Raw genomic sequence first — 223,889 nt, forward strand, 5'->3', positions numbered from 1 at the left:
GAACTCGGCCGTTAAACGCACCAGCGCCCATGGTACTGTGTCTCAAGACACGGGAGAGTCGGTCGCCGCCAGACCTGCACAGCACATCACATCCCCTCCAGACGATCCGAACTTGCCCAAAAGGCAAAACACCCTGGCGCGGGGTGGAGCAGCCCGGTAGCTCGTCAGGCTCATAACCTGAAGGTCACAGGTTCAAATCCTGTCCCCGCAACCAACATCACAACAACAAACCAAAAGCCCCCAACCTCACGGTCGGGGGCTTTTCGCTGNACACCCCTTCCGCCTACAACGGCGAACAAGGTGTCGCGGGGTGGAGCAGCCCGGTAGCTCGTCAGGCTCATAACCTGAAGGTCACAGGTTCAAATCCTGTCCCCGCAACCAACATCACAACAACAAACCAAAAGCCCCCAACCTCACGGTCGGGGGCTTTTCGCTGCGCGAAGCTGATCAGCCGCTGGTAAAGGCCGCCTGTTCGAACGAGCCGATAAAGAGAAGGCTTGGAGAGGGGAGGGGCCCCTCCACGACTCGGGCACCCAACTGGGTTCTCGGGATCGGAGGGTGTGAGGAACGCTGTCGTTCCTCCGCACCTTAGTCATCACAAAGCGCGGGTGCTTCCCTTTCGGTAATCCTGCCCATACGTTCCGACAGAGGTGGATCGGGTCCGGCGTTCGGTCCGCCTCATTCCCACTCGATGGTGCCGGGGGGCTTCGAGGTGATGTCGTAGGTCACTCGGTTGATGCCCTTGACCTCGTTGATGATGCGGGTCGCAACACGACCGAGGAAGGCCATATCGAATGGGTAGAAGTCCGCCGTCATGCCGTCGACGGAGGTGACAGCGCGCAGCGCACAGACATGGTCGTAGGTGCGCCCGTCACCCATCACGCCCACGGTCTTCACCGGCAGGATCACGGCAAAGGCCTGCCAGATGGTGTCGTAGAGGCCGGCCTTGCGGATCTCGTCGAGGTAGATCGCATCGGCCTTGCGCAGAGCCTCCAGCTTCTCCCCTGTGATGGTACCGGGGCAGCGGATGGCGAGGCCCGGTCCCGGGAAGGGATGGCGGCCGACGAAGGCGTCCGGCAATCCGAGTTCCTTGCCAAGCACCCGGACCTCGTCCTTGAACAATTCGCGCAAGGGTTCGACGAGCTGCATGTTCATGCGCTCGGGCAGGCCGCCGACATTGTGGTGGCTCTTGATGGTCACCGAGGGACCGCCAGTGAACGACACGCTCTCGATCACGTCCGGGTAGAGGGTGCCTTGGGCCAGGAACTTGGCGCCGCCGATCTTCTTTGCCTCGGCATCGAACACGTCGATGAACAGGCGGCCGATGGTCTTGCGCTTGATCTCCGGATCACTGACCCCCTCGAGCTCGCCGAGGAACAGACCTTGCGCCTCCACGTGGACCAGCGGGATGTTGTAGTGGTCGCGAAACAGACGCACGACCTCGTCGGCCTCGCCCATGCGCAGAAGCCCGTGATCGACGAAGACGCAGGTGAGCTGCTCGCCGATGGCCTCATGGATCAGCACCGCCGCCACGGAGGAATCGACGCCGCCGGACAGGCCGCAGATCACCTTCTCCGAGCCGACCTGTTCGCGGATCTTCGCGATGGCCTCTTCGCGATAGGCGCCCATGGTCCAATCGCCGGAGCATCCGGCGATGTCGCGGACGAAGTTGCGGATGAGCAGCGCCCCGTGCGGGGTGTGGGCCACCTCGGGGTGGAACTGGACCGCGTAGTAATTGCGCGATTCGTCGGCGACCGCCGCGAAGGGGGCATTCTTCGACATGGCGACGGTGGTAAAGCCGTCCGGCAGCTTCGTAACCCGGTCGCCGTGGCTCATCCAGACGGGGTAGTGCTCACCCACATGCCAGACGCCCTTGAACAGGGGGCAATCCGACAGAATCTCGATCTCGGCGCGGCCGAACTCGGCATGGTGTCCGGCCTCGACCTCGCCGCCGAGTTGGGCCGCCATGGTCTGCTGACCGTAGCAGATGCCGAAGACCGGGACGCCCGAATCGAAGACGATCTGAGGCGTTCGCGGCGAAGCGTCCGTGGTCACCGATTCTGGCCCGCCCGAAAGGATCACGCCCTTCGGCTTGGACTCGGCAAATGCCTCGGCGGCTTTGGTGAAGGGGACGATCTCGCAGTAGACGCCCTCCTCGCGCACACGTCGCGCGATGAGTTGCGTCACCTGGGAGCCGAAATCGACGATGAGGATCTTGTCGTGGTCGGTGATCATGGAACCGGAGTTAGACGAGGCTCACGCACGGTGCAACGGATGGAGCGATGTGCGCCGTGCAGGAACCGCAACCGTCTGGGGATTCTGCGGTTCGGGTGTCAGCTGCCCGCCTTGCGTTCCAGAGTCGCAAGGTAGAATCCGTCCGTGCCCGTGAGAGCCGGGCTCATCTGCAAACCGTGCTCGGTGAACCGCAGGAACGGGCCGAGATCGGGCTTCTCCCCAGCCACCACGGTCGTTGCCGGCACCACCGCGAAGGCGTCGCCAGCGCGCGCGAGAAAGCCAGCGACCGCCGCATCGTTCTCGTCCGGCAGCAGGGAGCAGGTGACGTAGGTGATGCGTCCGCCCGGACGCACCAGGGCAGCAGCGCGGTCGAGCACCGTGGCCTGCTCGTTGACGCGGGCGGTAAGCGCTCCCGGCCGCATCCGCCACTTCGCATCGGGATTGCGGCGCCAGGTGCCGGAGCCCGTGCAGGGCGCGTCCACGAGAACGCGATCCGCGGTACCGTCGAGGTCCGCCAGAACATCGGTCCGAGCCCGGCCGCCGCGCGGGGTCCGGATCTCGGCGCGGGCTCCAGCCCGGCGCAGACGCTCGTGAATGGGTGCAAGGCGACGTGGATCGTCGTCGCTGGCGACCAGTCGTCCGTCATTGCCCATCATCGCCGCCAGGCTCAGGGTCTTGCCGCCGCCCCCCGCGCAGAGATCGATCACGGTCTCGCCGGGCTTCGCGCCGGACAGCAGGCTCGCGAGCTGCGAACCCTCGTCCTGGATCTCGTACCACCCGCCGAGGAATTCAGGCTCGACATGCAGAGCGGGGCCGCGTCCATCCTCGCCGATGGGGATACGCAGGCCGTTGGGCGCGTGGGGCGTCGTCGCCGGGGCGAGATGGGTCAGGCCCGCCATGGCCGAATCACGGCTCTGCCTAAGGGTGTTGATCCGGATATCGAGGGGCGCGCGGCGCGCCAGGGCCCGCAACTCGTCGAGCAGCGCGTCGCCGAATGTCGTTGCGAGGGCGGGCAGCACCCATTCCGGTACGTCGCCGGCGACGTGGTCGGGCGCCTGCGCCAAGCTCGCATCGGTGAGGCGGGTCCGTTCGTGATCGGACAACGGCGCGGGGGCGAAGCGATCGCCCGAGAACTGGGCTGCGATGGTGGGGGCCGCGAGCCCATGCTGGAGGCGCAGCATGCCGATGACGAGGGCGCGCGGACTCTCGTCGTCCATGATCCAGGCGGCGGACGCCCGCCGGCGCAGGGCATCGTAGACGAGGCTGGCGATGGCAGCCCGGTCGCCCGAGCCGGCGAAGCGGTGGGCGAGGCCCCAATCCTTGAGGGCATCGGCGGCGGGGCGACGGCGTCCGGCGATGTCGGCAAGGACTTCGATGGCGGCGGAGAGGCGGGCGGGGGGCGTCAGGGCGAAGGTCCTCCGGGCGGGATCACGAGGGTCGGGCGAATGCCGTGATACGGCCACGCTTAAAGCGCGGCGGGGTCACAGGGGTGTCGAGCTTCTGGCACTATTCCGGGGCACGAAGGCAGCGGGACCACATCGGTTGGTGCCCGGAGCTTTAGAGAACCCCATGCCCCCCGTCATCCATCTTGGCCTTGCCGGACTCCTGTTGCTCTTCGTCGCCGCTTGCGCGACGGCCCCGGCCGCCATCGATCCGACCCCGCCGCCGCGCCGGCTCGACGCGAAGACGCAGCTGGAATACGGCAATCCACCGCCGCCCGGACCGCGCTACTGAACCGTCGTGGCTTCGCGAGTGCGCCGGGCCTCGTAGGCTTTCAGATGCGTGTGGACACGGTCGAGCAAGGGATGCCCGGCCGTGTCGGGCGCCCGTGCGATGAGGTCGCCGATGATCTGGTCGACTTCGATCCGGGCCCCGTTCTCGATGTCGCGAAGCATCGAGGCGGTGAACCCCGACCCGTCCGCCGTGAGGGTGGCGCGGGTTCGCGCCACGAACTTCTCGCGGGGGGCATGGCCAGCGCTCGCCGCGATGCTACGGCACTCCTCAAGCAGGGCCTCGATGAAGTCCCGCCCGCCGGGGGCCGAGACGATGTCTCCAATGGTCGATCGCATGAGGCAGGTCGATCCGGCCAACGTCGCCAGGAAAGTCCACTTCTCCCACATTTCCAGCATCATGGTCTGGCTCAGGCGAGGGTCGAAGGTCGCGCCTTGCATCAGGGCGTCGATGGCTTCGATGCGCGGCGACAGGCTGCCGTCGCGCTCGCCGTAGGTCAGGGTGTGCAGTTCGTTCATCTGGTGGACGGTGCCGTCCGCTCCGAGCGTCGCCGCAATGGCGCAGGTTCCTCCGAGAACGCGCTCCGACCCGAACCGGGCTTCGAGGGCGTCGAGGTGGCGCATGCCGTTGAGCACGGGCAGGATCGCCGTCTCCGGGCCGATGCCGGGGGCGACGTCCACGAGAGCTGCGTTGAGGTCGTAGGCCTTGCAGCTGAGGAACACGAGGTCGAAGGCGCCGGCCGAGGCCAGCTGCGCCGCCGTCACGGTCTTCGGCGACGAAAGCGTCAGGTCGCCGTGTGGACTCTTCAGGCTCAGGCCACGCGCAGCGAGCTTCTCCGCGCGCGCCGGGCGAACGAGGAACGTCACGTCCCGGCCGATCGCGGCCAGCCGGGCACCGAAATATCCTCCGGTGGCTCCGGCACCAACGACGAGTACGCGCATGGGACGATCCCTTTCGATTCGAGGACGTTCTCTCTGGAAAGTTTCTATACGCCCCGGGCGTATCAGCTCGCCAGAATTCGTATGGCGAACACACTCCACATCACCAGGAGGACCACCACGCCGGCGGCGAAGGCTTGGAAGCGATACGAGAGCGGATTGGTCGTGACGTAGAGAACCGCGTGGACCGCCCGCGTCGCGACGAAGACCCAGGCCAGCACCACGAACAGCAGGTCGGCTTTCCGGGTGTACAGTGCCGGCGGCACCAAGGCGTAGAACAGAACCGGCAGTTCGAACTGGTTCGCGTAGGCGTTGGCCGCCCGTTGGGCGCGATCTGGCCAAGTCCTCTGGCCGACGGCGATGTCGCCGACCCGAACGGTGCCGGCCCTCAACGCGGCGAAGCGGACATGCCCCATCCAGAACAGCAGCGCGAAGGTGAGGAACACCTGCGCGAAGGCCGGTGCGAGGATGGCCGGAACCGTCATGGTTGAGTCATCCGCGCGTGATGAAACTCCTGCGCCCGGGGCACGCGGGAGACTGGACGGGGCGAGATTGTTCGTCGGGTGGGGTTCAACCGCGTCCGGGGTAGTTCGGGCTCTCGCGGGTGATGGTCACGTCGTGGACATGGCTCTCGCGCAGGCCCGCATTGGTGATGCGGACGAACTGCGCCTTGTCCTGGAACTCCGGGATCGTGGGGGCGCCGACATAGCCCATGGCGGCGCGAAGGCCCCCGGCAAGCTGGTGCAGCACCGCGGCCACCGGTCCCTTGTAGGGCACCTGCCCCTCGATGCCCTCGGGGACGAGCTTGTGCGTGTCGTTGACCTCCGCCTGGAAGTAGCGATCGGCCGAGCCACGGGCCATGGCGCCGACCGAGCCCATGCCGCGGTAGCTTTTGTATGAGCGGCCCTGGTGCAGGAAAACCTCGCCGGGCGCCTCGTCGGTACCGGCCAGGAGGGAGCCCAGCATCGCCACGGACGCGCCGGCCGCGATGGCCTTGGCGAGGTCACCCGAGTACTTGATGCCGCCATCGGCGATCACCGGCACGTTGGCGCGGTCGGCCGCCTCGACGGCCTCCATCAGGGCGGTGAGCTGGGGCACGCCGACACCGGCGACGATGCGGGTGGTGCAGATGGAGCCCGGGCCGATGCCGACCTTGATGGCGTCGGCGCCCGCGTCGATGAGGGCCTGGGCGCCGTCGCGAGTGGCGACGTTGCCGGCGACGATCTGCACGGTGTTGGAGAGTTGCTTCACCCGGCGCACGGCGTCGAGCACCTTGATCGAGTGCCCGTGGGCGGTGTCGACCACGACCACGTCGCAACCGGCATCGATGAGACGCTCGGCCCGCTCGAATCCGCTGTCGCCCGTGGTGGTGGCCGCCGCCACGCGCAGGCGGCCCTGCTCGTCCTTCACGGCGCCCGGATACGCGACCTGCTTCTCGATGTCCTTGACGGTGATGAGGCCGATGCAGCGGTAGTGGTCGTCGACCACCAGGAGCTTCTCGATGCGGAACTGGTGCAGGAGGCGCTTGGCCTCGTCCTGGTTCACGCCTTCGCGCACGGTGATGAGCCGGTCGCGGGTCATCAGTTCGGCGACGGTTTCGGAGGAATTCGTCGCGAAGCGCACGTCGCGGTTGGTGAGGATGCCGACGAGCTTGCCGCGCGAGCCGTTGGGGCCGCGCTCCACCACCGGAATACCGGAGATGCGGTTCTGCTTCATCAGCGTGAAGGCGTCGGCCAGGGTCTCGTCGGGGTGGATGGTGATGGGGTTGAGCACCATTCCCGACTCGTACTTCTTGACGAGGCGGACCTGCTCGGCCTGCTCGTCCGGCTCGAGGTTGCGGTGGATGACGCCCATGCCGCCGTTCTGCGCCATGGCGATGGCCATGGGCGCTTCCGTCACGGTGTCCATGGCGGAGGCCAGGATCGGCAGATTGAGGTGGATGGTGCGGGTGAGCCGGCTCGCGACGCTCACCTCGGTGGGCATCACCGAGGAGGCGGCGGGGCGCAGGAGGACGTCGTCGAAGGTCAGGCCTTCGATGATGGAATCTGCGGTGATGCGGGCCATGAACCAACTCCCAGAAGGGGTGAGACGCCAGGTCCGTGGACCTCTTCGGCGTCATCGAGTTGGCAAGGGCCAGTATCATGCGGGCCCGACCCGCGCAAAGGCGGAATCCGCGGGCGGCACGAGGATATCCCCCGTCCGCATGGCTCACCGGCCGCGCGGGCCGGGCCGTTCGGTCACCGGACGGGCGCGAGGGGGCCCTTGTCGGTGTATTCCGGCGGCAGGCCGATGTAATCCGCCGCGATTCCGTCGACGCCCGGCGCGCGGCCGAACGCCTCGCAATCGGGGTCGAGGGGCGCCTCGCCGAGGGTCGTGATGCGGATGCGGTCGTAGCTCGGGATGGCCAGCGGTGCCTTGAATGGATCGACGCCGGTGGCGAGGTAGCCGCCCCAATCCTGTCCGAATTCGCCAGCGAGGTCGTAGGCGTCGCTGATGGGCGAGAACCGCGGCTGGCTCGTGAACGAATTGGCGGCCCCGCCCCATACCATGGCGGCCCGCTGTTCGTGGCGGCCGTCGAGGGCCTCCGCCTCGATGGTGATGCTGCCGAGGCCGATCGGAATCCGCGGGATCGGGACGCGGCCCACCGACGTGGCGAAGCCGACACCGACCTGCGATGCGATGCTGACGCCGGCCGAGGTGGCGATGGTGGCCCCCGCAGCCGGCAATCCGGTGAGTTCGACGCGGGTGACGGCGGCGCGCACGGTCAGGTCCGCCTTGCGGCCCGAGACCACGTCGTAACGCAGAGACAGTTCGTAGCAGAGCGCCCGGTCCGCGGCGTTGGCGACGAGGCGACGCTCCACGGACGTCAGGCCGGGACCTGAGACGGCCTCGGAAAACGTTGTCGGAATGATCCGGATCGTCCGTGCGGCGGCGGTGGCGGCACGGTCGATGTAGAGCTTCGCCCGGGTGGCGACCTCTTCGCTGCCGACGAGACGGTCGTAGCGGGTGAGTGAGCCGGAATCGTTCAGGAGGACCGTGCCGCAGCCGGCCATGGCGAGCATCAGGGCGAAACCGGCGGTCATGCCGGGTACCCTGAGACGACGTTCGAAGCGCGAGGGCATCCAGGAACCTTGACGGAAGAACGGGAACGGCGGCTCGGCGCATCCGGGGCAGACATGCCCTCGAACGGCACCAGACGGTCCGTGTTGGGCGACAGCTTAGCTGCGGGGACGACCACGTGGAAAGGCGCTCGACGCCCCGCCGCCCGCTGTTGCGGCTGCGTGTGGCGGAAGCGCCACGCAGTTCCGGCACGGTTCCGGCTGCGATTTTCATCCACCATACGCCAACAGAACGGCACACCGCTCTCAGGAATCGGGACGTAGCCGATAAGTTTCTCTCGCCGCAGGTGCAACCCGATGGCCCATCCGGGACTTGTTGCCGTCCGATGCGCCCGTCTCAGATCGTCCCCCTTGTCGTCGCCACAGCCCTGTTCATGGAGAACACCGACGCGACGGTGATCGCCACGGCGCTGCCCACCATCGCCCGGAGCCTCGGCGAAGACCCTATCGCCCTGAAGCTCGCGCTCACCGCCTACCTCGTGAGCCTCGCGATCTTTATTCCCATCAGCGGCTGGATGGCCGACCGCTACGGCGCCCGTACGGTGTTCCGGGTGGCGCTCGGGGTGTTCATGGCCGGGTCGCTGGCCTGCGCGGCATCCGATTCCCTCGTCGGCTTCGTCGCCGCCCGGTTCTTCCAGGGCCTCGGCGGCGCCATGATGGTACCGGTCGGCCGCCTCGTCATCCTCCGCAGCGTGCCGAAGAGCGAGCTCGTCAGTGCGCTCGCCTACCTCACCATCCCGGCCCTCATCGGTCCGATCATGGGGCCGCCCCTCGGCGGCCTGATCACAACCTACCTCGACTGGCGCTGGATCTTCCTCATCAACATCCCCATCGGGTTCGCCGGGATCGTGCTGGCAAGCGTGTATTTCGAGAACGTACGCGAGACCGCGCGGCCGCCCCTCGACCTCGTCGGGTTCGCGCTTTCGGGTCTCGGGCTTGCGACCCTGATGCTCGGGCTTGCCTCGACGGGGCGCCACCTCCTGCCCGAGGGTGTCTCTTGGGGGTGCCTCGCCGCCGGCATCGTCCTGCTATCGCTCTATCTCCGCCATTCCCGCAGGGTGGCGCATCCGGTCATCCGCCTCGATCTCCTGCGCTATCCGACGTTTCGCGCGGCCGTGACCGGGGGCAGCTTGTTCCGCATCGGCACCGGGGCGATTCCGTTCCTGCTCCCCCTGATGCTGCAGATCGGGTTCGGCCTCGATCCCCTGCAATCGGGCCTTCTCACCTTCGCCGCCGCCGCCGGCGCGCTCCTGATCAAGCTCATCGGTCCGGGCATCCTGCGGGCCTACGGCTTTCGCCGGGTGATGCTGATCAACGCCGCCGTCGCCGCGGGCTTCCTCGCCGCGAACGGCCTGTTCACGACGCAGACGCCGCACGCGATCATCGTCTGCACCCTGCTGCTCGGCGGCTGCGTGCGCTCGCTTCAATTCACCTGCGTCAACGCCATCGCGTATGCGGATCTCGAACCGCGGGACATGAGCGCCGGAACGAGTCTCGCCAGCGTCGCCCAGCAACTGTCGCTCAGTCTCGGCGTCTCGCTCGGAGCGCTCGCTCTGGAAGGCAATGCTGCCTGGCACGGACGAACGGATCTCCACGCGGAGGATTTCGGACCGGCCTTCCTCGCCGTCGCGGCGATCTCGGCCCTGTCGGTCTTCGCCTTCCGTCGTCTCGCGCCCGATGCGGGCGCGGAGGTATCGGGGCATCGCCGGGTCGCGCCGGCGCCGTGATCTACGCCGCCGCGCGGGTCGGACTGCGTCCGGCGGGACGTTTGCCGCGCGAGGCCGCCTTCGGTGCCGCGGCCCTCGCCGCGGTGGGTCTCGGTTGAGGCCGCGCGCCCTGGCGCCAGCCCTGCCAGCTCCATGCGCCGGGACCTGTCGCAGCGTACAGGAGGAACCCGCCGGCGAGCCCCAGATCCGCGAGCATCAGGGTGCGCTCGGCCACCGCGTTGGGCCCGGAGAACTGCCAGAACGGGTGCAGCAGGACCGCCATGGCGACCGCGAAGCCTCCGAGACCAAGGCCGGTGAGGCGCGGCAGGACGCCGACGAGGAGCGCCAGGGGACCGAACACCTGAACGACGACGGCTGCCGTCGCCACGAGGTTCGGCGAGGGCAGGCCTGTTCCGGCGAGCGTCAGGGCGAAGCCCGAGACGTTCAGCGCCCGAGCGATGCCCGTCGGAAGGAGCGCGGCGGCGAGCAGCAGCCGGGCGAGGAGAAGCAGTCCGTCATGAGTACGGCCGGGCACGTCGCGGGCTCCGTCTGGATTGGTTTGAGAACAAACCATGTCCTGGGGGGCTGAAGACGGGGTTAAGGCGCGGAAAGCCGCTGGTGAAACGGGAAGCTCATCCCGAAACGCCCCCGCGATACAGGCGTCCGCGCTCCGTCCAGGCGACGACCAGGAGGGCGAGGGCACCGAGGGCCGCATAGCCGAGACCGATGGGCAGGACGGTGCCGTCGAAGGCCTGGCCGATGAGGAATCCGCACAGGGCACCGAGAATCGTAGTGTAGAAGCCGAGGAAGGACGAGGCCGTCCCGGCGATCTCCCCCAGAGGTTGCAGGGCCAGGGCGTTGAAGTTCGGCATGGCGAAGCTGATCAGGAACTGATTGGCGGCGAGAAGTCCGAGGAACAGGCCGAGGGGTGGGCGCCCGCCATAGGCAAGGGCCGCCATCACCTGGACCATCGCGACGGCGACAAAGGCGGTGAGCCCGGCATGGGAGAGGGGTCGCATGCCGAGGCGGCGGACGAGGCGGGCGTTGACCAGGGTCGCCGCACCCATGGCCCCGGCCACGAGTCCGAAGGCGAGGGGAAACAGGGCACCCAGATGATAGAGGCCGGTGTCGAACACCTGCTGGGCCGAGCCGACATAGCCCATGATGCAGCCCGTCAGCAGGCCGAGCGCCGTGGCGTACCCCACCGCCACCCGGTTGCGGAACGTGACGGCCACAGCCTGGCCGACGACGCGCAGGGAAAACGGGCGTCGGTATTGCGGGTGCAGGGTTTCGGGCATTCGGGCGGAGAACCACACGACGAGGAGGCCGGCGAGCACCAGCATCGACACGAAGACGTAATGCCACGAGCCGAAAAGAAGCATCGCCCCGCCGATGGCCGGCGCGATCATAGGCACGATGAGGAATACCATCATCACGAGCGACATCACGCTCGCCATCTCGCGCCCGGCGAACCGGTCGCGCACGATGGCAGTTGACAGCACCCGGCCGCCGGCCGCGCCGATGCCCTGGATGACGCGCGCTGCGAGCAGCCAAGCGAAGGACGGGGCGATCATAGCGAGCACGGTGCCGGCGACGTAGATCGAGAGGCTCACGAGCAGCACCGACCGGCGCCCGTAGGTGTCCGAGACGGGACCGTAGACGATCTGCGCCGCCCCGAAGCCGATCATGTAGACGTAGATCAGCCATTGCAGCCGGTTGGGATCCGCAACCGCGAACTCGGCCTGGATCTCGGGGAACGCCGGCAGGAGATTGTCAATGGAAATGGCGGTCACCGCCATCATCAGGGCGACGATCCCGACGAACTCACCGAAGCGCGGGCCGCTCCAGACCGAAGGCATCGGTGCTACGGGGGCGGGTGGGGGTGTCAACGACAAGGCGATCCTCGACGCGGGAGCGGAAGTTGGGAGCGGAACGGATCGGAATGCGTGACCGTACCCGCACGAAAGGACAGCCCTGGCCTAACGGCCTGCATGCGAGCTTGATCCCGATCGGCCGGCCGTCGGTCGTGCAGTGGCATGGGTCGAAGGCATGACGGGGTGACGGATGCCGCGCCAACCCGGGTCGCAACGATCCGCGATCGGGTCTACCATTGCACCCCCTGCCCGGACGCCATCCGGTGCGCGGACGCCGATCCGGGTTGGCCAAAGGTCCACCTTGCGTCGGCCGGTCGTGTGGCCTTGTCTGCCGCACGCATAAAAACAAGATTCGGAGGAAGCACCATGAACAAGCCGGAATTCCTGAACCAGGGCGCCAAGTCCCCGTTCTCCGCCCGCTACGAGAACTTCATCGGCGGTCAGTGGGTCGCACCCATTGCTGGCCGCTATTTCGAGAACACCTCGCCGATCACCGGCCGGGTCATCTGTGAGGTCGCCCGCTCGGACGCTGCCGACGTCGACAAGGCGCTCGACGCCGCGCACGCCGCAAAGGAGGCCTGGGGCCGCACCGCACCGAACGAGCGCGCGCGCATCCTGAACAAAATTGCAGACCGGATGGAGGACAACCTCGATCTCATCGCGCTCGCCGAGACCTGGGACAACGGCAAGCCGATCCGTGAGACCACACACGCCGACATTCCGCTCGCCATCGACCATTGGCGCTACTTCGCCGGCTGCCTGCGCGCCCAGGAAGGCTCGATCTCCGAGATCGACCACGACACCGTAGCCTATCACTTCCACGAGCCGCTGGGCGTCGTCGGCCAGATCATCCCGTGGAACTTCCCCATCCTGATGGCAGTGTGGAAGCTGGCGCCCGCGCTCGCCGCCGGCAACTGCGTGGTGCTGAAGCCCGCCGAGCAGACCCCCGCGTCGATCCTCGTGGTGGCCGAACTCATCGCCGACCTGCTGCCGCCGGGCGTGCTCAACATCGTCAACGGCTTCGGCCTGGAATGCGGCAAGCCGCTGGCCTCCTCGCCCCGCATCGCCAAGATCGCCTTCACGGGCGAAACGACGACGGGCCGGCTGATCATGCAGTACGCCTCGCAGAACCTGATTCCGGTGACGCTGGAGCTCGGCGGCAAGTCGCCGAACATCTTCTTCGCGGATGTCGTCAACGAGGACGACGACTTCTTCGACAAGGCGCTTGAAGGCTTCACGATGTTCGCCCTCAACCAGGGCGAGGTCTGCACCTGCCCGAGCCGGGCGCTGGTGCACGAATCGATCTACGACCGCTTCATGGAACGCGCGATCAAGCGCGTCGAGGCGATCACGCAGGGCTCTCCCCTCGACCCCGCCACCATGATCGGCGCCCAGGCCTCCTCCGAACAGCTCGAGAAGATCCTGAGCTACGTCGATATCGGCCGGCAGGAGGGCGCCGAGTGCCTCACCGGCGGCGAACGCAACGTCAAGGACGGCGAGTTCGCGGACGGCTTCTACATGAAGCCGACGGTGTTCAAGGGCCACAACAAGATGCGAATCTTCCAAGAGGAAATTTTCGGGCCCGTCCTCTCGGTCACGACCTTCAAGGACGATGCCGACGCCCTCGCGATTGCCAACGACACCCTTTACGGCCTCGGCGCCGGAATCTGGACCCGCGACGGCACCCGCGCCTACCGCTTCGGCCGTGCCATCCAGGCCGGGCGCGTCTGGACCAACTGCTACCACGCCTATCCGGCCCACGCGGCCTTCGGCGGCTACAAGCAGTCCGGCATCGGACGTGAGAACCACAAGATGATGCTCGACCACTATCAGCAGACCAAGAACATGCTGGTGAGCTACTCGGCAAAGAAGCTCGGCTTCTTCTAACCGTCGACCCCGAGACCACCTTGCCCCGGCCGAAAGGCCGGGGCTTTTTCGTTATTCGCCCCATATCTTCGGCAGATCGCCCGAGCGAGGACAGACCGATGAGCGACGTTGCCACCCCCGAACAGACCACCGCCGATCAGGCGGGCAACGACGGCACGCCGCTTCGCGTCACCGCGACACCGGCGGCCCTCGCCCTCATCGAGGAGTTGCGCGCCGAGCACGGCCCGGTGATGTTCCACCAGTCCGGCGGCTGCTGCGACGGGTCCTCGCCCATGTGCTACCCGCAGGGCGAGTTCCTCACGGGCGACAGCGACGTGCATCTCGGGACCGTGGCGGGTGCCGATTTCTGGATCAGCCGGCCGCAGTTCGAGGTCTGGAAGCACACCCACCTCATCCTCGACGTGGTGCCGGGCCGCGGCGGGATGTTCTCCCTCGAAAATGGCCGCGACAGGCGCTTCCTCATCCGCTCGCGGCTGTTCACGGACGCCGAGAACACGGCGCTCGCCGGGGCCTGCAAGCTCTGATCACGGGTCTCACGGCCAGACCTTGATGGCGAGGGGCCGGCGCACGAGGTCGCGATCCGACGTGATGGCGCAGCCCTCCGTGCGCAGGGTCACATAGGTGAGGAGCGCGGTGTCGCCGGTGTCGTCGAAGTTACGGCCCATGGCGGCGGGGTCGAGCAGCGACGGATACGCGATCAAGCCGGCCGACGCGCCGCAGGGATCGTCGTAGAGGGTCGCACCCGCCAAAAGCAGGCGCGGACGGTCCCAAGTCACGAGATCGCGTGAACTCGTCCAGTAGAATCCGGATTCGGGGAAGTCCGCCGCCTTTCGCGCCATGAACACTGCGATCCAGGCGCCACTGCCGCGATGGCGCACCACCGCACCCACGGGGGTGGGGAAGGGCGCCACGGGCTTGCACGTCGCCAGATGCATCGCCGGTTTGGTGTAGGGGTCTGGGAAAGCTGCAGTGAAGCCGGTGCCGGTCCAGGCGCGCCAGCGCGACGGGTCGGCGGGATCGTCCGTGCGGAACAGGCAAACCCCCGCCGCCTGGTCGCTGCCCTTGAGATCCCAACCGGTGGTCGAGGCGAACATGTAGCGCCAGCGCCCATCGCCAAAAATGTTCGACGGGTTGAAGAAGCCGCGATGACGGCCCTGTTCGACTTCCTGGCGGAACGGAGCACCGGCCACAACCACGGGCGGCGTCGCCCGCGAGAACCGCTGTCCGCCATCCGTCGAGGCGGCGGCCACCACCGTGTTGTACCAGCACTCCAGGTAGACCTTGGAGCGGCATCGGCCCGGATGCTCGTTGGCTTGGTATTCATGGTGGAGGAGAGCGGCGACGGCTTTGCCATCGTCGGTCCAGGTGGCGGCGACCCACGAACGGTCGTCGTACAGAGCCGGGTCGGGCTTCTCACCGGAATCGAGGACGATGGCGCAGTCGAGCTTGAGCGCGTCGAGGGACGGACCCCGCAGGGCGCGGTTCCGGTAATGCATCCCATAGAGCGCGACGGCGCTGGAAGCGTCTCGGAACGCCCGCGCGGAGGCATCCGGCACGTCCGCTCCATCGCAAGCATCGCGGCCCGCCTTGAAGACCACGGTCGGGGGTCCGACGAGTGTCAGCGCCGAGAACGGCGGTTCCGAGGCCGCGCCGGCCGCGTCCGTGAGGCTCGCCAGCGCGAGGAGGGTGCGAAGAATGAGGCGCGTCATCGCGTATGCCTGGACATCCCGTCGAGTTTGGGTTTTGAACCGTTACAGACTGATTGCCGCGACGCCGCGTTTTCGGCGGCCGTCCACATCCCGATGCACGAAAGCCCACCATGCTGATCCTGATCCTCGGCCTCGTGCTGTTCCTCGGCATGCACGCCTTCTCCATGGCGCGGGCCAAGCGCGCGAGCGTCATCGGCGATGTCGGCGAGGGCCGCTACAAGCTCGTCTACACCGGCGTCTCGGTGCTCGGCCTCGTGCTCATCGCCTACGGTTTTCACCTCTATCGCCAGGCCGGCTACATCGCCGTCTGGAATCCGCCGGTCTTCACACGCCACCTCTCCCTCGTCCTGACCCTGCTGGCCTTCATCGTCCTGGCCTCGGCGTACCTGCCGGGCCATATCCGAGCCAAGGCCAAGCATCCGATGTTGCTCGCGGTGAAGATCTGGGCGACCGCCCACCTCCTCGCCAACGGTGATCTCGGCTCGATCCTGCTGTTCGGGAGCTTCCTCGCCTGGGCTGTGGTCGCCCGGATCAGCGCCAAGCGTCGGGCCCTGAACCCCACGGCCGTGGCTGCCCAACATGGCGTCGTCGCGGCCCCGGCCGGATGGCGCAACGATGCCATCGCGGTGGTTGTAGGTCTCGCCGTGTGGTTCGTATTCGGCAAGGTCCTCCACCCGATCCTCATCGGCGTCGCCGCCTGGCCGGGTCAGGCCTGAGCACGACGGCCCCGCGGCGAAGACCGGTCGCCAACGGCGCGGGCCTGTGCTAGGCGCAGGCCTTCCTCTTCCTTTGAGCGGTCGGTCGCGTCTCGGCCGGCGTGAGACAGCATGGCCGAGAACAACGAGTTCATCCGCGAGGTCAACGAAGACTATCGCCGGGATCAGGTCGCCGAGATCTGGCGTCGCTACAGCGGCGCCATCATCGCCGTGGCGATCCTCGTGGTGGCCGCCGTCGGCGGCTGGCGCTACTGGCAGCACGACCAGCGCGTGCGCGCCGACGCGGCCTCCGAACAGTTCGACGCCGCCAACCGCCTTGCCCGCGACGGCAAGAACGCGGAGGCCGACAGGGCGTTCGCGGCGCTCCGCAGCGACGCACCGGGCGGTTATCGCCTCCTCGCCCGCTTCCGCTCGGCCGCCGAGACGTCGAAGCGCGACGGGGCTGCCGCCGCCACCGAGTACGACGCTCTTGCGGCCGACACCGGGGTGAGCGATGCCCTGCGCGACCTCGCTCGCCTCCGCGCCGCCCTCCTGCGCCTCGACGGGCCGCAGCCCGACGCGGCGCTCGCCAGCCTCCAGGGCCTCGCCGCGCCGACCGGCGCCTTCCGCCACACCGCCCGCGAGATGCTCGGTCTCGTCGCCCTCAAGCGCGGCGAATACGAGGCGGCCGGACGCTGGTTCGACCAGATCAATGCCGACCCGCAGGCGCCACAGAACCTGCGCCAGCGCATCGAGGTCTATGCCGCCCTCGTGGCCGGCGGTCCGGTCTCCGTGACGGCTGCGACGCCGGAGCCTGCCGCGCCACTGCCCGTGACGCGCTGACAAACACCTTTCCCCATCCTGTACGACTGAATCGAGCACACCATGGACATGCCGACCGTCGCGATCGTCGGACGGCCGAATGTCGGCAAGTCGACCCTCTTCAACCGCCTCGTGGGCAAAAAGCTCGCCCTCGTGGACGACCGCCCCGGCGTGACCCGCGACCGGCGCGAGGGCGACGTCAACTTCGGTGGCCTCGTCTTCCGCATCATCGACACCGCAGGCCTCGAACAGGCCGATGCCGATTCGCTGCTGGGCCGCATGCGCGCCCAGACGGAGGCCGCGATCCTCGAGGCCGACGTGGTGCTGTTCGTCATCGACGCCCGCGCCGGGATCCTGCCCGCCGACCAGCCCTTCGCCGAGCTCGTGCGCCGGGCCGGCTGCCCCGTCATCCTCATCGCCAACAAGGCGGAGAGCGGCGCGGGCCTGAGCGGCGCCTACGAGGCGTTCTCATTGGGGCTGGGCGATCCGATCCCGTTCTCGGCCGAGCATGGCGAGGGCATCGGCGAACTCCACGACGCCCTCACCGAAGCCCTGCCGGCGCAGGACGAGGAGGATGCGGACGAGGATCCGTCCGACCGTTCCCTCAAGGTTGCCATCGTCGGCCGCCCCAATGCGGGCAAGTCGACCCTGATCAATCGGATGCTCGGGGAGGAACGCCTCCTCGTCGGCCCGGAAGCCGGCATCACCCGGGATTCCATCTCCCTCGACTGGGTCTGGCGCGGGCGCCGGATCAAGCTCCACGACACCGCGGGCATGCGCCGCAAGGCTCGCATCGACGACAAGCTCGAGAAGCTCGCCGTGTCGGACGGGTTGCGCGCCGTGCGCTTCGCCGAGGTGGTGGTGGTGCTTCTCGACGCCACCATCCCGTTCGAGAAGCAGGACCTCACCATCGTCGATCTCATCGAGAGCGAGGGCCGGGCACTGGTCATCGGCCTCAACAAGTGGGACCTCGTCGCCGACCAGAACGGCCTCCTGAAGAAGCTGCGCGAGGATTGCACCCGCCTGCTGCCGCAGGTGCGCGGCGTGCCCGTGGTGCCGCTCTCGGGCCTCGCCGGCGAGGGCATCGACAAGCTCATGCAGGCAGTGACGGGCGCGGAGGTGGTGTGGAACACACGCGTCTCCACTTCGCGGATCAACGACTGGCTCAGTGCTGCGACCCAGCGCAACCCGCCGCCTGCCGTCTCGGGCCGCCGCATCAAGATCCGCTACGCCACCCAGGTGAAGAGCCGCCCGCCGCACTTCGCCCTGTTTGGCAACCAACTCGACGGCCTGCCGAAATCCTACACCCGTTACCTCGTCAACGGCCTACGCGAATCCTTCGAGCTCCCCGGCGTGCCGATCCGGCTGTCCCTGCGGACCTCGAAGAACCCGTTCGACAAGGACAACAAGGGCTAAGCGGTACTCCGTCGCACGGTAGATTCAACTGTCGCCCCGCGTGATGGCCGCTAGCCAATCCACCACCGCGCCGAGGGAGCTTCGGTCATCGGATCGGACCGTTTCGAAAGCGGCGATCTGGCATTCCGCGCTCGTGCCGTCACGGACGATCCTGCGGGCGGCCTCGACCTCCGCCACACAGCCCAGGGCTTCGGCGTCCTCGACGATCAGCGTAAGCAGCCTGTCGAGGGCTTCACCGAATGGCACGGCCTGCTCGCTCGCCTCGTCGATCATCTCCGCCTTCGTACCCCCATGCTGCGCCCGCCAGAGGTTCTCCTGCGCCAGCGCCCGCGAGACGCCGTCGAGGCCGGCGTTCAGGTCCGGGCGGCGCACGGCGCAGCGAACGAGGCAGCGATAGAGCGCCGCGATGGTGATGGCGTTGTCGATCCGCGTGCAGGAATCGGCGATGCGCAGTTCCAGGGTCGGGAATTTGATCGAAGGGCGCAGGGACCACCACAGAAAGCTCGCATCCTGGATCGAACCGGCTCGGGTCATGATCCGAACGTAGCGCTCGTAGGCTTTCGTATCGGCGAAAAGCTCGGGTAGGCCTGTCCGCGGAAGTTCGCCGAAGGCGCTGAGGCGATAAGAGGCGAGTCCCGTCGGCTGGCCCTGCCAGAACGGCGACGAGGCCGAGAGAGCGAGCAGGATGGGCTGGAATGGCAACAGCCGGTTCATGAGGTCCACCCGCGCGTCGGGGTCCGGCACCTCGACATGGACGTGCATGCCGCAGATCAGGCTGCGCCGACCCGCCAGACCCACATCCTCCAGGATACCGGTGTAGCGCTCGCCTTGCGTCGCCACCTGCCTCGCCCAGGCCGCGACCGGATGGGTGCCGGCGGCGAAGACGAGGACGCCGTGCTCCCGTCCGATCCGCGCCAGAATCGCCCGGTGATGCGCGAGGGTCTCGCGGGCCTCGCTAAAGCTTTCCAAGGGCGGCGTGCAGGCCTCGATCTGTGATTCGAGGAGCTCGCGGCCGATCTCCGGCAGGGCAGCCCCGGCCGCGTCGTGGAAAGCACCGAGCGGCCGGTCCGGCGTGCCGCGCGTCTCGGAATCGGCCAGAAAGTACTCTTCTTCGATGCCGAAGCGGTACGAATGCGAGCTCATCGGGGACCTTGGGGCTGGAGGGCTCATCTCAACCCGCAAGCGTAGTCCTTTGTGCCGTCAGGTGCGGAGCGGGCCGCCGACGAGCCACGCGGGATCGAACCAGCGGTCGGCCTCGCCGTCATAGGGCAGGCGGGTCACGTCCCAGTGCTGGATATACTTGGCGTACACGTTCCAGACGCTGATCCCGCCACCCACGAAGATGCGCCGGCCGGGATACCGCTTCAGCACCGCCTCGGGATCCTCGTGGCTGCGGATCACGTCGATGGTGCGGTCCTTGAACGCGAAGTCGGGCACCGACGCGATGGTTTTCGGTCCGGCGATGAGCACGTGGCCCATGGTGATGGCGAAGAACCGCGTGACGTCCTCGACGAAGAGGGGATCGGTGTTGCCCTCCCAGGGGAGATGCCCGTTGAGCCCGAGCTGGCCCCGTTGGCCGATGGCGCAGATGCAGCGAACGTCGATCATGGTGGACCTGGCACTTAGTGATGAGACGGTGATCCGAACCGAAGACTTGTCGGGAGAAGTCAGGGCACGTCGGTTGCGTGGGTCATGCCCCGGAGGACTTTTTTAGCGCGCTCTCCGCCAAAGTGGATACCGGTTCGGCGGGGAAAGCGCGGCAAAACAAAGGCCGCGCGATGTGTCCCGACCCAACGTGGTCGGGCACAGCTCTAGCGCGCCATCTGGGGCGTCAGCACGCGGTCGCTCGGAAAATCGAAGATCTTGCCGGTTTCGGTCCAAGCGGGGCTCGCCAACCGGACGATGTGCGGCGCCAGATCCTCCGGTGTCCTCAAGGTCTCGGGATCCTCGCCCGGCATGGCTGCGCGGCGCATGTCCGTCCGCAGGGGGCCGGGATTGAGCAGCATGGCACGAACCGGCGTCGTCTCGGTTTCGGCGGCGTAGGTCCGGACCAGGGCATCGAGGGCGGCCTTGGAGACGGAGTAGGGGCCCCAATAGGCCTTGCACTTCTGGGCGGCACCTGAGGTCACGAAGATCGCCCGACCGGCATCGGACATTCGCAGGAGCGGATCGAACGAGCGGATCAGGCGCCAGTTCGCCGTGACGTTGATGTCCATCACCTGGGTCCAGGTTTTGGGGGTGACGTGGCCGAGCGGCGTGAGGTTGCCGAGAATGCCCGCATTGCCCACCACGATGTCGAGGCGCTTCCAGCGTTCGTGAAGTCCGGCGCCGAGGCGGTCGATGGCGTCGTAATCGGTGAGATCCAGCGGCACCAGGGTGGCGCTCGAACCCACCGCGCGAACGGCATCGTCGAGTTCTTCCAGCGCACCCTGGGTCCGGGCGACGGCGACGATGTGGGCGCCTGCCTCCGCCAGGGCGAGGGCGGCGGCCCGGCCGATGCCGCGCGACGCACCGGTGACGACGGCGACGCGCCCGGCCAGGGGTTTTTGCGGGTCGATCATGGGCGCGCGTTCAGTCGGCTTCGGCCAGCATCGCCAGCCGGCGCGGACCGGCGATGGCCATGTCGGTCAGGCTCGTCGGGTAGTCGCCGGTGAAGCAATGGTCGGTGTATTGCGGGCAGGCCTCGTCGCGGCGTTCCTCGCCCATGGCCTTGTACAGCCCGTCGATGGAGAGGAAGGCCAGCGAATCGGCGCCGATGTAGCGGCGCATACCCTCGAGATCGTGCGTGGCAGCGAGGAGCTTCTCGCGCTCGGGCGTGTCGATGCCGTAGAAGTCCGGGTAGGTGATCGGCGGGGAGGCGATGCGAAAATGCACCTCGCGGGCGCCGGCTTCGCGCATCATGCGGACGATCTTCACGGAGGTGGTGCCGCGTACGAGGCTGTCGTCGACGAGTACGATGCGCTTGCCCTCGACCACGGCGCGGTTGGCCGAGTGCTTCATGCGCACGCCGAGTTCGCGCACGGACTGCGTCGGTTGGATGAAGGTGCGCCCGACATAGTGGTTGCGGATGATGCCCATTTCGAAGGGCAGGCCGGTCTCCTGGGCGAAGCCGAGGGCGGCGGGCACGCCGGAATCCGGCACAGGGATCACCACGTCGGCGTCGGCCGCCGATTCGCGGGCGAGTTCGTGACCGATGTTCTTGCGAACCGAATAGACGCTCTTGCCGTTCACCACGGAATCGGGCCGGGCGAAATAGATGTACTCGAAGATGCACGGGCGCATGGGCCGGGCCGGCGCGAAGCGAATCGACTGGATGCCCTCTTCCGAGATCACCACGATCTCGCCGTTCTCGACGTCGCGGATGAACTTGGCGCCGATGATATCGAGGGCGCAGGTCTCGGAGGCGAGGATGTAGCGGCCGTCGAGTTCGCCCAGCACCAGGGGCCGGATGCCCATGGGGTCGCGGGCGCCAATGAGCTTCTTGTTGGTGAGCGCGACGATGGCGTAGGCGCCCTCGATCTGCTTCAGGGCTTCGGTGAACCGCTCCACGATCCGCGGCGCGCGGGAGCGCGCGGCGAGGTGCAGGATCACCTCCGTGTCGGAGGTCGACTGCGTGATGGCGCCATCGCGCACGAGGTCGCGGCGGATCGACAGGGCGTTGGTGAGGTTGCCGTTGTGCGCGACCGCGAGGCCGCCGCTGGCCAGTTCGGCGAACAGGGGCTGCACGTTGCGCAGGATGGTGCCGCCCGTGGTCGAGTAGCGCACATGCCCGATGGCGGCCCGGCCCTTCAGGCGGGCGATGGTCTCGCCATCCGAGAAGGAATCGCCGACGAGGCCGGGGCGGCGCTCCGAATGGAAGACTTCGCCATCGAAGGAGACGATGCCGGCTGCTTCCTGGCCGCGATGCTGGAGGGCATGGAGGCCGAGCGCCACGATGGCCGAGGCATCGGGATGGCCGAAGATGCCGAACACCCCGCATTCCTCGCGCAGGGTATCGCCGTCACGATCGAGGCCGTCCACGGTCCCGGCGGCCGGACCGGCACTCGGTTTCACTGCCAACATGGTGCGGTCGATCCCTGATTGCCCGGTACTGGGCCAGCCAGCCTCGTCACGAAGCCGTCATGCGCGAAGCCAGCATGTAAGCGGCGTCCGCCCGGGCACCAAGCGCCGGCACCGCAGATCAGCGTCGCGAGGCGGGCGTGGCTGGGGACGGTGCATCGCTGCGGCGCTGGGCCGGCACGTCGCCCTCCGGCGGCTCGACGGGGTCGGACGGGTTGTCCGCCTTCGGCTTCTTGAACTGCTTCAGCAGGCCTTCGGGGTTCTCTGGCAACTGCGCCACCAGGGCCTCCCCGGACTTCTCCAGCATCGGGCGGCTGCGGGCCTGGGCTGCCCAATCGGGCATCTTGCCCTGGACGAGCCAGGCCAGGAACACCCAGCCGATGACACAGATCAGGAAGCCGCGCCCAGCGCCGAACAGGAAACCGAGAGACCGATCGATGGCGCCGATGCGCGAATCGAGGATCATGTCCGACACCTTCACGGTGATGATCGAGACCACGATGAGGGTGCCGAGGAAAATCGCCGCGATGGACGCCACCAAGGCCACGGTGGCGTTGGTGACGTGCTGGCTTACCGTCGGCAGGAGCAGGGGATAGAGCTTCCAGGCAACGGCGGCGGCGGCGACCCAAGCGATGATGGCCAGCACCTCTCGGGTGGCGCCACGCACGGCCGCGAGCAACGCGGACACCACGACGATGCCGAGCACGACGAGATCGAGAACGGAGAACGGCATCGTGGGCGATTGTCACTTCAAGGGAGTTGCTTCGGCAAAGCGTATCCTGCGGCTTCCCCCGGCCGCGCCCCTGTATATCGTGCCGAATCCTGGCCGTCACCCTCAAGCCGACCGGCATCCCGGCCGGGACGGGCTTCAATCCTCGTCGTACTCCACCCCACCGCGTCCCCGGCCGGACCCGACCCGGCGCGGGCCGTTGCTGGCGATGCCGGCGACGAGGTCGGCGATGTGGCGCAGGGCTTCGGTGGGAAACCCGTCGTTGCCGCCCTCGCCGCGCCCCTGGGGCGTCACCGCCTTGGCAAAGCCGAGCTTCAACGCTTCCTTCAGGCGGGCCGGCGCTTGGGCCACCGGGCGAATGGCGCCCGACAAACCGATCTCCCCGAAATACACCGTCTCGGACGGGAGTGCCGAGCCCGACAGGGACGAGACCAGGGCGGCGGCGACAGCCAGATCCGCCGCCGGCTCGGTGATGCGCAGGCCGCCGGCAACGTTGAGATAGACGTCGTGTGTGCCGAGCCGGATGCCGCCATGGGCCTCCAGCACCGCGAGTACCATCGAGAGCCGGTTGGGGTCCCAGCCGACGACGGCCCGGCGCGGCATGCCGAGGGAGGAGGGCGCGACGAGGGCCTGGATCTCGACCAGCAGCGGCCGCGTCCCCTCCATGCCGGCGAACACCGCCGTGCCGGGCGCCGCGTGGTCGCGCCCCGCCAGGAACAGGGCGGAGGGATTCGGCACCTCGGCGAGCCCCATATCGGTCATCTCGAATACGCCGATCTCGTCGGTGGGTCCGAAGCGGTTCTTCACCGCGCGCAGGATGCGGAAGTGATGGCCCTGGTCGCCCTCGAACGAGGCGACCGCGTCGACCATGTGCTCGACCACGCGGGGGCCCGCGATCTGCCCGTCCTTGGTGACGTGACCGACGAGGATCACCGCCGTGCCGGTGGTCTTGGCGAAGCGGATCAGGGTCTGGGCCGAGCCGCGCACCTGGGTGACGGTGCCGGGCGCCGATTCCACCGTCTCGGTCCACATGGTCTGAATCGAATCGATGATGCAGAGCGCCGGCGGGGTGCCCTGCGACAGGGTCTCGACGATGTCCTCGACGTTGGTTTCGGCTGCCAGCTCCACCGGCACGTCGGCGAGGCCGAGGCGCTCGGCGCGCAGGCGCACCTGGGCCACCGCCTCCTCGCCGGAGATGTAGACGACGCGCTCCCCCGTGCGCGCCATGGCGGCGGTGGCCTGCATCAGCAGTGTGGATTTGCCGATGCCGGGATCGCCGCCGAGCAGGATCACCGAGCCGCGGACGAAGCCGCCGCCGGTCACCCGATCGAGCTCGTTGATACCCGATGGAATGCGCGGCGCCTGCTTGACCTCGCCGGTGAGCCCCTCCAGCGGGAACACCCGGCCCTTGGCGCGGCTCGGCCGCGTCTTGACCGGGCCGGACTGGGGGCCGGCGGCACCGGTCTCTTCGGCGATGCAGTTCCAGCCGTTGCAGGCTTCGCAGCGCCCGCGCCAGCGGTTGTAGACCGCGCCGCAGGACTGGCAGACGAAGGTCTGTTGGATCTTGGCCATGACGCGTCCGGAAGAGGCCCCTCAGGCCTCGGTTCCTGTCACATAATGGCGAACATAGCGAGAACCCAGCCCCGTCAGGATCTCGTAGCCGATGGTGCCGGCAGCGTGCCCGACAGTGTCGATGTCGAGGGCGTCACCGATGAGCGTCGCGGTTCCACCACGCGCTGCGCCGGGGGCGCCGGTGACGTCGACAATGACGAGATCCATGGAGATGAGCCCGACGATTGGGCAACGTACGCCGTCGACCAGGGCCATACCCCGTCCGCTCGCCGCACGCGGATAGCCGTCGGCGTAACCGAGTGAGAGGGTAGCGAGGCGGCGTCGGCCATCCGCACGCCAGGCGGCGTTGTAGCCGGCGGTCTCGCCGGCCGCGACGGTACGAACCTGCACGATGGTCGCCTCCAGGCGCACCACTGGACGCATGGGATTGGGTGTACCCGGCTTGGGGTTGCCACCGAAGAGCGCATAGCCGGGGCGCAGCAGGTCGTGGTGGGCTCGCGTACCCAGGAAGACGCCGGACGAATTGGCGAAGGAGGCGGGGATTCCCGGCAAGGCCGCGCGCAGGCGGGCGAAGTCCGCAGCCTGACGCGCATTGATGGCCTCGTCCGGCAACTCGGCACTGACGAGATGGGTCATCAGGACGTCGATGCCCGCCCGGGCCACGAGGGGATCGTCGACGAGTCCCAGCGCCTCGGACACGCAGAAGCCGAGGCGGTTCATCCCGGTGTCGATATGGAGCGCGGCGGGCCTCGGAGCGCCGGACTCGGCGGCAAGCGCCGCCCACTCGATCATCTCGTCGCGCGATCCAAGGACCGGGCGCAGGGCATGGGCGATGAGCGCGGGGCCGATGCCGGGCAGGAGCCCGTTGAGGACGTAGATGGTCGCGTGCGGCAGAAGCGCGCGCGCCGCGACGGCCTCGCCGAGGTGGGCGACGAAGTAGGTTCGGCACCCGGCCGCCCACAGGGCGGGCGCGACTTGGGTGAGGCCGCAGCCATAGGCGTCGGCTTTGACCACCGCCGCGCAGGTGAGCCCGGGCGCCTCGTCCGCGAGGCGGCGCCAGTTCGCCGCGATGGCCCCGAGGTCGATGGTGAGGGTGGCGCCGTGGCCTGCTTCGATCACGCTGTCCAGCTTTGTTCGGTCATTGATTCGGCAGGGTTCGTTCCGAAGCAGGCCTTAAACAAGGGTCGGAGGCTTCCACCACCAGATCGCTCGTAGGAATTGGCACCGAATCGCCTGACATGCGATCACATATGCTGGTCGGGGATTCGGTCCGACTGGGCAAGGTTCGAGAACCGCGTGATGTTTGCGTCGAACTGGAGCTCAACCGTGCCGGTGGGGCCGTGGCGCTGCTTGCCCAGGATCACCTCGGCCTTGCCGTGGACGCGGTTCATCTCGGCTTCCCAGGCGAAGAACTCTTCCGTGCCCTCACGGGGTTTCTTGTTGTTGACGTAGTACTCCTCGCGGAACACGAACATCACCACATCGGCGTCCTGCTCGATGGAGCCCGATTCGCGTAGGTCCGAGAGCTGCGGACGCTTGTCCTCGCGGTTCTCGACCTGACGCGAGAGCTGCGACAGGCCGATGATCGGCACGGCGAGTTCCTTGGCCAGCGCCTTCATGCCCGTGGTGATCTCGGTCATCTCCTGCACGCGGTTGTCCGAGCGCTTGCCGGAGCCTGACAGGAGCTGGAGGTAATCGACGATGAGCAGGTCGAGACCCTTCTGGCGCTTGAGGCGCCGGGCACGCGCCGCGAGCTGGGCGATGGAGATGCCGCCGGTCTGGTCGATGTAGAACGGGATCGTCTGCATGTCCCGGGCGGCATCGGTGATCTTGTAGAAATCCTCCGGGCGGATGTCGCCGCGGCGGATCTTGTAGGAGGGCACGCCGGACTGCTCGGCGATGATGCGGGTGGCGAGCTGCTCGGCCGACATTTCGAGGGAGAAGAACCCGACGATGCCGCCGTTGACCGTCTTCATGACGCCATCGGCGCCCTTCTCGCCCTTATAGGCCTTGGCGATGTTGAAGGCGATGTTGGTCACCAGCGAGGTCTTGCCCATGGCCGGGCGGCCCGCGAGGATGATGAGATCCGACGATTGCAGACCGCCCATCTTGGCGTCGAGGTCGGACAGGCCGGTGGCGATGCCCGAAAGCTTGCCCTCGCGCTGGTAGGCCTTGGCGGCCATGTCGACGGCGGTGGTGAGCGCCTCGGAAAATTTCTGGAAGCCGCCGTCGTACTTGCCCGATTCGGCGAGTTCGTAGAGCCTGCGCTCGGTGCCCTCGATCTGGTCGCGGGGCGAGGATTCCACCGGGGCCTCGTAGGCGCCGTTCACCAGATCCTCGCCGATGGTGATGAGCCGGCGCCGTATAGCCAGATCGTAGATGGTGCGGCCGTAATCGCCCGCGTTGATGACCGTGGTCGCCTCGGCCGCGAGGCGGGCGAGGTACTGCATCACCGTCTGGCCACCGAGATCGGCGTCGCCGAGATACGTCTTCAGGGTGATCGGGGTCGCGAGCTTGCCGCCCTTGATGAGCTGCGAGGCCACCTCGAAGATCTTGCGGTGGACGTCCTCCATGAAGTGCTCGGCCAGGAGGAAGTCCGAGATGCGATAGTAGGCGTCGTTGTTGACTAGGATCGCGCCGAGCAGGGCCTGCTCCGCATCGATGTTGTGCGGCGCGACGCGGAATTCCTGCGTCACCTGTTGAAGGTTGGCCACGAGGGCGTTGGGCAGGGCCATGGGCTGACTCGAGGCTCCGACTTTTCCAAGCGCGCGGGGATGTGGTCACCCAACCCGCCTTCATTCAGAGGCCAACCATGGCGCACCGTGGTTAAGAGCCTCTGATCACGATCGACCGATCCGCGTGCGAGCCCGGCCAGAGCCGGACGCACGAACGCCCGCGACTCAGGCGAGGCGCGGGCGTCTATTTTGGAACAAAGGAGGAACAAGTCAAACCGTGAACGCTATCGCTCCCCGTTCTCCACCGCCCCGAAGGGCCGTGAATCGGCTTACTCGCGGTCGTCGCCGGCCTCGGCCAGCGCCGCGCCGACTTCGAGGCCGAGGTCGTCGAGGTTGAACGCCTCGCGCTCGGTGGTGGACTCGCCGCGGGCCTGACGCTCGGCCTCCTCGGGGGAGCGGGCGACGTTGACGGTCACGGAGACCTCGACCTCGGGGTGCAGCACGACGGGGACGACGTGCAGGCCGAGGGTCTTGATCGGCTGGTTCAGCGCGAACTGGTCACGACCGACCGAGAAGCCCTCCGCGGTGACGACCTCGGCGAGATCGCGGGTCGAGACCGAGCCGTAGAGCACGCCGGTCTCGCCCGACTGGCGGATGAGCACGAAGCTCTTGCCCTCGAGGGTCTCGGCGACGGTCTGGGCCTCGGACTTCTTCTCGAGGTTGCGGGCCTCGAGTTGGGCGCGCTGGGTCTCGAAGTGCTTCTTGTTGCCGGCGGTGGCGCGCAGGGCCTTGCCGCGGGCGAGGAGGAAGTTGCGGGCGTAGCCCGGCTTCACGTTCACGGTCTCGCCCATCTGGCCGAGCTTGGCGACGCGCTCGAGGAGGATGACTTCCATGGTTCTGGTCCTTCGGTTGGGGTTGGGATGGAAAACCGCCGGCCTCGGCCGGCGGCAGGCTCAAGGTCGCCCGGGCAAGTCCTTCGGACGGCGCCGGTCGAGGGCGGTGTCGGCGATGCCGAACAGGGTCAGGGCCACAAAGGCGATCCCCTGGGTCACGAACAGGATGAGGTACAGGCCGAACAGTAGGGCGAGGCGCCCCGGGCGGCCCCGGCTTCGGTCGTGGAAGGCGGCAAGTCCCTGGATGGCGAAGGCCGCGCTGAGGGCGCCGGCCACGGCCACGCCGAGCACACCGGGATAGCCCGGCGTGAAGGTCAGCAGGAGGGCGACGGCCAGGATGCCGAGGACCCGGCGCGGCATCCGCGTGGAGGGCAGGTCGGGCCAAGGCCGGGGCAGGCGGCCCGACACTTTTACGATTTTCGCGGCGGCCCATAAGTAGAACACGAGGAGGACGGCCAAGCCCTGCGCGGCGAGACCCGGCGCGATGCGGGCCAGGGCGTCGGACACGTCGTCCTTCAAGGTGTCGTCGGGCTTGCTCGCGTCCGGTTTCGGAGCATCCGGGTCCGCCGCATCAGGGGCGGTCTGGGCCGGGACGGCCGCGCGCCCCTGGGTCTGGATCTTCACGATGGTGCGCGTCATGTCGCGCAGTTGCGTGTGGAAGGTCTCGTAGTTCGGCGCCGCGATGACCGCGATGGCGACGAAGGCAAGGCCGGCCGTGCCGGCGGTCCAGGCCAGCAGCCGGCCTGTCGGATACCATTCCATGGTACCGTCGGCGCCGGGCCGGCCGAGGAGCGCGAGGTAGGCGAGCCACCAGGCGGGCAGGGCCAGATAGGCGAGAAAGCCGAGGCCGAGGAAGGGCTGCACCACGAGGGCCAGCGCAAGGCTGCCGGTGACGGCCGCGACGAGGGCGGCCTTGTGGCTCCAGCCGAGCCCGACGATGAGGATCGGGAGCGGGGCGAGCAGATAGAGGATGATGGCGAGTGCCGTCGCCTTCAGCAGCACGCCGAAGAGGAGAGCCGAGACGAGGCCCGCGCCGATACCGATTCCGAGAAACTGACCCATCGATCCCGCTGTCCCACTGTCCCGGTGCCGGGCAGGGTTAGAGGCACGCATCGCCCCAACGTCTCCCAGCCCTCACCATCGAAGGCCGGTACGAAACACTTCTACCGGTGAACCGGCATGCGCCTCGGCTCCATCGGAGCCGAGGCGGTCGTGACTACTTGATCACGTAGGGCAGGAAGCCGAGGAAGCGGGCGCGCTTGATCGCCTGGGCGAGCTCGCGCTGCTTCTTGGCGGACACCGCCGTGATGCGCGACGGGACGATCTTGCCGCGCTCGGAGACGTAGCGCGACAGGAGCTTGACGTCCTTGTAGTCGATCTTGGGCGCGTTCGCGCCCGAGAAGGGGCAAGTCTTCCGACGACGGAAGAAGGGACGGCGTCCGCCGCCCGCACCACCACCAGCACCGCCAGCGGCGGGTGCACCGGGTCCAGCACCAAACGCCATAGCTTAAGCCTCCCCGCCGAAGCTGCGCTCGGGGCGGTCGCCCCGGTCGCCGCGATCACCACGGTCGCCGCGATCGCGGTCGCCGCCGAATCCACCACCACCGCCGAAGCCTTCGTCGTCACGACGACGGCCGCGCTCACGATCCTTGCGGTCGTCGCGGTCGCGCTTCTGCATCATCGCCGACGGCTCGGACTCGAGCTCTTCGACGCGGACGGTCATGAAACGCAGGACGTCCTCGGAGATCTGCATCTGGCGCTCCATCTCGGCCAGGGCGGCCGGGGGGGCGTCGACGTTGAGGAGCGTGAAATGCGCCTTGCGGTTCTTCTTGATGCGGTAGGCGAGGGACTTCACGCCCCACATCTCGATCTTCTCGACCTTGCCGCCATTGGCTTCGATGACGCCCTTGTAGGTCTCGACCATGGTCTCGACCTGCTGGGTCGTCACGTCCTGGCGTGCCAGGAAGACGTGTTCGTAGAGAGGCATTAACGGGCCCTTCATATCCAAAGGGACCCGACGGCACATGGCAGTGCGGGATAAGAAGCGTCGGGCCGGTTCGTACGCGAAATCGCCCGGCGCCAAGCCCTTCGAGCCGTTTGAAGGCCCGAGCGGTTGATCGAAGGCGGAGACACGGGACGACGGGAAAAGCCCTTGCGGAACCTCGCCCTATGCCGAACGAATCGGCATCGTCCGTTCAGCCCCCAGCCGGAGCGAACACGAGGGGTGGCAGATAAACCAGTTGTTCGGGCTTGGCAAGGCAGCCGTCATTCGGGCCCATAGCGGTGAGAAGGGCCGACCTTCGGCTCGGCATCTCAGACGCTGGGATCCCGCGTGGTGGTTTCGCGGTGGATCGTCTCCACGCTCGCGACGGCTTCGTGCCGGCGCAGCCGCTCGGTCAGCGCATCGAGGGTATTGCGGTCCACATGCACGAGGCAAAGGGTGATCTCATCGCTCGCATCGACTCCGTGCTGGCGAATTACGATCTGCCGCAGCTTCGGCGCACACGGCCCGGCGAGGGCGCGCAGGTGTGCGAGGGTCAGCGCATTGTGTCGAGCGACGATGCGCAGATCGTATTTCTGGCGCCGCTCGCGGTAGCGTTCTTCCAGCGGCTTCATGCCCGCCAGGATACCCAGCACGATGGCAGTTGTGGCGATGGCCGGTACGTAGAGCCCGCCCCCGGACGCAAGACCAATGGCGGCCACCGCCCAGAGGCTCGCGGCGGTTGTGAGGCCCTTCACGACCTCACCGCGCAGGAGGATCGTGCCGGCACCGAGGAAGCCGATGCCGGACACCACCTGGGCGGCGACACGCGACGGATCGAGGGTCACGTTCGGTCGGCCCAGGATGTCGGCGAACCCGAAGGCCGAGACGATCATCAGCAGGCACGAACCGACGCAGACCAGCATGTGCGTCCGCATGCCGGCCGCCCACACCAGTCGCTCCCGTTCGAAGCCGATGACGCTGCCGAGCAGCGCGGCCACGAGCAAACGGCCAACCATGTCGACGTTGCTCAGCACGATTCGACGCTCATCGCCCGCTCGTTGGCGTCCGGTTATTTGTTCGGCTTTTCGGACAGGAGTGCCCCCGTCTTCGGATCGGCGTGGAACTGCATCTTCGTGCCGTTCTTCACGCCCTCGCCCTCCCAATGGCCATCATCGGCCTCGAACTCCGTGATGCTGGTGTAGCCCTCCGCCATCAACTTCTGTTTCACCTGCGCGGCGGGCATCCAATCGGCTCCGGGCTGATCGGCGAGTGCTGCCGTCGATGCGGCAAGGGCGAGCACCAGGGCGAGGGGAATCGAGCGTGACATCCAGAACTCCATGAGCCGGCAAAAAATCCAGACGTTTCAACGGGAATGCCGGGGGTGGGTTCCTGCGCGGCCTACCGAATCGATGCCGCGATCGACTGCTGGATGCCCAGGATGTTCGCGCCCCGCTTCAAGGTCTTCTGGATCGGCTCGGCCCTGCCGGACACCCAGATCTTGAGTTCGGAATCGAGGTCGAAACTCCCGGCCGTCTCGACGGAGAAGCAGGTGATCGCCCGGTACGGCACCGTCATGTACTGGACCTTGCGGCCGGTGATCCCCTGCTTGTCCACGAGGATCAAACGCCGGTCGGTGAACACGATGAGATCCCTCAGGAGTCGGAAGGCGACCTGCACGCTTTCACCCTCCGTGAGGATGCCGGCGAGCTGCTCGCTGACCTCCGCCGCCGAGAGGTCGCTGCCGTGGCCGAGAAGGCCGTCGAGAAATCCCATCGTATGCCGTATCCCCGTTCGTACTTGCGAGGCCTATGTAACGATGGTGCTGGCCTGGTGAAACGACCGGGCCGTGTTGATCTCCGTGGGGATCGCGTTTGGAGTCCGCCGGATACATGATTCATCGTTCCTTGCGTCTCGGCGTGAACATCGACCACGTCGCCACCGTTCGCAACGCGCGCGGGGGCGGGCATCCCGATCCGATCCGGGCGGCGCGAATGGCCGTCGAGGCGGGGGCGGACGGCATCACGGCGCACTTGCGCGAGGACCGGCGCCACATCCGCGACGCCGACATGGAGACCTTGGCCCGGGTCCTGACCGTCCCCCTCAACTTCGAGATGGCGGCCACCGACGAGATGGTCGCCCTGGCGATTCGCCTGAAGCCCCATGCCGCCTGCATCGTGCCGGAGAAGCGCGAGGAGCGCACCACCGAGGGGGGGCTCGACATCGTCGGCGGCCACGAACATCTGGCGCCCCGCATCATTGCCCTGAGCGCGGCCGGCATCCGCGTATCCCTGTTCGTCGAGCCCGATGTCGCGGTGATGGACGCCGCACACCGCCTCGGCGCCCCCGTGGTCGAGCTCCACACTGGGACCTATTGCGAGGCGGTGGCGGCCGGAAACACCGAACGGGTATCGGTGGAACTCGCTCGAATCGCCCGCGCGGCGACGCATGGCGCCAGCCTCGGCCTGGAGATCCATGCCGGTCACGGCTTGGCCCTGGACAGCGTCGGACCGGTGGCGGCGTTGGCCGAGATCGCCGAGCTCAACATCGGCCACGCCCTCATCGGCGAGGCGATCTTCACGGGGTTGGATCAAGCCGTCCGCGACATGCGGGCGGCCATGGACGCCGCCCGGGGAGCGAGCGCCGCATGATCGTCGGCATCGGCTCCGATCTCTGCGACATCCGCCGCATCGCACGCTCCCTCGAACGCTACGGCGAGCGCTTCACCCACCGGGTCTTCACCGACGGAGAGCGGGCGAAATGCGATGCCCGCGCCGCCCGCGCGCCGTCCTACGCCCGGCGCTTCGCCGCCAAGGAGGCCTGCGCCAAGGCGCTCGGCACCGGTCTCAGCCAGGGCGTATTCTGGCGGGACATGGAGGTGGTGAACCTGCCCGGCGGTCGCCCGACCCTACGCCTGACCGGCGGGGCCGCGACGCACCTCGCCGGGCTGATTCCGGCGGGTCATGCCCCCAAGGTCCACATCACCCTTACGGACGATCCTCCCATGGCTCAGGCCTTCGTGATCATCGAGGCGGTGCCGCTCGGCACCCTCCGGGCCTAGCTGGCGGCCCCCTCGCGTTGCGGCTCCTCCGCGCATGGTCTATGCCGCCGCTCGACCGTCGATGACGGACGGGGCCTGGATGTCGGCCTTCCGTGTCGAATCGGAGAGGCCAGCCAGATGGAACGTGCCCGCGTGGACCACCAGACGAAGCATGACTTGAAGGCGGCCGAGACCGGAACCTGGGCCAGCATCAAGGAAACCCTGAAGGTCGGCGGCCAGGCGCTGCTCATCGCCCTCGTGGTACGGACGCTGCTGTTCCAGCCGTTCAACATCCCGTCGGGGTCGCTCGTGCCGACGCTCCTCATCGGCGATTACCTGTTCGTCTCGAAATATTCCTATGGCTACTCGAAATACTCCCTGCCCCTGAGCGAGTACCTGCCGTTCACGGCCGACGGCCGGGTCTGGGCGGCGACCCCGAAGCGCGGCGACATCGCGGTGTTCAAGCTGCCCAAGGACAATGCCACGGACTACATCAAGCGCGTCATCGGCCTGCCCGGCGACAAGATCCAGATGAAGGCCGGCCTGCTCTACATCAACGACGTGCCGGTCAAGCGCGAGAAGATCGCGCCGTTCGAGACCACCGGCCCCTACGGTGAGCAGGCCAAGGCCGAGCAGTACCTCGAGACCCTGCCGGGCGGCGTCACCCATAAGGTGATCGAGCGCGACGGCGACAACGGTTACTGGGACAACACCGAGCCCTACACCGTGCCGGAAGGGCGGTTCTTCATGATGGGCGACAACCGCGACAACTCCACCGATTCGCGCGATCTCGCCAATGTGGGCTTCGTGCCGTTCGAGAACTTCGTCGGCCGGGCGGAGATGATCTTCTTCTCCATCGACGAGGGCACGCCGGCGTGGCAGATCTGGAACTGGCCGGCGAAGGTCCGCTGGGGCCGCCTGTTCACCACCATTCAGTAGGGCGATTGCGAACCGTGGACGAAGAGGCGCGTCCCTCCAGCCGGGCGCGGCGCGCGCCGCGTCCGAAGCCCGGCCTCGCCGTGCTCGAAGCCGCGATCGGCCATGCCTTTGCCGACCCGAACCTGCTGGTCCTGGCGCTGACCCACGTGAGCAAGGCGGGCGGCAATGGCCGTCTCGGCAGCTATCAGCGCCTCGAATTCCTCGGCGATCGTGTGCTGGGTCTCGCCATCGGCGATCTCCTCTACGCCGCGTTTCCGGGAGCCGACGAGGGTGACCTGTCGCGGCGCCTCGCCGGCCTCGTCCGGCGCGAGACCTGCGCCGCCGTGGCCACCACCTGGGATGTCGGTCCGCACCTGTTGCTCGGCCCCGGCGAGGTCCAGAGCGGCGGGCGCCGCAACCAGACCATCCTGGCCGATGCCTGCGAGTCGATCCTCGGCGCCGTGTTCCTCGACGCCGGCTATGCCAAGGCCAAGGCCATCGTGGAGGCCGCCTTCACCCCGGGCGTCGACACGGCCGCCCCGCGGGGACGCGACGCCAAGTCGTCGCTCCAGGAATGGGCGATGGGCCGCGGCCTGCCGATCCCCGCCTACGAGGTGGTGGAGCGCTCCGGCCCCGATCATGCCCCCCTGTTCCGCATAGCCGCCCGGGTCGAGGGCTTCGCGCCCGGCATCGGTTCCGGCCCGTCCAAGCGCCTTGCCGAGCAGGAGGCCGCCCGCCTTGTGCTGGAGCGCGAGGTGCTCGGTCAGACCCCCACCCCAACCATGGAGACGTCGGCGGACGTCCGCGAAGGAAATTCCCCCGATGTCTGATCCCGATTTCGAGACCGACCACGACGACGACGATCTGCCGCCCCTGGTGCCGATCCCTTCGGCGCCCATGCCGGAGAACACCACCGCCGGCTTCGTCGCTCTCATCGGCATCCCGAATGCCGGCAAGTCGACACTTTTGAACAGCCTCGTCGGCACCAAGGTGTCCATCGTCTCCCGCAAGGTGCAGACGACGCGCGCACTCGTGCGCGGCATCGTCATGGAGGGCACGGCGCAGATCATCCTCGTCGACACCCCCGGCATCTTCGCGCCGAAGCGCCGCCTCGACCGCGCCATGGTGCATTCCGCCTGGAGCGGCGCGTCGGACGCCGACGCCGTGTGCCTGCTCATCGATGCCCGCAAGGGCGTCTCCGACGAGGTCGAGGCGATCCTGGCCAAGCTCCCCGATGTGAAACGCCCCAAGGTCCTGATCCTCAACAAAATCGATCTCATCCCGCGCGACCGCCTGCTGGCGCTCTCCGCCTCGCTCAACGAGCGCATCGCCTTCACCCACACCTTCATGATCTCGGCGCTGAACGGCGACGGCATCGACGTGCTGAAGGCGACCCTGGCTTCAATGATGCCGAAGAGCCCGTGGCTCTACCCCGAGGATCAGGTCTCGGACGCCCCGATCCGCATGCTGGCCTCCGAGATCACCCGCGAAAAGCTCTACGACCGCCTGCACGAGGAACTGCCCTACCGCTCCACCGTCGAGACCGATCAGTGGCAGGTGCGGACCGACGGATCGGTGCGCATCGAGCAGACCATCTTCGTCGAGCGCGAGAGCCAGCGCTCCATCGTGCTCGGCAAGGGCGGCCAGACCATCAAGGCCATCGGCCAGGCGGCGCGGCGGGAGATCGCCGAGGCGGCCGAGCAGACGGTTCACCTGTTCCTGCACGTGAAGGTGCGCGAGAACTGGGCCGACGATCCGGCACGCTACCGCGAGATGGGCTTGGAATTCCCCCGCGGCTAGCAAGGTTTCACCCATGTGGTCGCCGGTTTCCCGTCGAGGATCGGCGACCTGTCAGGAAGCCGAACAGGGTGAAGCGTTGGCTTGCCGACGCGAACCTGCTTCGGCATCGGCTATCACCGACCAGCTCAGGTCACCCGTCACGCTCTCAGCCGTCGAGGCGCGCACCATCCGCGCCGGATCGTATCATCATGTCCGTCACATCGTTCTCGCACGCCGTATACGGCCTCCCGCCCGCTGAACTCATCGATGGGCCGGAGGGGGCCGCCGACGGCGCCGTTCAACTTTCGCCGCTGATCCCGGGGTCGCCACGGATCGAGGATGTCGATCTGGGCAGCCTCGAACGGATCGACGTGCTGGCGCCGGCCGGCACCATCGAGCGGCGCTACGTCCTGGCCCAGGCGCTGCGCGCGCTGCGTCCCGGCGGTCGCCTCACGGCCCTCGCCCCGAAGGACAGGGGCGGATCGCGCTTGGCCAAGGAACTCGCGGGCTTCGGAGCGCCGGCGACGGAGAGCGCCCGGCGCCACCACCGCATCTGCGTGGTCGATCGGCCGGAGGCCATCGGCGATCTGAAGGCGGCCCTCGATGAGGGTGGTCCGCGTCATATCGACAACCTCGCCCTGTGCTCGCAAGCCGGCATCTTCTCCTACGACCGCCTCGATCCGGGCTCGGCCCTGCTCCTGTCGCTGCTCCCCCCGCTCTCCGGCAGCGGTGCCGATTTCGGCTGCGGCCTCGGGGTCCTGGCGCGCTCCGTCCTGCATTCGCCCAAGGTCACGACCCTGACCCTCATCGACATCGACCGGCGTGCCGTGGAAATGGCGACGCGCAACGTCGGCGATCCGCGCGCCACGATCCGCTGGGCCGACATCCGCGCGGGCCATCTCGGCCTCAGCCGCCTCGACTTCGTGGTGATGAACCCGCCCTTCCACGACGGCGGTTCAGAGGATCAGGCCCTCGGCCAGGGCTTCATCGCCCGTGCGGCCGAGGCCCTGCGCCCGGGCGGTACCCTGTGGCTCACCGCCAACATGCACCTTCCCTACGAGAAGCCCCTCAAGGCCGCATTCAAGACCGTCGAGCTGAAAGCATCGTCCGGCGGCTACAAGATCTTCGAGGCCCGGAAATGAGCAAGGCGGGCAAGACCCCGACCCTGCGCCTCGACCGCCTGCTCGCGAACATGGGCTACGGCTCGCGCCGTGAGATCGGGCTCCTCACCGGGGCCGGCCTCGTCGTCCTCGACGGCGCCGCCTTGCGGGATTCGGACCAGCGCATCCCGGTCACACCCGATCTGGCGCAGCGCATGATGGTGGACGGCGCCCCCCTCGATCCGCCGCCGGGCGTGACCCTGATGCTGCACAAGCCGCTCGGCGTCACCTGCTCGCACAAGGAGGCGGGGCCGCTGATCTACGGTCTGCTGCCCGACCGCTGGCGCCGGCGCGACCCGGCCCTGTCCACCGTCGGCCGCCTCGACAAGGAGACGTCCGGCCTCCTGCTGCTGACCGACGACGGCGCCCTGCTGCATCGGATCATCGCGCCGAAATCCAACGTCGCCAAGCGATACCAGGTGACTCTGGACCGCCCGCTCAAGGGCAACGAAGCCGCGATTTTCGCCTCCGGCACCCTGATGCTGGAGGGCGAGGACAAGCCGCTCCTGCCGGTGGAGACGGAGGTTCACGACGAGACCCGCGCCGCCGTCACCCTGCACGAGGGTCGCTACCATCAGGTCCGGCGCATGTTCGCCGCCGTCGGTAATCACGTCGTCGGCCTCCACCGCGACCGAATCGGCGGGCTCGACTTGCCGGCCGATCTCGAGGCCGGCGCGTACCGGGTGATGGACGAGGCCGCGATCGCCGCCGTTTTCGGCGGCGCACAGGCCTGACGGGCTCCGCCCGCCCCAAAACCTTGCCATCGCAAAAACCGTCTGGTAAGGCCCCGCCCATTCCACACGCGGAGTTGGCCTCATGCCTGAATGAGGCGTTTCCGGTGACCGGTGCCCCACGGGACCCTGGTCGCTTCCTCCGCGGCGGCATAACCGGAGAGACAAAAGATCATGGCCGTTGATTTCAGCATGCGTCAGCTTCTCGAGGCCGGCGCCCACTTCGGGCACCAGGCCCACCGCTGGAACCCGAAGATGCAGTCCTACATCTTCGGGACGCGCAACAACATCCACATCATCGACCTGGCCCAGACCGTGCCGGCGCTTCACCAGGCCCTGCAGGCCGTGAGCGACACCGTGGCCAAGGGTGGCCGCGTGCTGTTCGTCGGCACCAAGCGCCAGGCCGCCGACACCATCGCCGAGGCCGCCAAGCGTTCGGCCCAGTACTACGTCAACTCCCGCTGGCTCGGCGGCATGCTGACCAACTGGAAGACCATCTCGGGCTCGATCTCGCGCCTGCGCAAGGTCGACGAGATCCTCGATGGCGGGGCCCAGGGCCTCACCAAGAAGGAGCGTCTCATGCTCGCTCGCGAGAAGGACAAGCTCGAGAAGGCCCTCGGCGGCATCAAGGACATGGGCGGCGTGCCCGACCTGCTGTTCGTGATCGACACCAACAAGGAGCAGCTCGCGATCAAGGAGGCCCAGCGCCTCGGGATCCCGGTGGCCGCCATCGTCGACACCAACTGCAACCCGGACGGCATCACCTACGTGGTTCCGGCCAACGATGACGCCGGCCGCGCCATCGCTCTGTACTGCGACCTCATCGCCCGCGCTGCCATCGATGGCATCTCGCGCGGTCAGGGCTCGAGCGGCATCGATCTCGGTGCCTCCGAGGAGCCGACCGCTGAGGAGCTGCCCGCCAACGACGAGGGTGCGGCTTCCATCGAGTCCGGCTCGGTCACCCAGGCCGATGTGGCCGCCCTCGTGGAGTCCACCGAGCACTTCGAACTGCTCTCGGCCCCGCGCGGCGCCCCCGACGACCTGTCGAAGCTCCACGGTGCCGGTCCCCAGATCGTTCAGAAGCTCAACGAAGCCGGCGTCTACCATTACTGGCAGATCGCCGCGATGAGCGAAGCGGACGTCGCGAAGGTCGATGCCGATCTCAAGCTCAATGGCCGCATCGGCCGTGACGGCTGGGTCGAGCAGGCCCGTGGCTTCGCCGAGGCCGCCGCCGCCGCCTGAGACCGCCACGGCGGCCTCGAGCCAGGGCCGCCACCGACGGATCGACACCATCATCCTGAAGCCCGGTGCTTTTTCCAGAGCGCCGGGCTCCTTCACTTCAAGAATCCCCCACTTCAAGAGTCCCGGAAAGGACAGGCCATGGCCAACATCACCGCCGCACTGGTGAAAGAGCTCCGCGAAAAGACCGGCGCGGGCATGATGGACTGCAAGGGCGCACTGAACGAGACGGACGGCGACATCGAAGCCGCCGTCGACTGGCTGCGCAAGAAGGGCCTCGCCAAGGCCGCCAAGAAGGCCGGCCGCGTCGCCGCCGAGGGCCTCGTCGCCGTCGAGTCCGCCGGGCATCACGCCGCCCTCGTCGAGGTGAACTCCGAGACGGACTTCGTCGCCCGCAACGACAGCTTCCAGGGCTTTGCCCGCGAGGCCGCCAAGCTCGCCCTGGATACCGACGGCACCCTCGAAGGCCTCGAGTCCGCCAAGTTCCCCGGCGCCGAGACCACCGTCAAGGAGAGCCTCGCGAACCTCATCGCCACCATCGGCGAGAACATGACCCTGCGCCGCGTCGCCAAGCTCGACGTGACCAAGGGCGTCATCGCCTCCTACGTCCACGGCCAGGTGGTCGACGGCCTCGGCAAGATCGGCGTCCTCGTCGCCCTCGAGTCCGAGGGTGACGTCGAGGTGCTTTCCACCCTCGGTCGCCAGATCGCCATGCACGTCGCCGCCACCAACCCGGTGGCCCTCGATGCCGCCGGCGTCGACCAGCCGACCCTCGACCGCGAGATCAACATCCTGCGCGAGAAGAACGCCGGAAAGCCCGAAAATGTGCTCGCCAAGATCGTCGAGAGCGGCCTGAAGAGCTACTACAAGGAGGTCACCCTCCTCGAGCAGCCCTTCGTGCACGACGGCTCGAAGACCATCACGCAGGTCCTCAAGGAAGCCGAGGGCAAGGCCGGCGCACCGGTCAAGCTCACCGCCTTCGTTCGCTACGCCCTCGGTGAGGGCATCGAGAAGGAAGAGGCTCCGGATTTCGCCGCCGAGGTCGCGGCCGCCGCTCGCGGCTGATCACGGACCGACGGTCTGACGAAAATGTGAGGGGGGCGGTGGCAGCGATGCCGCCGCCCCTCGACGTTTCGGTCCCGCCTGCGCTAGACACCCCTCCGCTTCCGATTGGCTCGCCGCCCCGATTTCGGGACGGCTTTGAGGGGACTGGCTCGATGCCGGAGACCACACCGTTTCGCCGCGTCCTCGTGAAGCTGTCCGGGGAGGCGCTCGCTGCGCCGGACGGTTACTGGCTGCACCCCCCGACGCTCGCCGGAATCGCCGACGACATCGCCCGTACGCGGGAAGCTGGAATCCAACTCGCCCTGGTGGTCGGCGGCGGCAACATGATCCGCGGTGCGCGCATCTCGGCCGCGGGCTGGATCGACCGGGCCACCGGGGATTCGCTCGGCATGATGGCGACGGTGATGAACTCGCTGGCCCTCGAGACCGCCCTGAACGCCGCCGGCGTACCCGCCCGCACCATGTCGGCCGTGTCGATGCCGACGATCTGCGAGACCTTCGCGCGGCAGCCCGCCCTGCACCACCTCGACAAGGGGCAGGTCATCGTGCTCGCGGGCGGCACCGGCAACCCGTTCTTCACCACCGACACGGCCGCCGTTCTGCGCGCGGCCGAGCTGCGTTGCGATGCCGTGCTCAAGGCGACACAGGTGGACGGGGTCTACTCTGCCGATCCGAAGATCGACCCGTCCGCCACCCGCTACGATCGCCTCACCCACGACGAGGCCATCGGCCGCGACCTCAAGGTGATGGACACCGCCGCTTTCGCCCTCGCCCGCGAGAGCCGTCTCTCCATCGTGGTCGGGTCCGTCCATGCGCCGAGCTCGATCCGGGCCATCCTCACGGGGGAGGCACCGGCCACCCACGTGGTTCCTTGATCCACGCTCCCGCGATCCTCGGATGCGAAACGCCGAAGGGCCGCGAACACATTTGCGGGCCACAGGGTTTTGGTTCATTGAAGCCGCAGAACGGGCCCCGGCGGCCCGGCTTCCCTCCCTCTCTGTTCGCGTCGGGACACTGAACGCATGGCTGCTATCCCCGAATTCGATCTGAACGACATCAAGCGCCGCATGCAGGGGGCCGTCACCTCCCTCAAGGGCGACCTCGGTTCCCTGCGAACGGGCCGCGCGACCCCGAGCATCCTCGATCCGATCCAGGTCGATGCCTACGGGGCGATGATGCCAATGGCGCAGGTCGCCACCGTGAGCGTGCCGGAGCCCCGCCTGCTGAGCATTTCGGTCTGGGACCGGGGCATGGTCAGCGCCGTCGAGAAGGCGATCCGTGAATCCGACCTCGGCATGAACCCCCAGACGGAAGGCCAGACCATCCGCCTGCGCGTGCCGGAGATGAACGAGCAGCGCCGCAAGGAAATGGTCAAGGTCGCACACAAGTATACGGAAGAGGCTCGTGTCGCCGTCCGCCACGTGCGTCGCGACGGGCTCGACCATCTGAAGAAGCTGGAGAAGGACGGCGCCATCAGCGAAGACGACGAGAAGCGTCAGGCCGGTGAAGTCCAGAAGGTCACCGATCAGCACATCGCCGAGATCGACGGCGTGCTGGCGTCCAAGGAAAAGGAAATCATGCAGGTCTAGCGCATCTGCCTGAGAGGTGGACACCGGCTTTCGCAACAGCCGATGCGTGACCGAGGATCGGGAGCATCGTCTTGGAGCGGGTATCCGAGACGATTCTCCCCTGCGCTCTGCGACGACTTGGATGTTGAGTTCGTCGTAAGGACGCAGGACGAGGGAAGGTTCTGGGACCGCGGTTCGATTTGATCGATCACGGTTCCAGCGTTCGGCGGATTGCCGTCCGAACGGGACGAAGCACGGGGGAGGGGCGCGTTGGGTCGAACTGAGGGCGCGCGTCACATCGAAGCCGGGATGGTGGGAGGGCAGGGCGCGTCGGCGTTCGAAGTCCGCTCGCCGGCCGTGTCCGGTGCGGCGCCGGTGCTGCCCGCCGGCCTCGCGCTGCCAGCGCCCGCGCACGTCGCCATCATCATGGACGGCAACGGACGCTGGGCGGCACGGCGGGGTTTGCCCCGCGTCGAGGGCCATCGCCGCGGCGTCGAGGCCGTGCGTCGGGCCGTGCGGTCCTCCATCGACCTCGGCGTACGCTACCTGACCATCTACACGTTCTCGTCCGAGAACTGGCGCCGTCCGCCGGCGGAGGTCGCCGACCTCATGGGCTTGCTCAAGTTGTTCGTCCGCCGCGATCTGGCCGAGCTTCATCGCAACGGCGTGCGCGTGCGGATCATCGGCGACCGCGAGGGCCTGAGCGCCGATATCGTCGCCCTTCTGGACGAGGCCGAGGCGATGACCCGGGCCAATCCCGGCCTGACCCTGGTGGTCGCGTTCAACTACGGTGGTCGCCAGGAGATCGTCCGCGCCGTGCGCACCCTCGCCCGAGCCTGCGCCGAGGGCCGTACGAGCCCCGACGACATCGACATCGACGCCATCACGGCGGCCCTCGACACCACCGGCATTCCCGATCCCGATCTGGTGATCCGCACCTCGGGCGAACTGCGTCTGTCGAACTTCCTCACGTGGCAGACGGCCTACGCCGAGTACGTGACCACGCCCGCCCTGTGGCCGGACTTCGACCACGACGCCTTCGTGGCGGCCATCGGCGAGTACCATCGCCGCGACCGGCGCTTCGGCGGTCTCAGCGACAAGACCTGCTGATGGGAAGCCCGAGCGAGGCGGCCCCGGGTGTGCGGCGCAATCCCTTGAGCGGGCGCGAGTTCCAGCTTCGCCTCGTGTCTGGTGTGGTGCTTGCGATCCTCGTGGTCTCGGCCCTGATCCTCGGCGGCGGACCGTTCGCCTTCATCTGGCTGGCCGCCGCCCTCGTCGGCGCCGCGGAGTGGATCGGCATGAGCCGCACCGGCCCGCGCCGGCTGCTCCTGACGATCATCGGCGTGACCCTCGCTGGCCTCTCCCTGTGCCTCCGGGAGGGAGCCACCCCCGTCGTATTCCTCGCCGTCGCCGCGACGGGGACCCTCGGTCTGCTCGTCCTGGCCCAGGACGGTCCGGCGCGGGGCCGCGCGGTGGCGGGCCTTGCCGGCGGCGCCGTGGTCGCCCTCGTTCCGCCGGGTCTGCGCGACGATCCCGGCATCGGCATCCTCGGGCCCGCCTGGATGTTCGCGGTGGTGTGGTCCACCGATGTCGTCGCCTACATCACAGGCCGCACGTTCGGCGGCCCGAAGCTGATGCCGAGTGTCAGCCCGAAGAAGACGTGGTCGGGCGCGCTCGGTGGTCTCGCCGCCGGAACCGCCGCGGGCATCGGCCTCGTCGCCCTGGCGCGGGGCTACGGCTGGAGCCCGCTCGCGGCGACCTCACTTGCCATCGTGGGCGCTGTCAGCGCCGCCGCCTCGATCTTCAGTCAGGCCGGCGATCTGGCCGAATCCGCCCTGAAGCGGCACTGGGGCGTCAAGGATTCCGGCCGCTCCATCCCCGGCCACGGCGGGGTCATGGACCGTCTCGACGGTTTCGCCGCCGTGGCCTTGCTGGCCGGATTGTATCTCCTCGCGCATCGCATGGGCGCGGTCTGAAGGATTGTCTCCGTTGAGTCTCACCGTTTCCATCCTGGGTGCCACCGGCTCCATCGGCCGATCCACCACGGACCTTCTCGGCCAGCATCCCGAGCGCTTCCGCATCGGCGCCCTGGTGGGCGGCCGTGACGCCGTCGCGATCGCGAAGCTCGCGCGCGAAATCGGTGCCGACTTCGTGGCGCTGGCCGACGAATCACAGGGGGCGGCCCTGTGCGATCTCCTCTCCGGCACCGGTATCCCCAACGGCGCTGGCGAAGGCGCGGTGCTGGAGGCCGTGGCACGCGATGCCGACATCGTCGTGGCCGCCGTGAGCGGAGCCGCTGGTCTTCGCCCGACCCACGCCGCGCTCCGCCTGGGTCGCACGGTGGCGCTCGCCAACAAGGAGAGCCTCGTCTGCGCCGGCGACGCCTTCATGCGGGACGCCGTTCGCTACGGAGCCACCCTCCTGCCGGTGGATTCCGAGCACAACGCCCTCGCCCAGGCGCTCGGTGACGGCAAGGTCGCGGATATCGCCACCATGACCATCACGGCCTCCGGCGGGCCGTTCCGCACCTGGACCGCCGAACGCATCGCCGCCGCCTCGCCCGCGGAGGCCGCCGCCCATCCGACCTGGTCCATGGGCATGAAGATCAACATCGATTCGGCGTCCCTGATGAACAAGGGCCTCGAACTCATCGAGGCGCATCACCTCTTCGCCATCGAGGCGGCGCGCCTCGACGTGATCGTCCACCCACAATCCATCGTGCATGGCCTCATCACCTGGCGCGACGGCGCCGTCACGGCGGGGCTCGCCATGCCCGACATGCGGGTGCCCATCGCCCATTGCCTGGGGCTCGGCGAGCGGCTGACCATCGCGCGGGGCCGTTCCCTCGACCTCGCGGCGGTGGGGAGTCTCACCTTCGAGGCCGCCGACGAGATACGGTTCCCGTGCCTTCGGATCGCCAGGGCCGCCCTGCGCGACGGCGGTGCGGCCCCGACGGTGATGAACGCCGCCAATGAGATTGCGGTGGCGGCCTTCATCAGTGGCGCCATCGGTTTCTACGGGATCGCCGATCTGGTCGAGCGCGCTTGTACCCATTTCGCAGGGCTCTACCGGCAGGCACCGTCGGATGTCGACGAAGCCCTGGCCATCGACGCCGAGGTGCGGGCCTGGAGCAGCGAAGCCCTGGCGGCTTGATCCCGCCCGGAGCGCGTCGCGGCGAGCTTCGGGTCAAGCCCTCCCTCTTTACCCAAATCGCAGGAAAACCGGCTTTTCGGCTGGTCTTTGCCCCAGTGCGACGCCAGAACCACGCTGGCGCATTTGCGTTCGCCGGCCCCGGCCCCGATCTGCTACAGGCGGATTGGCTTGCCGGCAGGACGCTTCGAGGATCGACGATGGACTTTCTGAACGCGATGGGCGGGACAGCCGCCGGATTCTTCGGCAACGTGATCCCGTTCCTGATCGTGCTCAGCGTCGTCGTGTTCGTTCACGAGATGGGGCACTTCCTCGTCGGACGCTGGTGCGGCGTCGGCGTCCACGCCTTTTCCCTCGGGTTCGGCCCCGAACTCTTCGGCTTCAACGACCGTCACGGCACACGCTGGAAGCTTTCGGCCGTGCCGCTCGGGGGCTACGTCAAGTTCCACGGCGACGCGAACGGTGCCAGCGTGCCGGACCCCGATGCGGTGGCGCGGATGAGCCCCCAGGAGCGCGCCACCAGCTTTCCGACGCAGCCCCTGGCCAAGCGCGCCGCCATCGTCGCCGCCGGTCCCATCGCCAACTTCCTCCTCGCCATCGTGCTGTTCTCCGGAGCGATCTACTTCGGCGGACGCTACGAGACACCGGCCCGCGTCGAGGCGGTGATGGCAGGGAGCGCGGCCGAGCGCGCCGGCTTCCAGCCCGGCGACATCATCCGGGCCATCGGCGGCACCACCGTCAACAGCTTTACCGACATGCAGCGTTCGGTCACCACCAGCGCCGGTTCCAGCCTCGCCATCACCGTCGAGCGCAACGGCGAGCGGCAGGTGCTCACCGCCGTGCCGGACGGCGTCGAGGAACGTACCCCGTTCGGGCGGCACCGTTTCGGTCGCCTCGGCATCCAGGGTCCGAAGGGCAGCGAGGCCAAGCTCGTCCATTACGGCCCGCTCCAGTCCGTGGGTCAGGGCGTCTACGAGACCTACTTCGTGGTCGACCGGACCATCGATTACATCGGCAAGCTCGTGACTGGGCGTGAATCGGCCGATCAGCTCTCCGGGCCCATCGGCATCGCCCGGGTCTCGGGCGAGGTCGCCAAGGTCAGCGGTGCGGGCGGACTCATCGGCCTCATCGCCCTTCTGTCGGTGTCCATCGGCCTTCTCAACCTGTTTCCGGTGCCCCTGCTCGATGGCGGACACCTTCTGTTTTACGCCTTCGAGGCCGTGCGCGGGCGGCCACTGAGCGAGCGTACGCAGGAAATCGGCTTCCGCATCGGTTTGGCCCTGGTGCTGTTCCTGATGCTGTTCGCGGCCTGGAACGACGTCCTCAATCTCGGTGCCTCCTGGGGGTCGCGCGGCACCTGATCGACGTTCCCCCAGGCAAGCCTCAGACTCGATCAAATCACTGGCCGCGCTGGCGCATCCGCCGCGCGGCCAAGCCGCGTTGTGGCTTCGTTCACCATGTTCGGCGATGGCGTTTCGGCGTTAAGTGACCGGAAGGCCACGTGTCCCCAAAATCCCCTGTGAGCGGGTGACCCCAACGTTTGCTTCGACCGGGAAACCCGCTAGAAGCTGAGCTTGGGACCAGACGACGGGACGACCGGGCAAACCGGCGCCTGTCCGCGGGTGCGAACCCGTACTGATAATAAAAGAGACGGGCGATTACATGATGTCGATGACGGGAAAGCGCCGACGTAAGTCGGCGGAGCGGACCATCGTCCTAGTCGCCACCACGGCCGCAGGGCTTGTTCTCGGCGGCGTGGCGCAGGCCGAGCAGATCGTCGTCCAGGGTAACAAGCGCGTCGATTCCGACACGATCCGGTCCTACGTGACCGGCACCGCCTCCGGTTCGCCCGAGGAAGCCCGCCGCAACCTCCTGGCGAGCGGCATGTTCTCCGACGTTAAGGTGTCGCGCAGCGGCGGCAGCACCGTGGTGAGCGTGCGCGAGAACAACATCATCAACCGGGTGGTGTTCGAGGGAAACAAGAAGGTCGAGAAGGCCACCCTCGAGGGTGAGATCGAAGCCAAGGCGCGTGGTCCCTACAATCAGGGCATCGTCACCGCCGACATGCAGCGCATCCGCGAGATCTACCGTCGCTCGGGCCGCGGCAGCGCCAAGGTCAGCTTCCGCACCGTCGATCTGCCCAACGGCCGCCTGGACGTGATCTATGTCATCGAGGAAGGCGACAAGACCGGCATCAAGGCGATCAACATATCGGGCAACAAGGAATACTCCGAGTCGAAGATCAAGGAGCTGATGTCCTCCTCGGAGATGAACTTCCTGTCGTTCATCAAGACCTCCGATGTCTATGATCCCGACCGGATCACCAACGATCTCGACCTCGTGCGGCGCTTCTACCTCAAGAACGGCTACGCCGATTTCCGCGTCGTCAAGGCCGATGCCCGCTACGTCGAGGCCGAGACCGATGCCGGTTGGGTGATCGACGTGGTGGTCGAGGAAGGCCAGCAGTACAAGGTCGGTGCCGTCGCCATCGATTCGCGCCTTCCCGGCCTCGACACGCAGGGTCTCGATGGCGAAGTTCGCGCCCAGGTCGGCGATGTCTACAACGCCGAGGATGTCGAGCGCACCCTCAGTGGCGTGACGAACCAGGTTGCCCGCCAGGGCTTCCCCTTCGCCCAGGTGCGTCCCACCGGGCAGCGCGATCCGGCCACCGGTACCGTGGCCCTCGGCTTCGTTGTCGAGGACGGTCCGCGCGTATACGTCGAGCGCATCAACATCCGCGGCAACACCCGCACCCGCGACTACGTCATCCGTCGCGAGCTCGATATCACCGAGGGTGATGCCTACAACCGCGTCCTCACGGACCGGGCGGAGCGTCGCCTGAACGGTCTCGGCTTCTTCAAGAAGGTCCGGTTCTCGAACGAGCCGGGCTCGGCCGCCGATCGCGTGGTCATCAACATCGACGTCGAGGATCAGCCCACGGGTTCGTTCTCGGTCGCCGGTGGCTACTCGACCCAGGACGGCATCATCGGTGAAGTCTCGGTCTCCGAGTCGAACTTCCTCGGCCGCGGCCAGTACGTCCGCGTCGCCGGCACCGCCGGCCAGTACGCCCGCGGCGTCGACTTCTCGTTCACCGAGCCGTACTTCCTCGGCTACCGCCTCGCCGCCGGCTTCGACGCGTTCTACAAGTACAGCGACCAGACCCGCTACTCGCGCTACGAGACCACCGTGTACGGTGGCCAGCTCCGCGTCGGCCTGCCGATCACCGAAGAGTTCGGTATCACCCTGCGTTACTCGCTCTACAACACCGAGCTGCGCGTCCCGAACACCATCCGCCGGCCGTACAACGACTGCTCGAACCCGATCCCGGGCTACACGGCGGTCTATCCGAACAACACGTTCACGGCCAATGGCCAGAACGTGTCGGGCCTCGCGGCCTACCCGAACTGTGCCTTCGACGGTGAAGCCTCCATCGCCCTCAAGGGCTCGCAGGGCAACACTCTCACGTCGCTGGCCGGCCTCACTCTGGCCTACTCGACCCTCGACAACATCGGCCTGCCGCGCAACGGCCTCTACGCCGAACTCAAGCCTGACCTCGCGGGCCTCGGTGGTGACTCGAAGTTCTTCCGCGTGACCGGCGACGCCCGGTACTACAAGGAGTTCTACGAGGACGTGGTCGGCTTCGTCCGGCTTCAGGGCGGTCACATCTCGGCGCTCAACGACGAGCCCCTGCGCATCACGGACCAATTCTTCCTCGGCCCGTCGCTGGTTCGTGGTTTCGCGCCCAACGGCATCGGTCCGCGCGACGTCGGCATCGCCGACAGCCGGTCCAACGCCATCGGCGGCAGCACCTATGTGGGCGGCACCGTCGAGGTCCAGTTCCCGATCTGGGGTATTCCCAAGGATCTTGGCCTGAAGGGCGCAGTCTTCGCCGATGCCGGTACCCTGTTCGGCTACAACGGCCGCACGCAGTTCAACGTCAATGGCGACGCCTTCATCAACGGCATCGCACCCGGCGGCGTCTGTAACTTCAATTCGGCCACCATCGGTGTCGAACCGGAGTGCGTGAACGTTCACGACAAGGCGGTCATCCGGTCGTCCATCGGTGCCTCGATCCTGTGGAACTCTCCGCTCGGACCGATCCGCTTCGATTATGCCTACGCCCTCACCAAGGACGAAGGTGTGAAGGTCCCGGGCACCAACTTCCGCATCGGCAAGGATCAGCTTCAGGCGTTCCGGTTCTCCGGCGGCTCGCGCTTCTAACGACAAAGGCGTCGCCCTTTTCCAAGGGCGGCGCGTTTCCGGTCATGGCAGATCCGATCTTCATCACGCCCGACACCACCCTCAGCCTCGGCGCCATCGCCGAGGCCGCCGGCGTTTCTCTCCCCCCCGCGGCGGACGCGCAGGCAATCTTCAACGGTGCCGCGCCCCTTGAGAGCGCCGGCCCGAGCGATATCGCCTACATGGACAATGCCCGCTACGGTGACGCCCTGGCTCAGACGCGGGCCGGAGTGTGCCTCGTCTCGCCGCGTTTCGCCGCCCGTGTGCCGACCGGCACCATTGCACTGATCACCCGTGATCCTTACCGCTCCTATGCGGGCCTCCTGGCCCGGCTCTACCCGGAGGCGATGCGTCCAGCCTCCGTCTTCGGTTCAAAAGGGGTCGCACCCGGTGCCCATGTCCACCCGGAGGCCCGCCTCGAAACGGGTGTCCGTATCGATCCCGGTGCAGTGATCGGTCCGGGCGCCGAGGTCGGCTCAGGAACGGTGATCGGTCCGTGCGCGGTGATCGGCCCGAACGTCCGGGTCGGGCGGGATTGCGCCATCGGCGCGGGTTCGACGCTCACCCATGCCCTGCTCGGCAATCGCGTCATCGTCCACCCCGGCGCCCGCATCGGCCAGGACGGGTTCGGCTTCGCCATGGGGCCGGGCGGCCACCTCAAGGTGCCCCAGATCGGTCGGGTCATCGTTCAGGACGATGTCGAGATCGGTGCCAACACCACCATCGACCGGGGTGCCAGCCGCGATACGGTGATCGGGGAGGGGACCAAGATCGACAACCTCGTCCAGATCGCCCACAACGTGGTCATCGGACGACATTGCGTCATCGTTTCGGGTGTCGGCATTTCCGGTTCGACCACCCTGGAGGATTACGTGGTGCTCGGCGGGCAGGTCGGCGTCGTCGGCCACCTGCGCATCGGCATGGGTGCACAGATCGCCGGGTCGTCCAACGTCAACCGCGACGTACCGCCCGGTTCTCGCTGGGGCGGCACGCCGGCCAAGCCGGTTCGCGCGTGGTTCCGCGAACTCACCACCCTCGCACGACTCGCGGAACGCTCCGGCGGCGACGGGTCGAAGGAGCCGAAGGCCTGACGCTCAGGCCATTTCCCGCAGGCGGAGATAGCCGGCCTCAAAGCCCGCCAACGCTCGGAGCGAGGGCCGGTCGTGGATCGTCAACGCGCGTCCCGTCAGGGTGATCAGGCCCTGACGGCGCAACTCCTGCAGGGTCCGGTTGACGTGGACGCTCGACAGGCCGGCGGTATCGGCGAGATCGTATTGCGTGATCGGCATGTCGCAGCGGTCGTTCTCGACCAGCCCGACGGCCCGAAGGCGAAGCTCGATTTCACAGAACAGGTGCGCGATCCGCTCGAGAGCCGGGCGGGCTCCGATGTTGACGAGCCACTCGCGCAGGGTCGCCTCCTCCACCTTCTCGGCAGCGCGCAAGGCCCCTGCGATGCTTGGGTGATCCTGCACCAACGCCTCGATCGTCGACGACTCGGCGCGCACGATGCGAGCCGAGGTCAACGTCGTCACACCGTGGTCCATCCGGTTCGACGCTGCCGCATCGAGATCGTAGCTGTCCCCGGGGACGAGGTAGGCCGTGATCTGGCGGCGCCCCCCCGTCAGCAGACTGTAGCGGCAGGCGAACCCTTCCATCAGGATCAGGCGTCCGCCCTTCGTTTCGTGCCGGGCGGTCAGGTCGGACCGTGCGGAGAAAGTTTCCGACGAAGCGGTCAGCCGCTCGACGGCATCCCCTTCCTGGCTCCCGAGTGCGACGTGACTCTCGAGTTTGCGCCTGAAACGGTTCACGCCTTGGCGGGTGCCGACGCGAAGCGATCCGCCGTTCTCACCGGTTTGGGCTGTCGAGAAGCCGGTCGCCTGCAGTGCCGAGCCGAAACTCACGTCGGTCGTTTGATGACCCCAGGTGGCTTCCGGCTGTTGCGAAGCGACGGGGCGGCCGGTGCGATCACGTGAACGCCGAACCGGAACAGCGGACGGGTGGTTGACGGACATGAGACCCACATCTTGATGGCGCACGGTCCAGAGATGCCTTCCGCCATCCTATGGTACGATTTCGCACTGAAGCTTTGGCTGGTCAACGTGCGTGAGCTGGGTTCACGGCGGAACACGCGCGACCGGTTGTCCGACAGGGACACGTGACTTCCCCCGCCCGGGGGTTGCATCCGGCGAAGTTTCTGCCGAAAGACTTCACCTCAACCACAAAGACTTCGCCTTTTTTCGAATGGCGGATACGAGAACGAGCGGGGCGAAGCGCCGGAAGCGCCGCCGCGTGTCAGGGAGATGATCCGATCGATGAACGAGATGCCGCGCGAGCTCGGCTCGGCCGATATCCAGAAGGTTCTGGAACTCCTGCCGCACCGCTATCCCTTCCTCATGATCGACCGGATCGTCGAGATCGACGGTGACCGCTCCTGTGTCGGCATCAAGAACGTCACGATCAACGAGCCGCAATTCACCGGGCACTTCCCCGGTCTGCCGGTATTCCCCGGCGTGCTCCTCATTGAGGGAATGGCTCAGACTGCCGGCGCCATCTGCTGCCAGCACATCATGACCGACGATCTGCGCGCCAAGCAGGTGTTCTTCATGACCATCGACAAGTGCAAGTTCCGCAAGCCCGTCGTGCCCGGAGACACCGTGCGCTACCATATGACCAAGCTGAATCAGCGCCGCACCATGTGGTGGTTCCGGGGTGAAGCCCGTGTCGGTGACACCCTGGTGGCGCAGGCCGAGATCGGCGCCATGCTGGTGACGGAATGACCGCTGTGGTGGGCATCCACCCGAGTGCCGTGATCGAGGACGGCGCGATCCTCGGGGCCGATGTCCGCATCGGACCGTTCTGCCATGTCGGCCCGGAGGTCAGGCTCGGCGATGGCTGCGAGCTCGTCAGCCACGTGGTCGTGGCCGGCTCCACCACCATCGGATCGCGCACCCGCCTCTATCCCTTCGCCTCCATCGGCCATCCACCACAGGACCTGAAATTCCGCGGGGAGGCGTCGACGCTCACCATCGGCGCCGATTGCCTTATCCGCGAAGGCGTCACCATGAACCCCGGCACCGCCGGCGGCGGCCTGGAAACCACGGTCGGTGACACCTGTACCTTCCTGGCCAACTCCCATGTCGGGCACGATTGCCGGGTCGGCAACGGGGTCGTGTTCTCCAACAACGTCATGCTCGCCGGCCATTGCACGGTGGGCGATTTCGCCATCCTTGGCGGCGGCGCGGCGGTGATCCAGTTCGCCCGCGTCGGGGCGCACGCCTTCGTCGGCGGTATGTCGGCCCTCGAGAACGACTGCATTCCCTTCGGCATGGCACTGGGCAACCGAGCCTATCTGTCGGGTCTCAACATCATCGGGCTGCAGCGCCGGGGCTTCGCCCGCGAGGATATCCATGCGTTGCGCCGCGCCTATCGCCTCTTGTTCGCCCCCGAGGGAACGCTGATGGAGCGAGTGGAGGACGTGGCGGCGGAGTTCGATACCCATCGGGGCGTCGCCGAGATCGTCGCGTTCATCCGAGCCGGCGGCAAGCGTTCGATCTGCACCCCGCGCGAGACGCCGGGCGCGCCTTGAGAGCCCTGCCGGCTCCCCTCGTCCTTGTCGCCGGAGCAGGACGTCTGCCCGAGCTCGTGGCCGAATCCCTGGACCGGGCCGGGCGTCCGTTCCGCATTCTCGCGATCCGGGGCTTCGCAGAGCGTGGCATGCGGGCTCGGGCGGAGGCCACCGTCGATCTCCTCGACATCGCCGGGGTGCTGGCCATCCTCAAGGCCTGGGGGCCGGTGAGCGTGGTGCCGGCCGGCGGCGTCTCGCGGCCGAACCCGGCCGCCATCCTCAACGCCGCCGCGGCCTTGCGCAATCGGGACGCCCTCAAGGCCATCGCCGGTGGCGGCGACGACCGGCTCTTGCGCGGGGCCCTGGCGCTGCTCGAAGAGAACGGCCACGGCGTCGTCGGCGTCCATGAGGTGGCCCCCGATCTCCTGAGCCCCGAGGGCGTCATGGGACGGCACGTGCCCGATGCCGCCGCCCGTGAATCCATCGATACGGGGCGCGCTCTCCTGGGCGCCCTGGCGCCCTACGACGTCGGGCAGGCCGCCGTGGTGGTGGCCCAGCGCGCGGTCGCCGTCGAGGGTCCCGAGGGCACCGACCGGATGCTCGCCCGCGCGCGAGCGCTCGGCCGTAAGCCGTTCGGTCTGGGAGCGAGCCAGCCCGGCACCGTTCTCGTCAAGGTGGCAAAGGTCGGGCAGGACCTGCGCGTCGATCTACCGGCCATCGGCCCGCGTACCATCGCGGCGGCGGCGGCGGCGGGCTGCGCCGGCCTCGCGATCCAGGCCGGGTTCACCCTCATCATCGACCGGCCCGCGACCATCGCAGCCGCCGATCGCGCAGGCCTGTTCCTCGTCGGTCTGGGGATCGACGCATGAGCGACAAGACCGCGCCAAGGAAGATTTGGCTCGTCGCGGGCGAGGATTCGGGCGACCAGCTCGGCGCCAAGCTCATGCGCGGCTTGCGCGACCTGTCGGACCGACCGATCCGGTTCGGCGGCGTCGGCGGCGAGGCGATGACGGAGCAAGGCTTCACTTCGCTGTTTCCCATCGATGACGTGGCGGTGATGGGCTACCTGCCCGTGGCCGCACGGCTGCGAACCCTGCTGCGCCGCATCCGCCAGACCGTGCGCGACGTGGTGGACGCCCGCCCCGATATCCTCGTCATCATCGACAGTCCGGGCTTCACCCATGCGGTCGCGTCACGCGTGCGCAAGCGGATGCCGGACCTGCCCATCGTCGATTACGTGTCGCCCAGCGTATGGGCGTGGCGGCCCTGGCGCGCGGCGAAGATGCGGCCGTTCATCGATCATGTCCTCGCCCTGCTGCCGTTCGAGCCGGAAGCCCATCGCCGCCTCGGCGGTCCGGCCTGCACCTATGTTGGTCACCCCCTGATCGAGCGTCTGGAGGAGCTACGGCCCGACGCCCGGGAGGCGCAGGCGCGCGCGGCGACGCCACCGACCCTGGTGATCCTGCCGGGGTCACGCCGCTCGGAGATCGAGCGGCTGATGCCTGTGTTCGGCGCGACCCTGGGGCAGCTCAGGAAGCGCTTCGGTGAGATCGAGGCGGTGCTGCCTGCCGTCACCCGCCACCGCGCCCTCATCGAACGCCTGGCGCGAGCGTGGGACGCCCCGGTGCGCCTCGTGTACGGCGAGGCCGCCAAGCATGAGGCCTTCAGGCGTGCCCGCGCGGCGCTCGCGGCCTCCGGCACCGTGACTCTCGAACTTGCCTTGGCCGGCGTGCCGATGGTGGTCGCCTACAAGGTCTCGCGTATCGAGGAGGCCGTGGCCCGGCGCCTGATCCAAGTGCCCACCATCGTGCTGCCGAACCTGATTCTGGCGCAGAACGCCATGCCGGAGTTCATCCAGGCCGATTGCACGGCTCAGCGCCTCGTCGAGGCCTTGGCGCCTCTTCTGGCCGGCGGGCCGGCACGCGACGCGCAGATCGAGGCCCTGTCGCGGATCGACGGCCTGATGCGGCTGCCCGGTGGCGAGGAACCGAGCCGGCGTGCGGCCCGAATCGTGCTGGGCGCGACGCGGGTGACCTGATCGACGGGGTGTACGGCGTACGATAGGTTTGCACGGACCCAATCGTACGGCGGGCTCGGTACGGTGCGACGCACGCTCAAATTCCTCCACACCATGGGGGCCATCGGCGTCATGGGGGCGATGGCCTGCCTCGTCGTGATGCTGAGCTTCACGCCCCCGTCCTCGTCCCTCGCCGGCTATGCGCTGATGCGCGGAGCCATGGGCGCCGTGGCGTCCTGGATCTTCCTCCCTTCTCTCGCTCTGACGCTGCTGGCCGGACTGCTCGCCCTCGCACAACGCGCCTTCCACAATGCGGGTTGGGCCTGGGTGAAGCTCGCCACAGGTGTGCTGATGTTCGAAGGTGGCCTCGTCTACGTTCAGGGACCGATGCAGCAGGAGGCGGACCTCAGCGCCGGCGCCCTGATCGGCAAGGCCGATCTCGCCATGCTGGGCCAATCCCTCGGCGCCGAGGCGAACACCCTCTGGGTTCTCCTCGCGGTCGCGACGGCCAACGTGGTTCTTGGTATCTGGCGCCCGCGTCTCATCCGCTTGTCGGCGCGATCGGATCCGGGGCGAGGACCTTAGCGAAGATCCAAACCACGTAAGGTCTGCACGACGCGGTCCCGTACGCGATCCGGAAGGGGTAGGATCGGGCGTGGCGGGTCGGTGTGGCAGACCCCGAGGGCATCGGCATAGGCATAGATCACGCGCAGGCTCGAGAACTCCTTGAACAGGCTCCAGAGCGGCTGCAATCGTACGTCCAACTCCCGTGCCGCTATATGGTCTCCCGTCCGGATGGCCCTCACGATCGCCATGGCGGTCTGCGGAAACAATCCGCCCATGACGCTGTACCAGGTGTCGGCCCCAGCCAGCAGAGCGTCGACGGTGTTCCAGTCGCCGCTGTAGCCGAGGGAGAAACCGGCCGGGACGGCCTCGCGCAAGCCTTGCAGATGTGCGGTGATCTCCGGCGGTGCGCAGGCCGGACTTTTGACGGCGATCACGCCGGGTTCACGGCTGAGGCGTCCGACGAGCGCGGCCGTGAAGGCGAAATGGGTGGTGCCGGGATTGTCGTAGATGCAGAGCGGCAGGCCGCTCTCTCGGGCGACGGTCACGAAATGCGCGAACACCTCGTCTTCGGTCAGGGGCGTATAGGAAATGGCGGCCAGCAGCCCGGCCGCGGCCCCCATGGCTCGGGCATCCTGGGCCAGCGCCACGGCCTCGTCCGTCCGCAGGGCGCCGACGCCGACGAGGATCGGAACATCGGTGCCGACTGCATCCAGGGCCGCTTCAACGGCGCGACGCCGCTCCTGCCGGCTAAGATACGGGTACGAGCCGGTGCTGCCGAGAAGGCCGATGGAATCGACCCCGGCATCGCGCAAGGGCGTAACCAGCCGACGCAACGCCCCGACATCGACACATCCGCTCGGATCCGCCGGTGTGATCGGAAAGGCCGACAGCCCATTCGGAAGGATCATGGGTGCCTCCGGGCGGCGAAGGCCGCATGCCTCCGCCCACGTAGCGGGTACGGCCGGGCGGGATAAACCCTACCCGGCTGCACTGTCCCTGGCTCGCCCTCTACCGGATGAGCCGCCCCGCCTTCAGGCGCGCTGATCGAGGGGCACGTATTCGCGCTTGTCCGGGCCGATATAGAGCTGACGCGGCCGGCCGATCTTCTGAGACGGGTCCTCGATCATCTCGGCCCACTGGGCGATCCAGCCCGTGGTGCGGGCGAGCGCAAACAGCACGGTGAACATCGAAGTCGGGAAGCCCATCGCCTTGAGGGTGATGCCCGAGTAGAAATCGATGTTCGGGTAGAGCTTCTTCTCAATGAAGTAGTCGTCTTCGAGAGCGATCTTCTCGAGCTGGACGGCGACCTCCAGCAGCGGATCGTCCTTGATCCCGAGTTGGCCGAGCACCTCGTGGGTGGTCTTCTGCATGATTCGCGCACGCGGATCGTAGTTCTTGTACACCCGGTGACCGAAGCCCATGAGCCGGAACGGGTCGTTCTTGTCCTTGGCCTTGGCGACGTACTTGGCCACGTTCTCAGGGTGCCCGATCTCCTCGAGCATCTTCAGGGCCGCCTCGTTGGCGCCGCCATGGGCCGGTCCCCACAGGCAGGCGATGCCGGCGGCGACGCAGGCGAACGGGTTGGCCCCCGACGAGCCGGCGAGACGCACGGTGGAGGTCGAAGCGTTCTGCTCGTGATCGGCGTGGAGGATGAAGATCCGGTCGAGCGCCCGGGCGAAGATCGGATTGACCTTGAATTCCTCGCACGGCACCGCGAAACACATCCGCAGGAAGTTCGACGTATAGTCGAGGTCGTTCTTGGGATAGACGAACGGCTGGCCGATGGAATACTTGTAGGCCATCGCAGCGAGTGTCGGCATCTTGGCGATCATGCGCAAGCTCGCGATCATGCGCTGCTTGTCGTCCGAGATGTCCGTCGAGTCGTGATAGAACGCCGACAGGGCGCCGACGCAGGCGACCATGATCGCCATCGGGTGTGCGTCGCGGCGGAACCCCTGGAAGAATCGGTTCATCTGGTCATGCACCATGGTGTGGCGCGTGACCCGGTAATCGAAGTCGGCCTTCTGGGCCGGCGTCGGCAACTCGCCGAACAGCATGAGATAGCAGGTCTCGAGGAAATCGCCGTTCTCGGCGATCTGGTCGATGGGGTAGCCGCGATAGAGCAGCACGCCGGCATCGCCGTCGATGTAGGTGATCTTGGATTCACACGACGCGGTCGAGGTGAAACCCGGGTCGAACGTGAATTTGCCGGTCTTGGCGTAGAGCTGGCCGATATCGATGACGTCGGGGCCGATGGTACCGGTCTTGATCGGCAACTCGACCTGCGCGTCGCCCACGGTGATGGTGCTGGTGGCGCTCATGGAGACGTGGACCCTTTCGTGGCAGCGGGGCGGCGCCGGCCCGTGTGGCGATGGTTCACCAACCCGGTTCCGGGGCGCAAGGGCAACGCATGCTGCACTTGCTCACACGAGCATCGGGTTAGCGGATCGGTCGACCGCCTTCAACCGAGCGTCCGCGTCACGAACGCCACGAAGCGAAATCCAGGCCGGTTTGTCATTCGGCCCTGGCGTTCCGCATCGATGCCAGCGAAACCCGCCGCGTCAGGCGGTGGCCTGATCACGCAAGCGACTGAGGCACTCTTCGCGCCCGAGCACGGCCATGACGTCGAAGACCGGCGGCGAGGTCGCCCGCCCGGTCAGCGCCGCCCGCAGGGGCTGCGCGATCTGCCCGAGCTTCACGGCCGCCGATTCGGCGAAAGCGCGCACGGTGCCTTCCGTTGCGGCAGCGCTCCATTCCGGAAGCGCTTCCAGGGCGGGCAGGATCGCGGAGAGGCGGGTCCGCGCCTCCGGGCCGAGGAGGGAGGCGGCCTTGTCGTCGAGGGCCAGGGGGCGGGCCGCCGTGAGGTAGTAGGCGCTGTCGAGGAGGTCTACGAGGGTCTTCGCCCGCTCCTTCAGGCCGGGCATCGCCGCAATCAGCTTCTCGCGGAGTTCGGGTGCCATGGGCGAGGCGATGCCGCGCGACGGGCCCAGGGCCGGCAGCACGCCGTCGAGGGCTGCGACGAGATCCGCGTCGTCGGCGCCTCGGATGTAGAGCCCGTTGAGATTCTCCAGCTTGGCGAAATCGAAACGCGCGGGCGAGCGCCCGATGGACTTGAGATCGAAGGCCGCGATCATCTCGTCGGTGGAGAACACTTCCTGGTCGCCGTGGCTCCAGCCAAGGCGCACGAGGTAGTTGCGCAAAGCCGCCGGCAGGTAGCCGAGATCGCGATAGGCGTCGACGCCCAGCGCCCCGTGGCGCTTCGACAGCTTGGCCCCGTCGGCCCCATGGATGAGCGGGATGTGCGCCATGGCCGGTGCGTCCCAGCCGAGGGCATCCGAAATCTGGCGCTGGCGCGCCGCATTGGTCAGATGGTCGTCGCCGCGGATAACCTGGGTGACGCCCATGTCGTGGTCGTCCACCACCACGGCGAGCATGTAGGTCGGGTTGCCGTCGGAGCGCAGGAGCACGAGGTCGTCGAGGTCTCGGTTCTGCCAGACGACGCGTCCCTGCACGCCGTCCTCGACCACGGTCTCGCCTTCGAGCGGCGCGCGCAGGCGGATCACCGGCTTCGCCCCGGCGGGCGCCTCGGACGGGTCGCGGTCGCGCCAGCGGCCATCGTAGCGAAGGGGCCGGCCCTCGGCCCGCGCCGCCTCGCGCATGGCCGTGAGTTCGTCCGGCGTCGCGTAGCAGCGATAGGCGTGCCCCGACGCGAGCAAAGTCTCCGCCGCCTCCCGGTGCCGGTCGGCCCGGGCGTACTGGTAGATGACATCGCCGTCCCAATCGAGGCCGAGCCAGCGCATCCCGTCGAGGATCGCGTCGATCGCCACCTGGGTCGAGCGTTCGCGATCCGTATCCTCGATGCGCAGCAGCATCCGGCCGCCGAAGCGACGGGCATAGAGCCAGTTGAACAGGGCGGTGCGCGCGCCGCCGATGTGAAGATAGCCCGTTGGGGAGGGCGCGAAGCGCGTGACGACGGTGGACGACATCGATCTTGGCTTAGACTCTGTAGGGAAGCAGGCGGACGGCGGATCGACCGGCCCGGGGATGGGCATGTAGCATGCGCGAAGGCAGGCGTTAAGAAATCGTCACCCCCACCCCTCGGAATGGTGAAGGGTCGCACGCGGGTCACGCCCGGAGGTGTCGTGGGATGGGGCAGGGAGGCGCACGGACCGCCGGACGGATGTGGGTGCGCGCCGCCGCCCGCGTTCCCGCGCCGTCCCTGTGGCTCGGCACGCTTCACGAGGGTGTCGCCGCTGGATTCTCCCGGGAGGTCGAACAGCGCCGACTCTTTCCCTGGCTCGCGGTGGCGTTCGGCCTCGGGGTGCTGCTTTGCTTCACTGCGACCTCCGGGCCGCCATCCCTGGGGGCACCGCTCGCCGTTGCGGCGATCCTCATCGCTCTGACACCCGTCTTCGCGGCCAGACCCATGGTCCTGGCCGTTCTCGTCGGGCTCGTCGCCGCATTCCTTGGTTTTACGGCCGCCACGTTCCGCCTCGCGCAGGTGGCGAGCCCGGTGCTGGCCAGAACCACCATCGCGCCCCTCGTCGGGCTCATCGAAGCCCTCGACGAGCGAGAGGAGGGCGCACGACTCATCGTTCGTGTCGAGAGCTTCGGCACCCTCGCGACAGAGCAGCGGCCCCGTCGGGTGCGGGTGTCGTTCAAGAAGGCACCGCCGCTGAAACCCGGTGATCGCATCGCCGCGACGGCGCGCCTGCTTCCGCCTCCCGAAGCGGCGCGGCCGGGCGGCTACGATTTTGCCCGCGATGCCTATTTTCGCGGGATCGGGGCGGTGGGCTCCCTCATCGGCACGATCCAAGTGCGGCCGCCCCCGGAGGATTTGCCACGGTCCTTGCGGCTCGCCGCTGCAGTCGACGACGCCCGCAACGCCCTGACGCGCCGCATCACCGACGCCAATGGCGGGCAGGCCGGCGCCGTCGCGGCCGCCCTGGTGACGGGCAAACGCGGCCTCATCAACGCGGAGACCAATGATGTCCTGCGCGCGGCGGGAATTTATCACGTCGTGTCCATCTCAGGTCTTCACATGGTGCTGGCGGCCGGGGTGGTGTTTTGGCTCGTGCGCGCGCTTCTCGCGCTGGCGCCGGCGCTGGCCCTGCGCTGGCCGATCAAGAAGATCGCCGCCGCCTGCGCCATGGCGGGTGTGACGGCCTATTGCGTGTTCTCCGGCTGGGATATCGCCGCCGAACGGGCGCTGATCATGACCCTGGTGATGCTCGGTGCGATCCTGGTGGACCGACCGGCCCTGAGCATGCGCAATCTGGCGCTGGCGGCCCTTATCGCCCTGGCGCGTGAGCCGGATGGGCTCCTCGGCCCGAGTTTTCAAATGTCTTTCGGGGCGGTGGCGGGCCTCATCGCCTGCGCTCCGCTCATCGGCGCCGTGAGCTTGCGCGGGCAAAGCGCCGGTCCCCTCGGACGCGTTGCGATCTGGATCGCCACGGCGATCATGGGCACACTTGCGACGACCCTGGTCGCACAGTTCGCGACGGCACCGTTCGCGACCTACCACTTCCAGACGGTCCAGCCCTTCGGCCTCGTCGGAAATGCCTTGACCCTCCCCCTGGTATCGCTCGCCGTGATGCCGGCGGCGGTACTCGGCATCCTGGCCTACCCCTTCGCCCTCGATCAGCCGGTCTGGTGGCTCATGGGTCTCGCCGTGCGGGGGATGCTGACGATCTCCACCTGGATCGCCGGGTTCGATCGCGCCACCTACGTGATCCCGGCCTTCGGACCCGGCGCCCTCGCGGCGATGGCCCTTGGCCTCGTCACGCTCACCCTACCGGTGTCGCGGCTGCGCTGGCTCGGCCTCCTGCCGATGGCCGTCGGCGTAGCCCTGGCCGCGAGCGCGACGCGGCCGGATCTCTATATCGACCGCGAGGGAGCTGGAATCGCCATTCGCGCCCAGGACGGACGCCTCGCAACCCTGGGGAAACCGCCAGCCTTCGTCCTGGAGCAATGGCTGAAGGCCGATGGCGATGGACGCCGGGCCGGCACCGTCACCGCCCTCTCGACCGCTCGGTGCGATCGGCTCGGCTGCACGGCGCATTTGCCGGACGGAAGAGTGCTTGCACTCGTCACCGACAAACGCGCTCTCCACGAGGATTGCATCCGTGCCGACGTTCTAATCACCCGTCGCGATGCACCGCCGGCCTGCGCCGCCAAACTCGTGCTCGACCGTCCATTCCTGGCTGCCCACGGTGCCGCGACGATCCGCTTCCCGCCAAAGGCCGATCCGATCATCACCACGGCACGACGCGCCGGCGAGAGTGTACCCTGGCGCCCGGTGCGGGAAACGGTACCGACGCGGACCCCGACGCCGGCTGTCCCGACCGCGCCGACAGCGCCAGATACAGACGAACCCGAACCTCCCTCCGAAGGCTCGGGCGAGACTCTTCAGTAGCGACGGACCAGACTGACGAGGCGTCCCTGGATCTGAACCCGATCGGGCCCGAGCACCCGTGTCTCGTAGGCGGGGTTCGCCGCTTCTAGAGCGATGGACGATCCACGCCGGCGCAGGCGCTTGAGGGTCGCTTCCTCGTCGTCGATGAGAGCCACGATGATGTCGCCGGTGTTGGCGGTGTCCTGCTTGCGGATCACCACCAGATCACCGTCGAGGATCCCGGCATCGACCATGGAATCGCCGCGCACCTCCAGGGCGTAATGCTCGCCACCCGAGAGAAAGTCCGGGGACAGGGTGACCGAGTGGCTCTGCTCCTGGATCGCCGAGATCGGCGTACCGGCCGCGATCCGGCCCATGACCGGGATGGTGATGGCACGACCGTCGCCATCCGTCGCTCGCGTCGTCGGCAGGCGTGCAACCGGCATGCGCTCGACGGTGCCCTTGCCCTTGCCCCCCTCGACGACGCTCGGCGTGAAACGACGCGACTCCGTCGGTGCCGCAGCGCCCGCGCCCGACTGCCCGCCGAGACTCTCGGGCATCCTGATCACTTCGATGGCGCGGGCGCGATTGGGGAGGCGCCTGAGGAAACCACGCTCTTCCAGCGCCGTGATCAGCCGATGGATGCCCGACTTCGACTTCAGGTCGAGGGCATCCTTCATCTCATCGAACGACGGCGGTACGCCCCCCTCGTTCATCTTCTGTTGAATGAACTGGAGCAGATCCAGCTGCTTACGAGTCAACATGAACGGCACCCGTCCTCGAACAGTACAAAGCGGCACTAAGCCACAGAAACAAATCGCGAACAGGTTATGCGTTCCGGAAGTGTTCTGCAAGGGTTCTCAGGAAAGATACATTATGGAGAGGCCGGGCGAAATTGGCGATGAGCCTGTCATCGCCAATTGGCGGCAAACCGATAATATTGTTTATCATCAATTATTTAGCAGGGTTTGGATGCCCCCCCGCTGGTCCCTGCTTTGGCCTGCCCCCATGCGGTGGCCCAAGTTCGAAGTTAGTGCATCGTCGGTCTGGAGTTGACCCCGTTTGTGGTCCACGGCCTATGCAAGGTCTCGGGCTGTGACAGCTTGGTTGGCGAAGGCTCGGCGCGTCAAGCCGCCCAGGGCCGTGTGGGGTCGATCGTCGTTGTAGTGGCACCTCCAGTCCTCGATGCGGTCGCGGGCATCAGCCAGCGACAGGAACCACGAGGCGTTCAGGCATTCCGCTCGTAGGCGGCCGTTGAACGACTCGACGTAGGCGTTGTCGGTCGGCTTGCTCGGTCGTGAGAAGTCGATCTCGACCCCGTTCAGGTAGGCCCACTGGTCGAGCATGCGACCGGCGAACTCCGGCCCATTGTCGACCCGCAAGCTCTTGGGCCGTCCCCTCAGCTTGACCGAGGCGTCGAGCGCCTCGGTGACCTGGAAGGCGCGGAGGTTGGCTCTCGGTGTGAGCGAGAGCGCCTCTCGCGTGTGGCAATCGACGACCGTCAGGATCCGGAACGGACGCCCGTCGAACAGGCGGTCGGCCATGAAGTCCATGGCCCAGACCTCGTTGGGTCCACCGATCGCCGGTCGTCCCTGGCGATACCGCCAAGCCCGCTTGCGCTTGGGCAGCTTGGACCGGATCGACAGCCCTTCGTCGCGGGTTGTTCCGGTAGGTGCGCTTATGGTTCACCTCCCAGCCCTCCCGTCGCAACAGGATGTGCAGCCGCCGATAGCCGTAGCGCACCCGCGCCGCGGCCATTTCTTTCAACCGCATCCGCAGCGCGACCTGAGGGTCCGAGCACTTCCTGTAGCGCTGGGACGAACGGCCGAAGCCGGTGGCCTGGCAGGCCCGACGCTCACTGATGTCGTAGGTCACCCGCAAGTGACCGGGCGACTTCACGGCGAACGGCGGGCCTCACCACTGATCCTTGAGGACGTCCTGCAGCATCGAGCGGTCCAGCGTCAGGTCGGCGACCAGCCGCTTGAGCTTACCATTCTCGTCCTCCAGCTGCTTGAGCCGTCGGATCTCCGGCACGCCCATGCCGACGAACTGCTTCTTCCAGCGCTAAAACGTCGGCTCCGATACGCCCATCTTCCGGCAGACCTCGTCCACCGTCGCGCCGTTCTCCGCCTGCCGCAGGGCGAAGGCGATCTGTTCATTCGTGAAGCGTTTGCGAGGCATGGCATCCACCCTCCTTCAGGGTTCAGGATGCCCGAAAAACTTGCGCTCAGCGCGGACCAGTTTCTGGGTCAGCGTCACGTCGGAGCCTGAACACAGCCGTCACAGGGGTGGGTAATTACTAAGTGGTGGCGGCTATGATCCGAACCGACAACGAACTGATCGCCGAGCTTGAGGCGGTCATGCAGAGATTGCGGGAACTGGAACTGATCACTTCCAATATGGAACGCTTCTTCGAGGTCGGGGAATGGTTGCTGTGCTTTGAGGGTGCCTGGATGCTTGCGCGAGACGATCCTGATCATCCTTTGCAATCGGACAAATCGTATCTGGCGTTGGTAGCGTACTTCGCGGGCGAGATAGCGTGACAGGGTGCTCGCGAACGCACTGCGATCCCACCCTCGGTCTGCGGCATGGGTGATCGATGATCCGAGGCCCTTTCAGGCCGGATCAGCGAGCGTCGTGAGAACGCGATCCATTTAGAGCGCGTCCCCCTGCTGCGAGATCGCGAAGCTCGGCGTCGGCGTCTCGGGCGACCACGCGAACCCTCGGGTCTTAGGATCGTCCGTCCCCAGAAACCCACCCATGGGTGCCCGGGGGGATGGCGATCGTCAGTTGCGTTGAGAGGACGGTCAGGAGAAATTCGGTCCGCAGCGTCGCCCTCTTGGATCGTCCGCTTCCAAACTTCGACGCTCTGGGGCCAACAGTCTGCGAGGCAGCCGGTCGAGGCGCACGTCCAACCGGCGACGCTTGGCCTTCCCGTTCTCCGCGCGTGGATCTCGCGGGCCCTGCATAGCCCTCGCGTCATCCCGGTTCGGCGAAACCGGCCGGCCTGGGTCAGGCGATGATGTCCGGCGTGATCTGGTCTTCGATGTAGGAGATCCGGTCGCGCAAGGAGAGCTTGCGCTTCTTGAGGCGCTGGATCTGGAGCTGGTCGCCGGCGACGCTCAGTTCGAGGGCGTCGATGGCGCCGTCGAGGTCGCGGTGCTCCTGCTTGAGCCGCTCCAGCTCGTCGGCGAACGCCGTCGGTTCGTCGTCGTTCAACGCACTCGCCATCGCACCCTGTAGCCCCGGGATTCCCGTGCTCCGACCATGCGGCACCGCTCCGCCGACGGCAAGAACCCCCGGCGCGGCCTGCACAGGCAAGGTCTCACAGGAGCCGATTAACCACGCCCGAGGCCGGTCCGGAAAAACCCGCAAGCCTGGCCGCCAATAGCCTTCGACAGCCGGCTTCACATATGTCAGTCTCCGATTCGTCGAAACGAGACAGGAGAAGACACTCATGTCACTGCAGACGCACCTGACCCAGCTCGCCCGGAAGCACGAAGCCCTCGAGCGGGAGATCCACGACGCCAAGCACAGTCCCTCGGCGAACGACCTGCGCATCGCAGAACTCAAGAGAAAGAAACTCCTTCTCAAGGACGAGATGAACCGGCTTCGAAGCGACACCGATTCGCTGCACTGAGCCCGTACAGGCCCAAATTTTTCTCTGAGCGTTCGCCGCCGCCCCTGGTCTCCAGGGCGGCGGTTCTCGTTTGCGGGAAGCCCGCCGTCCCGCATAAGGTCCGGCTCAAGCCGGCGACCACGACCGGTCCGACGACCGGAGGATTCGATGGACGCCCCCGCCAACGCCCGGCCCGGCAACGCCGCCTATTCCGAGATCCACGCCGCCTCCCTCGCCGACCCCGAGGCGTTCTGGCTCGCTGCGGCGCAGGCCCTCGACTGGGCGAGCCCGCCGACCCGTGCCTTCGACGCATCGGCCGGGGCCTGCGGCCGCTGGTTCCCCGACGGACGCCTCAACGCCTGCCACAACGCCGTGGACCGCCACGTCGCGGCCGGTCGCGGCACGCAGGCGGCGATCCGGTACGATTCGCCCGTCACCGGCACCCGCCGCACCATTACGTACGCGGACCTGCTCGACGAGGTGGCGACCCTCGCCGGGCTCCTGGCCGCGTGCGGGGTGGGCCCCGGCGACCGTGTGGTGATCTACATGCCGATGGTGCCCGAAGCGCTGTTCGGTATGCTCGCCTGCGCCCGCCTCGGGGCCGTCCATTCCGTGGTGTTCGGGGGATTCGCCGCCAACGAACTCGCCATCCGCATCACCGACGCCACGCCCAAGGTGGTGCTCGCGGCCTCGTGTGGGATCGAGCCGAACCGCGTCGTCGCCTACAAGCCGCTGCTCGATGCCGCCATCGCGGCGTCGTCGCACACGCCGCATGCCTGCCTGATCCTGCAGCGCCCGCAAGCGGAGGCGACCCTGGTGCCGGGGCGCGACCGGGACTGGGCCGAGGCCGTCGCGACCGCCAGGGCGGCGGGCCTCCGGGCGGCCTGCACGCCGGTGGCGGCCACGGACCCGCTCTACATCCTCTACACCTCGGGCACGACGGGCAAGCCGAAGGGCGTGGTGCGGGACACCGGCGGCTACTGCACGGCGCTGGCCTGGACCATGCCCAACCTCTACGACGTGGCGCCCGGCGAGACCTATTTCTGCGCCTCCGACATCGGCTGGGTGGTGGGGCATTCCTACATCGTCTACGGCCCGCTGCTGCACGGCTGCACCACGATCCTGTACGAGGGCAAGCCCGTCGGCACCCCCGATGCCGGCGCCCTGTGGCGGGTGGTGTCGGAATACGGCGCCGCCTGCCTGTTCACGGCGCCCACGGCCCTCCGGGCGATCAAGAAGGACGATCCGCGGGCCGAGCGCGTGCGGGACCACGACCTCTCCCGCTTCCGCAGCCTGTTCCTCGCAGGCGAGCGGGCCGACCCGGATTCCGTCGCCTGGGCCGAGCGGGCGCTCGATCGCCCCGTCATCGACCATTGGTGGCAGACGGAGACGGGCTGGGCCATCGCGGGCAATCCGCTGGGTGTCGGCCTGCTGCCGGTCAAGCACGGCAGCGCCTGCGTGCCGATGCCGGGCTACGACCTCGCCGTGCTTGACGAGGCGGGACGTCCGGTGCCGGAGGGCACCATGGGCACCATCGCGCTGAAGCTCCCCCTGCCGCCCGGCTGCCTGCCGACCCTGTGGGGAGCGGACGACCGCTTCCGCACGAGCTACCTCACCACATATCCGGGCTGGTACGACACCTCGGACGCGGGCGTGGTCGATGCCGACGGCTACGTCACGGTGCTGGGGCGCACGGACGACATCATCAACGTCGCCGGCCACCGCCTGTCCACGGGCGGGATGGAGGCGGTGCTGGCCGCGCACCCCGATGTGGCCGAATGCGCCGTCATCGGCATCCGCGACGCCCTGAAGGGCGAGCAGCCCTGCGGCTTCGTGGTGCTGAAATCCGGCGTCGACCGCGACCCCGGTGTCATCGAGACGGAGCTCGTCGCCCTGGTGCGCGAGCGCATAGGCCCCGTCGCCGCCTTCAAGCTGGCGCTGACGGTCGCGCGCCTCCCCAAGACGCGCTCCGGAAAAATCCTGCGCGGCACCATGAAGCGCATCGCCGACGGCGAACCCTGGACCCTGCCGCCGACCATCGACGACGCCGGCACCCTCGACGAGATCGACGCGAGCCTCCGGGAGCGTGGCTTGGTGTCCGACGGGCAGACACCCTGACGGGCAGATGCCCCGGGGGATACGGGCCCCTCCCGGGGGCGGAACCCTAGCGGGCGCCGCGGGGTTCGGCCAAAAGCACGGGACCGCCCGGGAGAGCCACGCATGACCGTCCGCCTGTTCGAGCCCCTGCGCCTCGATGACCTCGAAATCGAGAACCGCATCATCGTGGCGCCCATGTGCCAGTACTCGGCCCATGCCGGTCAGGCGGGCGACTGGCACCTCATGCATCTGGGGCAGATGGCGCAGTCCGGCGCCGGGCTCCTGACCCTGGAGGCGACGGCAATCTCCCCCGAGGCGAGGATCTCGCCGACCGACCTCGGCCTCTACTCCGATGCGACGGAACTGGCGCTGGGACGCGTCCTCGATTCCATCCGGGCCTCCGCGCCGATCCCCCTGGCGATCCAGATCAACCACGCCGGCCGCAAGGCCTCGAGCCACGCCCCCTGGGACGGCGGCGCCCAGATCGCACCGGACGCCCCCGACGGCTGGCGTACGGAAGCACCCTCGGCGGTGGCCCACGGCGCCGACGAGGTGCCGCCACACGCCCTCGATGCGGAGGGGCTGAAGCGCATCCGCGACGGCTTCGTCGCCACCGCGCGGCGCGCGCTCAGGCTCGGGATCGACGGGTTCGAGCTGCACGGGGCGCACGGCTACCTGCTGCACCAGTTCCTCTCGCCCCTATCGAACCGGCGGACCGACCAGTACGGCGGCGATCTGGCCAACCGGATGCGGTTTCCACTGGAATGCTTCGAGGCCGTGCGCGACGCCGTGCCGGCGGGCAAACCCGTGTGGATGCGCGTCTCGGCCACCGACTGGGTCGAGGGCGGCTGGACCGTGGAGGAGACCGTGGAACTCACCCACGCCCTCAAGCGCCGGGGTGCGGCCGCCATCCACGTCTCCACGGGCGGCCTCTCGACGGAGCAGAAAATCCCCCTGTCGGCCGGCTATCAGGTGCCGTTCGCCGAGCGGATCAAGGCCGAGACCGGGCTGACCACCATCGCGGTCGGGCTGATCACCGAGGCGGCCCACGCCGAATCGATCCTCGCCGCGGGCCAGGCCGACGCCGTCTCGCTCGCCCGCGCGTTGCTCTACAACCCGCGCTGGCCCTGGCACGCGGCGGCCGAACTCGGCGCGAAGGTGCGGGCGCCCAAGCAATATTGGCGCTCCCAGCCGCGCCAGTACAAAGACCTGTTCCACGAGACCCGTCACGGACAACGCTGAGCATGGACGACGACATCACCACCTTCTCGGTCCAGCGCGTCCGCTACGACGAGGAGAACGGCATCTGCCTCATCTCCGGCGCCGACGACGAGGAGGAGCCGGCGGGCTACTTCATCATCCAGATCGAGAAGGGCGACCCCGACGGTCCCCTCATCGAGATCTTCGGCGAGGACCTGACCCAGGCGGACGGCGTCGAAGCCTTGCAGATCGGCCTGCGCTCCCTGCAGTTCACCTTCGACCCGAAAAGCCTCATCGGTGCGGAGATGCCGATGGTGCGTATCGAGTCGCAGACCGAGATTCCCGAACGGGCGCGGACGCGGTTGGCGGTGGCGTTCGGCAAGCGCGCCAAGCGGGCGTGAGCCGGGTTTCGGCGAATCGGCTTTGCAAGACGGCCGCGCAGGAGAAACGCGATGGCACCGGTCAGGGACCGGGCCGCGCTCGTCGGTCGCGTGAAGAGACCGCCCTTGTTGTAGGAGAGAACCGCGCGCCGGCGCACAGGCGGGGCGTTCGAGGCGAGGCCCGCGTCTCCTCTGGTACGTCCTCGGCGGCGCAGTCCGCAAGCGACCGACCGAATTTGGGTGGTCCGCCGTCAGGATCGAGGATTGGAACGACGGCAAGCGATTTTGAAACGCGCAGGCAACGGCCGTCCGTTGCCGCGACCAAACCGAATTCCCGGGAAGCGTTCGTCATACGTTCGGAACGAAAGGCGTTCGCGCGTGGCAGACCAGTCCTCCCGCGCCCTGCAGCCAGGAATGTGAGGGTGGCACCATGCCTTCGTCGTGGGCGCCCCGCTCCGGCCACGCACCCGACGCCGAGCTTTCACCTCGCGAGCTCCCCCCTCGACAGATCCGTGGCGCGCTGAGTCGAAACAGTTCATCGCCGGTCGGAAGTATCGCCAACAATTTTTCGTGAGGTTCCGTGATGAGGGACACACGCGAAGTGAGCTGTCGGCTCTGAGGACACACCTAAAAATTTCGTTAATTCGAACGCCGATATCACGTTGACGGCACCTTCGAGTTGTATGCATCTACAGACAGACATGACGACGGACCATCGAAAATGAACTGGTCGCTCTTTGGAAAATCCAAAGCTTTGAAGAACGATGGCAGAAGCATCGATTTTCGTAGCGCCAGCGATTCCGAGATAGAGGATGTCGAGGACGCCTCGCACGAGACTTCGCAGCGATCGGCTCAGCCCATCCCTTTTCTGATGAAGAACGATAAAGATTTTTCCATCGACTCCGTCGGACAGAAATCGGAAATCATTCGGTTCCGGATTTCCGAGATGTCGGACCGCCTCGAAGATCTCCGGTCCTTGAAGGACGATTTCGCCTCGATCCTCGAGCCGATCATCGAGATCACGGATGAACTGCCCAAGGCGAAGATTCGAATCTCCGAGATCGAAGCGCTTCTCGCCCTTGAACAGGCGAACACCTCCGGGATGCGGCGCGAGTTGGCCGACAGGGCGGAACGGCTCGTCGATGTCACCAACAACTTCTCCGCGGCCACCATCCAGTTGCAGCACCTCGAGGCCAGCCTTCGGGACCGGGATACGACGGGCGAGGAATTGCGCGTCGGCTTGCGCGACAAGACGCTCGTCGCCGAGAATCTCGAGCGGCAACTCCATGCAGAAACCGAGCAGACCCGGGCGCTCCAGGGTGAAAGCAAGGCCCTGCGGAGCGAGGCGAAGGCTCTCGATCAGGCACTGGCCCGTTCCGAGAGCGAACTCCAGGATATCCGCGAGACCCGCAGCCTGCTGGAGCAGGACAATCAGCGCCTGCAGGCCCTGAGCGAGAACCAAGTCGTTCGCATCGAGGAGCTTGCCGTTCGCGCCCAGGACTCCGAAACGCAGCTCGAACTGTCCCGGACGGGGCTTCGAAACCTCGAACAGCAGCTGTCGAATGCCGTCGCGGCGGCGCAGAAGGCCGATGTCCAGTACGAGACCGAGATCGCCGCCCACCGGACCGAGCGCACCACCCTGGCGATGCGGCTCGAAGCCGCCACGAGCCGCCTCGGAACCACGGACCAGATGCTTCAGCAGGTCCGCAATCAATTGCGCGACCGTGACGAGGCCGGCCGGGTGGCGGAGCGGGGTCTCAAGGAATCGTCCATCGAGCGGCTGACCCTGGAGCGCCGCCTGGAGAGTACGCAGGCCGACCTCGCGCGACAGACCGAGCGCTTCCTGGAGATGCAGCGCCTGCGCTCCGAACTCGATCACCGGTGCGAGATGTTCGCCAAGGCCATCGCGGCGAAGGACGCGGCCCTCGATCAGGCGACCGGTCGGGTCGCGAGCCTCATGGAGCGCAGCGAGCAGCTCGTGCATCGCCAGGAGGCCGAGCGTGCGGATTTCGAGACCGTCAATCACCGCCTCGTCGAGGAACTCCAGCACGAGCGCTCCGAGCGCAAGATGGCGCAGGGGGCCCTCGACATCGCCCGCGAAAGCCGCGTCTCCCTTCAGAAACAGCACGACATGCTGAAGCGCGCGACGCGTTCGTATGGGGCGGACGAAACGGGATCACGGGCCGAGACGGCGCCGGCGGCACCGCAGGAAGCGAACAACGTCCGGCCGTTCATGCCGGTCGAGAAGTCGACCTGACCCTCCTGCGAATCGGAACGATCGGTGCCGTCACCGTGCGGCGGACAACGACACGACATTCGGTGGAAAGCGGACGATGACCGAGAACGCCCTGCGCGACCGAGAGACCTCGTCCGCCGCTGCCGCCGCCTGGCTCATGCGGGGACGGGCGGAGAGCATGCCCGTCCTGGTTCAGGACGTGGTCCCGCAAAACTTCATCCCGTCGCATCCGACCCACGAGGCAGTACCGATGGACGAGGTGGCGAAGCCGGACAAGCGCAACTGGTCGTCGACCCTCGACCTCATCCACGAGGCGACCACGGCGATCCGCATCAGCGAGGAGCGTGCGACGGAGCTGGAACTCGAACTGCAGCGCACCGTGACGCAGGCCATCGAGCGCGAGCGCTTCCTCGAGCAGAAGATCGCCGCCACGGAGGCGCGCGCCGAGCTCGCCGAAGGTCGGGCGAAAGAGGCCGAGGAGTGGCTGAACCGGCTTCACGAGGCGGTGGTCAGCGGATTCACCCGGGCGTCGTCGGAATCCGCGCAGCCCGACGTTCAACGCTCGTCCGTCGCGTAGCCCGTGCCATGGCGTCCTCCTCGCGGCTGATCGAACCCGCACAGCATTCCCAGCCGTTCCCCGTGGGCGGCCGACGTGTGTCCCATGCGCTGGTCCTCTACGAGCCCGCGCAAGAGGCCGAGTGCGACGGGGCCAGAACCCTGCGCCTGGTCGAGCAGGCCGTCGAATCCATGCAGGCCCTGCGTGAGCGGGCGGACTACATCACGGCCCAGGCCCACGATCTGATCCGGCTGACGAACCTCGAACGGGCACAGGTCGAGACCGAATTGCGCAAGGTGCGCGAGGACAAGGCGGCCGTCGAGCGGCAGATGCGGGACGCCGAGCAGGCCCTGGCGCGGGCGAACCTGCGCCTGCGGGAAGCCGAACTCGGGCGGCGGGAAGCCCAGGTGGCGGCGCGGGAGGCCGAGACCCGGGCCGTCGACGCCGAAGCCCGGGCCGTCGACGCCGAACTTCGGGAGCAGGGGCTCGCCTCCTACCTGAAGAAGATCAGCGCGTTCCTCCAGGTGCGGCTCGCCGTGGCCGAGAGAGAAGCCTGAGGCCGACTGGACCCGGCCAGCGCTCAATCCCACAGCACCCGCTCGACGAAGCCGGCGATCCAATCTTGCGCCGCCCGCGCCTCCGGCAGAACGCTGAGGATCGGGTATACGTGCATCAACCCCGGCTCCTCGTGATAGATCACTTCGCAGCCCGTGCGTGCGGCGAGGCGGCGGGCGTCGGTGACGAGGATGTCGTGACCGCCGCAGAACATCAGGATCGGCGGCATGCCCGCAAAGGAGCCGAAGAGCGGGCTGACGCGGGGGTCGGTGACGGGCAGGGCGCCGGCGTACCAGCGGCCGGCCGCGCGGGCGCCGGGGCGCATCAGCATCACGTCGCGGGGTTCGATCGCGGCCTGCTCCGGATCGCTCAGGGTGACGTCGAGCCAGGGTGAGATGAGGACGAGGCCGCCCGGCGCGGGCAGGCCCGCCGCCACCGCCTGCTGGGCTAGCGCCAGGGCCAAGCCGCCGCCGGCCGAATCGCCCATGACGATCACCCGGCCCATAGGGTCACCGGCGACCAGGTTGCGGTAGAGTGCGAGGGCGAACGGGATCGTCTCGGCGCAGGTGTGGGCGGGCGCGAGGGGATAGAGCGGCACCACCACCCGCACTCCGAGGCGCTCGGCGAGGCGGGCGACGAACCACCAATGAATTCGGGTGATCGGCGCGGCGTAGGCGCCGCCGTGGAAGTAGATCACCGTGCAGGACGGCGCCCGCCCGCGCGGCATGACGGTGTAGACGGCGTGGCCGTCCTGCTGCGTCTGCCCGACGTCGAGGCGGCGGCGCAGGGTGCGCGGGGGGAGGGCGGGCTTCGGATCGAAACCGAGGAATTCCCGCGGCGTCACGTCGGCACGGGCGAACTTGCGCCGACCGCCCGTGAGGCGAATGAGCAGCGCGAGGGCGTGGGCGGCGAGGCTCGGCACGACGGATCGCGTCTCCGCCCGCCTACCGCGTCACTGCACCGACCATCGGCCCGAGGGGCCGACTGAGGTCGGAGCGGTTCATGGACGGCGCGTAGAGGCTCGACACGCTGCCGTCGAGGAACAGGGCGTTGCGGCAGCCGAGCGCATCCTTGAACAGGCGCGCGAAGGCGCCGAAGCTCACGGGGCGCTCGGAGATGGCGAACACGGCAGTGCGGCCGTCGTCGCGCACGCCGACGCCGTTGCGGATCTTCTGACTCGGCCCGTCGCTGGAGATCTTGGGGTGGATGTGGCCGTCCACCACCAGCATCGGCCCCGATTGCGTGGCGAAATCGGGCTTCGGGTTGACGCGCAGATAGCGGGTGGTGTCGAGGACGCCGGCGCGGTCGCCCTTCACGTAGAAGATGCCGTTGGGCTTGAGGTGGAAGTTGCCCGGGCCGTTGGCGGTGGACACGCCCTTCAGCTCGCGCCCCTCCTCGACGTAGAGGCCGACCGGGGCCTGATCCTTGTCGTACATGCCGGCATTCATGGCGAAGCGCAGGGACGGGCCCTGCCTGTCGCCAAGGGTCGAGAGCGACGAGTAGGGCTGGCCGTCGGCGCCGCGCCAGAACAGCCGAACCTTCTCGCGGCGCAGATCGACGGTGCAGACCGTGTAGGTCTCGCCCTCGGCCTGGACCGGCCTGCACGGCGCGGCGGCGGGGGTCGAAGCGGGGGCGGGGGCGGCGGAGACCGAAGCCGTGCAGGCCAGGAATGCGGCGAGGGCCGGAGCGAGACATCGCCGCGTCCGGACGGCGGCATCCTGAAGGGCGAGACCGTGCATCGCGAAACCCTTGCGGCCGGGAGGAGAGCCGGGACGCGCTTCCTCGCCCGAAAGCGGCACGGTTTTCAAGTCGCCCGGCGCGCCGATTGGCCAGGCGGGGCGTGCGCCTTCACGATTGCGGCAAAACGGATCGCTCGCTGAACCGTTGCAGGGCGTTCCGCGTTCCTGTGCCGTTGGGGGACGCAACGGTATCTCTCGGAGAGTGTGAGATGAAACGAGTTGTTCTGGCCTCGGCGGCGATGATCGGCGCCCTCGCGATGATCCCGGCGACGGCGGAGGCCCGCGGTTTCCACGGCGGCGGGTTCCACGGTGGCGGTTTCGGCGGCGGTGGCTTCCGCGGGGGCTTCGGAGGCGGAGGCTTCCGGGGCGGGTTCGGTGGGTATCGCGGCGTCGGTTTCGGCGGCTACCGCGGTGGCTTCGGCGGTTATCGCGGCGGGTTCTACGGGCATCGCGGCGGGTTCTACGACGGTCGTGGGTTCGGACGCGGCTACGGCTACGGGCTCGGGGGCCTCGGCCTCGGTGTGGGCCTCGGCCTCGCGGCGGGCGGTCTCTACGGCGGCTACGGCCCGGGTTACGGCTACGGCTACGGTGGCGGATACGCCCCGGTGGGCTACGGTGCCTACGACGTCGGCTACGGCGGCGGCTGCTACACGGTCCCGCGCGTGCGCTGGACGCCTTACGGCTACCGCCGGGTGCTGGTCGAACGCTGCTACTGAGCACAGAGACCCTGTCGCGACACAGGGGGCTGCCTGCGGGCAGTCCCCTTCTTCGTTTCAGCGCCCCATCTCGTCCCGCCGCATCGGCATGGCGTCGATGGTGGCGAACAGGGTCTTGGCGGGCAGCGGCATCGCGCTGTCGAGCTTCGTCCCCCCGTCCTTGCCGACGAGCACCACCCGGAACGACGCATCGGGGAGGCTCAGACGGGCGCGCAGGCCCCGTGCCTCGGCGGTGGTGCCGACCGCCTCCAGCACCACGAGATCGCGGTCGCGCACCCCGTCCGGTACCGCCGCCAGGAGCGCGCGCTGGCGCATCAGGTGCGGATCGTCCGGCCCGGGGGCCGACATCACCACCACGCGGGCCTTCCAGCGATAGGCCGCCAGGGGATTCTCGGCCGCCCTCGCGCCGCCGCTCGCCAGCACCATCCCCATCAGCACCAGCCCCCGAACCATCGCGCGTTCCTCGTCTGCACGTCCGTACCTACCCATCCGTCAACGCGCGAGGACCCGATTTGCCTTCCCCGCCCGGGGCCCCATCTGCCGAACCTCGGGACAGCGTTCACGATCGGAGATTGCCCATGACCCAATTGACCAACCCGACCGCCACCACCGTCAACCGCCGCATCGTCCTGGCCGCCCGTCCGCACGGCGAGCCGAACGAGAGCCATTTCCGCCTGGAGGAGGGCCGGGTGCCGACGCCGCGCGACGGCGAGGTGCTTTTGGCCAACCGCATCCTGTCCCTCGATCCGTACATGCGCGGGCGCATGAGCGCGGCCAAGTCCTACGCCGAGCCGGTGGCCATCGGCGACACCATGGTGGGCGCCACGGTGGCGGAGGTGGTCGCCTCGCACCATCCCGATTTTTCCGTCGGCGAGACCGTGGTGGGCTTCGGCGGCTGGCAGGATTTCACCACCTCGGACGGCAGGGGCCTGCGCAAGCTCGACCCCGCCGCGGCGCCCGTGAGCACCGCGCTCGGCGTTCTCGGCATGCCGGGCATGACCGCCTATACGGGCCTCCTCAACATCGGCGCCCCGAAGCCCGGCGAGACCGTTGTGGTGGCCGCCGCCACGGGGCCCGTCGGCTCCCTCGTCGGACAGATCGCCAAGCGCAAGGGCGCGCGCGCCGTCGGCATCGCCGGAGGTCCCGAGAAATGCGCCTACCTGCGCGACGTTCTCGGCTTCGACGCGGCCCTCGACCACCGCGCCGACGATTTCGCCGACGCCCTCGCGGCGGCCTGCCCGGACGGCATCGACGTGTATTTCGAGAATGTCGGCGGCGCGGTGTTCGACGCGGTGCTGCCCTTGCTCAACACCTTCGCGCGCATTCCCGTCTGCGGCCTCGTCTCGGGCTACAGCGCCACGGACCTGCCGCCCGGCCCCGACCGCATCCCGCTCCTCATGCGGGCGGTGCTGTCGAAGCGGCTGCACCTCCAGGGCTTCATCGTCTGGGACTTCGCCGATCAGGAGGCCGAGTTCCTGCGCGAGGTCGGCGGCTGGCTCCGCGAGGGGAGCATCGTCCACCGGGAGGACATCGTCGATGGCCTGGAGAACGCCCCGACCGCCTTCGCGGGACTTCTGAAGGGCCGCAACTTCGGTAAGCTGCTGGTGCGAATCGCCTGAGTCGGTCCCTCCGAATCTTGCCGACGCATGAGAACGAATGTAGAACATCAGTGACGCGGCGGAACCCCCGTGAGTCACGGGGACAACCCGCCCGCGATGATTGCCGGGGCCTTCGGGACAGCCCATGACAGGCGGCGTCGAGTGCGGTTCGGCTCGTCACCGGGCCGGGCAGCGCTTCGGCGCGCGGTGAGATCGATCGAGAGGAGAGAGCGGCATGGCCGGCAGCGTGAACAAGGTGATTCTGGTGGGCAATCTCGGGCGCGATCCCGAGACGCGACGCCTCGCTTCCGGCGATCCCGTAGTCAACCTGCGCATCGCCACATCGGAGTCCTGGAAGGACAAGATGTCGGGCGAGCGCAAGGAAAAGACCGAGTGGCACGCGGTGGTGATCTACAACGAGAACCTCGCCCGCGTCGCCGAGCAGTACCTGCGCAAGGGCTCCAAGGTCTACATCGAGGGCCAGCTCCAGACCCGCAAGTGGGCCGACCAGTCCGGCGTCGAAAAGTACACCACCGAGGTGGTGCTGCAGCGCTTCCGCGGTGAACTCACCCTGCTGGACGGCCGCTCCGGCGGCGCCGGCGGCGAGATGGGCGCCGACGAGGAGGGCGGCGGCCAGATCAGCCGCGGCGGCGATTACGGCGGCGGCGGGGATTTCGGCGGCGGTGGCGGCGGTGGCCGCGCCTCCGGCGGCGCTCGTCCCTCCGGCGGCGGCGACCGCCGCCCGGCCCCGTCGAGCGGCGGTGGCGGCTCCAAGCCGAACTACGACCTCGACGACGACATCCCGTTCTAGGTCTTTTACGAAGAGGGCGCGGCACCGGACGGGGCCGCGCTGTCTTCGATTCCACGGGTGGAAACCCCTCCGCCCGGGCGACACCGTCGGGGCCCGGGACGAGGCCGCGCCCGTGCACACAAGCCGTTGCGGGTCCACGGCTTTCCCGTGCGCGCAAGGCGACGCTCTGTGGCGAGGGCCGGACGGATCGGGTATACGGGGCGGTGAGGCCGGTCGAGGCCGGTTCGCCCAGGCGAGCCGAGACGACGATCCGGCACCCCAAAAGTTCCCCGTGAGGGGTCGTCGTCCATCGACGCCCCGCGCTTCGGGCGCCCACCCGGCAGAGATCCAGAGCCTTGGCAGAGAACGACATTCCTGGCGCCGGAGCGCCCCCCGCCTCCGACATCAAGCCCGTATCCATCGTCGACGAGATGCGCCGGTCCTATCTCGATTACGCCATGAGCGTGATCGTGAGCCGGGCGCTGCCCGATGCCCGCGACGGGCTCAAGCCCGTGCACCGGCGCATCCTGTACTCGGCCTACGAGAGCGGGCACCTGCCCGAGCGCAAGTATGTCAAGTCGGCCCGCATCGTCGGCGACGTCATCGGTCTCTATCACCCGCACGGCGACCAATCGATCTACGACGCCCTGGTGCGCATGGCGCAGGACTTCTCGATGCGGCTCATGCTCATCGACGGGCAGGGCAATTTCGGCTCCGTCGACGGCGATCCGCCGGCGGCCATGCGCTACACCGAATCGCGCCTCGCCAAGCCCGCCAACGCGCTCCTGGCCGATATCGACAAGAACACCGTCGATTTCCAGCCGAACTACGACGAGTCGCGTGAAGAGCCGACGGTCCTTCCCGCCCGCTTCCCGAACCTGCTCGCCAACGGCGCCGGCGGCATCGCGGTGGGCATGGCCACCAACATCCCGCCGCACAACCTCGGGGAACTCATCGACGCCTGCGTCGCGCTCATCGACGATCCGGGCCTGTCCATCGAGGGACTGACCGAGATCGTCCCCGGCCCCGACTTTCCCACCGGCGGCTCGATCCTCGGCCGGGCCGGCACGCGCCAGGCCTACGCCACGGGGCGCGGCTCCATCATCATGCGGGCCAAGTCCCACGTGGAGGAACTGCGCAAGGAGCGCGAGGCCCTGATCTTCACCGAGATCCCGTATCAGGTGAACAAGGCGACGCTCATGGAGAAAATCGCCGAGCTGGTGAAGGAGAAGCGCGTCGAGGGCATCTCGGATCTGCGCGACGAGTCCGACCGCGACGGCATGCGCATCGTCGTCGAGATCAAGCGCGATGCCATGGCGGACGTGGTGCTGAACCAGCTCTACCGGTTCACGCCCCTGCAATCGTCGTTCGGCTGCAACATGGTCGCCCTCAACGGCGGCCGCCCAGAGTTGATGAACCTCAAGGACCTGCTCCAGGCCTTCGTGGACTTTCGCGAAGAGGTGGTGTCCCGGCGGACCAAGTTCCTGCTCAACAAGGCCCGCGAGCGCGCCCACGTCCTGTGCGGCCTCGCCATCGCGGTCGCCAACATCGACGAGGTGATCCGCCTCATCCGGACCTCGCCCGATCCGAACTCCGCCCGCGAGGCCCTCATGGGCCGCGACTGGCCGGCCAAGGACATCGCGCCCCTCATCGCGCTGGTGGACGACCCGCGTCATCGCATCAACGACGACGACAGCTACCGCCTGTCCGACGTGCAGGCCCGCGCCATCCTCGACCTGCGCCTGCAGCGCCTCACGGCGCTCGGCCGCGACGAGATCGGCGACGAGTTGCAGAAGCTCGCCGACGAGATCGCCGACTACCTCGACATCCTGCGCTCGCGCCCGCGCATCATGGGCATCGTCAAGGACGAGCTGGCGGAAGTCCGCGAATCCTTCGCCACGCCGCGCCGGACGGTGATCCTCGACTGGGATTCCAACGTCGAGGACGAGGACCTGATCCAGCGCGAGGACATGGTGGTGACCGTGTCCCATGCGGGCTACGTCAAGCGCGTGCCGCTCTCGACCTACCGGGCCCAGCGTCGGGGCGGCAAGGGACGCTCAGGGATGGCGACCCGCGACGAAGATTTCGTCACCCGCCTGTTCGTCGCCAACACCCACACGCCGATCCTGTTCTTCTCGAACATGGGTCAGGTCTACAAGGAAAAGGTCTGGCGCCTGCCCATGGCGGCGCCGAACGCCCGCGGCAAGGCCCTCGTCAACATCCTCGCCATGGATGCGGGCACCGAGCGCATCACCACCATCATGCCGCTGCCCGAGGACGAGGCGTCGTGGGAGACCCTCGACGTGATGTTCGCCACCGCCAGCGGCGGAGTGCGGCGCAACAAGCTCTCGGACTTCGTGCAGGTGAACCGCGCCGGCAAGATCGCCATGAAGCTCGATGAGGGCGACCACATCGTCCACGTGGAGATCTGCCGGGCCGACCAGAACGTGCTCCTCACCTCCAAGGACGGGCAGTGCATCCGCTTCCCCGTGGAGGACGTGCGGGTGTTCAAGGGGCGCGATTCCACCGGCGTGCGCGGCATCAGCCTCGCCAAGGACGATCGCGTCATCTCCATGACGATCCTCAACTCCTTCGAGGCCAGCCCCGAGGAGCGAGCCGGCTACCTCAAGATGCGCCGGGCCGTCATCGGCGACGGCACGGAAGGCGAAGAGGCGAGCACGGAGGCAGAAGAAGGCGTCCAGGAGGCGAGTGCGATCTCCCTCGAGCGCTACAACGAGATGGGCGCCCACGAGCAGTTCGTGCTGACACTGTCCGAGCGCGGCTTCGGCAAGCGTAGCTCGTCGTTCGAGTACCGTACCTCCGGACGCGGCGGCAAAGGCATCACGGCCATGCGGGTCAACGCCCGCAACGGCACCCTGGTGGCCTCCTTCCCGGTGCAGCCCTCGGACCAGATCATGCTGGTCACCGATGCGGGCCAGCTCATCCGCGTGCCCGTGGACGACATCCGCATCGTCGGGCGCGCCTCGCAGGGCGTCACGGTGTTCAACACCGAGAAGACCGAGCGCGTGGTCTCGGTGGAGCACATCGAGGGCGAGGACGAGGCGGGCGACGCCCCCGGCGAGATCACGGGCGAAGCCGCACTGTGATCGCCCGGCCCCCGTCGTCACGGCGACGGGGGCCCGCGACGGGTTCGGGACCCGTCGGGATGGCGGGGATGCGGCCTCGGGGGCAGGAAGGCGGACGTCGGTGTGGGCTCAGGCCGCCCTGCGCGGGGAGGCGAGGGTGCAGCGGGCCTTGCCCCGCGCCTTCGCCTCGTAGAGCGCCGCGTCGGCGGCGGAGACCAGGCTCGCGAGACCGGTGCCGTCCTGGGGCGACGCGGCGATGCCGATGCTGACTCCGATGGTCGCCGTGCGGTCGCGCCCGAGGCCGTACGGTACCGAGATGCGCGCCGCGAGCCGCTCGCCGAACGTGATCAGCGCCTCCGGGGCGAGCGCATCGGCGAGGACCACGAACTCGTCGCCGCCGAGCCGCGCGATGACGTCGTGCGGTCCCACCGCCTGTCGCAGGCGATCGGCAACGGCTTGCAGGAGCTGGTCGCCCATGCCGTGGCCGTAGGTGTCGTTGACGGCCTTGAACCCGTCGAGGTCGAGGTAGAACAGGGCCGTCGGGCGATCCTGCCGCCCCGCCATGGCGTCCGCGAGGCCGAACCGGTTCGCCAACCCCGTCAGGCTGTCGTGCTGCGCCCGGAACGCGTTCTCGCGTTCGGCCCGCATGGTGGCGACCAGCATCTTGTTGAGCCGGAAGCCGGCCGCACTCATGCTGGCGAGATAGAACGGAATCTGCAGGAAGGTGATCAGCAGGACCGGCTCGCCGGTGAACGGCGCGCCGAGGCAGCACGAGCCGAGGGTCAGCACGATCATCGCGCCGGCGAGGCGGGGCGCGCCGAAGTTGCGGAACGAGATGCCGCCGACCATGGCGGCGGCCGAGAGGCACGCGAGGGTCGCCACTACCCAATCCCCGCTGGTGAGGCTGATCAGGGTGCCGTAGCCGACGCTCGCCGCCCAGGCGAGGCCGAGGAGGATGTAGAGGTCCGTGGGGGTTTCGCCCCCCCTGGCCGCCGCCCGCCGGGCCTGAACCAACACGACGAGCCGCACGAGGCAGATGACGCATTCGAGAACGCACCAGACCACGAAGTGCGGCTGCGGGATCCGGACGGCGACCAGCATCGACACCGTCAGGGTGTTCAGGACGCCCCCGGCGAAGATCGGAAGCGTGCCGAACAGGCTCGCGATGAGGGCGGCGCGGATCTCGTCCGGAACGTCGCGCCCCGCATCGGTGAGCCACCGCGTGACGCGCCAACGGGGCAGGCTGAACTGCAGGGGATCGTTGCGCATGGAGCGACTCGGCGGCGGTGGGACGGCCCGCGGGCGGCGAAACCGGGGTCCGCCGTCCACGACTCTCCTGCGGCTCACCGGGTGCTGGCCGCGCTTCACCGCTCGCATGTGTTGGGTTAACATTCACACCACGAGGTATAGACGATCGTGCGGATTCGCACCCTCGGCAGTCGATCCCGCGCGTCGGAACGTCTGCGAAGACGAATGCGGCAGCCTGATCATGCCGTTCGCATGCGAGACCGGCGCACCGGCATGGGGCAATAGGCTGATCCGCGACCGGGTCGCACCCGATAGCCATCCGACATCCATCGGCAGTTCGCGAACATCCGACGAGGTCTTGGTCACGGCCGATCCGGTTGAACCGCACCCGCTTGGACGGCCTCGCCCACCGATCGACCGGGCCCTGGTTCCGTTCGGGCGAAAAATGCTCTACCCCGGGCCGCGATGATCCGCACCGCGCTCTACGCCGGCTCCTTCGACCCGGTCACCAACGGACACCTCGACGTGATTCGTCAGGCGTGCCGGCTCGTGCAGCACCTCGTCATCGCCATCGGGGTGCATCCGGGCAAGGCCCCGATGTTCACCGCCGAAGAGCGGGCCGACCTCCTGCGCGACACCTGCACGCCGCTGGCGGAGGCGGAGAATGCGCGCCTGGAGATCGTCGCCTTCGACGACCTCGCCGTCACCGCCGCCCGGCGCCACGGCGCCACCCTGTTCATCCGGGGCCTGCGCGACGGCACCGACCTCGACTACGAGATGCAGCTCGCCGGCATGAACGGCGCGATGGCGCCGGAAGTCCAGACGGTATTCCTGCCGGCCTCCACCGGCGTCCGCCCCATCACCGCGACCCTGGTCCGCCAGATCGCCGCCATGGGCGGCGACGTCTCGCCCTTCGTGCCGGCCCTGGTGGCCGAGCGCCTGGCACGACGTTTCGCCGGATCCTGATCCTGTTTCGCCTGAAGAGAGAACACCCGCTCATGAACTTCGGAATCAATCGCCGGATCGCCCTCCTGGCCGTCGCCGCCCTCCTCGGCACGGCGCCCGCGGCGCTGGCGGCGGACGAGAACACCGTGTTCCTCGACACCAAGGACGGTCGCGTCACCATCGAGCTGCGCCCGGATCTGGCGCCGAAGCACGTCGCGCAGATCAAGACCCTGATAAAGCAGGGCTTCTACAACGGCCTCAAGTTCCACCGCGTCATGGACGGCTTCATGGCCCAGACCGGCGACCCGAAGGGCAACGGCACCGGCGGTTCGAGCCTGCCCAACATCCCGGCCGAGTTCTCGCAGACCCCCTTCCGCCGCGGCACCCTCGGCATGGCGCGTTCGTCCGAGCCGAATTCGGCCAATTCGCAGTTCTTCATCTGCCTCGGCGATGCGCCGTTCCTCAACGGCCAGTACACCGTCGTGGGTCTCGTCTCGTCCGGCATGGACGCCGTCGACAAGATCAAGAAGGCGGCCCCCGGTGCCGCCGGCGGCGCCGTGCAGGATCCCGACAAGATCGTGAAGATGCAGTTGGCCCAGGGCGCGAAGTAATCCGGGGGGCGCGGGGCTTGGCGGGCGTCGGCAGCGTCTGGGGGGTCTCCGCCCTCGCGCTCGCGCTGCCCCTCGGCCCCGTCGGGGCGGAGTCGGCGCCGTCGACGGGCCCGCTGACCCTGCCCGAGCCCCTCAGGGGCACCGTGCAGGTCCCATCCCGGCACGGCACAACCTCGAACGGCATGACCGAGAATGGAATGGCGCAGGCCCCCGACGGCAAGCGCCTCGACACCCTCAGGGATCTCTATCCCGCGCTCGCCGCCTGCTGGATCGTGCCGGAAGGCCTCGCCCGCTTCGAGCGCACGGAGATCACCGCCCGGTTCGCCCTTCGCCGGGACGGATCGGTCATCGGAACCCCGCGCGTCACCTTCGCGACGGAGGCTGGCGACGGGCGGGCGCGTGCCCTGCTGGCGGAGGCCGCCGTATCGGCGATCCGGCGCTGCACGCCCGCGCGGGTCACGGCCGCCCTCGGGGCGGCCATCGCGGGGCGCCCCATCGCGCTCCGTTTCATCCATCACGGACCCAGAGGACAAGGAATCTAGACCCATGGCAGACACCGAGACCCTCACCCTCGAGACCACCAAGGGCCGCGTCGTCATCGGGCTCCGCCCCGACCTCGCCCCCAACCACGTCGAGCGCCTGAAGACCCTCGCGGCCCAGGGCTTCTACGACGGCGTGCCGTTCCACCGCGTCATCGACGGCTTCATGGCCCAGACCGGCGATCCCACGGGCACGGGCTCGGGCGGCTCGGACCTCCCGGACCTCAATGCCGAGTTCAACGCCGAGCCGCACGTGCGCGGCACCTGCTCCATGGCCCGCACCAACTTCCCGCACTCGGCCAATTCGCAGTTCTTCATCTGCTTCGGCGACGCCCGCTTCCTCGACAAGCAGTACACCGTCTGGGGCAAGGTGACGGAGGGCATGGACATCGTCGACACCCTCAACAAGGGCGAGCCGCCGCGCTCCCCCGACAAGATCGTCAAGGCGACCGTCTCGGCCGCCTGAACCCGACGGGTTCCGCATCGGGGAGGGTCCGCGCGCCAGGCGTGCGGGCCCTCCTTTGCGTTTCGGAGTCGCGCGCCGTCCGGGTATTCCGGCGCGTCGGAAGCGAGTCGATCATGCACGCCGCCACGCTTCCCCCGCGCGACCTGCTGCTGGCCCTCGCCGTCGTGGCGGTGTGGGGCACGAACTTCGTGGTCATCCGCATCGGGCTCGACCATCTGCCGCCCCTGCTGTTCGCCGGCCTGCGCTTCGTGCTCGCCGCCCTGCCGGGCGTGTTCCTCGTGGCCCGGCCCGCGGCGTCCTGGAAGAATCTCGCCGCCTACGGCTTGCTCATCGGCGCCGGGCAATTCGGCCTGCTGTTCATCGCCCTGCGGAGCGAGATCGCGCCGGGTCTCGCCTCCCTGGTGGTGCAGGTGCAGGTGTTCTTCACCATCGGCCTGTCCATCTGGCTGACCGACGAGCGCGTGCGCGGCTACCAATGGGCCGCCCTGGCCCTCGCCGTCGCCGGCATCGGGGTCATCGCCGGCCACACCGACGCCACCACCACGCCGCTGGGCCTCGGCCTCGTGATCCTCGCGGGCCTGAGCTGGGCCGGTGGCAACATGGTGGCGCGGGCGAGCGGGGTGCGCAACATGCTGCCCTACGTGATCTGGGGCGGCCTGTTCTCGGCGCCGCCGCTGCTTGCCCTCTCCCTCGTCCTCGAAGGCTGGGACGCCATCCGGGACGGCCTTGTGCGGGCCGACGCCGCCACCTGGGCCGCCGTGCTATGGCAATCCGTCGGCAACGCCCTGTTCGGCTACGCCGTGTGGGGCTGGCTCCTGGCGCGGCACCCCGCCGCCCTGATCACCCCCATGGCCCTGCTGGTCCCGATCTTCGGCATGGGCGCCTCCGCCCTCTGGCTCGGCGAGCCCCTGCCGGCCTGGAAGATCGGCGCCGCCGCCCTCGTCATGACGGGGCTTGCCATCGGCGTGCTGTATCCGCGCTGGCGGCGGCCCTAGATCGACGGCCGATCCGACAAGCGCGCCTCCGCCGCCGCCAGATCCTCGGGCGTGTTGATGTTCCAGAACGGATCGAGGGGCTTGGCCGGCCAGTCCACCGGGACGGCGCCGTGGGCGCGCAGGAAGGCGCCGACCCGGCGTTCCTCCCGGACCACGAGGGCGTCGTGAAGCGCCGCCCGCAGGGCGACGGGCCAGAGCGCCACGGTGAAATGCTCCCGCCCGGTCGAGGCCGCCATCGCGATGGGGGAACCGGCGATCGGGGCGCTGGCGACGGACGCGTCGCCCAAGGCCGCCGACAGGCGGGCGACGAGATCGACCGGCAGGAACGGCGCGTCGCCGGTGACGCTCGCCACGTGACCCACCCCCGGATGCAGGCGGGCGGCGTGATCGAGGGCGGCGAGGATTCCCGCCAGGGGGCCGGGGTTGCCCGGCACGCCGTCGGGCACGACCGGACCGGGGAACTCCGAAAACCGGGCGGGATCGCCGTTGGCGTTGAGGATGAGCCCGGCCGCGCATTGGGGCGCGAACCGCTCCACCACCCGGTCGAGGAGGGTTCGGCCGCAAAGGGTGCGCAGGGCCTTGTCGCCCCCGCCCATGCGCCGGGACAGGCCGCCGGCCAGGACGACGCCCAGCACGGCGCCGGGATCGGGACTCATTCGATGACGATGCGGGGGGCCGCGCGGGCGGCCGAGGCGCCGTTGAGGTTCGCCCAAAGCTTGGCGGCGATGGCGCGATAGACCTTGGCGTGCGGCCCGTCGGGATCGACGGCCACCACCGGCCGCCCGGCATCCGAACTCTCGCGGATCGTCATGTCCAGGGGCACCTCGCCGAGGAACGGCACCTCAAGGCGGGCGGCCTCGTCGCGGGCGCCGCCATGGCCGAAGATGTGCGAGGCGTGGCCGCAATTCGGGCAGACGAAGGTCGCCATGTTTTCGATGACGCCGAGGATCGGCACGGCGACCTTGCGGAACATGGTGACGCCGCGCCGGGCATCGATGAGGGCGAGATCCTGCGGGGTCGAGACGATGACGGCGCCGGACAGCGGTGTCGCCTGCGCCATGGTCAGCTGGGCGTCGCCGGTGCCGGGGGGCATGTCGACCACGAGGATGTCGAGATCGCCCCAGGCGACCTCGCGCAGCATCTGGGTGATGGCCGACTGGACCATGGGTCCGCGCCAGATCATCGCCGTCTCGGCCTCGATAAGGAAGCCGATGGACATCACCTTGATGCCGTAGCCCTCCATGGGAGCGAGCAGACGCTCCTCGATCACCTTGGGCTTGCCCGACAGGCCGAACAGCTTCGGCACCGATGGGCCGTAGATGTCGGCATCGAGCAGCCCGACCTTGAGGCCCTGGGCGGAGAGCGCGAGGGCGAGGTTGCAGGCGGTGGTGGACTTGCCGACGCCGCCCTTGCCCGAGGCCACGGCGACGATGTGGCGGACCCCCGGCAGGGCCGGCCCGGTGCGGGGCGGCTGCGGGGCGGGGGGCCGACCGGGGGCGGGCGGCTGCGGCGCGGCCTGACCTTGCGCCGGATGCGAGCCTTGCGCCGGGTGCGGGCCTTGCGCCGAATGATTGGGGCCGCGCTCCGAGGTCAGGCTGGCGAACACGCCCGAGACGCCCGGCGTTGCCAGGATCGCGCCCTCGGCTTGGCGGCGGATCGGTTCGAAGCGCTCGGCCTCGCTCGGATCGATGAGGATCGAGAACATCACCCGGCCCGTCGGATCGACGACCACCTGCGACAGGCGCCCGGACGCGGGCAGGGTGGTGCCCCCGGCGTCGATGGTGACGGCCGACAGGATCTTCAGGACATCGTCGCGGGTGATCGCCAACACTCGGGCTCCTTGGCGCTACGGGCGGGCGGGCCCGGGCCGGACGCAGAAACGGGCGGCGCCCTCCGCCCCGGACTGGGGTTTCGCGCGCGGATGCCCGCAAGGGGACAGCATGGAGACGCGGCGAGCGCAACCCCGGGCCGCGCGGCCCTTTATCGCGAATCCGTGAATCGCGGGCTCGAAACGGGACGCGGACGACCGCCGGAAACGAGGCTTGGCGAAACGGTGAAGGGCCGAAACAAAAGCGAAGCTCGCCCGTTGTGCCCTCGAACCGATCGCCGGCGCCCTTCGAGGTGCGGCGTCCGGATGCGTCGAGACCGAGTCGGAGATTTCAACCCCATGCACCAGGGCAACCACCGCGATCACGAGGGCGCCAAGAAGCTCTTCGCCCTCATCAAGGACATCAAGGTCGCGATGATGACCACCGCGGACCCCGACGGGAAGCTCTACAGCCGCCCGATGTGGTGCCAGGAGGCGGACGAGAACGGTGACCTGTGGTTCTTCTCCAAGCTGCACTCGCCCAAGACCGCCGAGATCAGCAAGGACAACCAGATCAACCTCGCCTATTCCGACCCGTCGAGCCAGACCTACGTGTCCGTGGCGGGCAAGGCCGAGATCGTGACCGACCAGAAGGTCATCGACGACAAGTGGACCGAGAGCCTGAAGACCTGGTTCCCCAACGGCAAGGACGACCCCGAGGTCGCTCTGATCCGCGTCCACCCGGAGAAGGGCGAGTACTGGGACAGTCCCAATGCCACCGCCCTGCACATCTACGGCTACGTGAAGGCCGCGTTGACCGGCGAGTCGCCCAAGACCGAGACCAAGAAGGTCGATTTGGCCTGATCGTCTCACACGTCGCGTTTTGGGAGGGGCGGCTTACCGGAGGGTGGGCCGCCCTTTCGCGTTCCGGCATCCGGTCGGCCGATTGACTCGGAGGCGAGGCCTATGCGCCTTTCGCGGCTGAGCGGGCGTCTCGGTCCCGCGCCGGACGGTGCCCGACCATGATCGACCTCGCGACGCGGGTGTACAACCACAACTTCCAGATCGATCCCATCGTCCGGTCGCTGCTCGACACCGATTTCTACAAGCTGCTGATGGCGCAATCGATCTTCCGCCGCCGTCGCGACGCCCGGGTCACCTTCGGCATCCAGAACCGGTCGAAGAGCGTGCGGCTCGCCGACTTCGTCGATGCCGGGGAACTGCGCGAGCAGCTCGATCACGCCCGCACCCTCACGCTGAGCCGGGGGGAATCGACCTGGCTGCGCGGCAACACCTTCTACGGCCAGCGCCAGATGTTCGCCCCCGACTTCATGGACTGGCTCGAGACGTTCCGGCTGCCCGAATACGAACTCGAGGCCCGCGACGGGCAGTACGTGCTTACCTTCCACGGCCCGTGGATCGAAACGTCGATGTGGGAGGTACCGGCCCTCTCCATCCTCAACGAGCTGCGGAGCCGGGGCGTCGTACGCCACATGGGCAAGCTCGAACTCCAGGTGCTCTACGCCCGGGCGATGACCCGGGTGTGGGAGAAGATCGAGCGCCTCCGCGCCCTGCCGGACCTGTCCATCGCCGATTTCGGCACGCGCCGCCGCCACGGCTTCCTGTGGCAGGACTGGTGCGTCGAGGCCATGCGGGCCGGCCTCGGCGACCGGTTCCTCGGAACCTCGAACTGCCTCATCGCGCTTCGCCGCGAGGTCGAGGCCGTGGGCACCAACGCCCACGAACTGCCCATGGTGTATTCGGCGCTGGCCGACGGCGACGAGGCCCTGGCGCGGGCCCCCTACGACGTGCTGGCGGACTGGCAGCAGGATTACGCCGGCAATCTCCTGGTCATGTTGCCGGACACCTACGGCACCAGCGGCTTCCTCGCGCACGCCCCCGAATGGATGAACGCCTGGACGGGCATCCGAATCGATTCGAAGGAGCCCATCGCGGGCGGAGAGGAGGCCATCGCGTGGTGGCGGTCGCGGGGCTGCGACCCCCGCGAGAAGCTGGCGATCTTCTCCGACGGCCTCGACGTAGAGACCATCGAGGCCATCCACGCGCATTTCCACGGGCGGATGCGCATCGGCTACGGCTGGGGCACCCTGCTGACCAACGACTTCCGCGGCCTCGTGCCGGATGGGCGCCTCGATCCGATCTCCATCGTCTGCAAGGTCATCACGGCGGATGGGCGGCCCACGGTGAAGATCTCCGACAACCCATCGAAGGCCATCGGGCCGGCGGACCAGATCGCGCGCTATCGCCGGGTGTTCGCGGTCGCGGACGGGCCGGCGATGCCTGTTCTTGTATGAGCCGGGTTCACGGCTCTGCCCCCTGGACGATGACGCCGTACCAGCCGAGGCCCGCATAGGTTTCGTAGCCAGGCGTCCGGTGAAACGCCGTGACGGCGCCCGAGCGCGGATCACGGTCCGCGCCGCTCGCACGGCCCGCCTTCTGGAGGGGCAGGACTTCTTCGAGGACGCCGCGCCCGTCGGAGGCCGCAAGAACCCGGCACCGGGCATCGACGAGGAGCACCCGGGTCCGGCCCCGATCCTCCGGCGCCACCCTCACACCCTCGACGATGGCGCGCGCCTGCGCCTCCCAGTCGAAATGGATGGCCAGCACGCCGACGGGCCGCCCATCGCTCACGCCGCCCGCCCGAATACCGGCGCAGTAGGTCGCCACCTGGGCGTTGCCGAGACGCGGCTGCCGCGCGACATCGGCGGCGACGTAGGAATCGCAGTCCCGCAGGCCGGCGGCCTCGCGGAACCACGACTCGGCCGAGACGTCCCGGCCGACCACGTCGTGGAACCGCTCCGGGCGGCCATGGGCGACGACGATACCCTCCGGCGAGCACAGCCACAGGTCGAGGTAGACCGTGTAGGCGTCGAGGATCACGCCGAGGCGCGCCGTCGCGTGCGCCACCCTGTCGGGCGTCGGGGCAGTGGCGCACGCCACCATGGCCGCATCGGTGGCCCACCAGCGCACGTCGCAGGTGCGCTCGTAGAGGTTGCGGTCGATGAGTTCGACGGCGTTCAGGGCGAGATCGATGAGGCGGTCGTCGCGGGTGCGGGTCGACAGATCCTCGACCTGGGCCTGAAGCCCGGCGATCCGGTCGGACAGCTCGGCCTCGAGGGCCCGGGCGATTCCCTCGACCTCGCCGCCGATGGCCCGGACTTCCTGGGCGACCACGGCGAACCCGCGTCCCATCTCGCCCGCCCGCGCCGCCTCGATGAGGGCGTTGAGGGCCAGGATCTTGACCTGGCCGGTGATGCCCTGGATGCGGCGGCTCTTCTCCGACGAAATGCGCTTGAGTTCCGCGATCTCCGCCGCGACGCCGCGCAGCCCGGTCCCGGAGGGGGACGCCACGGCTCCGCGCAGGAGGCTCAAACCCGACATCCATCTCTCGCTGGTCTTCGACACGCAGCGTCAGGTTGCGGGAAAACGCCTAAGATCGTGTTAAATCCGCCGCTCGCGGCGACTTGTATTTGTATTCTCGGCGTCCGAAGGTCTTATAGAACGGGACGATACTTCCGTGAAGAATCCCGAAGACAGAGTCTCGCGAGCGCCGGTGAGAATGAGGGTTCGGGCATCCGCAACCCCGCGTCGCCCCGAGCATTCCAGGGCAGCCCTCGAACGGAGACCTGCATGCGGATCGATCTCAACGCGGATCTCGGCGAGGGTTACGGGGCCTACACCCTGGGCGACGATGCCGCGCTCCTCGACATCGTCACCTCGGCCAGCGTCGCCTGCGGCTTCCACGCCGGCGATCCGTCCATCATGGTCGCCACCGCCCGGGCCGCGAAGGCGCGCGGGGTGGCGGTCGGCGCCCATCCGGGCTTCGACGACCTGCGCGGCTTCGGACGGCGGGTGATCCGCGCCACGCCCGGCGAAATCGAAGCGGATGTCGCCTACCAGATCGGTGCGCTGCAGGCCTGCGCCGCGCTCGCCGGCCACCGCGTCACCCACGTGAAGGCGCACGGGGCGCTCGCCAACCTGTCCAACGCCGAAGCCGGCGTCGCGCAAGCCATCGTCCGGGCGGTGCGCGGCGTCGATCCCGGCCTCGTCGTGATGGTGATGCCGGGCCTCGAAGCCGAACGGGCGGCCGAGGCGGCGGGCTTGACCGTGGCGCGCGAGATCTACGCCGACCGCGCCTATGCGGAGGACGGGCAGCTCGCGCCCCGCAGCCAGGCCGGCGCCGTCATCACCGACCCGGTCGAGGTGGCCGAGCGAACCCGCCGCATGGTGGAAGAGGGCGCGCTCCTCACCCTGTCCGGCCGCCGCATTCCCGTCGCCATCGACACGGTCTGCGTCCACGGCGACGATCCGCATGCGGTGGCGACCGCCGCCGCCGTGCGCCGGACCCTGGAGGAGGCCGGCTTCACCCTGGCGCCGTTCGTCGCCTGATCACGGAGCCGCGATCCGGAGCGTGCCGCGGAGGGATCGTTTTGCGGCGCCGCACCGTTCCCCCGACGCGGCGCCCGATCCGAGGGCGGCCGGCGTAGCGTCGAGACGGAACCGGCATGGCGACGAGACCCACCACGAAACCCCCGCTGATTCCGCCGCGCCCGACCCGGATCGCCGCCGCCGAGACGCCGGCCCCGACCATGAGCTCGCCCCTCATCGTCGCCGCGCTCATCGTCACCGGCCTCTATCTCGGCCGCGACGTGCTGATTCCCATCGCCATCGCGATCCTGCTGTCCTTCGTCCTCGGCCCCCTGGTGAACCTGCTACGGCGCTGGCACCTCGGGCGCTTCCTGTCGGTGGCCGCCTCGGTGCTGATGACGCTCAGCGTCGTGGGTGCCCTCGGCGCCCTCATCGGGGTCCAGCTCGCCGACATCGCCGGCGATGTCCCACGCTACCGCACCACCATCGAGCGCAAGGTCGAGGGCCTCAAGGACACCCCGGCCGGCCGCATGGCCGAGTATGTCGCCGGCATCGGCCGGACCATGCACCAGGACGGCCCGAAGCCGGAGCCGAAACCCGAACCGAAGCCCGACGCGGCCCCGGCCGCCCCGCCGCCCGAGAAGGCGATCCTCGTCGAGGTGAAGGACCGCGCGCCCGACGCGCTGACCATGGCGGGCACCCTGCTGTCGCCGATCCTGCATCCCCTCGCCACCATCGGCATCGTCTTCGTTGTGCTGCTGTTCCTGCTGATGCAACGCGAGGACCTGCGCGACCGCATGATCCGCCTCGCCGGATCGAGCGACCTGCACCGCACCACCGTCGCCATGGACGACGCCGCCAAGCGGCTCAGCCGCTACTTCCTCGTGCAGCTCGCCCTCAACGCCTCGTTCGGCCTCGTGGTCGGCGTCGGCCTCTACGTCATCGGCGTGCCGAGCCCGGTGCTGTGGGGCATCTTCTCGGCCCTGATGCGGTTCGTGCCCTATATCGGCGCCGTGCTGTCGGCGGTGTTTCCCCTGGCCCTGGCCGCGGCCGTCGATCCGGGCTGGACCATGGTGGTCGAGACGCTGATCCTGTTCGCGATCCTCGAGCCCCTCGTCGGCCACTTCATCGAGCCGATGCTGTACGGCCACTCCACCGGCATGTCGCCGTTCGCCGTCCTCGTCTCGGCCCTGTTCTGGACCTGGCTGTGGGGGCCCGTCGGCCTGCTGCTGTCGACGCCGCTCACCGTCTGCCTCGTGGTGCTGGGGCGCCACGTCGACAAGCTCGAATTCCTCGACGTGCTGTTCGGCGACCGGCCCGCCCTGACGCCGGTGGAGAACTTCTACCAGCGCATCCTCGCGGGCGATGCCGACGAGGTGCAGGAGCACGCCGAACTCATCCTTAAGTCCTGCTCGCTCGCGGCCTATTACGACGAGGTGGTGATCCGGGGCCTCGAACTCGCCGCCCGCGACGCGGCGCGCGGCGTGCTCACCACCGAGCAGAAAGCCGATATCCGCCAGAGTCTGGCCGGCCTCGTGGAGGATCTCGCGGAGCGCGAGGACGAGGGGGCCGATCCTCCTGACGCCGAGGAGGCGCGGACCGGCGTCACCGCGGCCTGGGCCGAGCCCGGAACCGTCCTGTGCGTGTCGGGGCGCAGCTTCGTCGACGAATCCGCCTGCGCGATCCTGGCCCAGCTCCTGCGGACGCGCGGGATCGGCGCACGCACGGTGCCGTTCGCCGAGCTGGCGCGGGCGCGGATCGACACCTTCGATCCAGGCCCGGCGCGCCTCGCCTGCATCGTCTCGACGGCGATCAGCGGCGAGCCGACCCACCTCCGGCGGCTGGCCGAACGCCTGCGGCGCAAGCTGCCCCGGGCCCGCCTGGTCGTCGGCCTGTGGCAGGCGGACGAGAACGGTCTCGACGAGGCGGCCCAGCGCCGGGCGATCCCGGCGGACATGCACGTCACCTCCCTGCGCGGCGCCATCGACGCCATCGTGGCCGCCGCCGATCCGGCCACCCCGGACCCCGTGGCGGCGGAGCGTCCGGCCGCGCATCCCGTCGGTGCGCCCGTGCCCGTCTAGGGGCCGGGCGCCCGTCCGATCGCGGGTCGCGCGTCCGTCGGGACTTGACGGCGAGGCGTCGCGTCCGCTTCGCTGCCGTCAGGGTCCCGGACAGGAAGTTTCGATGAGCGTCGTCGATCTCGCGCGATTCATGGACGATCTCGCCACCGAGTCCGGGCAGGCGATCCTGCCGTTCTTCCGCGCCGCCTTCGGCATGGACGACAAGGGCCATGGCGGGACCTTCGACCCCGTGACGGAGGCCGACCGCGCGGCGGAGGTGATCCTGCGCGGCCTGATCCGCCGCAGCTTCCCGACCCACGGCATCCTGGGGGAGGAATTCGGTTCGGAGAACCTCGACGCCGAATGCGTCTGGGTGCTCGACCCCATCGACGGCACCCGGGCGTTCATCGCCGGCCTGCCGACCTGGGGCACCCTCATCGGCCTCACCCGGCACGGCGTGCCGGTCCGCGGCCTGATGCACCAGCCGTTCCTCGGGGAACGCTTCTCCGGCGACGGCGCCACGGCGCGGATGCGCTCGTTCCGGGGCGAGCGGATCCTGCGCGCCCGGCGCGGCACGGTCCTGAAGCACGCGTTGCTGGCCACCACCGATCCGCGCCTGTTCGCCGACGGCCCTGAGCGCGACGGCTTCACAGCCATCGAGGCGGCCGTGCGGATGTCGCGCTACGGCACGGATTGCTATGCCTATTGCATGCTGGCGGCGGGCCAGGTCGATCTCGTGGTGGAAGCCGGGCTCAAGCCCTACGACATCGTCGCCCTCATCCCCATCGTCGAGGGAGCGGGCGGCGTCATCACCGCCTGGGACGGCGGACCGGCCGCCGCCGGCGGCCGCATCGTCGCCGCTGGCGACCGGGCACTGCACGCCGAGGCCCTTCGTCTCCTCAACCCGTAGGGCTCATATCAAATCCGGCTGATCGCTTCGCGATGCGGATTTGAGCTTCGCTCAGGCGCCGCGCGGGCTGCCTGAGACTGTCTCCGAATGGATCATCCGGAAACAGTCTCAGGCATCGGTGTAGGCCCCGGCGGTCCTGGTCGGCTCGACGACGGTGCCGGGCACGAACGCGTCGAACGCCGCCCAGAAATCGTCCCGGATCGCGTCGGTTTCCGACAGGATCTCGTGGCGGGCGCCGGGTAGGACCAGGATGTGCGCCCCGCGCACCAGCCGGGCGAACCGCTCCGTCGCCCGCGTCTCGCAGACCGGGTCCGCCCCCGCGCCGACGACGAGGGCCGGGATCGCGATGGATGCGGCCACCCGACGGTCGCGCAGGCGCCGCATGGTGCGGAAGGCGCCCGCGAGCCACGCGATGGTCGGATCGCCTACGGCCCCGGCCCCGACGGCCCGCGCCGCCGCGGCGTTGCGGGCATAGCGCACCGGGTCACTCGAGAGGCGGTTGCGGGCGAACGGCTTCGTGGCGATGGAGGTCGGCGTTCCGAACGGGATGTAGCGCCGGCCGAGGCCGAGGCGGTGGAGGATGCGCGCGAGCGCCGAGGCGCCGGCCGGCCAGCGCACCATGCGCAGGGCGAGCATCGGCGCCACGGTGACGATCCGGCTGAACGGCAGCCAGCCCTCGTAGGCCCCGGTAAAGGCCACGGCGCCGCCCATGGAATGCGCGAGACCGATATGCGGATGCGGCATCAGGGGCCGCAGGACCGCCTCCTCGACGGCCTTGAGGTCGCGTCGATAATCGTCGAACCGGGCGACGTGGCCCTTGTGCGCGTCGGCGACCTGGCGCTGCGATTCGCCCTGGCCGCGCCAATCGAACGCCACGACGGCGAAGCCGCGTCCGCGCAGATCACCGACCGTCTCGTAGTATTTCTCGATGAACTCGGCCCGGCCCTGCAGCAGGCAAACGGTGCCCTTCACGAGACGGGTGGTGGGGCGCCAATGCGCGACCCGCAGCTCGACGCCGTCCTCGGTGCGGACCGCCTTCAGGGCGCCGCCGGGCGGGACAGGATTGTCGGGTGTGGAACCTAGCGTCAGCATCGGCCGATCCTCGTGCGGCAGGCCTTACCCCACCGGTGCGCCTCTTGTGCCATGCCATCCCTTCCGGCCTGTCACCACATCGAAAAAATTGCGAAAAACACCGCGACGCGCGGGTTTCAGGCTCTTGCGAAGACAAACGACTCCGCCAATATCACGGAGGCACCGGCCGTTACGGCGGTGCGACAGGTCCGGCCCTCGGGCGGACCCGATCTAAGCATGTTGCTTCTTATGGAGAATATGTCATGCGCCAGTTCGATCTTGCTCCCCTCTACCGCTCTACCGTCGGCTTCGACCGCCTGTTCTCGGCCCTCGACCAGTACGTCGCCGCCGATCCGGCCCCGACCTATCCGCCCTACAACATCGAGCGCACCGGCGAGAACGCCTACCGGATCACGGTGGCGGTCGCAGGGTTCACGGACTCCGATCTCGCCATCGAGGTCAAGGAGAACGCGCTGACGCTGAAGGGCGAGCGTGCGACCGATCCCGACAAGCCGGTTACGTTCCTGCACCAGGGCATCGCCGCGCGCGCCTTCGAGCGCCGCTTCCAGCTCGCCGACTACGTCCAGGTGACGGGTGCGGTGCTGGAGAACGGCCTCCTCCACATCGATCTCGTCCGCGAGATCCCTGAGGCGAAGAAGCCGCGCCAGATCCAGATCGCCACGGGTCGCGCGTCCGCGACCCCGACCATCGAGGGTTCGGTACAGCAGGCGGCGTAAACGCCGCTCCGCTCTCAAAACCAGCGGGGCGCCCCGGCCGAAAGGCCGGGGCGCTTTCATTTCGAACCGTCAGGATTCGTCGTCGAAGCGGTCGCCGCGGCCCGGCTCCTTGCAGCGATAGCCGACGAAACAGCGCGGCGTGTCGCCCGCAGGGACGAAAGCCGGAATCGTGATCTCGGTGATCTCGCAGAAGCTGCGGTCTCGGACGAAGCGGTCGTAGGTCGGGCCGCCGGTGCCAAGGACGATGCCGCCCTCCCGCCCGACGATGCCTTTCGCCTGGGCGCAGCTCATGGTGGTGGTGGACGGCCGCTGTGCGAAAGCCGGGCTGACCGCGCCGACGCAGATCAGCGCGAGAAGTATGCGCGTCATGATCGATCCCTCACGCCGTGGACCCGTCCACGGCACATGGGAAAACGCTTCGCCGTGCCCCGTGATCCTGCGGCGGGACACCGCGCCGTCCTAGAGATCCCCGAAGATGAGCTGGCCCTGGGGGCTCGGACGCCGCGCCGGGGCCCCCGGCCGCGCGGCAGGCCTCACGCTGCGCTTGACTGGCGGACGTTTCGCCACGGGCTCGGCCCGCAGGCGGGCCTTGGCCTTGTCGCGGGCGATGGCCTCTGGGGCGTTCGGATCGTCATCGAGCCACTTGCCGCGCTTGATCACCTCGTTGACCCGGCCCTGGTTGACCCCGACCTTGAAGGCGATCTCCTGCTGGGTCATGCCCGTTGAGGCGTGAAGGTCGAGGATGGCGCGGGCGAGTTCGGGCGTCATCTTCTGCCCCGTGAGGCGGCGCGCCGGCTTGATGGTGCGGGTGGCGCGGTCACGCTCGCGCAGGCGCTCCAGCAGGGCGAGCGCCATGAGCATCCCGTGCTCGCGCAGCGACTCCTCGAATTCCTTCAACGTCGCCATGCTGGCTTCCTTGCCGGTGCCGGATCCGCGCTCGGATCTCGGACCGCCATACAAACGTGCCGCGCGCCGTGAAGTTGCGCGCAACGGGAACCGCATGGTTGAGCCTCCCGCCGCACCCTGACAACCGGCCAGAGCCGTCATCCACCGGTATTCGCGCGCCCGACGGCCGGGTTGGTCTCGGGCGTCACCTTCGGATAAACCCCGTCTCCACCCGCCGGAAACCCAGGACGCCGCCCGCGATGATCAGCCCGATCGTTTCCGTCTCCCGAGAAGGTTCGGCCCCCGGTGCGCCATCCCTGGTCGATGCCCTGGAGGGCGGGGCGGTCCTGATGTTCCCCGATCTCGACTTTCCGTTCAGCCCGTTCGAGGAGCGCTTCGTCGAACGGCCCTTCGCCGACGGCAAGGCGAAGAACGTGAACATCCGGGGCGAGGCCGCGAGCCTGCGGGGCGCGGCCGGCACCCCTGAGGAACAGGAGGCACTGCGCCAGCTTCTCATCCGCTACCGCGCCTTCGCGGACGCCCTCATCGCCCGGTATCTCCCGACCTATGCGGGCAAGATCGCCCTGGCCGGCACCTCCTACCGCCCGTTCGAGGTGGACCAGCGCAAGCTGAGCTGGCGGCGCGACGACACCCGCCTGCACGTCGACGCGTTCCCGTCGAACCCCATCGGCGAGAAGCGCATTCTTCGGATCTTCCGCAACATCAACCCCGAAGGTCAGCCGCGCCTGTGGCGGGTGGGCGAAGACTTCGCCTCGATGGCCCAGAAGTTCGCGCCGAAGCTGCCGGGTTATTCGCCGCTCTCGGCGCGGCTGCTCGCGGCTCTGAAGATCACCAAGGCGCGGCGCTCGGAATACGACCACCTGATGCTGCATCTGCACGACGCTTTGAAGCAGGACATGGCCTATCAGGCCGATGCCCCGCAGGCCGACGTGCGCTTCGCGCCGGGCCAGACCTGGGTGACGTTCTCCGACCTGGTGATGCACGGCGCCATGGGCGGCCGCTACATGCTGGAACAGACCGCCTACCTCCGGGTCGCCGACCAGGCCGACCCCGAGCGCAGCCCGCAGCGCATCCTCGCCCGCACCCTCGGCCGCCCCCTGCGCTGACCCCTCCCCGAACAAAGGACCCGCCATGATCCTCGAAATCGCGCAGATCGACCTCAAGCCCGGCACGGAATCCGACTTCGAGGCCGGCATCGCCCGGGCCGCCGAGATTTTTCGGGAAGCCAAGGGCTGCCGCAGCTTCGCCGTGCGCCGCTCCATTGAGAAGCCGCAGCGCTATCGCCTCCTCATCGAGTGGGACACCCTGGAGAACCACACCAAGGATTTCACCGGCTCCCAGGCCTGGCAGGATTACCGCGCCATGGTCTCGCCGTTCTTCGAGGCGCCGCCGAGCGTTGAGCACACGGAACTGACGCTTCAGGCCTTCTGACGTGAGACCGCTGACGCGAGACCTCACTGCCCGGAGTTGCGGACGATCATCTTGATGCGCGCATCGAGGTGGTTCCAGCGGGCGGCGATCCGGCGCCTGGCGCAGGCCTCGAACGAATCGCCCGCGAAGAAGCCGACATGGACCGACCGGTGCCGGCATTCGAGGAGCGGGGGCACCACGATCACCGCCGGAATCGGCAGGGACAGCAGGGCGAGATCGACGGCGAGGCCGAACTTCCAGCCGATCCCGCCCCGTTTCGGCTCCGTCGCGTGCGCCTCCCGCAGGCGCCGGCGCTCCACGGCGAAGGCCGCGGCTCCGTCGCGGTCGGTGCGTCGCAACGGGGCCGGGTCGGCGAGCCCGGGTGGGCGTGAGGCGTCGGACGTGGGTGTCATGGCCGGGATCTCGCGATGGAATTCGGGCAAGCGGCCGGAACGGCCCAGGAGCGCTCACCGCCGGATCCAATACCGGCTCGGTAGAAAAGAACGCAGCAAAACAAAGACCTAACCATGTGTCCCGACCCAATGTGGTCGGGCGCAGCCCTAGCGCAGGGCGCCGGCGATGGAGCGGAAACGATCGTCCAGTCCGCGGATGTGGCCCATGACCGCCTGGCGGGCGCAGACGGCGGCGACGAGGCCCTGCGGCAGGAAACCCGGCCCGGCGCCGGAGCCGCAGGGCATCAGCAGGGACGCCCCGAGGAAGCCGACCCCGCCGAGGAGCAGCACGAGCTTGACCGGGCCGGGCCCGCGGCGGCGACCGCGCATCCGCTCGGGCGCGCGGGATCGCACGGGCGCCGGCTCCGGCGCGCCGGGATCGTCGCGCGGGCCGAACTCGGCCTGATAGTAGCGCTCCAGCTTGCTCACTCTCATCCGGCCGCATCCCCGCCAAGCTTTGCAACCAGGAGGCGTCATGAATCGCTAAGTTTGCGATAACGCAACCGATCGACTCGTCGCGAGCGGACCTGCTCACGCGCGCCCCAGCGGGGTTCGAGGCGGAACCGGGGCCGCTTGTGCGAAACCCGCTTCGCATGCGCCGTGCGGCCCCCGGATGCCCGGTGACAGGGCCGTGCGGACTGCGTACCACGGTGTCAGGACACCCACCCGGAGCGATCCGCGCCGATGACTTCGCCCAAGACCCAGCGCCCCCTCCGCATCGGCACGCGCGGCAGCCCGATGGCCCTCGCTCAGACCGGGATGGTGCGGGACAAGATCGTGGCCGCCAATCCGGGGCTCGAGACCGAGATCGTGGTGGTCAACACCGTGGCCGACCGCATCCTCGACCGGCCGCTCTCGGAGATCGGCGGGAAGGGACTGTTCACCAAGGAACTCGAACAGGCGCTGTTCGCCGACGTGGTCGACGTCGCCGTGCATTCCATGAAGGATGTGGAGACCTGGCTGCCCGAAGGGCTCGTGATCGCCTGCATCCTCGAGCGCGACGACCCGCGCGACGCGTTCCTGTCGCCACGCGCATCCGGCTTCGCCGACCTGCCGTCCGGCGCCCGCATCGGCACCTCGTCCCTGCGCCGGGCCGCCCAGGTGCTCATGCGGCGGCCGGATCTCCGCATCGTCCCCCTGCGCGGCAACGCCAACACCCGGATGCGCAAGCTGGAGGAGGGCACTTGCGACGCCACCCTCTTGGCCCTGTGCGGGCTGGAGCGCCTCGGCATGGCCGACATGGCCCGCTCCGTGCTCGCCGTCGAGGAGATGCTGCCGGCGGTGGCGCAGGGCGCGCTCGGCATCGAGTGCCGGGCGGATGATTCCGACGTGCGGGCCCTCCTCGCCCCCCTCGTCAGCGCACGGGCGACGGCCGAACTCGCCGCCGAGCGCGGCCTGCTCGCCGAACTCGACGGCTCGTGCCGCACCCCCATCGCGGCGCTGGCCCGCATCGACGGCGACAGCCTGTCCCTCGACGGCCTGCTGTTCCTGCCCGACGGCAGCGCGCACTGGGCGGTCCAGCGCGCGGGCTCCGTCGCCGATGCCGCCCGTATCGGCGCCGAGGCCGGCGCCGAACTGAAGCGCGCGGCCGGCGACACCTATTTCAAGCACCTGCAGTAGGGGCCGGACGGCCTCAGGCGAGGCTGCGTTCGATGGCTTCCTCGTCGCAGATCACGCCGGCCGCGCGGGCGTATTCGAGGCCGAGCGGGTGGGGCACCCGGGCCACGGGCGCCGCATCCGTGAAGGCGCCGAGGAACACCCGCATGACGTGGGCGACGGCCTCGGGCGTCACCGAGCGCAGATCCTCGGCGTAGTACCGGCCGGCATTGGCCGTGCTGGTGACGATCTCGTAGGCGGGAAAGTACACCGCGCGCGGCTCGGCCTCGACCACCTCCTCCGCCGCCACTCGCAGGGCCGCCTTGCTGTAGGCGTTGGACACGAGCACGTGCCGGTCGGCGTAGGACGCGATGAGCGGCACCGGCGAGACCGTGAGGATCACCCGGGCGCCCGGATTCACCGCGAACAGCCGGTCGAGGAACGCCAGCATGTCGTCCCGCACGGCGCCCGCACGGGCGTTGACGAAGGCGTAGCGCGCCGGATCGAAGGCGTCGCCGATCACGCCCGGCGCCACGGGCAGGGCCGCCCCGTCGGCGCGATGCTCCCAGCCCTCCGTCAGCCCGAGGGTGAACACGAACACGTCGAGGTCCGCGAACATGGTTCGCACGGCCGCGAGGTGCGTTTCGCGCGACGCCAGGAGGGCCGCTTCGTCCGCGAAGCCATCGGGCTCGACGGCGGGGCGGAACGGATCGACGAGGCGTCCGTCCGGCCGGGTCCACGCGGTCAGCTCGGGGCGATAGGTGCCGTAGGCCCGGTCGAAGAGCTGGAGCAGTTGGCGCGCGGTGTAGACGTTGCCGGTGCGGGCGCAATAGGTGCCGTACTGGCGCGCTTCCGCTTGCGCCTCGGACAGGCCGGGGGGCGCCGGCTCGGCGAGGTAGCGGCCCAAGCCGGCCTCCGTGAGCGCCCGCGCCACGTGCTGCGCGAAGCAGCTTCCCGCGGTGGCGACCCGGGCCCCCGGCGGGATGAGAAACACCCCGCTGGGCCCCGGCGTCAGGGCGAAGGGCGGCACTCCGGCTACGGCCTTGCGCCAGAATCGCTCGGCCGGTAGATCGGCGTAAGGGTTCATCACCACGGCGGCACCTCTCATCCGTTCGCTCACAGGCTGGCCGCACCGGGCCGTCGCACGGGTCGAGACCCTGACGCGATCCGTCTCATCGTTCAGATCTCGCGTCTGCTCTTGGTCGCCATCCTGGGCGGGACCATGGCGCCGGGCCGTCGCTTCGGGAGAGCCGGTCCGAACGGGTCGCCGCATCGCCGTGCTGGGCAATTGCCAGGCCGACGGCATCGCACGCGCCCTCAGCCTGCTCCTGCCCGAGGCCCGGGTCACCCTCGTCCCCCTGGCGACCCTGCGGCGGGACCACGCCACCCTGGCGCGCCTGCGCGACCACCTCGCGCCCTTCGACCACGTGTTCTCGCAGTTCTTCCCGGAGGGCTTCGTCACGGGCGGCAACGTTCACGCCCTGGCGCAGGGGGATGCGCGCCTACGCCTGTTCCCCACGATCCTGTTTCCGGCCTTCCACCCGGATATGGTCCATGTCGGCGATGTCGGCGCGCTGTCGGCGACCCACCTCGTGCGTTCGCCCATGGGGCCGTATCACTCCGCCATCGCCCTCTGCGCCTACTTGGAAGGCCGCACCGTTGATGAAGCCCTCCGCCTGTTCCGCGACGACGTCTACGCGCGGCTCGGCTACTACGACGCCTGGGACCACGCCAGCACCTACCTCCTCGGCAGCGCGCGCGACCTCGCGTTTCCCCTGGACGCGGAACTCGCGCGCTGGTCGCGGCGGGGCTGCTTCATGCACGTCCTCAACCATCCGAAGCTGTTCGTGCTCGCCGACATCGCCCACCGCCTCGCCCGCGAGGCGGGTCTCGCGCCCCTGTCCGTCGCGGCGGAGGACTATCTCGCCGACGACCTCGTGTCGGATGCGGTCTGGCCGCTCTATCCGGAGATCGCGCGGCGCTACGGCCTCCCGGGAACCACGCACTACAAGCCCAAGGAGCGGAAATGGGGCGCGGCCCCGATTCTGTTCGATCGCTCCGCCTTCGTCGCCGGCAGCTTTTCCGCCTACGCCCGGCATCCGGCGGACCGCCTCGTATGTCCGCGCGTCGCGGCCTGGCGGGCAGACCCGGCGGTGCGGGCTCTGTTCACCTGAATCCCCGGCTCCGGGCTATCCGGCGGCGCGCAGACCCGATGCGGCGGCGATGCCCCGGGCGAGTTCGGCGATGGGCTGCATCCGGAACGGCTTGGCGACGAACAGGCTGTCGCTGACGGCGCGATTGCGCGGATACGTGCCGCTGGAGGCATAGACCACGGGACGGCGGGGATGCAGCGCCCGGAACGCGTCGGCCACGCTCCAGCCGTCGACGAGGCCGGGCAGGTTGATGTCGGTGAACAGCCAGTCGATGGTCGGGCCGGTCTCGCGGATGGATGTCAGCGCCGCTTCGCCGCTCGACACCGCGACGACGCTCAGGCCACCCTGATCGAAGACACGGCTGAGCATGTCGAGCAGCAGGTAGTTATCCTCGACGATCAGAACCCGGCAGTGGGAATCCATCACCCGTCCCAACTCTTCGCCCCAACTCTTTGCAACGACGCGTCTATCCTGATAATGGTTAAGCCTCTTTCAACTCCAGCGGTGGCTTGACCGTGCCCGCATCCGCGCCTCCGATCGACAGCACGCAGGCCCTCGATGTTCCGTTCGCAGCGGGCATCGCGTCGCGGGTCGCCGGCGTGGTGCCGGTCTACGATCCGGCGACCCTGGCCGAGCTCGAAGGAGTGTTCGGCCAGGCGCGGCTGATGGACCTCCTGGGCCATCTCAGGATCGAGATCTCGCAGCGGCTTGGCTGGCCCGATACCGACCGCCTGGCCCTGCGCCACGATGCGCACACGCTGCTCTCGGTCAGCGGTTCGCTCGGGTTCTTCGACCTGTCGCGGTGCTGCCTGGAGATGGAGCAGGCCTGCCTCCTCGGAGCCGATCTGGCCGCTCCTCTGAAGGCGGCCCGAGCCGCGGCAGAAGGGGCGATCGCGGCCATCTGCGCGATGGAAGCCGGCGCGCGGCCCGAGACCCCGTTGGCGGCCTGCGCCGCCTGACCGAACGCGGCAGATCCGGACCGGGCGATCGCACGGCCGCGAGGCCGACCGTTGCGGTGAAGCGACACGAATGCGCGAAAGATCGGGCTCGGTCGAACCGTCCCGACGCCGCCGTATTGTCGGATGACGATAGTCCCATCGGCATCGGCGTGCGGGCTCGCACGTCATCTGCCGCGAATCGATGGTGGAAACGCTCCGTCAAGGTTGACGGAACCTTCGCTTAACCTGCCCGGCTTAGACAACGGGGCTGAAGACACCGCACCAGCCCCGGATATCGGGCCGCGCCGCGCGCCGGCGCCGTTCGAGGAGAACAGGACCATGACCACGATCGCGCGCTCCCGCGTGTTCAGCCTCGCGGCGGCGCTCTGCGCCGCGCTCAGCGTCGCCGCCTGCAGCAACGACAAGGATCTCGCCGACGCCTCCGGCTTCGGCGCCGGCGCGGGTGGGGCCTACGGGGCCGGGGCGGGCACGCCCGGCAGCGCCCAGGACTTCGTGGTCAACATCGGCGACCGGGTGTTCTTCGAATCCGATTCGACGGACCTGACGTCCACGGCGACGGCCACCCTCGACAAACAGGCGGCCTGGCTCCAGCGCTACCCGCGCTACACCTTCCTCGTCGAAGGCCATGCCGACGAGCGCGGCACCCGCGAGTACAACTTCTCCCTCGGCGCCCGCCGCGCCCAGGCGGTGAACGACTACCTCGCCGCGCGCGGCATCGCCTCGGGCCGCATCCGCACGGTATCGTACGGCAAGGAGCGGCCGGTCGCCGTGTGCAACGACATCTCGTGCTGGTCGCAGAACCGGCGGGCCGTCACCGTGCTCGACCGCGGCGCCGGTTCCTGATCACGCGAGAGGCGGGCGCTTTCGGAAACGGGGCGCCCGCGTTTTGCCGCAATGCGGCACACCTGTTATGGGGCGGGAGGCCAGTCGATGGCCTTCGCGGGACACGTTCACCGGTGCCGATCGCCATGCTCCGTCGCCTCCTCCTCGTCACCTGCCTCGCGCTCGCGGCCCTGTCGCCCGCGGCGGCCCAGGACGGGTCCGATTTCGTCGTGCGCCTGAACCGGCTGGAGAACCAGTCGCGCCAGCAGGCGGGGCAGATCGAGACGCTCCAACACGAGAACCGCCAGCTCAAGGAACAGCTTCGCAAGTTCCAGGAGGATGTCGAGTTCCGCCTGCAGGAGGCCAAGGGCGGTCGCGGTGCGGCATCCCCGAGCGGCAATCCGGCGCCGCAGAAGCCGGCCAAACGCAGCGACGCCTTCGATCCCGACCAGAACCCCGGCCGACCGGGCGCACCGATGCAGCTCGGCACCACGACGCCCTCGAACGCCATGTCGTCAAACGCCATGTCGTCGAACGCCATGTCCGCGGCGCCTTTGGCCGAGGCGCCCCGCGCCCGCACGGTGCCGCCGACGGTGGTGGAGGCCGACGACGAGGAGCCCGGCCTGTCGCCGCCCGGCTTCGGCGGCCCCGTCGATCTCACGCCGCCGTCGCGTGTACCGACCACGGGCGCCATCGCGGCGCCGGCCCGCCCGGGCGTCGCCGCCACCGCCACGGGTGACGCCCGCGCCGATTACGAATCGGCCTACGCCTACATCCTGCAGCGGCAGTACGAGCAGGCCGAGATGGGCCTGCGCCAGTTCATCCAATCCCACCCACGCGACGGGCTGGTGCCGGCGGCGACCTACTGGCTCGGAGAGAGTTACCTCCAGCGCAACCGCAATCGCGAGGCGGCCGAGCAGTTCCTGAAGGTGTCGACGGATTATGCCCGCTCGGCCCAGGCGCCGGACGCGATGCTGAAGCTCGGGACCTCGCTCAACGCCCTCGGCGCCCGCGAGCAGGCCTGCGCGACGCTGGCGGAACTCGAGCGCAAGTTCCCCGGTGCCGCGCCGTCCGTGCGGCAGGGTGTGGCCCGCGAGCAGAAGCGCGCCCGCTGCGCGGCGTGACCGCGCCGGACTTCGACCCTGCCGCCATCGAGGCGGCGCTCTCTCCCTACGTCGCGCCCGCGATCCCGCATGGCGGCGTGCTGCTCGCCGTTTCGGGCGGTCCCGATTCGACGGCCCTGATGCAGGCCGCCAAGCAGGCCCTCGAGCGGGTCGGTCCCACGATCCCGCTCCACGTCGCCACCGTCGATCACGGGTTGCGGGCCGCCTCGGCCGTCGAGGCGGAGGGCGTCGCCACCCTGGCGCGGGACTTCGGACTGCCGCACCGCATCCTCGCCTGGACCGGCCCGAAACCGGCCCACGGCCTCCAGGCGGCGGCGCGCGGGGCGCGCTACGCCTTGCTGGGCGCCCACGCGCAACGGCTCGGTCTCGATTGGGTGCTCACCGGACACACCCGCGACGACCAGGCCGAGACCGTGCTGATGCGCCTGCTGGCCGGGAGCGGCCCGGCGGGTCTCGCCGGCATGCGGCCCGTGCGTCCCCTCGTCGGTCGGGTCCGCCTCGGACGACCGTTCCTCGCCCTGCCGAAAGCCGGCCTCGTGGCGTATTGCATCGCCCATGGCCTCACCCCCATCCAAGATGCGTCGAACGCCGATCCCCGCTTCGCCCGCGCCCGGCTGCGCCGCCTCCTGCCGGACCTCGCCCGGGAGGGCTTGAGCGACGCCCGCCTGACGCGACTTGCCGCGCGGTGCGCCCGCGACGACGCGGCTCTCACCGAGGCCGCCCGCGCCGCCTACGTCACGGCGCGCCGTCCGGCCGATGCTCCCACCCTGGTCCGCCTCGACGCATCGGGGCTGGCGAACCTGCCGGATGCGGTCCTCATCCGCGTCGTCGCCCTGGCCCTCGCGGAGGCCGGGGCGGGACGGCCGCGCCTGGAGCGAATCGAATCCCTCGTGCTCGACGCCCTGCGCCCGGCGCTTCGGGATCGGGCGCCCCTGCGCCGGACCCTGGCGGGCCTGCTGGTTTCCCTGACGCGGGGGAGGGGGTTCACCCTCGCGCCGGCACCGGCCAGGACCGGCGGCGACGGGGCTGGGGACCGCCTTGCCGCAGGAGTACGCGATTTACTTGGCAAGGGGGGCGGGGCTGCCTACATTGGCTCGGAGTGTCCGGACTGATATCCGCCCCATTCGCGCCGCGGGCCCGGATGCCCCCCAGGGATTGATCGATGAACCCGAACTTCCGCAATTTCGCCTTGTGGGTCGTCATCTTCCTGCTCGTGCTCGCCCTCGTGACGCTGTTCCAGAATCCGGGACATCGCGGCGGCGGCGCCGAGATCGCCTACAGCCAGCTCTTGAACGATGCCGATGCCGGCAAGATTCAGACGGTGGTGATCTCCGGGCAGGACGTCAGCGGCTCCTACGTCGGCGGCGGCAACTTCACCTCCTACGCGCCGAACGACCCCGGCCTGGTCTCGAAACTCCAGAGCAAGGGCGTGCAGATCACCGCGCGGCCGCCGTCGGACAACACGCCGTGGTTCATCCAGTTGCTCGTGAGCTGGCTGCCGATCCTCGTGTTCATCGGCGCCTGGATCTTCCTCAGCCGCCAGATGCAGTCCGGCGCGGGCCGGGCCATGGGCTTCGGCAAGTCGAAGGCCAAGCTCCTTACCGAGGCTTCGGGCCGCGTGAGCTTCGACGATGTCGCCGGCGTCGAGGAAGCCAAGGAGGACCTGCAGGAGATCGTGGAATTCCTGCGCGACCCGCAAAAGTTCCAGCGCCTCGGCGGCCGCATCCCGCGCGGCGTTCTCCTCGTCGGCCCCCCCGGCACGGGTAAGACCCTGATCGCCCGGGCAGTCGCGGGCGAGGCCAACGTGCCGTTCTTCACCATCTCGGGTTCGGACTTCGTCGAGATGTTCGTCGGCGTCGGCGCGAGCCGCGTCCGCGACATGTTCGAGCAGGCGAAGAAGAACGCACCCTGCATCATCTTCATCGACGAGATCGACGCGGTGGGCCGTCATCGCGGCGCCGGCTTGGGGGGCGGCAACGACGAGCGCGAGCAGACCCTGAACCAGCTCCTCGTGGAGATGGACGGCTTCGAGGCCAACGAGGGCGTGATCATCATCGCGGCCACCAACCGGCCCGACGTCCTGGACCCCGCCCTCCTGCGTCCGGGCCGCTTCGATCGCCAGATCATGGTGCCGAATCCCGATGTCGTCGGCCGCGAGCGCATCCTGCGCGTCCACGTCCGCAAGGTGCCGCTGGCACCGGACGTCGACCTCAAGGTCATCGCGCGCGGAACCCCGGGCTTCTCGGGCGCCGACCTCATGAACCTCGTCAACGAGTCGGCGCTCCTGGCGGCGCGTCGCGGAAAACGCATCGTCACGATGCACGAGTTCGAGGACGCCAAGGACAAGGTGATGATGGGCGCTGAGCGGCGCACCCTGGTCATGACCGAGGACGAGAAGCGTCTCACCGCCTACCACGAGGGCGGCCACGCCATCGTCGCCTTCAACGTGCCGGCCACCGACCCCGTCCACAAGGCGACGATCATCCCGCGCGGCCGGGCGCTGGGCATGGTCATGCAGCTGCCGGAGCGCGACAAGCTGTCCATGAGCTTCGAGCAGATGACCTCGCGTCTCGCCATCATGATGGGCGGCCGCATCGCCGAGGAGATGACCTTCGGCGCCGACAAGGTGACCTCGGGCGCCCAGTCCGACATCGAGCAGGCCACACGTCTCGCCCGCATGATGGTGACCCGCTGGGGCTTCAGCCCCGAACTCGGCACCGTCGCGTACGGCGAGAACAACGACGAAGTGTTCCTCGGCATGTCCATGGGCCGTCAGCAGACGGTCTCGGAAGCCACCGCCCAGAAGATCGACGCGGAGGTCCGCCGCCTCGTCGAGACCGGTCTGGAGGAGGCCCGCCGCATCCTCGGCGAGCACAAGGACGACCTTGAAGCCCTCGCTCAGGGACTGCTGGAATACGAGACCCTGTCGGGCGACGAGATCAAGAATCTCATCGCCGGCAAGCCGCCGGTGCGCGATTCCGGCGATGGTCCCTCAAGCACCGTCCGGGGCTCGTCGGTTCCCTCCGCCGGTCGCGGCCGGCCGCGCGAGACCGATGGCGGCCTGGAGCCGCAGCCCCAGGCCTGAACGCCTCGAATCCCCTGGGATAAGCCCGTGAGCCCGCCCCCCGGCGGGCTCACGCATGTCCGGGCCCCGTTAACCGTGCCGGGATAGCCTCGGAGGCGGATTCCGGGCCCACCGCACCAGACAGCAGACGGATCGCGAACCCATGTCGCGCAAGTATTTCGGCACCGACGGCATCCGTGGGCGCGCCAACGGCGTGATCACGCCCGAACTCGCCCTCAAGGTCGGCCAGGCCGCCGGGCTCCTGTTCCAGCGCGGCGACCATCGTCACCGGGTGGTGATCGGCAAGGATACCCGCCTGTCGGGCTACATGATCGAGACGGCCCTGATCGCCGGTTTCACTTCGGTCGGCATGGATGTGCTCCAGCTCGGTCCGATGCCGACGCCCGCGGTCGCCATGCTGACGCGCTCCATGCGGGCCGACCTCGGCGTGATGATCTCCGCTTCCCACAACCCGTTCGAGGACAACGGCATCAAGCTGTTCGGTCCGGACGGGTTCAAGCTCAACGACGACGTGGAGCGCGCCATCGAGGCGCTCATCGACGGCGAGATGCACAAGCGGCTGTCGGGCTCGCGCGATCTCGGCCGGGCAAAGCGCATCGAGAGCGTGCATGCCCGCTACATCGAGTTCGCCAAGCGCTCGCTGCCCCGCAACGTCACCCTCGACGGTCTGCGGATCGTGGTCGATTGCGCCAACGGCGCGGCCTACCGCGTCGCGCCCGAGACCCTGTGGGAGCTCGGCGCCGAGGTCATCGCCATCGGGGTCGAGCCGGACGGATTCAACATCAACCAGGATGTCGGCTCGACGGCGCCGGCGGCGCTGGCCGCCAAGGTCCGGGAACTCCGCGCCGACATCGGCATCGCCCTGGACGGCGACGCCGACCGGGTTCTCATTGTCGACGAGAAGGGCCAGTCGGTGGATGGGGACCAGCTCATGGCCGTCGTCGCCCGCTCGTGGAAGGAGGACGATCGCCTGACCCAGCCGGGGCTGGTTGCGACGATCATGTCGAACCTCGGCCTCGAGCGCTACCTCGGCGGCATAGGCCTGTCCCTGGCGCGCACGGCGGTGGGCGACCGCTACGTCCTCGAGCACATGCGCGAGCACGGCTACAACCTCGGCGGCGAGCAATCCGGACACATCATCATGTCGGACTACGCCACCACCGGCGACGGTCTGGTGGCCGCCCTGCAGCTCCTCAGCGTGGTCAAGCGCTCCGACCGGCCGGTCAGCGAGGTCTGCCACTGCTTCGATCCCCTGCCGCAGATCCTCCGCAACGTCCGCTACCGCGCAGGCGAGCCGTTGCGGGCGGATTCGGTCGTGTCCGCCATCGCGCAGGCCCGCGAGCGCCTCGGCAACGACGGTCGCCTCGTCATCCGCGCCTCGGGCACGGAGCCGGTGATCCGCGTGATGGCCGAGGGCGACGACCGCGCCCTGGTATCGGAGGTGGTCGACACCGTCGTGGACGCCGTGGCCAAAGCCGCGGCCTGATCGTCCTCAATCCCCGTCGAGGGCCGCCGGCGCCACGTTGCGCCACGCTGCCAGCAGGGCGTCGCGCAGCACCGCCTCGTCGGCGTCCCACAGGTCGAGGTTGGTCCAGCCGCGCCGCCCCCATGCCCCCGGCACGGGCGCGAACAGGTCCGGCGCCTCGGCCAGCAGGTGTTCCTGGTCGCCGGGCGTGAGCTTCAGGACGACCCGCTCCTCCTCGACCCACAGGGTCGCGAAGATCCGGCCGCCGATGCGAAAATCGGGATGCCCCTGATGCGCGGCCTCGACCACGCCGGGGAGCAACAGGGCAAGGGCACTGACATCCTCGGGGCGCATCGCCGCGTGTCTACACAGGTGCAGGTTCGGATGCACCGGTCCGGATCGACGCCGGCCTGCCCGCCTGACTTGGCCCGGAGTCTCCACTTGTCTCGTCATAGTCCGGCAAGGATAAGATTTAACGTTAAGCCTGATTTAACCCCGTTGCGCCAATCATGCCTTCGTCATCCGAGCCGGCGCCTCGTCGCTCCCGGCAAACGGTCGAGTGAAGGACTGAATTCCATGCGCCGCTCCAAGCTGTCTGCCTTGGTGCGCTCGTTCACGCTCCTTGCGAGCGTGGGAGCGCCCAGCCTCGGATACGCCGCCGACCTGCTTCCCCCCCTGCCGCCCGAGCCGCTGCCCCCGCCCGTCGAGATCGGCGGCGGCTGGTACCTGCGCGGCGATATCGGCGTGGGTGCCGCGAGCTACGAGAAGGTGGTGACCACCGTGCCGGGCAAGGCACTGCCGCCGAACTATGAGATCCACCAGAAGAGCATGGGCGACCAGTTCTTCGGCGGCGGCGGCGTCGGCTACCAGTTCAACGGCTTCCTGCGCGGCGACATCACCGGTGAATACCGGGGCGGCGGCCGCTTCTCCTTCGTCGAGAAGTTCGATCTGCCCTACGGCAACGGCGTTCCGGCCAAGGGGATCGACTACGACCAGGGCAACCTTTCCACCGTGGTCGCCATGGCCAACGGCTACGTCGATCTCGGCAGCTGGTACGGCGTGACGCCCTTCATCGGCGGCGGCGTCGGCTCGGCCTTCCACACGGTGCACGGCTTCAACGACACCGGCGCCGGTTCGGCCGCCGGCGGCTTCGGCATCGCCGCCACCAAGCGCACCACCAACCTCGCCTGGGCGGCCATGGCCGGCCTCGGCTACAGCGTCACGCCGAACCTCAAGCTCGAGCTCGGCTACCGCTACATGAACCTCGGCCATGTCGGCACCGGCTCGGTGAGCTGCTTCAACGATCCGGGCTGTGCCGGCGCCTCCTACAAGCTCAAGGAAGTCACCTCCCACGATGTGCGCATCGGCATGCGCTGGATGCTCGGCGGTATCGTCGCCGCTCCGGTCATCGCCGATTACCAGCCCGAGCCGGTTCCGCTGATCCGCAAGTACTGACACACCCTCGGGCGTCACAGCACCCATGACCAAGACGGCGCGAACCCTCCGGTTCGCGCCGTCTTGGTTTGCGACAGCAAACCTTCGCCAGCAATCGCGTTAAGCTTAATCCGCTCCTAACCTTCCTCTTTGATACTCGCGCGCATGACGACAGCCAGGTCGGTCCCTACGGGTGCGTGCCGCCCGGGACAGGGTGCAAACGGTTCGGGGACAGCATGACACAGCAGACGCGCCCATCGCATCGCGCCCATGGGCGGACGCGCGCCGCGGTCGCCGGATCGGCCTTGACCCTGATGTCGCTCGCAGCCCTCGTGCCCGCGTGGGGCGCCGACCTGCTGCCGCCCCCGCCGCCGGAGGCCGCCCCCGTGCCCATCGGCGGCGGCTGGTATCTCCGCGCCGATTTCACCGAGAGCTTTCCGCTGCGCCCGACGGACGCGACGCTGCCCGATCCCAACGACCCGGGCATGCCGCCCCTGGTGCGGCGGACCCTGAGCCGCGAGGCCGGCTACGGCGGCGGCGTCGGCTACCGCATCAACCCCTGGCTGCGCGTGGACGCCACCTTCGACCAGCGCCAGGATTCGACCTACAGCGCGTACTCGTCGCGCACCAACTTCGCCACGGGCTACAACGTCGAGGCCGGTCGCCTCGGCGCACTCACGGGCCTCGTCAACGTCTACGCCGACCTCGGGACCTGGTGGGGCCTGACCCCGTATATCGGCGCCGGAGTCGGTTTCGCACGAAACGAGTTTCGCCGAGGCTACACCCAGACCACCTGCCTCATCGACGCCTGCGACGGCGGGCCGGGCGCGGGCCCACGCCCGGCGGTGATCCGGCCCAACCGCTCCGTCACCAACCTCGCCTGGGCGCTCACGGGCGGCGTCGCCTACGAGCTCGGCGCCGGCTTCAGCCTGGATGCGAGCTACCGCTACGTCGATCTCGGGCGCGCCGAGTCCGGCCTCGACGCCTTCCGGTCCGGCAGCAGCCTCAAGGATCTCGCCGCCAACGAAGTCCGCGTCGGCCTGCGCTATGCCTTCCGCGACGGCATTCCGAGCCTGCAGGGACTGCCCACGGTGTGGAGCAGCGGAAACCCCTACGAGTAGGCCCGGCCGGCTTCGGAGACCGAAACGCTCCGTTAAGGTTACTCAAGTACACATTTCAGAACAGGCTCAGTAAAAACCCAGTCGATCTGACGCCTTGAGGACGACATCGATGCGGACCCTGACCCTCGCGCTCCTGACGACGCTCGCCCTCGGCGCCGGCTCCACCGCCGGCGCCGCCGACCTCGATTACGGCGTCCTGCGCGGCCCGGACTACGAGCCGGCGGCCCCGATCATCGATTGGAACGGCGTGTATGTCGGTGGGCATGGCGGCTATACGTCGGCCGCGCTCGGCTACAGGAATGTGTTTCAGCCGCTCGTCGCGAGCGCCTTGCTCGCAACAACGGCCGAAGGGCAGTTCAACGCATCGACGTTGCTCCAGGCGCGGTCGCAGCGCGTCGACGGCACCAGTTTCGGGGCCTATGCGGGCTTCAACTACCAGTTCGAGGATACCGTCATCGGTATCGAGGCCGACTACACGCGGTTCGAGAAGACCGGCCTGACATCGGACCGGATCGCGCGTTTCGGTACGACCACGGGTGGCTTCTTCGAAACCGTCGCGCTGTCCGGAGTCTCGACGACCAAGATTCAGGAGTTCGGAACCGCTCGTGCTCGCGCAGGCTTCGCGTTCGGAAACTTCCTGCCCTTCGTGACGGGTGGTGTGGCCATCGGTCGGGCGCAGATCACCGACAGTGTCGCCATCAACAATTATGGCTACGATCAAGCGGCGTATCGAGCCAACGTAGCAACCGCCACCACCAGCAGCACCACGACCACGACGGGCGGCGTGACGACGACGACCACCACCGCACCCGGAGCCCAGGTGAACGTCGCCAACTTCGGCTACGCGGCGTTCAACCGAAACAATCCCGACGCCAGCGTCGTGGCGGCACCACGCATCGTCGGGCGGGCATCGACGAAGGTCGTCGCCGGCGTCGCTCTGGGAGCCGGCATCGAATACGCCTTGACGTCGAACATCATTCTGCGCGGCGAATATCAGTACGTGCTGTTCAACGATTTCGACGGCCACAAGGTCAATCTCAACACCGTGCGCGGCGGTGCGGCCGTGAAGTTCTGATTTTGCCTCGACACCGTCTCCGGTGGATGGCCGGCCGCTGCGCAATGGGACGGAACACGCGCGGGCTTGTTAAGGCAGCACTCGCTTTTGGCGGGGTAGGATAGGGGTGCCGCACCCGATCGACTTCACCGAAGCCGGAAACGCCCGAACCATGATCCGCCTCGTCCTCAGCGCCGGACTGGCCTCGGCCAGCCTCGTCCTCGCCGGTCTCGGCCCGGCACAGGCGGGGGGAGAACTCCGTCACCGGCCATTGCCGCCGCCCGAGATCGCCTATCGCGATCCGGCCTACCTGCCGCCGCCCCCGCCTCTGCCCGTGGTGCGGGTGCCGCGCTCCCTCAATCTGCCCCTCTACAACGAGCCGCCGCGCCGGTTCTGATCAGCTCTCCAGCTCGGAATCCCAGTAGAGGTAGTCCACCCAGGTGTGGTGGTACTGCCGGTGGTCGAATTCCGGCTGGCGGCGGTGCAGCTCGTGCCGGGTCGGGCGGTGCGGCTCGTGCAAGAGGGGCATCTCGGCCTCGGCCGGGGTGCGGTTGGCCTTGCGCAGGTTGCACGGCGAACAGGCCGCGACCACGTTTTCCCAGCTCGACAGCCCGCCGCGCGAGCGCGGCACCACGTGATCGAAGGTGAGCCCGCCGGACGGCAGGCGCAGGCCGCAATACTGGCACGAGAACGTGTCGCGCAGGTAGATGTTGTAGCGGGTGAAGGCCGGGCTGCGCGCCAGGGTCACGTAGCTCTTGAGGGCGACGACGCTCGGCACCCGCAGGGAGCGGCTCGGGCTACGCGCCTCGACATCGTAGCTCGCCACCAGGGTGACGCGGTCGAGGAACAGGGCGGTGAAGGCGTCCTTCCAGGACCACAGCGAGAGCGGATTGTAGGATAGCGGCCGGTAATCGGCGTTCAGCACGAGCGTTTGGAGATCCAGCATGGCGCACCCCTCTCGGCGGGTCGACACGGGGACAACGCGCGGGAATCGCCCGGCGCGCTGCCCCTGTCGGATGAAAGATCAAACGTTTTCGGAGTTTGGACCGGTGCGTCCCGTGGGCGGGCGCGCGCAGAAGGCGCCGTCGGAGCGGCGCAGGCGCGGCGGAAATCACGGAAGGCTTAGGCCAAAAGCGGTCGCATCGGGCGAAAGCGCCCGGCTGGTGGCAACGTCCCTCGACGCGGACGACCGTCACCACCTCCTCGCACCGATACGAAAAGGCAAAGTCCATCACGGGTTAGTCTAATATCAGCATGACACGCTTGTGAAGGTCGCCCCGCATGCGCGCGACGCCATGCCCACAAGGAGCGATGCCCACGGGCCGCCGGGCCGGCAGTTCGTTTCCCCACAGGTCGTCTGCCCGCGATCCGCACGCCAGCGATGCGGCCGGGGCGGGGCACGGTCAGCCTTTCGCCCCATTGCTCGGCGATTGCCGCGTCTCCCGACCCTGATCGCCCTGGCCTCGTTCGTGCGATCCCGCAGCGTCGCCCCGGCACGCCGCGCCATTCCGAGCGGGCAGGGCCCCCGACACGAAGGACGGCACCTTGCACGAGACGAACGCCCCGACCGCTCATCGGCCCACCGAGGGGAGGGTGCGTCGCATGCCCGGCGGGACCGGGCGCAGGCTGCGTCTCGTCCCGGTCCTGGCAGCGGGATGGCTCGGCCTCGCGAGCTTCGTTCCCGGCGCGGTCTTCGGACAGGCGCCCCAGCCGGCGGCACCCGCCGCCCAGCCGGCCGCGCCGGCTGCTCCACCCGTCGCCCAGCCGGCCGCACCCGCCAAGCCTCCGGCCCCGAAGCCCGTGGTGTCGGAGGAGATCAAGACCGTCCGCGACACCCTCGACAAGGCGAAGGACGACCTCGAACACCGCGAAAAGATCCTCGCCGGCGAGACTGTCGGCAGCGGCGACCTGACCCGCGCGCGCGATGGCGTCGACGCCATCGCCGACCGCATCCGCCACGTGATCGATCTCACCACGCCGCGCCTGGAGGCGGCCCGCGAACGCCTGACGCAGCTCGGCCCCAAGCCGAAGGAGGGGGCGGAGGGCGAGGACGTCGCCCGCGAGCGCACGGAGCGCGAACAGGCGGTGGCCGAGATCGACGAGACCCAGCGCCTCGCGAAATCCCTCCTCGTGCAGAGCGACCAGATCGTCGATCAGGTCACCAACAAGCGCCGCGCGGCCTTCACCCGCGGCCTGTTCGAGCGCTCCACCGCCCTGGTCACCCCGGACCTGTGGATGCGGATCGCCGCCGACATCCCGCGCGACGTCCGCGCGCTTCAGAACGCCGTCTCGGACACCGCCGACCTGTTCGCGCGCAACGGCACCCTCACCAACCTGCTCTTCCTCGGGATCGCCTTCGGCATCTCCATCGCCCTGTATTTCGGTCGCCGCAACATCGCCCCGCGCCTCGGTCGGCGCGACGCCAAGGCCACGGATCCGTCACAGCGCAAGAAGCTGCTGGCCGCCTGGCGGGTCTTCCTCCTCGGCACCGTGCCGGCGGTGCTCGGGAGCTATGCGGTCTACTACGCCCTCGACGTCACCAACCTCCTGCCCATGCGGCTGCTGCCGGTGGCCGGGGCGATCCTCATCGGGCTCGCCTTCATCGCCTTCGTCGAGGCCCTGGCCGACGCCCTGCTGTCGCCCGACAAGCCGTCCTGGCGCACCACGACGATGACCGATGCGGCCGCCTCGCGGATCACCACCCTGGCGGTGAGCATCGCGGTGGTGATCACCGTGGTGAAATCCGTCGAAGCCCTGAACTCCGCGATCTCCGCGGCCCTGCCGATCTCCATCGCCACGCGCGGCCTCGGCGCCATCGCCACCGCCCTCATCCTCGCCATCGGCCTGCACCGCTTCGCCGACACGGCGGAGAAGGAGGAGGCGTGCTTCGGGCCCTACGTGGCCCCCGAGGCCGCCACCGGCATCGGCGGCCCGGCCCGGCTCCTCGGTTGGGCTGCGGTGGCGGTCATCGGCGCGGCCGCGCTCGTCGGCTACGTCGCGTTCTCGACCTTCCTCATCGACCAGCTCGTCTGGACCGCCAGCCTGTTCGTGCTGCTGTTCCTGTTCATCGGCAGCGCCGACACCTTCATCGGCGGGACCCTGCGCGACGACACCAAGATCGCGACCGCGCTCCAGGCCAACACCGGCCTGCGCAAGCGCTCCCTGAACCAGATCGCCGTGCTGGCCACGGGCTTCGCCCGCGTCGTCCTCATCCTGGTCGCGGCCCTCTTGGCGCTCGCCCCCTGGGGCCTCGATTCGACGGACGTGTTCACCTCCGTGCGCAGCGCCTTCTTCGGATTCAAGGTCGGCGACGTCACCATCTCGCTCTCCACCATCGCGCTGGCCGTCGGCCTGCTCGTGCTCGGTATGGCCGTCACCCGGGCGATCCAGCGCTGGCTCGAAAACACCTACCTGCCGGCCACCGACCTCGATGCGGGCCTGCGCAACTCGATCTCGACCATCGCGGGCTATTGCGGCTTCCTGCTCACCCTGGCGCTCGCGTTCTCGTATCTCGGCCTGAGTCTCGAGAAACTCACCATCGTGGCCGGCGCCCTGTCGGTCGGTATCGGTTTCGGCCTGCAATCCATCGTCAACAACTTCGTCTCGGGCCTGCTGCTCCTGTGGGAGCGCCCGATCCGCGTCGGCGACCAGGTGCTCATCGGCGACAGCGAGGGCATCGTGAAGCGCATTTCCGTGCGCTCCACGGAGATCCAGACCTTCGACCGCTCCGCCGTCATCGTGCCGAACTCGAACCTCATCTCCGGCATCGTCAAGAACCGGGTCCGGGGCGACCGTACCGGCCGGGTCTCCATCACGGTCAACGTCCTGCGCAACCAGGACCCCGTGCGCGCCGCCGAGATGCTGGTCGCTTGCGCCAGCGCCCACCCGGACGTGCTGAAGGAGCCTCCGCCCCGGGTGGTCTTCCGCAAGATCGGCGACCCGTTCCTCGAGTTCGAGCTCATCGCCATGATCATCGACGTGAGTTTCGGCCTGAAGGTGCAGAACGATTTGAACTTTGCCGTGTTCAAGTCCTTGTCCGAGGTCGGAATGATCCCAGCCATGGGTCCGGGCTCCAGCAACGTCGTCGTGCAGGGGCTCGAACCGTTCCAGGAGGCCATGGGCCGGATCGCCAGTTCGTTCGCGGAGCCGAGGGGCGACGCGAACGGATCGGCGGGCCGGCGGGAGGCCGAGATGCCGAAGGGGTGAGCAGGTGGGCCAGGGATTTTCGGGTGTCCGGGGCGTGTGTTTCGGAGCCTGCCTCGTCGCCGGAGCGACGCTCACGGGGTGCGCGACGCAGCAGCCCCTCGAGACCGCCACGGCCCTGCCGAGCCTGTACTGGCCGATGACCACCGCCGCGGCGCAGGTCGACGCGGCCACGGCCCGCGACATGATCTCGGCCTACCGCGCCCGCACCGGCGGCACGGCGCTGCGCCTCGACCCCGAACTGCAGAAGCTCGCCGAAGCCGAGGCCGCCGCCATGGCGGCCGCCGATCGGCCGAGCCGCGCCCAGACCGTGCGGGTCGCCATGGAGCGCCTCGGCCACCCGTCGGCCGGCGCCAATCTGTCGGCCGGCTACCACACCCTGGCGGAGGCGTTCTCGGGGTGGCGCGACAGCCCGGCCCACAATGCCGTGATGCTGGCGCCCGACGCCACCCGCATGGGCATCGCCACGGCCTACGCGCCGAACTCGAAGTACCGGGTCTACTGGGCGCTGCTGGTGTCGAAGTAGCGTCCCCGTCAGGGGAACTTCATCTTCCGCGAAACCACCGGCGCCTCCGACAGGAGCGTCACCGTCACCCGGCGGTTGGCTGCGAGAAACGGGTTGTCGGGAAACAGCGGCTCGGTGTCGGCCTTGCCCGTGACCGAGGCGAAGCGATCGTCGGGCACGCCGCTGCCGGCGAGGATCTCCCGCACCGAGATGGCCCGGTTGGCCGAGAGCTCCCAGGGCGGAGCGGCTGGCCGCGCGCCGGGACGCTCCGAAGCGGTGAAGCCCGCGATGGCGATGCGGTTTGGCATCTTGCGCAAGGTCGGCGCCAAACGCTCCAGCAGGCGCCGGGTGCGGTCGTTCGGCCGGCTCGACCCGTCCGGAAACATCGAGGCGCCGTCCTGATCGACGATGGCGATGTCGAGGCCCTTGGCGGTCGGCGTGACCATGATGTTCTTCGAGGCCTCGGCGATCTCCGGCATGTCCTGCAGGGCCTGGCGCAGGCTGGCGGCGGCGAGGCCGTACGCCTCAGGCATGCCGGTGTCCGGTGCGCCGTCGTCCGCCGTCCCCTCGACGTCCGGCGGATTGGTGTGGTCGGTGGACTGCTCCGGCGGGATGTCGCGCTTGTGCTTGACGAAGTTCGCCGTCGGCAAGCCGTCCTTCTCGATGATGCCGGCGAAGCGCGATTCCTTGTTGACGCCGAAGGCGTCGCGCATGGAGCCGGCCACCGCCTGCATCTTCTTCTGGTCCTGGGTCGAGTAGGCGGCGATCATCACGAAGAAGCTCATGAGCAGCGCCATCAGGTCCGCGAAGGTCACGAACCAGCCGTGCCCGCCATGCGCGCCGCGCTTCTTCTTGGCCACGACTTGGTCTCCCTCTCGCCCGTCGGACCGGTCGCGCCCGTCAGGCCGCCTCGGCCCCGACTTCGTCGCGGTGATTGTGCGGCAGGTATGCGATCAGCATTTCGCGCACGAGCGAGGAGCTCTTGGAATCGCGGATGAGCAGGATGCCGTCGATGATGAGCGAGCGCGAGACGTCCTCCTCCTCCAGCTTGACGTGGAGTTTGTCGGCGAGCGGAAGAGTGACCATGTTGGCGAGGAGTGCGCCGTACAGGGTGGCGAGCAGGGCCGTCGCCATGGCGGGCCCGAGCTTCGACGGGTCCGACATGTTGGCGAACATGGTGACCATCCCGAGGATGGTGCCGATCATGCCCCAGGCCGGCGCGCAATCCCCGAAGGCCCGGTAGATCTTCGAGCCCTCGTCGAGGTGCATGAGGAAGTTGTCGCGGTCCCGCTCCATGGTGTCGCGGATGAAGTCCCGGTCGTAGCCGTCGGCGATGTAGCGCGCGCCCTGGGCGAGGAACGGGTCGGAAATCTCCATGCTTTCGAGGGCCATCGGGCCGGATTTGCGCACCACGTCGGCGATCCGGGTGATCTCCTCGATGAGTTCGCGCGGCTTGATGGCCCGCATGGAGAACGCGTAGCGCAGGCCCATGGGCAGGCCGTGCATCATGGTCGAGAACGGAAAACGCATCATGGTCGCGGCGGTGGCGCCGCCGAAGATCACGATGACCGCGTGCTTATCGAAATAGGCGGCGAAGTTGCCGCCATCGATCATGATCAGGACAAAGACGGTGAGGAAGCCGCCGATGAGCCCGATACCGGTTGCGAGGTCCATGATCACCGAGCCTTCGGCGGCCGTCGGGGGCCGCGAGAGCGCCCCGGGACGAGGCGCCGTCCCCACGTTGGCGGATTCAGCGTGAACGAACCGTAAAAGACCTCGCGCGGCTTGGCAGATCGTGTCATTCGCCGTTCAGGGAGCGAACGCCATAAGCGCGTCACGTCAAGGATTTGGCCGACCCCGCACGCGGCGGGCGGAGACCGGACCGGCGACGCGTCACGGCGCATCCAACCCCATGCGGGCCGCGCCAGGATCGGCACTCGGAGCGAACGGTATCATGTCGTTGATTCGTCTCTATGCCCGCGTCATGGGCCTCCTCGGGGCCGACAAGCGCCTGGCGGTGGTTCTGGCGACGGCGAACGTCGCCCTCGCCGTCGCGGCCTTCGCCGAGCCCCTGCTCATGGGCCGGATCATCGACCAGCTCACCCACCTGAACGCCAAGTCCAACGCCTTCGCGACCCTGGCGCCCCTCATCGGCGCCTGGGTGGCCTTCGGACTGTTCACCATCGCGGCGGGCGTGACCATCGCGCTCCACGCCGACCGGCTGGCCCACCGCAACCGCCTGTCGTCCATGGCGAACTATTTCGAGCACGTCCTCGAACTGCCGCTCGCCTTCCATTCCTCGAACCATTCCGGCCGCGTCCTCAAGGCGATGCTGGAAGGCTCGAACGGCATGTTCTGGCTGTGGCTCGGCTTCTTCCGCGACCATTTCGTCGCCTTCGTGTCGCTCGCCGTCCTCCTGCCCATGACCCTGTTCGTGAACTGGCAGCTCGGCTCGATCCTCGTCGTGCTGGTGCTGGCCTTTACGGTGCTCACCACCCTGGTCATGCGCCGCACCGAGACCCTGCAGGGCCGGGTCGAGGAATATCAGTCGGGCCTCGCCGAGCACGCCTCGGACGCGCTCGGCAACGTCGCCGTCATCCAGTCCTTCACCCGCGCCAAGGCGGAGAAGGACGCCATGCACGACATCATCCGCAACCTGCTCGCGGCCCAGATCCCGGTCCTGTCCTGGTGGGCGCTCGCCAACGTCGCCACCCGCGCTTCCGCGACCCTGACCATGACGGCCATCTTCATCACCGGCATCGCCCTTCACCAGCACGGCCAGGCCACCGTCGGCGAGGTCGTCGCCTTCATGAGTCTGGCCACCATGCTGGTCTCGCGCCTCGATCAGGTCGCCACCTGCATCAACGGCCTGTTCCAGCAGATGCCCAAGATCGCCGAGTATTTCGAGATCCTCGATACCACCCCGGCGGTGCACGACCGTCCCGGTGCGGCTCAGGTCGCCCGCTTCGACGGCGCCGTCTCGTTCGACGCCGTCGGCTTCTCCTACAATTCCCGCCGCAAGGCCCTGGAGGACGTGTCGTTCACGGCGCAGGCCGGCGAGACCATCGCGCTCGTCGGCACCACGGGTTCGGGCAAGTCCACGACCCTCGGCCTGCTGCACCGCGCCTTCGACCCCGACCACGGCGCAATCCGCATCGACGGCACCGACATCCGCGACATCGGCCTGTCCTCCCTGCGCCACAACATCGGCGTGGTGTTCCAGGAGCCGATGCTGTTCGCCCGCTCGATCCGCGAGAACCTCCTCGTCGGCCGGCCGGACGCGACGGATGCCGAGATGATCGACGCCCTGGAGCGGGCCCAGGCCACCGAATTCATGGCCCGTCAGGCCGAAGGCCTCGACACGGTGATCGGCGAGCGCGGCCGCTCGCTCTCTGGCGGCGAGCGCCAGCGCCTGTCGATCGCCCGCGCCCTGCTCAAGAATCCGCCGGTTCTGATCCTCGACGAGGCAACCTCGGCCCTCGACGCCACCACCGAGCGCAAGCTCCAGGGCGCCCTTGAAGCCGTGATGGAGGGCCGCACCACCTTCGTCATCGCCCACCGCCTCGCGACCATCCGCAACGCCGACCGCATCCTCGTCTTCCACGAGGGCCGGATCGTCGAGTCTGGCACCTTCGACAGCCTCGTGGAGCAGAACGGCCGCTTCGCCGATCTGGCCCGAGCCCAGTTCATGGCGGCGGAAGAGCCTGTCGCGATGCAACTCGCGGCCTGAACGAAAAGGCCCTCCCCGATCTCCGGCTTGGCCGGGATCGAGGAGGGCGCTCGGCTGAGTCGCGGTGGCGCTGCGCGCCGGGCGCGCTATTCCCGATGCGGCGTCGCCGCATCCTCCGCCCACACCCGGAACTTGGTCAGGCGGTTGCCGCCGAAGGTGTGTGTGAGGGGTACGTCCGCCGCGTCACGCCCGCGGGCGACGAGGATGCGGCCCCGGCGCGGGGCGTTGTTGCGCGGATCGAACACGTGCCAGGCGCCGCCGAGATAGCATTCCGTCCAGGCGGCGAAATCCCCCGGCCCGTGCGGCTCGGGCTCGCCGATGAAACTGAGATAGCCGGTGCAGTAGCGCGTCGGAACGTTCAGGGCCCGGCACAACGCGACGAACAGGTGCGCGTAATCCCGGCACACGCCGCGCCCGCCCGCCATGGCGTCCACCGCCGTACGGTCCACATGCGAGAAGGCGTACCCGAAGGTGATGTGGTGGTGGACGAAGTCGCACACCGCTTGCACCCGCGCCCAGCCGGGTTCGAGGTGCCCGAACCGGTCCCAGGCCTCGTCGGACAGCAGGTCGGATTCGCAGTACCGGCTCGCGACGAGGAAGGGCAGGGCCTCCTCGGGCAACTGCTCGACTGGGTGCTCCACGGCGTCGGGCACGATCGCGTCGAGGGCGCCGTCGTCGGGGATCTCGGCGTGAACGCTGAGGGTGATGGAGCCCGCCGGGGCGAGGAAGCGCACGGTGCGATTGCCGAAGGCATCGCGAAAGGTCCTGGTCGGCACAGGCGGATCGAGCTGCAGCACGTCGGGCGGGACGGCCGCGAGCCCCTTGACCGGATAGGTGTTGAGACGGGCGATCAGCGGGGTCGGATGGGAAAACTCGTAGCCCATCTCGCAACCGAACCTGATCCGCATGGAAGCCCTCTCCGGCCGGCCGCCGCGCCGACCTTCGCCCTATGCCCGGCCCTGGTGGGAGGGAATAGGCCGCGCAAGTCACACGCGCATGTCATTGCGTCCCCTGTGCGCAGATGAAGCGTCCGGGTCGTCGAAGCCGAGTGAACCCCTAGAGACCGTGGGCCCGAGCCTGCTTCTCCCGCATCCGCGCCTGGAGCCGCACACGCCGCGCTGCAATGACGGTGCCATTGATCTCGCCGCCGAAGAGGAACATCGCGGCGAGCCAGTACAGAAACACCAGGGCCACCATGGCGGTGGCCAGACTCCCGTAGGTCGAGACGTAGGCGTTGGAGAACCGGTCGAGATAGTAGCCGAAACCGAGGCCGGCGAGGAACCACAGCAGCAGGGTCACGGCGACACCCGGAATCACGGCGAGGAACGAGCGCCGCCCGGTGGCGATGAATTTGTGGGCGATGACGAGGACGCTCACGAGCAGGAAGGCCGTGATGCCGATGCGCCCGATGGCCACCGTCAGGCTCAGGGGTTCCAGGCCGGGGGCGACGTTGATGACGTTGCGCCAGATCAGGGGTCCGAGAACCACCAGCAGGGCGAAGGCCAGCATCGCGAGGGCGCCGCAGATCACGTAGGCGATGGATTCCAGCCGCGTGAGCCACCACGGCCGCTGCTCGCGCAGGCCGTACGCGCGATTGAGCCCGACCCGCAGGCTCTCGACCCCGGCCGAGGAGAAGTACAGGGCCAGCACGGCACCGACGGTGAGGACGCCGCCGCGCTGCTCGGTGAGCACCCGGTGCATCTCGTTGACCACGGGCTTTGCGATCTCGCGCGGCCAGGCGTCGAAGATCAGCACCCCGGCTTCATCGGCAAGCGACTTGGTGCCGAACAGGCCGGCCAGCGCGGCCAGCAGGATGAGGAACGGGAACAGCGCGATGAGGATCGAGAGGGCGATGTGGCTGGCGATGGCCCAGCCGTCATGGGTGATGAAGCGCCGGGCGGCGACGCTTCCGATCTCGAGGGGCTTCGTCAGGCGGCTCACGGGGGCGGGCTTGTCCTCTGCTGATGCATCGTCGGTCGACGGATCGGCCGTCCTCTAAACGCGACGCCGGGGTCCGGCGCAACGCGGAAGGGGCGTTTGGGTGGTGCATCGATCCGGCGTGCCTTGTGTTCCAGGCCGCACTGTGGTGCCTGCGCCACCAGCATGACCAGCCCATCCTCCCCCGGATCCACGGCCACCGTGCCGGCCGTCTTCGTGCTCATCTGGGCGACGGGCTTCGTCGCCGCGCGCTTCGTGGCGCCCCATGCCGATGCCGTGACCTTCGTGGCCCTGCGCGTCGTCTGCGTCGCCGGCGTCCTGGCGGTCCTCGCCGCGATGCTCGGCGCGCGCTGGCCGCGCGGGCGCCGGGGCTGGGCCGACGCCCTCGTGGCCGGCATCCTGATGCAGGGCATCTACGTCATCGGCGTATTCTGGTCGGTGCAGAACGGTCTGCCGGCCGGCATCGCCGCCCTCGTCGGCAGTCTTCAGCCCCTTCTCACGGCGCTCCTCGCCGGGCCGGTACTGGGCGAGCGGGTGAGCCCGCGGCGCTGGTCCGGCATTGGATTGGGCTTTGCCGGCGCCGCCCTGGTGCTCGCCCCCAAGGTCGGGGCAAGCGGCACCTCGGGCATTCCGGTGCCGGCGCTCGCCGCCTGTCTCGCCGCCATGGTCGCCATGACCGGCGGGACCCTGTGGCAGAAGAGCCGGGGCGGGTCCGCCGACCTCCTGTCCAACGCCGCGATCCAATTCGTTGGTGCCGCCGCCCTGGCGATCCCCGTGGCGCTTCTCATCGGGACCGGCCGGTTCGACGCCACCCTTCCGGCCTGGTTCGGCCTCGCCTGGTCGGTCCTCGTCAATTCCGTGGCGGGGATCCTGCTGCTTCTGCTCTTGATCCGGCGCGGGGCGGTGGCGGGCGTCGCCTCCCTGCTGTTCCTCGTCCCCCCGGTCTCGGCCCTGATGGCCTACGGCCTGTTCGGCGAATCCCTCGCGCCGGTGCAGCTCGCCGGCATGGCGCTCGCCGCCGCCGGGGTCGCCCTGGCGAGCCGCGGCTGATGTTTTTCTTTGATGCGACCGGCAATTAAATTAGCGAACCTGCCGCGCGCGAAGGACAAGTGGGATTCTTCTCTCGTAAAATAATGAATTCAAGCGGGAAAGTGCCACTCTGCGGCGAGACGCCTCTACAGACGCGCCGAACCTGCCTATAATGAGCGGCAACCCATCCTCTTTTCTGGAAAGAGTTGCCGCATGTCCGCTTCTCCCGTCACGACCTCCGAACCGCAGGATCTGCTGACCCTCGCCCGCGAGGCCGCCGAGGCGGCCAAGGCGCTCGTCGCCGAGGCCACCCGCCGGGTCCGCACCCGCGTGCTCTCGCCCGAGGGCAAGATCTCGGCGGAGAAGATGGAGCTCGAGCAGCACGCCACCCACGGGCTCGCCTGGATCGCCACCTACGCCGAGGGCGTGCGCGAACTCGGTGCCTACGCCGCCCGCCTGACGGAGTCGGGCGAGTTTGGCGAGACAGAGGCGCTCCTCGTCAGGATCGGGCTCGGCGAATACCTCGACCAGATGTTCTCCGGCATTCCCATGAGCCAGGGCGAAATGGTGCGCCCGACGGGGTCCCTCGGCCTCGGCGCCCGTGAAGTCGCCCAGTTCCGCAACGACGCCGTCGAGGCCCTCATCGCCGACGGCAACACGGCCGAGAACCGTGCGGCGCTCGTCGCCCGCATCCGCGACAACGGCGGCTCGGCCACCATCGGCAAGTCCGGCCTCGACGAGGACATGGAGGCGATCCGCTCCGAGATGCGCCGCTTCGGCCTGGCCGAGGTCGTGCCGCACGCCCACGCGTGGCACAGCGAGAACGCCTACATCCCGATGGAGATCGTGACGAAGATGGCCGAGCTCGGCGTCTTCGGCCTGACGATCCCGGAAGAGTATGGCGGCATGGGCCTGCCCAAAATCTCCATGTGCGTGGTCTCCGAGGAGCTGTCGCGCGCCTATATCGGCGTCGGCTCCCTCGGAACCCGCTCGGAGATCGCCGCCGAACTCATCCTGTGCGGTGGCACCGAGGAGCAGAAGCACCGCTTCCTGCCCGGCATCGCGTCCGGCGACACGCTCCCCACCGCCGTGTTCACCGAGCCGAACACCGGCTCGGACCTGGCCTCGCTCCGCACCAAGGCGGTCAAGGACGGCGACGTCTGGAAGATCTCGGGCAACAAGACCTGGATCACCCACCCCGTGCGCGCCGACATCATGACCTGTCTCGTGCGCACCAAGCCCGAGGAGAAGGGCCACAAGGGCCTGTCGCTCCTCATCGCCGAGAAGCCGCGCGGCACCGACGCCGAGCCTTTCCCCGTCGCGGGCCTGTCCGGCGGCGAGATCCACGTGCTCGGCTACCGCGGCATGAAGGAATACGAGCTCGCCTTCGACAATTTCGAGGTGCCGGGCGCCAACCTTCTCGGCGAAGTCGAGGGCAAGGGCTTCACCCAGCTCATGCAGACCTTCGAGTCGGCCCGCATCCAGACCGCCGCCCGCGCCATCGGCGTGGCGCAGAACGCCCTCGACCTCGGCCTGCGCTACGCCGAGGACCGGGTGCAGTTCGGCAAGGCCCTGATCAACTTCCCGCGCGTCGCCGACAAGATCGCCATGATGGCGGTGGAGATCAACATCGCCCGTCAGCTCACCTACTTCTCGGCCCGCGAGAAGGACGAGGGCAAGCGCTGCGATCTCGAGGCCGGCATGGCGAAGCTGCTGGGCGCCCGCGTCGCCTGGGCTGCGGCCGACAACGCCCTGCAGATCCACGGCGGCAACGGCTTCGCGCTGGAATACGCGGTCAGCCGCGTGCTCTGCGACGCCCGCATCCTCTCGATCTTCGAGGGCGCGGCCGAGATCCAGGCCCAGGTCATCGCCCGCCGGCTGCTCGAAGCTGCCTGATCCCGACACCCGTATCGCTCCGTTCGCGGAGCGGCACGGTCGAGCCGCCGAACGAAGAACGCCGGAGCCCATGGCCCCGGCGTTCTTCGTTTCGGCTCCGCGAAGGCGCCACTTTTGCCAAGGAAACCGCTATTTGGTGATCTTCACCGAGACCGGATCGCTCGACGGAAAAGTCTCTTCCAGGGCCTCGTCGAGGCGTTCGCTGAGTTCACCCTGCTGGTTCTCGGGCCGGCTCTTGTCGGACCCCTTCGGCGCGGGTTGGCCCGTGGTGGAGATCGTGTCGGTCTCCGGTGACTTGGTGTCCTCGGCCATGGCGGCGTTTCTCCGATTCCCGTGGTCCGCCGCATCGGGCGAACCTCGCGGGATCAACGCGGGTGACCCGCCCCCGTATCCACCGCCGAGCCACGGCGGGGCAGGGCGGCCACGGCGGCACTGCCCCGCCGTCCGGGCACCGGCACCCGAAATGCGGCTTCGCGCAGAACGGTCTCGTAGACTTCGCTCACCCGGTCGAGATGGGCGTCGAGGGTGAGGGGGGCGGCCCAGTAGCGCCCGTGGGCGGCCCGGCTCATCCGCGCGGCGCAGGCGTCGTCCTTCAACCGGACGAGATGGGCGGCCAGGGCCTCGGCATCGCCGGAGCGGAACCAGAATCCGGTCTCGCCGTCCTCCACCGCCTCGCGACCGGCGCAGGCATCGCTGACGATGACGGGCGCGCCGCAGGCCAGGGCTTCGTAGACCGTCAGCGGCTGGCCCTCGTACCAGACGCTCGGGAACACGAGGGCGCGGGCCTCGCGCATCAGGGCGTGCACGGCGGCCTCGTCCTTCCACCCGAGCATCCGTGCCTCGGGGTAGCGCGCCGCGAGATCCGCGGCGGCGGGACCGTCGCCGACGAAGACCGGGCGCACCCCGGCGCGGCGCGCGGCTTCGGCGAAGACCGGCGCGCCCTTCTCCGTGGAGATGCGCCCGACGAACAGGAAATCCCCCGGCGGTTCGGAACGCGGCGCTGCCTTCGCGACGGCGATCGGGTTGTCGACCCGATGAAACAGGGTCGTGGCCGGCAGGTGCGGCCGGATCACCGCTTCCTGCAGGGCGCTGATGGTGACGATGTGGGGGAACAGCCGCCGCATCCCGGCGACGTGGTCGAGGGCGGCATGACGCACCACCCGCAGGAGCTTGCGGGGATAGCTCCGCGCATCGCAGTTCGTCGTCAGGCAGTCCCGCGACATCGGCGTGCGGTGGCAGATGCTCTGCGCCGGGTACTCGTAGAAGCCGCCATTGGGGCAGACGAGGAAGAACTCGTGCATGGTGTAGAGTAGCGGCAGGCCGGAGGCCCGCAGGCTCACCCCGATGGAGGGCGACAGGGCCTTGGCGAAGGCGTGGACGTGGACCACCGTCTCGCGCGGGTCGAGCCCCGCCAGGACCTCGGACAGGCGCTGCGCGGCCTTTGCGTTCCAGATCGCCTGCACGGCGAACGCGAGCTTGTTGCGAGTGGAGGCGATGTCGTCCTGGCCGAGACAGACCACCCGGATGCCGGCGGCCTCCAGGCGTGGATCGGCCGGACCGACGGCGGCGAACACCGTCACCTCGTGTCCCCGTGCCCGCAGGCCGAGCCCCGCATCGAGGGCCACCTTGGCCTGCCCGCCATTGATGAAGGCGTGATCGACGACGAGAACGACGTGCATGGCGGGCGTTTCCGTCGAAGACGATGCGTCGGCAACGTTTACCGCTCGTGCGTTGATCTCCGGTAAACCGAGGTCCGGGCGTGCTCGCCCCGGGGACTCGGCCGACGCCATGCACATCGCGATCCTGGCCGAATTCGCCGTGGCGAGCGGAGGCGCCGAGAAGGTGGCGGTGGAATCCGCCCGCGGCCTCGCCGAGGCCGGACACAGCGTCACCTATCTTCAGGCCATCGACGGGCCGGCCGACGCGCTCCTCGACCATCCGGGCATCACCCGCCTGACCCTGCACAATCGCGACATCTGGGACAGACCGGCGCACCGGGCCGCCGTCTCGGGCATCTGGGACGGGCCGTCGGCCGCCCGCCTCGGTGCCGCCCTCGACGCCCTGCCGGTGCGGCCGGACCTCGTGCACCTGCACCAATGGACCCGCAGCCTGTCGCCGAGCGTGTTTCCGCCGCTGTTCGCCCGCGGCGTGCCCGTGGTCGTCACCCTGCACGATTACTTCATGGCCTGCCCGAACGGGGTCTACTACCGGTTCGACCGCGCCGCGCCCTGCGCGCTCACCCCCCTGTCGACGGGGTGCCTCGCCGCCCCCTGCGACGGCCGGAGCCGCCTGCACAAGCTCGTCCGGGTCGGGCGCAACGCCGTTCTGCGCACCACCCTGCGGGGGCATGCCCTCGACGTGATCCATGTCTGCGACGCCAGCGTCACGCGGATGGGCCGCCTCCTCGGCCATCTCGATCTGACCCACCACCGCGTCGACAACCCCGTGCGGGTGGCGCGCACCGAGCCCGCCGATCCGGCGCAGGGCGACGCCGTGGTGTATGTCGGCCGCCTCACCCGGGAGAAGGGGGCCGACCTCGTGGCCGCGGCGGCCGCCCGTGCCGGCCTGCCGGCCGTCTTCATCGGCGCCGGCCCCCTGGAAGCCGAACTCGGCGCCCATCCCCACGTCGAGATCCTGGGCTGGCGCAGCCCCGAGGCGGTCTGGGAGACGGTGCGGGCCCGGGCCCGGGCCCTCGTGGCGCCGTCGCGCTGGTACGAGACCGGTCCGCTCACGGTCTACGAGGCCCTGGCCCACGGCATTCCGGTGATCGCCTCGGTTCGGGCGGGTGCTGCCGAGCGGATCGTCGACGGCGTCACCGGCTTCACCGTGGAACCCGAAATCGAGGCTCTGGCGGGGGCCATGCGGCGCCTGTCCGAGGATTCGGGGCTGCGCCGCCTCGGGCGTGCGGCGAGCGAGCGGTACTGGGCGACACCGACGACTCCGGCCGCCCACGCCGCGTCGCTCGAGGCCGTCTATGGACGCGTCATCGCGGCGAGGGCCGTGGCGGGACAGTCGGGCAGGGGACGGGCCGCCTGACGCGCGTCCTGTGGTCGGGCGAACGATTTCTAACGGCCGGCATTTTCCTTCCGCGACGATCTTGACGTCTATGTTGCACTGCAACATAAAGCCTTCGCGGCGCGACGTTTTGGAGCGCGCTCCCGCAAGAGAGAGATACGCCATGACCGGCCAGACCTTCGAGATCCCGACCGAGATGCGCGCCTTCGCCGAGAAGAGCGTCGATCAGGCCCGCAGCGCCGTCGGCAACCTCATCGGAACTGCGATCAAGACCTCCGAACAGCTTCAGACCCAGTCGAAGACCGTGCAGGAGTCGATGCAGACCGCCCTCGCCAAGAGCTTCGACCACGCCCAGGAGAACGCCACCGCGACGTTCGACTTCGCCCAGAAGCTGGTGCGGACCCGCGACCTGCGCGAGGCCTTCGAGCTGCAGTCCGAGTTCCTGCGCAGCCAGATCGCCAGCCTGCAGAACCAGGCCAAGGATCTCGGCGCCCTCGCGCAGAACACCCTGCGCCCGTCGGCCTGATCCGCTCCCTACCCCGACGGCGCCGCCCGTATCGGCGCGCCGCGGGACGGTCGGATGAAACAAGCGCCGGAGGTGTGATCCGACCGATTCGGGCACGGCTCCGGAACGGATCGCTTCACCCCTTCGGCGCATTCCATCGAGGCCCGTCCCCTCCGCCAGCGGCGCGAGGACGGGATTTCGGCGGAGTGCTCCGATTCGGGTAGGATGCGTCCGAACGGCTCGAGGAGACATGACCATGGTGAAACGGCGTAAGGGGCCGCCCGCGCGGTCGAGCGCGGTGCGGCGCAATCCGGAGGAAGCTCAAATGGTCGTGGAATCCCGTCTCCCCGAGACGCTCTCCGAGCCCGAGATCGCGCCGGAGTCCGCGGAGGCGTCCGCCCTCTGCACCGAGGCTCACGTGCCGTCGGTCCACGACGCCCTCCTGGAGACGGTCTCCGCCGACGCCCTCGAAGCTGCGGCGGGGCAGCCCGTGTCCGATCGACCGGCCGAGGCCGAGCCGGCGGATGCGGCCGTGCCCGCGGAGCCTGCCGACGACGCGACCGAGCCGGCGCCCGTCATGCAGCCGCCCGAAGCCCTCGAGGCCGCCCCGGACGCCGTCACCATTCCGGACGTCGCGCCCGAGACCGCTCCGGCGGTGGCGACGCTCCCCGTCGCGGCGATGGAAACCGCATCGGTTGCGCAGGCGGTGGCCATGGCCCAACCCGCGCTCACCCGTCCGACCGAGGCCTCCTTCGACATGATCGGTGAGATCACGCAGGCGAACGCGACGATCCTGGCGTTCCTGCGGAGCGAGGGCAGCGCCGCCATGGCGCATTGGCACAGCCTGTCCGGCGCCAGGACGCCGGCCGACGCCATCCGCATCCAGGTGGACGAGATGCAGCGGGCCGCCGATGCGGCGCTGACCTGCTTCAGCGTCCTGGCCCGCCGGGCCGGCCGTCTCGCAGCGGGGATCGGCCGGGTCTGACGGAGCCCCTCGCGCCGAGCCCCCGGCCCGTCTAGATAACCCGAGATCCCCGCCTCGCCCCCATCACCCGTCGCCGACGGGGGGCACGCGGTTCGTTCTCCCGGGAGTCCACGATGCCGCGCTCGTACCCCCTGCTCGTTCCCCTCGTGGCGACCTGGCTCGCCACCGGGCCGGCCGTCGCGCAGATGGCGCAGACGCCGGACAAGATCGCGCCGGACAAGATCGCGCCGGACAAGATCGCGCCGGACAGATCCGCGCCCGAGAAGGCGAGCCCGGACAGCGCCGAGAAGACGGTCCCGCAATCCAAGGGGCAGGTGCATCTCTCGTTCGCGCCCGTGGTGAAGCGGGCCGCGCCGTCCGTGGTCAACGTCTACGCCTCCCATGTCGAGACGCGGGGGGCCAGCCGCAGCGCCATGGACGAGTTCATGCGGCGCTTCTTCGGGGAGAACGGCGGCGGTCGCGGCCGGGGTGGAGCACCGGGCGAGCGGGCGCAGAAATCGCTCGGATCCGGTGTGATCCTCGACGAATCCGGCCTCGTCATCACCAACAACCACGTCATCGAGAACATGAACGAGGTTCGTGTCGCCCTGGCGGACCGGCGCGAGTTCGAGGCGACCATCGTGCTGCGCGACCCGCGCACGGATCTGGCCGTGGTCAAGATCAAGAGCCCGACGGGCGGCCTCGTGGCGATGCCGTTCGGCGATTCGGAAGCCCTCGAGGTCGGCGACTTCGTCATGGCCATCGGCAACCCGTTCGGCGTCGGCCAGACGGTGACCCAGGGCATCGTCTCGGCGCTCGCGCGCACCCAGGTCGGCTCGTCGGACTACCAGTTCTTCATCCAGACCGACGCGGCGATCAATCCGGGCAATTCCGGCGGAGCGTTGGTCGATCTCAACGGACGGCTGGTGGGCGTCAACACCGCCATCTACTCGCAATCGGGCGGCAGCCACGGCATCGGCTTCGCCATTCCGGCGAGCATGGTCCGCGCCGTGGTGGAGACCGCCAAGGGCGGGGCCACCTCCGTGCGCCGGCCCTGGCTCGGCGCTCGGGTGCAGAGCGTGACCCCGGACATCGCCGACAGCATGGGGCTCGACCACCCCACCGGCGTCCTGGTGGCGAGCCTGCAGCCGAAGAGCCCGGCCGAGGAAGCCGGCCTCAAGCGCGGCGACCTCATCCTCAGCGTCGACGGCAAGACCGTCGACGACCCGGAGGCCTTCGGATACCGTTTCGCCCTGAAGGGGCTCACCGGCACCACGAAGTTCGGCATCCTGCGCGGCACCAGCCGGACCAACGTGCTGGTGAAGCTCGGCCCCGCGCCGGAGACCCGGCCGCGCGACACCCTCAAGGTCCGCACCCGCTCGCCGTTCCTCGGCGCCACCCTGGTCAACACCTCGCCGGCCGTGGCGGAAGAGATCCAGGTCGACCTGCCCGCCGAAGGCGTCGCCGTGGCGGGGGTGGAGGAGAATTCCATCGCGGCCCGCGCCGGTCTTCAGAAGGGCGACATCATCGTCGCCATCAACGGCGCCCCCATCTCGACCACGAAGGACCTAGAGCGGATCACCCGCAACAGCCTGAACATGTGGGAGGTCTCGATCAACCGCGGCGGCGAGGTGCTCACCTCGGTGTTCGGGGGATAACAGCCGGCGCGAATCCCACGGGCGGGGTTCGCGCGGCGTTCCGGGTTGCGAAGCCGGCGCCCCCGCGTCTTGATGCGGCCATGTCCGATCTCTTCGTCTCCGCCGGCCTCCAGAACGCCGCGCCGCGCCCGCTCGCCGACCGGCTACGCCCCCAGACCCTGGCCGAGGTGGTGGGCCAGGAGCATCTCACGGGGCCGGACGGGGCGCTGACGCGGTTGCTCGCGGGCAAGTCGTTCGGCTCCCTGGTGTTCTGGGGGCCGCCCGGCACCGGCAAGACCACCGTGGCGCGCCTGCTCGCCCACGAGACCAGCCTGCATTTCGAGCAGATCTCGGCGATCTTCTCCGGCATCGCCGACCTCAAGAAGGTGTTCGAGGCGGCGCGTCAGCGGCGGACCCTGGGGCAGGGGACCCTGCTGTTCGTCGACGAGATCCATCGGTTCAACCGCTCGCAGCTCGATGCCTTCCTGCCGGTGATGGAGGACGGCACGGTCACCCTCGTCGGCGCCACCACCGAGAACCCGTCCTTCGAGCTCAACGCCGCCCTGCTGTCGCGCGCCCGCGTCCTGCTGTTCCGGGCGCTGGACGACGCCGCCATCGCCAAGCTGATGGTTCGGGCCGAGGCCCTGACCGGCCGGCCGCTGCCGTTGGACGAGGAGGCGCGCGGCGTGCTGGTGCGGATGGCGGACGGCGACGGGCGCGCCTCCCTGACCCTGGCGGAGGAGGTCTGGCGCTCGGCCAAAGCCGGTGAGGTCTTCGGCGCCGAGGCGCTGCAGACCATCATCCAGCGCCGGGCGCCGATCTACGACAAGTCCCAGGAGGGGCACTACAACCTCATCTCAGCCCTGCATAAGACGGTGCGGGGTTCCGACCCGGACGCGGCCCTGTACTACCTCTGCCGGATGCTCGACGGGGGCGAGGACCGCCTGTTCATCGCGCGCCGTCTCGTCAGGATGGCGGTGGAGGATATCGGGCTCGCCGACCCGCAGGCCCTCGTGGTCGCGACCGCCGCCAAGGACGCCTTCGATTTCCTGGGCTCCCCGGAGGGTGAACTGGCGCTCGCGCAGGTCACCGTCTACCTCGCCTGCGCGCCCAAATCGAACGCGGTCTACAACGCCTACAAGGCCGCGACGCGGGTCGCGAAAGAGCACGGCTCCCTGCCGCCGCCGCGCACCATCCTCAACGGCTCCACGAAGCTGATGCGCAAGATCGGTTACGGCGAGGGCTACCGCTACGACCACGACGAACCGGACGCGTTCTCGGGCCAGGATTACTGGCCGGAGAAGCTCGGCCGCCAGCACTTCTACGAACCCACCGACCGGGGCATGGAGAGCCGCTACACCGATCGCCTCGCCCATTGGGAACGCCTGCGGCAGGCGCGGCGCGACGCGGACGGGTGACGGTCGAGGAGTGACGACGGGGCGGCGCGTCGGCGGTTTCGGCGGGGCGCTGGTGGCTGCGATGCGCGTCGTCGCGGCGGCCGCTCCGTTGCGTCGGCGGGGCGTGCCGCGTCGCCGCGCTGCACAAAATTCCGTGGACCGGAGACGGTCGAGCCTGTAGGGGAGCCGGCCCAGCGCAACCGATCCATCGCCGGAGACCCACCATGGCGGCCTGCGGCCTCGATTTCGGTACCTCGAACACCACCCTCGGCCTCGTCACCGGGCAGGCGCCCGCCCTGGTGCCCCTGGAAGACCGGCACGTCACGATCCCGAGCGCGATCTTCTTTCCGCCTGGCCAGACCGCCTTCGTCGGACGCGCCGCCATGATGGAATACGTCGAGGGCACGCCGGGGCGCCTCATGCGCAGCCTCAAATCCGTGCTCGGCTCGTCCCTCCTGGAAGAGACCACGCCCGTCGGCCGCGAGCGCATCAAGTTCCGCGACGTCATCGGCCGCTACCTCGCCGCCGTGAAAAGTCGGGCCGAGACCGCCACCGGCGCCTCCCTCGACACGGTGGTGCACGGCCGCCCGGTCCACTTCGTCGACGGCGACCCGGAGGGCGATGCCCGCGCGGAGGACGCCCTGCGGGAGATCGCCCGGGGCATCGGCTTCAAGCACGTCTCCTTCCAGTTCGAGCCCATCGCGGCGGCCCTCGACTACGAGCAACAGGTTCGCGCCGAGGAGATCGCCCTCATCGCCGATATCGGCGGCGGCACCTCTGATTTCTCCATCGTGCGCCTGTCGCCCGAGCGCCACGCCAAGACCGAGCGGGCGGACGACATCCTGGCCAACGACGGCGTGCGCATCGGCGGCACCGATTTCGACCGGCGCCTCAGCCTCGGCACGGTGATGCCGCTGCTCGGCCTCGGCAGCCCCATGAGCCGGGGCGACATCAACGTGCCCAACGCCTATTTCCACGACCTCGCCACGTGGTCGAGCATCAACCGGCTCTACAATCCCCGGACCCTGCGGGAGATCGAGGAGGTGCGCCGCGACGCCCGCCGACCCGAGCTCATCGACCGGCTCTACGCGGTGGTGGAGGCTGAGCGCGGGCATTCGTTGGCCATGGAAGTCGAGGGCGCCAAGATCGCCACATCGGATGCGGGCCGCGGCAGCATCGATCTCGACTGGGTCGAGCGCGGGCTCGTCGCCGACATCGACCGCACCGGCCTCGTCGCCCACACCGACGAACTCGCCCGGCGCATCGCCGAGCGGATCGGCCGCTGCCTCGCCCAGGCCGGACTCACCGCCGACCGGATCGACGCCCTGTTCCTCACGGGCGGGTCCACCGGGCTGCCGCATGTCCGCGCGGCCCTGACGGCGGCGGTGCCCAACGCCCGGATCGTCGACGGCGACACCTTCGGCTCCGTCGGCACGGGTCTCACCATCGAGGCGGCCCGGCGCGCCGCCTGATTTCCTGTTGGTCGGCGGGGCCTTGCGCGGCCTGCGCTATGCCCCGGCGGGTGCCGGTGGTACGAGCGGGGCATGACCACACGACCACCTTCACGCGGCGGCGCCGGACGCAAGGGCTCCGGGGCCGGAGCGACCAAGCGACCCGGGCGCGGACCCGGCCCCGCCGGCAAGAGCTCGTTCGGCGCGAAAAGCGCGTTCGGCGGCAAGCGCCCGTTCCGCAACGCCAAGGACCCCGATCGCGAACGCACGGGGCCGCGCACCAGCGCCCTCGACGCGGCCCAGCGGGCGGCGTCCATGCGCGGCGAGGCCGACAAGCGTGCGCCCTGGCGCCCCGGCGACGCCCCGGATCCGCAAGCCGAGCAGCGCGATCAGCAGGAGCTTCCGAGCCGCATCCGCAGCCCCCGGCCGCAGAAGCCCGAGGCGACCCCTGAGGACGCGCCGCGCCGCGCCCGTGCGCCGCGCGCCGAGACGGCTGCCCCCGTCGAAGGCCCGACCCGGCGCGAGCAGCGCGCCGCCGCCTCCGCCACCCTGGCGTCGGGGGTCCAGACCCTCGTGGTCGAGGAGGACGAGGCCGAGATGCGGATCGACCGCTTCCTCACCACGCGGTTTCCGCAGCTGCCCTTCACCCGCGTCCAGAGCATCGTCCGCAAGGGCGAGCTCCGCGTCGACGGCCGCCGCGCCAAGCCCAACGACCGGCTCCTGCCCGGCATGAGCGTGCGGGTGCCGCCCCTCAAGCTCGATGCCGTGGGCGAGCGGCCGCGCAGCCCTCAGCGCGACGCCACCGACGCCGACTTCATCCGCTCGCTGATCCTCTACGAGGATGCCGAGATGATGATCCTCAACAAGCCCTTCGGCCTCGCGGTCCAGGGCGGGTCCGGCACCGTGCGGCACGTCGACGGCCTGCTCGAATCCCTGGCCGGCGCGGACGGGCAGAAGCCGCGTCTGGTCCACCGCCTCGACAAGGACACGGCCGGTTGCCTCATCGTGGCCAAGACCCGGCTCGCCGCCGCGACGCTGGCGAAGAGCTTTCGTTCCCGCTCGGCCCGCAAGGTCTACTGGGCCCTCACCGCCGGGGTGCCGCGGGTGCCGCAGGGCCGGATCTCGACCTACCTCGCCAAGGAGGAGCCCACCGACGCGGATGCCCGCATGCGGGTGGCCCAGCACGGCGACGACGGGGCGGCGCACGCGCTGACCTACTACGCCATGGTGGACAACGCGGCCCAGAAGCTCTCATGGCTGTCCCTCAAACCGGTGACGGGGCGCACGCACCAGTTGCGCGCGCACGCGGCGCATATCGGCCATCCCATCGTGGGCGATCCGAAATACTTCAGCATCGAGAACTGGGAGTTGCCCGGCGGCATCCAGAACCGCCTGCACCTGCTCGCGCGCCGCATCGTGATTCCGCATCCACGCACGGGCAAGCCCGTGGACGTGACGGCCCCCCTGCCACCCCACATGGCCCAGAGCTGGAACCTCCTCGGCTTCGACGCGTCGCGCTACGATCCCATCGTCGAGGCACCCGAGGCCTGAGGCGCGGCCACCGGCATCCGGCCGGGAAGGCCACCGCGGAGGCGGACAAGGCGACGGTGCCGCACGCGGCGACCTTGGCAATCCGACCGCATGCCTTATCCTCTCGTGCAACCTGAAGGCTCCGCCGCGCCGCGGCGGGACCTCAACCGCGCCAAGCTGGCCTGCGGGTCGTCTCGCAAGCCGTCTCGAAGGTCACGTCCATGAACCCCGCGACTGTCGCCTGTAGCGCGCTCCTGTCCCTGTCCCTGCTGACACTCGCGTCCGGCACCCTGGCGCAAACGGCGCCGACGGCTCCGCAGGTGCGACCGGCACCCACGCCCCCGTCCCCCGCCCAGCAGCGCCCGGCGACCTCCGGCACGACCGGTCCTGGACAGACGAACCCTGGACAAGCGAACCCTGGACAAGCGGGCGCCGGCCAATCCAATCCGAACCAGGCCACGGCGCCGCAACCGACGCCCGCTCCACGACAGGCCAACCCCGGCCAGCCCCCGACCCAGGCGGCCCAGGCGCCGGGCGGACGCGCAGCGGGTGCGGGCCGGCGCGCTCGGGCGTCCTACGCGAGCTGCAACCGGCAGGCCCATGCCCGTGGCCTGCGCGGCGGGGCGCGACGCCGCTTTCTCATCCGGTGCAAGCTCGGCTACGAACGTCCGCGTCAGCCCCAGTCCGCACCGGCGCGCCAGCCGTGACGGGCGCCCCCCCGTGACGCTCATCGTCTTCGACGTCGATGGCACCCTCATCGACAGCCAGCACCTCATCGTGGCGGCGCAGGGCCTCGCCTTCGCCGAGCACGGCCTCGCGGCCCCGAGCCGGGCCGAGTCCCTCTCCGTCGTCGGCCTGTCCCTGCCGCAGGCGTTCCGGCGCCTCGTCGGCGATGAGGGTCCGGTGGACGGCCTGTCGGAAAGCTACCGGCGCGCCTTCAACCTTCTGCGCCTCGACCCGAACTACGAGGAGCCGCTGTTCCCCGGTATGGAGGCGCTGCTCCAGCGCCTGCACGCCCGAAGCGACATCCGGCTCGGCATCGCCACCGGCAAGGCCCGGCGCGGGGTGGACCGGCTCATCGAGACCCATGGCTGGCGGGGCTGGTTCGCCACCACCCAATCTGCCGACGACGCGCCCTCGAAGCCCGACCCGACCATGCTGCGCCAGGCCATGGCGGAGGCCGGCGCCACGCCCGAGACCACGGTGATGATCGGCGACACCACCTACGACATGGAGATGGCGGTGAGCGCCGGCGCCGTCGCCATCGGGGTCGGCTGGGGCTACCATCCGGCCGGTGCCCTGTTCAACGCCGGTGCCGCGACGGTGGTGGACACTGCGACCGCCCTCGGCGAGCTGTTTCCCGGCCCCGCCCACCCCTGATCCCCGGATCCGGGATGGCGGCGGGTCTCGCGGGCGCCGCGCCGATGCGCTATCCCCGGCCCATGAGCGACGATCCCAAATCCGACTGGCTCGGCGGCGCCGATGCCCCGCCCCCGAAGCCCGCTGCCGACCCCACCGCCTCCGCCCGCGGCCCCGGCAAGCCGGCCCTGCCGAAGCGCTTCTATGCAGCCGCCGGACTCGCCGAGGCCGAGGGCGGCCTGCGCCTGACCCTCGACGGCCGCCCTGCCCACACGCCGGCGCGCAACCCCCTCGTTCTGCCGAACCGAGGGCTCGCCGAGGCCGTGGCGAGGGAATGGGAGGCGCAGGTCGGGGTGATCGATCCCTCGACCATGCCGCTGACGCGGCTCGCCAACACCGCCATCGACGGCGTCGCCCCCCGGCGCGACGCGGTGATCGACGACCTCTCGGCCTATGCGGGCACCGACCTCCTCGCCTACCGAGCCGGTGAGCCGGATCGCCTCGTGGCTGCGCAATCCGCCGCCTGGGACCCCGTGCTCGACTGGGCCCGCGAGAATCTCGGCGCCCGCTTCATCCTCGGCGAAGGGGTGATGCACGTCGCCCAACCGGAGGACACCGTCGCGGCCCTGCGCCGGGCCATTGCGGCGACGGACGGGCCGTTCCGGCTTGCGGCCCTCCACACCCTGACGACCCTCACGGGCTCCCTCGTCCTGGCGCTGGCCGTGCTCGCTGGGCATCTCACGCCGGCCGAGGCCTGGGCCGCCGCCCACGTGGACGAGACCTATCAGGCGAGCGTCTGGGGCACGGACGCCGAGGCGGCGGCGCGCCACGCCCTGCGCACGGCCGAGTTCGAGGCGGCAGCCCACCTCGCCGCACTGGCGCGCCGAGAGCCGGAACCTGGTTCGCCGAAAACTTGAAATCCATTTTCGCTGAAAGCGCCGCGTGCTAAGTGCGCTTCAAACCGTAGCCGTTGGGCTCTCGCGAGAGAGCCCATGGGCGCGGGTCCCGTCATCTCTCCAAGGCAAGGCGTTCTCCGCATGAAAGACATTCTCGAACGGCTCGAGGAGCGGCGCGCCCAGGCCCGCCTCGGCGGCGGTGAGAACCGCGTCGTGGCCCAGCACAAGCGCGGCAAGCTGACGGCGCGCGAGCGCATCGAACTCCTCCTCGACCATGGGTCGTTCGAGGAATTCGACATGTTCGTGCAGCACCGCTCGACCGATTTCGGGATGGAGAAGCAGAAGATCCCCGGCGACGGCGTCGTCACCGGCTGGGGCACCATCAACGGCCGCACCGTCTTCCTGTTCTCGAAGGACTTTACTGTGTTCGGCGGCTCTCTGTCGGAGTCGCACGCGGCCAAGATCGTCAAGGTCCAGGACATGGCCCTGAAGATGCGCGCCCCGATCATCGGCATCTTCGATGCCGGCGGCGCCCGCATCCAGGAGGGCGTCGCGGCGCTCGGCGGCTACGGCGAGGTCTTCCGCCGCAACGTCGCCGCCTCCGGCGTCATCCCGCAGATCTCCGTCATCATGGGCCCGTGCGCCGGCGGCGACGTCTACTCGCCGGCCATGACCGACTTCATCTTCATGGTGCGCGACACGAGCTACATGTTCGTGACCGGCCCCGACGTGGTCAAGACCGTCACCAACGAGGTCGTGACCGCCGAGGAACTCGGCGGCGCCAAGGTCCACACAACCAAGTCCTCCATCGCCGACGGCTCGTTCGAGAACGACGTCGAGGCGCTGCTGCAGATCCGCCGCCTCGTCGACTTCCTGCCCGCCAACAACATCGACGGCGTGCCGGAGCTCGAGAGCTTCGACGATCCGCTGCGCCTCGACATGAGCCTCGACACGCTCATCCCCGACAACCCGAACAAGCCCTACGACATGGGCGAACTCATCCGCCGCGTGGCCGACGAGGGCGACTTCTTCGAGATCCAGGCGACCTACGCCCGCAACATCATGACGGGCTTCGGCCGCATCGAAGGCCGCACCGTCGGCTTCGTCGCCAACCAGCCCATGGTGCTGGCCGGCGTGCTCGATTCCGATGCATCGCGAAAAGCCGCCCGCTTCGTGCGCTTCTGCGACGCGTTCTCGATCCCGATCGTCACCTTCGTCGACGTACCGGGCTTCCTGCCCGGCACCGCCCAAGAATACGGCGGCCTGATCAAGCACGGCGCCAAGCTGCTGTTCGCCTACTCCCAAGCGACCGTGCCGCTGGTCACCATCATCACCCGCAAGGCGTTCGGCGGCGCCTACGACGTGATGGCCTCCAAGCACGTCGGCGCCGACCTCAACTACGCCTGGCCGACGGCCCAGATCGCCGTGATGGGCGCCAAGGGTGCTGTGGAGATCATCTTCCGGAGCGAAATCGGCGACCCGGAGAAGATCGCGGAGCGGACGAGCGAGTACGAGGATCGCTTCCTGTCGCCCTTCGTGGCGGCCGAGCGCGGCTACATCGACGAGGTGATCATGCCCCACTCCACCCGCAAGCGCATCGCCCGGGCGTTGGGCATGCTGCGCACCAAGGAGATGGAGCAGCCCTGGAAGAAGCACGACAACATCCCGCTCTGAGGGCAGGGAGCCGGAGTCCCGCTCGCCGGGCGCGCAGGCCGGACACGGGCCCATGCTGCGCATGAGGCAGACCGAAATCGCCGGCCCGACACCTCCGGGCCGGCGGTTTCGTTCTCGATATCCATCAGCCGTGGCCGTCGGTTCGGCTGGTCGCGAGGATTGGCCGATCCGCCACGAGGCGCCGTTTCAGACGGATCAATGCCTCCCGCTGCAACTCGCTCGGCGCCGAATGCGCGGAGGCGACCGATCTCACGAGTTCGACGAACTGCAGCCGCTCGGCCTCCGTCAGGTGGGCCTTCAACAGCGGCACCAGGGGATCGGCGATTTGCGAGAACGGGTGGCGTGGCTGCGTGTAGGTCCAGGCCCGCTCGAACATCTGGGAGATCCGCTCGATCTCCAGGGGCGTCTCCATGACTTCGAGGATGCGTGTCTTCTCCGCGGCGGTGATCGGACTGCCGGTGCGCACGATCTGGATCAGCAGGATCACGGCGGCCAGCCTGACATCGTTGACGCGCTGGAGGGGTGATCCGAAGAAATCGGTGAAGGCGCTTCGCGCGCGGCGCTGCAGCCCCTTCGTGTCCCGGTCGACCTCGCGGAGTTGCGAGACGGTGCCGTGCACCCGCAAGACCCAGAACACGACGCCCGCCACGATGGCCAAGGCAAGGAGGAGGATCGGCAAACTACATGCTCCGCGAACGATGAATCGGGTCGAACACGAGCGCAACACAGACCGAGGAGATGGTCAAATCCCCGTGATCGGGAAACGACTTATCCACGATGTGAGCGTCTGTTGAAGATACCCGTATTCAAGGTAGTGCAGGGGATTTCTCAGTTTCTGTGCTGTGGTTTTAGAAAGTCGTGCCATGATCGTCCCCCGGACGATCGAGGAGACCATCATGGCGACCGAAAACAAACGCGGCAGTCGCGAAGCGAAGAAGCCGAAAAAGCCCGTGGTCAAGACCATCGCGGCGGCGGCCTCGACCAAGGATATGGTCAGCGCGGCGGTGAAGAACGCCAAGAAATAACAGTCCGGCGAACCGTCAGCCGTGCCGGAGCGCGTCTTCCTGCACGGCGTGACCGGGCGTGACGATGCCGGGTCCTGCCGCACCACCGAGTTCGAGCAGGACGATCTCGGGCGGAACGCCGAAGCGCACCGGGACCCGGCTGACGCCGAAGCCGCCCGAGACGATCATGTGCCGGTTCTTCAGCACCACGTGCCCGTAGGCGAAGTCGTTGCCTTTTCGCGATGGAATCACGGGTGAGTAGCCGAACAGGCGGATCTGACCCCCATGGGTGTGGCCCGCGAGGGTGAGGGAGACGCGGTCGGGCACATCGAGAAATACGTCGGGCTCGTGCACCATGAGGAGCACCGGGGCCGGATCGGTGATCTGCGCGAGGGTGCCGGGCAGGTCGTCGCGACCCTCGTAATTGCCGACCTTCACGAACGGCTCCTGGTCGCCGAGGCCCGCGATCCAGAACGGGTGCCCGTCCTTCTCCAAGCGAAGCACGGTGTTCTCCATCACCGGGATGCCGCGCGCCTCCAGCACGCGCTGCGCCTCGGTGACGTCGCTTCTGCCCGCCTGCGTGTCGGCGTCATCCCACCAATCGTGATTGCCCAGGATGGCGTGGACGCCGAGGGGTGCGCGCAGGCCCTCGACCACCCGGGCGAACTCCATCAGCGGCACCTTGCGGAAGGTGACGGTCGGACTCGCCGGATAGTCGCCCAGCATCAGGATCAGGTCCGGCTTCAGCGCGTTGGTCGCATCGACGATCTCGGCGATGCGGTCGAGGGGCATGAATGGCTCGCCGACATGAAAATCGGCCAGGACCGCGACCCGCAGGCGCAAGCCCGGCGTCCAGCGTGGAAGCACCGGGCTGTACCGGGTCACGACGAGGCGGAAGCGCGGCTCGATGACGAAGGCATAGGCGCCGGTGGACAGGCCGAGAACGCCCGCCGCGCCGAGGCCGCCCAGCACTTGCCTGCGACTCGGCAGGATCAACATCGAAAGGGTCCTCGGGTGACGGGCCGATCCCGTCTCCCTCGGCGCCAATGGTGACGAATTGACGACGGCGCAGGGCGATTCAGACGGTCCCCGCACCACCGAAGGACCACCCGAGCATCAGACCTGCGGAGCGTCCTCGTGCTCGAAGCGCGCCGCCATCCGGGCAGCCTTTGCCCGGGTCGCCACCGCCTTGCCCGCCAGAGCCGACACGAGGACCGCGGCGGCGAGCGCCGGAAGGGCCACGGGCCGGAAGCTCTCCGCGACCCGGCCGGAGGCGGGGGTACGACGGTCGAGTTCGGGGGCGGCGCTCTGGGTCTGATCGGGGGCGTACATGAAACGGGTGTCCTGCTTTGCGCTCATACGGCGGCCGCCGGGGTGTCCTGACCCGCCCGGTCGCCCCACGCTCGCGGGCACCTTGCGGTTCGACCCGGACGCGTGTCGAGCTTCACAGCAACCATAAAGGTGGTCGCAATATGAATGGCGGATTAAGACTACGCGGATGCCCGAAATCACGGCAGCCTTGTTTCTCGTCACAGACAGCCGAGGCAACAGATCCGTGATCGACGTTGCGGCATTGCAATAACCCGCACCGCAATGCGGTCGTTGCTTGAATACAGCTGGCGTGTGGCTCGTCAGCCACGGGCGTGGGACATGGCTTCGAGCCCTTCCGCGGCGATCCACGCCTGGGTCCGGTCGAGGGCACGGGTCAGGCGATCGAACAGGGTGTCGATCTCGTCGGGCGCGATGACGAGGGGCGGGCACACGGCGACGCGGTCGCCGGCGAGGAACCGGACGATCAAACCCTCGGCCTGAGCGAACGCGACGCACCGGGCGGCAACGCCCAGCTTGGGGTCGTACTGCCGCTTCGTCTTCTTATCGGCGACGATTTCGAGACCGCCGATGAGGCCGAGCCCGCGCGCCTCGCCGACGATGGGGTGATCGGCGAGTGCCGACAGGCGGGCCTGGAAATGCGGCGCCTTGCGGGCGACGCCCTCGATGATCCCGTCGCGGCGGTAGATCGCAATGGTCTTGAGGGCCACCGCACAGGCGACGGGGTGCCCGGAATAGGTGGTGCCGTGACCGAAGGTGCCGAGCTTGGCGCTCTGCGAGACCATGTGCCGATAGAGCGGCTCGTCGATGGAGATGCCGCCGAGCGGCATGTAGCCGGAGGTCACCGCCTTGGCGAAGGACAGGCTGTCGGGCCGCATGCCCATGGCCTCGGACCCGAACCAGGTGCCGAGCCGCCCGAAGCCGCAGATCACCTCGTCGGCGATGAAGCGCACGTCGTGGCGGTCGAGCACCGCCTGGATCTTGGCGTAGTAGCCCGCCGGCGGCACGATGGCGCCACCGGCCCCCAGCACCGGCTCGGCCACGAACGCCGCCACCGTGTCGGGGCCTTCACGCTGGATGAGGGCCTCGAGTTCGGCGGCGAGACGCGTGGCGAACGCCTCCTCGGTCTCGCCCGCTTCGCCGTACCGGTAATGGTGCGGGCAGCCCGTGTGGAGGAAGCCCGGCAGGGGCAGGTCCCAATCGGCATGGTTGGCGGGCAGCCCGGTCATCGAGGCGGTGGCCACCGTGACGCCGTGGTAGCCCTTCACGTGGGAGATGATCTTCTTCTTCTTCGGCCGGCCGAGCGCGTTGTTGAGGTACCAGGTCAGCTTGACCTGGGTGTCGTTGGCCTCGGAGCCCGACGAAGTGAAGAAGATCTTCGAGGTCGGGACCGGCATCAGCTCCTTCAGGGTCTCGGCGAGCTCAATGGCCGGGTCGTGGCTGCGGCCCGAGAACAGGTGCGTGAACGGCAGACGCGACATCTGCTCTTTCGCCGCCTCCACCAGCTCCTCGTTGGAATAGCCGAGTGCCGTGCACCACAGGCCGGCCATGCCTTCGAGATACGGACGACCGTCGCTGTCGTAGACCCAGACGCCATGGCCGCGCTCCAGGACCAACCCCCCGGTCTCGCGGAAGGTCGCGAGGTTGGTGTAGGGGTGGATGAGGGTCTCGACGTCGCGGGCCGCCAGGTTCGAGAGCATCGGGTGTCCGTTCCATGAAGCGGGCCGCACGGGGCCCTGATCGGAGCGGCCACACTAACGGCCCGATGCCCGGGCATAAACCCGCTCACCGTCGCACCGGACGCACGCTGTCATGCTCTCGCCCACCACCCTCGACCCCGCGAGCGTCATCGCCACACCCGCCCCCGGGCGGGCCTGCGGCCCCTGCACCCTGTGCTGCAAGGTCTACGATGTGCCGGCCGTCGAGAGCACCGCCGGGCAATGGTGCCGGCACACTGCCCAAGGCCGCGGGTGCGCCATCCACGCCAGCCGGCCGGACCATTGCCGGGCCTTCCACTGCCTCTGGATGACGGAGGCCTGGCTCGGCCCCGAATGGAAGCCGGACCGCGCCAAGATGGTGCTCAGCCTCGATCCCGTGTCGCGCCACATGAACGTGCAGGTCGATCCCGGCCAGCCCAACGCCTGGCGGCGCGAGCCGTACTATACCCAGCTCAAGCGCTGGGCCGCGTCGTCCCTGCCGCAGAAGCGCCACGTGCTGGTCCATCTCAACAAGGTCACCACCGTGGTGCTGCCCGACCGCGACGTGAACCTCGGCGTATTCGAGCCCGGCGACCGTATGGTGGCCCGCGAGCGCGTGACGCCCACCGGCATCGTCATCGAGGTCGAGAAAGTTTCCCATGCGGCGTGAGCGCGGGGGATTGTGCGGCATCCTGTTCGACAAGGACGGGACGCTCGTCGATTTCGACCGCACCTGGGGCCCCGCCGCCCACGCGGTGATGGCGACCCTCACGGGCGGGGACCGCGGCCGCTTCGAAGATCTGATGCGCGTGAGCCACTACGTCGAGGCCGAGCGGCGCTTCCTGCCGACGTCGCCGCTCCTCGCCGGTGCATCCTCGATCTACGGGCCGCTCTGGGCGCGGGTGCTCGGCCGTCCCGCCGGACCGGAGCTGTACGCCGAGATGGACCGGCTGTTCCGCGAGGCCGCCCTGCGCTCGCTCCATCCCATCGGCGCACCGGCGGACCTTCTCGCGCATCTGGCCGCGGGAGGCTACGCGCTCGGCATCGCCACCAACGACGCGGAAGCGTCCGCCCGGGCCCAGTCCGCGGTGCTGGGTCTGATGCCGCATCTCGGATTCCTCGCCGGTTACGATTCCGGGCACGGGGCCAAGCCCGAGCCCGGCATGGTCCTGGCCTTCGCCGCTCATCTCGGGGTCGACCCGTCCCGCGTCGCGCTGGTGGGCGATACGCCCGCCGACACCCAGGCGGCACGGGCCGCGGGGGCTGTCGCCATCGCGGTGCTCAGCGGACCGGCGGGGGAGGGCGCCCGCGAGACCATGGCGGCCCTGGCCGATCACGTCATCGGCTCCATCGACGACCTGCCCGCCCTGCTGGCCGAGATCGAAGGCGCGAAGACTCAAGGCTAGCCCCGGGGAGCGGCCGCATCCTCGCGGGCGACATCGCGCCAGCGCAGCACCAGCCGCTCGAACCCGGCGATGTCCTCCGGAGCGAGACGGCCGAGGGTCCGGGCGACGTAGGCCTTCTGAGCCGCGATGCCACGGGCGGCGAGATCCGCGCCGGCACGCGTGAGGTGGAGGGCGTGCGAGCGCCGGTCCCCGGGGATCGCGCGGCGCTCGACCCATCCGGCCTCCACCAGGCGATCGACCAGGCCGGAGACATTCCCCTTCGTGACATAGAGCCGCGCCGCGAGATCCTGCTGGGTGGCGCCCTCGCGCTCGGTCAGGGTGGACAGCGCATCGAATTGCGGGATCGAGAGGCCCAGCCCACGCAGTTCCGCGCCCATGGCGGCGGTGACGCGGCGGTTGAGGCGGATGAACCGGAACCAGACCCGAAGCGGATCCGGGGTCTCGGCCTCCGGCAACGCCGCGGATCGGTCTGGGGCGGTCGCGCTCATGGTCGCCTCGCTATAGCAGAACCGGTGGGCAGCGGAAGCACGGGCGGGTGGCGCGCGGTGCCGACGCCCGGTAAAGCTCGGCGGGCCGCCTCGGAGTCTCCCGCGGCCGCGCGAGGGGCAGCGTGCCCGACAGGGATCGTCGTCAAACCCATGCGTCGTCTGCCCTTCGAGGAGCCCGTCACCCGCGCCGGCCCGCTCGCCCGCACGGTCGCCGGCCTCGCCCTGTTCGTCAGCCTGTTCGCCCTCGTGCTCGTGCGCGATCCGCGTGCGGAGGCCGGTCCGGCCCTGGCGACCCTCGGCGCCGGCCTGGTCCTCGCCGTCACCGCCGTGGGGCTCGCGGCGTTCGCCTTCGTACGGGTCTGGCGCGAGGGCGCGCGCGGCCTCGGCGCGGCGCTGGCCGGGCTGTTCGTGGCCTGCCTGATCCTCGCCTATCCGGCCTTCGTGGGCCTGCGGGCCCTGCGCCTGCCCGCACTCACGGATATCTCCACCGATATCGACAACCCACCGGCGTTCTCGCGCTCGCGCACCGCCTTCGCGGCTCGGGACGGGCGCTATCCGCCGGACCCCGGACCGGCGGCGCGGGCCAGCCAGCGCGCGGCCTATCCGCAGGTCGCGCCCTTGACCCTCGACCTCGATGCCGACGTCGCGTTCGAGCTCGCCCGCAAGGCAGCGGTGAACCGGCGCTGGCAGATCGTCGAGGCGATCCGCCCCGGCGGCCGGATCGGCAACGGCCGGATCGAGGCAGTGTCGCGTGGCCTCCTGCTCAACCTCGCCGACGACGTCACCGTCCGGGTCCATCCCCGGGCCGACGGTGCCCGGATCGACGTGCGCTCCGCGTCCCGCCTCGGGAGCCACGATTTCGGCGGCAACGCCGACCGCATCCGCGCCTATCTCGACGAGGTCGCCAACCTCGCCATCGCCGTCAAATAGGCGTCAGGCGGGGGCGTAGAGCCCCTCCAGGCGCGGTGGCCCCTCGGTGACGGCGAGGCCGCGCTCCACCAGATCCTCCAGATGGGCGAAGACCGAGAGGGCGGCGGCGCCCCGGAGGGCTGGATTCAGCCCCTGGTAGATCGCCCCGACGATGGCGCGGATATCGCGGTCGCCGGCCTCGATCCGCGCACGGATCGTCGTCTCGCGCTGCCGGCGATGGGCGCTGAGCCCGCGGACGAACCGGCGCGGGTCCCGAACCGGACCGCCATGCCCCGGCCAGTACACGGTCTCGGTCCGCTCGCGGAGCTTGTCGAGGGAGGCCATGTAGGCCCGCATGGAGCCGTCCGGCGGCGCCACGATGCTCGTCGACCACGCCATGACGTGATCGCCCGAGAACAGGGCGGATTCTTGCGGCAGCGCGAAGGCGAGGTGGTTCATGGTGTGGCCCGGGGTCTCCACCGCCTCCAGGGTCCAGCCATCCCCCGTCAGGGTATCGCCCTCGCGCATGAGGCGATCCGGGACATGGTCGCGGTCCGCACTCGCGTCGAGGTGCGGGAACTCGCCCTCGGCCAGATCGCGCGCCGCCCGGTGCGGTCCGCAGCCGACGATGGGCGCCCCCGTGCGGGCCTGGAGCAGGCGCGCTGCCGGCGAATGGTCGCGATGGGTGTGGGTGACCACGATGGCGTCGACCCGCTCGCCGGGGATCAAGGCCAGGAGCGCGTCGATGTGAGCCGCATCCTCCGGGCCGGGGTCGATGACCGCGACGGCACCGCTACCGACGATGTAGGTGCAGGTGCCGCTCGCCGTGAACGGGCTCGCGTTGGAGCAGACGCGGCGCCGGATCAGGGCCGACAGCCGCTGCGTCTCGCCACTCGTGGGAGCGCCCGAGTCGAAGACCGGATCGTCGCGCGTTTCGCTCATGCGGTCTCCGGGGAGGTCCATGGACATGCCCCGCCCCTACGCGATCGCCGGGCGCGCGACAACGCCACGAAAATGAAGCCTTTTATTTTCATTATAGCCAATGCTATATCGCGAGGAGGCAAGCTGGGCGCGGAGCCGCGCCGTCACCGAGGGACCGTACGGAGCGATGGGTTATCAGGACGGGGCGTGGCGCTTCCACCGCGACACGCAGGAGCAGCCGAGCCTCGGCGCCATGAACGGCAGCGTTCCGGTGCTCGCCACCGGGACGTGGCTGCGCCGGCTCCTAGCCTTCATCGGGCCGGGGTACATGATCTCGGTCGGCTACATGGACCCGGGCAACTGGGCCACCGACATCGCCGGGGGGGCCCAGTTCGGCTACACCCTGCTCTCCGTCATCCTGCTCTCGAACCTCATGGCCATCGTGCTGCAGGCGCTGGCCGCGCGGCTCGGCATCGCCACGGGCCGCGACCTCGCCCAGGCCTGCCGCGACCACTATTCGCGTCCCGTCGGCCTCGTCCTGTGGCTCGCCTGCGAGGCGGCGATCATCGCCTGCGACCTCGCCGAGGTGATCGGCACCGCCATCGCCCTCAAGCTCCTGTTCGGCATCCCACTCGTGCTGGGGGCGACCATCACGGCGCTGGACGTGTTCCTGATCCTGCTGCTGATGCGGCGCGGTTTTCGCGCCCTCGAAGCGTTCGTCATCGCGCTGCTCGGCGTGATCTTCGTCTGCTTCGGCGTGCAGATCGCCCTGGCGAGCCCACCCCTGCAGGCGGTGCTCGGCGGCTTCCTGCCGACGCCCGAGATCGTGACGAACCCGGCGGCCCTCTACATCGCCATCGGCATCATCGGCGCCACGGTGATGCCGCATAACCTCTACCTGCACTCCTCCATCGTACAGACCCGCGCCTACCCGCGCACCGACGAGGGCAAGTGCGCGGCCTTCCGCTTCGCCTTCACGGATTCCACCATCGCGCTGATGCTGGCGCTGTTCGTCAATGCGGCGATCCTCATCCTGGCGGCCTCGGTCTTCCACGCCAACGGGCGGACCGACGTGCAGGAGATCGAACAGGCCTACGAACTGCTGTCGCCGCTCCTCGGGGCCGGCATCGCCTCGACCCTGTTCGCCGTGGCGCTCCTCGCCTCGGGGCTGAATTCCACCGTGACCGCGACGCTCGCCGGCCAGATCGTCATGGAAGGCTTCCTGCGGTTACGCATCCCCGACTGGGCGCGCCGGCTCATCACCCGGGGCATCGCCATCGTGCCGGTGATCGTCGTCACGGCGCTCTATGGCGAACAGGGCACCGCCCGCCTCCTCGTCCTGAGCCAGGTCGTGCTGTCGATGCAGTTGCCGTTCGCCGTGATCCCCCTGGTCCGCTTCGTCTCCGATCGGGGCAAGATGGGCGCCCTGGTGATTCCCGGGTGGCTGAAGGTCCTGTCCTGGGCCATCGCCGGGCTGATCGTCGTCCTCAACGTCAAGCTCCTGATCGACACCGTCATGGGCGCCTGATCCGGCGGCGCGTCGCCCGAAAGGGTCGCGGGCCGCCTCTTCCGGACCAGCGCACGACGGAAACGGACCCGGGGCACACCCGGGCGCCGCCGGACAAACACACCTCGAAAACATAGCCGTGGCTTACTCTTCCAGCGGAGGCTTCACCATGTCCGGTCCACCCCGCGCCTGGCGGGCGGCATTCGTCTCCCTGATGATCTCGGCAACCCCGCCGCTCGCCCTGGCGCAGGCTCCCGAGGAGATCCCCGAACGGCCGCCGCAATCGGCCGCCGCCGAGCCGCAGGGTGATTTCCCGGTCTCGATCCGGTCGTCGCTCGGCCCGTGGGGCGATCCCAGCGGCCTTCGCGCCGCCTGGGCCGTACGCGGCGTGAACCTGACCCTGCTGTCGACCGACGAAGTGCTGGGGAATCCCCATGGCGGCGTGCGCACCGGCCCGATCTACGCGGGCAAGGTCGAGGCCATCATCAGTCTCGACCTCGAGCGCCTCGCCGGCCTCGACGGCGTGAGCGCCTTTGCCAACGCCTTCCGGATTCACGACACCGGCGGCCTGCGCGACCGAAGTTTTCAGCGGCTCATCACGGTCAGCAACATCGAAGCGTATCCCACCACCCGTCTGTCGGAACTTTGGCTCGAACGGCGGTGGGATTCGGGGCTCGGCCTGCGGATCGGGCAGCTCGCCGCCGACGGGGAGTTTTTCGCCTCCGAGACGGGCAAGCCGTTTCTGAGCAACGACTGGCCGACGATCACCGGCGCCAACCTTCCGAGCGGCGGACCGGCCTATCCCCTGGCCACCCCCGGCATCCGCCTGCGCTACGAAGCCGGCGCGGACCTCTCGGCTCTGGTGGCGGTGTTCAACGGCGATCCCGGCGACCAGCGCGTGGTCAACCGGTACGGAACGAACTTTCGCGTCGGCGACCCGCCCCTGGTGATGGCCGAGATCCAGATGCGGCGGAACCAGGAGACGGAGACACCTGCGCTCGCGGGAACCCTGAAACTCGGGGGATACAGGCATTTCGGCCGGTTCGACGATCTGCGCTTCGGCGCGGACGGCCTACGCCTCGCGGATCGATCCAGCCTCGGGACGGCGCGGCGCCTGCGCGGGACCAGCGGGATCTACGCCGTCGCCGATCAGCAACTCTACCGCCCGGACGGGGGCGGTCCATCGAGCGGTGTGTCGGTCTACGCCCGCGTCTCGGCGAGCCCCTCGGACCGCAACCCGATCGACCTGTGGGCGGATGGCGGTGTCGTCGTCGCCGGCTTGATCCCGGGGCGGCCGGACGATCTGTTCGGCGCCAGCGTGATCTACGCCCGGATCAGTGAGGCCGCGCGCGGCTTCGACCGCGACCGAGTCGACCTGCAGGCGAGTGGGGAGCCGGTCCGCACGGCGGAAGCGACCTTCGAACTGTCGTATCAGGCCCAGATCAGACCCGGCTGGACCGTGCAGCCGGATCTTCAGTACATCTTCAATCCCGGGGGCGGACTCGCGGACCCCGAGCGCCCCAACACACGGATCAAGGGTGGTTTCGTCTTCGGGATGCGTTCGACCCTGGTCTACTGACCGGACGCGTCCCGGATCGAGGCGATCACGACCGCCGACGCGTGGCGCGAACGCGCACGGGTACGAGCTGCGGCGCGGGGGCCGACCCTTCCACCAGGGCGCCGAGTCCACGGGACACGGCCTCGCCAACCGAACCCGCTGCCTTCACGAGGCGCCGCACGATCGATCCGACGAACGATGTACTCATGACGGGCTCCTTGATCAGCGACGGGTACCGAACGCGACCGGCGACGGGCCGGTTCCGATGACGGTCAAAAGGCAGATAAGGAGCGACGTCGTGCCTGCTCAGGACCGGAGGTCGATCCGTCGCACCATCACGCCGCTGCGCCCTCAGCTGCCCCCTGGGCCGTGAGCTTGACGGTAAATCTGGCACGCCGAGCACCGGTCCGGCAAGGCGGCACACGTCCGTTGAGGTTTGAAACGAGCCGTGCGCGAAAATCCTTCGCGGTCGCTGTGAATCCGACCGGACGACGCCGGAACCGGGGCGAAAACTTGGCGTTATTGCTGCAATGAGGTCGCAGCCTGACGCTGCGCCAAATCTTTCGAAGGATAGAGTCAGATGCTCGGTTGGGCCGTAACATTCCTCGTCGTCGCCCTCGTGGCAGCTCTGCTCGGTTTCGGCGGTATTGCCGGCACCGCGATGGAAGCCGCAAAGCTCGTGTTCTTCGTCGCCATCGTTCTGTTCGCCATCTCCGCCGTCATCGGCCTGATGCGCGGACGTTCCCCGACCCTCTGACGGGCGCCGGTTCGCACGGCACCGGCCGGGTGGGCATCGGCCCACCCGAAGCGATCGATGAGGGCCGCCGGCGCATTGCCGTGCGGCTCTCGTCGATTCGGATGGTACGGGCGCCGGATCGGCGCCTCAGGACGTCGCTTCGTCCGGCGGAGACGCTTCGAGCTGGGCAATGAGATCGCGGAAGCGGTCGGGTACCGGTTGCTGCACGACCGTATCGTACATGGCCCGAAGGTGCAGACCGATGCGCTTCTGGGTGTGGTCGCTGAGGCCACGGCCACGGGTGTCCTCGTCGGCACGCACGGTACGATCCCCAGGGGCGGGATCGCCCTTGTCGTGTGTGTTCATGCGTCGATTCCCCTTGATGCCGGACACCGGCATCGCCGCGATTGTTTTGCGGCTTGACATAGGTCATGGCTGCAGCTGCAACGCCGATGCGATCAGTCGGTTCCCGTCAGGCGGAACGGAGCTCTCCAATCCGCGTTGTGGCGGAAGCGGCCAAGGCACGCGGCCAAGAACGGCAAAGCCAAGGGGATAGTATGTCGACAGCCCAACTCGTGGTGCAGCACCTGCCGTATCTGCGCCGCTACGCTCGGGCGCTCACGGGTAGTCAGGTCGCCGGAGACGCTTACGTCGCCGCCACCCTCGAGACCCTCGTGAACGAGCCCGAGACGCTCGGCCGCAGTGCCAACGTCAAGGCCGATCTCTTTCGCGTGTTCACGCGCATCTGGAATTCCCTGTCGGTGAACGGCCAGAGCGAGCAGGTGCAGCACGACCTGCCGGCCGAAGTCCGGCTCGGCCAGATCACGCCCCTGCCGCGCCAGGCCTTCCTTCTCTCGTGCCTCGAAGGGTTCTCGGAGGAAGACGCTGCAATCATCCTCGACGTTGACGTCAGCCAGGTTCGCGACCTCGTCGACGAGGCCGGCCGTGAGCTCGCGGCCGACATGGCGACCGAGATCCTCATCATCGAGGACGAGCCGCTCATCGCCATGGACCTCGAAGCCCTGGTGGAAGGGCTCGGCCACAACGTCATCGGCGTGGCCCGCACCCGCACGGAGGCGATCAAGATTGCGTCCGAGGGGACCCGCCCCGGACTCATCCTGGCTGACATTCAGCTCGCCGATGGAAGCTCGGGCCTCGATGCGGTCAACGACCTCCTGAAGACCTTCGAGGTGCCGGTGATCTTCATCACCGCCTACCCCGAGCGCTTCCTCACCGGCGAGCGTCCGGAGCCGGCCTTCCTCATCGCCAAGCCGTTCCAGCCCGCGAACGTCTCCGCGGTGATCAGCCAGGCGCTGTTCTTCCAGCAGAGCGCACGCCGCCGCGAGGTCAAGTCGGCCTGAACGCCCCTCGACCCCACGATCCTCGGCAACAAACGACGAAAGGCCCCGTCACATGCCGGGGCCTTTTTGCTGACCTGTTCGGACCGGGCCCGTGGCGGATGAAGGACGAAAAAACGGGCCGGAGATCGCTCTCCAGCCCGTCGAAAAGGTTCCGGCCTATGCACAAGGGGATGCGGGGGAGGACCAGGCGGCCGGGGTGACCAGACAACGATCCGACCTCGCTGTCGTTCCGTCTCCCGGCATGGGCAACTCGAATTTTTTGCGCACAGCGGTTTTTTCGCAACACCTGCAGTTCGGCGGAAGCAGGATTTCCGTCAAATCGTAACGATCCGTCATTCGAGCTGTACTGGAAATTGCTCAATTCGAAACAGTCGAGGAACCCGAGACTGCGAGACGCGTTTGCTCGATATCCTGTCAAGCTCCTCATCGGAGATTACGACGATGTTTCGGTCAGGTCTCCTCCTCAGTGTCAGTGCACCGGCAGCGCTCCTGACATTGCTGATCCAGCCGACCGTCCAGCAGGCTGCCGACCAGAGGGCACCCCAGGCAGCACCGTTGACTGTCCTTCAGTTCACCTTGTCGGGACCGGATCTTCCCGGGCAGCGCGTGGCATCGACGGCGATCAGTCCGGTGCGCTTCGCGTCCGTAAGCCGCCCGTCATACTCCCCGAAGCCCGGTGTACTCGGACAGAGCGGCCGGACCGCGAGTGAGAAGGATCAGCCGAAGGTCCGCCGCTCGATGCGCGAAGGCTGCGAAGGCGCCATCAGCTCACTGGCGGGACCAGAGGCGCGCCGCATGCTCCCGGGTCGTTGCATTTCCTGATTTTCGTCGACCGGGAGTCGCTCCAGCACAACCTTCGTCATGGTCGCGCATAGGCCGACATCGCCAAGAACCGGTTCTTGGATGAGAAGACGCTGAAGGGGCATGAAAAAGGCCTCGTCCATTTCGGACGAGGCCTTTTTGTTTCAATTGAGCTTGGAACCCCCGAAGGGGCTCCAATGACCGGTATCAGTCCTCGCCTGGGCGACCGGTGCCGGTGGACTGACCACCCTTGCGACCGGCGGACGACGCCAGTTCGCGATCTTGGGAGAACGAGCGCTTCTCGGCCGGCACACTGCGCCCGCCCTTGCTCGCGATCTCCCGCTGCCGCTCCAGATCCATCGAGGCAAAGCCCCGCTTCGAGGTGGAGTTCGATGCCATCAGCGCCTCCTCAGATTTGCTCTCACTGCCAAGACAACCTTCACCAATATCGATGGTTCCTTAGGGAAACCCGGGCTGATCAGCGTAGAGCGGGACAAGCGTGGCTATAAGCATGGGTATAGGAAACGCTCGCGTACAGGGCACTTCGACGGCCTCGGCACGGCGGCTCTCCCGCCCCGTGGCTTTGCCGGGACTGGACAATCCGTGTGCGACCCGCATGGATGCGGCATGGAAAACCGTTCGATGCCGCCGCGCGACGCTGGGGTGCGCCAATGACCCTCGACACCGAGGTCTCGTCGTTACGGCAGGTGCCGCTGTTTCGAGGCGTCGAACCGTCGCGCCTGAAGCTCCTCGCCTTCACCAGCGAGCGGGTTCATTTCGAGGCCACCCAAGAGCTGTTCGCGCGCGGCGATACCGCCGATGCGGCTTATCTGATTCTCGAAGGCGAAGCCGAGGTTTCCATCGAAGGGCCGCAGGGACCGTTTCGGCTGGCGCTCCTCGGCGCCAACGCCCTCCTCGGCGAAATGGGAATTCTGGCCGACCAGCCTCGCTCGGCCACGGTCGCGGCTCTGACACCCCTGACGGCCCTGCGCATCGACCGCACGGTCTTCCTCGAGCTCCTCGCTCAGTTCCCGCAGATCGGCATCGCGGTCATGCGTGAACTCGCCCTGCGCCTCGAGCAGACCAACCAGCAATTGGCGCAGAGCCGGAGCTGACGTTCACTCCGGGTAGGTGATGAACTCCATCAGTGATCCGTCCGGATCCCGGAAATAGACGCTGAGGCCCCGACCGGCCGCACCGTCGCGTTCCACGGGCCCGCGCTCGACCGGCACGCCGTGCGTCGCGAGATGCGCCATGGCCCCCTCGATGGGGCCGGACCAGCGAAAGCACAGGTCGCTGTTGCCGGGCATCACCGGCTTCTCGGCAAGCGGCGTCGCCTCGATGCCCGGACCATGGACATTGAGCTGCACGCCGCCGAAGCGAAAGGCGGCCCCGACGGGGCGCTCCACGATCTCGGCCCCGAGCACGTCGCGGTAGAAGGCCGTCGAACGTGCCCAATCGGAGACGTGGATCACGCAATGATCGAGATGGATCGCCGGGGCGAGGTTGTCGAGGACGTCGCCTGCGTCGGAGACGGGCAGGGTCTGGGTGTCGGCCATGGGCGGATCCTCGTGTGGCGTTCATGATGCGATCAAGCGCGACGCCGACGCAACACCGCGGATCGCCTGATCGAGCCGCGGTTGCCTCGCAGCCTCGCCTGAATATGGCGGTGGGGGGCGACGCTTCCCCACACCTGCGGCGGGAAAGATACACCCTCGGCGGTCCGGGACGGCTAGTCAGGGGGAAGAATCCTGCAACCCGCCCCCCTCAACCCACACCCCGCGGAGCCAGCCATGTCCACCCGCCGCCTCATCTTCGGCCTGCTCCTCATCGCCCCCCTGGCGGCCTGCAACGCGCGCGGCCCCGTCAACGTCGCGGCCGACGACGATGCCGCCTGGTACACCGGCACCATGCCGGACAAGCCGTTCGACGTGCCCATCGTCGACAAGTCGCGCCTCGACCCGAAGTACCGGCGCCAGATCGTGCGCTACACCGGGCCGGAGAAGCCCGGCACCATCGTGGTCGACATCGACAATCGGCAGATCGCCCTGGTGCAGGAGGACGGCACCGCCGTTCAGTACGGCGTCGGCGTCGGCAAGGCCGGCTTTTCGTGGAAGGGCGAGGCTCGCATCGCCCGCAAGGGCGTGTGGCCGGATTGGAGCCCGACCACCACCATGGTCTCGCTCAATCCCGATCTGCCGCGCACCCGCAAGGGCGGCCTCGACAACCCGCTCGGCGCCCGCGCGCTCTACCTCTACCAGGGCAACCGCGACACGCTGTTTCGCATCCACGGCACCAACGAGCCCTGGAGCATCGGCGAGCAACTGTCGTCCGGCTGCGTGCGCATGCTGAACGAGGACATCGTCGACCTCTACGAGCGCGTTCCCGTCGGCACCCAGGTGCTGGTGAAGCGCAACGGCAAGTATCGGGTGTAAGACGAGGACCGTTCGGCCATGACCATCACCATCGCCCACCTGCAGCCCCTCGTCGCCCTCGGCGCCGGGGTGCTGATCCTGCTGATCCCCCGGCTGCTGAATTTCATCGTCGCGGCCTACCTCATCCTCGTCGGGCTGATTGGCCTCGGGGTGTTTCGCGCGCTATCGTGAGCCGGCGCGACGGCGGTCGGTGACAGAGGTACAGAACCGTCACGCGGGTCCCCACTCCGCGCGGCGTTCATCTTGCGTTGCAGCATGAGATGGTCCAACCCGCCGGGTACGATAGGCGCGCAATTCGCGTTTCATTCCAGCAACCGGACGGGTGACGATGGGCAAGTGGGTCTATTCCTTCGGTGACGGCAGGGCCGAAGGCCAGTCGTCCATGCGCAACCTGCTCGGCGGCAAGGGCGCGAACCTCGCCGAGATGTCCAATCTCGGCCTTCCGGTGCCCCCGGGCTTCACCATCACGACCGAAGTCTGCACCGCCTACTACGACAACGCGCAGACCTACCCGGCCGAGCTGAAGGCCGAGGTGGCCGCAGCCCTGGAGGCCGTCGGCAAGCTCACCGGTCGCGGCTTCGGCGATCCGAAGAACCCGCTCCTCGTCTCGGTCCGCTCGGGCGCCCGCGCCTCGATGCCCGGCATGATGGACACGGTGCTCAACCTCGGCCTCAACGACGTCACCGTCGAGGCCCTGGCGACGGGCGCCGGTGACCCGCGCTTCGCCTACGATTCCTACCGGCGCTTCATCACCATGTATTCCAACGTGGTTCTGGGCGTGGAGCACCACGCCTTCGAGGAGGCTTTGGAGCATTACAAGGAGGAGAAGGGCGTCAGCCTCGACACCGAACTCGGGGCAGACGACTGGAAGCATCTCGTCGGGCGCTACAAGGCCATCGTGAAGGCCGAGCACGGTTCCGACTTCCCGCAGGGCGCGGAGGACCAGCTCTGGGGCGCCATCGGTGCCGTGTTCGATTCGTGGATGATCCCGCGCGCCAAGAAATATCGCGAGTTGAACAACATCCCCGAGAGCTGGGGCACGGCCGTCAACGTCCAGGCCATGGTGTTCGGCAACATGGGCGACACATCGGCCACGGGCGTCGCGTTCACCCGCAACCCGTCCACCGGCGAGCGCGCCCTCTACGGCGAGTTTCTGATCAACGCCCAGGGCGAGGACGTGGTGGCGGGCATCCGCACCCCACAGGACATCACCGAGAAGGCTCGGCTTGAGGCCAAGTCCGAAAAGCCGTCGATGGAGCGGGCGATGCCCGAATCCTACGCCGAGTTGGTCCGGATCTACGGTCTCCTCGAGAACCACTACCGCGACATGCAGGACATGGAGTTCACCATCGAGAGCGGCAAGCTCTGGATGCTTCAGACCCGCAACGGCAAGCGCACGGCCAAGGCCGCTTTGCGCATCGCCGTCGATCTCGCGGCGGAGGGTCTGATCACCCAGGAAGAGGCCATCGGCCGGATCGAGCCGGCGGCCCTCGACCAGCTCCTGCACCCAACCATCGACCCGAAGGCTGAGCGCAAGGTGATCGCGTCGGGCCTGCCCGCTTCGCCGGGCGCCGCCACGGGCGAGATCGTGTTCAATTCCGAGGATGCCGAGGCCGCCCGCAAGGCCGAGCGCAAGTGTATCCTGGTGCGCGTGGAGACCTCGCCCGAGGACATCCACGGCATGCACGCCTCCGAGGGCATCCTCACCACGCGCGGCGGCATGACCTCGCACGCAGCCGTGGTGGCGCGCGGCATGGGCAAGCCCTGCGTTTCGGGCTGCGGCACCGTCCGGGTCGATTACAAGGCCGGCACCCTGTCGGTGGCCGGCACGGTTCTGAAGGCCGGCGACAAGATCACCATCGACGGGTCCACCGGTCAGGTGCTGCTGGGCGAGGTGGCGATGCTGGAGCCGTCCCTGTCGGGCGAGTTCGCGACCCTGATGGGTTGGGCCGACAAGGTCCGCACCATGAAGGTCCGAACCAACGCCGACACGCCGACCGACGCCCGCGCCGCCCGCAACTTCGGCGCCGAGGGCATCGGCCTGTGCCGCACCGAGCACATGTTCTTCGAGGGCGACCGCATCGTCGCCGTGCGTGAGATGATCCTCGCCGACGACGCCGAAGGGCGCCGCTCGGCGCTGGCCAAGATCCTGCCCTACCAGCGCCAGGACTTCGTCGAGCTGTTCACGATCATGTCGGGTCTGCCCGTCACGATCCGCCTGCTCGATCCGCCGCTGCACGAGTTCCTGCCGCATACCGACGTGGAGGTGCGGGACGTCGCCAGCAGCATGGGCGTGTCGGAGGACAAGCTGCGCCGTCGGATGACGGAACTGCACGAGTTCAACCCGATGCTGGGCTTTCGTGGGTGCCGCCTCGCCATCGCGTTCCCGGAGATCGCCGAGATGCAGGCCCGCGCCATCTTCGAGGCCGCCGTCCAGGCCGCCAAGGAGACCGGCGCCCCGGTGACCTCGGAGGTGATGGTCCCGCTGGTCTTCACCAAGATGGAGTTCGACATCGTCAAGGCGCGCATCGACGCCATGGCGAAGGCCGTCTCCGAGGAGACCGGCAGCGCGGTGGACTATCAGGTCGGCACCATGATCGAGCTGCCCCGCGCCGCCCTGCGGGCGGGCGACATCGCCGAGACGGCGGAGTTCTTCTCCTTCGGCACCAACGACCTGACCCAGACGGCGCTCGGCATTTCCCGCGACGACGCCGCGACCTTCCTCGGGGCCTACACCCAGAAGGGGATTCTCGCGGCCGACCCGTTCATCTCCATCGATCAGGAGGGGGTCGGCGAACTCGTGCGCATCGGCGTCGAGCGCGGCCGGGCCGTGCGTCCGGACATCAAGCTCGGCATCTGCGGCGAGCACGGCGGCGACCCGGCCTCCATCGGCTTCTGCCAGGAGGTCGGCCTCGACTACGTGTCGTGCTCGCCCTACCGCGTGCCGATCGCCCGCCTCGCTGCGGCACAGGCGGCTCTGGCCGCCCGCGACGCCGCCAAGGACGCCGTCAAGAAGGCCTGATCCGCAGGCTCGATCCGAACTCTTCCGAGTGGCTTCGCGCCGCCCGGGAGAGTCGCGGCGAAATCCATTCAACAAATTGTCGAAAACGCGGCGAACCGATTTCGTGCCGGCACGTTCAGTGCTAGTGCCGATCCATTGCGCGAGCATTCCAGCTCATTGGGGCGGCTGCCATCGCGTGGGAACGCCGGCCATGATCGATACGACGCCCACCCCGCTCTACCTCGACGAAAATTCCGCCGTCACCCCGATCCCGAAGGTGGTCCAGCAGGCCTCCCTCTGGACATTCGGCGGCCTTGCCACCCTGGCGCTGTTCGTGTTCGCCGTCGCCACCCAGAGCGGTGCGGATGCGGAGCGGATCGCCGAGATGCGGACGGGCGGCGACAGCGCACCCTCCGCCCTGGTCAAGGCATTTGCCGTCGCCCACGGACGCCCCGGCACATTCTGAACCAACCGTTGCGGAACGGGCTTAACCGCTCCGCAACCATGCCACGCAAATATGCCTGAACCGGCTGCCGCATAGGGAACCCCTTCGGGTGACCTGATCGGCCGACCGGAACGGTGTTGCGGAACGTGGATCGGTTGGGCGTGGGCACGAAACGGGTACAACGCGATTCGAGCCTGCGCTGGTTCAGCGCCGCCATGGCGCCCTGGGCCGCCGGCATGGGCTTCCTTGTCTCCTTCACGGCCAGCGCCGGCACCGAAGGCGCGACCCGCTCCCTCGCGCACGATGTGCGGATCGCCTCGGCCTTGCCGCACGGGGTCCCCCTCATCGGTGGACGGGTGAGCACCGAGCGGATGCGGGCGGGGCTTCCTGCCGAGCTCGACCGCGGCAATGCTTCGGTTCTGCATGCCAACCTCTCCGGCTCGGCCAACGGCGCCCTCCTGCCGGGACCGGCCGTCTGGAATCCGGAGCTCGAACCGGATCTCGGCTTCGTCCCGCCCCCGGCCGACGGGGAGGAGGCCATCGAGACAAGCGACGGTGCGACGCCCGCGATCCCCCGCGCCGTCGCCCTGTCGTCGACGACCCCGGCCCCGGCCGATGCGACGCCCATCGAGGTCGCGGCCGCGAACCTCGCCATTCCGGGCGGGCTCGCCATTCCGGGGTTCTCGCCGCGCCGCGACGCCGAGGGGCCGGTCGGCGACAGCGCCCGCCATCGCTACGCCGACCTCATCGGTCCCGACGCCCTCGATCGCGAACAGCGCTGCCTCGCCGAAGCCGTCTACTTCGAAGCCCGCAGCGAGCCCGAGGACGGCCAGGCCGCCGTGGCACAGGTGGTGCTGAACCGGGTCAAGAGCGGGCTCTACCCCAGCAACGTCTGCGGTGTGGTCTACCAGAACCGTCACCGCTACATGGGCTGCCAGTTCTCCTTCGCCTGCGAGGGCAAGTCCCTGCGCATCACCGACGGGCCGTCGTGGCAATCGGCCACCCGCATTGCCAGCGCGGTGATCGAGGGACGGACGTACCTCAACGAGGTCGGCGGGGCGACGCATTACCATGCCGATTACGTGAAACCCGGCTGGTCGCGGCGCCTGCGCAAGATGGACGTCATCGGGCGGCACATCTTCTACCAGCTCAAGCGCGGGCAGACCTGAAGGCCGGTCGAGCGCAAACCAATGAGCAAAAGTGATCCGGTTCCATCGAATTCTACCTAAGTAGGGGAGGATCTAAGTAGTCCTAAGCTTAGGTTAATTTTACCCTGAGTCTGAATTCGGCTTGCCCGAGCGGCAACTTGGCTGCCTCTGATACGTCGAGATGCGCGCACCACAACGGCGCCATCCCGCCAGTATCCGCGTCACAGCCCGAGGAAGCCCGCATGACCGCGCCGGTCACCCGATTCATCCCGTTTGCCTCCGCCATCGCCGGCGCCGTTCTGTTCGCAGCCTCCGCCCAGGCAGGCGGCTGTGGCGGTGCCGAATGCTACCGCCACGTCTCGACCCCGCCGGTCTACGGCGCCGTGTCCGAGCGCGTCCTCGTGCGCCCGGCCGAGACCGTCTACCGCACGATCCCGCCGATCTACGAGACCGTGTCCGAGCGCGTCGTCGTCAGCCCGGGCGGCCGGGTCTGGCAGACCCGTCGCGATCCCTACGGCGAGCTCGTCGGTTGCTGGGTCGACGTGCCGCCGCAATACTCGGTGCGCCATCGCCGGGTGCTGGTCCAGCCGGCCCAATCGATCCCCGAGACGATCCCGGCCGAGTACGCCAGCGTCCGCCGCCGCGTCCTCGTGCAGCCGGCCCGCGCCGGATGGGTCCCGGCCAATTACGGCAACGGCGGCGGCTATCCGGGCGTCTACGGACCCCGCATCGGCTCGATCCCGGATGCCGTCGGCATCGCCGGCGCCAGCTCGGCGGATATCGGCGTCGGCCTCGGTTTCTCGACGGGCAGCATCTACGACGGGTACTGAGACGCCTGACGCCCCGGCCAAGCCGGCCGGGGCGGTTGATTCCGCCCGGCCATGCCACACCTCCCTGCTGACGCGGGAGGTGCGCATGGACCGGTTCAAGGCGTGGGTGGTCGAGAAGACCCAGACGGGGCAAGCCCTGACGTTCCGCGATTTCGACGCGGCCGACCTCATGGAAGGCGACGTCACCGTCCGGGTCACCCATTCCACCGTGAACTACAAGGACGGACTGGCCATGACCGGACGCTCGCCGGTGGTGCGCCGCTTCCCGATGATCCCCGGCATCGACTTCTCCGGTGTGGTCGAGGCGTCGGATCACCCGAATTACGCCCCCGGCGATGCGGTGATCCTCACGGGCTGGGGCGTTGGTGAGACCCATCTCGGCGCCTATGCGGAGCGGGCGCGGGTGAAGGGCGACTGGCTCGTGCCCCTGCCGGAAGGGCTCGATGCAGCCGACGTCATGGCCATCGGCACCGCGGGCTACACGGCGATGCTGTGTCTCATGGCCCTTGAACATCACGGCGCTCGGCCCGGCGACGGTCCCGCCTTGGTCACCGGCGCATCCGGCGGCGTCGGCTCCGTCGCCGTGGCGCTGCTCGCCCGGGCCGGCTGGCAGGTCATCGCCTCCACGGGCCGGGCCGGCGAGGAGGATTACCTCCGCGGTCTCGGCGCCACGGAGATCCTCGACCGTGCCGAACTCTCGTCCCCGGGCAAACCCCTGGCGAAGGAGCGTTGGGCCGTCGCCATCGACGCCGTCGGCTCCGTGACCCTCGCCAACGTGCTCGCCGGGACCAAGGCGGACGGCGCCGTCGCCGCCTGCGGGCTCGCCCAGGGCATGGACCTGCCGACCTCCGTGGCACCGTTCATCCTGCGCGGCGTGTCGCTCCTCGGCATCAACAGCGTGACCACGCCGCTGCCGAAACGCCGCGCGGCGTGGGCGCGCCTCGCCAGCGACCTCGACCGCACGGCCTTGGCCGCGATGACCACGACGGTGCCCCTGGCCGAGGTGGATCGCCTCGCCGAACGGATCCTTTCGGGCGGCGTACGCGGACGGACGGTGGTGACCGTTCCTTAAACGGATCGTCGGTCGGGGCGGAACTTAGCCGTACCGAGGCGCATTGCTGGTTTCATGAGCAGTGCATTTGTCAAAGAGACCGAAGGCGGCGAAGCCTTCGAGGATCTCCCCGATCGCCCCATCTCGGAGCACCCGAACTTCGTCACACCCGAGGGGTTGGCGCAGATCGAGGCCGAGGTCGCCCGCCTGCGCGATGCGTTCTCGGCCCTGACGCCCGACGCCAAGGCGGACGAGTCCCGCGTGACCCGCGACCTGCATTACTGGACGGCGCGGCTGGGTTCGGCCCAGCTCGTCGAGGTCGAGCCCGGCGACGTGGTGCGGTTCGGCTCCACCGTGACCATCGCCCGCGCGGACGAGAGCCACCAGAGCTTTCGTATCGTGGGCGAAGACGAGGCGGATCCGACCCAGGGCAGCCTGTCCTACGTTTCGCCGATGGCACGGGCCCTGACCGGCAAGGGCGTCGGCGACACCGTCGAGGTGAACGGCCAGGAGATCGAGATCATCGAGACCAAGTAGGCTCGGAGATCATCGAGGCTGAGCCGTCTTGCCCTCGATCCCGGGGCGCAACGTCACGATTTCCTCAGTCATGAAATCCATGAAGGCCCGGACCCGCGCGGCATGGCGCAGGTCCGGATGGGTCAGGAGCCACAGGCCGGCGGACAGCTCCGGCAGGTGGTCCGACAGCCGCACGAGACCCGGGCGTGCGTCGGCCGACCAGCAGGGGAGGGGACCGACGCCGATGCCGGCCTCCACCGCCTCGCGCAGGCCCAGCACCGTGTTGAGGGTGAGGACCACGCGCTCGGCGGCGGCATGGCTCTCGCGGAACCGTACGAAACGTCCACCCGCCACACCGTCACCCGGCACCACCCACGGACATTCCTCCGTCGGTCGCCCGGTGAACTCGGACCGCCCGTAGACGGCCCAGGCGATGGTGGCGAGCCGGCGCCCGACCAGGTTCGCGGCGGGTGTATCGCTGGCGCGCAGCGCCACGTCCGCGTCGTGGCGCGACAGGTTGAGGGCCTCCTCCGAAACCAGCAGGTGCAGGCGGATGCGCGGGTAGCGCACGGTGAACCGGGCCAGCACCGGCATCAGCATATCGGCGACGAGACCCGCCGGGGTGGTGATTCGAAGGTCGCCCACGGGACTGCGATCCTGCCCGGCGAGTTCGCGGGTAAAGCGCGCGACGTCGGCTTCCATCCGCCCGGCAGCCTCCACCATGGCGAGACCGGCGCCCGTCAGTGCGTAGCCGGCGCGGTGACGGTCGAACAGCGTCGTGTCGAGGGCTGCCTCGATCCCGGCGAGACGACGGAACGCCGTCGAGGGATTGATGCCGAGATGCTCGGCCGCCCGCGCCAGGCCGCCGTGTTCAGCGACGCTGCGCACGAGGCGAAAATCGTCCCAGTCCATTCCGTCGGCTCCGATCGTGCATTCCTGCAAAGATCGTTTTGCAGAACAGGGCGTTTTCGCAAAGGCAGTTCCGAGCGATAAGGCGCGGCGAAACGCGTGCCGGCTCCGATGGGCCGACCCGTGCCACACCGTAGGAGACGACCCGATGACCAAGGTTCTGGTGCTGTACTATTCGTCGTGGGGCCACGTGGAGAAGATGGCCGAGGCCGTCGCCGAGGGCGTTCGCGAGGCCGGGGCCGAGGTCACGATCAAGCGCGTGCCGGAACTGGTGCCCGAGGAGGTCGCCCGCCAATCGCACTACAAGCTCGATCAGGCCGCCCCCATCGCGGCGGTGGACGAACTCCCGGACTACGACGCCATCATCTTCGGTACCCCGACCCGTTACGGCAACATGGCCGCGCAGATGAAGCAGTTCATCGATCAGACCGGCGGCCTCTGGGCCAAGGGCGCACTCGTCGGCAAGGTCGGCTCGGCCTTCACCTCGACGGCGAGCCAGCATGGCGGCCAGGAGACGACACTGACGAGCTTCCACACGGTGCTGCTGCACCACGGCATGGTGGTGGTCGGCCTGCCCTACGCGTTCCAGGGCCAGATGGGTGTCGACGAGGTGAAGGGCGGCTCGCCCTACGGCGCCACCACCCTGGCGGACGGCGACGGCTCGCGCCAGCCGAGCGCCACGGATCTGGCCGGTGCCCGCTACCAGGGCCGCCACGTCGCCGCCATCGCCGCGAAACTCGCCGGCTGACGCGACGCCGGGGATTCCCACCCAAGAAAAAAGGCTCGGATCGCTCCGAGCCTTGAGAGGCAAAAGGCCATTTGGGGGCTGAACTGGCCTTCGTGCTGGTCAAACGGACCGACGGTCCGCAAGGTTCCACCCCCGTTGAAAAGATTTCAGCGCGGAGCCGCGGCACGGCGCAGGCGATCGTTGATCGCTTCGCCGAGTCCCGTCTGCGGGATCGGCGCTACGGCGATGGATTCCGTGCCCGAGGCATCGAGACTCCGCAGGGCGGAGAACAGGTTGGCGGCCGCCTCGGTGAGATCGCCGCCCGGGCTGAGGTCGAGGGAGACGTACGCGTCCATGACCGCGGGCATCCCGCCGAACCGCAGCACGGCCTCGCCGGCCGCCACCGTCGTCGCGTCGAGGCGCACACGGGCACGGGGCGCATAGTGCGAGGCGAGGAGGCCCGGCCCGATGGGACGCGCGCTATCGTCCGGAGCCGGGCCGGCGACGGCGTAGCCCAAGATGCGTTCGAGGTCGCCCCGCGTCACCCCGCCCGGCCGGAGCAGGCGCGGGGAACCGTCGAGGCAGGCGACCACCGTCGATTCCACCCCCACCGGCGCCGTACCCCCGTCGAGGATCGCATCGATCCGCCCATCGAGGTCGGCACGCACATGCGCGGCACGGGTGGGGCTGACCCGGCCCGAGCGGTTGGCCGACGGCGCCGCCACGGGTCGTCCGACCCGGGCGAGGAGATCGCGGGCGATGGTGTTGCCCGGCACCCGCAACGCCACGCTCGCCAGGCCGGCGCGGGCGAGATCGCAGACGGTGCAACCCGGGCCGGCCGGGACCACGAGGGTGAGGGGACCGGGCCAGAACGCGTTCGCGAGGGCCAGGGCGGCGTCATCGAACACCCCCTGCACCTGGGCCGCGGCGAGATCCGCCAGATGCGCGATGAGGGGATTGAACCGCGGGCGTTCCTTGGCGGCGTAGATCAGGGCCACGGCCGTCGGGTCGGTAGCATCGGCGCCGAGGCCGTAGACGGTCTCCGTCGGGAAGGCGACGGTGCGTCCGAGCCCCAGCAGCCGTGCGGCCTCCAGAATGCCGGCCTCGTCGGCGGCGAGGCGCAGGCTTGACCGGAGATCGTTCATATCTAAACTATCCCTGGAGAGCGGAGCGGCTGGGCCGGGTTAAGCCGTTGCCCCATTGAAGCTTCCCCGCGCAGGGCGATCTCGGAGCCGGCCGGTGCTCTAGCGTCCGGCCGAGGCTTGCGTCAAACACGGGCGGCGAACGATAAGCCAAGCGCATCAAGCGCGACACAAGAAGACGCTCATAGGGAGCTTCCATGACCTACCGCGCCCCGGTCTCCGAGATGCTGTTCGCCCTGCGCCACGTCGCCGGACTGGACGCGACCCTGGGCGAGGCCCTGACGCTTGACGATGTCCGGACCATCCTGGACGAGGCGGCCCGCGTCGCCGACGGCGTCATCGCACCCCTGAACCGCGTCGGCGACCGCCACGGCACGCCCCTTACCGACGGCGCCATCACCACCGCGCCGGGCTGGCGCGAGGCCTACCGGACCTGGACGGAGGGCGGCTGGAACGGCCTGTCCGCCGATCCGGACCACGGCGGCCAGGGCCTGCCGCTCCTCCTCAACGCCGCCTGCACGGAGATGTGGAACGCGGCCAGCATCGCGTTCGGCCTGTGCCCGCTGCTCACCGCCGGCGGCATCGAGGCCCTGGCGCAGCACGGGTCCGAGGATCTGAAGGCGCGCTATCTCGGCAAGCTCGTCTCGGGGGAGTGGACCGCGACCATGAACCTGACGGAGCCGCAGGCGGGCTCCGATCTCGCCCTGCTGCGCAGCCGCGCCGAGCCCGTCGGCGATGGCCGCTACCGCATCGTCGGCGCGAAGATCTACATCACCTACGGCGAGCACGATCTCACCGACAACATCGTCCACCTCGTGCTCGCCCGTCTCAAGGACGCACCGGCGGGCACCCGCGGCATCTCGCTGTTCCTCGTGCCCAAGATCCTGCCCGACGGCAGCCGCAACGACCTGCGGTGCTCGGGGCTCGAGCACAAGCTCGGCATCCATGGCTCGCCGACCTGCTCCATGGCCTTCGGCGACGCGGGCGGCGCCATTGGCTGGCTCATCGGCGAGGAGAACCGCGGCCTCGCCTGCATGTTCACGATGATGAACTCGGCCCGGCTCAATGTCGGCCTGCAGGGCGTCGGCATCGCCGAGCGGGCGACGCAGGCCGCCCTTACCTACGCTCGCGAGCGCCGCCAGGGAAAAGCGCCGGGCGCGCAAGGCCCGAGCGCCATCGTCGCGCATGCCGACGTCCAGCGCATGCTGCTGACCATGAAGGCCTACACGGCGGCCGCCCGCGGCATCTGCTACCTCACCGCCGCCGCCCTCGACGCGGCAAAGGGACCGGAAGGGCAGGGCGCGCACGATCGCGCTTCGCTCCTCACCCCCGTCGCCAAGGCGTTCTCCACGGACATCGCCAACGAAGTCACGTCGCTGGGCGTGCAGGTCCATGGCGGCATGGGCTTCGTCGAGGAGACGGGGGCGGCCCAGCACATGCGCGACGCCCGCATCCTCGGGATCTACGAGGGCACCAACGGCATTCAGGCCATCGACCTCGTCAGCCGTAAGCTGCCGCTCCAGGGCGGGGCCACGGTTCGGGCCCAGATCGCCGGCCTGCGCCGCGTGGCGGAGGGGCTCCTGAAGGATGCCGATTCGGCCTACGGCCATATGGCGGCCCGCTTGCGCGCCGGCATCGAGAGCCTCGACCGGGCCACCAGCTTTCAGCTGGCGGCGCTCGCCTCGAACCGTCCGGAGACGGCGCTCGCCGGGGCGACGCCGTATCTGCGCCTGTTCGGCCTCGTCCAGGGCGCGGCCTGCCTCGCGCGGGAAGCCCGCGCCGCACGGGCCGCCCTCCAGGCCGGCGAGACCGATCCAGCCCATGCCGGGCGGATCGCCCTGGCGCGGTTCTTCGCCGAGAACGAGCTGACGGCGGCGAGCGGCCTCGCCGACAGCGTCATCGACGGCGGTGGCTTCACCGAGACGGCAGCCCTCGCCCTGGCGGGGTGAGCGCGGGACGCCCCTCCCGCGGAGGGGAACGGGACCGCGCGCAGGGAACGGCAAGACAGGCGAGTCAGCACCATGACCGAGCACGTCGTCATCGAAGACACCGGCGGCGTCCGCCTCATCCGCCTGGACCGGCCCGATAAGCTCAACGCCCTGACGAGCGCCATGTACGACACCCTGCGCGAGGCCCTGGCGGAGGCCGACGCGTCGGAGGCCATCGGCGCCGTGGTGTTTTCCGGCTCGCCCGGAGCGTTCAGCGCCGGCAACGACCTGTCCGACTTCGTCGAGGCCTCGCGGCACCCGTTCGAGGATTCGCCGGCCCTGCACTTCATCCGGCAGCTCGCCCGGACCCGGACGCCCATGGTGGCGGCCGTCGATGGGGTGGCGGTCGGCATCGGCGCGACGCTCACCCTGCATTGCGACCTCGTCTACGCCAGCCCGGCGGCGCGCTTCCGCATGCCGTTCGTGGAACTCGGCCTCGTACCGGAGGCGGGATCGAGCTACCTGCTCCCACGCCGGATCGGCCTGCAGCGCACCACCGAAATCCTGCTGTTCTCGGAAGCCTACGATGCCGACGAGGCCGTGCGTCTCGGGCTCGCCAACGCCGTCGTTCCGGCCGACCTGCTCCTCGACCACGCGCTCGCCAAGGCCGCCCGCCTCGCCGCCCTGCCGGGGGGACCGCTGCAGGCGACGCGCGCCCTGATCCGGGGGGATCAGGCCGCCCTGGAGGCGGCGGTGGAGACGGAGGCTGTGGCCTTCGAGGCTCGCCTGCGCTCGCCGGAGGCTCAAGGCGCCTTCGCGGCCTTCCTCAACCGGTCGCGCAAGGCGTGAGCCCGGCGCCCGATCTTCGCGCCAAGGTCTGCCTCGTCGCCGGGGCATCGCGGGGCGTCGGGCGCGGCATCGCCCAGGCACTCGGCGAGGCCGGCGCCACGGTGATCGTCACCGGCCGCTCCAGCGAGACCGGCCCGCGCACGGACGGACGGCCCGAGACCGTGGAGGACACAGCCCGAATGGTCGACGCCGCCGGCGGCACCGGCCACCACTACCTCTGCGACCACACCAGTGAGCGGGCCGTCGACACCCTGGTCCACTGGGCCTTGCGCCGCTTCGGCCGGATCGATGTGGCCGTCTCCAGCGTCTGGGGCGGGGCCGAGGGCTATGACGGCGAGCGCTATCCCGACGGGGCCGCCTGGGGCACCCCGTTCTGGCGCCGCTCGGCCGAGCCATTCTCGGAGTTCTTCGGCAGCGGACCCTATCCGGCACTGCTGCTCGCCCGCGCGGTGGCGCCCGCCATGGTCGCGGCGAAAGCCGGCCTCGTCGCCATCGTGTCGTTCGACACTGGGCCCGGCTACCTCGGCGACGTGTTCTACGATCTGGCCAAGGCGACCACCAACCGCCTCGCCTTCGCCTGCGCGCAGGAACTGGCGCCGCACGGTGTCACGGCCCTCGGCCTGTCGCCGGGCTTCGTCCGCACCGAACGGGTGATCGATGTCGGGCACGCCGACATGGCCACGGAGAGCCCGCTCTATGCTGGCCGCGCGCTGGCGGCGCTCGCCGCCGACCCGGACGTCGCCGCGCAGGCCGGGCGCATCCTGCATGCGGGCGACCTCGCCGCCCGGTACGGCTTCACCGATGCCGACGGCACGCGCCCGGCGCGCTTCCACATCGGACCCTGAGAGGACGCCATGACGGGACCCAGCAGCGGATCACTGAAGGGCAAGACCCTGTTCATCACCGGCGCCTCGCGCGGCATCGGGCTCGCCATCGGCCTGCGGGCGGCGCGGGACGGCGCCAACGTCGCCATCGCGGCCAAGACCGACGTGGCCCATCCGAAGCTGGAGGGCACCATCCACACGGCCGCCGCCGCCATCGAGGCTGCGGGGGGGCGGGCCCTGCCGCTGATCGTGGACGTGCGCGACGAGGACGGCGTCGCCGCCGCCATCGCCACCACGGCGAACACCTTCGGGGGGATCGACATCGTCGTGAACAACGCCAGCGCCATTTCGCTGACCCGTACGCCCGAGACGGAGATGAAGCGCTTCGACCTCATGCACGGGATCAACACGCGTGGGACCTACATGGTGTCCAAGTATGCGATCCCGCATCTCGAAAAGTCCGAGAACCCTCATATCCTGATGCTGTCGCCGCCCCTCGACATGGCGGAGAAATGGTTCGCGCCGCACCTCGCCTACACCATGGCGAAGTTCGGCATGTCGCTCTGCGTCCTTGGGTTGGCGGGCGAACTGCGCCGTCAGGGCATCGCGGTGAACGCCCTGTGGCCGCGCACCACCATCGCGACGGCGGCGGTGAGGAACCTTCTCGGCGGCGAAGCCCTGATGCAGGCGAGCCGCACGCCCGAGATCATCGCGGACGCGGCCCACGCCCTGTTCGGCCTGCCGGCCCAGGAGACCACCGGGCGCTTTCTTATCGACGACACGTTCCTGGCGGAGCAGGGTGTCACGGACTTTACAAAATACCGCGTCACACCCGACGTCCCCCTTGCTCCGGACTTCTTCGTACCGGATGCGAGTTCACCGCCTCCCGGGGCCCTCGCCTGAGACGTAACCCGTGATCTTCATCCACCAGCCGGTCGCCGGCGCCGGGCAGACCCTGCTCGAGCGCACCTCCCTCGAATTGCAGGACCCGATCCCCGACGACACCGTGTGGCTCGACATGATCCGCCCGACCCGGGAGGAGGATCTGAAGGTCGAGGCCTTCATGGGCATCTCGGTGCCGACCCGCGAGGAGATGAAGGACATCGAGCCCTCCGAGCTCCTCTACGTCGAGGACGGGGCGCGCTACATGACCGGCCGGGTGCTGAGCAAGGTCAGCGACGGCGACGAGCCGGGGCTGGCCGGCATCACCTTCATCCTGCGCGGCAACCGCCTCGTCACCGTGCGCTACGAGGAGCCGCAGGCGTTCCGGATGTACACCCAGCGCGCCGGGCGCTCGACGGGCAACGGGCCCTCCGCCATCCCGTCCGGCGAGACCATCCTCGCCGGCCTCATCGAGACGGTGATCGACCGGGCGGCGGACGTGCTCCAGCTCCAAGGCGAGCGCATCGACCGCCTGTCGGGCAAGATCTTCGAGGAGAAGGCCGACCCGTCCGCCCGCAACACCGCCCTGCAGGACACGCTGCGGGCACTCGGGCGCCACGGCGACCTGATCTCGAAACAGCGCGAGAGCCTCGTTTCCATGGAGCGCATCCTGCTCTCGCTCTCGGCGACCTACCGCACCGCCAAGGCCCCGCGCGAGCTGCGCGAGGACGTGCGCTCGACCCTGCGCGATCTCCAGTCCCTCGAGGAGCACGCCACCTTCCTGTCCTCGAAGATCCAGTTCCTCCTCGACGCGACCCTCGGCCTCGTGAACCTCGAGCAGAACAACATCATCAAGCTGTTCTCGGTGATGGCGGTGGTGTTCATGCCCCCGACCCTCATCGCCTCGATCTACGGCATGAACTTCAAGGCAATGCCGGAACTCGACTGGGGTCTCGGCTACCCGATGGCGGTGGTGATGATGGTGGTCGCCGCCGTGCTACCTTACGTGTTCTTCCGCTGGAAGCGCTGGTTGTAGCTGCGTATTCGAACCAACCCGTTAAGGATGTCGCGGCATCATGCCGGAATTCAGCGTGCTCCGGTGGCCGGTCGCACGTTTTCGGAGCGGGTCGATGGCACTGCAGAAAGTAACTATCCGGGCGAAGCTGATTGCCAGTTTCTCGATCATCACGGCATTCATCCTCGGGATCGGCTGGCTCGGAGTGACGGGGTTGTCTCGGGTCGATGCTCTACTCACCGATGTTCAGACCAACTGGCTCCCGAGCATCCAGACGAGTGGACGCATCGACACGGCGCTCGCGCGCTACACCACCAGCCTGCTGCGCACCACGCAGACGACCGATGCGGCCGACCGGGCGAAGATCGACGCCGACATGGGCAAACGGCGCGAGCAGATCACCGCCCTCACGAAGGCCTACGAGCGGCTGATCAGTTCCGAGACCGAGCGCGCGCAGTTCGAAACCTTTCGCAAGGAGGTGAACGGCTTTCTCGCCGTCGCCGACCGGATCGCCGCGGCGGCGCGGAACGGCAGCGACGGCTACAACCTCTACCTGTCCGAAGCGGTCGAGCCGCGTCGGCGGGCCTCGACGGCCCTGGAGAAGCTCATCGAGATCAACGATGCCGGTGCCCTCAAGGCGCATGAGGAAGGCAACGCCCTCACGGCACGGACGAAGACCATCGCGTTGACGGCCCTCACCCTCGCGGTTGCCCTCGCCCTCGTTCTCGCGATCCTGATCGTCCGCAGCGTCACCCATGGCATCGACGCCGTGGTTCGGCCGATGACCGGCCTGACGAAGGGCGACCTCGCGGTGACGATCCCTCACCAGGGCACCGGCACCGAGATCGGCCGCATCGCCGACTCCGTTCAGATCTTCAAGGACGGGCTCATTCGAATGAAACGCCTGGAAGACGAAACCGCCCAGGCCCGCGCGGGCGCCGAGGCCCAGCGCCGACGAGCCATGCAGGAAATGGCCGAGGCGTTCGAGCGCGCCGTCGTCGGCGTTGTGGCCTCCGTCGGTCGGTCCGCCGCCGACCTGCAGGCGACCGCGCAGGCCATGAGCGGCACCGCCACCGAAACCGCGAGCCAGTCGGTCTCCGTGGCTGCCGCCGCCGAGGAGGCCGCGTCCAACGTCGAGACGGTCGCGGCGGCCGCCGAGGAACTCGGTTCGTCCGTTCAGGAGATCGGCCGCCAGGTGCAGGGTTCGGCCGAACTCGCCGGAGTGGCCGTGCGCGAGGCGGGTGCCACCGCCGCCCTGGTTCAGGAACTCAGCGGCGCGACGGCGCGCATCGGCGACGTGGTCAAGCTCATCGCCGACATCGCCTCGCAGACGAACCTTCTGGCGCTCAACGCCACCATCGAGGCAGCGCGGGCCGGCGAGGCGGGCCGGGGTTTCGCCGTGGTGGCCACGGAAGTGAAGGAACTCGCGGGCCAGACCGCCCGTGCCACCGACGAGATCGGCACGCAGATCGCCCGGATCCAGGGCGCCACGGGCGAGAGCGTGCGGGCCATCGAGGCGATCCGCGGACGCATCGGCGAGATCAGCACGGTCGCGACCTCAATCGCGGCGGCTGTCGAGGAGCAGGGCGCGGCGACCCAGGAGATCGTGCGCAACGTGGCGCAAGCCGCGACCGGCACCGGAGAGGTCACGGCGAACATCGCGGGCGTAGCGGCCGCCGCCGAGGAGACGGGTGCGGCGGCAAGCCAGGTGCTGGCCTCCGCGTCCGACCTCTCGCGCCAGTCGGAGCATCTCGGCGCGGAAGTCGAACGCTTCCTTTCCAGCGTGCGCGCGGCCTGACCGTGAATCACCGGAGGCGCACCCCGCACCTCCGGTGACCGTGCCCGTCGATCTCGACCTTCGCCGCCCCTTGCCGAACCGGACTGGATTTCCGATCGTCCCGTCATGTGTGGACGCTACTTCGCTCTCCAGTCGCCAGAACTCTACCGGCGGTTCTACGGCTATGCCGAGCAACCGAACTTTCCGGCGCGTTACAACATCGCCCCGACCCAGCCGGTGCCGATCGTGCACGTCGAGAACGGGAGCCGGCATTTCCGGCTCGTGCGCTGGGGCCTGTGGCCGAGCTGGCTCAAGGATCCGAAGGACTTTCCCCTCGTCATCAACGCACGTGTGGAGACGATGACCGAGAAGCCGACGTTTCGTGGGGCCCTGCGCCACCGCCGCTGCGTCTTCCTCGCCGACGGGTTCTACGAGTGGCGCCGCGAAGGCACGGGCAAGACGGCGACGAGGACGCCGTTCATGATCCGCCGGGCCGACGGGGCGCCGATGGCGCTCGCCGGTCTGTGGGAGAACTGGCTCGGGGCCGACGGCTCGGAGATCGATACGGCAGCCATCGTCACCACGGGGGCCAACGGGCTCATGGCGGCGGTCCATGACCGCATGCCGGCGATCCTGTCTCGCGATCAGGTCGAGCCCTGGCTCGACACGCGCGGCGTCGAGCCTGCTTCGGCCGCCGCCCTGTGCCGGCCGTGCCCGGACGACTGGCTGACCCTCGATCCCGTGAGCCCGCGCGTGAACGACGCCCGCAACGATGAGCCGGACCTCGTCGTGCCGCTGGAGCAGCCGAGCGTTGCACCCGAGGCCCCCGGCATACCGGCGAAGGATCGGCCGCGCTCCAGCGACGAGGATGCGCAGGGCTCGCTGTTCTGAGATCGGCCGCTCCGAAGGGCGCCGTGATTTCCGACGTTGCGTCGGGGGGCCAAAGGCGGCATCGCTCGCAACACTGCGTGCGGGGCCGAGACGGTCCATCGGCCGGTTCGGCCCCGCCCGACCACAGAACGGGGAGACGAGACCATGACGCCCGAGGACATCACCGACCTGAACCGGGCACGTGCCAGTCTGGCCCGGCAGCGCAGCGCCCTGTCGAAGCGCATCGGCGCCAGCGAACTCGCCGCCGCTTCGGCCGCCGAAGACCTGATGCGCATCCTCCTCGCCATCGAGGCGGTCGACCGGGCCCTGACCGATGCGGGACAGCCCTACACCCCGCCGATGGCCTAACGGCGCGACACGATCATGGACGAGACCAAGGATTCGAACGGCACCAAGCTCGCGGACGGCGATGCGGTGACCCTGATCAAGGACCTCAAGGTGAAGGGAACCTCGACGACCCTGAAGCGCGGGACCCTGATCAAGAACATCCGCCTGACCGGCGATCCCGAGGAGATCGAGTGCAACGCCGAGAAGGTCAAAGGCTTGGTTCTGAAGACACAGTTCCTGAAGAAGGCCTCGTCCTGAGGCGAACCCGGTCCTGAGGCGAACCCGGTCCTGAGGCGAACCCGGTCCTGAGGCGAACCCGGTCCTGAGGCGAACCCGGTCCTGAGGCGAACCCAGGCGCGGGCGGCCGTTCCTTCGGACCGGCCGCCCCGGGAGCCTTGGTCTCTTCAGTCGCCCGTCACGGCGCTCGGCACGCGGATCGGCGAACGGGTCAGGCTCCGGATCGGCTTCAGCGGCCGGCCCGACTTCTCGGCGATGACCCGGTCCTGCTCCTCGATGATCTCCCGCGCCGGGGCATCGCCGTCGAGGCCGCCGAGGATTTCCATGGGGACGCGCCGGTTCGAGGCGCGGGACTCGTCCTCGTAGAGGACATCGAACAGGACGGAGCCACGCTCCTGCGGTTTCGACTTCGTGCGTTTGGCCATGACGGGACGATGCTCGGACGCTGGAACAAAGGGATAGGGCAAAAGCCAACGGCCACGGAGAGGCCCGAGGTGCGCGTACATCCGGCGTCACCCCAAACCGTCATCGTGGCCGTCTCCGGTCGAGCGACGTGGGTCGCGACCGGCATGGGCCTTAGATGGGATCGCGACGGGCGGTTGGCAACCCGTTTCGGGGCCGGCCGTGCCGACTCCCTGCGGGATCTTGGCACGGGCCGTGCCCCTCGGCAGGATCGCGTGAGCGACAGCCGCGGATGCCCAGGGAGCCGGCATGACCGAGAAACCAAACCTGACGCGCTTTTCCGTCGCGCCCCTCGCCAGCATGACGCGGCAACTCGCGGCCGTGGCCTCGGGGCGGGCCGAGCCGGATCGCGTCCTCACCGGGGCTCGCCTGCTCTCCACCTATTCGGACCGCATCCTGCCCGACCGTGAGGTCTGGATCGGCGGCGGCCGCATCGCCGCCGTCATGCCGGCGGGAACCTATCGGGGCCCGGCCGAGCGTATCGACCTCGGCGGGGGCCTTCTGGCGCCGGGCCTCGTCGATCCGCACCTGCACATCGAGAGCAGCATGGTGACGGCCTGTGCCTATGCGGAGGCCGCGCTCCTCAACGGCACCACCACCATCGTGTGCGACAGCCACGAGATCGGCAACGTGCTCGATGTGAACGGCGTCGAATGGATGCTGGAGGATGCCCGTCAGGCACCGCTCAACATCTATCTCACGGTGCCCAGCACCGTGCCGGCGACCTCACCCGATCTGGAAACCGCCGGCGGCGACCTGACGGCGGCCAAGATCGCGGCCCTGTTCGACCAGTGGCCGGAAGCCATCGGCCTCGGGGAGAAGATGGATTTCGTCGCCGTTTGCGAGGGCGATCCGCGCGCGCACGCCATCATCGCGGCATCGCTGGAGCGTGGTCGTCCGGTCTCCGGACACATCTACGGGCGCGGCTTCGTGTCCGCCTACGCGGCCAGCGGCGTCACCGACACCCACGAGGCCATCGACCGGGATATCGCCGATGACCTCCTGGAAGCCGGAATCTGGATCTACCTGCGCGGCGGGCCACCGACGACGCCGTGGCACAGCCTTCCGAAGGCCATCGGCACGGTGCTGGATTACGGCGCTTCGGCCAAGCGCGTCTGCGTCTGCACCGACGACCGCGACGCGCAGGACCTGCTCGCCTTCGGTCTCGACTGGGTGGTGCGCGAGGCCGTGCGCCTCGGCATCCCGAAGGCCCAGGCCTGGGCCATGGGGTCGCTCCACCCGGCGACGCGCTACGGCCTCGACGGAGAGATCGGCGGGTTCGGCGGCGGACGACGCGCCGATCTCGTCCTCCTCGACGACGATCTCGTGCCGCAATCGACCTGGTATGGCGGGGAATGCGTGGTGAAGGACCGGTCGATCACCCCGCTCCTCGACGCCGCCCTGTCGCAGCCCTACCGCTACCCGGCCCCGGCCTACGCGACGGTGCACCTGCCCGATCCGCTGCCGGGCCTGGTTCCGGCATTGCCGGCGGGTCCGGTGCGGGTCAACGCCATCCGCACCACGCTTCCGGGCATCGAACTCACCCACGAGGTGTTCGACCTCACCCCCAGCGCTGACTGGCCGACGACGCTGGCCGCCAACGACCTCACCTTCGTCACGGTGATCGAACGTCACGGCCGCTCCGGCACCGTCGCGCACGGGCTTCTGCGGGCGTTCGGGCTGAAACGCGGCGCGGTGGCGAGCAGCGTCGGCCACGATTCGCACAACGTGATCGTCGCCGGCCTGAACGAGGCCGACATGCGCGTGGCCCTCGACGCCATCGGCACCATCCAGGGCGGGGTCTGCGTCGTGGAGGACGGAGCCGTCGTCGCCCTGGTGCCCCTGCCGGTCGCCGGTCTCCTCTCCGACAAGCGGGTCACGGCGGTGGCCGGGGAAGTCCGTGTCCTGAAGGACGCCTGGACGCGCGCCGGGTGCACCATTCCCTATATGGGGTTCAACCTGATCCCGCTCTCGGTGATTCCCGAGATCCGCATCACCGACAAGGGCCTCGTCCTCGTCCCGGGGATGCGCATCGTGCCCCTGTTCGAGGCCTCCTGAACCCGGTGTTATTTTTGCCGGCTCGCGAGGAACTGGCCAACCCTAGCGCGGGTTGTAAGTCAGGGTCTCAACAGCCTCGCTTCCTCCCAAGCCTTTCAAACAGCCTGTTCGCCCAAGCGGCGGCGGGCTGCTTCTTTTTGCGCCCTCGCGCGTTGAGAGGTTCCTGTGTCCACGAGCAGCGAAGGGCGTGGGCCGGGGCATCGGCGAGCCCCTTTATCGGCAGGCCCACGGCCCGATCCCCCGGAGCGACTCCATGCGTAGCCTACTCACCCTCGTCATCGTCGGCGCCATCGCGTTCATCCTCGTCGGGATGTACGTAGCACCCTCGCAACCCGACATGCGGACCTGGTACCTGCGCACTGCCTGCGAGCATCTCGACAAGCTGAGCCCGAAGATCTGCGAGCCCATTCGCGAGGCCGACGGGGCGCGACGCATCTGAGCGCCCTCGCACGCGCGCGCGACTGGTGGTTCCGCGACCGACGCACCGGCGCGATCACCGTCGCCCAATGGCCGAATGCGCCGCTCGTGATGTTCGGCCTCTGCGCTGGAGCGGACTGGGCTTTCGCCCCGGCTGGGCCGGCGGGGACGGTTTTGCGGGGTGTCGGCCTGGGGGCGCTGGTCGTCTGGGCCGTCGACGAGGTCGCCCGCGGCGTCAATCCCTGGCGGCGCTGCCTCGGAGGCGGCGTGCTGGTCGGCCTCGCGCTCCGGTGGACCATGGCCGCCATGGCGTGAGGCCGCCCGTGGCGTGACAGCGCCTCGACCGTCACGCTGTATTTGACCGCTTGCGGTGCGGCGCCAGTGGCCTATCATCGGGCATCGTCACGCGGAACGAGGCACTACGGATGGCCTTCTTCATCGGAATCGCCTGCCCCTGGCTCGTGGTGGCCTTCCTCGATCTCATGGCGCTGAACCGCAGCCGGGAGTTGGCCGCCGCCGAATAGCGGCCTTCCGTACGAGGCCGCTGCGTCCTCAACGGGCGTTGCCCTCGCGCGAGCCTGCGTCTACCTCCCCGGTCTCCGATAGGGATCGTCGGGTGGCGGACGGGATGGCGCGATGATGTCCAGACATGCAGCCGGCCAGGAGCACACGCGCCGCGCGGGCGACTACCGTGTCGTACGTGTCTGGCTCTACGTGCTCGCGGCTCTCGTGGTCGGCATGGTGGCCGTGGGTGGGGCCACGCGCCTCACCGGCTCCGGGCTCTCCATCACCGAGTGGCGTCCGGTCACGGGCGCCGTCCCGCCGCTTTCGGCAGAGGCATGGACGGCGGAGTTCGACAAGTACAAGGGCACTCCGCAATACCGCATCCTCAACCAGGGGATGGGCCTATCCGACTTCAAGACGATCTACGCCTGGGAATGGGGCCACCGGTTCCTCGGACGCTTCGTTGGCCTCGCATTCTTCCTGCCCCTGCTGTGGTTCTGGTGGCGTGGGCTCCTGAGCCGGCGCCTCGGGCTCGGACTCCTTGGCCTCGGCCTCCTCGGCGGCCTCCAGGGCGCCATCGGCTGGATCATGGTCGCGTCCGGCCTCGAGCCTGGCATGACGGCGGTCGCCCCGCTGAAACTCGCCCTGCATCTCACCACCGCGAGCCTCATCCTCGCCGGTCTCGTCTGGCTCGCCGCCGGCCTGCGCGCCGCCCCCTCCGCGCCGGTGCCGGCCAGGCTCAACCGCACCGCCGTGGCCGTGATGGCCCTGGTGCTGGCGCAGATCTTCCTCGGCGGCCTCGTCGCCGGATCGAAGGCAGGCCTCGTCTACAACACCTGGCCGGGGATGGACGGTGCCTTCGCGCCGCCCCTGGCCGAGTTGTTCGCCGTCCGGCCCTGGATCGAAAATTTCGTCGACAACCATGCCCTGGTGCAACTCGACCACCGCCTGATCGCCTATGTCCTCCTTGCCGTGGCAATTCTCCATGCCGTCGACGCGCTGCGGACCCTGCCGGGCAGCGGCACGGCACGGCGCGCCACCGGCGTGGCCGTCCTCGTCCTGGCGCAAGCCGCCCTCGGGATCACGACCCTGCTTCTCGCGGTTCCGCTCTGGGCCGGGCTGAGCCATCAGGTCTTCGCCATGGCGGTGCTGACGATGGCGACGGTCCACGCCCGCCTGAGCCCCGGTGTGACGGCTCGGCCGATGTGCCCGGAAGCGGCACCGGCCTTCGGCTTCGAGGCCTTGACCAACCGCGCGACCTGATCCCGCCGAACGGAATTCACGCGCGCGGGACGGATTCCAATCCACCGCCTTCTCGCGCTCCGTGTCGACGCGCACGCGGCTCGGGAGAGGGCGCTACCCTCGGCCGCCAGGGTACACCATCGTTCGGAAGCCGCGCATTATTGCGATGCAGCGAACCCGATCGACGCACGCGCGTTACGCCTCCGGCGACGCTCGGCATTTCGCGTTCTCTCCGCGCCCAACGAACGAGGACCACGACTGCATGACGCTTGGTAAGCCTTTGGTAGAGCCCATTTCGAGCACCGAAACCGTGAAGATCGAGCCCCGGTCTTCGGCAAGACCTGTCCGCCGTCACACACGCGATCGCCAGACGCGTCGCATCGTCTTCGGCCTCACGGGTGTGCTGGGAATCGCTTGGGCCGTTGTGATCGCGAGCCGCTACTCCGGACTGCTTCCGGGGTAGGCCAAGCCACACCCGGGCAGGCGCGAATCCGTGTCACACGCTGCCGGAAGCGTGTCCGCACGAAGCCATTCCTGTGGACAGCACGAACTCGGTAGTTTTCGCCGGGAACGCTCCGCCACGGCCGAGCGTAGCTTTCGTATGACCGATCGGAGTCAGCGATGTTCCTGGCAGAGGATGGACGCCCCGCGGGGCTGAACTGGAACTACACCCGACGCGAGCTTCTCGCCGACGGGATCGTCCACTTCCTCGGCGTGGCCCTCGGCCTCGCCGGGGCCATCGCGATCGTGATCCTCGCGGCCCTGACGCCGCTCCCGGCCATCGATCAGGCGGCGGTCGCGGTCTACGGCGCCGCCCTCGTCTCGATGCTCGGCGTTTCGGCGACCTACAACATGTGGCCGGTGGGTCGCCGGAAGTGGCTCCTGCGCCGTGCCGATCACGCGCTGATCTATCTCATGATCGCCGGCACCTATACGCCGCTGGTCGCCCTGGTCGGCACTGGCGCCATCGCCTGGGGCCTACTCGCCACCGTGTGGCTGGTGGCCGGCATCGGCATCACCCTCAAGCTGACGCTGCCGGGACGCTTCGACCGGGCCGCCATCGGGCTCTACCTGCTTCTCGGCTGGAGCGGACTGGCGGCCTACGATTCGGTGATCGCGCGGCTCGAGCCCACCGCCCTGTGGCTGCTCGCCATCGGCGGACTGCTCTACTCCTTCGGCGTGGTGTTCCACGTCTGGCGCAGCCTGCCGTACCAGAATGCCATCTGGCACGCCTTCGTACTGGCCGCCACGGCCTGTCACTACGGCACGGTGCTCACCACCGTGGTCCAGGCCGGGGCCTGAACCCTTCGGACGTTGTGTCGTTTCGCCTCCTCTACTTGCCGGCGCAGAGGCCCCGTCCGGATAGGGAATGGTGGTCGCGCGGGTCGCAATCGGTGGCCAGGAACGAGGCCCATTCGGCCGTCGATCCGTAGAAGGCATTGCGGTCGACGTCGCCGCGCACGCCCGGCACCCGGCCGGTGGAAGTGAACTGCCACAGCATCCACTTGCGCTTGGCGAAGCGCTGCTCGGGCTCGGCCGCGGTGGAGCGGACCCAGTGGGGGTAATCCGGCAGCTCGTCCTCGAGTACGTCCTTGTGGAACGTGATGTCCGTGTAGATGATCGGGCGCTTGCCGGTGTAGCGCTCCATCTCGTCGAGCATGTAGCGGATCATTCCCAGCGCCTGGGCCTTCGGCAGCTTCTTCGGGCAAAGCTGCGAATGGCCGTTCCACTCCACGTCGAGAACCGGGGGGAGGGCGGTCGGATCCTGCGGGACGTTCTTCTTGAACCACTCGATCTGGTCCTGGGCCGAGCGGCACCAGAACACGAAATGATAGGCCCCACGCGGAACGCCGGCCCGGGCCGCACCGTCCCAATTCGCGCGGAACCGCTCGTCGACGTGGTCGCCGCCCTCCGTCGCCTTGATGAAGGCGAACTGTGTGCCGGCCGCCCGCACCGACGTCCAGTCGATGGGGCCCTGCCACTTCGAAATGTCGATGCCCTGGATCGGATGCTGCTTGGCGCGCGCGACGCCGGGATGGGGCTTCACGTCGCCCTTGGTCGGATAGAAGTCCGTCGCCGTGCCGGAGCAGGCGGCGAGGCCCGCGAGAAGGGCGATTCCGGCGATCCGGCTCGCCCAGCCACCGAGGCGCGTTTCACCACGGCGGGTACGGCGGACGGTCGGGGCAGTCCTGTTCGTCAGCGACATCAATGCCCGGCCCATCACTTTCCACGAACGCAACAACGGGTAAGGGATGCCCGTGCGCGGTTAACAGAGCTTTGACGGCAATGCGGCGGTTTTCGGGAAGTCGTGACCGGTCAGCCACATACGCCGCAGGTTCCACGGTTGGCCACAGGCCGGAAAACACCTAAGTCCCGCGCGAAACGCAGCATTTGCAGAGGAGGCCGGATGCGTAAGACTTTGTTCACCATCGGCTACGAAGGCCTCGATCCCGAGCGCTTCACCCTGGCCCTCACGGATGCCGGGGTCGGGACACTCGCCGATGTCCGCGCCGTGGCGAACTCGCGCAAACGCGGGTTTTCCAAGGGCGCCCTGAAAGCCGGCCTCGAAGCGGCCGGTCTATCCTACAATCACGCCCGGACCCTTGGGACCCCGAAAGCCGGTCGGCAGGCCGCGCGAGCGGACGACCCCGCGCTCATGCGCCAGATCTACTGTGAGGAGGTCCTCGACACTGCGGATGGCGGCCTCGCCCTCGACGCCCTGTGCGACCTTGCCGCCCGAAGTCCGACCTGCCTGATGTGCTTCGAGCGCGACCCCGCCCGCTGCCACCGCCGGGTCTTGGCCGAGCGCATGGAAGCGCGCGGCTTCGTCACCGTCGATCTCTACGGGGTGGACGTCTAGGAATGCCGTCAGACGATGCCGCCGCCATCCTGCGCCGGCCAGGACTTGCCGAGATGGGCCGCGACGGCGCCCGGATCCTCGCCCACCGTAGCGACGGCGTCCTCGACGGCTTCCACTGGGACCTCGAAGTAGCGCGCCCAATAGGCCCGCGTCCAAGGCTCGGTGACGTTCACCGATCTCGGGGCATGCGGATCGGGCTTCAGGTTCTCGTTCATGGGGCGTCCACGGTCGGGGGGCTTGAGACAAGCGCTGGATCAACGCGACCCGGTGGGCCGCGGTTCGGTGGCGTCCGGAATGCCGCTCACGCTTCTTTGCCGTCCTTCACCGCCGCATCGTATCCGGCCGTCCATTGCGCGTGCGCCTCGGTGCCCTCCGCATAGGGGCAATCCTGGCGACGCAAACCTTTGCGCGGCGCATGGAAGCCGAGGGTATAATGGTCGAGGTTGTCGTCTGGCATCTGGGTCATGTGCGGTAACGTCGAATTCGCGCGCGGGCTCCCGAAGAGCCGTCGCGTTCCGGCGACGCGGCGGCGGGCAGGGGACGCCCCAGCCGCCGCGTTCGGCGTGCGCCGACCGGATCGCCTATCGCTTCTTGCCCAGCTCCGCGGCGATGTCCTTGACCATGCGGCCGGCCTTCCGATGCGCGGTGGTGAGCTGGTCCTGCGTGACGCCCCATCGTTTCATCCAGAACTCGACGGCCTTGCGCTCCGACAGATCGAGCCGGTCCTTGTCGATGAAGCCTCGCTTGTCCTTCAACCCGGCCATGTCCGTTCCTCCAAACCAAAGGCGTGCCGCTCGCAGGCCCGCATGCGAAAGTTTCTCGGGGGGCTCGGAGGCCGGCCGGGCCGTACGGTCGTGAAGGTCCAGGGTTACCGCCAGCCGCGCCGAACCCGGAGCGGTGGCGATCCCACTCCGCTCCGACAGACGCCAGCACATCCGGCTCCGAATGAATCGGACCTCGGACAACCCACCGATTTCGCAAAGCCACGCGGGAGAATGTATGATCTTCGCGCTCGTCACCGAGCGAGGGAACATCGCCGACCGTTGCGGCGGACCTGTTCCCAGAGCCGAGGTCGGCGGATAAATCCTCGCCACACCTCGGAAGTCTCAAGCACCAACATCGTTATGTTGGTGCGGCCAAGAGGACTCGAACCTCCACCCCTTGCAGGACTAGCACCTCAAGCTAGCGCGTCTACCAATTCCGCCATGGCCGCATCGTCGTCACCATCGTCGCGAAGCCGGCCCGGTCGGGCGAGGCGTCCGTTTCGTCTGGCGCGGCGCAGCAACTAGCAGATGGATCTGGAGCCGACAAGCGGGTTTGCAAGAAATCGCGGGTTTGCAGGAAATCGCGGCTTCAGAGGAAATCGACGCCGTCGAGGACCGGAACAGCGCCTTCGCCGATGGTGACCCCGGGCAGGCGCACCACCTCCGCCTTGCGGATCAGCTCGGTGACCTCGACGGAGATGCGGTTTCCCGTCACCACGATCTGGCCCCGCGCGATCGGATGGTCGTTGGCCAGAATCTCTACCATATCGCTCTCCGTGGCTTCGAGTTCGATGACGGCGCCGCGCCCCATGCGCAGCAGGATGTGCAAGGGCATGTGCCGGCGCCCGAGAACCACCTTGAGGTCGACCTTGAGATCTTCGAGAACCGCCACGCGACCCGTTCCTTCACCCTGGGGAGCGCGCACCCGCACCGGCCCCGGAACCGACTGTCCATGCGCGATGGTGAAGCCTTGGTAAACGAATCGCTAATCGCCCCACGGCTCGGCGTCCGAACCGGGGATTTCTTCGCCCGCGCCGGTTCGCCGCCCGTAGAATGGCGGATCAGCGACGTGCCGGTCCCCTACGAGGAGGCCGTCGTCTACATGGAAGCGAGGGCCGCCGAGATCGCGGCGGGGCAGGCCCGGGAGTGCGTATGGCTGCTGGAGCATCCGCCGCTCTACACGGCCGGCACCTCGGCGCGGGCGGCCGACCTCGTCGATCCGGAGCGTTTTCCCGTTCACCGGACCGGCCGGGGCGGGCAATACACCTATCACGGTCCCGGCCAGCGGGTGGCCTACGTGATGCTCGACCTCAACCGCCGGCGCACGGATCTGCGTGCCTACGTGGCCGCCCTGGAGGCGTGGGTGATCGCAACCCTTGAGGCCTTCAACGTCCGGGGCGAGCGACGCGAGGACCGCGTCGGCGTCTGGGTGCGCCGCCCCGAGAAGGGGCAGGTCGACGGCGAGGGAGTCGAGGACAAGATCGCCGCCATCGGCATCCGGGTTCGGCGTTGGGTGAGCTTCCACGGCATCAGCCTCAACGTGGAGCCGGATCTCGCGCACTTCACCGGCATCGTGCCCTGCGGCATCACCGGCCACGGCGTCACCAGCCTCGTCGATCTCGGCCATCTCGTGACCCTGCCGGAGGTGGACATGCAGCTGCGCGCAGCGTTCGAGGCGATCTTCGGGGAAACGCTACAACTCAAGGTCGATGGAGCACCATAGCGCGCCCACCGGGCTTCGGCGCATACTCCACACTGCTGGATCAGTATGGACGGCGCATTCTATCACGCGAAGACCATCGTTGCGTCAAAGCAGCGGTTACCAGGATTTCCATGGAGACGCTCTTGGTCCTTCTCGTCCTCCTGTTCGGTCCAGCGGTCGCACTTACGATTTGCGGTAGCCTGTTCGGTCGGAGAGCGGCCGTCGCCCTTTGGCGATACGCGTTTGCTTGCCTCTACGCGGCCGTGATCCTCTACGGCAGTGCGGAACTCGCCTGGTGGACCTTCGCCATCGGCGTCGAGGAAACCGATAGTGGTCCGCTACACTTCGCTGACACAGTCGTCACAGGTCTTCTGATCATCTCGGCCGGATTCACGTGGTTCGCCGCCCGCATCCAGATATCGGAGTCGAAAACGGCAGCCCCGCCCGGCGCAATCCGATAGTGTTGGGAACCGAGGACCGGATGCGACTGTCACACCACCGGCACCCCACGCCCCTTGGCCTGCTCGCCCGGCTCCACATGGATCACCACGACGGCGCCCTCGACGGCGCCCTCGATGGCCGCTTCCAGGCGGTCGCAGATCTCGTGGGAATCCCGCACCGTCATCTCGCCCGGCACTACGAGGTGGAAATCGATGAAGGTGGCCTGCCCGGCGTGGCGGGTCCGGACGTCGTGCGCTTCCAGGGCGCCCTCGCCGTGGAGCGAGATGAGTTCGCGGATCTTCGTCACCATCTCGGGCGGGGCGGCACGATCGAGGAGGCCACTCACCGAGTCGCGCACCATGGTCCAGCCGGACCACAGGATGTTGAGGGCGACCAGACCGGCGATGATGGGATCGAGAACCGCCGCTCCCGTGAGGAGTACGAGGCCGAGACCCACGAGTACGCCCAGTGAGGTCACCACGTCGGCCATGACGTGGCGGGCATCGGCCACCAGGGCCGGCGAGCGCCAGGCCTTGGCGCGGCCCAGGAGATAGACCGCCCACACCCCGTTGATCGCCGTCGCGACGCCGTTCACCGCCAGACCGAGGACCGGCGCGTCGAGGGGCTTCGGATCGAGGATGCCGTGGAACGCCTCGCGCAGGATCAGCATCGCCGCCGCGATGATGAGCGCGCCCTCGATGACGGCGGAGAAGTACTCGGCCTTGTGGTGGCCGTAGGGGTGATCGTCGTCGGCCGGGCGTGCGGCCACCCGCAGGGCGACGAAGGCGAAGGCCGCCGCCACCACGTTGATGATGCTCTCGAGAGCATCGGAGTAGAGCGCGAGGCTGCCCGTGAGGGCGAAAGCCGCGAACTTGACGCCGGTGACGAGGGTGCCGATGGCGGCGCTCGCCAGGGCGGCCTTCTGAGTGCGGTCCATCACGGCATTCCAAGGTCGGGTTCGGGGTCCGATCGAACCCGCCCTTACGCGCCCGCACGCCCCCAAGGCCACGGCAAAGGTTGAACCCGCCACTGAACGATTGAGGCTCGGCTATAACCGCCGCTTTACCCCCTGCCTTCAGGTGGCCGGTTCGTCGCCGTCGCGCATGGCCTCAGGAATCCGGCCCCGGGCGGCCTCCCGATCGGCGCTCCGGGCCGCCTGGGCGCGCGCCCGCTCGGCCTTTCTGGCGTAGCCCCGCGCGATCCAACGCCACCGGGTGGAGGCCGCGAGGGCGTCGAGGCGGACCGCTTCGCGCTCCCAATAGGTGAGCAGCTGCGAATCCAGGGTCACGCGCCGGGGCGACGACACGGCGGACGGCTTCGCCCTGGGAGGCTTGGTGTTTGAAGCGGACGGGGGCATGGCGCGGCTTCCCGGAATGGAGAAGGGGTTGGGAGCGGACCCGTGCTCAGGCGGGCGGCGGGCTCTGCGGCTCCGGCGCTTCCTCGACGAGCAGCGCATCGGGGTCGTCGCGGAATCCCGCATCGCCCGCATCGGCCACGGGCGAACCCGGCGTGCCGAACGGACGACTCGGATAGGCCGCCGTGAACTTGTCCCGTGCCGCCTGCGGATCGTCCGCCTTGAGGGTGATGCTCGGGCTGTCGGGCAGGGGCCAGCGCGGATCGGCGGGATCGCGGGGTCTCAACGCATACCAAGTCATTCGGAAGCTCGCTCTGCCTTCTCGCACGGCATCCGTACGGGTGAAGCATGAACCGGAGCGGTGCGCCCGAGTTCCCACGTTCCCGGGCTCCCGAGTCCCCGCTCATCGATCCGAGAGTCGCGCCCATTGATCCGACCCGTCAAACCGTGCTGTTGGCGCGGCATGCGCGTCGATCTGTTCGATTTCGAGTTGCCCGAGGCGGCCATCGCCCTGCGGCCCCCGACCCCCCGCGATGCCGGCCGTCTCCTCGTGGTCCAGCCGGGCAAGCCCTTCGAAGACCGGGCCGTGCGCGACCTGCCCGGCCTCCTGCGGCCGGGCGACGCCCTGGTGTTCAACGACACACGGGTCATCCCGGCCCGGCTCACCGGCATCCGTCATCGTCCCGGCTCCCCCGGCCTGCGCATGGAGGCGATGCTGCACCTGCGCGCCGGCCTGGACACCTGGCGCGCCTTCGCCCGACCGGCGAAGCGCCTCGCGCCGGGGGATCGCGTCGTGTTCGGCCGCCACGGGACGAGCGAGCCCTGCGACCTCGGCGGCCTCGACGCGACCATTCAGGAGAAGGGCGAGGCCGGCGAGATCACCCTGCGGTTCGACCTCTCGGGTCCGGCCCTCGACGCCGCCATCGCCGCCACCGGCAGCCTGCCGCTGCCGCCCTACATCGCCGGAAAGCGCCCGACGGATGCCCAGGACGCCACGGATTACCAGACCGTCTATGCCGCTCGGCCCGGGGCCGTGGCGGCTCCCACCGCCGGCCTGCATTTCTCGGAATCACTCCTCGCCGATCTCGATGCCGCCGGTCTCCACCGCCACCGCGTGACCCTGCATGTGGGAGCCGGCACCTTCCTCCCGGTGAAGGCCGACGACACGCAGGATCACCGCATGCATGCGGAGATCGGCATCCTCACGGCGGAGACGGCCGATGCCCTCAACCGGACCCGAGCGGCGGGCGGGCGCATCGTGGCGGTGGGCACCACCGCCCTTCGCCTCCTCGAGAGTGCCGCCGACGCGCAGGGGCGGCTGCACCCGTTCTCGGGTCCGACGGAGATCTTCATCACGCCCGGGACGCCGATCCGCGCCGTCGACGCCCTCATGACCAACTTCCACCTGCCGCGCTCGACCCTGTTCATGCTGGTCTCGGCCTTCTCGGGCCTGGAGACCATGCGGGCCGCCTACGCGCACGCGATCGAGCACGGATACCGGTTCTACTCCTACGGGGATTCGAGCCTGCTGTTTCCGGCGGGGCGGTAGGGGAGGCCGGCGCACCGTCCCGCCTGCCCACCCGGTCGATCCGGTGCTAAAAGGGCCGATGTCCGAACCAGCCACGTCCCCCCTTCCGAGCGCGTTCACCTTCCGGGTGGATGCCACCGACGGACCCGCGCGCACCGGCGCGATCAGCATGCCGCGCGGCACCATTCGGACGCCCGCCTTCATGCCCGTCGGCACGGCCGCCACCGTCAAGGCGATGTATCCGGGTCAGGTGCGGGATTTGGGCGCCGACGTGGTGCTCGGCAACACCTACCACCTGATGCTGCGGCCCGGCCCCGAGCGCATGGCGCGGCTCGGCGGCCTGCACCGGTTCATGAACTGGTCACACCCGATCCTCACGGATTCCGGCGGCTTCCAGGTGATGTCGCTCTCGGCCCTGCGCAAGCTCGACGAGCAGGGCGTCACCTTCCGCTCGCATGTCGACGGTTCGACGCACCACATGAGCCCGGAACGGTCCATCGAGATCCAGGGGCTGCTGGGCTCCGACATCCAGATGCAGCTCGACGAATGCGTTCGGCTGCCCGCCGACCGGGCCACCATCGAAAAGGCGATGCACCTGTCCCTGCGCTGGGCGGAGCGCTGCCGCGTGCAGTTCGGCGAGCAGCCCGGCAAGGCGATGTTCGGCATCGTGCAGGGTGGCGACAGTCCCGATCTGCGGGTGGAGAGCGCGCGCGCCCTCGTGGATCTCGACCTCAAGGGCTACGCCATCGGCGGCCTCGCGGTGGGCGAGCCCCAGGCGGTGATGCTGGCGATGATCGAGACGGTGGAGCCGCATCTTCCCGCCGGCAAGCCGCGCTACCTCATGGGGGTCGGCACGCCCGACGACCTCATGCGTTCGGTCTCCCGCGGCATCGACATGTTCGACTGCGTGATGCCGACCCGAGCCGGGCGGCACGGCCTCGCCTATACCCGCCACGGCCGGATCAACCTGCGCAACGCCCGCCACGGCGAGGACACCCGGCCCCTCGACGAAACGTCGTCCTGCCCGGCGGCGCGGGACTACAGCCGCGCCTATCTCCATCACCTCGTGCGCACGGACGAGATCCTGGGGATGATGCTGCTCACCTGGAACAACCTGTCGTACTATCAGGACCTCATGGCCGGGATGCGCGGCGCCATCGCGCAAGGCCGCCTCGCCGATTTCTGCGATGGGACCCGGGAGGCCTGGGCGAAGGCGGAGGCCGAGCGCGCCGCCTGAACGCCCCTCAGGGGCGGGGCAACACCCTGTAGAAGCCGTCCGGATCGTCGGTGCCCGTCGCGACGGCAGCCCCCAGGGCGGTGACGATGCGTTCGGCGATGGGCAGCCTATAATGAAGGGCGTCCCAGTAATTCGTGTCCTCGGTCGTCACCGGGGAGGGGATTCGGAAGTCCACCACGCGGGCGCCGCGCCGGGCGCCGATCGCGGCGACCCGCGCCTTGCAGGCCGCCTCCCGCGCGCCCTTGGCCGTGCCGGGCAGACCCTGCGCCGCCACGTGCACCGGCATGAAGGCGAGCACCTTGCGCGTGTCCGGCGGCATCGCACCGAGGAGATCGTCGAGCCAGCCCAGCGCCGGCATCGGCGCCGCCACAGCATCGACCGGCGGATCGACCGGGGACGCCTCGGGCATCGCCGCGCCGCCGCCATGGATATGGGCCGCGGCGCGGCGGGCGTCGTAGTCCGCCTCGGGCGGCGTGAAGACGGCATAGCCGTCCGCCCGCAGCCGCGCCGGCACACCGGCCCAGCGGGCCAGCGCCACGCGCCAGGCCGCGGCGAGGCCCTGCCCGTTGAACTGCCGCAGGCCGCCCCAGGGTGTCCCCTCCGCGTAGAGCCAGGCGGGGAACGGCCGGAACGTGAGGCGCTTCGTGTCGGCATCGGCCGCGCACCAATTGGCGTCGAGGCCGAACACCACGACTTTCGGCGCGGCGTACCGCAGGAAGACCCGGGCGATGGACATCTGCTCGAACGGCGTCGCGGCGTTCATGGCGAAGTTGGCGAAGCGGCCGCCGAGCACGGGTCCGAGCCGATCCGGATCGAGGAGCCGTGACGTGGAGGAACCGAAGACCGCCGCGTCGTAGAGGCCGCTGCGGGCGACCTGGGGGTACATGAAGCGCTGGTTGCCATCCATCAAAGGCGCCGGCGCCCGCCCGGGCCCGACCCGCAGGCCATAGGGGTCGAGCACGGCGACGAACCCGAACGCCGCCAGCCCGAAGCCGGCGACCGACAGGCCGAACACCCGGGCGAACCCCTGCCAGGCTCCTGCCCGCCACTCCCGTTCCGCCACTGCGCTCATCACATCCCAACCGCCACGCCCACAGGAAGGCGGTTTGGCGCGGTTGACCCCCACCCGTCGAGCCCCTATTGCGGGCGTCGCCTCCCGACGGACCCGGGCCTTAATGCCCCCGCCACGGACGCGAGCGCGTAGCTCAGCTGGTAGAGCAACGGACTTTTAATCTGTAGGTCTTGGGTTCGAACCCCAACGCGCTCACCAAATTCCCCAGCCACCACGACGTACCGGGCCGCAATCTGCGTGCGGCCGAAGCGCTGCTGTTTCCACGGCTTGCTCTGCTGTTGCAACGCGATTGCCGTCGCCCCCGGGGCTCCAATTGCCCCGGCCGGTCGGAGGGTGGCGTCAGGACCACACACGAAGCACGATCATGAGGCCGATCGGGACGACGAAGATCAAGGCCGTCGCCCATTGGATGTCGTTCCGTGTGCTTTCCAGCGCGCTTTCCAACGCCGCGATGCGCGCCTCCAGGGCCCGAAACCTCGCCTCGTCCATCACCGGCTCCCTCGGCCTCTCTCACCTCGCCGATGGTGGAAGGACACGACCTCGGCTGTCCAGTTGAACACCGGGCCGTCGTGACACGAGGCACCGAGCCAGAGTCCGCACCGCCACGACGGAGCCGGCTGGGTGTCGTGAACGGCAGCATGTGGATTTACGTCAAAGGACAAAGGTGCGCCGGGGCGAGCTCGCTGCGCTCCGGCTCGGCGGTGTATCGGAGAAGCCGCCCCGTCTGGGCCGGTTTCGCACCATCCGGCATGAGGAGCGACGGCATGTCGGCGGTGAACGATCCCAGCCCCGGCCGAGTTCAAGCCGATCACAAGCCCGTTCCAGTCTGCGAACACGTGCAGGATGCCGTGGTCCGGGTCACCGGCAGCAATCCTGCTCGCCGACATCGTTCCGACGGGCTATCGGTCCACGGAAATGGCCGGGATCCAGCAGGGGGATACGATCCTCGCGTTCAGGGCCGGCCCGCTCGGGATCATGGCGGCGCGCTGTGCGTGGCTGTTCGATGCCGGACGCATCATTGTCATTGAGGACGTCTTTCGCGGCACGACTGCGAAGACGGACCGGCTCAGCCCGTCGCCTTCGCATCCGCCTTATCGGCCAAGCCCTTCAATTCATCGGCACTCATCCAAGCGATCCCCGAGGGCGAGTGAATGGAATGAGCAATCAAACCCATGCCGATCTTCGTCTTCGCAGCCGCGAGGGCCTTCTCCGAACCCTCGTGCTCCTCGTGATTCCATTGTCCACTCACCTGATTGGTGGTGTCGCCCCAGAGAAGGGTCCACATGGTGATCTCCTTGACCATGAAGGGGAAACGGACCGCCCTCCATTCCGGTTTGGGACGGTCGAAGCACCAGCGGCTACCGTGTGGGCAAGCATTCTGATCCGCGCGCGAACAACACGAGATCGCCCTGCCGTGGATTGTTCAGCGCAAACGGTGTGTCGGACGCACGCGGAAGGAAACCGTTACCCAACTCACGCTCGAAGAACGGGTGCCCGACGGCGTAGAAGCAGCGGTCCTGGACGGCCTGATAATCGAACGACCGACGGAGAATCGGGACACTTGCATCGGCGCCGGAACAATAGGCCGCGACCTCGACGCTCCCTGGACCGGACAGCCGAACCGCGCCGGTCGACCTTGGACGCACGGTCATCGAAAGCCCGTCATTCAGTGTCACGACCAGGGTGTAGGGCGAGCGATTGTGGACGGACCGCAAGCAGTCGGCCGACGCAGCAGTTGATAGCGTACTTCCCAGGGTGACTGCCAGCATGAGGCCACCCAACACTTGCTTCGTCCCACGCATCACTGGTTTTCCCCTGTGCACCTCAACGCGATCGCTTAAGCCATGGCCTGTATCCACGCCAGCGGCATTGCGGCACGAGACCGAACCAATTCTCTCCGCTGTCCTTTCGCGAACACGCGTCGAACGCGGCCCAGACTGAGCGTCCCGACCGCGAAGATTCTGACGGTCTAGCCCGAGAACGAACCGAAGCCCTCGAAGTCGGACGTCGGAGGAACGATCTTGGCCGGCAGGTCGTCCCATCCCCGGACCTCGCCGCGGCGATCGTCGCGGACGAGCTCCAGGGGACGCTTGCCATTCGTGACGCTCGGCGTATGGCGGACGTCGATCGACACATCGGAGAAGTCGAAATGGTCGGTCGTGATGTGGTTCCGCATTCGGATGATCCCGTTGGTATGCCAGGGTTGCACGGATTGTTCAGTGAATGCGTGGCGCGGCACGACGTTCCTTATGGGGCACTCGAACGACGCTTCACGGGGCTTTTTCGATCGGCCCCGGCTGGGAACGCGACGACATTCCATCTTATTAGCCGATCATCGGTGCCGCGGCTGTCGCTGGACGTCTTTACCGTCGTGGACCGGATGGCCGTCAGCCGGTCGTCCAATTGAAGCCGATCATCGCGATCGCTCCGACGACGGTCATCCCGAGAAGAGCGAGACTGACGATTCGAACGCCCTTGTCGCCGGGATGGTTCTCCGACTCGTAGGATGGCCGAAGCGGACGGCCGCACCCGTCATCGGTGCCGCGCGGTTGGTTCGCGAGTCGGGTTGCATGGGTGTCGGGGTGGAGGGTCATCGATCCCTTTGGCAGCTGACGGAAGGTCCTGAGTAACGTCCCGAGGACCCACACGATCAGACGAACGGGTGCGACTCGATCGCCTTGCCGCTTCCGCGGAGACGATCGTGCGTCTGCGAGAGATCAGCCCAGAAGCCAATGAAACACGAGCGTCACCCCCGCGCCGACGATGGCCAGACCCAGCAGGGTGATGCTGCTGACCTGATCGACCTTATCGACGGTGTCTCCGGCGCGGTGCTGTGGTTCAATCGTAGAACTTTGGCGACCGACAGGTGTAGGATCGGCGTTGACGACGTCCAGAGTTGTCTTGAGCGGTGTCGCGGTGGACCGGCTCTGCGCGTTCATGACTGTCACTCCTGCGAGATCGAACAGACGATGCGCGGTCATCGGCCGATGGTGGCTGGGTCTAGAACGACTCGCTCGCAGCCTGACCACGGAATTCGGGATTCGCTCACGGCGGCGCCTCGGTCGGCGACCGCCGCAACTCGTCGCTCAGGGGTTGCCACGCCCGCGATGGTTCGGATCGATACCGCCATCCGGCCTGGTCTCGTTCTCTATGTCGCCCTCAACGGTAGAATCCGCCGCGATGTCTTCGAAATCGTGGCCGGTCATCCCTTTGGATTGCCCGATACCCGGATTTCCTTTGAGATCTGCGTCCGTTGGGGTCTCGGTCTTCAAATGCTTGTTCGACATGGTGACTCCTGTTGCTTGGCTGGGTCGGCCCTGCCGGGAGGGCTGCCGGTGTATGTTTTCAACCCGACGGCAGGAGCCTCGTTCCTGGCTTTCGACCCCAGGCGACCCTGCGCCGCAACCCACATCGCAGACGCCGCACCGGTGGATCGTTCCCACCGATGGACCGAGCGCGAGATCGGCCCAGATTCATCCTCTGCCGCCGAGAGGGCGAGAGTCCGGTCGCCGAACGCAGCGTTTGGGGTGGCTTGGCGTCGGTTACGGCGCGAAGCAGTGCGGCTCCTGAACGAGCGCCCACGGGACGGTGGGCCTGCGCCCGCTCGCGTGGCGAGATCCCAGCCGCGGGGAGTTCAGGAACGCCGCTTCGCGAAAGAGAGGCTCCCGTGTGCTGCCCCCTTCAGCACCCAGAACCCGATACGGATATAGGCGAGCCACACGAGAAGTTGGCGGCGGATGCCGGTCGGAGCGTGGTCGTCGATCATGGCTGCGTCCCACGTGAGGCCTTGGAGCCCACCACGTCATCTAGTACTTTAGTACTGGTATAAATAGAGCCGCCCCGAGCGGCTACCTTCACGTTTCGGTGCGCCTTCACCGCAGCGCCTCGGCCGTGCCTGGCGGAGCCGATTGTCGTAATCGGGAGCGTCGTTCTTGCTAAGACCTACACGTGGAACGATTCACGGCACAAACGGACGGCCGTCAGCCGCATCGCGGCCGACGACCAGGATCGAGTTCGCGACGATGTCTTGTGCTCTTCGAACGCAAACGCTGGCGAACTCGTGAATGGGTAGGGCCTTGGCATCCGACACAACCGCTGCGACGAACGAATACCCCTCCCAAGGGGTTCTTTCGTCGACCCGACTTCACCCGCCCGGCGCGAAGCCGGGCGGGTTTTTCGTCGCACGCGCTGAGTTCCAATGATCCTCTTCGGTGGATTTCGCGTTTCCCCCGGCGAACTCCAGATCGCCAGGGAGATGATGACATGAGCTACGGCGCCACCGCGAGTGACAGTCCCTTCATCAAGGGTCGGAACGCCCGCCTCAACGGCAGGAGCCGAGAGGCCTGCCCCTACACCGAAGGCACTGCGGATTACGTTGCGTGGATGCAGGCCTTCGACGAGGCCGCGACCGACGATACCGGAACGGAATCCGGAACGATCGACCCGCAGAAGGCAGCCGAGTAGCACGCGCCACGCGTTCTCTTCTCCTCACCCGCCCGGAGCGATCCGCGGCGGGCTTTTTGTGACTCGGTTCGAGCGAAAAGCCGAGGGAGGGGGAGACACGAATTGCTCAAACAGTAAGGCGGACATGGGAGAGACCCGGCCACCATGGGTTGCCACTCGCTGAAATGGATCGACGCCAGACCAGATCCGTATTCCCTAATAATAAGATTTTATAATTGATTGATCCACTAATATCTATTGGAACAATAATTTTTCGAACGAATTTTAATACTACCGCACATGGAGAACAAAATGCCGAAGATTATAACCTATTTTTTGCCTCGGCTTTTCTGATTGTCAGCGGGGGGATATCGAATGCACAGGAACCCGAGACGACGGTCCCGTCGAGGACTTCACCGGCGGGCACGGCCGGTGAGATGCATAAGGGTGAGCAAATGAAGGCCGGTGAGATGGGTGGCGGTTTTGGGAATACGGGCGTTGCAGGCGCATCACCCGCAGCCGATGGGAACAAGACACAGGATTCTCGGACGACCGAGACACGAGACCGTTGAGACGGGATCCGCATCCGAAACGCAGCGAGAAATAACCCGTGTGATTCGCAGCTGTGGCGTTCTCTGCCAAAGCGCTTTCTCCCCACAGGGGACGCTTCGTGAGACGCTACCTCCACCCGCCCAGCTCCGGCTGCGGCGGGCTTTTCCGAAGCCGCCCGATCGGGCTCGCCGAATAGCGCTACTGGGTCCAGTACTCGTTCTGAGAGTCGTCGAGGTTCCGCGTGATCACCCGGCCGACCTCCTTCATCAACACACGCATCAGCGTGGCAAGGTGGGCGTCCCCCGAATCGAAGATGTCCTCCGCGAGAGCGAGCGTGAGTCGACCGAGCCGCTCACGGGTCGCAGCGTCCAGTTCCTTACCATCCTGCGGATCGGACATCGTTTCTCCCTCGCTCAAGGCGTTGCGCTCTTTTGCGCCACCACGATTGCGCGGCGACGTTCTCGAAAATATCGGTGCAAATATTACAGGCGCTCAACCTTGAAATCGACAAGACAACCGCCTTGCACAATGGCGCCTGTCACGATTTTGATCTCTCGCTAATCCGACTCATGAAACCGTTTCAGAAATTAATAACATTCCGGAGAGACAAATCATCGCGCAAGTTGAATATTCGAATATTGATGACCAAATTTTTCTTATTGCCGAATTGTTTTTAAGCGTATATTTAAAAAACACAGTGCTACGCCCAGACAGATCATACCGGACTATTATTTATGTAATTAATAAAATAACAACTCGGTCAAAAGATACTTATACTACGACGATGGCGACTTGAACATTGGTCCAGCCCGATAAAACAGACCCCGAGCCCCAACGGATTTCTATAGTCATTGGAAGATGCGACCAGGTGGCGCCCTCGGCATTCACATATATCAGAAGCACACGAAAATGTGCCCTCCAACCTTCGAAACGGGCGATGCCAACAGCAACGCCCAACCGTAGAGCTCGGGTTCGTCCGCCGTCATCGACCTTACGCAGGAGGGAACCAATAAGGATACAAGATCGAAAAACATCAAGCTTCCGCATCGGTCAAACAATGCGTTCTTCCCCATAATGCGCTAAGGTGAGGAAGAGTGATGTAATACCTCAATCCAGAGACACCAACGTGCCGACGCGCTACCGCTTTGACCTGGAAGATGATCGAACAGTATTCCGAGATGAGATCGGCGTCGAAACAGACGATCTCGATCACGCAATCGCTCAGGCTGTGTCGGCCATCGATGAACTGAGATTCATAGGCGTGACCCGAACACTTTACATCGGTTGGCATCTCGTCATCTGCGACGACAGCGGCACCGAGTTGAGGCGCGTCCGGCTTTAAGCCTTATTCGGCAGAGAGCGGATCGGCCCGAAATTCACGACGGTCAAAAGAACCACTGGGCCTCAGGCAAGGCGTCAGCGACCGGGACCGGCACGCGGCTTCCCGCTTCCGGATTGGTGGGTGGTTCCAACGCGCTGCGCTCTGCGCTACGAGATTGCCGATGAGACTACGAAACTTCACACGAAAACTCGATTCCGACTTTCCGGCGAGCCGAATGCCGGGATTCGACGAGAAGTTTTACCTCGCTGCCTATGCCGATGTCCAACAATTCTCGGGCACCCCGCTGCAGCACTATCTGACGCATGGATGGAAAGAGGGGCGAGATCCAAGCCGCGGCTTCAGTGGCGACGGGTATCTCGCGGCGAATCCCGATGTCAAAGCGAGCGGTCTGAATCCGCTGGTGCACTTTCTCGGTCATGGATTGGCAGAAGGTCGGAAAGGATGGGAGAAGGAATCCCATTCCCCCGCACCTGTAGCACGACATCAATACGTTAGAGACAACCCGCTGCTCAATTCTCATGCCGAAAACAGTATGGTTTTCATGTATTGGGTGAGTCAGGATCTGAAGGAGCCTCCGGCAGCGCCGGCTTGGCGTGCCATCTACCCGAAGTTCACGGTCTTTTCCGATGACGATGTCGTACCATTGATGCCGCAGGCATTTGTGCCGATCTTCAAAGCTATTCGTCTGCCCTCCGCCAAATCGGATATCGCCCGCTTTTTCCTCCTCCGTGAATACGGTGGCTTCTATATCGACGCGCATGTCGGGCCGACGTCTCCTGCACAATTGATGGAGACGCTCGATAAGCTGAATTCTCACGACCTGATCCTGTTCGGCAAAGGCTGGAGCATGACGAAGGTTACGGATTTCGACCTCATGAACGGGGTTCTGGCTGCACGAAAGAACTCCCCGTACATCGATCTGGTTCTTGATCGGATGATAGCGAACGTCCTGGAACATAAGAAAAAAGAAGACGCGACCGCCGCCTATGTTCCCTATGGACTTTTCGAGATGACCGGCACCTACGTCATCATACAGGCATACTTCGATCAGTCACTTCCTCGGCCTGAGATCAAAGCCGAGTATCGTGACAAGATATTCGTTCATTTCATGAAAAACGAAACGGATTCCGGGTTCGAAGTGGCGGCATTCTACACTTACCGGAAACCGAACAATCATTGGAGCGAGCGGCAAAACAGCGAGCGTTTCTTCATCTGAAGTCCCGAACGATGGCCGCAACGGGTCCGGGTTGTGGGTCAGCCACATGACGGCCTCGTGCTGGATGATCCGGCTGAAGGCCGTTTCGGGCGTCCGGGGGAAGCGGGCAACCGATGCTCCCCATTCCGGCCGAATCATCGGGCGCCGGAGTGTCTTCTGCTTTCGCCGCGCGCCTTGTTAACGCGTCCTTAGCCCCTTCCAGCCTCCGGTAGACATAGGCGCGTCGGTGACGCTTCGCGCCCGATTGCGGTGGAACCGGATACTCATGCTCGAGAGATTGCGGATCTCGCTGAAGGTCGTGAACGGCGTCCAGGTCGGACTCGTGGCAGGCCTCGCCTGCGTCGGCGCGTGGCTGATTCTGCCCACCGGCCGGGAATCCCTCGAGATGCGGGAGACCGCGCGCCTCGCGGCACGCAACCTCGCGGGAGCGATCGACCTCGGATTGAAATCCGTCGAGACCGATGCCCGTTCGGCAGCCATGCTCCTGAAGGTGGGCGAGTCGGCGGCGGACGACGAGCGGCGCGGCGACACCCTTCGCGAATGGCTCGGCCTCCATCCAACCTACGCCGACGCGATGCTGGTGGGTGCCGACGGTGCCGTGCGGGTCTCCAGCGGCGGTGGCAGCGCGCCGGTGGGTCAGGCTTGGTTCCGCCGAGCCCGCGGGGCCGACATCGCCGTGGCGACGGAGCGCGGCGCCGTTCATCTCAGCGTCGCACTGGGCGGCGATCATCTCGTGCTGCGCGTCGGACCGGCTTGGTTCGGCGAACTGGAAGCCCGCGTGCGCGACGGCCTCGCCGTGTCCACATCCAGACTCGCCCTCAGCGTGACGGGTGCGGACGGAATCCCGCTCTCGGGTGTCGCCCCTCCGCGTCCGCTGCCCGACGGCGCCGTCGAAGCCACGACGCAGACCAGTGGCGCTCAGGGATTGGCGAGCACCGGCTGGGCGGTCACCTCGGTGATGGCGCCGGCGCCCGCGAGTGTCCGGCTCCCGGACCGGACATTCGCACTCCTCGTCCTCACCATGATCTTCGGCGGCACGGGACTGGGCTACGCCGTCGCGATGTATCCCGCCCGGCGCCTGCGGCGTCTGGCCCGCCCCCTCGACACCGTTTCGGCACCCGACGAGGCGGCACGGATCACCGAGATCGACGACCTCGAGCGGGCACGCGACTCCCTCGCACCGCGCGACGATCGCGGGACGCGGGATGCCCGCACGGGGCTCGGCCGGATCCGCGCACGCCTGCGCACCTTCGAGGCCATGTCGGGCTGGACCCTGTGGGAGGTCGATCCCTCGACCCGGCAGGTGATCTGGACGGACCCCAGCCACGAGACCGGACTCGCCGGCGACCGCTCGATTGCGCTGGACGAACTGATCGACGGCATTCTTCCGGCCGATCGCGCCCTGATGCGGCTGACCATGGAGGCCGCCATGGCCGAGGACGGTCCGCACGACGTGGTGCTGCGCACCTCCCATGCGGGCCCGGAGGGCGGAGAGCGCCGCCTCCTCGTGCGCTTCCGGCGCGGCGAAGCCCGGGAGGAGGGCGGTGTCCGGCTCCTCGCCCTCAGCCGCGAAATGGACGACAGCCACGAGCCGACGGCCGCCGTCAACGAGCGGCGGCGCGACGCGCCCCTCCGACGGGTCACCGACGGCATCGTCCACGACGTCAACAACGCCCTCACCGTGGTGACGGCCAATCTCGGCATCCTGAAGCGGCGGCATACCCTCGGCACGGCCGAAGCGCGGCTGGTGGATGGGGCCCTGGCCGGCGCCGCGCGCGGGGCCGCCCTGACACGCCGGATGGCCGGGCTGGTCCGTTCGGACAAGGGAAGCCTCGCGGAGGCCGACATCGCAGCGACGGTGGCGTCGTTCCTGCCGTTCCTACAGGCGCAGGTGCTCGGTGAGATGCCGGTCATGAACCGCTTGGCGGCCGACCTGCCCACCGTGCGCTGCAGCGAACCCGTCATCGAGGTCGTACTCCTCAACCTCGCCTTCCACTTCCGCGATTGCGGCTTCGACGGGTTCGCCGTCGCGGGCAGCGCGCACGAGACCGAGTCCGAGATCCTCCCCGGCCTCCTGGCGGGCCGCTATGTCCGCCTCGTCGTGGCCAGCGGCCGCCCGGCACGGCAACGCCCATCGCCCCCGGCCGGGGTCGCGCCGCTGGAGGCGGTGGCGGAACTGGTCGCGGGAATCGGCGGCCGCTTCGCGATCCAATCGGACGGGTCGGGGGCCGAGCCCTTCCTCGCCGACCTCTGGCTTCCGGCCGAGGCTCGTCGCGCGGAGGCCGCCCCAGAGCGGGCTGGCGCGACGCGCCTGCTACGCGTGCTCCTCGTCGAGAGCGACAGTCTCGTCCGAGCGTGCCTCGCCGAGGTGCTGACCGATCTCGGCCATGCTGTCGTCCAGGCGGCCTCCGGTGCACATGCCCTCGAAGCGCTCATGCGGGACGGTGCCTTCGACGCGATGATCACCGATTACGCCATGCCGGTGATGTCCGGCCTGCAACTCGCCGCGACGGTGGTCGAGCGTCATCCGGGGGTGCGCGTCATCATTGCCGGACCGCATGGCCACCTGCCGGCCACCGCCCGCCGGTTCCTCCAGCTCGACAAGCCGTTCCGCGAGGAGGACCTCGCCGCCATCCTCTCGGCCATCGCCGCGGCCCCCCTGGCCCACGCCGCCTGAAACGGGATCGGCCACCCCGGGATACCGGCCCGGGGGACAGGGATGCCTCGACGGCCGGTCCAGGCGGCCATGTCGTTCACCCGCCAGAACGCCGGTCCGGTTTTGCCCGTACCGCATGCGCCTCGCCGGTCGCACTGCCTTGTGGCATTCGCCGTGCGCAGCTGTCGGGTTCGTCGATGGTACGACCGGCCATCCGTCCATGAATGCTCATCGATGTCTCAGGACGACACAGGCCGCGCTCTGGAAGACTTTGAGCGGCAGACGGATATTAACCTTCATCGATCATGAATCGGACCGTGCGGTTCTCAGGAATCTGAGCCCAGGTTTTCGCAGGCACAAAGCGAGCTTCGATCCATGCATGGCCTGAAGGCGTCCGCCGTTCTCGGCACCCTCGTCGCTTTTCCGGCGACCGTGTTCGCCGCCGATCTTCCCAATCCCCGCACCACCAGCACCGAGTGGTACACCGGCGCCGAGGCGCAAGGCATCGACGACAGCTGGCGCGTCGCCGTGGACGGGTCCACCAGCGTCACCTCGAACAGCTCCGCCTTCGGCTCGGTGACGGGGACCATCGCGGCTGCCGGAACCCTGACCCAGAGCGGGCCGCGCGTGCGCATCGACGGCACTGCGGGGACCTACTCCTATCCAGGACAGGGCGTCGCCCAGCGCGTCACCGGTTACCAGCAGGAGGGCGCGGGCCTGCTCGGCTACGAGTGGATCTGGGCCGATGCGGCACTGGCCGGCTATCTCGGCTTCAACGTCCGCAGCAACCAGCTTTCCATCGCCGATCCGGGCAACCCCGTCGTCGGCACCGGAGTCGGCCTCAAGGTCGCGGCCAATTTCTACGCCACCCCTACGGACCGGACCATGGTCTCGGCCTACGGCTCGTACTCGACCAAGTTCAACGCCTATTACTCCCGTGTCCGGGCCGGCTACATGGTCGCCGACGGCGTCTATCTCGGCCCGGAGGCCCTGTTCCTCGGCGACGATTTCTTCCGGCAGTACCGTATCGGCGCGCACCTGACCGGCGTCCGGTTCGGGCCCGTGGCGATGTCGGTGGCGGCGGGCTTTGTCCAGGATCGCATCCAGGGCAGCGGCTACTATTCGAGTCTCGAAGCACGCATGCAGTTCTGAGGGGATCTCGGCGCACGGCCGGGCGTCATGTCCGCCGAATCGGATCCGGACCGCTCGAGTATCGCGTGGATCTGACGACACGTCTGCGATCTTGTCGGACGCGTTCGCCACCCGAATCGGTCCCCGCGGCGGCATCGCTCGCGTGACACGCGCTCGGGTCCGGGTACCCTCGCACCGTGCAGCGACATTCTACCACAGGCACCGAATGCCCGGACGGCTCGACCTCCATCGATCGCCCGGCGCCGGCGCCGTCACCGCCTTACTGTGCAGCGCACAAGACATTTCTTCATCCGAGGCCGATTGTCAGATCGCCGTTGCGCCCTTGCGAGACGTTTCCGCTGCAACCAGGGGGAAAAACAATCGTCGGGCCCGGGAATTCCCTCGCGACGTCATAGATTCCGTATCCTGGACCTATCCTCTCCTCGCATCGCCGTCGTGCATTCATCGTTCTGGCAAATCGACACCTTCGCGGATTTGACGGTGTCCGATCCGTCCGGGTCGTACGCGACCGCTCCAGATCCTTCTGGCTGCCCCGAGGACGACTGTCGGCGCTTGTCCATCGACGCAAACAAGCCCTGATTAACCGGCTTTCATGCCTCTTTGGAAAGAACCCGGAGCCATACCGAGGTCCGGTGGGCGAAGAAGGAGCGCGGCGTGTGAGGATCGGGGTCCGATGGCTAGCGTGGATCGTCGCGACCGTTGCCGGTCTCGTCCTGCTCGGCCAGCCGGTCGGTGCTCAGAACCAGCTGGTGATGAGTCTCGCCGCGATGCTGGCGATGCTGGTGTTGTGGGTGTTCTTCGACGGCCCGCGTGCGCGCTTCGTGTTCCTCGCCCTCGGCTCCATGGTGGTGCTCCGCTACGTCCTGTGGCGGGTGACGAACACCCTGCCATCCCCGGGCGACCCTGTCGGCTTCGGCTTCGGCCTGGTGCTAATTCTCGGTGAACTCTACTGCGTCTTCATTCTGTTCGTCAGCCTCATCATCAACGCCGATCCCCTCAGGCGTCCCCCACCTCCCTTGGCGGCGGCGGCGGACCTTCCCGAGGTCGACGTGTTCGTGCCGACCTACAACGAGGACGAGAGCATCCTGGCGATGACCCTCGCGGCCGCGCGGCAGATGGACTACCCGGCGGACAAGCTCATCGTCTGGCTGCTCGACGACGGCGGCACGGACCAGAAATGTGCGGATGCCGACCCCGCCAAGGCCGCGGCGGCGCGCCAGCGCAGGGTCGACCTCCAGCGGCTGTGCGGCGATCTCGGTTGCCATTACCTCACCCGCGAGCGCAACGAGCACGCCAAGGCGGGCAACCTCAACAACGGCCTCGCGCACGCACGTGGCGACGTCGTCGTGGTGTTCGATGCGGACCACGTGCCGTTCCGCTCGTTCCTCACCGAGACGGTCGGTCACTTCGCGCAGGACCCACGGCTCTTCCTGGTCCAGACCCCGCACGCGTTCCTGAACCCCGACCCTGTCGAGCGGAACCTGCGCACCTTCGACCGGATGCCGTCCGAGAACGAGATGTTCTATTCGGTGACGCAGCGCGGCCTCGACAAGTGGAACGGCTCGTTCTTCTGCGGGTCGGCGGCCCTCTTGCGGCGTACCGCCCTCGACGAGGCCGGCGGCTTCTCCGGCATCACCATCACGGAGGATTGCGAGACGGCGTTCGAGCTGCATTCGCGCGGCTGGACCAGCGTCTACGTCGACAAGCCCCTCATCGCCGGCTTGCAGCCCGACACGCTCACGGACTTCATCGGCCAGCGCTCGCGCTGGTGCCAGGGGATGTTCCAGATCCTGATGCTCAAGAATCCACTGTTCCAGAAGGGTCTCGAGCCGATCCAGAAGGTCGCCTACCTGTCGAGCATGACGTTCTGGTTCTTCCCCGTGCCGCGGCTGATCTTCATGTTCGCGCCGCTGCTGCACATCTTCTTTGACCTGAAGATCTTCGTCGCAAGCGTCGATGAATCGATCGCCTACACGGCGACCTACATCGTCATCAACCTGATGCTGCAGAACTACGTCTACGGCAAGTTCCGCTGGCCGTTCGTCTCGGAACTATACGAGTACATCCAGGGCCTGTTCCTGGCCAAAGCCATCGTCTCCGTCATAGCCTCTCCGCGGAAACCGACCTTCAACGTCACCAACAAAGGTGCCACCCTCGACCACGACCACCTCTCGGCCCTGGCCGGTCCGTTCGTCGCCGTCTATCTGCTGTTGCTCGCGGGCTGCGGCGTCGCCGCCTATCGCTACCTGTTCGAGCCCGGCGTCACCAACCTGATGTTGGTCGTGGGCCTGTGGACCTTCTTCAACCTGATCACGGCCGGCGCGGCTTTGGGCGTCTGCGCCGAGCGCAAGGTGACGGAGCGGACGCCCTCCCTCGTCGTCGACCGCCAGGGCGCGCTGACACTGGGCGGCCGCGTCACCGACGTGACGGTGGAGCGCGTCTCGGCCGAGGCCTGCACGGTTCGGCTGAATGCCGCCTTCCTCGCCCCCGGCATGGGGCTGAAGCCGCTGCCCGGCAGCCTGTCGGTGGTGCCGGTGCCGGGCGCCCGCAGGGCCGGCCCGCTCTCGGTGACCTTGCTCGGCGTCGAGCGCACGCGTGACGAGGCGATCTGCCGCCTCGGCTTCGGTGCGCTCTCGACACAGGATTACGTCGCCCTGTCGGGCCTGATGTACGGCGAAGCCGACGCCATGCGCCGGTTTCAGCTGCGCCGCCGGCGCCACAAGGACCTGTTCACCGGAACGCTGCAGTTCGTGTGGTGGGGCTTGGTCGAGCCCGTGCGCGCCCTGCGCTACGCCTTCCTGCCGAAGCCGGTGCCGGCACCCGCGGCCGAGGCCCCGGCGGCGACCCAGACTCGTCCGAGCGAGAGCCCGCGCCTGGGTCTACGTCCGCCCGACTCGAATTTCGACCAGTTCGGCACGGCCCCAGGGTCGGCCGGTCCGGGTCCAGCGGGCTCGGGTCCCACCGCCCCGGGCCCGGCGCCGATCCGGCCGACCCCCGCGGCGGCTACGGCGAACGCACACGAGGCAGGGGCCGGCGACTGGGTCCGCCTGATGCTTGAGTTCGAGAACGAGCGCCGGCTTTCGGGCGGTCGTGCCGATCGCCGCAAGTCGGTGGCATCCTGATGCGCACGCTCTCGCGACGGCCTGTCCCACGGCTCCGCCGTCTGGTCCGCATCGTGCGGGCCACGGGCCTCTGCACGGTCCTGCTCGCAGGCGCGGCGAACGCACAGACGTTCCTCGGCGGCAGACCCTCCGACCGGTTCGGCGGGCCCCAGGCTCCCGAGACGCAGCGCCCGGCCACCGCCCCGACGGGCGGCCCCAAGCTCGGCAATTCGCCCCCGGGCGGTCCCACGGCGGGCCGGGTCACCGAGGCCGGATCGACCATCGCGTCGGCGCGACGACTGCCCTCCGGGACGCGCGGCATGCGCCTCTCGGGCGAGGCCGACAGCCTGCAATATCCGGTGTTCCTCACCCCCGGTCAGGCCCGCGGCCCGGCCCGGATGCGCGTCTCCTACCTGTCGGCGATCTCGGTGGCCCCGGAATCCTCCGAGCTGACCGTCACGGTCAACGACGAGAAGATCGGTTGGACCCGGGTTCAGGCGCCGGGCGCGGTCAAAGTGGTCGAATTCGCGATACCGGACGGTCGCTTGAAGCCGGGCTACAATGCCGTGCGGCTCAGCGTGATCCAACGCCACCGTGTCGATTGCTCCGTCGATGCCACCTACGAATTGTGGACCCAGATCGATCCGTCCCGAACGGGGCTGGTGGTTCAGCCCGCCGGCCAGGACCTCGACCTGCGCAACCTCGCGGCGCTCGAACCGGACGAGAGCGGCGCCCTGCCGGTGCGTGTCCTGCTCACCGAGAAACCGAGCCTGAAACGCCTGCGACGCATGATCGGGGCGGTTCAGGCGATCGCCCTGGTCGGGCGCCTCGCGCGGCCGGCCGTGGAGTTCGGCGGTCCGATGGCGGGCCGTGCCGGCCTCAACCTCGTGGTCGGCACGGCCGAAGAGTTGCGCGGCGTCGACGGCGTGGCCGACCTCGGCGCGATCACGGGACCCAAGCTCGCGCTGCTTCCCGACCGGAGCGACCGTGCCCCCACCCTCGTGGTCACGGGTGCGGGCGACGGCGACGTGGCCGAGGCGATCCAGACCCTGGCGCGGGCGCGGGCACCGGAGGGGGCCGGGGGCGAGGATCTCGCCGACCTCACCCGTGGCTACGAGGTCACGGGTGGCGAGACCCTGAGCCTCGATGCCGTCGGCATCGCCTCGCAGGAATTCAACGGCCGCCTGCTGCGCACGCGGTTCGAACTCCGGCTGCCCGCCGATTTCGTTCCGGCGGATTACGGGAAGGTGATGCTCCATCTGGCCGGGGCCTCCGCCGCGCGCCTGTCGCCGGAGGCGCGGATCATCGTCGACGTCAACGGCCGGAACGCCGCGAGCGTCCCGCTGGCCTATGCCAATGGGGAGCTGTTCGAGGACAGTGCGGTTCCGCTCCCCCTCGGCCTGTGGCGGCCCGGCCTGAACCGGATCGACATCTCCGCCCAGGTGCCGACGGACGCCGACCGGACCTGCGACACCCTGCAGCCGGGCTCGACCCAGGCGCGCTTCCTGCTCCTCCAGAAGACGCGCATCGTGATTCCGCGCCTCGCGCGCGCCGCCCGCAATCCGGATCTCGCCGCCGTGAAGGGCGGGGCGATCCCGTTCATCGCCGCCGGAGGCCAGCCCCGGCTCGTCCTGCCGACGCCGGACCGGGATTCGGCCGCCGCCGCCGCGGTGATCGCCGCCCGCCTCGCCATCGCGGCCAAGCGGATCATCGACTTCGAGGTGACCTCCGACCACGAGGGCGGGCGCGGCCCCGCCCTCGTGGTCGCCCCCGCCCGTGCACTCAATCCTGCCACCGTCGCGTCCGTGGGCCTCGACCCCGACCATATCCGGCAGGGCTGGGAGGGTCGGGCCGAGACCGTCGCGGCACCGGGACCCGCCGGCGCCGAAGGGATCCTCACCCTCGACCGGCTCCGGCGCAACGTTCCCATGCGCTGTGCCTTGCCATCCGCCGTGATGCCGCTTCGCCTCGCGGACGGAGCCGCCGAACGGGTCCGCGAGCGCCGCGCCGGACCGCCCGCCACACCGGTCCCGGCCCCGATGCAGACCGCCTCGCCCCTCGTCCAGCTCTCGGGCGCCGACGGCGACGGCGGCTCCTCGTCGGGGGACCTCGTCGCCAAGTGGGACCAGCGCCTGCGCGCCGGCCCGTCCTCCCTCGACACCCTGGCGGACGCCGGCAATGCCATCTCGGATCGCGCCCAGCAGGTGTGGCACGCCCTGGTGGACGGGGTCGGGATGGCGCCGGGCAAGTCCGTCGAGACCTTCGATGCCCGGGCCTCCCTGATCGTCGCCCAGGGCGCCGGTGCCTCGTTCGATTCCAGCGTCGTCCTAGTGACCGCTCCGAATGCGTGGCTCCTCAAGGCTTCGGCGTCCTGCCTCGTCGATCCGCGGGTTTGGACGAACCTCTTCGGACGTGCCGCCTTCCTCGACGCGGCGGAAGGCACCTTCACCATCGACCAGCCGGAGAGCGTGAGCGTGATCGAGACCCAGCCGCGCAGCCTGTCGAACCTTTGGCTGCTGGCCGCCGCGTGGCTGTCCCTCAATCCCGCGATCTACGTGGTCCTCATGCTGCTGGTGGCGCTCTGCCTCGGCCTGGCGACGGCGGCCCTGGTGCGCGATGTCGGCCGGAGCAACCGATGAAGCCGCTCGTCCACCGCGTCCGCGGGCTCGTCATGGCGGCCGCCCTCGGCCTCGCCCCGTCCATCGCGCCCGCGCAGACCACACCGAAACCGGCGCAGGCCCAGAAAGCCGAGCCGGCCGACGAGCCGACGCGCGAGATGTCCCGCCCCGCTCCCACGGGAACCGCCGTGCCGCCATCCACCGCCCTGCCGTCCGCCCCGGGCGATGGGAGCGGCCCAGCGACCACGGTCCCGGTTCTGGCGGGCGCCCTCGGGGATTCGCCCGGATGGCGCACCTACCGCGCCCGGTTCGTCACCGCGGCGGGGCGTGTCGTCGATACGGCGAACGGGTCCATCAGCCACAGCGAAGGCCAAGGTTACGGCATGCTCCTGGCGGTGGCCGCCGACGACCGCGCCACCTTCGAGCGGATCTGGGGCTGGACCCGCGCCAACCTGATGGTTCGCTCCGACGCGCTCCTGGCCTGGCGCTGGGCGCCGGACCAGCGCCCGGCCGTGTCCGACCTGAACGACGCCACGGATGGCGACCTCCTCGTCGCCTGGGCCCTCACCGAGGCGGCGGAAGCCTGGGGCGAAGGCGCCTACCGCACGGCCGCGCGCCGCATCGCCGTCGAGGTCGGCCGCAAGGCGATGCTGTTCAAGGACCCGCACGGCACTCTCCTGCTTCCGGCGGTGGCGGGGTTCTCGGCGGCCGACCGACCGGACGGCCCGCTGGTGAACCTGTCCTACTGGGTGTTTCCAGCGTTCCAGCGCCTCGGTCTCGTTGCGCCGGAATACGATTGGCAGGGCCTGATCCGGAGCGGAATCGACATCCTGCGCCAAGCCCGGTTCGGACCGTCACGCCTTCCCACGGAGTGGATCTCCATGAAGGCGGAGCCCCGCCCGGCCGACGGCTTTCCGGCGCTGTTCTCCTACAACGCGATCCGCGTGCCGCTCTATCTCGCCTGGGCGGGGGTGGGACGCCCGGAGGATTACGCGCCGTTCGCCACCCTGTGGAACAGCACGGACGTCGATCGCCTGCCCATCGTCGACACCCGCGACGGGCGCGCCGTCGAATGGCTCACGGAGAAAGGCTACGCCGCGCTGGCCAGCCTCGTGGCCTGCGCCGCCGATGGCCGGGCCGTTCCGGCCGATTTCGAGACGGTGCGCGACACCGAGAACTACTATCCGACGACGGTGCAGCTCCTCAGCATGGTCGCGGTTCGGATGAGGTACGCGTCATGCCTGAAGCGCTGAGCCGTTCCTTCGGCAGCGAAGCCGTGCGCGTTGGCCTCGGGCTCCTCCTCGCCAGCGGTGTCGCCGGGGCCGCATTCGCCCAGACGCCGACGCCCGGTCGGCAGGTCGTCTATGGCGATGGTGCGCGTGCGCCCGCCATCCTGGCGGCTCCCACCACGGCCGCGACCCCCGGCATGGTGGACGAGAGCGCCCTGCGCTACTACGCGGCCCAGAAGCAGACGGCCCGGATGAAGGCCGAGATCGGCCGTCTGAAGCGGCTGTATCCGGGCTGGACCGAGCCGGAGGACCTCGACACCCTGAAGCCGAGCCCGCCGGAGGAAGCCCCGCTCTGGGACCTCTTCACCGCCGGCCGCTTCGACGACCTGCGGGAGGCGATCGCCAACCGCCGGGCGTCCGACACCGCCTGGCAACCCTCCGAAGAACTGACGCGCAAGCTCCTGCGGGCCGAATTCCGAAGCCGGATCACCGCCTTGGGTACCGCACAGGGGGCAAAGCGCGCCGAGGATGTGGTCGCGCTGTATCGGGCCGACCAGGCCGCCCTCGACCCGTCCGACGTCGAGAGCATCTGGACCATCGCGGACAGCCTCGCCGCCATGGGCAGCACCGAGGAGGCGCAGACGCTCTATCGCTCGGTGCTTCAGGGCAACGCCGATGCGGGCGCGCGCCGGGCCACGATCCAGAAGGCCATGGCCTACCTGAAGATGGCTCAGGCCGAGGAACTCATCGCCCTCGGCCGCGGCGAGGCCGACCGGAAGGGCGACGGGAAAGCCGAGTTCGATCCGATCCGCCTCGACATCACCCGTGCGCAGATCGCCGCGTTTCTGCACGACGACCCGGCCCAGGAACCCAAGGTTCCGGACCTCGCGGCATTCCAGGCCTACGCCAAGGCGTCGAACGATCCAGGCCAGACCAGCCTGCTCGGGTGGTACGGCTACAAGCGGCGCCAGTATCGCGACGCCCTCGACTGGTTCAAGCTCGCCATCGCGCATGGCGGCGACGCCATGGTGGCGCACGGCCTCGCCCACACCCTGCGGGCCCTCAATCGGGTGCGGGACGCCGAGGAGGTAGCTTATGCGTGGCGGGACCGTTTCGTCGGCAACGAAATCCTCTACATCGATCTGCTGGAGCGCCGCCTGACGCAGGCCAACCCACCCTTCGTCGAGCCGGCCCGCATCGAGCGCTACGCGAAAGTGGTCGCGGCGTCCGGCTCGGGCGAGGGCGCCCAGGCCCTCGGCTGGTACGCCTACAATTCCTGCCAGTTCGAGGCGGCCCTGGAGTGGTTCCAGCGGGGCGTCGCCTGGCTCCCGGGCGAGACCACGGTGCTCGGCTACGCCCTGACCCTGCAACGGCTCAAGCGCCAGCGCGAGTATCTCGAGGTGATCAACCGCTACGACGGCCTGTTCCCGAAGGTGGTGGACCTCCTGTTCCGCGAGGATGTGGGCGGACCGCCGCTGCCGTGCCAGGCGACGCCTCAGCCCGCTGCGCGGCAGGCCGCCGCCGCACCGCCGGCTGCCGAGCCGAGCTATGGCCGGGTGCCGAAGCCCGGAACGTCCGCCCCGGGCGCCGCCGGCCTGCCGCCCGCGATCCAGCGCAAGGAATTCCCCCTCGCCGTCGCCCTCGACAACCCGCTGCGCTTTCCGGCGCCGTCGGCGCAGCGCCTCGTGACCGAGAACCCGCCCGGCACCTATGCGCCGGAACCGGTCATGCCGGCGCCACCCCTCGTGGCACGCCGGGTTCCCGGCGCGGGCGCCATGCCCTACGAGCGCTACGGCTTCGCCCTGCTGCCCGGCTACAACGGGAGCGACAAGCCGAGCGGCATGCCGCTTCCGGCCGCCGGTACCTTGTGGCGGCAGCAGGAGGCGGAGCGGACGGCGGTGCCGGGTCGCTCGGTTTCCGAGGACGATCGTTTCTCGGCGCCCGGCCGCGCCTCGGCGCTCGACGCAACCGGCGCGGACACTCGACGGGGCCTGCCTTGATCCACCACGTGCGCCGATTTCCTGCTGCCCGGTTCGCCGCCACCGCGGCCTTGGCCCTGCTCGCCATCGGCCCGGCGGCGCAGGCGGCGCCCGTACTGCGCCTGCCGGGCGCCGGGCGGGTGGTCGCCACGAACGACACCCTCGTGCGCGACGGCTTCGATCAGCGCATCCAGTTCGGCGGTGGCGCCGGCACCAATGCGGCGAATCTCGCCCTGCGCACTCAGACCGCCGACCTCGTCCTGGCTTTTCCGGCGAACCTCGCGCGGCCGAACCGCGCCGGGATCGACGCCGAGATCGCCGCCCTGTTTCCCGGTCAGATCCTGCGCGTGCTTCCGGTTCCGCGCCGGAACGCCTACGGCCCCGTCGGCATGGCCGTGGGTGCCGACTGTCTCTACGCCTGGCAGTGGATCGACCTGACCCCCGCCATGATGCAGGCCTCCGGCCGACCGCGCCTGTTCGGCGCCCTGAGCCGACCCGATCCCATCGGGGCGCTGTCGCTCCGCATCCGCCTGTGCCGGACCGAGCAGGCCAGCCTGCCGGACCTCATCGCAGCCGTGGAGAGCATGAGACTGGACCTCGTGGCGCGTCCCCGGGCGGATGTGGGGATCGCGCCTGCCGGCACCGAGCCCACCCGCATCCGGCGCCGCCCCCGCCCGGTTGCGGGCGCAGACACGGCGCGGAGGGAGCGCGCCACGCCGCCGCGGCCGGTCGAGGCACGGACGAGACCCGAGCCCGCGCCCAAGGCCGGCGCCGTACCGGAAGCGGCCGGTCGCCGATTCATCGCCCCGGCGCCCTCGAACGAGGCTGTCGCGGCACCCGTCACCCGTCCGGTGCCGGGTGCCGTACCGGGTCCCGCGCCCGGCGGCCGGTACATCACCGATGTGATCCAGCAGCCCGAGGCGCCGGCCCGCGGGGTTCCGACGCCCGCGCCCAATCCGGTCGGGCGGCCGACGGGCGGTGAGGCCGTATCGTCGGACCTTCCAGCCCAGGCCTATCGCCCCGGCCAGCGCAGCCCTCGCTGAAACGCCCGCGACGGCGTCTTTCCCGCGATCGCGATCACGCCCCCTCGACCGCCCCGTCTTATGAGGTTAACCAACCCTTAAGACGCACGGCCTAGGTTGAGGGCGAGGGAATCCGGACATATGCCGGCCCTTCGGGAAGGGAGACGGCGTGCGTTGGGGGGCTGATCGCTGGCGGTTCTATCGGCTGATCGGCCGCGAGGTCGCTCAGGTTGCACGCAATATCTATGTGGGCGCCACCGGACGACCCGATATTCTTGCGGGTGCCCGGGTCACCGGCCTCGTCATCGCGCCCCATGACTTGCGCACCAGCGATGCCACTTTCGCGGACGACATCTACGCGGGGTTGTTCGTCTTCGCCGGGCGGTCCCTTTCCGTCAGCGGGCGTTCGCCGTTCGATTACGCGCCGCCATCCCCCGAATGGGCCGACGCCCTCTACGGTTTCGGCTGGCTGCGCCACCTGCGCGCCGCCGACACGGCCCTGGCCCGCGCCAACGCCCGTGCGTTCGTGGCCGACTTCATGGCCGGGCGCGGCGAGGCGGGGCTCGCCAAACCGACGCCCGTGGCGGCCCGCCGGCTCATCGCCTTCCTGTGCCAGTCCCCCCTGGTGCTGGAGGGGGCCGACCACGCCTTCTATCAGGCCTTCCTCAAGACCATCGGCCGGACTGCGCGCGATCTCGAGCGCGACCTACGGCGCGGGATCTCGCCCCAGACCCGGCTGCTCGCCGCCGTCGCGCTCTGCTACGCCGGGCTGTGCTGCGAGGGCATTCAGCCGATCCTGAGGCGAGCCACGCGCATCCTCGTGCGCGAACTCGAACGTCAGATCATGCCGGATGGCGGCCACCGCAGCCGCGATCCGCGCTTCGCCATGGAGCTGCTCCTCGACCTCCTGCCCCTGCGCCAGAGTTTCCTCGGGCGCGGCATCGACCCGCCGGAGGCGCTGCTTCACGCCGTCGACCGGATGCTGCCCCTCTTGCGGCTCCTGCGCCACGCCGACGCCTCGCTGAGCCACTTCAACGGCATGGGCGCCACCGCCGCCGACCATCTGGCCACCCTGCTGGTCTATGACGGTGCCATGGCCCAGCCCCTCATGCACGCGCCGAATTCGGGCTACGAGCGCCTGGAGGCCGGCCGCGTGCTCCTGGTCGCCGATGTCGGTGCGCCGCCGCCGCTGGTCGACTCGATCAACGCCGGAGCGGGCTGCCTCTCGTTCGAACTCTCGAGCGGCCCCCAGCGCATCGTCATCAATTGCGGCCTGCCGGCGAGCGGGCCGGAACTCCGGCGCCTCGCCCGCAGCACCGCCGCCCATTCCACGGCGACCATCGCCGATTCCTCTTCGTGCCGGTTCCTCACCGGGGGCGGGGCCTGGTACGAGCGCTGGGCGGTGACGTGGCTCGCCAGCCGCATCGGGCCCGTGGTCCTGCGCGGCCCCAAGGCCGTGAAGGCGGAGCGCACCCTCGATCCCGACGGTACGCGGGTGCTCGCCGCCCGCCACGACGGCTACGTCCCGGATTTCGGCCTCGTCCACGAGCGGCGCTGGCGCCTGGCCGCCGACGGGTCGGTTGTGGAAGGCGAGGATGCCTTCGTACGGTCGGGGTCGGCACGCGCGAGGGCCCACGAGGTCGCGATCCGCTTCCACCTCCACCCCGCCATCGCCGCCCGCGGCCGAGAGGAGGGCGGCCTCGAGCTCGTCTCGCCCATCGGCGAGGTCTGGCAGGTCGAGGCCGAGGGCGCGCAGATGGCCCTGGAAGAGAGCGTCTACTTCGCCGGGCTGACGGGCGCACGACGCACGGACCAGATCGTCCTCTACCTCACGGTTTCGGAGGACACCCGTGTGCGCTGGCGCTTCGCCAGGGCGACACCCACGACGGGCTGAGGACCACCCTGGTCGCCTGCCGGGATTTCGTGTTAGGCGCCGGGCGGTTCCATCGCTTTCGACCGGACAGCCTTCCATGTCGCATGATCAGGTGCGGGTGACCCGCGCGCTCCTTTCCGTCTCGGACAAGGCGGGGCTCGTCGCGTTCGCCCGGGCCCTCGACGCACGCGGCATCGCCCTCGTCTCCACCGGCGGCACCCACCGCGAACTCCAGGCCGCGGGCCTGCCTGTGGCGGAAGTCGCCGATCTCACCGGCTACCCCGAGATGATGGACGGACGGGTCAAGACCCTGCACCCGGCGGTCCATGGCGGCCTCCTGGCGGTGCGCGACAATCCCGAGCATCAGGCCGCGCTCGCCGCTCACGGCATCGCCGCGATCGACCTCCTCGTGGTCAATCTCTACCCGTTCGAGGCCACCATCGCGCGTGACGCATCCTACGACGACTGCGTGGAGAACATCGATGTCGGCGGTCCGGCGATGATCCGCGCGGCGGCCAAGAACCACGCCGACGTGGCCGTGGTGGTCGATGTCGCCGATTACGGCGCGATCCTCGCCGAGCTCGATGCCCAGGGGGGCTCCCTCTGCGGCGGCACGCGCCGGGCGCTCGCGGGCAAGGCCTTCGCGCGCACCGCCGCCTACGACGCGGCCATCGCCAACTGGATGGCAGGGCAGGGCGAGAGCACGGCCGGGACCTCGGCTCCGGCCTTCCGCGCCATCGGGGGGAACCTCGCGCAAAGCCTGCGCTACGGCGAGAACCCGCATCAGAAGGCCGCCTTCTACCGGGCGCCGGGGCTCGTCCGCGCCGGAATCGCCAGCGCGCGCCAGCTTCAGGGCAAAGAGTTGTCCTACAACAACTTCAACGACACCGACGCGGCCTACGAATGCGTTGCCGAGTTCGATCCCGCCCGCGTCGCCGCGGTGGCGATCATCAAGCACGCCAATCCGTGCGGGGTCGCCGAGGGTGCGAGCCTCGTCGAGGCCTACGAGCGGGCCCTCGCCTGCGACCCGACCTCGGCCTTCGGCGGCATCGTCGCCCTGAACCGGACCCTGGACGCCGAGGCCGCGGCGCGGATCGTCGAGATCTTCACCGAGGTGATCATCGCGCCCGATGCGAGCCCCGAGGCCATCGCCATCGTGGCGGGAAAGAAGAACCTCCGGCTGCTCCTCGCCGGCGGCCTGCCCGACCCGCGCGCGACCGGCGAGACGGTGAAGACGTTGTCCGGCGGCTTCCTCGTGCAGGGCCGGGATGCCGCCGTCATCGACGACATGCCGCTGGATGTGGTGACGAAGCGCGCGCCCACCGAGCGGGAATACGCCGACCTGCGCTTTGCCTACCGCATCGCCAAGCACGTGAAGTCGAACGCCATCGTGTATGCCCGCGACGGCGCCACCGTCGGCATCGGCGCCGGGCAGATGTCGCGGGTGGATTCCTCCCGCATCGCCGCCTGGAAGGCCGCCGAGGGTGCGGCGCGCATCGGAGCAGCCGAGAGCCTCGCCAAGGGTGCGGTGGTCGCCTCGGATGCGTTCTTCCCGTTCGCCGACGGCCTCCTCGCCGCGGCCGAAGCCGGTGCGACGGCGGTGATCCAGCCGGGCGGCTCCATGCGGGACGCCGAGGTGATCGCCGCCGCCGACGCCGCCGGCCTCGCGATGGTGTTCACCGGACACCGCCACTTCCGGCACTGATCTCGCAGGGCGCGCCGCCCGCGCAACGTGCCGCATCCCGACCGAGGCCTAACTCCATGACCGACACCCAGACCTCATCCCGCCGTGGCGAGCGCCGCGCGGCCGGCAAGCGCCTGCGCGATTCGGTGCCGCGCGAGTCCCACGCCGAATGGCAGCCGGCGCCGGGTCGCGATCCCCTGGCGATCCTGAACGCCGGCGATTCCGGCCGGCTCATCGAACTCATTCCCCTGCGCCACGAGCGCATGCGGGCGAACCCCTTCGCCTTCCTGCGCGGGGCCGCCGCCGTGATGGCCGCCGACCTCGTCGGTGCGCCGGCGCCGGGCATCCCGGTCCAGGCTTGCGGCGACTGCCATATCGGCAATTTCGGAGTGTATCGCAGCCCCGAAGGGCAGACCCTGTTCGACATCAACGATTTCGACGAGACCCTGTGGAATGTCGACTTCACCATCGACGTGAAGCGCCTCGCCGCCAGCGTCGCCGTCGCGGCCCTGTCGCAAGGCGAGGACAAGGCGCGCCGCGCGGCCCGGGCCGGCGTGCGGGCCTACCGCGAGCATATGCGGGCGCTCTCCGACCTGGCTCCGCTGAGCGTCTGGCACAGCCGGATCGACCTCGGCCACGAGATCGGACGCCTCGGCGATGGCGACCTCTGCCGCAGTCTCCTGGCCAAGGCCGCCACCGAGACCTCCGACGGCCTCAGCCACGGGGACGCGCCCGACCTCGATCCGGCCACACAGCGTTCCGACCCGGCGCACTGGCGCATCGCCGACAAGGCGCCGACGATCTTCCATGCCGGTGCGAACGGCTTGACCGAGGCGGTCGACGAGGCGGCGGCGGCGCTGCTGACCTACCCGCAGAGCCTGACCGCCGACCGCAACCTCCTGGTGCTGCGCTACGTTCAGCGCGACGTGGCCTTCAAGGTCGTGGGGATCGGCTCCGTGGGCACGGTCTGCGCCGTCGGGATCTACGCCGATGCCGATGGGGCGCCGCTGTTCCTTCAGATCAAGGAAGCGCGGCCCTCGGTTCTGGCTCCCCTGGCCCTGAGCCCGTTCTTCCTTGCGTCGGAGGGCCAGCGCGTCATCGACGGGCAGCGCATCATGCAGGCGGCGAGCGACCCGTTTCTCGGCACGTCCCATTCCGGGCCGAGTGGCCGCTCCTATTACGTGCGGCAGCTGAAGAACAAGAAGCTCTCGGCCGTGGCCGAGATCCTCGCCGAGAGCGGGGCGAAGGCCTACGCGAAGCTGTGCGGAACCACCCTCGCGCGAGCGCATGCGCGCTCCGGCGACGCGACCACCATCGCGGGCTACCTCGGACGGGGGTCGGCCTTCGACGAGGCCATCGCCGAGTTCGCCATCCGCTACGCGCGGCAGACTCAGGCCGATCACGCCGCGATGGTCGACGCGGAGGGGTGAGAACGCCGGCTCCGGCCGATCCCGCTCGCATCCGACGAAAAAGGCCCCGTCCTGCGACGGGGCCTTTTCTCATCCGCTGCCCGAAGGCGGGCGACGTCCGGACGAATGTGCCGGATATCGTCCCCCTTCGGGGTCCATGAGGCTCAGGCCGAGCGGGCCGGTGCCTCGTCGTAGGTGAAGATATCGCGATCCTTGGTCTCGGGGATGAACAGGGCCCCGATGACGGCGGTCGCGAGGGCGATGACGATCGGGTACCAGAGGCCGAAGTAGATATCGCCGGTCTGGGCCACCATGGCGAAGGCAGTGGCCGGCAGGAGGCCGCCGAACCAGCCGTTGCCGATGTGGTAGGGCAGCGACATCGAGGTGTAGCGGATTCGCGTCGGGAACAGCTCGACCAGGGCAGCCGCGATCGGGCCGTAGACCATCGTCACGTAGAGGACGAGGATCGTCAGGATGCCGATGATGGTCAGCTTCTGGGCCGAGAAAATGTCGATCATCTTGGCGAAGTTCGACAGGCCGTCCTTCGGGTCGATGACGATCTTCACGATGCTGGGGTTGTTGGCGGTCGGGTAGCCGGAGGCGGTGAGGGCGGCGCCGACATCCTTGGCGAAGGCCGGATCGGCGGCGGCGAACTCCTTGCCGGCGACGGTGACGGTGGCCTTGGTGCCGGCGGCGACCGGCTCTGTGGTGTAGTTCACCGCGGACCGGGCGAGCAGCGCCTTGGCGATGTCGCAGGAGTTGGTGAACTTGGCGGTGCCGACGGGATTGAACTGGAACGAGCAATCCGCCGGATCGGCCTTCACCACCACCTGGGTGTTCTGCTGGGCCGCGTGCAGGGCCGGATTGGCCGCAGCGGTCAGCGCCTTGAACAGCGGGAAGAAGGTCAGTGCCGCGATCACGCAACCGCCGAGGATGATCGGCTTGCGGCCGATCTTGTCGGAGAGCGCACCGAAGAACAGGAACCCGCCGGTGCCGAGGATGAGCGACCAGGCGATGAGCACGTTGGCGGTGAACTGGTCGACCTTCAGGATCGTCTGCAGGAAGAACAGCGCGTAGAACTGACCGGTGTACCAGACCACGGCCTGGCCGGCGGTGAGGCCGAGCAGGGCGAGGAGGGCCCACTTGGCGTTACGCCACTGGCCGAACGCCTCGGAGAGCGGCGCCTTCGAGCCGGTGCCTTCTTCCTTCATCTTCTTGAAGGCCGGGCTCTCCTGCATCTGCAGGCGGATCCAGACGGAGACGCCGAGCAGCACGATGGAGACCAGGAACGGGATGCGCCAGCCCCAGGCGGCGAACGGCGTAATGGTGCCGGCCGTGCCGTCGGCCAGGGTGGTGGCCACGGGGGCGTAGTTGGCGTTCACGTAGATCTGGGTGAACAGGATCACCATCAGCGACAGCAGCAGCCCCAGGGTCGCCGTGGTCTGGATGAAGGCGGTGTAGAAGCCGCGCCGGCCGCGGGGGGCGTGCTCGGCCACGTAGACCGCCGCACCGCCATACTCGCCGCCGAGCGCCAGGCCCTGCAGCATCCGCAAAGCCAGCAGCGCGACGGGGGCGACCCAGCCGACGCCGTACTCGTTCATGGTCGCGTAGGAGGGCAGCAGGCCGACGACGAAGGTCGAGATGCCCATGATCAGGATGGTGATGAGGAAGGTGTACTTGCGGCCGACCATGTCGCCGAGACGGCCGAACACCAGGGCACCGAACGGACGCACGAGGAAGCCGGCGGCGAAGGCGAGCAGGGCGAAGACGTTGCGCGTGGCTTCCGGGTAGGCGGAGAAGAACTGCGCCCCGATGATCGCTGCGAGCGAACCATAGAGGTAGAAATCATACCACTCGAACACGGTGCCGAGTGAGGACGCCAGGATGACCTTCTTCTCGCCAGCACTCATCGGCCGCGTGGCCGAATCGCTGACGGGCATTGCGCTTGACGCAACCATAACGACGTTTCTCCAGTATTTCGATCGCCCGAACGTTGTCCGCCCGTAGCTGTTGGACCCTTGTGCGTATCCAAGTTGTCGTGGCCCGGGGTGGCATGAACCGGCCCCAGGTCCGCGAGCGACGTTCCTGAATGCGTCGGGCCGAATGCTAAGCGACGCCTCGATTTCGCCCAATAGCGCCGCAGCAACGGAGAGTACCGAATTCGAAACGAATTCCGTGAAATGACAATTATTTTTTGTTCTGGGCGAGGATTAAAGCGTCCACCCATGCGTAAAGGGGCGCGGATTGCGCCGCGCCCCTTCAGATCTCGAGCTTTTCCGTCCTCGCAGCCTCAGTGTGCGTGCGCTCCGTCGGCACCGATTCCGGTCTCCGAACGGATGAACTGTGCCTCGAACGACGCCCGTTCGGCCTGGGCCCGACGGGTGTTGTCGAGCTTCGAGACGACGAAGATCGTCAGGAAGGCGAGCGGCATCGAGAACAGGGCCGGGTTGTCGTAGGGAAAGATGGCGACCGGATTGCCGAATGTGGTCACCCAGACGGCCTTCGATAGCACCACCATACCGACGGCTGCGACGAGGCCGACGAGACCGCCGATGAGCGCCCCCCAGGTCGTCGTGCCCTTCCACAGGATGGACATGGCCAGGACCGGGAAGTTGCAGCTCGCCGCCACCGAGAAGGCGAGGCCCACCATGAAGGCGACGTTCTGGTTCTCGAAGACGTACCCGAGGTAGATCGCCACGATGCCGATGACGACGGCGGCGATCTTCGAGAGACGCACTTCCGCCGCCTCGTTGGTGCGCCCGCGGGCGATCACCTGGGCGTAGAGGTCGTGGCTGACCGCAGAGGCACCCGCCAGGGTCAGGCCCGCCACCACCGCCAGGATGGTCGCGAAGGCCACGGCCGAGATGAAGCCGAGGAAGTACGGACCGCCCACCGCGTTGGCGAGGTTCACCGCCACCATGTTGGTGCCGCCGATCATGCCCTTCAGCTTGTCGAAGGCGCCGGCCGCATCGAGGTTGAAGTAGGCCGGATCGGACATCAGCAGGGAGATGCCACCGAACCCGATGATGAACGTGAGGATATAGAAGTAGCCGATCAGACCGGTCGCATAGAACACCGACTTGCGGGCGGCCTGGGCGTCCGACACCGTGAAGAAGCGCATCAGGATATGCGGCAGGCCGGCGGTGCCGAACATCAGGCCGACGCCGAGCGAGATCGCCTCGATCGGGTTGTTGACGAGGCCGCCCGGCGCCATGATCGCGTCACCCTTCGGGTGCGTGGCGACGGCGGCGGCGAACAGGGTCTCGGGGTTGAAGCCGTAGCGGTAGAGCACCGCGCCGGCCATGAAGGTGGCCCCGCCCAGCAGCAGGCAGGCCTTGATCACCTGCACCCATGTGGTCGCCTTCATGCCGCCGAAGGCGACGTAGACGATCATCAGCACGCCGACGATGATGACGGCGTAGAGATAGGGCAGGCCGAACAGGAGCTGGATCAGTTTCCCCGCGCCGACCATCTGGGCGATCAGATAGAACGCCACCACCACCAGCGTGCCGGTGGCCGAGATGATGCGGATCGAGGTCTGGTCGAGGCGGAAGCTCGCCACGTCCGCGAACGTGAACTTCCCGAGATTGCGCAGGCGCTCGGCGATGAGGAACAGCACGATCGGCCAGCCGACGAGGAAGCCGGTGGAGTAGATCAGCCCGTCGAAGCCCGAGGTGTAGACGAGGCCGGAGATTCCGAGGAACGAGGCGGCCGACATGTAGTCGCCCGCGATGGCGAGCGAGTTGGTCCCGGCCGAGATGCCGCCGCCGGCGGCGTAGAAGTCGGCGGCCGACTTGGTGCCCTTGGCGGCCTTGTAGGTGATGCCGAGGGTGAAGATCACGAAGAACGCGAACATGCCGATGGCCGGCCAGTTCGTCGCCGATTTCGTGACGTTGCCGAGGTCCGGGCCGGCCGCGTAGGCGACGCTGGCGGCGAGGCCCGCGAGGGTGGTGCCGAGGACGATGGGGTGCCGGAGGCGGATCATCGGCCGAGATCCCGCTTCAGCGCGGCGGTCAGGTCATCGTAGCGGCCGTTGGCGCGCTGGACGTAGATGCCCGTGAGGATGAAGGCGAGCACGATCACGGTGACGCCGAGGACGAGGCCGAGGGAGGCGGTGCCGCCGCCGATCTTCACGGCCAGCAGCGCCTTGTCGAACGCGATGAGGCCGATGAAGCCGAAGTAGATCAACAGCATGATGGCGGTGAGCGTCCAGCCGAACCGCGTGCGCTCGTGGACGAGCTCTTGGAAACGCGGATTCTGCGCGACGCGCGCAGTCTCGAGATCCGACATGACATGATCCTCCCCGGGCGCTGTCTCTTGACGGACCAGCATCCCGTTGTGACGAAGCGTGTGTGCGAACGCAGGTGCGCGGGCATCGGAATGCCCGCGCGGATGATCGGACCGGTGTCGCTCAGTGAGTCCGGTTCTGGCGATTCTCGATGAGGTCGTCGACGACCGCCGGCTCGGCGAGGGTCGAGGTATCGCCGAGGGACGAGAACTCGTCCTCCGCGATCTTGCGCAGGATGCGACGCATGATCTTGCCCGAGCGGGTCTTCGGCAGACCGGGCGCGAACTGGATCAGGTCCGGAGACGCGATCGGGCCGATATCCTTGCGGACCCAGGCCACGAGCTGCTTGCGCAGGTCGTCCGAGCCCTCCTCGCCCTCCATCAGGGTGACGTAGGCGTAGATGCCCTGTCCCTTCATGGCATGGGGATACCCGACCACCGCCGCCTCGGAGACCTTGGCGTGGGCCACGAGGGAGGATTCCACCTCCGCCGTTCCCATCCGGTGCCCCGAGACGTTGATCACGTCGTCGACACGCCCCGTGATCCAGTAATAGCCGTCGGCGTCGCGCCGGCAGCCGTCACCCGTGAAGTAGGTGCCGGGATAGGTCGCGAAGTAGGTCTGCTCGAAGCGCTCGTGGTCGCCGTAGACCGTGCGCATCTGGCCGGGCCAGGAATCCGCGATGCACAGATTGCCCTCGCACGGACCGTCGAGGACCTTGCCTTCGGCATCGACGATGATCGGCTGCACGCCGAAGAACGGCCGGGTGGCCGAGCCGGGCTTGAGCTTGGTGGCACCCGGCAGGGGGGTGATGAGGATGCCGCCGGTCTCGGTCTGCCACCAGGTGTCGACGATGGGGCACCGGGAATCGCCCACCACCTTGAAGTACCACTCCCAGGCCTCGGGGTTGATCGGTTCGCCGACGGAGCCGAGGACCCGCAGGGACGACCGCGAGGTCCGCTTCACCGGGGCTTCGCCGCCGCCCATGAGGGAGCGGATGGCGGTGGGCGCGGTGTAGAAGATGTTGACCTTGTGCTTGTCGACGACGTCCCAGAAGCGGGAGTTCGACGGATAGGTCGGGATGCCCTCGAACATCAGCGTCGTGGCGCCGTTGGCGAGCGGCCCGTAGACGATGTAGCTGTGCCCCGTCACCCAGCCGACATCGGCGGTGCACCAGTAGACCTCGCCCTCGCGATAATCGAAGACGTATTGGTGCGTCATCGACGCGTAGACGAGGTAGCCGCCGGTGGTGTGGACCACGCCCTTGGGCTGGCCGGTGGAGCCGGAGGTGTAGAGGATGAAGAGCGGGTGCTCGGCCTCCACGGCCTCGGCCGGGCACTCGTCGGTGACCTGAGCGGCGGCCTCGTCGTAATAGACGTCGCGGCCCGGCTCCATGGCGACGTCGGAGCCCGTGCGGCGCACCACCACCACGTGGTCCACGGCGTCCTTGCCGAGACGCGCGATGGCCGCATCGACATTGGCCTTCAGCGGAACCTTGCGGCCGCCGCGCAGGCCCTCGTCGGCCGTGATGACGAGCTTGGAGGCGCAGCCCTCGATGCGGCCGGCGAGGGAATCCGGCGAGAACCCGCCGAACACGATGGAATGGATCGCCCCGAGCCGCGCGCAGGCGAGCATGGCGTAGGCGGCCTCGGGAATCATCGGCAGGTAGAGGGTGACGCGGTCACCCTTCGAGACGCCGCGATTGCGTAGCACGTTCGCCATCCGGCAGACTTCGGCGTGAAGCTGCCGGTAGGTGATGTGCTTGGATTCCGTCGGGTCGTCGCCCTCCCAGATGATCGCGACCTGATCGCCGCGTGTCTCGAGGTGGCGATCAATGCAGTTGTAGGCGACGTTGGTACGTCCGTCCTCGAACCACTTGATGTCGATATTGCCCGGCTCGAA

General features: G+C 68.6%; 221 protein-coding genes, 4 tRNA genes and 1 pseudogene (1 of these 226 running past the window's edge). 136 read left to right on the forward strand and 90 right to left on the reverse strand.

From position 1 onward, the window contains the following. The first annotated feature begins 137 nt into the window (after nt 1-137). Together ASG60_RS11165 and ASG60_RS11170 are read left to right on the forward strand one after the other, a co-directional pair. Nucleotides 138-214 (forward strand) — tRNA-Met (locus ASG60_RS11165). Between the two features lie 90 nt (nt 215-304). Continuing rightward, nucleotides 305-381: transfer RNA gene (locus ASG60_RS11170), tRNA-Met, on the forward strand. A gap of 297 nt (nt 382-678) precedes the next feature. Here the strand turns inward: ASG60_RS11170 and guaA are convergent. Together guaA and ASG60_RS11180 are read right to left on the reverse strand one after the other, a co-directional pair. Further along, complete coding sequence (guaA, locus tag ASG60_RS11175) at nt 679-2,235, reverse strand: glutamine-hydrolyzing GMP synthase (protein WP_056173028.1); 1,557 nt, start codon at nt 2,233-2,235, stop codon at nt 679-681. A gap of 98 nt (nt 2,236-2,333) precedes the next feature. Continuing rightward, nucleotides 2,334-3,641, reverse strand: a complete 1,308-nt coding sequence (locus ASG60_RS11180) for an RsmB/NOP family class I SAM-dependent RNA methyltransferase (RefSeq protein ID WP_056386046.1) — start codon at nt 3,639-3,641, stop codon at nt 2,334-2,336. Nucleotides 3,642-3,804: 163 nt separating this feature from the next. Here ASG60_RS11180 and ASG60_RS23150 point away from each other — a divergent pair, with 163 nt between their 5' ends. Continuing rightward, a complete protein-coding gene (locus ASG60_RS23150) occupies nt 3,805-3,969 on the forward strand; it encodes a hypothetical protein (protein ID WP_200918712.1) in 165 nt (54 codons plus the stop codon). Here ASG60_RS23150 and panE read toward each other — a convergent pair. The 4 genes from panE to ASG60_RS11200 all read right to left on the reverse strand — a co-directional run bounded on the left by panE (nt 3,963) and on the right by ASG60_RS11200 (nt 8,026). Next, nucleotides 3,963-4,907 (reverse strand): 2-dehydropantoate 2-reductase, encoded by a 945-nt coding sequence (gene panE / locus ASG60_RS11185; RefSeq protein WP_056173031.1) that lies wholly within the window; start codon nt 4,905-4,907, stop codon nt 3,963-3,965. The genes ASG60_RS23150 and panE overlap by 7 nt on opposite strands. Before the next feature lie 62 nt (nt 4,908-4,969). Further along, nucleotides 4,970-5,389, reverse strand: a complete 420-nt coding sequence (locus ASG60_RS11190) for an MAPEG family protein (protein WP_056385636.1) — start codon at nt 5,387-5,389, stop codon at nt 4,970-4,972. Nucleotides 5,390-5,474: 85 nt separating this feature from the next. Continuing rightward, a complete protein-coding gene (guaB, locus tag ASG60_RS11195) occupies nt 5,475-6,968 on the reverse strand; it encodes an IMP dehydrogenase (RefSeq protein ID WP_056385639.1) in 1,494 nt (497 codons plus the stop codon). 173 nt (nt 6,969-7,141) lie between these two features. Next, on the reverse strand, nt 7,142-8,026 hold the full coding sequence (locus ASG60_RS11200; protein WP_056173041.1) for a DUF3313 domain-containing protein: 885 nt from the start codon (nt 8,024-8,026) through the stop codon (nt 7,142-7,144). A 323-nt stretch (nt 8,027-8,349) separates the two neighbouring features. Here ASG60_RS11200 and ASG60_RS11205 point away from each other — a divergent pair, with 323 nt between their 5' ends. Then, nucleotides 8,350-9,750, forward strand: coding sequence for an MFS transporter (locus ASG60_RS11205; RefSeq protein ID WP_056385642.1), 1,401 nt, complete (start codon nt 8,350-8,352; stop codon nt 9,748-9,750). A 1-nt stretch (nt 9,751) separates the two neighbouring features. On the opposite strand, the gene ASG60_RS11210 is transcribed toward ASG60_RS11205, so the two are convergent. Continuing rightward, complete coding sequence (locus ASG60_RS11210; protein ID WP_244476644.1) at nt 9,752-10,264, reverse strand: DoxX family protein; 513 nt, start codon at nt 10,262-10,264, stop codon at nt 9,752-9,754. Between the two features lie 97 nt (nt 10,265-10,361). Beyond that, on the reverse strand, nt 10,362-11,588 hold the full coding sequence (locus ASG60_RS11215) for a multidrug effflux MFS transporter (RefSeq protein WP_056173049.1): 1,227 nt from the start codon (nt 11,586-11,588) through the stop codon (nt 10,362-10,364). 381 nt (nt 11,589-11,969) lie between these two features. Here ASG60_RS11215 and adh point away from each other — a divergent pair, with 381 nt between their 5' ends. Both adh and ASG60_RS11225 read left to right on the forward strand, forming a co-directional pair. After that, nucleotides 11,970-13,490, forward strand: a complete 1,521-nt coding sequence (gene adh, locus ASG60_RS11220; RefSeq protein WP_056262749.1) for an aldehyde dehydrogenase — start codon at nt 11,970-11,972, stop codon at nt 13,488-13,490. 98 nt (nt 13,491-13,588) lie between these two features. Then, a complete protein-coding gene (locus ASG60_RS11225; RefSeq protein ID WP_056262751.1) occupies nt 13,589-14,014 on the forward strand; it encodes a DUF779 domain-containing protein in 426 nt (141 codons plus the stop codon). A 9-nt stretch (nt 14,015-14,023) separates the two neighbouring features. Here the strand turns inward: ASG60_RS11225 and ASG60_RS11230 are convergent, their stop codons facing one another. Continuing rightward, nucleotides 14,024-15,199 (reverse strand): hypothetical protein, encoded by a 1,176-nt coding sequence (locus tag ASG60_RS11230; protein ID WP_056173057.1) that lies wholly within the window; start codon nt 15,197-15,199, stop codon nt 14,024-14,026. Nucleotides 15,200-15,309: 110 nt separating this feature from the next. On the opposite strand from ASG60_RS11230, the gene ASG60_RS11235 reads away from it, so the two are divergent. From ASG60_RS11235 to der, 3 genes are all read left to right on the forward strand, one after another. Beyond that, the gene (locus ASG60_RS11235; RefSeq protein ID WP_056173059.1) at nt 15,310-15,915 is read left to right on the forward strand and encodes an NnrU family protein; all 606 of its coding nucleotides are present in this window, start codon (nt 15,310-15,312) and stop codon (nt 15,913-15,915) included. A 111-nt stretch (nt 15,916-16,026) separates the two neighbouring features. Further along, nucleotides 16,027-16,737, forward strand: a complete 711-nt coding sequence (locus ASG60_RS11240; RefSeq protein ID WP_056262758.1) for a tetratricopeptide repeat protein — start codon at nt 16,027-16,029, stop codon at nt 16,735-16,737. A gap of 42 nt (nt 16,738-16,779) precedes the next feature. Beyond that, a complete protein-coding gene (gene der, locus ASG60_RS11245; RefSeq protein WP_056173063.1) occupies nt 16,780-18,132 on the forward strand; it encodes a ribosome biogenesis GTPase Der in 1,353 nt (450 codons plus the stop codon). Nucleotides 18,133-18,156: 24 nt separating this feature from the next. Here the strand turns inward: der and ASG60_RS11250 are convergent, their stop codons facing one another. The 15 genes from ASG60_RS11250 to ASG60_RS11320 form a co-directional block, all read right to left on the reverse strand. After that, nucleotides 18,157-19,275, reverse strand: a complete 1,119-nt coding sequence (locus ASG60_RS11250; RefSeq protein ID WP_056173068.1) for a carboxylate-amine ligase — start codon at nt 19,273-19,275, stop codon at nt 18,157-18,159. A 57-nt stretch (nt 19,276-19,332) separates the two neighbouring features. Then, the gene (locus ASG60_RS11255) at nt 19,333-19,740 is read right to left on the reverse strand and encodes a dihydrofolate reductase (protein ID WP_056306096.1); all 408 of its coding nucleotides are present in this window, start codon (nt 19,738-19,740) and stop codon (nt 19,333-19,335) included. 203 nt (nt 19,741-19,943) lie between these two features. Beyond that, nucleotides 19,944-20,693, reverse strand: coding sequence for an SDR family NAD(P)-dependent oxidoreductase (locus ASG60_RS11260; RefSeq protein ID WP_056262764.1), 750 nt, complete (start codon nt 20,691-20,693; stop codon nt 19,944-19,946). 10 nt (nt 20,694-20,703) lie between these two features. Beyond that, the gene (gene purF, locus ASG60_RS11265) at nt 20,704-22,194 is read right to left on the reverse strand and encodes an amidophosphoribosyltransferase (RefSeq protein ID WP_056173078.1); all 1,491 of its coding nucleotides are present in this window, start codon (nt 22,192-22,194) and stop codon (nt 20,704-20,706) included. Nucleotides 22,195-22,312: 118 nt separating this feature from the next. Beyond that, on the reverse strand, nt 22,313-22,924 hold the full coding sequence (locus ASG60_RS11270; RefSeq protein ID WP_056173082.1) for a CvpA family protein: 612 nt from the start codon (nt 22,922-22,924) through the stop codon (nt 22,313-22,315). Nucleotides 22,925-23,059: 135 nt separating this feature from the next. Continuing rightward, the gene (gene radA, locus ASG60_RS11275; protein ID WP_056173085.1) at nt 23,060-24,493 is read right to left on the reverse strand and encodes a DNA repair protein RadA; all 1,434 of its coding nucleotides are present in this window, start codon (nt 24,491-24,493) and stop codon (nt 23,060-23,062) included. A gap of 21 nt (nt 24,494-24,514) precedes the next feature. Further along, on the reverse strand, nt 24,515-25,612 hold the full coding sequence (gene alr, locus ASG60_RS11280) for an alanine racemase (protein ID WP_082531729.1): 1,098 nt from the start codon (nt 25,610-25,612) through the stop codon (nt 24,515-24,517). A 125-nt stretch (nt 25,613-25,737) separates the two neighbouring features. Beyond that, entirely contained in the window at nt 25,738-27,228 is a 1,491-nt protein-coding gene (locus tag ASG60_RS11285) for a replicative DNA helicase (protein WP_056086665.1), read from the reverse strand. 269 nt (nt 27,229-27,497) lie between these two features. After that, nucleotides 27,498-28,061, reverse strand: coding sequence for a 50S ribosomal protein L9 (gene rplI / locus ASG60_RS11290; protein WP_056086662.1), 564 nt, complete (start codon nt 28,059-28,061; stop codon nt 27,498-27,500). A gap of 60 nt (nt 28,062-28,121) precedes the next feature. Then, entirely contained in the window at nt 28,122-29,123 is a 1,002-nt protein-coding gene (locus tag ASG60_RS11295; RefSeq protein WP_056385646.1) for a DUF2232 domain-containing protein, read from the reverse strand. Between the two features lie 154 nt (nt 29,124-29,277). After that, nucleotides 29,278-29,565 carry a 30S ribosomal protein S18 gene (gene rpsR / locus ASG60_RS11300; protein ID WP_056173092.1) on the reverse strand — a complete coding sequence of 96 codons (288 nt, stop codon included), beginning with the start codon at nt 29,563-29,565 and terminating at the stop codon, nt 29,278-29,280. 3 nt (nt 29,566-29,568) lie between these two features. After that, the gene (gene rpsF / locus ASG60_RS11305) at nt 29,569-30,048 is read right to left on the reverse strand and encodes a 30S ribosomal protein S6 (RefSeq protein WP_056173095.1); all 480 of its coding nucleotides are present in this window, start codon (nt 30,046-30,048) and stop codon (nt 29,569-29,571) included. A 326-nt stretch (nt 30,049-30,374) separates the two neighbouring features. Beyond that, entirely contained in the window at nt 30,375-31,079 is a 705-nt protein-coding gene (locus tag ASG60_RS11310) for an MgtC/SapB family protein (RefSeq protein WP_056385648.1), read from the reverse strand. A 35-nt stretch (nt 31,080-31,114) separates the two neighbouring features. Further along, nucleotides 31,115-31,372, reverse strand: coding sequence for a PepSY domain-containing protein (locus ASG60_RS11315; RefSeq protein WP_056386050.1), 258 nt, complete (start codon nt 31,370-31,372; stop codon nt 31,115-31,117). A 71-nt stretch (nt 31,373-31,443) separates the two neighbouring features. Further along, nucleotides 31,444-31,818, reverse strand: coding sequence for a PH domain-containing protein (locus tag ASG60_RS11320; protein WP_056385650.1), 375 nt, complete (start codon nt 31,816-31,818; stop codon nt 31,444-31,446). A 116-nt stretch (nt 31,819-31,934) separates the two neighbouring features. On the opposite strand from ASG60_RS11320, the gene ASG60_RS11325 reads away from it, so the two are divergent. The 17 genes from ASG60_RS11325 (at nt 31,935) to lpxD (ending at nt 50,022) form a co-directional block, all read left to right on the forward strand. Further along, nucleotides 31,935-32,693: a pyridoxine 5'-phosphate synthase gene (locus ASG60_RS11325; RefSeq protein ID WP_056385652.1), complete on the forward strand. Its 759-nt coding sequence runs from the start codon at nt 31,935-31,937 to the stop codon at nt 32,691-32,693. Beyond that, nucleotides 32,690-33,103, forward strand: coding sequence for a holo-ACP synthase (acpS, locus tag ASG60_RS11330; protein WP_056306083.1), 414 nt, complete (start codon nt 32,690-32,692; stop codon nt 33,101-33,103). Before ASG60_RS11325 ends, acpS begins: the two co-directional genes overlap by 4 nt. A 117-nt stretch (nt 33,104-33,220) precedes the next feature. Next, entirely contained in the window at nt 33,221-34,021 is an 801-nt protein-coding gene (lepB, locus tag ASG60_RS11335; RefSeq protein ID WP_056173108.1) for a signal peptidase I, read from the forward strand. Between the two features lie 14 nt (nt 34,022-34,035). Beyond that, nucleotides 34,036-34,830, forward strand: coding sequence for a ribonuclease III (rnc, locus tag ASG60_RS11340; RefSeq protein ID WP_056173111.1), 795 nt, complete (start codon nt 34,036-34,038; stop codon nt 34,828-34,830). Further along, a complete protein-coding gene (era, locus tag ASG60_RS11345) occupies nt 34,823-35,800 on the forward strand; it encodes a GTPase Era (RefSeq protein WP_056173114.1) in 978 nt (325 codons plus the stop codon). The genes rnc and era overlap by 8 nt, the downstream gene beginning before the upstream one ends. Nucleotides 35,801-35,988: 188 nt before the next feature. After that, nucleotides 35,989-36,921 (forward strand): methyltransferase, encoded by a 933-nt coding sequence (locus ASG60_RS11350; protein ID WP_056173116.1) that lies wholly within the window; start codon nt 35,989-35,991, stop codon nt 36,919-36,921. Further along, nucleotides 36,918-37,673, forward strand: coding sequence for a pseudouridine synthase (locus ASG60_RS11355; RefSeq protein ID WP_056385654.1), 756 nt, complete (start codon nt 36,918-36,920; stop codon nt 37,671-37,673). Before ASG60_RS11350 ends, ASG60_RS11355 begins: the two co-directional genes overlap by 4 nt. A 171-nt stretch (nt 37,674-37,844) precedes the next feature. Further along, complete coding sequence (locus tag ASG60_RS11360; protein WP_056173123.1) at nt 37,845-38,912, forward strand: 30S ribosomal protein S2; 1,068 nt, start codon at nt 37,845-37,847, stop codon at nt 38,910-38,912. A 138-nt stretch (nt 38,913-39,050) separates the two neighbouring features. Beyond that, nucleotides 39,051-39,974, forward strand: coding sequence for a translation elongation factor Ts (tsf, locus tag ASG60_RS11365; protein ID WP_056173126.1), 924 nt, complete (start codon nt 39,051-39,053; stop codon nt 39,972-39,974). 152 nt (nt 39,975-40,126) lie between these two features. Beyond that, entirely contained in the window at nt 40,127-40,849 is a 723-nt protein-coding gene (pyrH, locus tag ASG60_RS11370) for a UMP kinase (protein ID WP_056173129.1), read from the forward strand. Nucleotides 40,850-40,996: 147 nt separating this feature from the next. Further along, nucleotides 40,997-41,563 carry a ribosome recycling factor gene (gene frr, locus ASG60_RS11375; protein WP_056173131.1) on the forward strand — a complete coding sequence of 189 codons (567 nt, stop codon included), beginning with the start codon at nt 40,997-40,999 and terminating at the stop codon, nt 41,561-41,563. Between the two features lie 249 nt (nt 41,564-41,812). Next, the gene (locus tag ASG60_RS11380; RefSeq protein WP_244476645.1) at nt 41,813-42,652 is read left to right on the forward strand and encodes an isoprenyl transferase; all 840 of its coding nucleotides are present in this window, start codon (nt 41,813-41,815) and stop codon (nt 42,650-42,652) included. Further along, nucleotides 42,652-43,518: a phosphatidate cytidylyltransferase gene (locus ASG60_RS11385; RefSeq protein ID WP_056385656.1), complete on the forward strand. Its 867-nt coding sequence runs from the start codon at nt 42,652-42,654 to the stop codon at nt 43,516-43,518. The genes ASG60_RS11380 and ASG60_RS11385 overlap by 1 nt, the downstream gene beginning before the upstream one ends. A gap of 13 nt (nt 43,519-43,531) precedes the next feature. Further along, a complete protein-coding gene (dxr, locus tag ASG60_RS11390) occupies nt 43,532-44,695 on the forward strand; it encodes a 1-deoxy-D-xylulose-5-phosphate reductoisomerase (RefSeq protein WP_056385658.1) in 1,164 nt (387 codons plus the stop codon). 197 nt (nt 44,696-44,892) lie between these two features. Continuing rightward, nucleotides 44,893-46,053, forward strand: a complete 1,161-nt coding sequence (gene rseP, locus ASG60_RS11395) for an RIP metalloprotease RseP (protein WP_056262789.1) — start codon at nt 44,893-44,895, stop codon at nt 46,051-46,053. A gap of 301 nt (nt 46,054-46,354) precedes the next feature. Then, nucleotides 46,355-48,913 carry an outer membrane protein assembly factor BamA gene (bamA, locus tag ASG60_RS11400; protein ID WP_056173144.1) on the forward strand — a complete coding sequence of 853 codons (2,559 nt, stop codon included), beginning with the start codon at nt 46,355-46,357 and terminating at the stop codon, nt 48,911-48,913. A 44-nt stretch (nt 48,914-48,957) separates the two neighbouring features. Further along, complete coding sequence (lpxD, locus tag ASG60_RS11405; protein WP_056385660.1) at nt 48,958-50,022, forward strand: UDP-3-O-(3-hydroxymyristoyl)glucosamine N-acyltransferase; 1,065 nt, start codon at nt 48,958-48,960, stop codon at nt 50,020-50,022. A gap of 3 nt (nt 50,023-50,025) precedes the next feature. Here lpxD and ASG60_RS11410 read toward each other — a convergent pair whose 3' ends face one another. Further along, the gene (locus ASG60_RS11410) at nt 50,026-50,943 is read right to left on the reverse strand and encodes a Crp/Fnr family transcriptional regulator (protein ID WP_082531748.1); all 918 of its coding nucleotides are present in this window, start codon (nt 50,941-50,943) and stop codon (nt 50,026-50,028) included. A 300-nt stretch (nt 50,944-51,243) separates the two neighbouring features. Between ASG60_RS11410 and fabZ the strand changes: the two genes are divergently transcribed. The 5 genes from fabZ (at nt 51,244) to ASG60_RS11435 (ending at nt 55,098) form a co-directional block, all read left to right on the forward strand. Then, the gene (fabZ, locus tag ASG60_RS11415) at nt 51,244-51,708 is read left to right on the forward strand and encodes a 3-hydroxyacyl-ACP dehydratase FabZ (RefSeq protein ID WP_056174090.1); all 465 of its coding nucleotides are present in this window, start codon (nt 51,244-51,246) and stop codon (nt 51,706-51,708) included. Continuing rightward, nucleotides 51,705-52,517 (forward strand): acyl-ACP--UDP-N-acetylglucosamine O-acyltransferase, encoded by an 813-nt coding sequence (gene lpxA, locus ASG60_RS11420; RefSeq protein ID WP_056173150.1) that lies wholly within the window; start codon nt 51,705-51,707, stop codon nt 52,515-52,517. Before fabZ ends, lpxA begins: the two co-directional genes overlap by 4 nt. Continuing rightward, nucleotides 52,514-53,365, forward strand: a complete 852-nt coding sequence (gene lpxI / locus ASG60_RS11425) for a UDP-2,3-diacylglucosamine diphosphatase LpxI (RefSeq protein WP_056262795.1) — start codon at nt 52,514-52,516, stop codon at nt 53,363-53,365. The genes lpxA and lpxI overlap by 4 nt, the downstream gene beginning before the upstream one ends. After that, complete coding sequence (gene lpxB, locus ASG60_RS11430; RefSeq protein ID WP_056306072.1) at nt 53,362-54,534, forward strand: lipid-A-disaccharide synthase; 1,173 nt, start codon at nt 53,362-53,364, stop codon at nt 54,532-54,534. The genes lpxI and lpxB overlap by 4 nt, the downstream gene beginning before the upstream one ends. Nucleotides 54,535-54,597: 63 nt before the next feature. After that, nucleotides 54,598-55,098 (forward strand): hypothetical protein, encoded by a 501-nt coding sequence (locus ASG60_RS11435; protein WP_056385663.1) that lies wholly within the window; start codon nt 54,598-54,600, stop codon nt 55,096-55,098. On the opposite strand, the gene ASG60_RS11440 is transcribed toward ASG60_RS11435, so the two are convergent. The 3 genes from ASG60_RS11440 to gltX all read right to left on the reverse strand — a co-directional run bounded on the left by ASG60_RS11440 (nt 55,095) and on the right by gltX (nt 59,066). After that, complete coding sequence (locus ASG60_RS11440) at nt 55,095-55,988, reverse strand: dihydrodipicolinate synthase family protein (protein ID WP_056385665.1); 894 nt, start codon at nt 55,986-55,988, stop codon at nt 55,095-55,097. The two genes, ASG60_RS11435 and ASG60_RS11440, sit on opposite strands and share 4 nt — an antisense overlap. Before the next feature lie 123 nt (nt 55,989-56,111). Beyond that, entirely contained in the window at nt 56,112-57,401 is a 1,290-nt protein-coding gene (gene gltA, locus ASG60_RS11445; protein WP_056385667.1) for a citrate synthase, read from the reverse strand. A gap of 240 nt (nt 57,402-57,641) precedes the next feature. Continuing rightward, on the reverse strand, nt 57,642-59,066 hold the full coding sequence (gltX, locus tag ASG60_RS11450) for a glutamate--tRNA ligase (RefSeq protein ID WP_056385669.1): 1,425 nt from the start codon (nt 59,064-59,066) through the stop codon (nt 57,642-57,644). Between the two features lie 161 nt (nt 59,067-59,227). On the opposite strand from gltX, the gene ASG60_RS11455 reads away from it, so the two are divergent. After that, a complete protein-coding gene (locus ASG60_RS11455; protein WP_056385671.1) occupies nt 59,228-61,495 on the forward strand; it encodes a ComEC/Rec2 family competence protein in 2,268 nt (755 codons plus the stop codon). Here ASG60_RS11455 and lexA read toward each other — a convergent pair. Both lexA and ASG60_RS22735 read right to left on the reverse strand, forming a co-directional pair. Continuing rightward, nucleotides 61,489-62,238 (reverse strand): transcriptional repressor LexA, encoded by a 750-nt coding sequence (lexA, locus tag ASG60_RS11460; RefSeq protein ID WP_056174092.1) that lies wholly within the window; start codon nt 62,236-62,238, stop codon nt 61,489-61,491. The two genes, ASG60_RS11455 and lexA, sit on opposite strands and share 7 nt — an antisense overlap. Before the next feature lie 312 nt (nt 62,239-62,550). Then, nucleotides 62,551-63,655: pseudogene (locus ASG60_RS22735) on the reverse strand (IS3 family transposase). Between the two features lie 134 nt (nt 63,656-63,789). Between ASG60_RS22735 and ASG60_RS11475 the strand changes: the two are divergent. Beyond that, a complete protein-coding gene (locus ASG60_RS11475; protein ID WP_156398876.1) occupies nt 63,790-64,017 on the forward strand; it encodes a hypothetical protein in 228 nt (75 codons plus the stop codon). A gap of 469 nt (nt 64,018-64,486) precedes the next feature. On the opposite strand, the gene ASG60_RS11480 is transcribed toward ASG60_RS11475, so the two are convergent. Beyond that, nucleotides 64,487-64,705 carry a DUF465 domain-containing protein gene (locus ASG60_RS11480; RefSeq protein ID WP_056173172.1) on the reverse strand — a complete coding sequence of 73 codons (219 nt, stop codon included), beginning with the start codon at nt 64,703-64,705 and terminating at the stop codon, nt 64,487-64,489. A gap of 226 nt (nt 64,706-64,931) precedes the next feature. On the opposite strand from ASG60_RS11480, the gene ASG60_RS11485 reads away from it, so the two are divergent. The 7 genes from ASG60_RS11485 to ASG60_RS11515 all read left to right on the forward strand — a co-directional run bounded on the left by ASG60_RS11485 (nt 64,932) and on the right by ASG60_RS11515 (nt 72,119). After that, on the forward strand, nt 64,932-65,114 hold the full coding sequence (locus ASG60_RS11485; protein WP_056261054.1) for a DUF465 domain-containing protein: 183 nt from the start codon (nt 64,932-64,934) through the stop codon (nt 65,112-65,114). Nucleotides 65,115-65,261: 147 nt separating this feature from the next. After that, nucleotides 65,262-67,211, forward strand: coding sequence for a propionyl-CoA synthetase (locus ASG60_RS11490; RefSeq protein WP_056385677.1), 1,950 nt, complete (start codon nt 65,262-65,264; stop codon nt 67,209-67,211). A gap of 102 nt (nt 67,212-67,313) precedes the next feature. Further along, nucleotides 67,314-68,432, forward strand: coding sequence for an NADH:flavin oxidoreductase/NADH oxidase (locus ASG60_RS11495; protein ID WP_056173179.1), 1,119 nt, complete (start codon nt 67,314-67,316; stop codon nt 68,430-68,432). Nucleotides 68,433-68,434: 2 nt separating this feature from the next. Continuing rightward, nucleotides 68,435-68,791, forward strand: coding sequence for a hypothetical protein (locus ASG60_RS11500; RefSeq protein ID WP_056385679.1), 357 nt, complete (start codon nt 68,435-68,437; stop codon nt 68,789-68,791). A gap of 850 nt (nt 68,792-69,641) precedes the next feature. Next, nucleotides 69,642-71,027 (forward strand): chromosome partitioning protein ParA, encoded by a 1,386-nt coding sequence (locus ASG60_RS11505; RefSeq protein ID WP_277996237.1) that lies wholly within the window; start codon nt 69,642-69,644, stop codon nt 71,025-71,027. 76 nt (nt 71,028-71,103) lie between these two features. After that, nucleotides 71,104-71,583 (forward strand): hypothetical protein, encoded by a 480-nt coding sequence (locus ASG60_RS11510; RefSeq protein ID WP_056173188.1) that lies wholly within the window; start codon nt 71,104-71,106, stop codon nt 71,581-71,583. 62 nt (nt 71,584-71,645) lie between these two features. Then, on the forward strand, nt 71,646-72,119 hold the full coding sequence (locus tag ASG60_RS11515; protein WP_210168493.1) for a hypothetical protein: 474 nt from the start codon (nt 71,646-71,648) through the stop codon (nt 72,117-72,119). Between the two features lie 23 nt (nt 72,120-72,142). On the opposite strand, the gene ASG60_RS11520 is transcribed toward ASG60_RS11515, so the two are convergent. Both ASG60_RS11520 and ASG60_RS11525 read right to left on the reverse strand, forming a co-directional pair. Continuing rightward, nucleotides 72,143-73,039 carry an alpha/beta hydrolase fold domain-containing protein gene (locus ASG60_RS11520; protein ID WP_056385685.1) on the reverse strand — a complete coding sequence of 299 codons (897 nt, stop codon included), beginning with the start codon at nt 73,037-73,039 and terminating at the stop codon, nt 72,143-72,145. 22 nt (nt 73,040-73,061) lie between these two features. Then, complete coding sequence (locus ASG60_RS11525) at nt 73,062-73,856, reverse strand: phosphodiester glycosidase family protein (RefSeq protein ID WP_082531749.1); 795 nt, start codon at nt 73,854-73,856, stop codon at nt 73,062-73,064. Nucleotides 73,857-74,065: 209 nt separating this feature from the next. On the opposite strand from ASG60_RS11525, the gene ASG60_RS11530 reads away from it, so the two are divergent. Beyond that, on the forward strand, nt 74,066-74,572 hold the full coding sequence (locus tag ASG60_RS11530) for a hypothetical protein (protein ID WP_056385687.1): 507 nt from the start codon (nt 74,066-74,068) through the stop codon (nt 74,570-74,572). Nucleotides 74,573-74,629: 57 nt separating this feature from the next. On the opposite strand, the gene ASG60_RS11535 is transcribed toward ASG60_RS11530, so the two are convergent. Continuing rightward, entirely contained in the window at nt 74,630-75,025 is a 396-nt protein-coding gene (locus ASG60_RS11535; RefSeq protein ID WP_056385689.1) for a DUF4174 domain-containing protein, read from the reverse strand. 125 nt (nt 75,026-75,150) lie between these two features. Between ASG60_RS11535 and ASG60_RS11540 the strand changes: the two genes are divergently transcribed. The 3 genes from ASG60_RS11540 (at nt 75,151) to gyrA (ending at nt 80,067) form a co-directional block, all read left to right on the forward strand. Next, nucleotides 75,151-76,191: an NADP-dependent oxidoreductase gene (locus ASG60_RS11540; protein ID WP_056385691.1), complete on the forward strand. Its 1,041-nt coding sequence runs from the start codon at nt 75,151-75,153 to the stop codon at nt 76,189-76,191. Nucleotides 76,192-76,405: 214 nt separating this feature from the next. After that, on the forward strand, nt 76,406-76,981 hold the full coding sequence (ssb, locus tag ASG60_RS11545; protein WP_056385693.1) for a single-stranded DNA-binding protein: 576 nt from the start codon (nt 76,406-76,408) through the stop codon (nt 76,979-76,981). 335 nt (nt 76,982-77,316) lie between these two features. Beyond that, a complete protein-coding gene (gene gyrA, locus ASG60_RS11550; RefSeq protein WP_056261037.1) occupies nt 77,317-80,067 on the forward strand; it encodes a DNA gyrase subunit A in 2,751 nt (916 codons plus the stop codon). Nucleotides 80,068-80,175: 108 nt separating this feature from the next. Here the strand turns inward: gyrA and ASG60_RS11555 are convergent, their stop codons facing one another. Continuing rightward, nucleotides 80,176-81,315, reverse strand: a complete 1,140-nt coding sequence (locus ASG60_RS11555; protein WP_056385695.1) for a GGDEF domain-containing protein — start codon at nt 81,313-81,315, stop codon at nt 80,176-80,178. A 123-nt stretch (nt 81,316-81,438) separates the two neighbouring features. Further along, complete coding sequence (locus ASG60_RS23045; RefSeq protein ID WP_162244791.1) at nt 81,439-81,660, reverse strand: hypothetical protein; 222 nt, start codon at nt 81,658-81,660, stop codon at nt 81,439-81,441. Between the two features lie 99 nt (nt 81,661-81,759). Here ASG60_RS23045 and coaD point away from each other — a divergent pair, with 99 nt between their 5' ends. The 5 genes from coaD (at nt 81,760) to ASG60_RS11580 (ending at nt 84,850) form a co-directional block, all read left to right on the forward strand. Then, nucleotides 81,760-82,260 carry a pantetheine-phosphate adenylyltransferase gene (gene coaD, locus ASG60_RS11560; protein WP_056261033.1) on the forward strand — a complete coding sequence of 167 codons (501 nt, stop codon included), beginning with the start codon at nt 81,760-81,762 and terminating at the stop codon, nt 82,258-82,260. A gap of 44 nt (nt 82,261-82,304) precedes the next feature. Beyond that, complete coding sequence (locus tag ASG60_RS11565) at nt 82,305-82,850, forward strand: peptidylprolyl isomerase (RefSeq protein ID WP_056174096.1); 546 nt, start codon at nt 82,305-82,307, stop codon at nt 82,848-82,850. Between the two features lie 17 nt (nt 82,851-82,867). Further along, entirely contained in the window at nt 82,868-83,392 is a 525-nt protein-coding gene (locus tag ASG60_RS11570; protein ID WP_156398878.1) for a hypothetical protein, read from the forward strand. Between the two features lie 4 nt (nt 83,393-83,396). Further along, complete coding sequence (locus tag ASG60_RS11575) at nt 83,397-83,855, forward strand: peptidylprolyl isomerase (protein ID WP_056173222.1); 459 nt, start codon at nt 83,397-83,399, stop codon at nt 83,853-83,855. A 113-nt stretch (nt 83,856-83,968) separates the two neighbouring features. After that, nucleotides 83,969-84,850 carry an EamA family transporter gene (locus tag ASG60_RS11580; protein ID WP_056385697.1) on the forward strand — a complete coding sequence of 294 codons (882 nt, stop codon included), beginning with the start codon at nt 83,969-83,971 and terminating at the stop codon, nt 84,848-84,850. On the opposite strand, the gene mobA is transcribed toward ASG60_RS11580, so the two are convergent. Further along, entirely contained in the window at nt 84,847-85,506 is a 660-nt protein-coding gene (gene mobA, locus ASG60_RS11585) for a molybdenum cofactor guanylyltransferase MobA (RefSeq protein ID WP_056385698.1), read from the reverse strand. The genes ASG60_RS11580 and mobA overlap by 4 nt on opposite strands. Continuing rightward, nucleotides 85,503-86,678 (reverse strand): Mrp/NBP35 family ATP-binding protein, encoded by a 1,176-nt coding sequence (locus ASG60_RS11590; protein ID WP_056385700.1) that lies wholly within the window; start codon nt 86,676-86,678, stop codon nt 85,503-85,505. Before ASG60_RS11590 ends, mobA begins: the two co-directional genes overlap by 4 nt. Nucleotides 86,679-87,017: 339 nt before the next feature. On the opposite strand from ASG60_RS11590, the gene ASG60_RS11595 reads away from it, so the two are divergent. Together ASG60_RS11595 and ASG60_RS11600 are read left to right on the forward strand one after the other, a co-directional pair. Beyond that, nucleotides 87,018-87,521 (forward strand): pyridoxamine 5'-phosphate oxidase family protein, encoded by a 504-nt coding sequence (locus tag ASG60_RS11595; protein WP_056173233.1) that lies wholly within the window; start codon nt 87,018-87,020, stop codon nt 87,519-87,521. Between the two features lie 158 nt (nt 87,522-87,679). Continuing rightward, nucleotides 87,680-88,972, forward strand: coding sequence for a nicotinate phosphoribosyltransferase (locus ASG60_RS11600; protein ID WP_056173236.1), 1,293 nt, complete (start codon nt 87,680-87,682; stop codon nt 88,970-88,972). Nucleotides 88,973-88,979: 7 nt separating this feature from the next. On the opposite strand, the gene ASG60_RS23760 is transcribed toward ASG60_RS11600, so the two are convergent. Next, nucleotides 88,980-90,059: a methyl-accepting chemotaxis protein gene (locus ASG60_RS23760; RefSeq protein ID WP_082531731.1), complete on the reverse strand. Its 1,080-nt coding sequence runs from the start codon at nt 90,057-90,059 to the stop codon at nt 88,980-88,982. A 249-nt stretch (nt 90,060-90,308) separates the two neighbouring features. Between ASG60_RS23760 and ASG60_RS11610 the strand changes: the two genes are divergently transcribed. The 3 genes from ASG60_RS11610 (at nt 90,309) to hisN (ending at nt 94,016) form a co-directional block, all read left to right on the forward strand. Then, nucleotides 90,309-91,067, forward strand: coding sequence for a 5-oxoprolinase subunit PxpA (locus ASG60_RS11610; RefSeq protein WP_056385702.1), 759 nt, complete (start codon nt 90,309-90,311; stop codon nt 91,065-91,067). 116 nt (nt 91,068-91,183) lie between these two features. Beyond that, nucleotides 91,184-93,127 carry an AI-2E family transporter gene (locus ASG60_RS11615; RefSeq protein ID WP_056385703.1) on the forward strand — a complete coding sequence of 648 codons (1,944 nt, stop codon included), beginning with the start codon at nt 91,184-91,186 and terminating at the stop codon, nt 93,125-93,127. Nucleotides 93,128-93,230: 103 nt separating this feature from the next. Continuing rightward, nucleotides 93,231-94,016, forward strand: a complete 786-nt coding sequence (hisN, locus tag ASG60_RS11620; protein ID WP_056385705.1) for a histidinol-phosphatase — start codon at nt 93,231-93,233, stop codon at nt 94,014-94,016. A 108-nt stretch (nt 94,017-94,124) separates the two neighbouring features. Here the strand turns inward: hisN and ASG60_RS11625 are convergent, their stop codons facing one another. After that, nucleotides 94,125-95,108 carry an alpha/beta hydrolase gene (locus tag ASG60_RS11625; RefSeq protein ID WP_056306030.1) on the reverse strand — a complete coding sequence of 328 codons (984 nt, stop codon included), beginning with the start codon at nt 95,106-95,108 and terminating at the stop codon, nt 94,125-94,127. Between the two features lie 242 nt (nt 95,109-95,350). On the opposite strand from ASG60_RS11625, the gene ASG60_RS11630 reads away from it, so the two are divergent. Beyond that, nucleotides 95,351-95,824, forward strand: coding sequence for an Hsp20 family protein (locus ASG60_RS11630; RefSeq protein WP_056261015.1), 474 nt, complete (start codon nt 95,351-95,353; stop codon nt 95,822-95,824). A gap of 69 nt (nt 95,825-95,893) precedes the next feature. On the opposite strand, the gene ASG60_RS11635 is transcribed toward ASG60_RS11630, so the two are convergent. Continuing rightward, nucleotides 95,894-96,193 (reverse strand): hypothetical protein, encoded by a 300-nt coding sequence (locus tag ASG60_RS11635; RefSeq protein WP_056173260.1) that lies wholly within the window; start codon nt 96,191-96,193, stop codon nt 95,894-95,896. Nucleotides 96,194-96,283: 90 nt separating this feature from the next. Next, the gene (locus ASG60_RS11640; RefSeq protein ID WP_056385707.1) at nt 96,284-96,730 is read right to left on the reverse strand and encodes a hypothetical protein; all 447 of its coding nucleotides are present in this window, start codon (nt 96,728-96,730) and stop codon (nt 96,284-96,286) included. 239 nt (nt 96,731-96,969) lie between these two features. On the opposite strand from ASG60_RS11640, the gene ASG60_RS11645 reads away from it, so the two are divergent. Together ASG60_RS11645 and ASG60_RS11650 are read left to right on the forward strand one after the other, a co-directional pair. Further along, entirely contained in the window at nt 96,970-97,836 is an 867-nt protein-coding gene (locus ASG60_RS11645) for a Kdo hydroxylase family protein (RefSeq protein WP_056385709.1), read from the forward strand. Between the two features lie 25 nt (nt 97,837-97,861). Next, nucleotides 97,862-98,161, forward strand: a complete 300-nt coding sequence (locus ASG60_RS11650; protein ID WP_056385711.1) for an antibiotic biosynthesis monooxygenase family protein — start codon at nt 97,862-97,864, stop codon at nt 98,159-98,161. Nucleotides 98,162-98,184: 23 nt separating this feature from the next. Here ASG60_RS11650 and ASG60_RS11655 read toward each other — a convergent pair whose 3' ends face one another. Both ASG60_RS11655 and ASG60_RS11660 read right to left on the reverse strand, forming a co-directional pair. Next, nucleotides 98,185-98,553, reverse strand: a complete 369-nt coding sequence (locus ASG60_RS11655) for a hypothetical protein (protein WP_156369048.1) — start codon at nt 98,551-98,553, stop codon at nt 98,185-98,187. A gap of 147 nt (nt 98,554-98,700) precedes the next feature. After that, the gene (locus ASG60_RS11660) at nt 98,701-99,027 is read right to left on the reverse strand and encodes a hypothetical protein (RefSeq protein ID WP_156398879.1); all 327 of its coding nucleotides are present in this window, start codon (nt 99,025-99,027) and stop codon (nt 98,701-98,703) included. Nucleotides 99,028-99,276: 249 nt separating this feature from the next. Between ASG60_RS11660 and hemC the strand changes: the two genes are divergently transcribed. Further along, nucleotides 99,277-100,212 (forward strand): hydroxymethylbilane synthase, encoded by a 936-nt coding sequence (hemC, locus tag ASG60_RS11665; RefSeq protein WP_082479229.1) that lies wholly within the window; start codon nt 99,277-99,279, stop codon nt 100,210-100,212. A gap of 13 nt (nt 100,213-100,225) precedes the next feature. On the opposite strand, the gene ASG60_RS11670 is transcribed toward hemC, so the two are convergent. Beyond that, nucleotides 100,226-101,275, reverse strand: coding sequence for a GSCFA domain-containing protein (locus tag ASG60_RS11670; protein WP_056385715.1), 1,050 nt, complete (start codon nt 101,273-101,275; stop codon nt 100,226-100,228). Nucleotides 101,276-101,465: 190 nt separating this feature from the next. Between ASG60_RS11670 and ASG60_RS11675 the strand changes: the two genes are divergently transcribed. Then, on the forward strand, nt 101,466-102,362 hold the full coding sequence (locus ASG60_RS11675; protein ID WP_056173282.1) for a WcbI family polysaccharide biosynthesis putative acetyltransferase: 897 nt from the start codon (nt 101,466-101,468) through the stop codon (nt 102,360-102,362). Nucleotides 102,363-102,377: 15 nt separating this feature from the next. Here ASG60_RS11675 and ASG60_RS11680 read toward each other — a convergent pair whose 3' ends face one another. Further along, nucleotides 102,378-102,764 carry a response regulator gene (locus ASG60_RS11680; RefSeq protein ID WP_056173286.1) on the reverse strand — a complete coding sequence of 129 codons (387 nt, stop codon included), beginning with the start codon at nt 102,762-102,764 and terminating at the stop codon, nt 102,378-102,380. Nucleotides 102,765-102,856: 92 nt separating this feature from the next. Here ASG60_RS11680 and ASG60_RS11685 point away from each other — a divergent pair, with 92 nt between their 5' ends. The 6 genes from ASG60_RS11685 to glmM all read left to right on the forward strand — a co-directional run bounded on the left by ASG60_RS11685 (nt 102,857) and on the right by glmM (nt 109,817). After that, complete coding sequence (locus tag ASG60_RS11685) at nt 102,857-103,300, forward strand: Hpt domain-containing protein (RefSeq protein WP_244473823.1); 444 nt, start codon at nt 102,857-102,859, stop codon at nt 103,298-103,300. A 318-nt stretch (nt 103,301-103,618) separates the two neighbouring features. Continuing rightward, nucleotides 103,619-104,143 carry a peptidoglycan-associated lipoprotein Pal gene (gene pal / locus ASG60_RS11690; RefSeq protein ID WP_056306015.1) on the forward strand — a complete coding sequence of 175 codons (525 nt, stop codon included), beginning with the start codon at nt 103,619-103,621 and terminating at the stop codon, nt 104,141-104,143. A gap of 125 nt (nt 104,144-104,268) precedes the next feature. After that, nucleotides 104,269-105,246, forward strand: a complete 978-nt coding sequence (gene ybgF, locus ASG60_RS11695; protein WP_056174108.1) for a tol-pal system protein YbgF — start codon at nt 104,269-104,271, stop codon at nt 105,244-105,246. Beyond that, nucleotides 105,243-106,358: a tRNA lysidine(34) synthetase TilS gene (gene tilS / locus ASG60_RS11700; RefSeq protein WP_244476646.1), complete on the forward strand. Its 1,116-nt coding sequence runs from the start codon at nt 105,243-105,245 to the stop codon at nt 106,356-106,358. Before ybgF ends, tilS begins: the two co-directional genes overlap by 4 nt. A 50-nt stretch (nt 106,359-106,408) precedes the next feature. Further along, a complete protein-coding gene (gene ftsH / locus ASG60_RS11705) occupies nt 106,409-108,331 on the forward strand; it encodes an ATP-dependent zinc metalloprotease FtsH (protein WP_056173293.1) in 1,923 nt (640 codons plus the stop codon). Nucleotides 108,332-108,473: 142 nt separating this feature from the next. Beyond that, complete coding sequence (gene glmM, locus ASG60_RS11710; RefSeq protein WP_056385717.1) at nt 108,474-109,817, forward strand: phosphoglucosamine mutase; 1,344 nt, start codon at nt 108,474-108,476, stop codon at nt 109,815-109,817. Between the two features lie 6 nt (nt 109,818-109,823). Here glmM and ASG60_RS11715 read toward each other — a convergent pair whose 3' ends face one another. Then, the gene (locus ASG60_RS11715; RefSeq protein WP_056385719.1) at nt 109,824-110,150 is read right to left on the reverse strand and encodes an MmcQ/YjbR family DNA-binding protein; all 327 of its coding nucleotides are present in this window, start codon (nt 110,148-110,150) and stop codon (nt 109,824-109,826) included. Between the two features lie 222 nt (nt 110,151-110,372). On the opposite strand from ASG60_RS11715, the gene ASG60_RS11720 reads away from it, so the two are divergent. The 4 genes from ASG60_RS11720 (at nt 110,373) to ASG60_RS11735 (ending at nt 113,802) form a co-directional block, all read left to right on the forward strand. Further along, a complete protein-coding gene (locus ASG60_RS11720) occupies nt 110,373-111,251 on the forward strand; it encodes an outer membrane beta-barrel protein (protein WP_056173301.1) in 879 nt (292 codons plus the stop codon). Between the two features lie 215 nt (nt 111,252-111,466). Further along, nucleotides 111,467-112,351 carry an outer membrane beta-barrel protein gene (locus tag ASG60_RS11725; RefSeq protein WP_056385721.1) on the forward strand — a complete coding sequence of 295 codons (885 nt, stop codon included), beginning with the start codon at nt 111,467-111,469 and terminating at the stop codon, nt 112,349-112,351. Between the two features lie 109 nt (nt 112,352-112,460). Continuing rightward, on the forward strand, nt 112,461-113,426 hold the full coding sequence (locus ASG60_RS11730) for a porin family protein (RefSeq protein ID WP_056361750.1): 966 nt from the start codon (nt 112,461-112,463) through the stop codon (nt 113,424-113,426). Between the two features lie 151 nt (nt 113,427-113,577). Then, nucleotides 113,578-113,802, forward strand: a complete 225-nt coding sequence (locus ASG60_RS11735) for a hypothetical protein (protein WP_156398881.1) — start codon at nt 113,578-113,580, stop codon at nt 113,800-113,802. Here the strand turns inward: ASG60_RS11735 and ASG60_RS11740 are convergent, their stop codons facing one another. Next, complete coding sequence (locus tag ASG60_RS11740; protein ID WP_056173314.1) at nt 113,803-114,351, reverse strand: HNH endonuclease; 549 nt, start codon at nt 114,349-114,351, stop codon at nt 113,803-113,805. 656 nt (nt 114,352-115,007) lie between these two features. Between ASG60_RS11740 and ASG60_RS11745 the strand changes: the two genes are divergently transcribed. Beyond that, the gene (locus ASG60_RS11745) at nt 115,008-117,611 is read left to right on the forward strand and encodes a DUF3772 domain-containing protein (RefSeq protein ID WP_056260995.1); all 2,604 of its coding nucleotides are present in this window, start codon (nt 115,008-115,010) and stop codon (nt 117,609-117,611) included. Between the two features lie 4 nt (nt 117,612-117,615). Then, complete coding sequence (locus ASG60_RS11750) at nt 117,616-118,134, forward strand: CAP domain-containing protein (RefSeq protein ID WP_244476647.1); 519 nt, start codon at nt 117,616-117,618, stop codon at nt 118,132-118,134. A gap of 8 nt (nt 118,135-118,142) precedes the next feature. On the opposite strand, the gene ASG60_RS11755 is transcribed toward ASG60_RS11750, so the two are convergent. Beyond that, on the reverse strand, nt 118,143-118,973 hold the full coding sequence (locus tag ASG60_RS11755) for a flagellar motor protein MotB (protein WP_056173318.1): 831 nt from the start codon (nt 118,971-118,973) through the stop codon (nt 118,143-118,145). Nucleotides 118,974-119,013: 40 nt separating this feature from the next. After that, nucleotides 119,014-119,787 carry a MotA/TolQ/ExbB proton channel family protein gene (locus ASG60_RS11760; protein WP_056173321.1) on the reverse strand — a complete coding sequence of 258 codons (774 nt, stop codon included), beginning with the start codon at nt 119,785-119,787 and terminating at the stop codon, nt 119,014-119,016. A 280-nt stretch (nt 119,788-120,067) separates the two neighbouring features. Here ASG60_RS11760 and ASG60_RS11765 point away from each other — a divergent pair, with 280 nt between their 5' ends. Further along, nucleotides 120,068-121,843 (forward strand): glucan ABC transporter ATP-binding protein/ permease, encoded by a 1,776-nt coding sequence (locus ASG60_RS11765; protein ID WP_056385725.1) that lies wholly within the window; start codon nt 120,068-120,070, stop codon nt 121,841-121,843. A gap of 86 nt (nt 121,844-121,929) precedes the next feature. On the opposite strand, the gene ASG60_RS11770 is transcribed toward ASG60_RS11765, so the two are convergent. Continuing rightward, nucleotides 121,930-122,751: a transglutaminase family protein gene (locus ASG60_RS11770; protein ID WP_056260992.1), complete on the reverse strand. Its 822-nt coding sequence runs from the start codon at nt 122,749-122,751 to the stop codon at nt 121,930-121,932. Nucleotides 122,752-122,899: 148 nt separating this feature from the next. Then, the gene (locus ASG60_RS11775; RefSeq protein WP_056385727.1) at nt 122,900-123,784 is read right to left on the reverse strand and encodes a YihY/virulence factor BrkB family protein; all 885 of its coding nucleotides are present in this window, start codon (nt 123,782-123,784) and stop codon (nt 122,900-122,902) included. Between the two features lie 162 nt (nt 123,785-123,946). Here ASG60_RS11775 and ASG60_RS11780 point away from each other — a divergent pair, with 162 nt between their 5' ends. Together ASG60_RS11780 and ASG60_RS11785 are read left to right on the forward strand one after the other, a co-directional pair. Further along, nucleotides 123,947-124,831, forward strand: coding sequence for a DMT family transporter (locus tag ASG60_RS11780; RefSeq protein ID WP_056173334.1), 885 nt, complete (start codon nt 123,947-123,949; stop codon nt 124,829-124,831). Between the two features lie 192 nt (nt 124,832-125,023). Then, a complete protein-coding gene (locus ASG60_RS11785; RefSeq protein WP_056173337.1) occupies nt 125,024-126,706 on the forward strand; it encodes an acyl-CoA dehydrogenase family protein in 1,683 nt (560 codons plus the stop codon). 129 nt (nt 126,707-126,835) lie between these two features. On the opposite strand, the gene ASG60_RS11790 is transcribed toward ASG60_RS11785, so the two are convergent. Continuing rightward, nucleotides 126,836-127,018: a hypothetical protein gene (locus ASG60_RS11790; protein WP_056173340.1), complete on the reverse strand. Its 183-nt coding sequence runs from the start codon at nt 127,016-127,018 to the stop codon at nt 126,836-126,838. 53 nt (nt 127,019-127,071) lie between these two features. Further along, complete coding sequence (locus ASG60_RS11795; protein WP_056385729.1) at nt 127,072-128,385, reverse strand: glycosyltransferase family 4 protein; 1,314 nt, start codon at nt 128,383-128,385, stop codon at nt 127,072-127,074. A 109-nt stretch (nt 128,386-128,494) separates the two neighbouring features. Between ASG60_RS11795 and ASG60_RS11800 the strand changes: the two genes are divergently transcribed. From ASG60_RS11800 to ASG60_RS11845, 11 genes are all read left to right on the forward strand, one after another. After that, the gene (locus ASG60_RS11800; RefSeq protein ID WP_056385731.1) at nt 128,495-129,742 is read left to right on the forward strand and encodes a glycosyltransferase; all 1,248 of its coding nucleotides are present in this window, start codon (nt 128,495-128,497) and stop codon (nt 129,740-129,742) included. Nucleotides 129,743-129,884: 142 nt separating this feature from the next. Beyond that, nucleotides 129,885-130,247 carry a phasin gene (locus ASG60_RS11805; protein ID WP_056173349.1) on the forward strand — a complete coding sequence of 121 codons (363 nt, stop codon included), beginning with the start codon at nt 129,885-129,887 and terminating at the stop codon, nt 130,245-130,247. A 304-nt stretch (nt 130,248-130,551) separates the two neighbouring features. Beyond that, entirely contained in the window at nt 130,552-131,211 is a 660-nt protein-coding gene (locus ASG60_RS11810; RefSeq protein WP_056385733.1) for a hypothetical protein, read from the forward strand. 113 nt (nt 131,212-131,324) lie between these two features. Then, entirely contained in the window at nt 131,325-132,848 is a 1,524-nt protein-coding gene (locus tag ASG60_RS11815; protein WP_056385735.1) for a Do family serine endopeptidase, read from the forward strand. 80 nt (nt 132,849-132,928) lie between these two features. Then, complete coding sequence (locus ASG60_RS11820; RefSeq protein WP_056173358.1) at nt 132,929-134,245, forward strand: replication-associated recombination protein A; 1,317 nt, start codon at nt 132,929-132,931, stop codon at nt 134,243-134,245. Between the two features lie 203 nt (nt 134,246-134,448). Continuing rightward, complete coding sequence (locus tag ASG60_RS11825) at nt 134,449-135,696, forward strand: Hsp70 family protein (RefSeq protein WP_056173360.1); 1,248 nt, start codon at nt 134,449-134,451, stop codon at nt 135,694-135,696. Between the two features lie 72 nt (nt 135,697-135,768). Beyond that, nucleotides 135,769-137,226, forward strand: coding sequence for an RluA family pseudouridine synthase (locus tag ASG60_RS11830; RefSeq protein WP_056385737.1), 1,458 nt, complete (start codon nt 135,769-135,771; stop codon nt 137,224-137,226). Between the two features lie 200 nt (nt 137,227-137,426). After that, entirely contained in the window at nt 137,427-137,912 is a 486-nt protein-coding gene (locus ASG60_RS22035) for a hypothetical protein (RefSeq protein ID WP_082531732.1), read from the forward strand. A 13-nt stretch (nt 137,913-137,925) separates the two neighbouring features. Further along, on the forward strand, nt 137,926-138,585 hold the full coding sequence (locus tag ASG60_RS11835; RefSeq protein WP_056260980.1) for an HAD-IA family hydrolase: 660 nt from the start codon (nt 137,926-137,928) through the stop codon (nt 138,583-138,585). Between the two features lie 62 nt (nt 138,586-138,647). Continuing rightward, nucleotides 138,648-139,481, forward strand: coding sequence for an ATP12 family protein (locus tag ASG60_RS11840; protein ID WP_056386065.1), 834 nt, complete (start codon nt 138,648-138,650; stop codon nt 139,479-139,481). Between the two features lie 120 nt (nt 139,482-139,601). Further along, nucleotides 139,602-141,134: an acyl-CoA carboxylase subunit beta gene (locus ASG60_RS11845; RefSeq protein ID WP_056260978.1), complete on the forward strand. Its 1,533-nt coding sequence runs from the start codon at nt 139,602-139,604 to the stop codon at nt 141,132-141,134. 124 nt (nt 141,135-141,258) lie between these two features. On the opposite strand, the gene ASG60_RS11850 is transcribed toward ASG60_RS11845, so the two are convergent. Beyond that, on the reverse strand, nt 141,259-141,813 hold the full coding sequence (locus ASG60_RS11850; RefSeq protein WP_056173371.1) for a TerB family tellurite resistance protein: 555 nt from the start codon (nt 141,811-141,813) through the stop codon (nt 141,259-141,261). Nucleotides 141,814-142,030: 217 nt separating this feature from the next. Between ASG60_RS11850 and ASG60_RS23765 the strand changes: the two genes are divergently transcribed. Then, nucleotides 142,031-142,159: a hypothetical protein gene (locus ASG60_RS23765; RefSeq protein WP_274533103.1), complete on the forward strand. Its 129-nt coding sequence runs from the start codon at nt 142,031-142,033 to the stop codon at nt 142,157-142,159. 15 nt (nt 142,160-142,174) lie between these two features. Here the strand turns inward: ASG60_RS23765 and ASG60_RS11855 are convergent, their stop codons facing one another. The 3 genes from ASG60_RS11855 to ASG60_RS11865 form a co-directional block, all read right to left on the reverse strand. Then, the gene (locus ASG60_RS11855) at nt 142,175-143,137 is read right to left on the reverse strand and encodes a metallophosphoesterase (protein ID WP_056173374.1); all 963 of its coding nucleotides are present in this window, start codon (nt 143,135-143,137) and stop codon (nt 142,175-142,177) included. 117 nt (nt 143,138-143,254) lie between these two features. Beyond that, on the reverse strand, nt 143,255-143,470 hold the full coding sequence (locus ASG60_RS11860) for a hypothetical protein (protein WP_056174120.1): 216 nt from the start codon (nt 143,468-143,470) through the stop codon (nt 143,255-143,257). Nucleotides 143,471-143,769: 299 nt separating this feature from the next. After that, nucleotides 143,770-145,167, reverse strand: coding sequence for an aminotransferase (locus ASG60_RS11865; protein ID WP_056173377.1), 1,398 nt, complete (start codon nt 145,165-145,167; stop codon nt 143,770-143,772). Between the two features lie 112 nt (nt 145,168-145,279). On the opposite strand from ASG60_RS11865, the gene ASG60_RS11870 reads away from it, so the two are divergent. Together ASG60_RS11870 and ASG60_RS11875 are read left to right on the forward strand one after the other, a co-directional pair. Further along, nucleotides 145,280-145,834, forward strand: coding sequence for a hypothetical protein (locus ASG60_RS11870; protein ID WP_056173385.1), 555 nt, complete (start codon nt 145,280-145,282; stop codon nt 145,832-145,834). Then, a complete protein-coding gene (locus ASG60_RS11875; RefSeq protein WP_056305991.1) occupies nt 145,824-146,570 on the forward strand; it encodes an HAD family hydrolase in 747 nt (248 codons plus the stop codon). Before ASG60_RS11870 ends, ASG60_RS11875 begins: the two co-directional genes overlap by 11 nt. Here ASG60_RS11875 and ASG60_RS11880 read toward each other — a convergent pair. Next, entirely contained in the window at nt 146,567-147,058 is a 492-nt protein-coding gene (locus ASG60_RS11880; protein ID WP_056173392.1) for a MarR family transcriptional regulator, read from the reverse strand. The two genes, ASG60_RS11875 and ASG60_RS11880, sit on opposite strands and share 4 nt — an antisense overlap. A 150-nt stretch (nt 147,059-147,208) precedes the next feature. Here ASG60_RS11880 and ASG60_RS11885 point away from each other — a divergent pair, with 150 nt between their 5' ends. Beyond that, the gene (locus ASG60_RS11885; RefSeq protein ID WP_056305989.1) at nt 147,209-147,988 is read left to right on the forward strand and encodes a DUF1499 domain-containing protein; all 780 of its coding nucleotides are present in this window, start codon (nt 147,209-147,211) and stop codon (nt 147,986-147,988) included. Nucleotides 147,989-147,991: 3 nt separating this feature from the next. Here the strand turns inward: ASG60_RS11885 and ASG60_RS11890 are convergent, their stop codons facing one another. Next, the gene (locus ASG60_RS11890; RefSeq protein WP_056386068.1) at nt 147,992-148,909 is read right to left on the reverse strand and encodes an MBL fold metallo-hydrolase; all 918 of its coding nucleotides are present in this window, start codon (nt 148,907-148,909) and stop codon (nt 147,992-147,994) included. Nucleotides 148,910-149,075: 166 nt separating this feature from the next. Between ASG60_RS11890 and ASG60_RS11895 the strand changes: the two genes are divergently transcribed. Together ASG60_RS11895 and ASG60_RS11900 are read left to right on the forward strand one after the other, a co-directional pair. Then, nucleotides 149,076-150,416: an Nramp family divalent metal transporter gene (locus ASG60_RS11895; protein ID WP_056386070.1), complete on the forward strand. Its 1,341-nt coding sequence runs from the start codon at nt 149,076-149,078 to the stop codon at nt 150,414-150,416. A gap of 148 nt (nt 150,417-150,564) precedes the next feature. After that, nucleotides 150,565-151,974 (forward strand): carbohydrate porin, encoded by a 1,410-nt coding sequence (locus ASG60_RS11900; RefSeq protein WP_244476648.1) that lies wholly within the window; start codon nt 150,565-150,567, stop codon nt 151,972-151,974. A gap of 25 nt (nt 151,975-151,999) precedes the next feature. Here ASG60_RS11900 and ASG60_RS23050 read toward each other — a convergent pair whose 3' ends face one another. Continuing rightward, the gene (locus tag ASG60_RS23050) at nt 152,000-152,161 is read right to left on the reverse strand and encodes a hypothetical protein (RefSeq protein WP_162244792.1); all 162 of its coding nucleotides are present in this window, start codon (nt 152,159-152,161) and stop codon (nt 152,000-152,002) included. A gap of 372 nt (nt 152,162-152,533) precedes the next feature. On the opposite strand from ASG60_RS23050, the gene ASG60_RS22040 reads away from it, so the two are divergent. Further along, nucleotides 152,534-152,710, forward strand: a complete 177-nt coding sequence (locus tag ASG60_RS22040; RefSeq protein WP_003599466.1) for a DUF1328 domain-containing protein — start codon at nt 152,534-152,536, stop codon at nt 152,708-152,710. Nucleotides 152,711-152,836: 126 nt separating this feature from the next. Here ASG60_RS22040 and ASG60_RS11905 read toward each other — a convergent pair whose 3' ends face one another. Next, nucleotides 152,837-153,055, reverse strand: a complete 219-nt coding sequence (locus ASG60_RS11905; RefSeq protein WP_056174126.1) for a NepR family anti-sigma factor — start codon at nt 153,053-153,055, stop codon at nt 152,837-152,839. Between the two features lie 191 nt (nt 153,056-153,246). Here ASG60_RS11905 and ASG60_RS11910 point away from each other — a divergent pair, with 191 nt between their 5' ends. Continuing rightward, nucleotides 153,247-154,050, forward strand: coding sequence for a response regulator (locus ASG60_RS11910; RefSeq protein ID WP_056173403.1), 804 nt, complete (start codon nt 153,247-153,249; stop codon nt 154,048-154,050). 716 nt (nt 154,051-154,766) lie between these two features. Here the strand turns inward: ASG60_RS11910 and ASG60_RS22740 are convergent. Next, on the reverse strand, nt 154,767-154,976 hold the full coding sequence (locus ASG60_RS22740) for a hypothetical protein (protein WP_156398883.1): 210 nt from the start codon (nt 154,974-154,976) through the stop codon (nt 154,767-154,769). Nucleotides 154,977-155,058: 82 nt separating this feature from the next. Continuing rightward, a complete protein-coding gene (locus ASG60_RS11920) occupies nt 155,059-155,253 on the reverse strand; it encodes a general stress protein (RefSeq protein WP_056173408.1) in 195 nt (64 codons plus the stop codon). Nucleotides 155,254-155,522: 269 nt separating this feature from the next. Here ASG60_RS11920 and ASG60_RS11925 point away from each other — a divergent pair, with 269 nt between their 5' ends. Beyond that, complete coding sequence (locus ASG60_RS11925) at nt 155,523-155,966, forward strand: Crp/Fnr family transcriptional regulator (protein ID WP_056173412.1); 444 nt, start codon at nt 155,523-155,525, stop codon at nt 155,964-155,966. A 3-nt stretch (nt 155,967-155,969) separates the two neighbouring features. Here the strand turns inward: ASG60_RS11925 and ASG60_RS11930 are convergent, their stop codons facing one another. Next, entirely contained in the window at nt 155,970-156,410 is a 441-nt protein-coding gene (locus tag ASG60_RS11930; RefSeq protein WP_056260962.1) for a VOC family protein, read from the reverse strand. A gap of 234 nt (nt 156,411-156,644) precedes the next feature. Here ASG60_RS11930 and ASG60_RS11935 point away from each other — a divergent pair, with 234 nt between their 5' ends. The 8 genes from ASG60_RS11935 to greA all read left to right on the forward strand — a co-directional run bounded on the left by ASG60_RS11935 (nt 156,645) and on the right by greA (nt 164,298). Beyond that, the gene (locus ASG60_RS11935) at nt 156,645-157,286 is read left to right on the forward strand and encodes a L,D-transpeptidase (protein WP_056173418.1); all 642 of its coding nucleotides are present in this window, start codon (nt 156,645-156,647) and stop codon (nt 157,284-157,286) included. 18 nt (nt 157,287-157,304) lie between these two features. Further along, complete coding sequence (locus ASG60_RS22050; RefSeq protein ID WP_082483460.1) at nt 157,305-157,457, forward strand: DUF3096 domain-containing protein; 153 nt, start codon at nt 157,305-157,307, stop codon at nt 157,455-157,457. 157 nt (nt 157,458-157,614) lie between these two features. Continuing rightward, a complete protein-coding gene (ppdK, locus tag ASG60_RS11940; RefSeq protein ID WP_056305983.1) occupies nt 157,615-160,308 on the forward strand; it encodes a pyruvate, phosphate dikinase in 2,694 nt (897 codons plus the stop codon). 190 nt (nt 160,309-160,498) lie between these two features. Further along, nucleotides 160,499-160,753 (forward strand): hypothetical protein, encoded by a 255-nt coding sequence (locus ASG60_RS11945; RefSeq protein WP_056385741.1) that lies wholly within the window; start codon nt 160,499-160,501, stop codon nt 160,751-160,753. 194 nt (nt 160,754-160,947) lie between these two features. Next, the gene (locus tag ASG60_RS11950) at nt 160,948-161,901 is read left to right on the forward strand and encodes a cell wall hydrolase (protein WP_056362185.1); all 954 of its coding nucleotides are present in this window, start codon (nt 160,948-160,950) and stop codon (nt 161,899-161,901) included. Nucleotides 161,902-162,122: 221 nt separating this feature from the next. Beyond that, entirely contained in the window at nt 162,123-162,710 is a 588-nt protein-coding gene (locus tag ASG60_RS11955; protein WP_056385743.1) for a hypothetical protein, read from the forward strand. Between the two features lie 85 nt (nt 162,711-162,795). Continuing rightward, nucleotides 162,796-163,782: an MDR family oxidoreductase gene (locus tag ASG60_RS11960; protein WP_056385744.1), complete on the forward strand. Its 987-nt coding sequence runs from the start codon at nt 162,796-162,798 to the stop codon at nt 163,780-163,782. 54 nt (nt 163,783-163,836) lie between these two features. Continuing rightward, nucleotides 163,837-164,298: a transcription elongation factor GreA gene (gene greA / locus ASG60_RS11965; protein ID WP_056173438.1), complete on the forward strand. Its 462-nt coding sequence runs from the start codon at nt 163,837-163,839 to the stop codon at nt 164,296-164,298. Between the two features lie 9 nt (nt 164,299-164,307). Here greA and ASG60_RS11970 read toward each other — a convergent pair whose 3' ends face one another. After that, nucleotides 164,308-165,189 carry a LysR family transcriptional regulator gene (locus tag ASG60_RS11970; protein ID WP_056385746.1) on the reverse strand — a complete coding sequence of 294 codons (882 nt, stop codon included), beginning with the start codon at nt 165,187-165,189 and terminating at the stop codon, nt 164,308-164,310. A 145-nt stretch (nt 165,190-165,334) separates the two neighbouring features. Here ASG60_RS11970 and wrbA point away from each other — a divergent pair, with 145 nt between their 5' ends. Beyond that, on the forward strand, nt 165,335-165,934 hold the full coding sequence (gene wrbA / locus ASG60_RS11975) for an NAD(P)H:quinone oxidoreductase (protein WP_056385748.1): 600 nt from the start codon (nt 165,335-165,337) through the stop codon (nt 165,932-165,934). A gap of 146 nt (nt 165,935-166,080) precedes the next feature. Here wrbA and ASG60_RS11980 read toward each other — a convergent pair whose 3' ends face one another. Continuing rightward, nucleotides 166,081-167,058: an L-threonylcarbamoyladenylate synthase gene (locus tag ASG60_RS11980; RefSeq protein WP_056385750.1), complete on the reverse strand. Its 978-nt coding sequence runs from the start codon at nt 167,056-167,058 to the stop codon at nt 166,081-166,083. Between the two features lie 194 nt (nt 167,059-167,252). Between ASG60_RS11980 and ASG60_RS11985 the strand changes: the two genes are divergently transcribed. The 9 genes from ASG60_RS11985 to ASG60_RS12025 all read left to right on the forward strand — a co-directional run bounded on the left by ASG60_RS11985 (nt 167,253) and on the right by ASG60_RS12025 (nt 175,806). After that, nucleotides 167,253-169,004: an acyl-CoA dehydrogenase gene (locus ASG60_RS11985; RefSeq protein ID WP_056385752.1), complete on the forward strand. Its 1,752-nt coding sequence runs from the start codon at nt 167,253-167,255 to the stop codon at nt 169,002-169,004. Nucleotides 169,005-169,076: 72 nt separating this feature from the next. Next, complete coding sequence (locus ASG60_RS11990; RefSeq protein WP_056385754.1) at nt 169,077-169,832, forward strand: enoyl-CoA hydratase-related protein; 756 nt, start codon at nt 169,077-169,079, stop codon at nt 169,830-169,832. Beyond that, nucleotides 169,829-170,677, forward strand: a complete 849-nt coding sequence (locus ASG60_RS11995) for an SDR family NAD(P)-dependent oxidoreductase (protein WP_056262199.1) — start codon at nt 169,829-169,831, stop codon at nt 170,675-170,677. The genes ASG60_RS11990 and ASG60_RS11995 overlap by 4 nt, the downstream gene beginning before the upstream one ends. 9 nt (nt 170,678-170,686) lie before the next feature. Beyond that, on the forward strand, nt 170,687-171,559 hold the full coding sequence (locus ASG60_RS12000; RefSeq protein ID WP_056385757.1) for an NAD(P)-dependent oxidoreductase: 873 nt from the start codon (nt 170,687-170,689) through the stop codon (nt 171,557-171,559). Nucleotides 171,560-171,569: 10 nt separating this feature from the next. Further along, nucleotides 171,570-172,574: a magnesium transporter CorA family protein gene (locus tag ASG60_RS12005; protein WP_056173463.1), complete on the forward strand. Its 1,005-nt coding sequence runs from the start codon at nt 171,570-171,572 to the stop codon at nt 172,572-172,574. Between the two features lie 94 nt (nt 172,575-172,668). Beyond that, nucleotides 172,669-174,351, forward strand: a complete 1,683-nt coding sequence (locus ASG60_RS12010; RefSeq protein WP_056386073.1) for an MCP four helix bundle domain-containing protein — start codon at nt 172,669-172,671, stop codon at nt 174,349-174,351. A gap of 105 nt (nt 174,352-174,456) precedes the next feature. Continuing rightward, complete coding sequence (locus tag ASG60_RS12015; RefSeq protein ID WP_056385759.1) at nt 174,457-175,221, forward strand: SOS response-associated peptidase; 765 nt, start codon at nt 174,457-174,459, stop codon at nt 175,219-175,221. 144 nt (nt 175,222-175,365) lie between these two features. Then, on the forward strand, nt 175,366-175,569 hold the full coding sequence (locus tag ASG60_RS12020; RefSeq protein WP_056385761.1) for a hypothetical protein: 204 nt from the start codon (nt 175,366-175,368) through the stop codon (nt 175,567-175,569). Nucleotides 175,570-175,584: 15 nt separating this feature from the next. After that, complete coding sequence (locus ASG60_RS12025; RefSeq protein ID WP_056173476.1) at nt 175,585-175,806, forward strand: alkylphosphonate utilization protein; 222 nt, start codon at nt 175,585-175,587, stop codon at nt 175,804-175,806. Nucleotides 175,807-175,952: 146 nt separating this feature from the next. Here ASG60_RS12025 and ASG60_RS12030 read toward each other — a convergent pair whose 3' ends face one another. Beyond that, nucleotides 175,953-176,210 (reverse strand): hypothetical protein, encoded by a 258-nt coding sequence (locus tag ASG60_RS12030; RefSeq protein ID WP_056173479.1) that lies wholly within the window; start codon nt 176,208-176,210, stop codon nt 175,953-175,955. A 286-nt stretch (nt 176,211-176,496) separates the two neighbouring features. On the opposite strand from ASG60_RS12030, the gene ASG60_RS12035 reads away from it, so the two are divergent. The 5 genes from ASG60_RS12035 to ASG60_RS12055 all read left to right on the forward strand — a co-directional run bounded on the left by ASG60_RS12035 (nt 176,497) and on the right by ASG60_RS12055 (nt 181,770). After that, nucleotides 176,497-178,305: an adenine deaminase C-terminal domain-containing protein gene (locus ASG60_RS12035; protein ID WP_056385763.1), complete on the forward strand. Its 1,809-nt coding sequence runs from the start codon at nt 176,497-176,499 to the stop codon at nt 178,303-178,305. Between the two features lie 253 nt (nt 178,306-178,558). Next, complete coding sequence (locus ASG60_RS12040; RefSeq protein WP_056386075.1) at nt 178,559-178,744, forward strand: hypothetical protein; 186 nt, start codon at nt 178,559-178,561, stop codon at nt 178,742-178,744. A gap of 89 nt (nt 178,745-178,833) precedes the next feature. After that, nucleotides 178,834-179,037 (forward strand): hypothetical protein, encoded by a 204-nt coding sequence (locus ASG60_RS12045; protein ID WP_347379640.1) that lies wholly within the window; start codon nt 178,834-178,836, stop codon nt 179,035-179,037. A 324-nt stretch (nt 179,038-179,361) separates the two neighbouring features. After that, the gene (locus ASG60_RS12050) at nt 179,362-180,489 is read left to right on the forward strand and encodes a COX15/CtaA family protein (protein ID WP_056386077.1); all 1,128 of its coding nucleotides are present in this window, start codon (nt 179,362-179,364) and stop codon (nt 180,487-180,489) included. 600 nt (nt 180,490-181,089) lie between these two features. Further along, the gene (locus tag ASG60_RS12055) at nt 181,090-181,770 is read left to right on the forward strand and encodes a hemolysin III family protein (RefSeq protein WP_056385765.1); all 681 of its coding nucleotides are present in this window, start codon (nt 181,090-181,092) and stop codon (nt 181,768-181,770) included. Nucleotides 181,771-181,801: 31 nt separating this feature from the next. Here ASG60_RS12055 and ASG60_RS12060 read toward each other — a convergent pair whose 3' ends face one another. After that, entirely contained in the window at nt 181,802-182,674 is an 873-nt protein-coding gene (locus tag ASG60_RS12060) for a GH25 family lysozyme (protein ID WP_082479241.1), read from the reverse strand. A 201-nt stretch (nt 182,675-182,875) separates the two neighbouring features. On the opposite strand from ASG60_RS12060, the gene ASG60_RS12065 reads away from it, so the two are divergent. Beyond that, complete coding sequence (locus ASG60_RS12065; RefSeq protein ID WP_056173493.1) at nt 182,876-183,328, forward strand: DUF488 domain-containing protein; 453 nt, start codon at nt 182,876-182,878, stop codon at nt 183,326-183,328. A gap of 8 nt (nt 183,329-183,336) precedes the next feature. Here the strand turns inward: ASG60_RS12065 and ASG60_RS12070 are convergent, their stop codons facing one another. The 5 genes from ASG60_RS12070 to ASG60_RS12090 form a co-directional block, all read right to left on the reverse strand. Further along, on the reverse strand, nt 183,337-183,543 hold the full coding sequence (locus ASG60_RS12070) for a DUF3606 domain-containing protein (RefSeq protein ID WP_056173496.1): 207 nt from the start codon (nt 183,541-183,543) through the stop codon (nt 183,337-183,339). A gap of 86 nt (nt 183,544-183,629) precedes the next feature. Then, complete coding sequence (locus tag ASG60_RS12075) at nt 183,630-183,794, reverse strand: hypothetical protein (RefSeq protein ID WP_056262172.1); 165 nt, start codon at nt 183,792-183,794, stop codon at nt 183,630-183,632. 115 nt (nt 183,795-183,909) lie between these two features. Beyond that, nucleotides 183,910-184,092 (reverse strand): DUF3606 domain-containing protein, encoded by a 183-nt coding sequence (locus tag ASG60_RS12080; protein WP_056095126.1) that lies wholly within the window; start codon nt 184,090-184,092, stop codon nt 183,910-183,912. 364 nt (nt 184,093-184,456) lie between these two features. After that, a tRNA-Leu gene (locus ASG60_RS12085) sits at nt 184,457-184,541 on the reverse strand. Nucleotides 184,542-184,681: 140 nt separating this feature from the next. Then, on the reverse strand, nt 184,682-184,984 hold the full coding sequence (locus tag ASG60_RS12090) for a FliM/FliN family flagellar motor switch protein (protein WP_056173501.1): 303 nt from the start codon (nt 184,982-184,984) through the stop codon (nt 184,682-184,684). A 78-nt stretch (nt 184,985-185,062) separates the two neighbouring features. On the opposite strand from ASG60_RS12090, the gene lipB reads away from it, so the two are divergent. Further along, a complete protein-coding gene (gene lipB / locus ASG60_RS12095; RefSeq protein WP_244476649.1) occupies nt 185,063-185,815 on the forward strand; it encodes a lipoyl(octanoyl) transferase LipB in 753 nt (250 codons plus the stop codon). A 110-nt stretch (nt 185,816-185,925) separates the two neighbouring features. After that, a complete protein-coding gene (locus ASG60_RS12100; protein WP_056385767.1) occupies nt 185,926-186,255 on the forward strand; it encodes a hypothetical protein in 330 nt (109 codons plus the stop codon). Nucleotides 186,256-186,284: 29 nt separating this feature from the next. On the opposite strand, the gene ASG60_RS12105 is transcribed toward ASG60_RS12100, so the two are convergent. The 3 genes from ASG60_RS12105 to ASG60_RS12115 all read right to left on the reverse strand — a co-directional run bounded on the left by ASG60_RS12105 (nt 186,285) and on the right by ASG60_RS12115 (nt 187,890). After that, nucleotides 186,285-187,172 carry a cation diffusion facilitator family transporter gene (locus tag ASG60_RS12105; RefSeq protein WP_056173505.1) on the reverse strand — a complete coding sequence of 296 codons (888 nt, stop codon included), beginning with the start codon at nt 187,170-187,172 and terminating at the stop codon, nt 186,285-186,287. A gap of 138 nt (nt 187,173-187,310) precedes the next feature. After that, entirely contained in the window at nt 187,311-187,541 is a 231-nt protein-coding gene (locus tag ASG60_RS12110; RefSeq protein WP_056385769.1) for a hypothetical protein, read from the reverse strand. A 97-nt stretch (nt 187,542-187,638) separates the two neighbouring features. Further along, nucleotides 187,639-187,890 (reverse strand): hypothetical protein, encoded by a 252-nt coding sequence (locus tag ASG60_RS12115; protein WP_056173512.1) that lies wholly within the window; start codon nt 187,888-187,890, stop codon nt 187,639-187,641. A 162-nt stretch (nt 187,891-188,052) separates the two neighbouring features. On the opposite strand from ASG60_RS12115, the gene queA reads away from it, so the two are divergent. Both queA and tgt read left to right on the forward strand, forming a co-directional pair. After that, complete coding sequence (gene queA, locus ASG60_RS12120) at nt 188,053-189,138, forward strand: tRNA preQ1(34) S-adenosylmethionine ribosyltransferase-isomerase QueA (protein WP_056385772.1); 1,086 nt, start codon at nt 188,053-188,055, stop codon at nt 189,136-189,138. 58 nt (nt 189,139-189,196) lie between these two features. Further along, a complete protein-coding gene (tgt, locus tag ASG60_RS12125) occupies nt 189,197-190,354 on the forward strand; it encodes a tRNA guanosine(34) transglycosylase Tgt (RefSeq protein WP_056385774.1) in 1,158 nt (385 codons plus the stop codon). 7 nt (nt 190,355-190,361) lie between these two features. Here the strand turns inward: tgt and ASG60_RS12130 are convergent, their stop codons facing one another. Then, nucleotides 190,362-191,426 carry a hypothetical protein gene (locus tag ASG60_RS12130; RefSeq protein ID WP_056385776.1) on the reverse strand — a complete coding sequence of 355 codons (1,065 nt, stop codon included), beginning with the start codon at nt 191,424-191,426 and terminating at the stop codon, nt 190,362-190,364. 122 nt (nt 191,427-191,548) lie between these two features. On the opposite strand from ASG60_RS12130, the gene ASG60_RS12135 reads away from it, so the two are divergent. Beyond that, a tRNA-Lys gene (locus ASG60_RS12135) sits at nt 191,549-191,624 on the forward strand. A gap of 141 nt (nt 191,625-191,765) precedes the next feature. Here the strand turns inward: ASG60_RS12135 and ASG60_RS22745 are convergent. From ASG60_RS22745 to ASG60_RS23770, 7 genes are all read right to left on the reverse strand, one after another. Continuing rightward, nucleotides 191,766-191,915 (reverse strand): hypothetical protein, encoded by a 150-nt coding sequence (locus tag ASG60_RS22745; protein WP_156398885.1) that lies wholly within the window; start codon nt 191,913-191,915, stop codon nt 191,766-191,768. Nucleotides 191,916-192,492: 577 nt separating this feature from the next. Then, nucleotides 192,493-192,711 (reverse strand): hypothetical protein, encoded by a 219-nt coding sequence (locus tag ASG60_RS22750; RefSeq protein ID WP_156398886.1) that lies wholly within the window; start codon nt 192,709-192,711, stop codon nt 192,493-192,495. 73 nt (nt 192,712-192,784) lie between these two features. Then, complete coding sequence (locus ASG60_RS23265; protein WP_210168494.1) at nt 192,785-193,195, reverse strand: hypothetical protein; 411 nt, start codon at nt 193,193-193,195, stop codon at nt 192,785-192,787. Nucleotides 193,196-193,395: 200 nt separating this feature from the next. Next, the gene (locus ASG60_RS12145) at nt 193,396-193,602 is read right to left on the reverse strand and encodes a hypothetical protein (protein WP_056385778.1); all 207 of its coding nucleotides are present in this window, start codon (nt 193,600-193,602) and stop codon (nt 193,396-193,398) included. A 541-nt stretch (nt 193,603-194,143) separates the two neighbouring features. Then, entirely contained in the window at nt 194,144-194,365 is a 222-nt protein-coding gene (locus ASG60_RS12155; protein WP_056385782.1) for a hypothetical protein, read from the reverse strand. Nucleotides 194,366-194,512: 147 nt separating this feature from the next. Then, the gene (locus tag ASG60_RS12160; RefSeq protein ID WP_056173539.1) at nt 194,513-194,713 is read right to left on the reverse strand and encodes a hypothetical protein; all 201 of its coding nucleotides are present in this window, start codon (nt 194,711-194,713) and stop codon (nt 194,513-194,515) included. Between the two features lie 347 nt (nt 194,714-195,060). After that, complete coding sequence (locus ASG60_RS23770; RefSeq protein WP_274533798.1) at nt 195,061-195,192, reverse strand: hypothetical protein; 132 nt, start codon at nt 195,190-195,192, stop codon at nt 195,061-195,063. Nucleotides 195,193-195,689: 497 nt separating this feature from the next. On the opposite strand from ASG60_RS23770, the gene ASG60_RS12165 reads away from it, so the two are divergent. After that, complete coding sequence (locus ASG60_RS12165; protein ID WP_056173544.1) at nt 195,690-195,890, forward strand: Rmf/CrpP family protein; 201 nt, start codon at nt 195,690-195,692, stop codon at nt 195,888-195,890. A gap of 729 nt (nt 195,891-196,619) precedes the next feature. Here ASG60_RS12165 and ASG60_RS12170 read toward each other — a convergent pair. Next, complete coding sequence (locus ASG60_RS12170) at nt 196,620-196,820, reverse strand: hypothetical protein (protein WP_056173547.1); 201 nt, start codon at nt 196,818-196,820, stop codon at nt 196,620-196,622. Between the two features lie 727 nt (nt 196,821-197,547). Here ASG60_RS12170 and ASG60_RS12175 point away from each other — a divergent pair. The 12 genes from ASG60_RS12175 (at nt 197,548) to ASG60_RS12230 (ending at nt 217,723) form a co-directional block, all read left to right on the forward strand. Then, nucleotides 197,548-197,763 (forward strand): hypothetical protein, encoded by a 216-nt coding sequence (locus tag ASG60_RS12175; protein WP_056173552.1) that lies wholly within the window; start codon nt 197,548-197,550, stop codon nt 197,761-197,763. A gap of 214 nt (nt 197,764-197,977) precedes the next feature. Continuing rightward, nucleotides 197,978-198,979: a glycosyltransferase gene (locus ASG60_RS23855; RefSeq protein WP_082531734.1), complete on the forward strand. Its 1,002-nt coding sequence runs from the start codon at nt 197,978-197,980 to the stop codon at nt 198,977-198,979. A gap of 265 nt (nt 198,980-199,244) precedes the next feature. Next, entirely contained in the window at nt 199,245-201,656 is a 2,412-nt protein-coding gene (locus ASG60_RS12185) for a response regulator (protein WP_056385784.1), read from the forward strand. A 354-nt stretch (nt 201,657-202,010) separates the two neighbouring features. Continuing rightward, entirely contained in the window at nt 202,011-202,787 is a 777-nt protein-coding gene (bcsS, locus tag ASG60_RS12190; protein ID WP_056173566.1) for a cellulose biosynthesis protein BcsS, read from the forward strand. A gap of 656 nt (nt 202,788-203,443) precedes the next feature. Further along, on the forward strand, nt 203,444-205,909 hold the full coding sequence (gene bcsA, locus ASG60_RS12195; protein ID WP_056385786.1) for a UDP-forming cellulose synthase catalytic subunit: 2,466 nt from the start codon (nt 203,444-203,446) through the stop codon (nt 205,907-205,909). Next, complete coding sequence (locus tag ASG60_RS12200) at nt 205,909-208,527, forward strand: cellulose biosynthesis cyclic di-GMP-binding regulatory protein BcsB (RefSeq protein WP_056385788.1); 2,619 nt, start codon at nt 205,909-205,911, stop codon at nt 208,525-208,527. Before bcsA ends, ASG60_RS12200 begins: the two co-directional genes overlap by 1 nt. Further along, entirely contained in the window at nt 208,524-209,759 is a 1,236-nt protein-coding gene (locus ASG60_RS12205; protein ID WP_056173575.1) for a glycosyl hydrolase family 8, read from the forward strand. Before ASG60_RS12200 ends, ASG60_RS12205 begins: the two co-directional genes overlap by 4 nt. Next, nucleotides 209,744-211,735 carry a tetratricopeptide repeat protein gene (locus ASG60_RS12210; RefSeq protein ID WP_056385790.1) on the forward strand — a complete coding sequence of 664 codons (1,992 nt, stop codon included), beginning with the start codon at nt 209,744-209,746 and terminating at the stop codon, nt 211,733-211,735. The genes ASG60_RS12205 and ASG60_RS12210 overlap by 16 nt, the downstream gene beginning before the upstream one ends. Nucleotides 211,736-211,743: 8 nt before the next feature. Next, on the forward strand, nt 211,744-212,757 hold the full coding sequence (gene bcsN / locus ASG60_RS12215) for a cellulose biosynthesis protein BcsN (protein ID WP_056386081.1): 1,014 nt from the start codon (nt 211,744-211,746) through the stop codon (nt 212,755-212,757). A gap of 148 nt (nt 212,758-212,905) precedes the next feature. Next, on the forward strand, nt 212,906-214,630 hold the full coding sequence (locus ASG60_RS12220; protein ID WP_056385792.1) for a heparinase II/III family protein: 1,725 nt from the start codon (nt 212,906-212,908) through the stop codon (nt 214,628-214,630). A gap of 76 nt (nt 214,631-214,706) precedes the next feature. Further along, nucleotides 214,707-216,314 carry a bifunctional phosphoribosylaminoimidazolecarboxamide formyltransferase/IMP cyclohydrolase gene (gene purH / locus ASG60_RS12225; protein ID WP_056385793.1) on the forward strand — a complete coding sequence of 536 codons (1,608 nt, stop codon included), beginning with the start codon at nt 214,707-214,709 and terminating at the stop codon, nt 216,312-216,314. A gap of 56 nt (nt 216,315-216,370) precedes the next feature. Further along, nucleotides 216,371-217,723 carry a DUF2252 domain-containing protein gene (locus ASG60_RS12230; protein WP_056305914.1) on the forward strand — a complete coding sequence of 451 codons (1,353 nt, stop codon included), beginning with the start codon at nt 216,371-216,373 and terminating at the stop codon, nt 217,721-217,723. 143 nt (nt 217,724-217,866) lie between these two features. Here the strand turns inward: ASG60_RS12230 and ASG60_RS12235 are convergent, their stop codons facing one another. The 4 genes from ASG60_RS12235 to acs all read right to left on the reverse strand — a co-directional run. After that, nucleotides 217,867-219,612 carry an MFS transporter gene (locus ASG60_RS12235; protein ID WP_082479296.1) on the reverse strand — a complete coding sequence of 582 codons (1,746 nt, stop codon included), beginning with the start codon at nt 219,610-219,612 and terminating at the stop codon, nt 217,867-217,869. 380 nt (nt 219,613-219,992) lie between these two features. Further along, nucleotides 219,993-221,687 (reverse strand): cation acetate symporter, encoded by a 1,695-nt coding sequence (locus ASG60_RS12240; protein ID WP_056173592.1) that lies wholly within the window; start codon nt 221,685-221,687, stop codon nt 219,993-219,995. Further along, on the reverse strand, nt 221,684-221,992 hold the full coding sequence (locus ASG60_RS12245) for a DUF485 domain-containing protein (protein ID WP_056173595.1): 309 nt from the start codon (nt 221,990-221,992) through the stop codon (nt 221,684-221,686). The genes ASG60_RS12240 and ASG60_RS12245 overlap by 4 nt, the downstream gene beginning before the upstream one ends. A gap of 121 nt (nt 221,993-222,113) precedes the next feature. After that, a protein-coding gene (gene acs, locus ASG60_RS12250) for an acetate--CoA ligase (protein WP_056173597.1) crosses the window boundary here: on the reverse strand, nt 222,114-223,889 show its 3' portion. Its footprint extends 174 nt past the window's final position; only the last 1,776 of its 1,950 coding nucleotides appear in the window; its start codon lies beyond the right edge, outside the window; its stop codon occupies nt 222,114-222,116.

It is taken from the genome of Methylobacterium sp. Leaf469 (assembly GCF_001424745.1).
Taxonomy (GTDB): Bacteria; Pseudomonadota; Alphaproteobacteria; order Rhizobiales; family Beijerinckiaceae; genus Methylobacterium.

Excerpts from the sequence above, each read along its gene's own strand:
- ASG60_RS12160 (WP_056173539.1), bottom strand. The coding sequence starts at position 194,713 with ATGTCGAACAAGCATTTGAAGACCGAGACCCCAACGGACGCAGATCTC.
- rpsR (WP_056173092.1), bottom strand. The coding sequence starts at position 29,565 with ATGGCGTTTGGTGCTGGACCCGGTGCACCCGCCGCTGGCGGTGCTGGT.
- purF (WP_056173078.1), bottom strand. The coding sequence starts at position 22,194 with ATGTTGGCAGTGAAACCGAGTGCCGGTCCGGCCGCCGGGACCGTGGAC.
- panE (WP_056173031.1), bottom strand. The coding sequence starts at position 4,907 with ATGCGCGTACTCGTCGTTGGTGCCGGAGCCACCGGAGGATATTTCGGT.
- ASG60_RS11640 (WP_056385707.1), bottom strand. The coding sequence starts at position 96,730 with ATGGCGACGTTGAAGGAATTCGAGGAGTCGCTGCGCGAGCACGGGATG.
- ASG60_RS12230 (WP_056305914.1), top strand. The coding sequence starts at position 216,371 with ATGACCGACACCCAGACCTCATCCCGCCGTGGCGAGCGCCGCGCGGCC.
- queA (WP_056385772.1), top strand. The coding sequence starts at position 188,053 with ATGCGCGTCGATCTGTTCGATTTCGAGTTGCCCGAGGCGGCCATCGCC.
- ASG60_RS11440 (WP_056385665.1), bottom strand. The coding sequence starts at position 55,988 with ATGATCCTTCCGAATGGGCTGTCGGCCTTTCCGATCACACCGGCGGAT.
- ASG60_RS11485 (WP_056261054.1), top strand. The coding sequence starts at position 64,932 with ATGTCACTGCAGACGCACCTGACCCAGCTCGCCCGGAAGCACGAAGCC.
- ASG60_RS11845 (WP_056260978.1), top strand. The coding sequence starts at position 139,602 with ATGAAAGACATTCTCGAACGGCTCGAGGAGCGGCGCGCCCAGGCCCGC.
- ASG60_RS11650 (WP_056385711.1), top strand. The coding sequence starts at position 97,862 with ATGATCCTCGAAATCGCGCAGATCGACCTCAAGCCCGGCACGGAATCC.
- ASG60_RS11270 (WP_056173082.1), bottom strand. The coding sequence starts at position 22,924 with ATGCCGTTCTCCGTTCTCGATCTCGTCGTGCTCGGCATCGTCGTGGTG.
- purH (WP_056385793.1), top strand. The coding sequence starts at position 214,707 with ATGTCGCATGATCAGGTGCGGGTGACCCGCGCGCTCCTTTCCGTCTCG.
- ASG60_RS11660 (WP_156398879.1), bottom strand. The coding sequence starts at position 99,027 with ATGAGAGTGAGCAAGCTGGAGCGCTACTATCAGGCCGAGTTCGGCCCG.
- ASG60_RS12145 (WP_056385778.1), bottom strand. The coding sequence starts at position 193,602 with ATGCGGAACCACATCACGACCGACCATTTCGACTTCTCCGATGTGTCG.
- ASG60_RS11240 (WP_056262758.1), top strand. The coding sequence starts at position 16,027 with ATGGCCGAGAACAACGAGTTCATCCGCGAGGTCAACGAAGACTATCGC.
- ASG60_RS11900 (WP_244476648.1), top strand. The coding sequence starts at position 150,565 with ATGTCCGGTCCACCCCGCGCCTGGCGGGCGGCATTCGTCTCCCTGATG.
- ASG60_RS11535 (WP_056385689.1), bottom strand. The coding sequence starts at position 75,025 with ATGGTTCGGGGGCTGGTGCTGATGGGGATGGTGCTGGCGAGCGGCGGC.
- gltA (WP_056385667.1), bottom strand. The coding sequence starts at position 57,401 with ATGAGCGCCACCAGCACCATCACCGTGGGCGACGCGCAGGTCGAGTTG.
- ASG60_RS11780 (WP_056173334.1), top strand. The coding sequence starts at position 123,947 with ATGACCAGCCCATCCTCCCCCGGATCCACGGCCACCGTGCCGGCCGTC.
- ASG60_RS23265 (WP_210168494.1), bottom strand. The coding sequence starts at position 193,195 with ATGCTGGCAGTCACCCTGGGAAGTACGCTATCAACTGCTGCGTCGGCC.
- ASG60_RS11670 (WP_056385715.1), bottom strand. The coding sequence starts at position 101,275 with ATGAACCCTTACGCCGATCTACCGGCCGAGCGATTCTGGCGCAAGGCC.
- ASG60_RS11495 (WP_056173179.1), top strand. The coding sequence starts at position 67,314 with ATGACCGTCCGCCTGTTCGAGCCCCTGCGCCTCGATGACCTCGAAATC.
- ASG60_RS11765 (WP_056385725.1), top strand. The coding sequence starts at position 120,068 with ATGTCGTTGATTCGTCTCTATGCCCGCGTCATGGGCCTCCTCGGGGCC.
- ASG60_RS11955 (WP_056385743.1), top strand. The coding sequence starts at position 162,123 with ATGACCGCGCCGGTCACCCGATTCATCCCGTTTGCCTCCGCCATCGCC.
- rplI (WP_056086662.1), bottom strand. The coding sequence starts at position 28,061 with ATGGAAGTCATCCTCCTCGAGCGCGTCGCCAAGCTCGGCCAGATGGGC.
- der (WP_056173063.1), top strand. The coding sequence starts at position 16,780 with ATGGACATGCCGACCGTCGCGATCGTCGGACGGCCGAATGTCGGCAAG.
- ASG60_RS11815 (WP_056385735.1), top strand. The coding sequence starts at position 131,325 with ATGCCGCGCTCGTACCCCCTGCTCGTTCCCCTCGTGGCGACCTGGCTC.
- ASG60_RS11985 (WP_056385752.1), top strand. The coding sequence starts at position 167,253 with ATGACCTACCGCGCCCCGGTCTCCGAGATGCTGTTCGCCCTGCGCCAC.
- ASG60_RS22050 (WP_082483460.1), top strand. The coding sequence starts at position 157,305 with ATGACCATCACCATCGCCCACCTGCAGCCCCTCGTCGCCCTCGGCGCC.
- ASG60_RS11790 (WP_056173340.1), bottom strand. The coding sequence starts at position 127,018 with ATGGCCGAGGACACCAAGTCACCGGAGACCGACACGATCTCCACCACG.
- ASG60_RS11810 (WP_056385733.1), top strand. The coding sequence starts at position 130,552 with ATGGTCGTGGAATCCCGTCTCCCCGAGACGCTCTCCGAGCCCGAGATC.
- ASG60_RS11205 (WP_056385642.1), top strand. The coding sequence starts at position 8,350 with ATGCGCCCGTCTCAGATCGTCCCCCTTGTCGTCGCCACAGCCCTGTTC.
- bcsS (WP_056173566.1), top strand. The coding sequence starts at position 202,011 with ATGCATGGCCTGAAGGCGTCCGCCGTTCTCGGCACCCTCGTCGCTTTT.
- ASG60_RS12165 (WP_056173544.1), top strand. The coding sequence starts at position 195,690 with ATGAGCTACGGCGCCACCGCGAGTGACAGTCCCTTCATCAAGGGTCGG.
- ASG60_RS12020 (WP_056385761.1), top strand. The coding sequence starts at position 175,366 with ATGACGCCCGAGGACATCACCGACCTGAACCGGGCACGTGCCAGTCTG.
- ASG60_RS12115 (WP_056173512.1), bottom strand. The coding sequence starts at position 187,890 with ATGACTTGGTATGCGTTGAGACCCCGCGATCCCGCCGATCCGCGCTGG.
- era (WP_056173114.1), top strand. The coding sequence starts at position 34,823 with ATGTCTGATCCCGATTTCGAGACCGACCACGACGACGACGATCTGCCG.
- ASG60_RS11225 (WP_056262751.1), top strand. The coding sequence starts at position 13,589 with ATGAGCGACGTTGCCACCCCCGAACAGACCACCGCCGATCAGGCGGGC.
- ASG60_RS11190 (WP_056385636.1), bottom strand. The coding sequence starts at position 5,389 with ATGACGGTTCCGGCCATCCTCGCACCGGCCTTCGCGCAGGTGTTCCTC.
- ASG60_RS11795 (WP_056385729.1), bottom strand. The coding sequence starts at position 128,385 with ATGCACGTCGTTCTCGTCGTCGATCACGCCTTCATCAATGGCGGGCAG.
- ASG60_RS11595 (WP_056173233.1), top strand. The coding sequence starts at position 87,018 with ATGCACCAGGGCAACCACCGCGATCACGAGGGCGCCAAGAAGCTCTTC.
- ASG60_RS11825 (WP_056173360.1), top strand. The coding sequence starts at position 134,449 with ATGGCGGCCTGCGGCCTCGATTTCGGTACCTCGAACACCACCCTCGGC.
- ASG60_RS11260 (WP_056262764.1), bottom strand. The coding sequence starts at position 20,693 with ATGATCGACCCGCAAAAACCCCTGGCCGGGCGCGTCGCCGTCGTCACC.
- ASG60_RS11350 (WP_056173116.1), top strand. The coding sequence starts at position 35,989 with ATGTCCGTCACATCGTTCTCGCACGCCGTATACGGCCTCCCGCCCGCT.
- rpsF (WP_056173095.1), bottom strand. The coding sequence starts at position 30,048 with ATGCCTCTCTACGAACACGTCTTCCTGGCACGCCAGGACGTGACGACC.
- ASG60_RS12055 (WP_056385765.1), top strand. The coding sequence starts at position 181,090 with ATGTTCCTGGCAGAGGATGGACGCCCCGCGGGGCTGAACTGGAACTAC.
- ASG60_RS11575 (WP_056173222.1), top strand. The coding sequence starts at position 83,397 with ATGGCAGACACCGAGACCCTCACCCTCGAGACCACCAAGGGCCGCGTC.
- ASG60_RS11800 (WP_056385731.1), top strand. The coding sequence starts at position 128,495 with ATGCACATCGCGATCCTGGCCGAATTCGCCGTGGCGAGCGGAGGCGCC.
- ASG60_RS12025 (WP_056173476.1), top strand. The coding sequence starts at position 175,585 with ATGGACGAGACCAAGGATTCGAACGGCACCAAGCTCGCGGACGGCGAT.
- ASG60_RS12240 (WP_056173592.1), bottom strand. The coding sequence starts at position 221,687 with ATGATCCGCCTCCGGCACCCCATCGTCCTCGGCACCACCCTCGCGGGC.
- ASG60_RS12045 (WP_347379640.1), top strand. The coding sequence starts at position 178,834 with ATGTTCGGCCTCTGCGCTGGAGCGGACTGGGCTTTCGCCCCGGCTGGG.
- ASG60_RS11745 (WP_056260995.1), top strand. The coding sequence starts at position 115,008 with ATGCCCGGCGGGACCGGGCGCAGGCTGCGTCTCGTCCCGGTCCTGGCA.
- ASG60_RS11805 (WP_056173349.1), top strand. The coding sequence starts at position 129,885 with ATGACCGGCCAGACCTTCGAGATCCCGACCGAGATGCGCGCCTTCGCC.
- ASG60_RS11625 (WP_056306030.1), bottom strand. The coding sequence starts at position 95,108 with ATGCTGACGCTAGGTTCCACACCCGACAATCCTGTCCCGCCCGGCGGC.
- mobA (WP_056385698.1), bottom strand. The coding sequence starts at position 85,506 with ATGAGTCCCGATCCCGGCGCCGTGCTGGGCGTCGTCCTGGCCGGCGGC.
- ASG60_RS23765 (WP_274533103.1), top strand. The coding sequence starts at position 142,031 with ATGGCGACCGAAAACAAACGCGGCAGTCGCGAAGCGAAGAAGCCGAAA.
- ASG60_RS11730 (WP_056361750.1), top strand. The coding sequence starts at position 112,461 with ATGCGGACCCTGACCCTCGCGCTCCTGACGACGCTCGCCCTCGGCGCC.
- ASG60_RS11645 (WP_056385709.1), top strand. The coding sequence starts at position 96,970 with ATGATCAGCCCGATCGTTTCCGTCTCCCGAGAAGGTTCGGCCCCCGGT.
- ASG60_RS12200 (WP_056385788.1), top strand. The coding sequence starts at position 205,909 with ATGCGCACGCTCTCGCGACGGCCTGTCCCACGGCTCCGCCGTCTGGTC.
- ASG60_RS12065 (WP_056173493.1), top strand. The coding sequence starts at position 182,876 with ATGCGTAAGACTTTGTTCACCATCGGCTACGAAGGCCTCGATCCCGAG.
- ybgF (WP_056174108.1), top strand. The coding sequence starts at position 104,269 with ATGCTCCGTCGCCTCCTCCTCGTCACCTGCCTCGCGCTCGCGGCCCTG.
- ASG60_RS11945 (WP_056385741.1), top strand. The coding sequence starts at position 160,499 with ATGATCGATACGACGCCCACCCCGCTCTACCTCGACGAAAATTCCGCC.
- ASG60_RS11740 (WP_056173314.1), bottom strand. The coding sequence starts at position 114,351 with ATGCTGGATCTCCAAACGCTCGTGCTGAACGCCGATTACCGGCCGCTA.
- lpxB (WP_056306072.1), top strand. The coding sequence starts at position 53,362 with ATGAGCGACAAGACCGCGCCAAGGAAGATTTGGCTCGTCGCGGGCGAG.
- hisN (WP_056385705.1), top strand. The coding sequence starts at position 93,231 with ATGAGCGTCGTCGATCTCGCGCGATTCATGGACGATCTCGCCACCGAG.
- tgt (WP_056385774.1), top strand. The coding sequence starts at position 189,197 with ATGTCCGAACCAGCCACGTCCCCCCTTCCGAGCGCGTTCACCTTCCGG.
- ASG60_RS11930 (WP_056260962.1), bottom strand. The coding sequence starts at position 156,410 with ATGGCCGACACCCAGACCCTGCCCGTCTCCGACGCAGGCGACGTCCTC.
- ASG60_RS11910 (WP_056173403.1), top strand. The coding sequence starts at position 153,247 with ATGTCGACAGCCCAACTCGTGGTGCAGCACCTGCCGTATCTGCGCCGC.
- ASG60_RS12235 (WP_082479296.1), bottom strand. The coding sequence starts at position 219,612 with ATGAGTGCTGGCGAGAAGAAGGTCATCCTGGCGTCCTCACTCGGCACC.
- ASG60_RS12210 (WP_056385790.1), top strand. The coding sequence starts at position 209,744 with ATGCCTGAAGCGCTGAGCCGTTCCTTCGGCAGCGAAGCCGTGCGCGTT.
- ASG60_RS22740 (WP_156398883.1), bottom strand. The coding sequence starts at position 154,976 with ATGCCCCTTCAGCGTCTTCTCATCCAAGAACCGGTTCTTGGCGATGTC.
- ASG60_RS11880 (WP_056173392.1), bottom strand. The coding sequence starts at position 147,058 with ATGAGCGCGACCGCCCCAGACCGATCCGCGGCGTTGCCGGAGGCCGAG.
- fabZ (WP_056174090.1), top strand. The coding sequence starts at position 51,244 with ATGAACGAGATGCCGCGCGAGCTCGGCTCGGCCGATATCCAGAAGGTT.
- ASG60_RS11760 (WP_056173321.1), bottom strand. The coding sequence starts at position 119,787 with ATGGACCTCGCAACCGGTATCGGGCTCATCGGCGGCTTCCTCACCGTC.
- ASG60_RS11870 (WP_056173385.1), top strand. The coding sequence starts at position 145,280 with ATGCTCTCGCCCACCACCCTCGACCCCGCGAGCGTCATCGCCACACCC.
- ASG60_RS11725 (WP_056385721.1), top strand. The coding sequence starts at position 111,467 with ATGACACAGCAGACGCGCCCATCGCATCGCGCCCATGGGCGGACGCGC.
- ASG60_RS11360 (WP_056173123.1), top strand. The coding sequence starts at position 37,845 with ATGGCCGTTGATTTCAGCATGCGTCAGCTTCTCGAGGCCGGCGCCCAC.
- gltX (WP_056385669.1), bottom strand. The coding sequence starts at position 59,066 with ATGTCGTCCACCGTCGTCACGCGCTTCGCGCCCTCCCCAACGGGCTAT.
- ASG60_RS11320 (WP_056385650.1), bottom strand. The coding sequence starts at position 31,818 with ATGGGATTTCTCGACGGCCTTCTCGGCCACGGCAGCGACCTCTCGGCG.
- pal (WP_056306015.1), top strand. The coding sequence starts at position 103,619 with ATGACCACGATCGCGCGCTCCCGCGTGTTCAGCCTCGCGGCGGCGCTC.
- ASG60_RS12060 (WP_082479241.1), bottom strand. The coding sequence starts at position 182,674 with ATGTCGCTGACGAACAGGACTGCCCCGACCGTCCGCCGTACCCGCCGT.
- ASG60_RS11525 (WP_082531749.1), bottom strand. The coding sequence starts at position 73,856 with ATGCACGGTCTCGCCCTTCAGGATGCCGCCGTCCGGACGCGGCGATGT.
- ASG60_RS11785 (WP_056173337.1), top strand. The coding sequence starts at position 125,024 with ATGTCCGCTTCTCCCGTCACGACCTCCGAACCGCAGGATCTGCTGACC.
- ASG60_RS22040 (WP_003599466.1), top strand. The coding sequence starts at position 152,534 with ATGCTCGGTTGGGCCGTAACATTCCTCGTCGTCGCCCTCGTGGCAGCT.
- ftsH (WP_056173293.1), top strand. The coding sequence starts at position 106,409 with ATGAACCCGAACTTCCGCAATTTCGCCTTGTGGGTCGTCATCTTCCTG.
- hemC (WP_082479229.1), top strand. The coding sequence starts at position 99,277 with ATGACTTCGCCCAAGACCCAGCGCCCCCTCCGCATCGGCACGCGCGGC.
- ASG60_RS11200 (WP_056173041.1), bottom strand. The coding sequence starts at position 8,026 with ATGCCCTCGCGCTTCGAACGTCGTCTCAGGGTACCCGGCATGACCGCC.
- ASG60_RS11895 (WP_056386070.1), top strand. The coding sequence starts at position 149,076 with ATGGGTTATCAGGACGGGGCGTGGCGCTTCCACCGCGACACGCAGGAG.
- ASG60_RS11680 (WP_056173286.1), bottom strand. The coding sequence starts at position 102,764 with ATGGATTCCCACTGCCGGGTTCTGATCGTCGAGGATAACTACCTGCTG.
- ASG60_RS11990 (WP_056385754.1), top strand. The coding sequence starts at position 169,077 with ATGACCGAGCACGTCGTCATCGAAGACACCGGCGGCGTCCGCCTCATC.
- ASG60_RS11635 (WP_056173260.1), bottom strand. The coding sequence starts at position 96,193 with ATGACGCGCATACTTCTCGCGCTGATCTGCGTCGGCGCGGTCAGCCCG.
- ASG60_RS12075 (WP_056262172.1), bottom strand. The coding sequence starts at position 183,794 with ATGACCCAGATGCCAGACGACAACCTCGACCATTATACCCTCGGCTTC.
- bamA (WP_056173144.1), top strand. The coding sequence starts at position 46,355 with ATGATGTCGATGACGGGAAAGCGCCGACGTAAGTCGGCGGAGCGGACC.
- wrbA (WP_056385748.1), top strand. The coding sequence starts at position 165,335 with ATGACCAAGGTTCTGGTGCTGTACTATTCGTCGTGGGGCCACGTGGAG.
- rseP (WP_056262789.1), top strand. The coding sequence starts at position 44,893 with ATGGACTTTCTGAACGCGATGGGCGGGACAGCCGCCGGATTCTTCGGC.
- pyrH (WP_056173129.1), top strand. The coding sequence starts at position 40,127 with ATGCCGGAGACCACACCGTTTCGCCGCGTCCTCGTGAAGCTGTCCGGG.
- ASG60_RS11855 (WP_056173374.1), bottom strand. The coding sequence starts at position 143,137 with ATGTTGATCCTGCCGAGTCGCAGGCAAGTGCTGGGCGGCCTCGGCGCG.
- ASG60_RS11970 (WP_056385746.1), bottom strand. The coding sequence starts at position 165,189 with ATGGACTGGGACGATTTTCGCCTCGTGCGCAGCGTCGCTGAACACGGC.
- ASG60_RS11455 (WP_056385671.1), top strand. The coding sequence starts at position 59,228 with ATGGGGCAGGGAGGCGCACGGACCGCCGGACGGATGTGGGTGCGCGCC.
- ASG60_RS11980 (WP_056385750.1), bottom strand. The coding sequence starts at position 167,058 with ATGAACGATCTCCGGTCAAGCCTGCGCCTCGCCGCCGACGAGGCCGGC.
- ASG60_RS11285 (WP_056086665.1), bottom strand. The coding sequence starts at position 27,228 with ATGGCCCTGCCCAACGCCCTCGTGGCCAACCTTCAACAGGTGACGCAG.
- ASG60_RS11600 (WP_056173236.1), top strand. The coding sequence starts at position 87,680 with ATGATCGACCTCGCGACGCGGGTGTACAACCACAACTTCCAGATCGAT.
- ASG60_RS11385 (WP_056385656.1), top strand. The coding sequence starts at position 42,652 with ATGGGAAGCCCGAGCGAGGCGGCCCCGGGTGTGCGGCGCAATCCCTTG.
- ASG60_RS12050 (WP_056386077.1), top strand. The coding sequence starts at position 179,362 with ATGTCCAGACATGCAGCCGGCCAGGAGCACACGCGCCGCGCGGGCGAC.
- ASG60_RS12105 (WP_056173505.1), bottom strand. The coding sequence starts at position 187,172 with ATGGACCGCACTCAGAAGGCCGCCCTGGCGAGCGCCGCCATCGGCACC.
- ASG60_RS12185 (WP_056385784.1), top strand. The coding sequence starts at position 199,245 with ATGCTCGAGAGATTGCGGATCTCGCTGAAGGTCGTGAACGGCGTCCAG.
- ASG60_RS12030 (WP_056173479.1), bottom strand. The coding sequence starts at position 176,210 with ATGGCCAAACGCACGAAGTCGAAACCGCAGGAGCGTGGCTCCGTCCTG.
- ASG60_RS11235 (WP_056173059.1), top strand. The coding sequence starts at position 15,310 with ATGCTGATCCTGATCCTCGGCCTCGTGCTGTTCCTCGGCATGCACGCC.
- ASG60_RS22035 (WP_082531732.1), top strand. The coding sequence starts at position 137,427 with ATGAACCCCGCGACTGTCGCCTGTAGCGCGCTCCTGTCCCTGTCCCTG.
- ASG60_RS11655 (WP_156369048.1), bottom strand. The coding sequence starts at position 98,553 with ATGACACCCACGTCCGACGCCTCACGCCCACCCGGGCTCGCCGACCCG.
- ASG60_RS12130 (WP_056385776.1), bottom strand. The coding sequence starts at position 191,426 with ATGAGCGCAGTGGCGGAACGGGAGTGGCGGGCAGGAGCCTGGCAGGGG.
- ASG60_RS11540 (WP_056385691.1), top strand. The coding sequence starts at position 75,151 with ATGACCCAATTGACCAACCCGACCGCCACCACCGTCAACCGCCGCATC.
- guaB (WP_056385639.1), bottom strand. The coding sequence starts at position 6,968 with ATGGCCCGCATCACCGCAGATTCCATCATCGAAGGCCTGACCTTCGAC.
- ASG60_RS11410 (WP_082531748.1), bottom strand. The coding sequence starts at position 50,943 with ATGTCCGTCAACCACCCGTCCGCTGTTCCGGTTCGGCGTTCACGTGAT.
- ASG60_RS12070 (WP_056173496.1), bottom strand. The coding sequence starts at position 183,543 with ATGAACGAGAACCTGAAGCCCGATCCGCATGCCCCGAGATCGGTGAAC.
- ASG60_RS11865 (WP_056173377.1), bottom strand. The coding sequence starts at position 145,167 with ATGCTCTCGAACCTGGCGGCCCGCGACGTCGAGACCCTCATCCACCCC.
- adh (WP_056262749.1), top strand. The coding sequence starts at position 11,970 with ATGAACAAGCCGGAATTCCTGAACCAGGGCGCCAAGTCCCCGTTCTCC.
- ASG60_RS11630 (WP_056261015.1), top strand. The coding sequence starts at position 95,351 with ATGCGCCAGTTCGATCTTGCTCCCCTCTACCGCTCTACCGTCGGCTTC.
- ASG60_RS11925 (WP_056173412.1), top strand. The coding sequence starts at position 155,523 with ATGACCCTCGACACCGAGGTCTCGTCGTTACGGCAGGTGCCGCTGTTT.
- greA (WP_056173438.1), top strand. The coding sequence starts at position 163,837 with ATGAGCAGTGCATTTGTCAAAGAGACCGAAGGCGGCGAAGCCTTCGAG.
- ASG60_RS11890 (WP_056386068.1), bottom strand. The coding sequence starts at position 148,909 with ATGAGCGAAACGCGCGACGATCCGGTCTTCGACTCGGGCGCTCCCACG.
- lexA (WP_056174092.1), bottom strand. The coding sequence starts at position 62,238 with ATGTTGACTCGTAAGCAGCTGGATCTGCTCCAGTTCATTCAACAGAAG.
- ASG60_RS11230 (WP_056173057.1), bottom strand. The coding sequence starts at position 15,199 with ATGACGCGCCTCATTCTTCGCACCCTCCTCGCGCTGGCGAGCCTCACG.
- ASG60_RS11960 (WP_056385744.1), top strand. The coding sequence starts at position 162,796 with ATGGACCGGTTCAAGGCGTGGGTGGTCGAGAAGACCCAGACGGGGCAA.
- ASG60_RS11735 (WP_156398881.1), top strand. The coding sequence starts at position 113,578 with ATGATCCGCCTCGTCCTCAGCGCCGGACTGGCCTCGGCCAGCCTCGTC.
- ASG60_RS11480 (WP_056173172.1), bottom strand. The coding sequence starts at position 64,705 with ATGGCGAGTGCGTTGAACGACGACGAACCGACGGCGTTCGCCGACGAG.
- ASG60_RS11315 (WP_056386050.1), bottom strand. The coding sequence starts at position 31,372 with ATGTCACGCTCGATTCCCCTCGCCCTGGTGCTCGCCCTTGCCGCATCG.
- ASG60_RS12000 (WP_056385757.1), top strand. The coding sequence starts at position 170,687 with ATGACGGGACCCAGCAGCGGATCACTGAAGGGCAAGACCCTGTTCATC.
- ASG60_RS23050 (WP_162244792.1), bottom strand. The coding sequence starts at position 152,161 with ATGAGTACATCGTTCGTCGGATCGATCGTGCGGCGCCTCGTGAAGGCA.
- ASG60_RS11935 (WP_056173418.1), top strand. The coding sequence starts at position 156,645 with ATGTCCACCCGCCGCCTCATCTTCGGCCTGCTCCTCATCGCCCCCCTG.
- lpxA (WP_056173150.1), top strand. The coding sequence starts at position 51,705 with ATGACCGCTGTGGTGGGCATCCACCCGAGTGCCGTGATCGAGGACGGC.
- ASG60_RS12010 (WP_056386073.1), top strand. The coding sequence starts at position 172,669 with ATGGCACTGCAGAAAGTAACTATCCGGGCGAAGCTGATTGCCAGTTTC.
- ASG60_RS11720 (WP_056173301.1), top strand. The coding sequence starts at position 110,373 with ATGCGCCGCTCCAAGCTGTCTGCCTTGGTGCGCTCGTTCACGCTCCTT.
- acpS (WP_056306083.1), top strand. The coding sequence starts at position 32,690 with ATGATCGTCGGCATCGGCTCCGATCTCTGCGACATCCGCCGCATCGCA.
- ASG60_RS11770 (WP_056260992.1), bottom strand. The coding sequence starts at position 122,751 with ATGCGGATCAGGTTCGGTTGCGAGATGGGCTACGAGTTTTCCCATCCG.
- ASG60_RS11255 (WP_056306096.1), bottom strand. The coding sequence starts at position 19,740 with ATGATCGACGTTCGCTGCATCTGCGCCATCGGCCAACGGGGCCAGCTC.
- ASG60_RS12080 (WP_056095126.1), bottom strand. The coding sequence starts at position 184,092 with ATGGCCGGGTTGAAGGACAAGCGAGGCTTCATCGACAAGGACCGGCTC.
- ASG60_RS23770 (WP_274533798.1), bottom strand. The coding sequence starts at position 195,192 with ATGATCGACGACCACGCTCCGACCGGCATCCGCCGCCAACTTCTCGTG.
- ASG60_RS12015 (WP_056385759.1), top strand. The coding sequence starts at position 174,457 with ATGTGTGGACGCTACTTCGCTCTCCAGTCGCCAGAACTCTACCGGCGG.
- glmM (WP_056385717.1), top strand. The coding sequence starts at position 108,474 with ATGTCGCGCAAGTATTTCGGCACCGACGGCATCCGTGGGCGCGCCAAC.
- ASG60_RS12245 (WP_056173595.1), bottom strand. The coding sequence starts at position 221,992 with ATGTCGGATCTCGAGACTGCGCGCGTCGCGCAGAATCCGCGTTTCCAA.
- ASG60_RS11555 (WP_056385695.1), bottom strand. The coding sequence starts at position 81,315 with ATGCGCAACGATCCCCTGCAGTTCAGCCTGCCCCGTTGGCGCGTCACG.
- ASG60_RS11500 (WP_056385679.1), top strand. The coding sequence starts at position 68,435 with ATGGACGACGACATCACCACCTTCTCGGTCCAGCGCGTCCGCTACGAC.
- ASG60_RS12040 (WP_056386075.1), top strand. The coding sequence starts at position 178,559 with ATGCGTAGCCTACTCACCCTCGTCATCGTCGGCGCCATCGCGTTCATC.
- ASG60_RS11215 (WP_056173049.1), bottom strand. The coding sequence starts at position 11,588 with ATGCCTTCGGTCTGGAGCGGCCCGCGCTTCGGTGAGTTCGTCGGGATC.
- ssb (WP_056385693.1), top strand. The coding sequence starts at position 76,406 with ATGGCCGGCAGCGTGAACAAGGTGATTCTGGTGGGCAATCTCGGGCGC.
- ASG60_RS11325 (WP_056385652.1), top strand. The coding sequence starts at position 31,935 with ATGATTCATCGTTCCTTGCGTCTCGGCGTGAACATCGACCACGTCGCC.
- ASG60_RS11490 (WP_056385677.1), top strand. The coding sequence starts at position 65,262 with ATGGACGCCCCCGCCAACGCCCGGCCCGGCAACGCCGCCTATTCCGAG.
- ASG60_RS12100 (WP_056385767.1), top strand. The coding sequence starts at position 185,926 with ATGGAGACGCTCTTGGTCCTTCTCGTCCTCCTGTTCGGTCCAGCGGTC.
- ASG60_RS11505 (WP_277996237.1), top strand. The coding sequence starts at position 69,642 with ATGAAGAACGATAAAGATTTTTCCATCGACTCCGTCGGACAGAAATCG.
- ASG60_RS11715 (WP_056385719.1), bottom strand. The coding sequence starts at position 110,150 with ATGCGCCCCGAGGATGTCAGTGCCCTTGCCCTGTTGCTCCCCGGCGTG.
- lepB (WP_056173108.1), top strand. The coding sequence starts at position 33,221 with ATGGAACGTGCCCGCGTGGACCACCAGACGAAGCATGACTTGAAGGCG.
- ASG60_RS23760 (WP_082531731.1), bottom strand. The coding sequence starts at position 90,059 with ATGTCGGGTTTGAGCCTCCTGCGCGGAGCCGTGGCGTCCCCCTCCGGG.
- ASG60_RS11830 (WP_056385737.1), top strand. The coding sequence starts at position 135,769 with ATGACCACACGACCACCTTCACGCGGCGGCGCCGGACGCAAGGGCTCC.
- ASG60_RS22745 (WP_156398885.1), bottom strand. The coding sequence starts at position 191,915 with ATGGACGAGGCGAGGTTTCGGGCCCTGGAGGCGCGCATCGCGGCGTTG.
- ASG60_RS11875 (WP_056305991.1), top strand. The coding sequence starts at position 145,824 with ATGCGGCGTGAGCGCGGGGGATTGTGCGGCATCCTGTTCGACAAGGAC.
- ASG60_RS11950 (WP_056362185.1), top strand. The coding sequence starts at position 160,948 with ATGGCGCCCTGGGCCGCCGGCATGGGCTTCCTTGTCTCCTTCACGGCC.
- ASG60_RS11905 (WP_056174126.1), bottom strand. The coding sequence starts at position 153,055 with ATGAACACACACGACAAGGGCGATCCCGCCCCTGGGGATCGTACCGTG.
- ASG60_RS11840 (WP_056386065.1), top strand. The coding sequence starts at position 138,648 with ATGAGCGACGATCCCAAATCCGACTGGCTCGGCGGCGCCGATGCCCCG.
- ppdK (WP_056305983.1), top strand. The coding sequence starts at position 157,615 with ATGGGCAAGTGGGTCTATTCCTTCGGTGACGGCAGGGCCGAAGGCCAG.
- radA (WP_056173085.1), bottom strand. The coding sequence starts at position 24,493 with ATGGCCAAGATCCAACAGACCTTCGTCTGCCAGTCCTGCGGCGCGGTC.
- ASG60_RS12035 (WP_056385763.1), top strand. The coding sequence starts at position 176,497 with ATGACCGAGAAACCAAACCTGACGCGCTTTTCCGTCGCGCCCCTCGCC.
- ASG60_RS11580 (WP_056385697.1), top strand. The coding sequence starts at position 83,969 with ATGCACGCCGCCACGCTTCCCCCGCGCGACCTGCTGCTGGCCCTCGCC.
- ASG60_RS11510 (WP_056173188.1), top strand. The coding sequence starts at position 71,104 with ATGACCGAGAACGCCCTGCGCGACCGAGAGACCTCGTCCGCCGCTGCC.
- ASG60_RS22750 (WP_156398886.1), bottom strand. The coding sequence starts at position 192,711 with ATGTGGACCCTTCTCTGGGGCGACACCACCAATCAGGTGAGTGGACAA.
- ASG60_RS11295 (WP_056385646.1), bottom strand. The coding sequence starts at position 29,123 with ATGGGTCAGTTTCTCGGAATCGGTATCGGCGCGGGCCTCGTCTCGGCT.
- frr (WP_056173131.1), top strand. The coding sequence starts at position 40,997 with ATGGCTGCTATCCCCGAATTCGATCTGAACGACATCAAGCGCCGCATG.
- ASG60_RS11250 (WP_056173068.1), bottom strand. The coding sequence starts at position 19,275 with ATGAGCTCGCATTCGTACCGCTTCGGCATCGAAGAAGAGTACTTTCTG.
- ASG60_RS23855 (WP_082531734.1), top strand. The coding sequence starts at position 197,978 with ATGCCGGGATTCGACGAGAAGTTTTACCTCGCTGCCTATGCCGATGTC.
- guaA (WP_056173028.1), bottom strand. The coding sequence starts at position 2,235 with ATGATCACCGACCACGACAAGATCCTCATCGTCGATTTCGGCTCCCAG.
- ASG60_RS12205 (WP_056173575.1), top strand. The coding sequence starts at position 208,524 with ATGAAGCCGCTCGTCCACCGCGTCCGCGGGCTCGTCATGGCGGCCGCC.
- ASG60_RS23150 (WP_200918712.1), top strand. The coding sequence starts at position 3,805 with ATGCCCCCCGTCATCCATCTTGGCCTTGCCGGACTCCTGTTGCTCTTC.
- ASG60_RS12170 (WP_056173547.1), bottom strand. The coding sequence starts at position 196,820 with ATGTCCGATCCGCAGGATGGTAAGGAACTGGACGCTGCGACCCGTGAG.
- ASG60_RS11615 (WP_056385703.1), top strand. The coding sequence starts at position 91,184 with ATGGCGACGAGACCCACCACGAAACCCCCGCTGATTCCGCCGCGCCCG.
- ASG60_RS11355 (WP_056385654.1), top strand. The coding sequence starts at position 36,918 with ATGAGCAAGGCGGGCAAGACCCCGACCCTGCGCCTCGACCGCCTGCTC.
- ASG60_RS11820 (WP_056173358.1), top strand. The coding sequence starts at position 132,929 with ATGTCCGATCTCTTCGTCTCCGCCGGCCTCCAGAACGCCGCGCCGCGC.
- ASG60_RS11885 (WP_056305989.1), top strand. The coding sequence starts at position 147,209 with ATGCGTCGTCTGCCCTTCGAGGAGCCCGTCACCCGCGCCGGCCCGCTC.
- coaD (WP_056261033.1), top strand. The coding sequence starts at position 81,760 with ATGATCCGCACCGCGCTCTACGCCGGCTCCTTCGACCCGGTCACCAAC.
- ASG60_RS11860 (WP_056174120.1), bottom strand. The coding sequence starts at position 143,470 with ATGTACGCCCCCGATCAGACCCAGAGCGCCGCCCCCGAACTCGACCGT.
- tsf (WP_056173126.1), top strand. The coding sequence starts at position 39,051 with ATGGCCAACATCACCGCCGCACTGGTGAAAGAGCTCCGCGAAAAGACC.
- ASG60_RS11610 (WP_056385702.1), top strand. The coding sequence starts at position 90,309 with ATGCGGATCGATCTCAACGCGGATCTCGGCGAGGGTTACGGGGCCTAC.
- ASG60_RS11475 (WP_156398876.1), top strand. The coding sequence starts at position 63,790 with ATGATCCGAACCGACAACGAACTGATCGCCGAGCTTGAGGCGGTCATG.
- ASG60_RS12155 (WP_056385782.1), bottom strand. The coding sequence starts at position 194,365 with ATGAACGCGCAGAGCCGGTCCACCGCGACACCGCTCAAGACAACTCTG.
- ASG60_RS11530 (WP_056385687.1), top strand. The coding sequence starts at position 74,066 with ATGAAACGAGTTGTTCTGGCCTCGGCGGCGATGATCGGCGCCCTCGCG.
- lpxD (WP_056385660.1), top strand. The coding sequence starts at position 48,958 with ATGGCAGATCCGATCTTCATCACGCCCGACACCACCCTCAGCCTCGGC.